The organism is Pseudoalteromonas xiamenensis (assembly GCF_017638925.1).
Lineage (GTDB): Bacteria > Pseudomonadota > Gammaproteobacteria > Enterobacterales > Alteromonadaceae > Pseudoalteromonas > Pseudoalteromonas xiamenensis.
This window is the reverse complement of the sequence record NZ_CP072133.1, coordinates 1,885,001-2,115,686: the sequence shown is the minus strand read 5'-3', so window position 1 is coordinate 2,115,686 and position 230,686 is coordinate 1,885,001. Positions and strand designations below refer to the sequence as shown.

The 230,686-nt window shown below is 44.1% G+C and carries 207 protein-coding genes, 6 tRNA genes and 14 pseudogenes (2 of these 227 cut by a window edge); 146 read left to right on the top strand and 81 right to left on the bottom strand.

The genetic code is table 11. The features are described 5' to 3' along the window. The 3 genes and pseudogenes from fadB to tusA form a co-directional block, all read left to right on the top strand. A pseudogene (fadB, locus tag J5O05_RS10200) lies at nucleotides 1-678 on the top strand (fatty acid oxidation complex subunit alpha FadB) (it extends 1,486 nt beyond the left edge of the window). 13 nt (nucleotides 679-691) lie between these two features. Next, nucleotides 692-1,858: an acetyl-CoA C-acyltransferase FadA gene (gene fadA, locus J5O05_RS10195; protein ID WP_208844510.1), complete on the top strand. Its 1,167-nt coding sequence runs from the start codon at nucleotides 692-694 to the stop codon at nucleotides 1,856-1,858. Between the two features lie 162 nt (nucleotides 1,859-2,020). Beyond that, nucleotides 2,021-2,260 carry a sulfurtransferase TusA gene (tusA, locus tag J5O05_RS10190; protein ID WP_208841980.1) on the top strand — a complete coding sequence of 80 codons (240 nt, stop codon included), beginning with the start codon at nucleotides 2,021-2,023 and terminating at the stop codon, nucleotides 2,258-2,260. A gap of 426 nt (nucleotides 2,261-2,686) precedes the next feature. Here tusA and J5O05_RS10185 read toward each other — a convergent pair whose 3' ends face one another. The 6 genes from J5O05_RS10185 to J5O05_RS10160 form a co-directional block, all read right to left on the bottom strand. Beyond that, complete coding sequence (locus J5O05_RS10185; RefSeq protein WP_208844509.1) at nucleotides 2,687-3,136, bottom strand: early set domain-containing protein; 450 nt, start codon at nucleotides 3,134-3,136, stop codon at nucleotides 2,687-2,689. 40 nt (nucleotides 3,137-3,176) lie between these two features. Next, nucleotides 3,177-5,246, bottom strand: coding sequence for a glycine--tRNA ligase subunit beta (glyS, locus tag J5O05_RS10180; RefSeq protein ID WP_208841979.1), 2,070 nt, complete (start codon nucleotides 5,244-5,246; stop codon nucleotides 3,177-3,179). Nucleotides 5,247-5,248: 2 nt separating this feature from the next. Further along, nucleotides 5,249-6,148 (bottom strand): glycine--tRNA ligase subunit alpha, encoded by a 900-nt coding sequence (glyQ, locus tag J5O05_RS10175; protein ID WP_208841978.1) that lies wholly within the window; start codon nucleotides 6,146-6,148, stop codon nucleotides 5,249-5,251. 330 nt (nucleotides 6,149-6,478) lie between these two features. Further along, nucleotides 6,479-7,333, bottom strand: coding sequence for a hypothetical protein (locus J5O05_RS10170; protein WP_208841977.1), 855 nt, complete (start codon nucleotides 7,331-7,333; stop codon nucleotides 6,479-6,481). A 209-nt stretch (nucleotides 7,334-7,542) separates the two neighbouring features. After that, nucleotides 7,543-8,442, bottom strand: coding sequence for a hypothetical protein (locus J5O05_RS10165; protein WP_208841976.1), 900 nt, complete (start codon nucleotides 8,440-8,442; stop codon nucleotides 7,543-7,545). 9 nt (nucleotides 8,443-8,451) lie between these two features. Next, nucleotides 8,452-8,628, bottom strand: coding sequence for a hypothetical protein (locus tag J5O05_RS10160; protein ID WP_208841975.1), 177 nt, complete (start codon nucleotides 8,626-8,628; stop codon nucleotides 8,452-8,454). Nucleotides 8,629-9,051: 423 nt separating this feature from the next. Between J5O05_RS10160 and J5O05_RS10155 the strand changes: the two genes are divergently transcribed. Further along, nucleotides 9,052-9,294 (top strand): helix-turn-helix domain-containing protein, encoded by a 243-nt coding sequence (locus tag J5O05_RS10155; protein ID WP_208841974.1) that lies wholly within the window; start codon nucleotides 9,052-9,054, stop codon nucleotides 9,292-9,294. A gap of 102 nt (nucleotides 9,295-9,396) precedes the next feature. Further along, entirely contained in the window at nucleotides 9,397-10,233 is an 837-nt protein-coding gene (locus J5O05_RS10150; RefSeq protein WP_208841973.1) for an ImmA/IrrE family metallo-endopeptidase, read from the top strand. Nucleotides 10,234-10,308: 75 nt separating this feature from the next. On the opposite strand, the gene J5O05_RS10145 is transcribed toward J5O05_RS10150, so the two are convergent. From J5O05_RS10145 to dnaA, 11 genes are all read right to left on the bottom strand, one after another. After that, complete coding sequence (locus J5O05_RS10145) at nucleotides 10,309-10,782, bottom strand: hypothetical protein (protein WP_208841972.1); 474 nt, start codon at nucleotides 10,780-10,782, stop codon at nucleotides 10,309-10,311. A 121-nt stretch (nucleotides 10,783-10,903) separates the two neighbouring features. After that, nucleotides 10,904-11,620 carry a hypothetical protein gene (locus tag J5O05_RS10140; protein ID WP_208841971.1) on the bottom strand — a complete coding sequence of 239 codons (717 nt, stop codon included), beginning with the start codon at nucleotides 11,618-11,620 and terminating at the stop codon, nucleotides 10,904-10,906. 134 nt (nucleotides 11,621-11,754) lie between these two features. Next, nucleotides 11,755-13,566 carry a TniQ family protein gene (locus J5O05_RS10135; RefSeq protein WP_208841970.1) on the bottom strand — a complete coding sequence of 604 codons (1,812 nt, stop codon included), beginning with the start codon at nucleotides 13,564-13,566 and terminating at the stop codon, nucleotides 11,755-11,757. A gap of 10 nt (nucleotides 13,567-13,576) precedes the next feature. Then, on the bottom strand, nucleotides 13,577-14,500 hold the full coding sequence (locus J5O05_RS10130; protein ID WP_208841969.1) for a TniB family NTP-binding protein: 924 nt from the start codon (nucleotides 14,498-14,500) through the stop codon (nucleotides 13,577-13,579). Further along, nucleotides 14,493-15,767 carry a Mu transposase C-terminal domain-containing protein gene (locus tag J5O05_RS10125; RefSeq protein WP_208841968.1) on the bottom strand — a complete coding sequence of 425 codons (1,275 nt, stop codon included), beginning with the start codon at nucleotides 15,765-15,767 and terminating at the stop codon, nucleotides 14,493-14,495. Before J5O05_RS10125 ends, J5O05_RS10130 begins: the two co-directional genes overlap by 8 nt. Continuing rightward, nucleotides 15,760-16,416, bottom strand: a complete 657-nt coding sequence (locus J5O05_RS10120) for a hypothetical protein (protein WP_208841967.1) — start codon at nucleotides 16,414-16,416, stop codon at nucleotides 15,760-15,762. The genes J5O05_RS10125 and J5O05_RS10120 overlap by 8 nt, the downstream gene beginning before the upstream one ends. Next, the gene (locus J5O05_RS10115; RefSeq protein WP_208841966.1) at nucleotides 16,370-17,113 is read right to left on the bottom strand and encodes a TnsA endonuclease N-terminal domain-containing protein; all 744 of its coding nucleotides are present in this window, start codon (nucleotides 17,111-17,113) and stop codon (nucleotides 16,370-16,372) included. Before J5O05_RS10115 ends, J5O05_RS10120 begins: the two co-directional genes overlap by 47 nt. A 466-nt stretch (nucleotides 17,114-17,579) precedes the next feature. Beyond that, nucleotides 17,580-20,003, bottom strand: coding sequence for a DNA topoisomerase (ATP-hydrolyzing) subunit B (gene gyrB / locus J5O05_RS10110; protein WP_208841965.1), 2,424 nt, complete (start codon nucleotides 20,001-20,003; stop codon nucleotides 17,580-17,582). Nucleotides 20,004-20,015: 12 nt separating this feature from the next. Continuing rightward, nucleotides 20,016-21,110 (bottom strand): DNA replication/repair protein RecF, encoded by a 1,095-nt coding sequence (gene recF, locus J5O05_RS10105; RefSeq protein WP_208841964.1) that lies wholly within the window; start codon nucleotides 21,108-21,110, stop codon nucleotides 20,016-20,018. Nucleotides 21,111-21,126: 16 nt separating this feature from the next. Further along, nucleotides 21,127-22,230, bottom strand: a complete 1,104-nt coding sequence (gene dnaN, locus J5O05_RS10100; protein WP_208841963.1) for a DNA polymerase III subunit beta — start codon at nucleotides 22,228-22,230, stop codon at nucleotides 21,127-21,129. Between the two features lie 14 nt (nucleotides 22,231-22,244). Further along, on the bottom strand, nucleotides 22,245-23,621 hold the full coding sequence (dnaA, locus tag J5O05_RS10095) for a chromosomal replication initiator protein DnaA (RefSeq protein WP_208841962.1): 1,377 nt from the start codon (nucleotides 23,619-23,621) through the stop codon (nucleotides 22,245-22,247). A gap of 575 nt (nucleotides 23,622-24,196) precedes the next feature. Here dnaA and rpmH point away from each other — a divergent pair. The 8 genes and pseudogenes from rpmH (at nucleotide 24,197) to J5O05_RS10060 (ending at nucleotide 29,001) form a co-directional block, all read left to right on the top strand. After that, a complete protein-coding gene (rpmH, locus tag J5O05_RS10090) occupies nucleotides 24,197-24,331 on the top strand; it encodes a 50S ribosomal protein L34 (protein WP_010376846.1) in 135 nt (44 codons plus the stop codon). A 6-nt stretch (nucleotides 24,332-24,337) separates the two neighbouring features. Continuing rightward, nucleotides 24,338-24,766 (top strand): ribonuclease P protein component, encoded by a 429-nt coding sequence (gene rnpA / locus J5O05_RS10085; protein WP_208841961.1) that lies wholly within the window; start codon nucleotides 24,338-24,340, stop codon nucleotides 24,764-24,766. A 75-nt stretch (nucleotides 24,767-24,841) separates the two neighbouring features. Further along, nucleotides 24,842-25,111, top strand: coding sequence for a membrane protein insertion efficiency factor YidD (yidD, locus tag J5O05_RS10080; RefSeq protein WP_208841960.1), 270 nt, complete (start codon nucleotides 24,842-24,844; stop codon nucleotides 25,109-25,111). Beyond that, nucleotides 25,089-25,136: pseudogene (locus tag J5O05_RS22855) on the top strand (hypothetical protein); the annotation flags it as partial. The gene yidD and the pseudogene J5O05_RS22855, both read left to right, overlap by 23 nt. Next, entirely contained in the window at nucleotides 25,120-26,748 is a 1,629-nt protein-coding gene (gene yidC / locus J5O05_RS10075) for a membrane protein insertase YidC (RefSeq protein ID WP_208841959.1), read from the top strand. The pseudogene J5O05_RS22855 and the gene yidC, both read left to right, overlap by 17 nt. 356 nt (nucleotides 26,749-27,104) lie before the next feature. Then, entirely contained in the window at nucleotides 27,105-27,776 is a 672-nt protein-coding gene (locus tag J5O05_RS10070) for a cytochrome c biogenesis protein CcdA (protein WP_208841958.1), read from the top strand. Between the two features lie 17 nt (nucleotides 27,777-27,793). After that, nucleotides 27,794-28,252, top strand: a complete 459-nt coding sequence (locus J5O05_RS10065) for a TlpA disulfide reductase family protein (protein WP_208841957.1) — start codon at nucleotides 27,794-27,796, stop codon at nucleotides 28,250-28,252. Then, nucleotides 28,252-29,001, top strand: a complete 750-nt coding sequence (locus J5O05_RS10060) for a TlpA family protein disulfide reductase (RefSeq protein WP_208841956.1) — start codon at nucleotides 28,252-28,254, stop codon at nucleotides 28,999-29,001. Before J5O05_RS10065 ends, J5O05_RS10060 begins: the two co-directional genes overlap by 1 nt. On the opposite strand, the gene J5O05_RS10055 is transcribed toward J5O05_RS10060, so the two are convergent. Next, nucleotides 28,998-31,166 carry a winged helix-turn-helix domain-containing protein gene (locus J5O05_RS10055; RefSeq protein ID WP_208841955.1) on the bottom strand — a complete coding sequence of 723 codons (2,169 nt, stop codon included), beginning with the start codon at nucleotides 31,164-31,166 and terminating at the stop codon, nucleotides 28,998-29,000. The genes J5O05_RS10060 and J5O05_RS10055 overlap by 4 nt on opposite strands. A 127-nt stretch (nucleotides 31,167-31,293) precedes the next feature. On the opposite strand from J5O05_RS10055, the gene mnmE reads away from it, so the two are divergent. The 44 genes and pseudogenes from mnmE (at nucleotide 31,294) to J5O05_RS09855 (ending at nucleotide 75,808) form a co-directional block, all read left to right on the top strand. Further along, nucleotides 31,294-32,658, top strand: a complete 1,365-nt coding sequence (gene mnmE, locus J5O05_RS10050) for a tRNA uridine-5-carboxymethylaminomethyl(34) synthesis GTPase MnmE (RefSeq protein WP_208841954.1) — start codon at nucleotides 31,294-31,296, stop codon at nucleotides 32,656-32,658. Nucleotides 32,659-33,363: 705 nt separating this feature from the next. Next, entirely contained in the window at nucleotides 33,364-33,771 is a 408-nt protein-coding gene (locus tag J5O05_RS10045) for a flavodoxin domain-containing protein (protein ID WP_208841953.1), read from the top strand. A gap of 455 nt (nucleotides 33,772-34,226) precedes the next feature. Next, a pseudogene (mnmG, locus tag J5O05_RS10040) lies at nucleotides 34,227-36,117 on the top strand (tRNA uridine-5-carboxymethylaminomethyl(34) synthesis enzyme MnmG). Between the two features lie 14 nt (nucleotides 36,118-36,131). Next, nucleotides 36,132-36,756 (top strand): annotated as a pseudogene (gene rsmG / locus J5O05_RS10035) (16S rRNA (guanine(527)-N(7))-methyltransferase RsmG). Nucleotides 36,757-36,771: 15 nt separating this feature from the next. Then, nucleotides 36,772-37,557, top strand: a complete 786-nt coding sequence (locus J5O05_RS10030; protein ID WP_208841951.1) for a ParA family protein — start codon at nucleotides 36,772-36,774, stop codon at nucleotides 37,555-37,557. Between the two features lie 18 nt (nucleotides 37,558-37,575). Continuing rightward, nucleotides 37,576-38,496: a ParB/RepB/Spo0J family partition protein gene (locus tag J5O05_RS10025; protein ID WP_208841950.1), complete on the top strand. Its 921-nt coding sequence runs from the start codon at nucleotides 37,576-37,578 to the stop codon at nucleotides 38,494-38,496. 138 nt (nucleotides 38,497-38,634) lie between these two features. Then, entirely contained in the window at nucleotides 38,635-39,015 is a 381-nt protein-coding gene (locus J5O05_RS10020) for an ATP synthase subunit I (protein ID WP_208841949.1), read from the top strand. 15 nt (nucleotides 39,016-39,030) lie between these two features. Further along, complete coding sequence (gene atpB / locus J5O05_RS10015; protein ID WP_208841948.1) at nucleotides 39,031-39,885, top strand: F0F1 ATP synthase subunit A; 855 nt, start codon at nucleotides 39,031-39,033, stop codon at nucleotides 39,883-39,885. 55 nt (nucleotides 39,886-39,940) lie between these two features. Then, entirely contained in the window at nucleotides 39,941-40,183 is a 243-nt protein-coding gene (gene atpE / locus J5O05_RS10010) for a F0F1 ATP synthase subunit C (RefSeq protein WP_208841947.1), read from the top strand. Between the two features lie 57 nt (nucleotides 40,184-40,240). Beyond that, nucleotides 40,241-40,711, top strand: coding sequence for a F0F1 ATP synthase subunit B (atpF, locus tag J5O05_RS10005; protein WP_208841946.1), 471 nt, complete (start codon nucleotides 40,241-40,243; stop codon nucleotides 40,709-40,711). Nucleotides 40,712-40,727: 16 nt separating this feature from the next. Next, nucleotides 40,728-41,261, top strand: coding sequence for a F0F1 ATP synthase subunit delta (gene atpH, locus J5O05_RS10000; protein ID WP_208841945.1), 534 nt, complete (start codon nucleotides 40,728-40,730; stop codon nucleotides 41,259-41,261). A gap of 15 nt (nucleotides 41,262-41,276) precedes the next feature. Further along, nucleotides 41,277-42,818, top strand: coding sequence for a F0F1 ATP synthase subunit alpha (gene atpA, locus J5O05_RS09995; RefSeq protein WP_208841944.1), 1,542 nt, complete (start codon nucleotides 41,277-41,279; stop codon nucleotides 42,816-42,818). A gap of 49 nt (nucleotides 42,819-42,867) precedes the next feature. Continuing rightward, nucleotides 42,868-43,728 (top strand): F0F1 ATP synthase subunit gamma, encoded by an 861-nt coding sequence (gene atpG, locus J5O05_RS09990; RefSeq protein WP_208841943.1) that lies wholly within the window; start codon nucleotides 42,868-42,870, stop codon nucleotides 43,726-43,728. A 32-nt stretch (nucleotides 43,729-43,760) separates the two neighbouring features. Next, nucleotides 43,761-45,146, top strand: coding sequence for a F0F1 ATP synthase subunit beta (gene atpD / locus J5O05_RS09985; protein WP_208841942.1), 1,386 nt, complete (start codon nucleotides 43,761-43,763; stop codon nucleotides 45,144-45,146). Between the two features lie 13 nt (nucleotides 45,147-45,159). After that, complete coding sequence (locus J5O05_RS09980) at nucleotides 45,160-45,576, top strand: F0F1 ATP synthase subunit epsilon (RefSeq protein ID WP_208841941.1); 417 nt, start codon at nucleotides 45,160-45,162, stop codon at nucleotides 45,574-45,576. Nucleotides 45,577-45,714: 138 nt separating this feature from the next. Then, on the top strand, nucleotides 45,715-47,661 hold the full coding sequence (locus tag J5O05_RS09975; RefSeq protein ID WP_208841940.1) for a winged helix-turn-helix domain-containing protein: 1,947 nt from the start codon (nucleotides 45,715-45,717) through the stop codon (nucleotides 47,659-47,661). Continuing rightward, nucleotides 47,642-47,839 (top strand): hypothetical protein, encoded by a 198-nt coding sequence (locus tag J5O05_RS09970; RefSeq protein ID WP_208841939.1) that lies wholly within the window; start codon nucleotides 47,642-47,644, stop codon nucleotides 47,837-47,839. Before J5O05_RS09975 ends, J5O05_RS09970 begins: the two co-directional genes overlap by 20 nt. A 574-nt stretch (nucleotides 47,840-48,413) precedes the next feature. Beyond that, entirely contained in the window at nucleotides 48,414-48,560 is a 147-nt protein-coding gene (locus tag J5O05_RS09965) for a hypothetical protein (protein ID WP_208841938.1), read from the top strand. A gap of 72 nt (nucleotides 48,561-48,632) precedes the next feature. Next, nucleotides 48,633-49,109, top strand: coding sequence for a hypothetical protein (locus tag J5O05_RS09960; protein ID WP_208841937.1), 477 nt, complete (start codon nucleotides 48,633-48,635; stop codon nucleotides 49,107-49,109). Between the two features lie 766 nt (nucleotides 49,110-49,875). Next, nucleotides 49,876-50,226: a hypothetical protein gene (locus J5O05_RS09955; protein WP_244369555.1), complete on the top strand. Its 351-nt coding sequence runs from the start codon at nucleotides 49,876-49,878 to the stop codon at nucleotides 50,224-50,226. Further along, nucleotides 50,226-51,470, top strand: coding sequence for an HlyD family secretion protein (locus J5O05_RS09950; RefSeq protein ID WP_208841936.1), 1,245 nt, complete (start codon nucleotides 50,226-50,228; stop codon nucleotides 51,468-51,470). Before J5O05_RS09955 ends, J5O05_RS09950 begins: the two co-directional genes overlap by 1 nt. After that, on the top strand, nucleotides 51,470-53,680 hold the full coding sequence (locus J5O05_RS09945) for a peptidase domain-containing ABC transporter (protein WP_208844507.1): 2,211 nt from the start codon (nucleotides 51,470-51,472) through the stop codon (nucleotides 53,678-53,680). Before J5O05_RS09950 ends, J5O05_RS09945 begins: the two co-directional genes overlap by 1 nt. Nucleotides 53,681-57,124: 3,444 nt before the next feature. Beyond that, the gene (locus J5O05_RS09940; RefSeq protein ID WP_208841935.1) at nucleotides 57,125-57,265 is read left to right on the top strand and encodes a hypothetical protein; all 141 of its coding nucleotides are present in this window, start codon (nucleotides 57,125-57,127) and stop codon (nucleotides 57,263-57,265) included. A 123-nt stretch (nucleotides 57,266-57,388) separates the two neighbouring features. Continuing rightward, on the top strand, nucleotides 57,389-57,541 hold the full coding sequence (locus J5O05_RS09935) for a hypothetical protein (RefSeq protein ID WP_208841934.1): 153 nt from the start codon (nucleotides 57,389-57,391) through the stop codon (nucleotides 57,539-57,541). A gap of 17 nt (nucleotides 57,542-57,558) precedes the next feature. After that, on the top strand, nucleotides 57,559-57,687 hold the full coding sequence (locus J5O05_RS22455; protein WP_280117639.1) for a hypothetical protein: 129 nt from the start codon (nucleotides 57,559-57,561) through the stop codon (nucleotides 57,685-57,687). A 21-nt stretch (nucleotides 57,688-57,708) separates the two neighbouring features. Then, nucleotides 57,709-57,837: a hypothetical protein gene (locus tag J5O05_RS22450; protein WP_280117638.1), complete on the top strand. Its 129-nt coding sequence runs from the start codon at nucleotides 57,709-57,711 to the stop codon at nucleotides 57,835-57,837. 72 nt (nucleotides 57,838-57,909) lie between these two features. Continuing rightward, on the top strand, nucleotides 57,910-58,077 hold the full coding sequence (locus J5O05_RS09930) for a hypothetical protein (protein ID WP_208841933.1): 168 nt from the start codon (nucleotides 57,910-57,912) through the stop codon (nucleotides 58,075-58,077). A 505-nt stretch (nucleotides 58,078-58,582) separates the two neighbouring features. Beyond that, nucleotides 58,583-58,726, top strand: a complete 144-nt coding sequence (locus tag J5O05_RS09925; protein ID WP_208841932.1) for a hypothetical protein — start codon at nucleotides 58,583-58,585, stop codon at nucleotides 58,724-58,726. A gap of 1,117 nt (nucleotides 58,727-59,843) precedes the next feature. Then, entirely contained in the window at nucleotides 59,844-60,017 is a 174-nt protein-coding gene (locus tag J5O05_RS09920) for a hypothetical protein (RefSeq protein WP_208841931.1), read from the top strand. Nucleotides 60,018-60,034: 17 nt separating this feature from the next. After that, nucleotides 60,035-60,958, top strand: coding sequence for an ATP-grasp domain-containing protein (locus J5O05_RS09915; RefSeq protein ID WP_208841930.1), 924 nt, complete (start codon nucleotides 60,035-60,037; stop codon nucleotides 60,956-60,958). Nucleotides 60,959-60,997: 39 nt separating this feature from the next. After that, nucleotides 60,998-61,153: a hypothetical protein gene (locus J5O05_RS09910; RefSeq protein ID WP_208841929.1), complete on the top strand. Its 156-nt coding sequence runs from the start codon at nucleotides 60,998-61,000 to the stop codon at nucleotides 61,151-61,153. Nucleotides 61,154-61,408: 255 nt separating this feature from the next. Next, entirely contained in the window at nucleotides 61,409-61,510 is a 102-nt protein-coding gene (locus J5O05_RS09905; protein ID WP_208841928.1) for a bacteriocin, read from the top strand. 204 nt (nucleotides 61,511-61,714) lie between these two features. Beyond that, on the top strand, nucleotides 61,715-61,915 hold the full coding sequence (locus J5O05_RS09900) for a hypothetical protein (protein ID WP_208841927.1): 201 nt from the start codon (nucleotides 61,715-61,717) through the stop codon (nucleotides 61,913-61,915). A 91-nt stretch (nucleotides 61,916-62,006) separates the two neighbouring features. Continuing rightward, nucleotides 62,007-62,174: a hypothetical protein gene (locus tag J5O05_RS09895; protein ID WP_208841926.1), complete on the top strand. Its 168-nt coding sequence runs from the start codon at nucleotides 62,007-62,009 to the stop codon at nucleotides 62,172-62,174. A 1,256-nt stretch (nucleotides 62,175-63,430) separates the two neighbouring features. Further along, nucleotides 63,431-63,595, top strand: coding sequence for a hypothetical protein (locus J5O05_RS09890; protein WP_208841925.1), 165 nt, complete (start codon nucleotides 63,431-63,433; stop codon nucleotides 63,593-63,595). Nucleotides 63,596-64,238: 643 nt separating this feature from the next. After that, complete coding sequence (glmU, locus tag J5O05_RS09885) at nucleotides 64,239-65,597, top strand: bifunctional UDP-N-acetylglucosamine diphosphorylase/glucosamine-1-phosphate N-acetyltransferase GlmU (RefSeq protein ID WP_208841924.1); 1,359 nt, start codon at nucleotides 64,239-64,241, stop codon at nucleotides 65,595-65,597. Nucleotides 65,598-65,833: 236 nt separating this feature from the next. Then, complete coding sequence (locus J5O05_RS09880) at nucleotides 65,834-67,078, top strand: HlyD family secretion protein (protein ID WP_208841923.1); 1,245 nt, start codon at nucleotides 65,834-65,836, stop codon at nucleotides 67,076-67,078. After that, nucleotides 67,075-69,223: pseudogene (locus tag J5O05_RS09875) on the top strand (peptidase domain-containing ABC transporter). The gene J5O05_RS09880 and the pseudogene J5O05_RS09875 overlap by 4 nt, the downstream one beginning before the upstream one ends. A 154-nt stretch (nucleotides 69,224-69,377) precedes the next feature. Beyond that, nucleotides 69,378-69,944 carry a lanthionine synthetase LanC family protein gene (locus J5O05_RS22440; RefSeq protein ID WP_280117635.1) on the top strand — a complete coding sequence of 189 codons (567 nt, stop codon included), beginning with the start codon at nucleotides 69,378-69,380 and terminating at the stop codon, nucleotides 69,942-69,944. Then, nucleotides 69,931-70,590, top strand: coding sequence for a lanthionine synthetase LanC family protein (locus J5O05_RS22435; RefSeq protein WP_280117634.1), 660 nt, complete (start codon nucleotides 69,931-69,933; stop codon nucleotides 70,588-70,590). The genes J5O05_RS22440 and J5O05_RS22435 overlap by 14 nt, the downstream gene beginning before the upstream one ends. Nucleotides 70,591-70,801: 211 nt before the next feature. Then, nucleotides 70,802-72,016, top strand: a complete 1,215-nt coding sequence (locus J5O05_RS09865; protein ID WP_244369553.1) for a lanthionine synthetase C family protein — start codon at nucleotides 70,802-70,804, stop codon at nucleotides 72,014-72,016. A 9-nt stretch (nucleotides 72,017-72,025) separates the two neighbouring features. Continuing rightward, on the top strand, nucleotides 72,026-75,028 hold the full coding sequence (locus J5O05_RS09860) for a lantibiotic dehydratase (RefSeq protein ID WP_280117633.1): 3,003 nt from the start codon (nucleotides 72,026-72,028) through the stop codon (nucleotides 75,026-75,028). Beyond that, the gene (locus tag J5O05_RS22430; RefSeq protein WP_280117632.1) at nucleotides 74,931-75,173 is read left to right on the top strand and encodes a lantibiotic dehydratase C-terminal domain-containing protein; all 243 of its coding nucleotides are present in this window, start codon (nucleotides 74,931-74,933) and stop codon (nucleotides 75,171-75,173) included. Before J5O05_RS09860 ends, J5O05_RS22430 begins: the two co-directional genes overlap by 98 nt. Nucleotides 75,174-75,283: 110 nt before the next feature. After that, complete coding sequence (locus tag J5O05_RS09855; protein ID WP_208841922.1) at nucleotides 75,284-75,808, top strand: hypothetical protein; 525 nt, start codon at nucleotides 75,284-75,286, stop codon at nucleotides 75,806-75,808. A gap of 22 nt (nucleotides 75,809-75,830) precedes the next feature. On the opposite strand, the gene J5O05_RS09850 is transcribed toward J5O05_RS09855, so the two are convergent. After that, nucleotides 75,831-76,379 carry a lysozyme family protein gene (locus J5O05_RS09850; RefSeq protein ID WP_208841921.1) on the bottom strand — a complete coding sequence of 183 codons (549 nt, stop codon included), beginning with the start codon at nucleotides 76,377-76,379 and terminating at the stop codon, nucleotides 75,831-75,833. A gap of 365 nt (nucleotides 76,380-76,744) precedes the next feature. Between J5O05_RS09850 and J5O05_RS09845 the strand changes: the two genes are divergently transcribed. After that, nucleotides 76,745-77,518 (top strand): substrate-binding periplasmic protein, encoded by a 774-nt coding sequence (locus J5O05_RS09845; protein WP_244369551.1) that lies wholly within the window; start codon nucleotides 76,745-76,747, stop codon nucleotides 77,516-77,518. Here the strand turns inward: J5O05_RS09845 and J5O05_RS09840 are convergent. Beyond that, nucleotides 77,515-78,075, bottom strand: coding sequence for a hypothetical protein (locus J5O05_RS09840; protein ID WP_208841920.1), 561 nt, complete (start codon nucleotides 78,073-78,075; stop codon nucleotides 77,515-77,517). The genes J5O05_RS09845 and J5O05_RS09840 overlap by 4 nt on opposite strands. A 272-nt stretch (nucleotides 78,076-78,347) precedes the next feature. Here J5O05_RS09840 and J5O05_RS09835 point away from each other — a divergent pair, with 272 nt between their 5' ends. From J5O05_RS09835 to glmS, 3 genes are all read left to right on the top strand, one after another. After that, a complete protein-coding gene (locus tag J5O05_RS09835) occupies nucleotides 78,348-78,644 on the top strand; it encodes a DUF6482 family protein (RefSeq protein ID WP_208841919.1) in 297 nt (98 codons plus the stop codon). A 90-nt stretch (nucleotides 78,645-78,734) separates the two neighbouring features. Continuing rightward, complete coding sequence (locus tag J5O05_RS09830; protein ID WP_208841918.1) at nucleotides 78,735-79,508, top strand: DeoR/GlpR family DNA-binding transcription regulator; 774 nt, start codon at nucleotides 78,735-78,737, stop codon at nucleotides 79,506-79,508. A gap of 38 nt (nucleotides 79,509-79,546) precedes the next feature. Continuing rightward, the gene (glmS, locus tag J5O05_RS09825; RefSeq protein ID WP_208841917.1) at nucleotides 79,547-81,367 is read left to right on the top strand and encodes a glutamine--fructose-6-phosphate transaminase (isomerizing); all 1,821 of its coding nucleotides are present in this window, start codon (nucleotides 79,547-79,549) and stop codon (nucleotides 81,365-81,367) included. Nucleotides 81,368-81,509: 142 nt separating this feature from the next. Here the strand turns inward: glmS and J5O05_RS09820 are convergent, their stop codons facing one another. Continuing rightward, nucleotides 81,510-81,719, bottom strand: coding sequence for a hypothetical protein (locus J5O05_RS09820; RefSeq protein ID WP_208841916.1), 210 nt, complete (start codon nucleotides 81,717-81,719; stop codon nucleotides 81,510-81,512). A gap of 167 nt (nucleotides 81,720-81,886) precedes the next feature. Here J5O05_RS09820 and J5O05_RS09815 point away from each other — a divergent pair, with 167 nt between their 5' ends. The 18 genes from J5O05_RS09815 (at nucleotide 81,887) to J5O05_RS09745 (ending at nucleotide 100,404) form a co-directional block, all read left to right on the top strand. Then, nucleotides 81,887-82,714: a TnsA endonuclease C-terminal domain-containing protein gene (locus J5O05_RS09815; protein ID WP_208841915.1), complete on the top strand. Its 828-nt coding sequence runs from the start codon at nucleotides 81,887-81,889 to the stop codon at nucleotides 82,712-82,714. Then, nucleotides 82,698-83,507, top strand: coding sequence for a hypothetical protein (locus tag J5O05_RS21865; protein ID WP_244369549.1), 810 nt, complete (start codon nucleotides 82,698-82,700; stop codon nucleotides 83,505-83,507). Before J5O05_RS09815 ends, J5O05_RS21865 begins: the two co-directional genes overlap by 17 nt. Then, nucleotides 83,497-84,786: a Mu transposase C-terminal domain-containing protein gene (locus tag J5O05_RS21860; protein WP_244369547.1), complete on the top strand. Its 1,290-nt coding sequence runs from the start codon at nucleotides 83,497-83,499 to the stop codon at nucleotides 84,784-84,786. The genes J5O05_RS21865 and J5O05_RS21860 overlap by 11 nt, the downstream gene beginning before the upstream one ends. After that, a complete protein-coding gene (locus tag J5O05_RS09805; protein ID WP_244369545.1) occupies nucleotides 84,783-86,336 on the top strand; it encodes an ATP-binding protein in 1,554 nt (517 codons plus the stop codon). The genes J5O05_RS21860 and J5O05_RS09805 overlap by 4 nt, the downstream gene beginning before the upstream one ends. Then, nucleotides 86,254-86,454 (top strand): hypothetical protein, encoded by a 201-nt coding sequence (locus J5O05_RS21855; protein ID WP_341874685.1) that lies wholly within the window; start codon nucleotides 86,254-86,256, stop codon nucleotides 86,452-86,454. The genes J5O05_RS09805 and J5O05_RS21855 overlap by 83 nt, the downstream gene beginning before the upstream one ends. Before the next feature lies 1 nt (nucleotide 86,455). Beyond that, on the top strand, nucleotides 86,456-87,259 hold the full coding sequence (locus J5O05_RS21850) for a TniQ family protein (RefSeq protein ID WP_244369541.1): 804 nt from the start codon (nucleotides 86,456-86,458) through the stop codon (nucleotides 87,257-87,259). Between the two features lie 13 nt (nucleotides 87,260-87,272). Then, nucleotides 87,273-87,977, top strand: a complete 705-nt coding sequence (locus J5O05_RS21845) for a TnsD family Tn7-like transposition protein (protein ID WP_244369539.1) — start codon at nucleotides 87,273-87,275, stop codon at nucleotides 87,975-87,977. Further along, complete coding sequence (locus J5O05_RS09795; protein WP_208841914.1) at nucleotides 87,961-89,583, top strand: Tn7-like element transposition protein TnsE; 1,623 nt, start codon at nucleotides 87,961-87,963, stop codon at nucleotides 89,581-89,583. Before J5O05_RS21845 ends, J5O05_RS09795 begins: the two co-directional genes overlap by 17 nt. Nucleotides 89,584-89,657: 74 nt before the next feature. Continuing rightward, nucleotides 89,658-90,710, top strand: a complete 1,053-nt coding sequence (locus J5O05_RS09790) for a DNA cytosine methyltransferase (RefSeq protein ID WP_208841913.1) — start codon at nucleotides 89,658-89,660, stop codon at nucleotides 90,708-90,710. Between the two features lie 5 nt (nucleotides 90,711-90,715). Next, nucleotides 90,716-91,813: an HD domain-containing protein gene (locus J5O05_RS09785; protein ID WP_208841912.1), complete on the top strand. Its 1,098-nt coding sequence runs from the start codon at nucleotides 90,716-90,718 to the stop codon at nucleotides 91,811-91,813. Between the two features lie 31 nt (nucleotides 91,814-91,844). Next, a complete protein-coding gene (locus J5O05_RS09780; protein WP_208841911.1) occupies nucleotides 91,845-93,680 on the top strand; it encodes an ORC-CDC6 family AAA ATPase in 1,836 nt (611 codons plus the stop codon). Between the two features lie 10 nt (nucleotides 93,681-93,690). Further along, nucleotides 93,691-94,605, top strand: coding sequence for a hypothetical protein (locus J5O05_RS09775; protein WP_208841910.1), 915 nt, complete (start codon nucleotides 93,691-93,693; stop codon nucleotides 94,603-94,605). Between the two features lie 631 nt (nucleotides 94,606-95,236). Further along, a complete protein-coding gene (locus J5O05_RS09770; RefSeq protein WP_208841909.1) occupies nucleotides 95,237-96,073 on the top strand; it encodes a tyrosine-type recombinase/integrase in 837 nt (278 codons plus the stop codon). Next, nucleotides 96,070-97,167, top strand: a complete 1,098-nt coding sequence (locus J5O05_RS09765) for an IS91 family transposase (protein ID WP_244369537.1) — start codon at nucleotides 96,070-96,072, stop codon at nucleotides 97,165-97,167. The genes J5O05_RS09770 and J5O05_RS09765 overlap by 4 nt, the downstream gene beginning before the upstream one ends. A gap of 329 nt (nucleotides 97,168-97,496) precedes the next feature. Beyond that, nucleotides 97,497-97,943, top strand: coding sequence for a hypothetical protein (locus tag J5O05_RS09760; RefSeq protein ID WP_208841908.1), 447 nt, complete (start codon nucleotides 97,497-97,499; stop codon nucleotides 97,941-97,943). A 76-nt stretch (nucleotides 97,944-98,019) separates the two neighbouring features. After that, nucleotides 98,020-98,445, top strand: a complete 426-nt coding sequence (locus tag J5O05_RS09755) for a hypothetical protein (protein WP_208841907.1) — start codon at nucleotides 98,020-98,022, stop codon at nucleotides 98,443-98,445. A 51-nt stretch (nucleotides 98,446-98,496) separates the two neighbouring features. Beyond that, nucleotides 98,497-99,132, top strand: coding sequence for a hypothetical protein (locus J5O05_RS09750; RefSeq protein WP_208841906.1), 636 nt, complete (start codon nucleotides 98,497-98,499; stop codon nucleotides 99,130-99,132). Nucleotides 99,133-99,606: 474 nt separating this feature from the next. Beyond that, nucleotides 99,607-100,404: a catalase gene (locus J5O05_RS09745; RefSeq protein WP_208841905.1), complete on the top strand. Its 798-nt coding sequence runs from the start codon at nucleotides 99,607-99,609 to the stop codon at nucleotides 100,402-100,404. Between the two features lie 228 nt (nucleotides 100,405-100,632). Here the strand turns inward: J5O05_RS09745 and J5O05_RS09740 are convergent, their stop codons facing one another. Continuing rightward, on the bottom strand, nucleotides 100,633-101,238 hold the full coding sequence (locus J5O05_RS09740; protein ID WP_280117693.1) for a PPC domain-containing protein: 606 nt from the start codon (nucleotides 101,236-101,238) through the stop codon (nucleotides 100,633-100,635). A gap of 455 nt (nucleotides 101,239-101,693) precedes the next feature. Between J5O05_RS09740 and J5O05_RS09735 the strand changes: the two are divergent. The 5 genes and pseudogenes from J5O05_RS09735 to J5O05_RS09720 all read left to right on the top strand — a co-directional run. Further along, nucleotides 101,694-102,125 (top strand): annotated as a pseudogene (locus J5O05_RS09735) (sigma-70 family RNA polymerase sigma factor); the annotation flags it as partial. A 40-nt stretch (nucleotides 102,126-102,165) separates the two neighbouring features. After that, the gene (locus J5O05_RS22850; RefSeq protein ID WP_425281495.1) at nucleotides 102,166-102,258 is read left to right on the top strand and encodes a hypothetical protein; all 93 of its coding nucleotides are present in this window, start codon (nucleotides 102,166-102,168) and stop codon (nucleotides 102,256-102,258) included. Continuing rightward, the gene (locus J5O05_RS09730; RefSeq protein ID WP_208841902.1) at nucleotides 102,245-102,607 is read left to right on the top strand and encodes a DUF3619 family protein; all 363 of its coding nucleotides are present in this window, start codon (nucleotides 102,245-102,247) and stop codon (nucleotides 102,605-102,607) included. Before J5O05_RS22850 ends, J5O05_RS09730 begins: the two co-directional genes overlap by 14 nt. Beyond that, complete coding sequence (locus J5O05_RS09725; protein WP_208841901.1) at nucleotides 102,585-102,863, top strand: hypothetical protein; 279 nt, start codon at nucleotides 102,585-102,587, stop codon at nucleotides 102,861-102,863. The genes J5O05_RS09730 and J5O05_RS09725 overlap by 23 nt, the downstream gene beginning before the upstream one ends. Beyond that, nucleotides 102,851-103,288: a DUF3106 domain-containing protein gene (locus J5O05_RS09720; RefSeq protein WP_208841900.1), complete on the top strand. Its 438-nt coding sequence runs from the start codon at nucleotides 102,851-102,853 to the stop codon at nucleotides 103,286-103,288. The genes J5O05_RS09725 and J5O05_RS09720 overlap by 13 nt, the downstream gene beginning before the upstream one ends. Before the next feature lie 17 nt (nucleotides 103,289-103,305). Here J5O05_RS09720 and J5O05_RS09715 read toward each other — a convergent pair whose 3' ends face one another. Together J5O05_RS09715 and J5O05_RS09710 are read right to left on the bottom strand one after the other, a co-directional pair. After that, complete coding sequence (locus J5O05_RS09715) at nucleotides 103,306-104,190, bottom strand: hypothetical protein (RefSeq protein ID WP_208841899.1); 885 nt, start codon at nucleotides 104,188-104,190, stop codon at nucleotides 103,306-103,308. 166 nt (nucleotides 104,191-104,356) lie between these two features. Then, nucleotides 104,357-104,992, bottom strand: coding sequence for an EF-hand domain-containing protein (locus J5O05_RS09710; protein WP_208841898.1), 636 nt, complete (start codon nucleotides 104,990-104,992; stop codon nucleotides 104,357-104,359). 255 nt (nucleotides 104,993-105,247) lie between these two features. Between J5O05_RS09710 and J5O05_RS09705 the strand changes: the two genes are divergently transcribed. From J5O05_RS09705 to J5O05_RS09675, 9 genes are all read left to right on the top strand, one after another. Next, entirely contained in the window at nucleotides 105,248-106,105 is an 858-nt protein-coding gene (locus J5O05_RS09705; RefSeq protein ID WP_208841897.1) for a mechanosensitive ion channel family protein, read from the top strand. Nucleotides 106,106-106,116: 11 nt separating this feature from the next. Continuing rightward, nucleotides 106,117-106,944, top strand: a complete 828-nt coding sequence (locus J5O05_RS09700; protein WP_208841896.1) for a magnesium transporter MgtE N-terminal domain-containing protein — start codon at nucleotides 106,117-106,119, stop codon at nucleotides 106,942-106,944. Continuing rightward, nucleotides 106,941-107,219 (top strand): hypothetical protein, encoded by a 279-nt coding sequence (locus J5O05_RS21840; protein WP_244369535.1) that lies wholly within the window; start codon nucleotides 106,941-106,943, stop codon nucleotides 107,217-107,219. The genes J5O05_RS09700 and J5O05_RS21840 overlap by 4 nt, the downstream gene beginning before the upstream one ends. Next, complete coding sequence (locus tag J5O05_RS21835; RefSeq protein WP_244369533.1) at nucleotides 107,209-107,382, top strand: hypothetical protein; 174 nt, start codon at nucleotides 107,209-107,211, stop codon at nucleotides 107,380-107,382. Before J5O05_RS21840 ends, J5O05_RS21835 begins: the two co-directional genes overlap by 11 nt. Continuing rightward, nucleotides 107,348-108,277: a magnesium transporter gene (locus tag J5O05_RS09695; RefSeq protein WP_244369531.1), complete on the top strand. Its 930-nt coding sequence runs from the start codon at nucleotides 107,348-107,350 to the stop codon at nucleotides 108,275-108,277. The genes J5O05_RS21835 and J5O05_RS09695 overlap by 35 nt, the downstream gene beginning before the upstream one ends. Nucleotides 108,278-108,552: 275 nt before the next feature. After that, nucleotides 108,553-109,329 carry a deoxyribose-phosphate aldolase gene (gene deoC / locus J5O05_RS09690; protein WP_208841895.1) on the top strand — a complete coding sequence of 259 codons (777 nt, stop codon included), beginning with the start codon at nucleotides 108,553-108,555 and terminating at the stop codon, nucleotides 109,327-109,329. 1 nt (nucleotide 109,330) lies between these two features. Then, complete coding sequence (gene deoD / locus J5O05_RS09685) at nucleotides 109,331-110,032, top strand: purine-nucleoside phosphorylase (protein WP_208841894.1); 702 nt, start codon at nucleotides 109,331-109,333, stop codon at nucleotides 110,030-110,032. Nucleotides 110,033-110,311: 279 nt separating this feature from the next. Then, entirely contained in the window at nucleotides 110,312-111,349 is a 1,038-nt protein-coding gene (locus tag J5O05_RS09680) for a flavin reductase family protein (protein WP_208841893.1), read from the top strand. Beyond that, nucleotides 111,346-112,398, top strand: coding sequence for a fatty acid desaturase family protein (locus tag J5O05_RS09675; RefSeq protein ID WP_208841892.1), 1,053 nt, complete (start codon nucleotides 111,346-111,348; stop codon nucleotides 112,396-112,398). The genes J5O05_RS09680 and J5O05_RS09675 overlap by 4 nt, the downstream gene beginning before the upstream one ends. A gap of 77 nt (nucleotides 112,399-112,475) precedes the next feature. On the opposite strand, the gene katG is transcribed toward J5O05_RS09675, so the two are convergent. After that, entirely contained in the window at nucleotides 112,476-114,683 is a 2,208-nt protein-coding gene (gene katG / locus J5O05_RS09670) for a catalase/peroxidase HPI (RefSeq protein WP_208841891.1), read from the bottom strand. A gap of 276 nt (nucleotides 114,684-114,959) precedes the next feature. Here katG and J5O05_RS09665 point away from each other — a divergent pair, with 276 nt between their 5' ends. From J5O05_RS09665 to J5O05_RS22845, 3 genes are read left to right on the top strand one after another with little or no spacing between them, the layout of a single operon-like run. Beyond that, nucleotides 114,960-116,438, top strand: coding sequence for an ArnT family glycosyltransferase (locus tag J5O05_RS09665; protein WP_208841890.1), 1,479 nt, complete (start codon nucleotides 114,960-114,962; stop codon nucleotides 116,436-116,438). Continuing rightward, nucleotides 116,425-116,814, top strand: a complete 390-nt coding sequence (locus tag J5O05_RS09660; protein ID WP_208841889.1) for a hypothetical protein — start codon at nucleotides 116,425-116,427, stop codon at nucleotides 116,812-116,814. Before J5O05_RS09665 ends, J5O05_RS09660 begins: the two co-directional genes overlap by 14 nt. After that, complete coding sequence (locus J5O05_RS22845; RefSeq protein WP_208841888.1) at nucleotides 116,786-117,145, top strand: phosphatase PAP2 family protein; 360 nt, start codon at nucleotides 116,786-116,788, stop codon at nucleotides 117,143-117,145. Before J5O05_RS09660 ends, J5O05_RS22845 begins: the two co-directional genes overlap by 29 nt. Here the strand turns inward: J5O05_RS22845 and J5O05_RS09650 are convergent. After that, nucleotides 117,115-117,522 carry a YbaN family protein gene (locus J5O05_RS09650; RefSeq protein WP_208841887.1) on the bottom strand — a complete coding sequence of 136 codons (408 nt, stop codon included), beginning with the start codon at nucleotides 117,520-117,522 and terminating at the stop codon, nucleotides 117,115-117,117. The genes J5O05_RS22845 and J5O05_RS09650 overlap by 31 nt on opposite strands. A gap of 285 nt (nucleotides 117,523-117,807) precedes the next feature. Between J5O05_RS09650 and J5O05_RS09645 the strand changes: the two genes are divergently transcribed. Then, complete coding sequence (locus J5O05_RS09645) at nucleotides 117,808-118,659, top strand: D-hexose-6-phosphate mutarotase (RefSeq protein WP_208841886.1); 852 nt, start codon at nucleotides 117,808-117,810, stop codon at nucleotides 118,657-118,659. Between the two features lie 84 nt (nucleotides 118,660-118,743). Here J5O05_RS09645 and J5O05_RS09640 read toward each other — a convergent pair whose 3' ends face one another. Beyond that, nucleotides 118,744-120,459, bottom strand: a complete 1,716-nt coding sequence (locus tag J5O05_RS09640; RefSeq protein ID WP_208841885.1) for a pre-peptidase C-terminal domain-containing protein — start codon at nucleotides 120,457-120,459, stop codon at nucleotides 118,744-118,746. Between the two features lie 202 nt (nucleotides 120,460-120,661). Further along, nucleotides 120,662-121,852 (bottom strand): tetratricopeptide repeat protein, encoded by a 1,191-nt coding sequence (locus J5O05_RS09635; RefSeq protein ID WP_208841884.1) that lies wholly within the window; start codon nucleotides 121,850-121,852, stop codon nucleotides 120,662-120,664. A 232-nt stretch (nucleotides 121,853-122,084) separates the two neighbouring features. Here J5O05_RS09635 and J5O05_RS09630 point away from each other — a divergent pair, with 232 nt between their 5' ends. The 4 genes and pseudogenes from J5O05_RS09630 (at nucleotide 122,085) to J5O05_RS09615 (ending at nucleotide 129,073) form a co-directional block, all read left to right on the top strand. Continuing rightward, nucleotides 122,085-123,251, top strand: a complete 1,167-nt coding sequence (locus J5O05_RS09630) for an efflux RND transporter periplasmic adaptor subunit (RefSeq protein ID WP_208841883.1) — start codon at nucleotides 122,085-122,087, stop codon at nucleotides 123,249-123,251. A 15-nt stretch (nucleotides 123,252-123,266) separates the two neighbouring features. Continuing rightward, nucleotides 123,267-126,434: an efflux RND transporter permease subunit gene (locus J5O05_RS09625; protein WP_208841882.1), complete on the top strand. Its 3,168-nt coding sequence runs from the start codon at nucleotides 123,267-123,269 to the stop codon at nucleotides 126,432-126,434. Between the two features lie 197 nt (nucleotides 126,435-126,631). After that, a pseudogene (locus J5O05_RS09620) lies at nucleotides 126,632-128,660 on the top strand (S9 family peptidase). Between the two features lie 2 nt (nucleotides 128,661-128,662). Then, complete coding sequence (locus J5O05_RS09615) at nucleotides 128,663-129,073, top strand: hypothetical protein (protein WP_208841881.1); 411 nt, start codon at nucleotides 128,663-128,665, stop codon at nucleotides 129,071-129,073. Nucleotides 129,074-129,097: 24 nt separating this feature from the next. On the opposite strand, the gene J5O05_RS09610 is transcribed toward J5O05_RS09615, so the two are convergent. Further along, on the bottom strand, nucleotides 129,098-129,571 hold the full coding sequence (locus tag J5O05_RS09610) for a Dps family protein (protein ID WP_208841880.1): 474 nt from the start codon (nucleotides 129,569-129,571) through the stop codon (nucleotides 129,098-129,100). 442 nt (nucleotides 129,572-130,013) lie between these two features. Here J5O05_RS09610 and J5O05_RS09605 point away from each other — a divergent pair, with 442 nt between their 5' ends. Then, nucleotides 130,014-130,223 carry a hypothetical protein gene (locus J5O05_RS09605; RefSeq protein WP_208844504.1) on the top strand — a complete coding sequence of 70 codons (210 nt, stop codon included), beginning with the start codon at nucleotides 130,014-130,016 and terminating at the stop codon, nucleotides 130,221-130,223. Nucleotides 130,224-130,272: 49 nt separating this feature from the next. Here J5O05_RS09605 and J5O05_RS09600 read toward each other — a convergent pair whose 3' ends face one another. The 4 genes from J5O05_RS09600 to J5O05_RS09585 form a co-directional block, all read right to left on the bottom strand. Next, entirely contained in the window at nucleotides 130,273-130,902 is a 630-nt protein-coding gene (locus J5O05_RS09600; RefSeq protein WP_208841879.1) for a lipase family alpha/beta hydrolase, read from the bottom strand. A gap of 8 nt (nucleotides 130,903-130,910) precedes the next feature. Further along, the gene (locus J5O05_RS09595; protein WP_208841878.1) at nucleotides 130,911-131,447 is read right to left on the bottom strand and encodes a YaeQ family protein; all 537 of its coding nucleotides are present in this window, start codon (nucleotides 131,445-131,447) and stop codon (nucleotides 130,911-130,913) included. A 115-nt stretch (nucleotides 131,448-131,562) separates the two neighbouring features. Next, nucleotides 131,563-133,626, bottom strand: coding sequence for a TonB-dependent receptor (locus J5O05_RS09590; protein WP_208841877.1), 2,064 nt, complete (start codon nucleotides 133,624-133,626; stop codon nucleotides 131,563-131,565). Between the two features lie 198 nt (nucleotides 133,627-133,824). Further along, a complete protein-coding gene (locus J5O05_RS09585) occupies nucleotides 133,825-133,974 on the bottom strand; it encodes a hypothetical protein (RefSeq protein WP_208841876.1) in 150 nt (49 codons plus the stop codon). 40 nt (nucleotides 133,975-134,014) lie between these two features. Between J5O05_RS09585 and J5O05_RS09580 the strand changes: the two genes are divergently transcribed. From J5O05_RS09580 to J5O05_RS09545, 8 genes and pseudogenes are all read left to right on the top strand, one after another. Further along, a complete protein-coding gene (locus J5O05_RS09580) occupies nucleotides 134,015-134,314 on the top strand; it encodes a hypothetical protein (RefSeq protein ID WP_208841875.1) in 300 nt (99 codons plus the stop codon). After that, the gene (locus J5O05_RS09575; RefSeq protein WP_208841874.1) at nucleotides 134,311-135,882 is read left to right on the top strand and encodes a PepSY-associated TM helix domain-containing protein; all 1,572 of its coding nucleotides are present in this window, start codon (nucleotides 134,311-134,313) and stop codon (nucleotides 135,880-135,882) included. Before J5O05_RS09580 ends, J5O05_RS09575 begins: the two co-directional genes overlap by 4 nt. 211 nt (nucleotides 135,883-136,093) lie before the next feature. Next, a complete protein-coding gene (locus tag J5O05_RS09570) occupies nucleotides 136,094-137,368 on the top strand; it encodes a serine hydrolase domain-containing protein (protein WP_208841873.1) in 1,275 nt (424 codons plus the stop codon). Between the two features lie 239 nt (nucleotides 137,369-137,607). Then, entirely contained in the window at nucleotides 137,608-138,561 is a 954-nt protein-coding gene (ylqF, locus tag J5O05_RS09565) for a ribosome biogenesis GTPase YlqF (protein WP_208841872.1), read from the top strand. A 443-nt stretch (nucleotides 138,562-139,004) separates the two neighbouring features. Further along, nucleotides 139,005-140,307: pseudogene (locus J5O05_RS09560) on the top strand (GntP family permease). 148 nt (nucleotides 140,308-140,455) lie between these two features. Next, entirely contained in the window at nucleotides 140,456-141,250 is a 795-nt protein-coding gene (locus J5O05_RS09555; RefSeq protein WP_208844503.1) for a TIGR00266 family protein, read from the top strand. Nucleotides 141,251-141,412: 162 nt separating this feature from the next. Further along, a complete protein-coding gene (gene fusA, locus J5O05_RS09550) occupies nucleotides 141,413-143,500 on the top strand; it encodes an elongation factor G (protein ID WP_208841871.1) in 2,088 nt (695 codons plus the stop codon). Nucleotides 143,501-143,937: 437 nt separating this feature from the next. Then, on the top strand, nucleotides 143,938-144,126 hold the full coding sequence (locus J5O05_RS09545) for a hypothetical protein (protein WP_208841870.1): 189 nt from the start codon (nucleotides 143,938-143,940) through the stop codon (nucleotides 144,124-144,126). Here J5O05_RS09545 and J5O05_RS09540 read toward each other — a convergent pair. From J5O05_RS09540 to J5O05_RS09515, 6 genes are all read right to left on the bottom strand, one after another. Continuing rightward, nucleotides 144,115-144,465 (bottom strand): hypothetical protein, encoded by a 351-nt coding sequence (locus J5O05_RS09540; RefSeq protein ID WP_208841869.1) that lies wholly within the window; start codon nucleotides 144,463-144,465, stop codon nucleotides 144,115-144,117. The genes J5O05_RS09545 and J5O05_RS09540 overlap by 12 nt on opposite strands. Before the next feature lie 9 nt (nucleotides 144,466-144,474). Next, nucleotides 144,475-144,939, bottom strand: a complete 465-nt coding sequence (locus J5O05_RS09535) for a hypothetical protein (protein WP_208841868.1) — start codon at nucleotides 144,937-144,939, stop codon at nucleotides 144,475-144,477. A gap of 293 nt (nucleotides 144,940-145,232) precedes the next feature. Then, a complete protein-coding gene (locus tag J5O05_RS09530; protein WP_208841867.1) occupies nucleotides 145,233-145,415 on the bottom strand; it encodes a hypothetical protein in 183 nt (60 codons plus the stop codon). A 273-nt stretch (nucleotides 145,416-145,688) separates the two neighbouring features. Continuing rightward, nucleotides 145,689-146,933 (bottom strand): alpha/beta hydrolase, encoded by a 1,245-nt coding sequence (locus J5O05_RS09525; protein ID WP_208841866.1) that lies wholly within the window; start codon nucleotides 146,931-146,933, stop codon nucleotides 145,689-145,691. A gap of 60 nt (nucleotides 146,934-146,993) precedes the next feature. Then, on the bottom strand, nucleotides 146,994-149,714 hold the full coding sequence (locus J5O05_RS09520; protein ID WP_208841865.1) for an ATP-binding protein: 2,721 nt from the start codon (nucleotides 149,712-149,714) through the stop codon (nucleotides 146,994-146,996). 49 nt (nucleotides 149,715-149,763) lie between these two features. Next, on the bottom strand, nucleotides 149,764-150,225 hold the full coding sequence (locus tag J5O05_RS09515) for an Lrp/AsnC family transcriptional regulator (RefSeq protein ID WP_208844502.1): 462 nt from the start codon (nucleotides 150,223-150,225) through the stop codon (nucleotides 149,764-149,766). Nucleotides 150,226-150,388: 163 nt separating this feature from the next. Here J5O05_RS09515 and J5O05_RS09510 point away from each other — a divergent pair, with 163 nt between their 5' ends. Together J5O05_RS09510 and J5O05_RS09505 are read left to right on the top strand one after the other, a co-directional pair. Further along, nucleotides 150,389-151,576 carry a PrnB family protein gene (locus tag J5O05_RS09510; protein WP_208841864.1) on the top strand — a complete coding sequence of 396 codons (1,188 nt, stop codon included), beginning with the start codon at nucleotides 150,389-150,391 and terminating at the stop codon, nucleotides 151,574-151,576. Further along, nucleotides 151,573-152,688: an aminotransferase class V-fold PLP-dependent enzyme gene (locus J5O05_RS09505; RefSeq protein WP_208841863.1), complete on the top strand. Its 1,116-nt coding sequence runs from the start codon at nucleotides 151,573-151,575 to the stop codon at nucleotides 152,686-152,688. The genes J5O05_RS09510 and J5O05_RS09505 overlap by 4 nt, the downstream gene beginning before the upstream one ends. 37 nt (nucleotides 152,689-152,725) lie before the next feature. Here the strand turns inward: J5O05_RS09505 and J5O05_RS09500 are convergent, their stop codons facing one another. The 6 genes from J5O05_RS09500 to J5O05_RS09475 form a co-directional block, all read right to left on the bottom strand. Further along, on the bottom strand, nucleotides 152,726-153,469 hold the full coding sequence (locus tag J5O05_RS09500) for a hypothetical protein (RefSeq protein ID WP_208841862.1): 744 nt from the start codon (nucleotides 153,467-153,469) through the stop codon (nucleotides 152,726-152,728). A gap of 7 nt (nucleotides 153,470-153,476) precedes the next feature. Beyond that, on the bottom strand, nucleotides 153,477-153,833 hold the full coding sequence (locus J5O05_RS09495; protein WP_208841861.1) for a response regulator transcription factor: 357 nt from the start codon (nucleotides 153,831-153,833) through the stop codon (nucleotides 153,477-153,479). A 15-nt stretch (nucleotides 153,834-153,848) separates the two neighbouring features. Beyond that, nucleotides 153,849-154,202, bottom strand: a complete 354-nt coding sequence (locus tag J5O05_RS09490) for a response regulator (RefSeq protein ID WP_208841860.1) — start codon at nucleotides 154,200-154,202, stop codon at nucleotides 153,849-153,851. After that, entirely contained in the window at nucleotides 154,202-156,040 is a 1,839-nt protein-coding gene (locus tag J5O05_RS09485) for a PAS domain-containing sensor histidine kinase (protein ID WP_208841859.1), read from the bottom strand. The genes J5O05_RS09490 and J5O05_RS09485 overlap by 1 nt, the downstream gene beginning before the upstream one ends. A gap of 226 nt (nucleotides 156,041-156,266) precedes the next feature. After that, nucleotides 156,267-156,359 (bottom strand) — tRNA-Ser (locus J5O05_RS09480). Between the two features lie 18 nt (nucleotides 156,360-156,377). Further along, a tRNA-Ser gene (locus J5O05_RS09475) sits at nucleotides 156,378-156,468 on the bottom strand. A gap of 145 nt (nucleotides 156,469-156,613) precedes the next feature. On the opposite strand from J5O05_RS09475, the gene J5O05_RS09470 reads away from it, so the two are divergent. Together J5O05_RS09470 and J5O05_RS09465 are read left to right on the top strand one after the other, a co-directional pair. Further along, nucleotides 156,614-156,757, top strand: coding sequence for a hypothetical protein (locus J5O05_RS09470; protein ID WP_208841858.1), 144 nt, complete (start codon nucleotides 156,614-156,616; stop codon nucleotides 156,755-156,757). A 294-nt stretch (nucleotides 156,758-157,051) separates the two neighbouring features. Then, entirely contained in the window at nucleotides 157,052-157,900 is an 849-nt protein-coding gene (locus J5O05_RS09465; RefSeq protein WP_208841857.1) for a diacylglycerol/lipid kinase family protein, read from the top strand. Nucleotides 157,901-157,966: 66 nt separating this feature from the next. On the opposite strand, the pseudogene J5O05_RS09460 reads toward J5O05_RS09465, so the two are convergent. Continuing rightward, nucleotides 157,967-158,882 (bottom strand): annotated as a pseudogene (locus J5O05_RS09460) (DMT family transporter). A 138-nt stretch (nucleotides 158,883-159,020) separates the two neighbouring features. On the opposite strand from J5O05_RS09460, the pseudogene J5O05_RS09455 reads away from it, so the two are divergent. Then, nucleotides 159,021-160,476 (top strand): annotated as a pseudogene (locus J5O05_RS09455) (aminotransferase-like domain-containing protein). A 33-nt stretch (nucleotides 160,477-160,509) separates the two neighbouring features. On the opposite strand, the gene J5O05_RS09450 reads toward J5O05_RS09455, so the two are convergent. The 4 genes from J5O05_RS09450 to J5O05_RS09435 form a co-directional block, all read right to left on the bottom strand. Next, complete coding sequence (locus J5O05_RS09450; protein ID WP_208841856.1) at nucleotides 160,510-163,149, bottom strand: ExeM/NucH family extracellular endonuclease; 2,640 nt, start codon at nucleotides 163,147-163,149, stop codon at nucleotides 160,510-160,512. A 218-nt stretch (nucleotides 163,150-163,367) separates the two neighbouring features. Beyond that, complete coding sequence (locus J5O05_RS09445) at nucleotides 163,368-163,817, bottom strand: c-type cytochrome (protein WP_208841855.1); 450 nt, start codon at nucleotides 163,815-163,817, stop codon at nucleotides 163,368-163,370. Between the two features lie 38 nt (nucleotides 163,818-163,855). After that, nucleotides 163,856-164,323 (bottom strand): DUF2721 domain-containing protein, encoded by a 468-nt coding sequence (locus J5O05_RS09440; protein WP_208841854.1) that lies wholly within the window; start codon nucleotides 164,321-164,323, stop codon nucleotides 163,856-163,858. A gap of 2 nt (nucleotides 164,324-164,325) precedes the next feature. Next, entirely contained in the window at nucleotides 164,326-164,820 is a 495-nt protein-coding gene (locus J5O05_RS09435) for a TlpA family protein disulfide reductase (RefSeq protein WP_208841853.1), read from the bottom strand. Nucleotides 164,821-164,878: 58 nt separating this feature from the next. Here J5O05_RS09435 and J5O05_RS09430 point away from each other — a divergent pair, with 58 nt between their 5' ends. After that, entirely contained in the window at nucleotides 164,879-165,304 is a 426-nt protein-coding gene (locus J5O05_RS09430; RefSeq protein WP_208841852.1) for a YqaA family protein, read from the top strand. Between the two features lie 2 nt (nucleotides 165,305-165,306). Here the strand turns inward: J5O05_RS09430 and folX are convergent, their stop codons facing one another. From folX to folM, 3 genes are read right to left on the bottom strand one after another with little or no spacing between them, the layout of a single operon-like run. Then, nucleotides 165,307-165,672, bottom strand: coding sequence for a dihydroneopterin triphosphate 2'-epimerase (folX, locus tag J5O05_RS09425; protein ID WP_208841851.1), 366 nt, complete (start codon nucleotides 165,670-165,672; stop codon nucleotides 165,307-165,309). A gap of 9 nt (nucleotides 165,673-165,681) precedes the next feature. Next, nucleotides 165,682-166,236: a GTP cyclohydrolase I FolE gene (gene folE, locus J5O05_RS09420; protein ID WP_208841850.1), complete on the bottom strand. Its 555-nt coding sequence runs from the start codon at nucleotides 166,234-166,236 to the stop codon at nucleotides 165,682-165,684. Nucleotides 166,237-166,251: 15 nt separating this feature from the next. Next, entirely contained in the window at nucleotides 166,252-166,959 is a 708-nt protein-coding gene (gene folM / locus J5O05_RS09415; RefSeq protein WP_208841849.1) for a dihydromonapterin reductase, read from the bottom strand. Nucleotides 166,960-167,094: 135 nt separating this feature from the next. On the opposite strand from folM, the gene J5O05_RS09410 reads away from it, so the two are divergent. Next, entirely contained in the window at nucleotides 167,095-167,997 is a 903-nt protein-coding gene (locus J5O05_RS09410; RefSeq protein ID WP_244369528.1) for a sulfite exporter TauE/SafE family protein, read from the top strand. 83 nt (nucleotides 167,998-168,080) lie between these two features. Here the strand turns inward: J5O05_RS09410 and nadE are convergent, their stop codons facing one another. From nadE to J5O05_RS09395, 3 genes are read right to left on the bottom strand one after another with little or no spacing between them, the layout of a single operon-like run. Continuing rightward, nucleotides 168,081-168,917 carry an ammonia-dependent NAD(+) synthetase gene (nadE, locus tag J5O05_RS09405; protein WP_208841847.1) on the bottom strand — a complete coding sequence of 279 codons (837 nt, stop codon included), beginning with the start codon at nucleotides 168,915-168,917 and terminating at the stop codon, nucleotides 168,081-168,083. Between the two features lie 56 nt (nucleotides 168,918-168,973). Further along, nucleotides 168,974-169,603 carry a YceH family protein gene (locus J5O05_RS09400; RefSeq protein WP_208841846.1) on the bottom strand — a complete coding sequence of 210 codons (630 nt, stop codon included), beginning with the start codon at nucleotides 169,601-169,603 and terminating at the stop codon, nucleotides 168,974-168,976. A gap of 13 nt (nucleotides 169,604-169,616) precedes the next feature. Continuing rightward, nucleotides 169,617-172,955, bottom strand: a complete 3,339-nt coding sequence (locus J5O05_RS09395; protein ID WP_208841845.1) for an ATP-binding protein — start codon at nucleotides 172,953-172,955, stop codon at nucleotides 169,617-169,619. A gap of 312 nt (nucleotides 172,956-173,267) precedes the next feature. On the opposite strand from J5O05_RS09395, the pseudogene J5O05_RS09390 reads away from it, so the two are divergent. The 4 genes and pseudogenes from J5O05_RS09390 (at nucleotide 173,268) to J5O05_RS09375 (ending at nucleotide 178,585) form a co-directional block, all read left to right on the top strand. After that, a pseudogene (locus J5O05_RS09390) lies at nucleotides 173,268-175,562 on the top strand (penicillin acylase family protein). Nucleotides 175,563-175,655: 93 nt separating this feature from the next. Next, nucleotides 175,656-176,522 (top strand): MBL fold metallo-hydrolase, encoded by an 867-nt coding sequence (locus tag J5O05_RS09385; protein ID WP_208841844.1) that lies wholly within the window; start codon nucleotides 175,656-175,658, stop codon nucleotides 176,520-176,522. A 68-nt stretch (nucleotides 176,523-176,590) separates the two neighbouring features. Continuing rightward, a complete protein-coding gene (locus tag J5O05_RS09380) occupies nucleotides 176,591-178,114 on the top strand; it encodes a carbon-nitrogen hydrolase family protein (RefSeq protein ID WP_208841843.1) in 1,524 nt (507 codons plus the stop codon). An 87-nt stretch (nucleotides 178,115-178,201) separates the two neighbouring features. Next, entirely contained in the window at nucleotides 178,202-178,585 is a 384-nt protein-coding gene (locus J5O05_RS09375; RefSeq protein ID WP_208841842.1) for an MAPEG family protein, read from the top strand. Between the two features lie 29 nt (nucleotides 178,586-178,614). Here J5O05_RS09375 and J5O05_RS09370 read toward each other — a convergent pair. From J5O05_RS09370 to J5O05_RS09355, 4 genes and pseudogenes are all read right to left on the bottom strand, one after another. Then, nucleotides 178,615-179,488 (bottom strand): annotated as a pseudogene (locus tag J5O05_RS09370) (EamA family transporter). Between the two features lie 259 nt (nucleotides 179,489-179,747). Then, nucleotides 179,748-180,935 carry a TonB family protein gene (locus J5O05_RS09365; RefSeq protein WP_208841841.1) on the bottom strand — a complete coding sequence of 396 codons (1,188 nt, stop codon included), beginning with the start codon at nucleotides 180,933-180,935 and terminating at the stop codon, nucleotides 179,748-179,750. Nucleotide 180,936: 1 nt separating this feature from the next. Continuing rightward, a pseudogene (locus J5O05_RS09360) lies at nucleotides 180,937-181,315 on the bottom strand (BlaI/MecI/CopY family transcriptional regulator). Nucleotides 181,316-181,453: 138 nt separating this feature from the next. Next, entirely contained in the window at nucleotides 181,454-182,158 is a 705-nt protein-coding gene (locus J5O05_RS09355) for a pseudouridine synthase (RefSeq protein ID WP_208841840.1), read from the bottom strand. Between the two features lie 111 nt (nucleotides 182,159-182,269). Between J5O05_RS09355 and J5O05_RS09350 the strand changes: the two genes are divergently transcribed. The 3 genes from J5O05_RS09350 to J5O05_RS09340 all read left to right on the top strand — a co-directional run bounded on the left by J5O05_RS09350 (nucleotide 182,270) and on the right by J5O05_RS09340 (nucleotide 184,241). Beyond that, nucleotides 182,270-182,578, top strand: coding sequence for a DUF6482 family protein (locus J5O05_RS09350; RefSeq protein ID WP_208841839.1), 309 nt, complete (start codon nucleotides 182,270-182,272; stop codon nucleotides 182,576-182,578). Nucleotides 182,579-182,890: 312 nt separating this feature from the next. Then, nucleotides 182,891-183,271 carry a hypothetical protein gene (locus J5O05_RS09345; RefSeq protein ID WP_208841838.1) on the top strand — a complete coding sequence of 127 codons (381 nt, stop codon included), beginning with the start codon at nucleotides 182,891-182,893 and terminating at the stop codon, nucleotides 183,269-183,271. Beyond that, nucleotides 183,264-184,241 carry a hypothetical protein gene (locus tag J5O05_RS09340; RefSeq protein WP_208841837.1) on the top strand — a complete coding sequence of 326 codons (978 nt, stop codon included), beginning with the start codon at nucleotides 183,264-183,266 and terminating at the stop codon, nucleotides 184,239-184,241. Before J5O05_RS09345 ends, J5O05_RS09340 begins: the two co-directional genes overlap by 8 nt. A gap of 57 nt (nucleotides 184,242-184,298) precedes the next feature. On the opposite strand, the gene J5O05_RS09335 is transcribed toward J5O05_RS09340, so the two are convergent. From J5O05_RS09335 to lptM, 7 genes are all read right to left on the bottom strand, one after another. Next, on the bottom strand, nucleotides 184,299-185,000 hold the full coding sequence (locus J5O05_RS09335; RefSeq protein ID WP_208841836.1) for an HAD-IA family hydrolase: 702 nt from the start codon (nucleotides 184,998-185,000) through the stop codon (nucleotides 184,299-184,301). Between the two features lie 139 nt (nucleotides 185,001-185,139). After that, nucleotides 185,140-186,060, bottom strand: a complete 921-nt coding sequence (gene xerC / locus J5O05_RS09330) for a tyrosine recombinase XerC (protein ID WP_208841835.1) — start codon at nucleotides 186,058-186,060, stop codon at nucleotides 185,140-185,142. Then, entirely contained in the window at nucleotides 186,057-186,527 is a 471-nt protein-coding gene (locus tag J5O05_RS09325; protein WP_425281494.1) for a DUF484 family protein, read from the bottom strand. Before J5O05_RS09325 ends, xerC begins: the two co-directional genes overlap by 4 nt. Next, nucleotides 186,457-186,702: a DUF484 family protein gene (locus tag J5O05_RS22425; RefSeq protein WP_280117630.1), complete on the bottom strand. Its 246-nt coding sequence runs from the start codon at nucleotides 186,700-186,702 to the stop codon at nucleotides 186,457-186,459. The genes J5O05_RS09325 and J5O05_RS22425 overlap by 71 nt, the downstream gene beginning before the upstream one ends. Beyond that, nucleotides 186,699-187,529, bottom strand: coding sequence for a diaminopimelate epimerase (gene dapF / locus J5O05_RS09320; RefSeq protein ID WP_208841834.1), 831 nt, complete (start codon nucleotides 187,527-187,529; stop codon nucleotides 186,699-186,701). Before dapF ends, J5O05_RS22425 begins: the two co-directional genes overlap by 4 nt. Nucleotides 187,530-187,597: 68 nt before the next feature. Beyond that, complete coding sequence (gene lysA, locus J5O05_RS09315) at nucleotides 187,598-188,848, bottom strand: diaminopimelate decarboxylase (protein WP_208841833.1); 1,251 nt, start codon at nucleotides 188,846-188,848, stop codon at nucleotides 187,598-187,600. Continuing rightward, nucleotides 188,849-189,019, bottom strand: a complete 171-nt coding sequence (lptM, locus tag J5O05_RS09310; RefSeq protein WP_208841832.1) for an LPS translocon maturation chaperone LptM — start codon at nucleotides 189,017-189,019, stop codon at nucleotides 188,849-188,851. It lies immediately after the preceding gene. Between the two features lie 125 nt (nucleotides 189,020-189,144). On the opposite strand from lptM, the gene cyaY reads away from it, so the two are divergent. The 7 genes from cyaY to add all read left to right on the top strand — a co-directional run bounded on the left by cyaY (nucleotide 189,145) and on the right by add (nucleotide 196,218). Beyond that, nucleotides 189,145-189,465 (top strand): iron donor protein CyaY, encoded by a 321-nt coding sequence (gene cyaY, locus J5O05_RS09305; protein WP_208841831.1) that lies wholly within the window; start codon nucleotides 189,145-189,147, stop codon nucleotides 189,463-189,465. Continuing rightward, nucleotides 189,466-190,119, top strand: coding sequence for an alpha/beta hydrolase (locus tag J5O05_RS09300; RefSeq protein ID WP_208841830.1), 654 nt, complete (start codon nucleotides 189,466-189,468; stop codon nucleotides 190,117-190,119). It begins immediately after the preceding gene. A gap of 15 nt (nucleotides 190,120-190,134) precedes the next feature. Continuing rightward, nucleotides 190,135-191,019 carry a DUF2914 domain-containing protein gene (locus J5O05_RS09295; RefSeq protein ID WP_208841829.1) on the top strand — a complete coding sequence of 295 codons (885 nt, stop codon included), beginning with the start codon at nucleotides 190,135-190,137 and terminating at the stop codon, nucleotides 191,017-191,019. Between the two features lie 28 nt (nucleotides 191,020-191,047). Continuing rightward, nucleotides 191,048-191,983, top strand: a complete 936-nt coding sequence (gene hemC / locus J5O05_RS09290) for a hydroxymethylbilane synthase (RefSeq protein ID WP_208841828.1) — start codon at nucleotides 191,048-191,050, stop codon at nucleotides 191,981-191,983. Between the two features lie 6 nt (nucleotides 191,984-191,989). Further along, complete coding sequence (locus J5O05_RS09285) at nucleotides 191,990-193,933, top strand: uroporphyrinogen-III C-methyltransferase (RefSeq protein WP_208841827.1); 1,944 nt, start codon at nucleotides 191,990-191,992, stop codon at nucleotides 193,931-193,933. Then, nucleotides 193,930-194,928 carry a heme biosynthesis HemY N-terminal domain-containing protein gene (locus J5O05_RS09280; RefSeq protein ID WP_208841826.1) on the top strand — a complete coding sequence of 333 codons (999 nt, stop codon included), beginning with the start codon at nucleotides 193,930-193,932 and terminating at the stop codon, nucleotides 194,926-194,928. Before J5O05_RS09285 ends, J5O05_RS09280 begins: the two co-directional genes overlap by 4 nt. A 285-nt stretch (nucleotides 194,929-195,213) precedes the next feature. Then, entirely contained in the window at nucleotides 195,214-196,218 is a 1,005-nt protein-coding gene (gene add / locus J5O05_RS09275) for an adenosine deaminase (protein ID WP_208841825.1), read from the top strand. A 19-nt stretch (nucleotides 196,219-196,237) separates the two neighbouring features. On the opposite strand, the gene J5O05_RS09270 is transcribed toward add, so the two are convergent. The 3 genes from J5O05_RS09270 to ubiD all read right to left on the bottom strand — a co-directional run bounded on the left by J5O05_RS09270 (nucleotide 196,238) and on the right by ubiD (nucleotide 199,035). Continuing rightward, nucleotides 196,238-196,642 carry a CBS domain-containing protein gene (locus J5O05_RS09270; protein ID WP_208841824.1) on the bottom strand — a complete coding sequence of 135 codons (405 nt, stop codon included), beginning with the start codon at nucleotides 196,640-196,642 and terminating at the stop codon, nucleotides 196,238-196,240. 146 nt (nucleotides 196,643-196,788) lie between these two features. Next, nucleotides 196,789-197,502: an NAD(P)H-flavin reductase gene (gene fre / locus J5O05_RS09265; RefSeq protein ID WP_208841823.1), complete on the bottom strand. Its 714-nt coding sequence runs from the start codon at nucleotides 197,500-197,502 to the stop codon at nucleotides 196,789-196,791. A 60-nt stretch (nucleotides 197,503-197,562) separates the two neighbouring features. Continuing rightward, nucleotides 197,563-199,035 (bottom strand): 4-hydroxy-3-polyprenylbenzoate decarboxylase, encoded by a 1,473-nt coding sequence (gene ubiD / locus J5O05_RS09260; RefSeq protein WP_208841822.1) that lies wholly within the window; start codon nucleotides 199,033-199,035, stop codon nucleotides 197,563-197,565. 318 nt (nucleotides 199,036-199,353) lie between these two features. On the opposite strand from ubiD, the gene J5O05_RS21825 reads away from it, so the two are divergent. Further along, a complete protein-coding gene (locus tag J5O05_RS21825; protein WP_280117629.1) occupies nucleotides 199,354-200,901 on the top strand; it encodes a PAS domain S-box protein in 1,548 nt (515 codons plus the stop codon). A gap of 7 nt (nucleotides 200,902-200,908) precedes the next feature. Then, complete coding sequence (locus tag J5O05_RS21820; protein WP_280117628.1) at nucleotides 200,909-201,958, top strand: putative bifunctional diguanylate cyclase/phosphodiesterase; 1,050 nt, start codon at nucleotides 200,909-200,911, stop codon at nucleotides 201,956-201,958. A gap of 47 nt (nucleotides 201,959-202,005) precedes the next feature. Here J5O05_RS21820 and J5O05_RS09250 read toward each other — a convergent pair whose 3' ends face one another. Both J5O05_RS09250 and J5O05_RS09245 read right to left on the bottom strand, forming a co-directional pair. After that, on the bottom strand, nucleotides 202,006-203,397 hold the full coding sequence (locus J5O05_RS09250) for a M20/M25/M40 family metallo-hydrolase (RefSeq protein WP_208841821.1): 1,392 nt from the start codon (nucleotides 203,395-203,397) through the stop codon (nucleotides 202,006-202,008). A gap of 76 nt (nucleotides 203,398-203,473) precedes the next feature. Beyond that, nucleotides 203,474-204,058 (bottom strand): DNA-J related domain-containing protein, encoded by a 585-nt coding sequence (locus tag J5O05_RS09245; RefSeq protein WP_208841820.1) that lies wholly within the window; start codon nucleotides 204,056-204,058, stop codon nucleotides 203,474-203,476. 23 nt (nucleotides 204,059-204,081) lie between these two features. Here J5O05_RS09245 and J5O05_RS09240 point away from each other — a divergent pair, with 23 nt between their 5' ends. After that, complete coding sequence (locus tag J5O05_RS09240) at nucleotides 204,082-206,991, top strand: tetratricopeptide repeat-containing hybrid sensor histidine kinase/response regulator (RefSeq protein WP_208841819.1); 2,910 nt, start codon at nucleotides 204,082-204,084, stop codon at nucleotides 206,989-206,991. Here the strand turns inward: J5O05_RS09240 and J5O05_RS09235 are convergent. Both J5O05_RS09235 and J5O05_RS09230 read right to left on the bottom strand, forming a co-directional pair. Further along, nucleotides 206,968-208,239 carry a methyl-accepting chemotaxis protein gene (locus J5O05_RS09235; RefSeq protein ID WP_208841818.1) on the bottom strand — a complete coding sequence of 424 codons (1,272 nt, stop codon included), beginning with the start codon at nucleotides 208,237-208,239 and terminating at the stop codon, nucleotides 206,968-206,970. The genes J5O05_RS09240 and J5O05_RS09235 overlap by 24 nt on opposite strands. Nucleotides 208,240-208,337: 98 nt before the next feature. Continuing rightward, nucleotides 208,338-210,188 carry a M1 family metallopeptidase gene (locus J5O05_RS09230; protein ID WP_208841817.1) on the bottom strand — a complete coding sequence of 617 codons (1,851 nt, stop codon included), beginning with the start codon at nucleotides 210,186-210,188 and terminating at the stop codon, nucleotides 208,338-208,340. A gap of 124 nt (nucleotides 210,189-210,312) precedes the next feature. Here J5O05_RS09230 and murB point away from each other — a divergent pair, with 124 nt between their 5' ends. The 9 genes from murB to tuf all read left to right on the top strand — a co-directional run bounded on the left by murB (nucleotide 210,313) and on the right by tuf (nucleotide 214,870). Beyond that, complete coding sequence (gene murB, locus J5O05_RS09225; RefSeq protein ID WP_208841816.1) at nucleotides 210,313-211,317, top strand: UDP-N-acetylmuramate dehydrogenase; 1,005 nt, start codon at nucleotides 210,313-210,315, stop codon at nucleotides 211,315-211,317. Nucleotides 211,318-211,320: 3 nt separating this feature from the next. Then, entirely contained in the window at nucleotides 211,321-212,325 is a 1,005-nt protein-coding gene (gene birA, locus J5O05_RS09220) for a bifunctional biotin--[acetyl-CoA-carboxylase] ligase/biotin operon repressor BirA (RefSeq protein ID WP_208841815.1), read from the top strand. A 12-nt stretch (nucleotides 212,326-212,337) separates the two neighbouring features. After that, nucleotides 212,338-212,754 carry a type III pantothenate kinase gene (locus tag J5O05_RS22420; RefSeq protein ID WP_280117627.1) on the top strand — a complete coding sequence of 139 codons (417 nt, stop codon included), beginning with the start codon at nucleotides 212,338-212,340 and terminating at the stop codon, nucleotides 212,752-212,754. After that, on the top strand, nucleotides 212,744-213,034 hold the full coding sequence (locus J5O05_RS22415; protein ID WP_280117626.1) for a hypothetical protein: 291 nt from the start codon (nucleotides 212,744-212,746) through the stop codon (nucleotides 213,032-213,034). Before J5O05_RS22420 ends, J5O05_RS22415 begins: the two co-directional genes overlap by 11 nt. A gap of 124 nt (nucleotides 213,035-213,158) precedes the next feature. Then, a tRNA-Thr gene (locus J5O05_RS09210) sits at nucleotides 213,159-213,234 on the top strand. Nucleotides 213,235-213,260: 26 nt separating this feature from the next. Continuing rightward, nucleotides 213,261-213,345 (top strand) — tRNA-Tyr (locus J5O05_RS09205). A 41-nt stretch (nucleotides 213,346-213,386) separates the two neighbouring features. Continuing rightward, nucleotides 213,387-213,461, top strand: a tRNA-Gly gene (locus J5O05_RS09200). Nucleotides 213,462-213,472: 11 nt separating this feature from the next. Further along, nucleotides 213,473-213,548 (top strand) — tRNA-Thr (locus J5O05_RS09195). A gap of 137 nt (nucleotides 213,549-213,685) precedes the next feature. Beyond that, on the top strand, nucleotides 213,686-214,870 hold the full coding sequence (tuf, locus tag J5O05_RS09190) for an elongation factor Tu (RefSeq protein WP_208841814.1): 1,185 nt from the start codon (nucleotides 213,686-213,688) through the stop codon (nucleotides 214,868-214,870). Nucleotides 214,871-215,218: 348 nt separating this feature from the next. Here the strand turns inward: tuf and J5O05_RS09185 are convergent, their stop codons facing one another. The 5 genes and pseudogenes from J5O05_RS09185 to J5O05_RS09165 all read right to left on the bottom strand — a co-directional run bounded on the left by J5O05_RS09185 (nucleotide 215,219) and on the right by J5O05_RS09165 (nucleotide 225,757). Then, entirely contained in the window at nucleotides 215,219-218,533 is a 3,315-nt protein-coding gene (locus J5O05_RS09185; RefSeq protein ID WP_244369526.1) for a methyl-accepting chemotaxis protein, read from the bottom strand. Between the two features lie 224 nt (nucleotides 218,534-218,757). Further along, the gene (locus J5O05_RS09180; protein WP_208841813.1) at nucleotides 218,758-222,117 is read right to left on the bottom strand and encodes an amidohydrolase family protein; all 3,360 of its coding nucleotides are present in this window, start codon (nucleotides 222,115-222,117) and stop codon (nucleotides 218,758-218,760) included. Between the two features lie 97 nt (nucleotides 222,118-222,214). Next, nucleotides 222,215-224,375, bottom strand: a pseudogene (locus J5O05_RS09175) (ATP-binding protein). Between the two features lie 125 nt (nucleotides 224,376-224,500). Beyond that, nucleotides 224,501-225,157: a helix-turn-helix transcriptional regulator gene (locus J5O05_RS09170; RefSeq protein ID WP_208841812.1), complete on the bottom strand. Its 657-nt coding sequence runs from the start codon at nucleotides 225,155-225,157 to the stop codon at nucleotides 224,501-224,503. 228 nt (nucleotides 225,158-225,385) lie between these two features. Beyond that, on the bottom strand, nucleotides 225,386-225,757 hold the full coding sequence (locus tag J5O05_RS09165; RefSeq protein ID WP_208841811.1) for a histidine triad nucleotide-binding protein: 372 nt from the start codon (nucleotides 225,755-225,757) through the stop codon (nucleotides 225,386-225,388). 101 nt (nucleotides 225,758-225,858) lie between these two features. On the opposite strand from J5O05_RS09165, the gene J5O05_RS09160 reads away from it, so the two are divergent. Then, nucleotides 225,859-226,452 (top strand): DUF2057 domain-containing protein, encoded by a 594-nt coding sequence (locus J5O05_RS09160; protein WP_208841810.1) that lies wholly within the window; start codon nucleotides 225,859-225,861, stop codon nucleotides 226,450-226,452. A gap of 35 nt (nucleotides 226,453-226,487) precedes the next feature. On the opposite strand, the gene rho is transcribed toward J5O05_RS09160, so the two are convergent. Further along, nucleotides 226,488-227,750: a transcription termination factor Rho gene (gene rho / locus J5O05_RS09155; protein WP_208841809.1), complete on the bottom strand. Its 1,263-nt coding sequence runs from the start codon at nucleotides 227,748-227,750 to the stop codon at nucleotides 226,488-226,490. Between the two features lie 197 nt (nucleotides 227,751-227,947). Beyond that, a complete protein-coding gene (gene trxA / locus J5O05_RS09150; protein WP_208841808.1) occupies nucleotides 227,948-228,274 on the bottom strand; it encodes a thioredoxin TrxA in 327 nt (108 codons plus the stop codon). Nucleotides 228,275-228,365: 91 nt separating this feature from the next. On the opposite strand from trxA, the gene rhlB reads away from it, so the two are divergent. Together rhlB and gppA are read left to right on the top strand one after the other, a co-directional pair. Beyond that, complete coding sequence (gene rhlB, locus J5O05_RS09145; RefSeq protein ID WP_208841807.1) at nucleotides 228,366-229,634, top strand: ATP-dependent RNA helicase RhlB; 1,269 nt, start codon at nucleotides 228,366-228,368, stop codon at nucleotides 229,632-229,634. A gap of 39 nt (nucleotides 229,635-229,673) precedes the next feature. After that, nucleotides 229,674-230,686, top strand: the 5' portion of a protein-coding gene (gene gppA / locus J5O05_RS09140) for a guanosine-5'-triphosphate,3'-diphosphate diphosphatase (RefSeq protein ID WP_208841806.1). The gene runs 490 nt beyond the window's last position; 1,013 of the gene's 1,503 nt are visible here — the first part of the coding sequence; its start codon is at nucleotides 229,674-229,676; its stop codon lies off the right edge, out of view.

Here is a 230,686-nt window from a genome sequence, read left to right as displayed (position 1 = left end):
CCAGGTTTCTTCGTGAATCGAGTGTTGTTCCCTTACTTTGCTGGTTTCAGCCAAATGGTTGTTGAAGGTGCTGATTTCACGGTTATCGACAAAGTCATGGAAGGTATCTTCGGCTGGCCAATGGGTCCTGCGTACTTACTTGATGTTGTCGGTATTGATACCGCAAATCACTGTACTGGTGTAATGGCTGATGGCTTCCCTGCTCGTATGGCGCGTCAAGACAAAGATCCTGTTGCTGTACTTGCCAATGCGGGTCGCTTTGGTCAGAAGAACAAACTGGGCTTCTATCAGTATGCACCAGATCGCAAAGGTCGCTTGAAAAAAGCTAAAGACGCAGAAGCCGTTGCTTTATTAAGTTCTATTTGCGATGCACCAGCGGACTTTGACAAGCAAACGATCATTGAACGCTGTATGGTCCCGATGTTGAACGAAGTGTTACTGTGTTTACAAGAAAACATCGTTGCGTCACCACAAGAAGCGGACATGGCATTAATTTACGGCATCGGATTCCCTCCATTCCGTGGCGGTGCGTTCCGTTACCTAGACCAAATTGGTCTTGCAAACTTCGTTGCAATGGCGGACAAATACGCTCACCTAGGTGCAATTTACCAAGTGTCAGAACAAACACGTCAATGGGCACAAGAAGGCAAAGTGTTCTACAAAGTGGAGGGTCAATAAGATGTCTAACACAATGAATAATGCAGTTATTGTTGATTGTATTCGTACACCAATGGGCCGTTCTAAAGCGGGCGTGTTCAGACACCGCCGCGCAGAAGACTTAAGCGCTCATTTGATGAAAGGTTTGCTCGAACGTAACCCTCAAGTTGACCCAGCCAGTATTGATGACATTTACTGGGGCTGTGTTCAACAAACGCTAGAACAAGGTTTTAACGTAGCGCGTAATGCATCACTACTTGCGGGCATTCCACACTCGGTACCTGCGGTAACTGTAAACCGTCTGTGTGGTTCCTCAATGCAAGCTTTACATGATGCAGCACGTGCGATTATGACCGGTGCCGGTGACACCTACCTTATTGGTGGTGTTGAGCATATGGGTCACGTACCGATGACGCATGGTGTGGATTTCCACCCAGGCCTATCGACTTCAGTTGCACAAGCAGCCGGGTCAATGGGCTTAACAGCGGAATACCTTGCGACTCTCCACGGCATCAGTCGTGAACAGCAAGATGCATTTGCAGTTCGTTCACATCAACGTGCTCACGCAGCGACGATTGAAGGCCGCTTCCGTCCAGAAATTTTAGCAACTGAAGGTCATGACGACGACGGCGTGCTTACTCTTGTGGAAGACGATGAAGTCATTCGTCCAGAAACAACGATGGAAGGTTTAGCGCAGCTTCGTCCAGTGTTTAATCCGGCGACAGGTACTGTTACTGCTGGTACGTCTTCAGCGTTGTCAGACGGCGCTTCTGCGATGTTAGTCATGAGCGAAAGTAAAGCGAAAGAACTCGGTTTACCTATCCGTGCGCGTATTAAATCCATGGCGGTTGCTGGTTGCGATCCATCTATCATGGGCTATGGTCCAGTACCCGCGACAAAGAAAGCATTGCAAGCGGCTGGTATTACGATTGATGATATTGATGTTGCGGAATTAAACGAAGCGTTTGCGGCTCAATCACTACCTGTACTTAAAGATCTTGGTTTGTTAGACGTAGCAGACGAGAAAGTAAACTTAAACGGTGGTGCGATTGCATTGGGTCATCCGCTGGGCTGTTCAGGCTCTCGTATCAGTACAACGCTTATCCACCTAATGGAAGCGAAAAACGCGAAATACGGTTTGGCCACGATGTGCATCGGACTAGGTCAAGGTATCGCGACAATCTTCGAGCGCGTTGAATAACCAACAACGCACTCTCAATTCAACTTGGTGACCAAGGGCAAAGTACATTTTCGTGCTTTGCCTTTTTTCTTGGCCGGAAGCAAAACCCGCGCTTAGGTTTATTTGTCGCCGAATGCGCGATAAAATAACAACTTCGTCAAAATTAGTAAGCCGAGTCAAGTTATGTCTTTTGAAAATCCCGACCACACATTAGATGCCATTGGTCTTCGCTGCCCAGAACCCGTCATGATGATCCGTGGTGCAGTAAGAAAAATGCAAGATGGCGAAACCTTACTGGTGTTGGCGGACGACCCTTCGACGACTCGTGACATTCCAAGTTTTTGTGAATTTATGGACCATACGTTAGTAGCTAAAGACGTAGCGCAAGTGCCTTATCGTTACTTGCTAAAAAAGGGACTCTAAAGAGAAGCTGTGGTCATCGTGAACAGAAAAACAACCTGTTCACTCCGTCTCAACCATAATTAGTTTAATAACAAGACAAATGAAAGGTCGGTTAATTGGTGAGTTTGCCATGAGTCGTTTTCCAGAACTTATCATCATGACATGACATGACATGACATGAATAAATTGCCTCCATCCATCTGCTCTCAATATAAATAAACGGTTATTTTTCTTGGGTTCTGCTGATATTCTAGCGACATCGCTCCTCCAATAAATAGCCGTTATTTCTCTTCGTTTTTTGTAATTTGACAGCTAAAGAATCGAGAGAAACGACGAACAGATACTTGGTTTAAATAGACTACTTTTTGGCTTGAACCTTTTACGCATATAAAAAGTAAAAAGGACCTTTCGGCCCCTTTTACTTTTTATACGCGCTCTGTCTTTGCTCTAGTTTGGCAAAACAGACACCAAGGGTTGACTGGGAGTGCGGTAATCTAATTGAATAATAAAGACTCCCTTACGCGCTGGGGTAAAACTAAAATAGTTATACACGGTCTGACAATCAGCGACTTTCGGTTCGCCTAGAGCGAGCTTGCCATCAACCGCATAACCGCAGTTATAGCCTTCCGTCCAACTCGCATCAGCGATTTTAAATTCGTATACCTTACCTGGCGTTGTAAACTTCACGCGAACTTGGTAAACCCCTGCACTCGTTTCCCGCATTTGATAAACCGCTTCCGCATCCCACAACGTGAAATCGCCTCGGACAAACATCGGTCTATCAATACTTTTTACAACAGAATTTGTGGTATTGCCACCACGCACGCTGACATTTGACAGCTGCGCACTACAGGCACTTAGTAATAAGACTGTAAGTGCTAGAAAAATGTGTTTCATCATATTAAATCAAAGCCCCACTTTCGTGGGGCCTTTACTCTTAGTTTTGTAAAACAGAAATGTCCGCCGTATTCATAAAGAGTCGGCTTAGTTCAGACAGTAGCGCCAGTCGGTTATTTTTAACCGCTTCATCCTCGGCCATTACCATGACATTATCGAAGAAATTATCGACTGCTTCACGCAACGTAGCAAGACGTGTTAAAGCTTGCTGATAGTCACCCGCGGCATAAACAGGCCCAAGTTCCGCAGTCAATGCTGCAACCTGTGCTGCAAGTACTTTTTCAGCTTCATCTTGTAGAAGTGCACTGTTCACAGCTGCTTCCGTATTCACGTTATTCTTAGCAAGAATATTGTTCACGCGTTTGTTTGCTGCCGCTAAGCTTTCCGCTTCCGCTAATGTGCGGAAATGGCTTACTGCTTTCACGCGACGGTCAAAGTCAGCAGGTGAAGAAGGACGTCGAACAAGTACCGCTTGAATCACATCAACAGCAATGCCATCGTCTTGATACCACGCGCGGAAACGACCAAGCATAAATTCAAAAACGTCTTCTGCTACATTGCTATTTGACAATTTATCACCAAACAAACTTTGTGCTTTTGCGATAATCTTGAGCAAATCCAGTGGCAACGCTTTTTCCACCATAATACGTAGTGCACCGATCGCAGCACGGCGTAGCGCAAACGGATCTTTGTCACCTTTCGGTGCTTGACCAATGCCAAAGATACCGACCAGCGTATCAAACTTATCCGCAAGTGCCACGGCAAAACTGATTGGGTTGGTTGGCAATGCATCACCCGCAAAACGAGGCATGTATTGCTCATTTTGAGCGAGTGCGACTTCTTCAGCTTCACCGTCAATATGCGCATAGTGCATACCCATGACACCTTGTACATCCGTAAACTCCATGACCATATTGGTCATCAAGTCTGTTTTACAAAGTAAGCCTGCACGCTCTGCAAGTGCCTTATCTGCGCCCAATTGTTCAGCAATAAAACCGGCAAGCGCTGAAATGCGATCAGATTTGTCTTTTAATGTACCAAGTTGTTGTTGGAACAAGACCGTTTCCAGTGACGCGAGACGACTTTCTAACGTGTGTTTCTTATCTGTTTCGAAGAAAAACTTCGCATCAGCAAGGCGCGGACGTACCACTTTTTCATTGCCTGAAATCACCACTTGAGGGTCTTTACTTTCAATGTTTGAAACGAACAGGAACTTATTCAATAAGTTGCCTTGCTCATCAAGCAATGGGAAGTATTTCTGGTCGTCTTTCATTGTACAAATTAACGCTTCTGCGGGTACTTCAAGGAAAGACTCTTCAAACGACGCGGTAAGCGTTACTGGCCACTCAACAAGTGACGTCACTTCTTCAAGCAAATCTTCATCCATCGCAACGACTGCATTAACCGCTTTTGCCGCAACTTCAATTTGTTCGCGGATCATCGCTTTTCGCGCTTCATAATCCGCTATGACGTATGCACCTTTTAACGTGTCAAAAATCGCGTCTGCATGAGCAAGCGTTGTACGAGCAGGATGATGGAAACGGTGGCCTTGTAATTCATTGCCAATCGTTTTTCCAAGCACTTCACCTTGTACTACGTTACCACCAAACAATGCAGCGACTGTATGAACAGGTCGAATGAATTGCGTTCTGTACGCACCCCAACGCATCGGTTTTGGAATTGGTAATTTAGCCAATGCTTTGTTGATTGCGTCGCTTAGAAGTGTCGTCGTCTTTTGTCCTTCAACTTTCGCTCGGTGTAACAACCACTCGCCTTTATCGGTGGCAACACGTTCAGCTTGGTCAACCGTAATACCACAACCACGCGCCCAACCTTCAGCCGCTTTGGTTGCATTGCCATCTTCATCGAACGCAGCAGCAACCGCTGGACCACGCTTTTCGACAACTTTATCTTGCTGTTGAGTTTCAAGCGCAATTACTCGTAACCCTAAACGACGAGGAGAGGCATACCAAGACACTGATTCACAGGCAAGCTCAAGACTGGCCAATTCGTTTTTAAAATTCTCAGCAAACGCTTCGGCAAGTCCACGTAATGCCTTCGGTGGTAATTCTTCAGTACCGATTTCAATTGTTAAATTTTCAGTGGTCATGGTTAGTCCTTACACAGCGGGAAACCTAACGCTTCACGTGCCTCATAGTAGGCTTGCGCACACGCTTTTGAGAGCGCTCGTACACGAAGGATATAACGTTGGCGTTCAGTAACAGAGATAGCGTGACGCGCATCGAGTAAGTTAAACGCATGGGATGCTTTCATTACTTGCTCATATGCAGGTAGCGGTAGGCCTGCTTCGATCAGCTTTTGGCTTTCAAGCTCACACGTGTCGAATTGCTTAAACAATGCGTCGACGTTTGCGTGTTCGAAGTTGTAAGCCGACTGCTCTACCTCGTTTTGATGGAAAACGTCACCATAGGTCACTTTTCCGCGCGGACCATCTGTCCAAACTAAGTCGTAGATACTGTCTACGCCTTGTATATACATTGCCAGACGCTCAAGACCGTAAGTAATTTCACCGGTTACTGGAAAACATTCCAGTCCGCCGACTTGTTGGAAATAAGTGAACTGTGTCACTTCCATACCATTCAACCAAACTTCCCAACCAAGACCCCATGCACCTAATGTTGGAGATTCCCAGTTGTCTTCAACAAAACGAATTTCATTGGTAAGGATATCAATGCCCATGGCTTCCAAAGAACCTAAGTAAAGTTCTTGAATATTGTCTGGAGAAGGTTTCATAACTACTTGGAATTGGTAGTAATGCTGCAGACGATTTGGGTTTTCACCATAGCGTCCATCTGTTGGACGGCGGCATGGTTGAACGTATGCGCTTGACATAGGTTCTGGGCCAATCGACTTTAGAAATGTCATTGGATGGAATGTACCCGCACCCACTTCCATATCAAGTGGCTGGGCGATTACACAGCCTTGCTGTGCCCAATAGTCCTGTAAAGCCAGGATCAAACCTTGGAAGGTTTTAATATCGTATTTTTGCATAATGGCTTTTATTTGGTACAGAGTAATGCCTCATCTCTGACGCGATTAACACGTTGGATGAGAGCTGTTGTGATTGAAAATTACGCTCAGTATACCTTGTGCGCTAACAGGTTTTAAGCAATTTATCGGATGTTTAAATAAAAAAAGGAGGGGTTCCCCTCCTTATTTCATTGGACTTTGTGAGAGGCTCATAATTCGTGAAAATGACACCCTTATAGATTAAGGCGTTGACAAGAATTGTGAGAAACTATGAGTGTGCGTTTTCTCATAATCTTTGGAAGTATCAGGGTTGATTCTCATGATTCTTGCTATTCACCAAGTTCACCTGAGTTATACAGCTTTATTCACGATACTCTGTTTTGAGTCCAATTCAACTCTCTCTCGCGGCTTTTCAAATGCAAAATATCTCACTAGCACATTAATAAAGATCTTTGCCTTTCGTTTACTAAATGCACTCTTTCCATCAAATCTCTCAAATCCGCGCTCAATAAGCATTGCGAGGTAAGCAGTTATTATTTTCAGCTCAACATAAAATGCATAACTCATAAATGTAAATATCAGAAAAATAGTAGCCAGCTCTTTTCTAGTCGTATTATCGTAGAAACTAAAAACAGTTTCGATTGTCGCTCCCCCATTTATTGACAGTGCTACGGTGCTGGCACACAACATCAAAAACATTGCAAGTACTCGAGCTTTAGACTCATTAGCAAAAATGTGTTCCATTACTTTTCGAGCATTGATTTTATCTGAAGATGCATACTTTTCTCTTAAAGATAGTGACTTATCTATATCTTCGGCCAAAGATAAGTACTCTGACGGTTTGTATGGCAGATACCTACGGAGCCACATTTCTTCTAGTTTCCATAATTTTTCTTCATTCGTTTGAAGCTCCATCTGAGCTCGTCGTCGAGCAAAGTTATCTTTTTTTAACAATACTTTGAGCCAACAAAAAAACGCTAGAACACAAAAAAATAGAAAGCAAGCCATCTTCACTGCACTACTCACCTTCTCAATCTGTATGTATTTTTCTATTTGGATAAACCCTGCAAGCCAAAAAATTGAAGTAATAGACAGCAAACTTGAAACCATAACAGCCCAAAGGAGCAAGGACTTAGGAGAAAAGACACCTTCATAAGATTCAAAAACTCTGTAATATCTATTTATCGTTGTATGTACATTTCGCATTTATACCTCCATATTGCTTTGGATATTTGTTTGCGAATCATTAAAGCCACAATGAATGAACCAAAGGTAAATTACCTGCAATAACTTGCATATCCGGCAATATTAAATGAAGAAATGGAGTATCTATTTAGCATGTTTAAACGCAGACAGCTCCACCAAGGAATTTAGTAATGCCCAACATAAAGTCTGGGCATTACTATGACTGAGCCTTAAGCTGCTTCTTTGAATAACCGACTTAAGTTTGTTGACCAACTTTCGTTGTGAATGATCCGTTCTTCGTGAAGACTTTGGTCGAGTATATCTCTCTTGCTTAGCTGACTAATTTTTTGCCAATCTCCATTCAGAATGTATGTTGCATTATTCCTCACCATACTCTCTAAGACAAAAATACCATGCTGCTTAAATCCATATACGATATAGCCTTGGAAACCTCCATTTCCTATAGCTACAAAGTCCGGCGCATAACTCTCAATTGTGCTTAAACGATATTTACATACACTATCTTTTTTCTTTGATTTTCTGGTGGTTAATTTCTCAATGTCACGCTCTCCAAGCTGACTAAGCACAGTCCCTTGAGGGAGCAATTCCCAATTCACCTTATGCAAATTCATATATATAGGTAATTGATTGGCACTCATAAACTCAACCTCACCAAAAACCTCTAAAAATACATTAATAGCGGCTATTAGATCGCTTGGTTCGAAGGTGCTTAACAACGGGCTTCTTACAAAAGCTTGCTCACCTATAAACACAATCGACATTTCAATTGATGGAGCTGGCGTATACTCCCTAAACCACTTAAGCCTGTGTTGGTAAATAATTCCAGAATGCATATTGCCGTGCCAATCAGTTCTTTCCCAGTGGCGCTCAATAACATACGGAACTTTAGGAACACTTTTATTGGCTGGGCCATACTGACCCTCAGCGTTATACCGAGTTCTAGGACCGATCACTCGAGGCAGTAAGGTCAAACCACTTTTCAATTCTTTTGGAAATCCAACTTGATGAAGTCGTTCAATCTTATTTTCATCAAGTTTAAGCGACACGTATACATTTTCCTTGCCTTCCAAAATCGCACTAAATGCGCTTAAGGTTCTTATATATTTCATAATAACCTCCTACCCATTAGTATCAGGAACCAGCATAGGGAATACCCGCTTCCCATAATTTCTGGCATATTCAACTTGATTTGTTTTTGGATTCTTTCGGTAAGGTCGGAAAATCAGTTTCATGCCCTTAGGCACTTTAATTTTATTACTTTTTACTACTTTTTTGCTTTGTTTCTTATCGGCCATATTAAAAGGCTCCCATTTTAAGAAAAATAATTTGGGTTGCAGAAATCACAAAAAGTAGCTAGAATTTTGCTGCTAAACATTACATCTAAACTACTTTTAGATTGTTCTACTGAGCGTCGCTCCTTTTCGGGAGCTAGCTCAAACTCTTCAGAATTAAATCCCGTTGAATTCCCATTAATAGAATAAAAGCCTCTAAATACCAGTTAAAACACTGGTCTAGTACACGCGCTCGCTCACTGTTAACTATAACCTAACGACACGTTAAACTTTATCCATATAATCATGTTAGATCTAATAAACGATTCCGTCAAGTAACACCTAACAGAATTTGCTTTTTTGTATGTTCGTGTGTATACATACAGTATCGTTTGATTTATACATACAATAAAAACATTACAAGGTCTATTTAGTGGAGAATTACGCATGACTTTAGCAGAAAAGCTGACCGAATTAAGGGTCAATAAAAAGGCTTCCTTACAAGCTGTAGCTGATGCTGTTGGCGTTTCAAAGCCCCACATTTGGGAGCTAGAGAAAGGGAAGACTAAAAATCCATCACTGGAATTGCTCAAAAAACTTGCGCTATACTATCAAGTATCTCTCGATACTCTTGTCGGCTTAGAGGAAAATGATAACTCTGGAGCTCCACATTATGTTTCGAGAGCTTGACTTGGACGTAAACTCATTGACTAGCGAAGATAAGCGCACGATTACAAATGCTTTGGAAATGGCTAAAGCCCTGATTGAGCAGAGAAAAAACAAAGGATTATAATGTTAAAGATAGACCGTATTGCACTTGCAGATTGTTTCACACCTCATGAATTAGTAAACGAAATCTTCAAACAGTGCCAAGGTCTATCACTCCCAATACCTCTGTTAGAAATAGCAAAACAGTGTGGTATCGTTGGATTTATACCCTACCAACTAAAAGGAAAACCAGAAGGGGTTTTGTATGCTGATAACTTTAAGGATGAAGCTGTCATACTATATAGAACGCATACAAATAATTCAGGTAGAGAGCGCTATTCAATTGCACATGAACTAGGCCATCATTTACTTCCTCATCATACAATGACCAGAATTTATGGGCCTGAACATCAGTCCCTAGAGAATGAAGCATTTAAGTTCGCAAAGTTATTAATGCTCCCTAAACATTTACTACTCAAAGAATTATCAGATAAGACGCCAGACCTAAGATTGTTTAAAATTATCTCAGACAATGCTCAAATGAGCTTTTCTGCTACAGTAAATCGATGTTGTGACTTATTAAGTAATGCAGTCCCGATGATGATCATTCATTCAAAAGATAATGTATGTCGTTATGTGTGGTCTAACTGGTCAGCTAAGGAGTTTGAGTCCTATTTGCTCACAAGCAAAAAACAGACCCTTCCAAAGAAATATGCTTCTGGTCTATTATCGAATATGAGTAACTTTTTTACTGACATAAGCCATAGTAGCACAGCGGTGTGGTTTGATGATCACTCTAATAATTCACTAAGCCATGTATGGGAACAAACTTACTATCAAGAAAATGGATACATGTGCACAATGCTGACCCTTGTCAGCAACTCCGAAGTCGATCCCAAAGAAGGTTTACTCGTTAAATGACCTTATAGGATACTCAAGTTCTACACCTAACATTTAACCCCTATGCTACGCATGTATCCTCAGGCTGATACCTGTTCACTTTGATGAGCACACTAATGTATATTTCACCAAAAGCATCAAGCTTCTGTGAGGCTCTTTCATTGGGATATTCGCAATTTCAGCAACTCTTGCTTCAAGCTCCGATACCATACTTTTCATTTTCCTTTTTGATTCATTTCTACGAATATTTCGTGAAAGCCGAGCGCTATCAGTAAAATATTTTATGCCAATTTCTTGTCCAAATTCTTCACTTGATGATAGTGAATCTATCCAATTACTACCATAGAAAGGCATCGGTGTCGGGTCATTTTGGTCGTATGCAAGTGCCTTGAGTGGATATAGATCAATAATCTCAACAAACCGCTTGTCGCACGTTAAAAATGACGGAAAATAATAACGGGCTTCCGCACGCGGCCGAGTAGTCAAGTTCAATTCCATTTGTTTTATGTGCCACATATCCCAAGCCATCCCTCTGATAATGACAAAAAGGTCATCTCGTTTTTTTTGCACTTTTCCGAAAAATTTTAGACCTTGTCCCTTATCGAAATATGACCTCGCTATCGTTATTTCTCTAAAGCTTATAGTTGCAAGCTCAGAGTCACACATTCCAATTAACTTATATAACTTAGCCTCAGTTGTACTTTTGAGACTCAGATAATTGGATAGATATCATGGCAAGAAGATGCCAGTAACTAAAATTGAAGTTAAATTCTACTTGCTTAATTATGCCGGGCTGGCAAAGATCCTGATACAAGCTTGCTATAAGTTCTTGTGCACTTTTCATAAGCTCAGCATTACTAAGAGTTGATTGTACAATGCCAAGCTTCTCCAAAGCCTCGACATCTATTGTGCGAAGAACTTCATAGGCCTTTATTTTCTCAAAGATGCGCTCAGCTTTCTTTGGATCTAAAAGGTTTTCTAAATTTTCTAAAACATACGGCATAGGATCAACCTGTACATCCTTGCGCGAGATAAATTTAAATATTTCTTCAAAGTCACTAGGAAGCCTAGACTTATTACCTATTATATAAGGCTCTAAATAGCTAATCGCCTGGGTATCCATGGATATTGAGTAATCTATAGGGTACGTAGCTGACCCGCTTCTCATGTCATTAACAGTCTCTTGGTCAAGTACAAATACAGAATCTGTGCTGAAAAGACTTCTGACAACGGAACCATCTGAAAAATTATGATTTGTCGAAAACCCAGGCATTGCTCCATCTTCTGCGCCAAATACGATCTTGTAGCTACGTAAACTGTCGAAATGCAAGTTGAACAACATTAAAGACTCTTCCAATGAATTTGCCGTACAAATCTCATTCAGAATCAGCATCTTACTTTGATTCATTCCTTCTCCTTAAGTATCGAGCTGGTAACTACCAGATTAACAAGTGTAGACCTCTCAGCTACCTAATAACTATTGAAGCAAATTTAAGCAGTCCTTGCTATAGGTTGTTGATGACAGTTTTTTGGTTGAATTAGTTATAGCTCAGCCAACCACTCCAATGCTTCCACGTCCTCCCTTCGATATACCTTCTGCCTGAGCTTTACTGGCCAGTCTTTGTCTACGCTGTAGATCTCATAATCCATAAGGTTCTTTATGAGGTTACGTGAATTGACGCCAGTCGATTTAGATAGCTTTGATAGCAACACATATTCAATATGAAAAGCCATGAGGTGTTCATCTGTTATGTCGTAACCGTGGTCAGTTTCATCGCTATGCAACAAGCCATAATGTACTAATTCATAGGTAAACTGCTGATTGACCCCAAGTAGTTTGGCTACGCGCGGAACCGAGTAATGGTGGTCCGTTGGCAAGGTAGTATCGAGCCAATGAAGCAAGTCACTCTTTTTAATCGCTAATGACCTAACACTAGGTTTGGCACTGAACTGTTTTGCAATAAGCTCATTGGCTTCAACCGCCTTAAGCAACCTAGATAGCAAGTTTTCGCACTTGTGACCATACGCTCGCATGATGTCAGGTATACACAGGTAATCTGACTGAACGACAGCTGTGTGCCACAACACCGTTTCCATGTACGACTCAATTTCCATTTTTGAAAATTGCCATGTGCTACAATAATCCGCTTCAGGTGCCGAGAACTGCTTGAATGTACCCGCATCCCTTAACTGTTTAAATTGTGCTTTAGTCACACCAAGTAAGGTGGCAGCCTCAGTTGCATTCAACACATCTTTTAAGCGAATAACCTTTCTCTCGATATCCGGTTTATAAATCAGAATGGAGGTGTTACATGCCTTTTTCTCTACTTTGCCAGTAAGCATGCCATCAGCAACAGCTCGGCGCAAAGTTCGCTTTGAAAGACCATACATTCGACAAGCTTGTTGTAGCGGTACCCAAGGGTGAATTTGAATCGTTTTGCTAGCAAATAAGTTGTTTCGTTTTGACAGGGCTTTATGCCAGTGATTGTTGATGAACTGCTCAATAACTTCTTTGTATGGCTCAAAGCACGCATGAGTACACAAGTTATAAAAAGTTCTGTAGAACTTCGTAAACCTCGAACTTACTGTGCCTTCATCAAATATCTTTAAGGCATATAGATAGTTCCATAACCCCACATAGCCACCAAATAGTGAATGAGCTACCTCATGTAAGCATACTTTGGCTGAGTTTTTGTTACTTAGATATTTGTACACTTGCCTCAGACTACCGTCAGGTTGAGGCTGAAACCGGGCGAATAACTGCAAAACCTCTGAACGCTCCTCAAGAGTAAGCTCACTAAAGTCCGTCCATAGCAAAGGCATTGATGTACTAGGTAGAGGCTTACCCTCCAAAAAGCACTGCAGCGTAAGAACCTCTTCAGGACACTTCTGAGCTTGTGATGTGGCACGTCTCATGTCAAAACCACAACTGCGGCAATGGTGAAAAGACGTATGCGTAAGACTTAATGTTTTGCCACAATATTGGCAAGCATCAAGCAACCAGACCGCATGCTTGATACATGCTGCGGAGCATAGAAAGTGCCAGCCATTTTGCCACACCTCACCCTCTTGCAAGCACAATGGGCAATACTTCAATTGCTTGCTTAAGTGCTTAAAGTTCAGCTTTGACATTTCAACAAGCATGTTGTGGTGCGCTATGCTAAACTCAATCCACTTGTTTTCTTCGAGTATGGGCTGCAAGTTTTTGGCAAATGATGTGTTGCACCTGATTGAAACCACTAAATCTTTAGGGTCGACTACGTTGATATCGGCCAGGCGCTTAAAGTAACCAATGGCAGATTCATCATCTGCCAGGGGAATACAAATCGCGGGTCTGCTTATTCTGTTATCCATGCTCAGCTCATTACCCGACAAAAAACGGCATGTTTTGTTTGTCTAAGCGCTGTTCGATAAAGCTTTTATGAAAAGGGTTTTGGCTCTCTTTGCAATCGCGCCAAATATACTTTTGAAAAGCACCAGCGAGTACAGTGTTATCAATCCTTTCTCTATTCTGAGAATATAGTAACTCACTCGCACCAACCATTAGCTTTACAAGGTAATCTATTAGGCCATTGGTCGCGTAATAAAAGCGAACAATACTTTCATCACACAATTTTATTTTTTCAGGTAGCCCTATTTGTTCATCAAGTATTCGGATGACCGATGCAAACTTTATAGCCTCAGCCTTACTGTCAATAGTGAATGGTTCGAGACGCAAAGTTTGGCTAAAGCGCCGTCGTATTTGTTCATTCACTTTCAACACTTCCTCGGCCTTACCAAGCCCCATTAGTACGGTAGATACCTGCGCTGTATCAATAACACTTTTGAGCCAATCAGATACGCCTCTGAGTGTGATACCTCGTCCGTGCTCAACGAAGTGTTGTAGCTCATCAACAATGAGCATTTGTGTTTGCTTCATTTTCATCACTTCTGTGATCCGGTTAGTCTTTTGTATTGTGTTACCTGATTTAGTAAATGGGTCCTCCAATGCGGCCAAAAACGCTTCGGCAAAGTTCTTTATGTTCGGTTGCGGTGGTGTATTAACAACGATGATCGGGCTTTGATATTCATCTTCTTCAATACTGCCATACTTCTTTTTAAGCTGATTAATTAATGTCGTCTTTCCTGAGCCTGATGGCCCTGTATACAGCAGGTTTTGCGCAATTCCCGTTTCTCTATGCAATTCAAATGAGCTGGTGAGTTCCTTCATTACTTTCTCGTAATTGGGGTGTACGATCACCATTCCTCTGAGCCTTTTAACTACACCGATATGTTCTGCTCTATTCATCGTCAGCCCCTTCGACCTTAAACCGGTAAAGTGCACCATCATTAGTAAGAGAGTTGTTTTCTCCTGTACTAAAGCGCTTGCTCAATGGCTCTGAATGGCTTTTATCTTTAGAAATAGAATAACGAGCCGCTTTGACTCGCTTGCGGTAACTTTTACCCTTCACATCTTTAGTCACTTGCTCCATAAACTCGTGTTTATATTCAAGTAACTTTTGTTGGCTAAAATCTTTTATGCCCTTTGTCTTTTGCTCGGCAATAATTGCCTTATGCGTTCGTTTTGTTAGTCCGTCTGCATAATCTGATTTTGTACAACTAACTTTGAAAAAATACGGTGAACTCTCGGTTTCATTTAATACCCATATATGCCCCATGTTCATCGGATCAAAACGAACACTGATTGATTCAACACGATTTTTATGACGAAGTAATCCAAGTTCGGTACTGTTGTAAAGCAGGTTATTTATCTCAACACCTTTGTGACTGAGGGTGCGTGTAGCCTCCTTACACAGTGCGATATCAAACTGCTCTTTGCTTTCTGGCAATAGCGGTTCAACTACACCTAGCCCTTCTCGCCAAAGCCCTAACGGTGTTCTGTGTGTCGCTCTATGAACTCGATTCTGGTAAATATTGATGATCCACTCATGAATGCGGTTACTAATGTCATTAAGGGTGAATATCGCTTCCTCCATCGATTGATAGTCACCTCTGTCGTTGACATTCGAGCGTGTTGTACCGGGGAAGTTATGGCTCGTAGATAGATTCATTGTTTTTATAAAGCGCTCAACAGCGCCCTTGTAATGTGGCTGCTTTTTCGGACAAAACTGCAAATTAATCATTAGCTCTTTGCATACTCGCCTTAAGTTACTTGAATGAAACTCAAGACCGTTATCACATATCAAAGTGTGCGGCACTCCGAAGCTCTCCCAGCGCTCTTTTACTCTGCTCATCTCATTACAGTAATCTTTAGTGAACACCGCATTCTTCAGTGCATGCATCACAGATATTTCTGAGGGAGGCTCTAAGCTTACATAGAAACCTAAGATCATCTTTGAGAAATAATCCAACAACACCGTAAAGGTTGGCCGGCCAACAACTGTTTTGGCTTGCCCATCAACAGCAAAAACATCAAGTGGTGTGTGATCAACTTCAACTCGCTCTAAGATTCGCGTTACAACGGGTCCAGCCCCTGCAATCCTAAAATGTTTCTCTGCTGCGTATTTACCCTTTCGGGCAGCCATCTCATCAAACTTATCTAATGAATTAAACATGCGATAAAACTGAGACTCGGCTCGGTATGCATATCTCAACTTCGTAAAGTCCAGTCATTTTCATCTTGTTAAGCCGAATGAGAAAGGCATCGTATACCTCTGATTTTGGCTTGCTCTGACGGTTTAAATATATCTCTTCAACCACCTCATTAAATGCTTGTATGACATGCCGATTGAACTTTCGAGACGTTGTAGAGCCAGACTTCTTATTAACTAAACTCATTGGATCATGGCTTGAGCTTTCCCATTTACGCCACCATCTGTATACCGTGCTCGCCGAGGGTTTCGCCCCTTTCAGCTCAGAGTGAATACAATCGACAACATCTTCAATCCCTTTTGTTGTTGGCTTACTACCAAGCCAACGGACCACACTTTGTAAATACACAAGCCTGATATCAAGTTGCGCCTTTTGTTTATCAGTCAACGTTGATAGGTCTGCGGAAATTTTAGTGGTTTGTTTACGTTGCGAACCATGCAGAATGACACGCCTATTACTATGCATATCTCGCGACGCGCATTTAGATTCGATAAGTAGTGAGCTATCTTTAAGGGCAACCAAGTAGCATTTGTCATCAACGATTCTATCTATAAAATAATCTGCATTATCTAAGGTCAGATGCAAACCAGCATGTAAAGATACGGTTCTCATGGTGCCCCTCCTCATTGTATATACAATTACTTTCTAATGAGATCAGGCTTAATAAGTCTATTGTTATCAGGCCTTTTGCGATTGCTGAATATAACGTTTTCAAAGCAACACCCGCTGAGATAAGTGCGCCAAAGCTTGTCTCTCTTTCTTTGAAAGCAACTCTCAGTAACTCGATATCCTCTTTTTTAATATCAACTTGGTTGTAAGGATGGATAAGCGTGATGTTTTGCTGTAAGGCATCATTCGCAACGTGTGAGTCAGTGATAAAACAGAGTGTTTCATCTAGCTCCTCAAGTGCATCAGCTATGGCTAAGTACTTTGCTTTTATATGCTGACTTAATAGCTTCCTCTTTGGTTTCACTTCAACATAGATGCGCTGGCCACAACTAAAATTAACTTCAAAGTCAGGATAGTAACGCTTTTGCACACCATCGATTAAAAGGCTGAATAGTCTAGGCTGCTCTCGATACGACAGAACACTATCGCAGTACTCGAGTAGCCTAATGGCTTTAAGCTCAAGTTGTGACTCCCAAGAAATGGAAGCTTGGGTCTTTGCAGAGGGAAAGCGACCGACCACTCGCCCTTTTGAACGAGTAACAGGCTCTCTGACTTGCCCACTCGAAGCGACCAATGAAAAATTTTTTCCATTAGATTTTGGATCACGCACACTGGCGTAATCTACTGTTTTTACAGACATAGTAACCCCTTACCAAAATGGTAATGACTTAAATCATTGATTCTTCATGTAAGGGTTCAGTTGCGCGGTCAAATTAGAGATGTCATACTATTCTTGCTTAGGGAGATAGTTTAACTATTTCTCATTTGACGGGGCTTTCCAAACCCATTTGGTTTGCCCTGTTAAATCCTCTTCAATATTTTCATAATTGCCTTTGTTTTTAGTTTACTCGTTTATCTATATTACCAACAAATACCCAGTTTTTGAATTAATCTCTAAAAAAAGTTCATATATATCATGATCTTGAAGTGTATGAATTCATACAATGTCACCACTTGGCTGTGTGTTATTACTTCATTAAATTCCAGGCATAAAAAAGCCACCCTAATTAGGATGGCTTCTTAGTAACTTTCACGAATTGTGAGATTTTATTTCACGGCTATGAGACACATTTCCGTGAATTCTGAGATCCCACAGACTTTAAAACCTAAACGTCAAGGTTTACTACGCGTAGCGCATTCTGTTCGATGAACTCACGACGAGGTTCAACTTGGTCGCCCATTAATGTAGCAAATAACTGATCTGCACCAATCGCATCTTCAATCGTTACACGAAGCATACGACGCGCATTTGGATCCATGGTTGTTTCCCACAATTGGTCAGGGTTCATCTCACCGAGACCTTTATAACGTTGTATATACAAACCACGTTTAGATTCGTGCATTAACCATTCCAATGCTTCAACAAAGTTAGTCACTGGATTAAGCTTTTCACCACGTTGAATTTGACCATCATCTTTGATTAAACCTGCAATGTGTTTGCCTGTTTGAGCAATGCGATTGTAATCACGTGAGGTCATAAAGTCGTAGTTAAGCACATAGGCTTTATCTACACCGTGCTGGCGAATATTCACCACTGGGTAGAATAAGTTGCGCTCTTCGTCATGTTGAGTTGCCGCTGAGAAAATCGTCGCATCGACATCATTTTCAACCAAGTCGGCCACTAACGTATTGGTCCATGCTGTAACCACCGCTTCATCCGCCAACTGAGCTTCAGTTAACTCTGGCTGATAGATTAAGCGCGTCATCACATCCAATGGATACTTACGATTTAGACGCTCGATCACCTTAACAGTCGATTGGTAATCGCGAACTAGGTTTTCAAGTTTCGCACCTGAAATACCATCCGCACCCGCCGTTGGGATAATTTTTGCGTCTTGAAGTGCTAAGGTCGTCAAATATTCAGTCAATACTGAGTCATCTTTAATGTATTGCTCTTGCTTACCTTTCTTTACTTTATAAAGTGGAGGCTGTGCAATATAAACGTATCCACGTTCGATGATTTCAGGCATTTGACGGTAGAAGAAGGTCAACAGTAGCGTACGAATATGCGAGCCGTCGACGTCAGCATCCGTCATGATAATGATGCTGTGATAACGCAATTTACTCGGGTCATATTCATCACGACCAATCCCACAGCCCAGCGCAGTGATTAATGTCGCAACCTCTTGTGAAGACAACATTTTGTCAAATCGCGCCTTTTCTACGTTAAGGATTTTACCTTTTAGTGGCAGGATTGCTTGGTTCTTGCGGTTACGCCCTTGCTTTGCAGAGCCACCCGCAGAGTCACCTTCCACGATGTAGAGTTCAGATAATGCAGGGTCACGTTCTTGGCAATCGGCTAATTTACCTGGCAAACCACCTAAATCCATCACACCTTTACGACGTGTCATTTCACGCGCTTTACGCGCTGCTTCACGAGCACGGGCAGCATCGATAATCTTACCAACAACGATTTTTGAATCGCCTGGATTTTCTAGTAGATACTCGCTGAACTTTTCGCCCATCGCTTGCTCTACCGCAGATTTCACTTCACTTGAAACAAGTTTATCTTTGGTTTGTGATGAGAACTTAGGATCGGGTACTTTGACGCTCACAACAGCAGTTAAACCTTCACGAGCGTCGTCACCCGAAGTCGCAGTATTGTTTTTACCTTTCTTGTTGTAGCCTTCATTTTCCATGTAGTTGTTTAACGTACGCGTTAATGCAGCACGGAAACCAGCTAAGTGAGTCCCACCATCTCGTTGTGGAATGTTGTTGGTAAAACAGTAAATGTTTTCTTGGAAACCGTCGTTCCACTGAAGAGAGACTTCAACACTGATACCATCTTCACGTTCCATTGAAAAATGGAAAACGTTGTGGTGAACAGGTGTCTTTTTGCGGTTAAGGTACTCAACAAACGCTTTAATACCACCTTCGTATTTAAAGTGGTCTTGTTTGTTTTCTTCACGTTCATCCATTAAGAAAATCGAAACGCCTGAGTTTAAGAATGATAACTCACGTAGACGTTTTGCTAGGATGTCATAGTGGAAATTAATATCAGAAAACGTCTCTGCTGAAGGCCAAAAACGAAGTTCAGTACCAGTGCTATCGGCATCACCGATCACAGCAAGCGGCGCGTCCGGCACACCATGAGTGTATTTTTGTTGATGTAATTTACCCGCACGACGTACAGTCAGTAGAAGTTTCTCAGAAAGCGCATTTACTACCGATACACCAACACCGTGTAAACCACCTGATACTTTATAGGAGTTATCATCGAATTTACCACCGGCATGAAGTACCGTCATGATAACTTCGGCAGCTGAAACACCTTCTTCTGGGTGAATATCAGTAGGGATACCACGACCATTATCGCGAACAGACACAGAACCGTCAGAATGGATTGTGACAAAAATATCGTCACAATATCCTGCAAGTGCTTCGTCGATTGAGTTATCAACGACCTCAAACACCATGTGGTGTAAACCTGTACCATCGTCGGTGTCACCGATATACATGCCTGGACGCTTTCTTACAGCATCCAATCCCTTCAGTACCTTGATACTCGATGAATCGTAATTATTAGACATGGTTTCTTCCAATTATCTTGTTATTAGGTTGCCATGTTTCACGTGGAACATTTTCAGTTCACGTTCCATGGGTTCCACAACACGTGCAATACTTTGCTCATCAATGGCTGTTATAAATAGCTGAGACTGACAAAGCTGCAGTAGTCTTGCTACTAATTCTATTGTTTCTGAACTTAGTTCAGATGGTAAATCATCGATTAAAAGAATCGACTGCTTTTTGCTTTGCGACTCTATTAAGTCAGTTTGTGTTATTTTTAAAGCGTAAAGCAAAAGCTTAAGTTGACCGCGAGACAACACCTGTTCCACGCTCATTCCTTTGGTAAAAAAATTAAAGTCACTTTTGTGGGGGCCTTTACTTGTATAGCCAAGTTTAACATCCCGCTCAAAGTGGCTTTCAAGTTCGTTTTGGAGAGCTTCGCCCTTTTTCCAACCTGATTGAAAGCGAATTTCAAGCCCTTCACCAAAGGGTAAGTTGGCTATTATTTTACCAAAAAATACGTCATTAAACCTACTAATATACGCTTCTCTACAGCGATTTACGACCTCTGCCAGTCTAACAAATTCTTTATCCCAATACTTAATTTGTTCAGAATATTTCTGCGGTCGTGTTTTAAGTAACGCATTACGTTGTTTTAACACTTGGGAAAACTGTTGCCACGCTGACATGAATTCATGTTCCACGTGGAACACACCCAAGTCCAAAAAACGACGACGTTCTTTTGGGCCACCAAAAAACAAGCTATAGCTTTCTGGAGTAATAACTTGTACAGGCAACAACTGCGCAAGCTCTGACATACGTCGCGCGACTTTACCTTGGATTTTTATGATGCTCTCGCCTTGCTGGTTTTTACTGATACCAACAGGCACTAAAAGATGATGTAGAGATTTTTTACCATGCACAACGCATTGAGGCTGTTCATGACGAATGAGTAATTTTGAGTTAGTTGTTCGAAACGATTTACCATGCGACAAAAAATAGATTGCTTCCAGTAAACTCGATTTACCGCTTCCGTTGGCACCTAGGATCACATTAATGTGTTCACTAGGCTCCAAGGAAATCGCCTCAATGTTTCGAAATTGAGAAAGGCTGAGCTGACTAAGACTCATATTTAGGATTTCAAAACTACAGACGCATCGGCATTACAACATACATTGATTCTGACTCGTCAACGCCTTCTATTAATACACTGCTGTTCGTATCCAACAGCGTAAATGTGACGTCTTCAGTTTTCAGCGTGTTCAGTACATCAAGCAAATAAGACACATTAAAGCCAATTTCTAGATCGTCACCTTGGTACATTACCTCGACGACTTCTTCTGCTTGTTCTTGCTCCGGGTTATTCGCACTGATTTTGAGCAGACCATTGGTCAGATTCAAACGCACACCGCGAAACTTTTCGTTTGAAAGAATAGACACACGTTGAAATGCACTACGTAACCACTCTCGGTTCGCAGTCACTATCTTATCCCCACCACGCGGCAATACACGGCGGTAATCAGGGAAACGACCATCCACTAATTTACTCGTAAATGTAAATTCAACATCGATTATACGAATATGATTTGCGCCAAACTGAATGGTAATTAGCGTATCGTCTGCAATCATCAAGCGCATAATTTCTTGCACGCCTTTACGAGGAATAATCAACTGACGTTGCATACCCACCGAACCAGCTAAATGCGTTTGAGACAGTGCTAAACGATGGCCATCTGTCGCGACCGTTTTAATGTCTTGATTGTCGACTTCAAAAGACATGCCATTTAAGTAGTAACGAACGTCCTGATTCGCCATAGAAAACGAAGTACTTTCTAACAAAGAACGTAGTTCTAAACGCGTGAGCTGAAATTCAACTTCACCGTCCCAAGATTCTAAATTAGGAAAATCTTCCGCAGCCAAAGTTGTTAATGAAAAACGGCTCTGGCCACTCGTTAACAACAGTTGGTGCTCTTGAGTCGCTAGGGTGAGCGTCGCACCATCCGGTAGGCTCTTACAGATATCAAGCAATTTCTTTGCTGGCAGCGTAATTTTCGCATCTGGCGCGGGTTGCTCTAATTCAACGCACGCAACTAACTCGATTTCGAGATCAGTACCTGTCATAGACAAAATACCGTCCTTCACTTCAAGTAATACATTCGCCAAAATTGGCAAGGTATGTTTGCGTTCAATAGCTCCAGACACTTGCATCAATGGCTTTAAAAACTGGTCTCTTGATATTGTTATTTGCATGAGTGTTTTGCCCTTTACGATGACAACGTTCTAATTAAGTTTTGGTAATCTTCTTTGACTTCATGAGATTCGTCGCGCAATGCTTTTACCTTGCGGCAAGCATGCAGCACGGTTGTGTGGTCTCGCCCGCCAAATGCGTCACCAATTTCAGGTAAACTGTGATTGGTTAATTCTTTTGACAAAGCCATCGCCACTTGACGAGGACGTGCAACCGAACGGCTGCGTCGTTTCGACAACAAATCCGACACGCGAATACGATAATATTCTGCAACGGTGCGTTGAATATTATCAATCGTCACTAATTTATCTTGCAGTGCTAATAAATCACGAAGAGCTTCTTTGACAAAGTCGATTGAAATTGGACGACCCGTAAAATTCGCGTTGGCGATAACACGGTTCAATGCACCTTCTAATTCACGCACATTGGAACGCAATTTTTTCGCAATAAAGAAAGCGACCTCATGCGGCAAATTGATATTACTTTGCTGCGCTTTCTTCATCAGAATTGCGACCCGCGTTTCTAATTCTGGTGGTTCGATTGCGATAGTTAAACCCCAACCAAACCGAGATTTAAGTCTGTCTTCTACCCCTTCGATTTCCTTCGGGTAACGATCAGACGTGAGAATAATTTGTTGATTACCTTCTAGTAACGCATTAAAGGTATGGAAAAATTCTTCTTGAGATCGCTCTTTGTTTGCAAAGAATTGAATGTCATCAATCATCAATGCATCAACACTGCGATAAAAACGTTTAAATTCTTCAATCGCGTTATTCTGTAACGCCTTCACCATATCCTGAACGAAACGCTCTGAATGCATATATACAATTTTGGCATCTTGTTTTTTCGCCAAAATTCCATTGCCAACGGCGTGAAGTAAGTGAGTCTTACCTAACCCCGTACCACCATAGATAAATACAGGGTTAAATGCAGAACCTGGATTATCGGCGACTTGCACAGCCGCCGCTTTAGCCAATTGGTTTGACTTACCTTCAACAAAATTATCAAACGTGTAGTTTTCTTTGATGTTTGTTTTAAAACCAGACTTTGGCGCAGGTTCTACTTTTTCAGGTTTTTCTTGCGTTCGTAGCTCATGACTGTGCGCACTGACTACGTCAACTTTAGCTGCTTGTACTTGTGGCATCATCGGTTTGCTACCGACATCAAAGCGCAACTCAGGCGCTTCATTACCACAAATTTCAACGAGCAGTTCATTAATACGGTTTAGGTACTTTTCGCGTACCCAATCAAGAACAAAACGATTTGGTGCATAAATCGTTAAGGTATCTTCGGTGCTTTCCGCTTGTAGGGGCCTTACCCACATATTGAATTGCTGAGCAGGAAGCTCGTCTTGCAATACATATAAACAACTTTGCCAAACCGACAGATACACAATGCACTCCAAGTAATCATCTAAGTTATCCCCGGACATCAATAAATGTACGTGATAACCTGTTATTATCGTTCTAATAAGAGGTGAAAGCCGGATATTATGAAGCTACTTTATCCACAAGTTCAATATTGACTTTTTTGAAAAAGACGATCTCAATCAAAAAACAAATTAAAGCGTTGATTATTAAGGTTATTTATTTTCACCAACTCATCTAGATCGTAGCATATTCTGGTTAAGATCTCACCCCAAAAGTTCGATCATTTTTAGTTTTCCAGAGCTTTTGGCCACTTTGTCTACATAAACTGTGGAAAACTCGATACATTATAGATCTTGCGAGATCTTCAAGTTGATCTTAAGATCAGCGCCACTGCCGCAAAGATGGCTCAGAACTGCCAAGACATCCATTCGTCCTTGCCGAAATTTCAGCAACTTGCCTGAAAAACAAGCACTGAAGAGCAGATTATGATTGACTTTATTGAGTCGCAGCAGTAATATCTCGCGCTCGCAATGGCACCTGTGCCAGGATCGCGACCTGCATAGGATGTTTTAACCTTAACCGATCGGATGGAATTGTTATGAAAAGAACTTTTCAACCTAGCGTATTAAAGCGTAAGCGTACTCACGGTTTCCGTGCTCGTATGGCTACAAAGAACGGCCGTAAAGTTTTAGCGCGTCGTCGTGCTAAAGGCCGTAAAGTACTAAGTGCATAAGCCTTAGTGAAAAGCTTTAGCTTTGGTAGGGAGTTACGTCTGTTAACTCCCTCTCATTACTCCAGAATCTTCCAAGAGCCTGCAAGGGCAGCCACTCCTTTCTTTACCTTATTAGCAAAACCAAATGAACAAGATGTACCACGTCTTGGGTTAACTGTTGCTAAAAAACACGTAAAGCAAGCGAACCAACGTAACCGTATTAAACGTTTAGCGCGTGAGAGTTTCCGTTTAAATCGCCATTCCTTAGATAACATTGATATCGTATTAATGGTTAAAAAAGGTATTGATGAGCAGAGCAACGAAGAAATCACAAAACAATTAACCAAATTGTGGCGCAAGATTAATGAACGTTGTCAGCCGGGTTACACCCCGCCTCCATTTACGCCACGTAACAACCAGCGTAATAAGTCGAATAAAGGCAAAGACAAACGCTAAACATCCACAATCATGGTAATAACAGCCAGATTGCGGTACTCTTAGCTCACCTTTTAATCATCGCGTATTCACCTCATGCTAAACGCATTGCGACGCTTTCTAAAATTTGTCGCGTTATCCCTGATCCGTGGTTACCAACGCTTTATTAGTCCGATGTTAGGACCGCATTGTCGATTCAATCCGACATGCTCTCATTACGCTATTTTTGCGATAAATTTGCACGGATTGCGAAAAGGGAGTTGGTTAGCAATGAAACGCATATTAAAATGTCACCCTTTAAATCCCGGTGGGGATGATCCTGTACCGGGAAAATCTGAGCCAAATAATCACCAACACGAGAAATAAGAGCTGTTATGGAATCGCAACGCACGTTTTTATTTATCGGTTTACTGCTTGTTTCTTTTTTACTATTCACTGAATGGCAAAAAGAAAACAACCAGCCAAAAGCTGATACCAGTGCCACACAAACTGTGACATCACCGTCACAAACTGCTTCGAATGCAGATGTACCAACCTCAAGTACAGGTTTACCTGCTCAAACAACACACGTTGATCGCCAAGTGATCACGGTTAAAACGGATGTTTTGGCTGTGAAAATCGACACGAAAGGTGGTGACATTGTTGAAGCAAAACTTTTGAAACACATGGAAAAGCACGGTAGTGATGTACCTTACCTGCTACTCGGTGAGTTTGATGGTAAACAATATGTTTCACAAAGTGGCTTAGTTGGTTTGAATGGCCCAGATGCGGCAGCACAAGGTCGTCCAGTCTATACGTCTGATAAAAGTGAATACACACTAACAGGTGATGAACTTGTAGTTCCTTTACACTTTGTGGATGACAAAGGTGTACAGTTTACTAAAACGTTTACTTTTAAAGCGAATAACTATGACGTAGGTGTTCGTTATGACGTAAACAACCCAACGGACGCGCCAATTCAAGTACAGCTGTACACGCAAATTAAGCGTACCGTACAAGATAAAGGCAGCATGGTTGATCAAACTTACCTAGGTGCGACTTACGGAACCTCAGAAGAGCCATATGAAAAGTACTCTTTCAAAAAAATGGCTGAAGCGAATCTGAATAAAACGACACAAGGTGGCTATATTGCCTTTATCCAGCACTATTTTGTTAGTGCATGGGTTCCAGATCAAACGACCAACAACTTAATTTATTCTGCGGTTCGTAATGGCCAAGGCATCATTGGTGTAAAAGCTGATCCAGTGAATATTGCGGCTGGTGACAATGCAGCGCTTACGGCTCAGTATTACATGGGTCCAAAAGACACGAAAACGCTAGAAGCTATCCACCCTGATCTTCATTTAACGGTGGACTATGGCTGGTTATGGTTTATCTCTTTACCATTACTGTCTCTTCTTAAGTTCCTTTACAGCGTCATCGGTAACTGGGGTGTATCCATCATTGCCATTACTATCGTCGTAAAATCACTGCTTTACCCACTGACAAAAGCACAATACACGTCAATGGCTAAAATGCGTATGTTGCAACCAAAAATGCAAGCGTTGAAAGAGCGTTTTGGTGATGACCGTCAGAAGTTTGGTCAAGCAATGATGGAACTTTATCGCAAAGAGCAAGTGAACCCTATGGGCGGCTGTTTCCCATTATTACTGCAAATGCCTATTTTCTTAGCGTTGTTCTACGTTTTCTTAGAATCAACAGAATTACGTCATGCTGAATTTGGTTTGTGGTTAACTGACCTGTCGTCTAAAGACCCATATTTTGTGCTACCAATCCTGTTTGGTGCGAGTATGTTCTTGACGCAGAAGTTACAACCAACAACAGTCACCGATCCAATGCAACAAAAAATGATGACTTGGATGCCTGTGATTTTCTCGGTATTTTTCCTTTGGTTCCCTTCAGGTTTAGTACTTTACTGGTTGGTTTCAAACCTAATCTCTATCGCACAGATGCTTTTCATCTACCGTGGTATGGAGAAGAAAGGCTTGAAAGTACGCGGTTAAACTCGTTTACAAATCACCAAACGCCTGCGTATTTGCAGGCGTTTTTGTTTGTGTCTAATCCGTTTCTGTTCTTATTATCCCTATTAAGCTTCTTTGCTCTCTCTTTCAGACAGCGACTGTCGAGACAACCCTATCCTCCAGCAGGCTCTAGCCACTTCCACCAGCAGCCTATTCTCTGCAATAACCTGTATAAAGCCACACATTCAGACAAAACGCGCCTCCGTTTAAATCCTAAAAGTAACCATATAAAACAAACTCTTGATAAATTTTGATACCGATTTTTGGTGGTTTTGATAGGGAATTATCAGTCTCTAAGCCATGCTCGCCGCACATTAATTTACAGCGAAGAGTAACCTATGATCGAAGCCCTATTACTAGACAGGTTAGCCTCTGCCTCCATCAGTTGGTGGCAATTACCAATGGCCCTTTTAGTTGGCGTATTAACAAGCTTTACCCCGTGTGTTTATCCTATCTTGCCAATTACCTTAGCGACTCTCACCCAGCAGCAACATCAACGATTTGCACCCTTTATCTACTGCTTGGGCTTCGCTGCCATATACGCAGCTCTCGGTTTCATTGCTGCGTGGACAGGCAGCCTTTTTGGCCAAGTAGCCACAACCCCTTGGGTACTCCTCGTGTTCGCCAATCTACTCTTGTATTTTGCAGCAGTCAGCAAAGGATTTCTCTCCTTACCCTCGCTTCCTTCCACCATTTCGAACACTCACTCTGCACCACTGTTGATGGGCATGGCCAGTGCTCTCGTTGCAGCACCTTGTACTTCCCCCGTATTAGGCGGTTTGTTGCTCTATGTCGCCAATGCGCAACAGCCAATACTCGGCGGCGCGTTGCTTTTTAGTTTTGCGCTTGGCATGAGCAGCCTACTGCTGATTGCCGGCTTGAGTACGCGATTTATCGCTCAATTGCCCAAATCGGCTACTTGGTTGAATCACATCACCACATTAACCGCACTGCTGCTTTTGGCGATGGCGCAATATTTTCTTATTCAAGCCGGCAAGAGCTGGATTTAATCCCCACAGGAGTATTTATGAAACGATCACCATTACTTTTACTGATCACCCTACTCAGTTGTTCTCTTATGGCAAAAGAGTATGCACCGTTAAGTACACAAACGCTTGATAGTCAACCTGTCAAAAGTCAGGGCAAAGTGACTTACCTTAAGTTCTGGGCAACGTGGTGTTCTTACTGCATCGAAGAAATGCCGTTATTGGTGCGTAGCTATGAACAAGCAAATGGAGGGTATCAAGTCATCGCCGTCAACATCGGCTTTAATCAATCCGAACGAGGTGTGCGCGCGTTCTTAAACAAACATCAGTATCAATTCCCAACCGTATTCGATGCTAGTGGAGAAATCACTCAACAATTCAAGGTCCTCGGTACACCACAACATATCTTAATCGACGAACATGGGCAGGAAATTTATCGGAGTGCACTTTTTACCGACGAATTAAAAACCCTGTTAGAAACCTACCAAGGAGGTAACTAATGTTACTTAGACAGGCCTTACTCATCGTGTTATGCGTATTTAAAACGGCAATCGTCAGTGCGCAAACGAAGGAATATGTGTTTATTAATATTTGGGATGAGTACCAACAACCCACTGCATTACCAATACCACTCGCACCGCGAACCATTTTGCAACCCGATCTCAATATTGATACTGCGAGTCTCCAACAATTTAAAGCGTCATTTCCAGATTACGCCAATCTCAATATCGATAGCCACAATCAACTTATGCGCACATTCGGTGTTCGACAAACGCCCTATCGCGTCATTGTTGAAGATGGCACGGTCGTGAAACGCGAAGCGCTCACCCCAGTACTCGCATCGTCTAACCATGTCGACGAAAAAATACCACTGCAAACGCTGTCAGGTAAATCGTTCGCTATCAACCACGTTGAGACTAAATATCGAGTGCTATTTCTGAGTGACAGCCTGTGCCCATTCCATCATTTGCCAAACTGCGAAACGCGCGTAAAGCAAAACAACGAATTGGCATCAGCCTCTATCTACCCTGTTATCACTATCATCAAACCATTTTACGTTGATATTCAAAATGCCCGTGACTATCAACAACGTTTTCTAGTGCAACAGGAAATTGTGTTCGATCACCACAATGAAGTATTTCGTCAGTTTGATGTTCATGAGTTGCCTTATTGGCTCGTACAAAACCAACAAGGTCAAGTGATATACCGAGGAAACAAAATGCCAACGCTACCAGCGCTATTTCACTAATTAATTGTCCATTTACTTTGGCAATATACACTGTAAGGTGCGTCAATAAGCCCCGTAATGACACTGGGAGTTGTCGCACTTTGTTGTTCTAGTTGCTGAAGTTGGGTTAACAGCAATCCACTGTTATTTAGTTCAGCAAGTTTAGCTACCAACTGTTGTTTTAATTGTTCTTGATGGTTCATTTGGGCCGCGACTGCCCCATACAGCAACACCAATTGCGATTCGCTGTGTGTCGGCATCAACAAAATCGCCTGCTCTGGTTCATTTTTTAGTAGATGTATATACATTTGAGTGTACTGTGCATAGGTTTCTACTTCACCCAATTGGAGTTGTTGATAGTCCGCAAATGCCAGCTGCGTTAATTGCTCTGCTGCAGAGAGGTTTCCCGCTTTTAACCAAGTCCAAGCAAATAATAATTTCACATTAGCGCGTGTAACGGGATACAGATAATCACTGTCCAACAACGCTTTATAAGCGGTTATCGCCTGCTGCAGCGCTTCGCTATCTCCACTTTGCAACGCGATGTCCATGTATGCCATGGCAATTAAAAGTTGTTGTTGCTCGTAACTTGGCAAAAAACGCTTATCGATGCGCTTTTGCATTAAATACTGAAGGGCTGTTTGCCCTTGGTGTAGCTGAATATAGTAAAAGCCAAGATACGACAGAATTTGTTGCTCCAAGAACTCGTAGCCACCTTGCTTTGCAAGTGCCAACGCGCGCAATAGGCTGGGTTCAGTAATCGTCACGGGCACCAAGTAATTTTGTCCGTACGCAAAAAGTGCCTGGATCAAACTCATTGTTTGCCCGGTTTGCTGATAGTACGTAATGGCTTGCTCTAAAACAGGTCTACTGTTTTGCAAATTCAGCAAGGTTTTTTCTATGGGGCCTGCAGCGGGTGGATTAGCTAAATAAAAACTGCGTCGCGCTTCGCTAAAGGCAAAAGAACGGCTCCCAATGAGCGTATGCGCTGCATTCATGGCGTGTTGATACGCTTCCCAGCGTTGTAGCGTCCAATACAAATCGGCTTGCAGTTGATAGGCCATCGCTATTAATTCAACTTGCTGGCTGCGCTGTGCCGATAATAAGGCTTGATCCGCCTGACTCAGTGCCTTGGTAAATTGTCCACGCGCCTTGTAAAACTCACCATAGTAGAGATAAAAACGGGCTTGGGTGGCAACTTTTGCTGAGGTCAGTGAAATTGCAGCAAAGCGTCGTTCCGCTTCCTCTATCTCACCCATCTGCCAACTCAACTGAGCCAGCTCTAGTTGACTCGGTACATGGTTTGGCATTTGCAGTAGAGCCGCGTCGAAATACGCTTTCGCGAGTTTAGGTCCTTGCTCCATCAGAGCCTGGACACCTCGATAATAATCACTCATGCCTCTGTTTATTGGCGTATCGGCGCTCTGTTGAGGTTGTTTGTGCATGTTTAATTGGGTAATTAGCTGACCTGCTACACTCGCAAATTGCTCATCGAGTTGCTCCACAACCAATTGTTGAGTTTGGTTTCCATAATGCGCTTCCAAGACAAAGCGTTGCTGCATCGGTTTGAGCGTTAGTGTGAGTTTATTTGCATTTTTTTCTGTTTCGAATTCGGCGTTCTGACTTTTTGGCAGCAATTGAAACTGATCATGCAATTGTTCTCGCAACGACGCCTCTAGCGCATACCCCCACCACGCATTCGCATCAACTCCCGTTTCATTTTGTAGAGGAAAAATGATCAAACGCGTTTTATTGATCGATTGAAAAGGTACATGATCAGCGGAAAAAAGGGTTTTCATACCCACCCCACCGACGGTTAAAAAAACCATCAAAACAGCCGCCCATGTTACTTTATTCAAAACTTCTGCACGGCGCTTTTTTGGACTTTCGACGGGACAAATCCAATGATAGCCCTGTTGAGGTACCGTTTTGATAAAAATAGGCTGCTGTGCGCTGTCGTTTAATGCCTGACGTAGCTCCGTTATACTTTGCGTTAGCGCAGCTTCGCGGAATTCTCCGTGTTGCCACAAGGCAGATAATAACGCTTCGCGTGTCACCGTTTGGTTGGGATGCGTTAGAAAGTAACTCAATAACTGTGCAACCTTAGGTCGCAGTGCAATCTGCTCTTCCTCACAATACAAACTTAACGAGGCTAAATCGAAGCGATACTGACGAAAATACAACACAGGAAGAAATGTCCTTAAACAAGTATTAAACAGCGCAACAAGGTGTAGATATTGTCCACTTACTATACCTGACAAATCTCGATTGCTGTACAATTAAGCATATTAAACCGTCAGTCAAAGAGTCGTCATGATTGCACAAGACACCATAGCCGCTCAGGCTACCGCACCCGGTCGCGGTGGCGTTGGCATTATTCGAGTATCTGGACAGCTTGCAAAGCAAGTTGCCGAGCATATTTTAGGAAAGTGTCCTAAGACACGATACGCCGAATATCTGCCGTTCAAAACCCTTGCAGGAGAACAACTCGATCAAGGTATCGCCCTGTTTTTTAAAGGACCGAATTCATTTACCGGTGAAGATGTACTGGAATTACAAGGCCACGGCGGGCCTGTAGTGATGGACATGTTGTTACGCGAAATTAGTCAATTAGATGGTGTACGCCTAGCAAACCCAGGTGAATTTTCTGAACGTGCCTTTTTAAACGATAAACTGGATTTAACCCAAGCCGAAGCGATTGCCGATTTAATCAATGCAACCAGTGAACAAGCGGCAAAAAGTGCGCTGCATTCTATGCAAGGCAATTTTTCAAAACACATTCATACGCTGGTGGAGCAAGTGATCCATTTACGTATGTACGTTGAAGCTGCTATCGATTTCCCCGATGAAGAAATCGATTTTCTGTCGGATGGTAAGGTTGCCAACGATCTCAATAAAATCATCGACCAATTGAGTGAAGTCCGCGTCCAAGCGAAGCAAGGCTCCATTATGCGCGAAGGCATGAAAGTGGTTATTGCAGGTCGACCAAATGCTGGTAAATCAAGCTTACTTAATGCTTTAGCTGGCCGCGAAGCTGCCATCGTCACCGATATTGCGGGAACAACGCGTGACGTATTGCGTGAACACATTCATATTGATGGCATGCCGCTGCATATCATTGATACAGCTGGTCTTCGAGAAAGTCCTGACAAAGTAGAGCAAATTGGAATTGAACGCGCTTGGGACGAGATCCGGGGTGCAGACCATGTTCTCTTTATGGTTGATGGACTCGAAACCAGTGAAAGCGATCCCACCAAAATTTGGCCCGATTTTATGGCTAAATTGCCGCAAGGGATGGCTGTTACCGTCGTTCGTAATAAAATCGATCTCAGTGACGAACAAGCTGGGTTGTGCCAGCAAGGTGCCTACCCTGTGCTGCGTTTAAGTGCCAAAGACGAACTTGGCATTGATTTACTACGTGAGCATTTAAAGGCGTGTATCGGCTTCCAAGGTGCGACAGAAGGTGGATTTATGGCGCGTCGTCGCCACCTCGATGCGCTTGAACGTGCAGCTGAGCATCTCGAGATTGGTCGAGATCAACTGGAAATGCACATCGCAGGCGAAATTTTGGCCGAAGAGCTGCGCCTCACTCAACAATATCTTAACGAGATCACCGGAGAATTTAGTTCGGATGATTTACTTGGCAAGATTTTCAGCTCTTTCTGTATCGGAAAATAAGCCCAATTTAGTTGAGTTGGCGGTTCTGCCGACTCAACTAGCTTCCCCCATAATTCCCTATCCCAAGCTCAAAAATAAGCTGATTTAAACTTTTCTGCGTACAAATTAACGGCAGAATTCATAAAAGCGACAACCCTCAACACACAACAATGAGCACCAATGAGTCTCTCGTTAGCCTCATTTCCACACAATGATCTCAAAAACATCCATGTTTAGCACTTTGACACGGTCAAGTTGTGTGCGGTTTGAGCCAAAAAAAGCAAATCTACGCGTGCAGATGTTCTCTTTTTTACCATACATTCCATTTTTTTAGATTTTTTTCTTATATTGATCATCTTTTTAGGATCCATTCCTAGAGACCAATCTACGCGGTTTTTGTCACTATCCACAGACTTTCTTCCACAGGTGAGCAAAATGGTATATTCCGCTCAAAACACACCGATATTTATGGTGTATTTTAATCGCAATGTTCGATCCAAAAGCTCAGTTTTACGCAATTAGCTCCCTGCTTATCCACAATTAGATCACTTTGTTACGCAACTATAAATACAATAAATAACAAATAAAATCATTAGGTTATTTTAAATATTAGCCATTTTGCCTAGTTTTGTCTCGAAATGGCATTATCAACAATTCGATGATCACTTTTGTTCTAAGTAAAAGCACGGTAAAATCGCCGCATTAAATTTTTCATGTAATAAACAGATGCAGAACCTCGAGATCATTGTTGGTAGTCAAATGGGATCGGCCGAATATGTAGCAGAGCAAGTACAGCAAGTTCTGGTAGATCAAGGAATTGATGTGACTTTGCATTTACAGCCAGAGTATAACGAACTTGTTCATTCAACATGGCTTATCGTGACATCAACTTACGGTGCAGGCGATTACCCTGACAATTTATTGCCTTTTATTGAACGGCTAAATGACACCGCGGATCTTGCTGCTATTCAATTTGCTGTGATAGGAATTGGTGATTCAAGCTACGATACCTTTAATTTCGCTGCAAAAAATGTCGAACAGCTACTACTCAATAAAGGTGCAACGCAATTACTGCCAGCACTCTACATTAACGTACTGGATGAATCCTTGCCGGAAGACACCGCTGAAGCTTGAGGCTCCTTCACTTGCCGACGTGTTGAATGCCTCGTAGGGATTGATCGTTATATTCAACTTATTCACATTTTGATCTAAATAAAGTTCGCTATGTGGATAAGTTCTGATCTAACTGAGGATCCATACATACTTATCCATTGGATAAAAATTATCGAGATCGGGGTTGTGTATAAATAGCGGTTTTGATCAAAGCTTATACTTAGTTAGATCCGATCTAATTCACACCAATTGATCCGATCTAATTCACTGTTTTAAAAAATGAAAAATGACTTACTCACAGATATTGGCTTGCTTAAATATAAGATCAATAAAGATCTCTTTAAAAGATCTTATATATATTTAGTGATCCACTTTAGCTTCTGTACAATATTTAATCATTTCACTTCTCTCAATTTCTAGGTAGAATACGCTCCCTTTCAGAAATTACTGGTTAGTGTTTAATTAGGATCCCGTTAATGCTTTATCACGAACAGTTTGATGTCATTGTTGTTGGTGGTGGTCATGCTGGTACCGAAGCCGCTTTAGCGTCGGCTCGTATGGGTATGAATACGCTTTTATTGACCCACAATATGGATACGTTAGGACAGATGTCTTGTAATCCAGCGATCGGTGGGATCGGCAAAGGACATCTTGTTAAAGAGATCGACGCGCTAGGTGGCGCTATGGCGAGAGCCATCGATAAAGGTGGGATCCAATTTAGAACCTTGAACAGCTCTAAAGGCCCTGCTGTACGTGCAACTCGTGCACAAGCAGATCGCCAATTGTATAAAGCTGCGATCCAAGACATTTTACAGCATCAACCAAACTTGACGATATTCCAACAATCTTGTGATGATCTAATTGTTGAGAACAACCGTGCTACCGGTGTTGTGACGCAAATGGGTTTGCGCTTTAAAGCGAAAGCGGTAGTACTCACGGTCGGCACTTTCCTTGGTGGCCGTATCCACATTGGTATGGAAAATTACAATGGTGGCCGTGCAGGTGATCCACCGTCGATTGCACTAGCAAACCGTCTTCGTGAAATGCCTTTCCGTGTTGATCGCTTAAAAACCGGTACTCCACCGCGTATCGATGCTCGTACGGTTGATTTTTCTGTAATGCAAGAACAGCCGGGTGATACACCAACACCGGTGTTTTCATTCATGGGCAAGCAATCGGATCACCCAACGCAGATCCCATGCTATATCACCTACACGAATGAAAAGACGCACGACACGATCCGAAATAACCTTCATCGCTCGCCTATGTATGCAGGCGTTATCGAAGGAATTGGACCGCGTTATTGCCCATCAATTGAAGATAAAATTGTGCGTTTTGCGGACAAAGAAAAACATCAGATCTTCGTAGAACCTGAAGGGTTAAATACTTACGAGTTGTACCCGAACGGGATTTCGACCAGTTTGCCATTTGATGTGCAGCTTGAAATCGTACGCTCGATTAAAGGTTTTGAAAACGCTCATATTTGTCGACCTGGTTATGCCATTGAGTACGATTTCTTTGACCCACGTGATTTGAAACAATCTCTCGAAACTAAGTTCGTCGACGGACTCTTTTTTGCGGGCCAAATCAACGGTACTACGGGCTATGAAGAAGCCGGTGCACAAGGTCTCATCGCAGGTATGAACGCCGCATTACAAGTGCAAGATAAAGAAGCTTGGACACCACGTCGTGATGAAGCATACGTTGGCGTGTTAATTGATGACTTAGCAACGCTTGGTACGAAAGAAGCTCTATCGCATGTTTACCAGCCGCGCAGAATACCGTTTATTGCTTCGTGAAGATAATGCGGATCTACGATTAACCGCTAAAGGCCGTGAACTTGGTCTCGTTGATGAGGCTCGCTGGGCTGCATTCAATGAAAAATTGGAAGTCATGGAACAAGAAACACAACGTATTCGTGGTACATGGATCCATAAAGATCACCCCGCTTTAGATGCGGTGAATAATTTATTAAAAGCGCCGCTTTCACGTGAAGCGAGTTTGGAAGATCTTTTGCGTCGTCCAGAGATCAATTATCACGATCTGATGGCGATTGAGGGTTTAGGATCTGAATCTGAAAATCTTCAAGCACTTGAGCAAGTTGAGATCCAAACGAAATACGCAGGTTACATCGCTCGTCAACAAGACGAAATTGAAAAACAAATGCGCCATGAACAAACCGCATTGCCATTGGACTTTGATTATCGTCAAGTGAGTGGCTTATCAAATGAAGTGATCACGAAGTTGTCGGATGCTCGTCCTCAGACGATTGGTCAAGCTTCGCGTATTTCTGGTATCACGCCAGCGGCGATTTCGCTATTATTAGTGTATCTGAAGAAGCAAGGTCTATTACGCAAGTCTGCGTAACGAAAAGGTACACTGTGTTACAACAACAACTTTCTCGATTATTAGCGCAAACGGACATTGCGCTAACGGAGCATCAACAAAACCAACTCGTGAGTTATGTTGAGCTACTGAATAAATGGAATAAAGCATACAACCTTACCTCGGTGCGTGATCCAAACGAAATGATGGTTAAGCACATCATGGACAGTTTGGTTGTTGCGCAACACCTCAAAGGCAAGAACTATATTGATGTGGGTACAGGTCCAGGTTTACCTGGCATCGTGTTGGCCATTGCCCTACCTGACGTAAATTTTGTGCTGCTTGATAGCCTTGGCAAGCGCGTTCGTTTTTTAACTCAAGTAAAACATGCGCTTGATTTAAAAAACGTCACCCCAGTGCAGTCTCGTGTTGAAGAATATCAACCAAGTGTTAAATTAGATGGTGTGTTGAGTCGAGCATTCGCTTCTTTACAGGATATGGTTGACTGGTGTCAGCATTTGATTGATGATTCAGGATTCTTTTTGGCGCTCAAAGGCCAATTTCCTGCAGAAGAACTCTCGGGATTACCTACAGGGATCACTATGGTTCAAGACATTGAACTGTCTGTTCCTGAGTCTCGGTGCCGAGCGTCATCTCGTCATACTGGCCAAAAATCGATAAGCATCAGGGGATATTGTGGCTCGAGTTATTGCGATTGCAAATCAGAAAGGTGGAGTCGGAAAAACCACCACAGCAGTGAATTTGGCGGCGTCGATGGCTGCAACGAAGCGCAAAGTCTTGTTGATTGACCTTGACCCTCAAGGTAACGCGACGATGGGCAGCGGCGTTGATAAATATGGTGATGTCCCCACGATTTACGATTTATTAATTGAAGATAAGCCAATTCATGACGTGATCTCAAAAGAGACGTCTGGTGAATACCACTTAATTGCTGCAAATGGCGATGTTACAGCGGCAGAAGTGAAGCTAATGGAACTATTTGCGCGCGAAGTACGTTTACGCAATGCACTTGAAAGTGTGTTGGCTGAATATGACTTTATTTTTATTGATTGTCCGCCTTCGCTTAACATGCTGACAGTCAATGCAATGGCCGCTGCAGATTCGATTTTAGTACCAATGCAATGCGAGTACTATGCGCTTGAAGGTTTAACGGCGCTCATGGACACCATCACTCAATTGTCCAAACTGGTAAACCCGAAACTCCAGATTGAGGGAATTTTGAGAACCATGTACGATCCTCGTAACCGATTAGCCAATGATGTTTCAGAACAATTGAAGCAACATTTTGGTGATAAGGTGTATCGTACGGTCATTCCTCGTAATGTAAGACTCGCGGAAGCGCCTAGTTTTGGTGCACCAGCGATGTACTACGACAGAGCATCAAGTGGTGCTAAGTCTTACCTTGCATTGGCGGGTGAGATTCTGCGCAGAAAAGAAAAACAAGCAGCCGCAGTGGCATAATTTGAGGATAACAAAAACATGTCGGTGAAAAAACGAGGCTTAGGTCGTGGTTTGGATGCTTTGCTAAGTTCAGCGAAACCGAACGCGGTGGAACCCAAACTTGAACACGTAGAATCGACACAGGATGTCGCGACTGCCTCACAAGACAAAACCTTGCTTACCCTGCCTATCGAGTTTTTGCAGCGCGGTAAATATCAACCGCGTAAAGACATGTCAGAAGAAGCACTTGAAGAGTTGGCCAGTTCAATTCGTGCACAGGGTGTGATTCAACCTATCGTCGTTCGTCCGGTTGCCGAAAATAAATACGAAATTATTGCGGGTGAACGTCGTTGGCGCGCTTCGCAATTAGCGAAGCTTGATGTCGTTCCATGTATCATCAAAGACGTTGCAGATGAAGCGGCGGTTGCTATCGCGCTGATTGAAAACATTCAACGTGAAGATCTTAATGCGATGGAAGAAGCCATTGCGCTGCAACGCTTAATTGATGAATTTGCATTAACTCATCAGCAAGTGGCGGAAGCAGTTGGTAAATCCCGCACTACGGTCACCAATTTACTGCGTTTGAATAATCTTAATGATGATGTAAAAATTTTGTTAGAGCATGGTGACATTGAAATGGGTCATGCTCGTTGCTTGCTCGGTCTTGAAGGTGCGTCACAATCTGAAGCTGCAAATGTAGTCGTTGCCAAGGCTTTAACGGTTCGTGAAACGGAAAAACTTGTCCGTAAAATGCTTGAACCACAGCCTGAGAAGACGGTAAAAGACAAAGACCCTGATGTCCAGTTACTGGAACAACAGTTAGCGGATAATTTAGGTGCGAAAGTTGAGATTAGTTACAACCAAAAAGGAAAAGGCAAGCTGGTCATTTCCTACGCCAGCCTAGATGAACTCGACGGGATACTCGGCCGTATCCACCCTGACCTCCAACAACCTTCCTAACGCTTATTTTATAGGCAAAATGGTGCCGAAATGGCACCGTTGTCCACCGAGTCAAGTTGCAAAATCGCTAGAAACAAGTATAATTTCGCCAGTTTTAATACCCTGATTGATTTTTACACCATCGAAGGTTAACTAAAAGTGACTCAATCGTTAGCCAGCCCGTATCGAAGAGCTGCATTAAAAGGTGTTTTATCTCAGGGCGTCGTGGCATTCGCCATCGCAGTTATCGTTTTTGTTGGTTGGGGAGCTTTAGCCGCCCTATCGGCTCTGTCCGGTGGAGTGATTGCTGTGCTTCCCAATTTAATATTTGCCGTTTACGCCTTCCGATATGTGGGCGCAAGTAAGGCAAACCAAGTGCATAAATCGTTTAAACGAGGCGCTGGGCTAAAATTTTTGTTAACCGCTCTACTTTTTATTGTGGCGTTTAAAACATTGCAAGTGGAACCGCTTTGGTTGTTTGTGAGTTTTATTAGTGTGACGGTAGTGAGCTGGTTTACATCGATTTTTTTTAATCATTAACTTTTAGGAAAAACAATGGCTGCAGAACAAAGCTTACAAGGCTATATTCAGCACCACCTTACCAATGCCAAAATGTGTACGACCGATTCAGGTATCGCATTTAACAAGGCATGTAGTGAGGCTGGTTTCTGGACTTGGCATGTAGATACTTTGGCTTGGTCAGTTCTACTAGGACTTGTTTTTATCTGGATTTTCAAAAGTGCCGCGAACAAAGCGACCACTGGCGTGCCAGGTAAACTACAGTGTTTTGTAGAAATGATCGTTGAATTCGTTGACTCGAACGTGAAAGACACTTTCCACGGTAAGAGTAAACTGATTGCTCCTTTAGCCTTAACGATTTTCGTTTGGGTATTTCTAATGAACTTGATGGATTTGATCCCAGTTGACTTCCTTCCATTTGCTGCAGGGCAAATTGGTGCGGCAACAATGAGTATGGATCCACATGACGTATACATGAAAGTGGTACCAACAACCGACCTAAACTTAACGGCCGCGTTGGCTCTGGGTGTATTCGTACTGATCATTTTCTATTCTATCCGTACTAAAGGCATTTTAGGCTTTGTTAAAGAGCTTACGCTGCACCCGTTCTCAGCAAAGAACCCGTTTGTTCAGGCGTTGCTTATCCCTGTGAACTTCGTGATGGAATTTATTACTTTGGTCGCACGTCCAATCTCGTTGGCACTGCGTCTTCACGGTAACTTATTTGCGGGTGAATTGATTTTCATCATCATCGCAGCAATTGGTATGTTCCAGTTGCCACTACACTTTATCTGGGCCGTTTTCCACATCCTAGTTATCGTGTTACAAGCATTCGTATTTATGATGTTGACGATTGTATACCTAAGTATGGCAGCGTCGGACAGTCATTAATAAATAACAAACACCAAATTCATTACTTTTAATATTTAAATAATCGGAGAAAAAAATGGAAGCTTTAGAACTACTTACTGGCTTAAAATTTATCGCAGTTGCACTTCTAATCGGTTTAGGCGCGCTAGGTACTGCAATTGGTTTCGGTACACTAGGTGGTAAATTCCTTGAGTCAGCTGCTCGTCAACCAGAGCTTGCACCACAACTTCAAGTTAAAATGTTCATCGTTGCGGGTCTTATCGATGCGATCGCGATGATCGGTGTTGGTATCGCAATGGTATTGTTGTTCGTAATGTAATAGCTGGTTTAAATAAACCAATTTGTTTGTCGAACAACTATTTGAGGAGGAGCGGTTGTGAACTTAAACGCCACTCTACTAGGTGAATTAATCGCGTTCATCGTTTTCGTTTGGTTCTGCATGAAGTATGTATGGCCACCGTTAAATGGTGCGATTGAAGCTCGCCAAAAGAAAATCGAAGACGGCCTTGCCGCTTCTGATAAAGCTGAAAAAGACTTAGAACTTGCTCGTCAAAAAGCAGCTGAGCAGCTTAAAGAAGCAAAATCGCAAGCGGCTGAAATCATCGAACAAGCTAAAAAGCGTGCTGCGCTTATTGTTGACGAGGAAACTATCCGCGGTCAGCAAGAGCGTGAGAAAATCATTGCTCAAGGTCACTCTGAAGTTGAAGCTGAGCGTAACCGTGCTAAAGAAGAACTACGTCAACAAGTAGCTTCTCTTGCGGTTACTGGCGCAGAAAAGATTTTAGGCCGTGAAATCAATGTAGCCGCGCACAGCGACATCGTTGAAAAACTTGTAGCTGAGCTTTAATTAGGAGGGTATGAGCATGTCAGAATTGACTACTATCGCTCGTCCTTACGCTAAAGCGGCTTTTGAGTTTGCTGTTGATAAGGGCGCTGTAGAAAGCTGGAACGATATGTTGTTCTTTGCAGCTGAAGTTGCAAAAAATGAACAAGTAGCGCAGTTTCTAGCAAGCAGCGCTTCTGCACAAAAACAAGCTGACGTATTCGTTCAGGTTTGTGCAGAACAAATCAACGAGCATGGCCAAAACTTGATTAAAGTAATGGCTGAGAATGGACGTTTGGTTGCACTACCAGCAGTTGCTAAATTGTTTGCTGAATTCAAAGCAGACTATGATAAAGAAATCGACGTTGACGTTGTTTCTGCAACTGAACTTGCTGCTGAGCAGCAAGCTAAATTAGTGACAGCACTAGAAAAACGTTTCGCACGCAAAGTTAAGCTGAATTGTAGTGTTGATGCCAATACTGTAGGTGGTCTTGTGATTAAAGCAGGCGACACAGTTATTGACGGATCAATTCGCGGCAAGCTAAATCGCTTAGCCACTGCACTACAATCGTAATTGGGAAGAAGAGCAATGCAACTTAATTCCACTGAAATTTCTGCGCTGATCAAGCAACGCATTGAGCAGTTCGAAGTTGTAAGTGAAGCTCGTAACGAAGGTACAATCGTATCTGTTACTGACGGTATCATCCGCATCCACGGTCTTGCTGACTGTATGCAAGGTGAAATGATCGAGCTTCCAGGCAACCGTTATGCAATCGCACTAAACCTTGAGCGTGACTCAGTAGGTGCGGTAGTTATGGGTCCATACGCTGACCTTAAAGAAGGCGTAAAAGTACAAGCGACAGGTCGTATCCTTGAAGTACCAGTTGGTCGTGCACTACTAGGCCGTGTTGTTAACACACTTGGTGAGCCAATCGACGGTAAAGGTCCTATCGCAAACGACGGTTTTGAGCCAGTTGAGAAAATCGCACCAGGCGTTATCGAGCGTCAATCGGTAGACCAACCAGTACAAACTGGTTATAAGTCAATCGACGCGATGATCCCAGTTGGTCGTGGTCAGCGTGAGCTTGTTATCGGTGACCGTCAAACTGGTAAAACTGCACTAGCAATCGATGCTATCATCAACCAAAAAGGTACTGGTGTTAAGTGTGTGTACGTAGCTATCGGTCAGAAAGCTTCTACAATCGCTAACGTAGTTCGTAAGCTTGAAGAGCACGGTGCACTAGAAAATACTATCGTTGTAGTCGCATCGGCTTCTGAATCAGCAGCGCTTCAATTCCTAGCGCCATTTGCTGGTTGTACAATGGGTGAATACTTCCGTGACCGCGGTGAAGACGCACTAATCGTATACGATGATTTGTCAAAGCAAGCTGTTGCTTACCGTCAAATCTCGTTGCTACTACGTCGTCCACCAGGTCGTGAAGCATACCCAGGTGACGTTTTCTATCTTCACTCACGTCTTCTAGAGCGTGCATCACGTGTTAACGCTGATTACGTTGAGAAGTACACAAACGGTGAAGTGAAAGGTCAAACAGGTTCATTGACGGCATTGCCAATCATTGAAACTCAAGGTGGTGACGTTTCTGCATTCGTACCGACAAACGTTATCTCAATCACTGACGGTCAGATCTTCTTAGAATCTGATTTGTTCAACGCAGGTATCCGTCCAGCGGTTAACGCTGGTATCTCGGTATCGCGTGTAGGTGGTGCAGCGCAAACTAAGATCGTTAAGAAACTAGGTGGTGGTATCCGTCTAGCTCTTGCTCAGTACCGTGAACTTGCGGCGTTCTCGCAATTCGCTTCTGACCTTGACGATGCTACGCGTTCACAACTTGAACACGGTGAGCGTGTAACAGAGCTAATGAAGCAGAAACAGTACGCACCAATGTCTGTTGCTGACATGTCGCTTTCGCTATTCGCAGCTGAAAAAGGCTACCTAAAAGACGTTGCTATCAACAAGATTGGTGACTTCGAAGCCGCAGCACTTGCATACGCGAACAGCACATACGCAGAGCTTATGGCTAAAATCAATGAAACAGGTGATTACAACGCCGAGATCGAAGCGAAGTTAAAAGAACTTCTTGAGAAGTTCAAAGCAACGCAAACTTGGTAATGTATTAAAAGGTGAGTGGCAACACTCACCCTGATTCGGAGAAAGAGTCATGGCCAGCGGAAAAGAGATAAAAAGCAAGATCGGGAGTATCAAGAATACTCAAAAGATCACCAGCGCAATGGAAATGGTTGCTGCGTCTAAAATGAAAAAGGCGCAAGACCGTGTGGCACAAAGCCGTCCATATGCAGATGGTATTCGCAAGGTGATCGGTCATGTTGCTCAAGCTAATCTCGAGTTTCGTCACCCGTTCTTAGAAGAACGTGATGCGAAACGCGTAGGTTACATCGTTGTCTCTACCGACCGTGGTCTATGTGGCGGCTTAAACGCGAATGAGTTTAAGCGTGTAGTTCAACACGTTAAAGCGTGGAAAGAGAAAGGCGTAGACGCTGAGTTTGCTACCATTGGTGGTAAAGCGTCAGGCTTCTTCAAACGCTTTGGCGGTAATCTACTTGCCAAAACGGCTGGGTTAGGTGAAGCACCTTCTGTTCAGGACGTTATCGGTCCTGTGAAAGTAATGCTTGATGCATACGAAGAAGGCAAGATTGACCGTTTATACGTTGTGTATAACAAATTCGTTAACACAATGAAGCAAGAGCCAACTATCGATCAGCTATTGCCTTTGCCAAAAGCAGAGCAGCAAATTTCATCTCACTCTTGGGACTACCTATATGAGCCGGATCCAGAGCCAATTCTGGAAACGTTGATGGTTCGTTTTATCGAATCTCAGGTATATCAAGGCGTGGTAGAAAATGCAGCGTCAGAACAAGCCGCGCGTATGGTTGCGATGAAAGCCGCAACAGATAACGCAGGCAACATTATGGACGAACTGCAATTGAAATATAACAAGGCGCGTCAAGCGGCAATCACACAAGAAATCAGTGAGATTGTGGCTGGCTCGGCTGCTGTGTAACGCTTCGGCAAAGTTTATTAAGAGGAATAGACATGAGTTTAGGTAAGGTCGTCCAAATTATCGGCGCCGTTGTGGACATCGAGTTTCCACAAGACAACGTGCCAGCCGTATATGACGCACTAAAAGTAACAGACGGCGACCTAGCTGGTTTGACTTTAGAAGTTCAACAACAGTTAGGTGGCGGTGTAGTACGTGCAATCGCACTTGGTACTACAGACGGTTTACGTCGTAGCGCGCAAGTACAAGGTACTGGCGAGCCAATCAAAGTTCCAGTAGGTACAGCGACACTAGGTCGTATCATGAACGTACTTGGTGACGCGATTGATGAAGCTGGTCCAATTGGTGAAGAAGAGCGTTGGTCAATCCACCGTGAAGCACCAAGCTACGAAGACCAAAGCAACTCGGTAGAACTACTAGAAACTGGTATCAAAGTAATCGACTTAGTATGTCCATTCGCGAAGGGTGGTAAAGTAGGTCTATTCGGTGGTGCGGGTGTAGGTAAAACCGTAAACATGATGGAACTTATCCGTAACATCGCTATCGAGCACAGCGGCTACTCAGTATTCGCGGGTGTTGGTGAGCGTACACGTGAGGGTAACGACTTCTATCACGAAATGAATGACTCAAACGTACTAGACAAAGTATCTCTAGTATACGGTCAGATGAATGAGCCACCAGGTAACCGTCTACGTGTTGCTTTGACTGGTCTTACAATGGCAGAAAAGTTCCGTGACGAAGGTCGTGACGTACTATTCTTCGTTGATAACATCTACCGTTATACACTAGCGGGTACTGAAGTATCAGCACTTCTAGGCCGTATGCCTTCAGCAGTAGGTTACCAACCAACACTAGCTGAAGAGATGGGTGTGCTTCAAGAGCGTATCACGTCGACTAAGACAGGCTCAATCACGTCAATCCAAGCGGTATACGTACCTGCGGATGACTTAACTGACCCGTCACCAGCAACAACGTTTGCTCACTTAGACGCGACAGTAGTACTTTCACGTGATATCGCAGCACTTGGTATCTACCCTGCGGTAGACCCACTTGACTCAACGTCACGCCAACTTGACCCATTAGTAATCGGTCAAGAACACTACGACACAGCGCGTGGTGTACAAACACTACTACAACGCTACAAAGAGTTGAAAGACATCATCGCCATCCTTGGTATGGATGAGCTTTCAGACGACGACAAGCTTGTTGTAACACGTGCTCGTAAGATCCAGCGTTTCCTATCACAGCCGTTCTTCGTTGCTGAGGTATTCACTGGTTCACCAGGTAAGTACGTTTCACTGAAAGACACTATCTCTGGTTTCAAAGGCATCCTAGGCGGTGACTATGATGATCTTCCAGAGCAAGCTTTCTACATGGTTGGCTCAATCGACGAAGCGATCGATAAAGCTAAAAACATGTAATTAGGGGGTCGTTATGACAATGACTGTACATCTTGATGTCGTAAGCGTTGAAAAAAGCCTGTTTTCAGGTGATGTTGCTTCGATTCAAGTGACTGGTAGTGAAGGTGAATTGGGTATCCACCCAGGTCACGCGCCACTATTGACCACCCTGAAGCCTGGTATGGTACGTTACGTAACAGCAGACGGTGCAGAAAACATCGTCTACGTTGCAGGTGGTACGCTGGAAGTTCTTCCAAAAGGCGTAACGGTACTTGCAGACGTTGCAATGCGTGGCGAAGACCTTGATGAGCAAGCTGCTGAAGCGGCAAAGCGCGAAGCTGAAGCGCAGATGGCATCTTCGAATGCCTCTGAGCTTGACTACCATGAAGCTGCGGTACAGCTTGCAGAAGCAGTTGCACAGCTACGCATCATCAGCCAGCTACGTAAGTAAGCTTACACTTTATCGAAAAACCCGCTCACTGAGCGGGTTTTTTTTTGCCTCATATATTGTAAACTGTTTTAAATATCGGAAAAATCGTTAGAATGATGCTAGGTGTAGATTACTAAACGTTAAAAATCTATTGCTATTATGAATGAAGTCAGTTTTTCAAGAACAGTAAAAGAAGTGAAGTTTGGCGCTTGGGTATTAGACCCTAAGAGACAAACTATCAGCGATGGCGAGTATGAGCGAGAGCTTGAACCCCTTTTGTTCAAGATTTTGTGCTATTTGATTATTAATAATGACCGCATTGTTACGCGACAGGATTTAGTTGACGATGTTTGGTGTCAAAAGTACGTAGATGACAATGCGATTAACCGTGCGATGTCTGAGCTAAGGCGAGTACTTAAATCCAATAAGCAACGCGGCATAGTCATAAAAACACATTACCGCAAAGGGTATAGTTTCTTTCTTGAACGCGACATCGTATATCATGATGTTGTCGTGACCGCCAATGTAACACCTAACATTTCGGCATCTCGTCCTCAAAATGAATTAAAGCCTGCACGTTCACATCATTGGTATTACATCGCGGCAAGTGTTTTATTGTTTGTCGTATGTTTAGCTGTGTATTTTCAAACTACTTTAGTCAAAACTGAGCCTCAGCCAATTATTGCATCCGATATTACAGTTAAATACCGTGAGAACATTTTGTCATGGCTTGAAGGAAACTACTTTCTTCCCAAATTACACCCATCTCAACACAAATTAGCTTTTTCTTATGTTCCAAGAAATTCCAAGGACCAACATCTTATTCTCAGAGATCTTGCCTCCGGAAAAGAAGATAAAGTGGCTTTACCGGGCAAGCAACTTGAAGCATTGGGTTGGTCTTCAACCAACAATGTGCTGTATTACATGTCTTTCAAGGCTGGTGATAATCGGCAATGTGAACTTTGGAAAATGGATTACAGTGCACCAGAACACAAGCACGAAAAGGTGATGGAATGCGACCCGAATCAGCTAATGGTCGCAGGTTTCAACGATAAGCTTATTTATGAACGATATGGATATCGAGGAAATCCAGAATTATCGGTACTGGTGCTTCGAGATTTAAAAAATGGGGATGAATTTCAAATTACATCACCAAACGTAAACTCATTTGGAGACAAATTACTTTATTTTGATGCGCAAAATGAAAAGCTTTATTTCGAACGTGTTCAACTGGATCAATCTGAACTTTTTGTCACTGATATTGAAGGCATGGAAGCCCAAAAGCTAGCCGTTCAATCACAAAGAATTTGGGCCGCAAATATCGTGGATGGCCGTTTCTTGACTTGGTTTAACAGTAATGAAAATAAATTTTTCCGGTATGACATAAATGGTAAGAATGCGATTGAATCTGTGATTCCTTTGTCGAACGAAGATTTCTATTACGCGTTATTGATGTCAGAAATGAAAGTGTTAGCGTTTACTGGTTCCAGAGAGTGGGACATATATACAATGGACATGGATTCCCAACAATTAACAAGCTTTGCGACAAATGACATTAAGGAGTTTGCGTTTACAAGCCGTAACTCCACGCAAGCCTACCTTGCAGGGTCAAAGATGAATAGAAGCATTGTTTTAGTTACGGGTGATCAGAGAACAACAATCAATACGGATACCAAAGGGGTAAAGCAACTTATTTTTGGTGATGATAATCAAAGTTTGTTTTTGATAGGTGAGCATTTTATTAAGCAACTTGATATCAGTACCGGCACAATTGTTCAGGAGAAGTTGCTGGAAGAAAGTATTGTGGACGCCTTCTACGCAAAAGAAGGCTATTTGGGGCTGATTATGCATTTAGATGTGCGGGCACCAAGTACATCCGTACTTTATGAAACAAAAACGAATCAGCTAATTAGTTTTCCGGTTAATAACCTTCAGTGGTTTGGTTTTGTTGGTGATGATAAATACGTTATCTTCAATTCTGAAAACAAGCTAGAGATACTCAACTCGTCGTTTGATGTTGAAAATGAGCTTGAGTTATCCGGTTTCGAAAATAAAACCTACAAACACCTTTTCACTATCAAAGGGAATGAGGCTCTTATACAGTGATGGTTATGGACTGTATCAGTTGGATTTGGCTATTCAACCGCTCTCATTAAGGAAGTTAAGTCAGCTTGTTGATAAGCTAATTACGAGTATTGAATGGTCTTCTTCGGACAATAAGTTGTACGTTGGAACCGTTGAAACAAAGTCAAATTTAATGTTAATGGCGATGCCAGAGCAGTAAACCCGCATAATGTCGTGTATAAGGGCATTGCCTCGCGATGCCTTTATGCCAGACTCTACTATTTCCCTTTTAGCCATTTTTCCATAATGGTTTTAATGTCTCCTTTAAACAATCCAATCTTGTTCGTTGTGTGTGAGCACTATAGCAAATCTAGTATGCCTACATTTACTCGAGTCTTTTAAGCATATTTAACACTTCACAAGTCTACTTTAGACACTTTAGGAACACGTACGTTAATTGAGATATCTTGAATGGAATATAATTCATCATTTTGTATGAGAGGTATTGAAGAAACGCCCAAAGCATGGCGGTGCTTTGGGCAATACAAATGCGAGAAATGCAGATGTAATAAGGAGTAATCAATCTATCAAATCAATAGAAAAAATCAACACTTATGTCTCATTAATTAATAATGTTGTTTTTTGTGTTTTAAAATCAGTATATTACCGCAAAAAGTTACGGTGATTTATAAGGTTTGATAACTAGTCTAATTTGATTTTTGTCGGTAACTTTGTTGTCAGTTAAACGAAATTAACAAAACGAAATACCAACTTTAATTAAAAGGAAATACACAATGTTTAAATTGACTCTTAAAAAGAAATCACTAAAGCAACTTTCTGATGCATCACTAATTAATGCTAAACACACACACAAAATTGGTGGTGGACTTGAAGATATCTCGCACTCAACGAAAACTGAGCCTTCACGCACACAGGCATAATCTTATTGTAGGGAGATGTTTGCTGCTCAAGAATGGAGGCAATAGGCTATGCTGAGCAATATAATTCTACACATGGCATTGGTGAGTAGCACACCTACACTGATTGAACCTCAAAATGAGTACATTTTTGCTTCAGAAAAGGGAAATTGTATTCAGAGGTTTATTGATATTGATGACGAAGTTCAAGTCAATGATAAGGTTTTAAGCTATTGTGATGCAAAGGGAAAGCATAAAACTATAGTCGCTTCATTTTCAGGCTCTGCCTTTCAGGTTATAAAGAAAGAGTCCTTTGATGAAGGTGAGTTATTGGTTGGCATAAAACCGAATATCATTCAAGGTGTGCTGGCGGATAACACTACGCAGTTTCAAGTAGGTAGTTTATCAAAGCTGTGTATTGATGGTCGCGCGGTAGAAGTAACCTTTGTGCGTAAGCAAGGAAATTGGATGTTTTTTCAAGGAGAACTCGCAGGAAACGAGCGGTTGAACGAGTTTAAGCATCTTTCTATGCAGGCCATGCACGAACATTGTGAAACGTCTGGGCTAAATTAGTAGCCCAGATATTTCAATATCCTTTTTATGTCCTTTCCCACTTTCAAACCCCACAAACATCCAAATTAAAATACACTTTTCTGATACTTACTTAATGTCACCATTGGAAAATCCCTAATTGCTGCATTTACTTCTTTTGGTATTCCGGTGCAATAACACGATAACTCATCACGGCATTTTCAGTTGTTGAGGGAGTTAAATTCAACGGCTATACATTCGCTACTTTCCAAAAGCCCCTTGTATTTAGTATCGCCAGTATAAGTCAAAAGATGCCCCGTATTTTGATCTTCATTTTAAGGAGCTAGAGGATGCATATGGGTACTCGGCATGAACTATTGAGCGACAGAACAACTTGATCGAGAGCGTGAAGCATCAACGTCACATCCAACGTGTTTTCTGCAATGTGACCTTGGTACGCTCTTCGCATCGCCCCTTTACTCACTAAAGGTACGCCCATTTCGCTTTATCGAAACTGAGTGGTAGGGTGACCGCACCGTTAAATTTGAATTCTTTCACTCTGCGAAATAATAATTTGCATCGAGACGCTTATCAATTTCGGTTTTCACTTCTTTAACGCTTCTAATCAAAGCAAAGGTTGTCAATATCTCAAGATAATATTTTAAGTTAACTGTCAGAAAATAAAAGAAAAACCAATTTTTTCATGTTTTTGATTTTCGTTATTCGTTTCGCCAATATACCAACAAGACGTTCGATACAACGGACAAGTTTTAACAACGATAAGAAGGCGTGAGGCAAGGTGACTAAGATGGCAATGACGTTGAGAGAATATTTTGACAACTACTATTCAGTAATAAGTCGTGGCGACCTCGCTGATCTTGATGCTTTTTATTTTCCCAATTCGCCACTTGGCGAAACGAACAAGCAGCAATTTGAGGCGATGCGAAAACAATTCAGCTTTGAATTGAAATTGATGGATGTCTCGTTGCTTGCAAAACAAGACGAGCTTCTTATCGTGCGAGATCAATTAGTGTTTGAAGCCACGATTGAAGGCGAAGCTCGTACAAAGCGTTCCAGCAATATCCATACTTTGGTTAAATCGGATGACAACTGGTGTGTATACAGTAGCAATCCTCTACCTGAATCAATGGTGTTGTAATGTCTGATTTATTTCGTAAAGAAGCCATCCAACATCAAGGACAAAAGTTAGATGGTGAAGTGACTATCGCAACACACATGTCATTCAATTGGATATTGGCACTCATTGTGGCCATTGTGGTGATTGCCTGCAGTTATCTATTCTTGGGTGAATATCATCGCAAAGAAGTGGTAGCAGGTTACCTACAACCTTCTCAAGGTTTGAGCAAAGTTTATCCGATTAATATGGGCACCATTGATGAGCTGCTCGTTGAAGAAGGCCAGCATGTTCGTAAGGGCCAACTGCTCGCGAGGGTGCGGATGGAACGATTGCTCAACACCGGATTGGACATGAATGTGTTCATTAGCGAAGAGCTAGGAAAGCAAAAACAGTTGCTCGAAGCCAATTTAGTCAATCAAAAGCAATTGTTTTCCGTGAATAAAGACAAACTCGTCTCACAAATTGCCTCGGCAAAGTTGCAGTTAGAGCAGACTAGAAAGCAACACCAATTACTCTCTGAACGTGAATTATTAAGTAAGAAAAGAGTAGAAGACGTAACTGTTCTAATGAAGCAAAACTTTGTTTCACAGACCGATTATCAAAGTCTAACGGATAGCTTGTTGGCATTGCAGCAGCAAAAGCAGGAATTACAAAGCCGTATATTTAGCTTAGAAGAGCAAGTCAGCCAACTCGAGTTTGAAAATACTCAATTACCTATCCAAGAAGAAGAAGCGTTGTCGCAGTTGCAGTCGCAGTTGGCAAACATTAATCAACAATTGGCGCAAGCTGTCGCACAACAAAGCTTTGAAGTGCGAAGCCTGCGCGATGGCATCGTGTCTAATTTGCAAATAAAACCTGGCATGGTCGTTCAGCCCTCGACACCGGTGATGACGATTCTCCCGGCAAACTCGGATTTAGAAGCGGTGCTGTTTGTTCCTACGCGAGCTTATGGATTTGTGCAAACTGGCCAATCTACACGGATCCGTTATCAAGCGTTTCCATACCAACGTTTTGGGATTTATGAAGGAGAAATTGTAAAAGTGTCTAAATCTATTCTCCTTCCAACAGAGGCAACAGTGCCCGTGCGTCTGCAAGAGCCTGTATACCAAGTCATTGTGAAGTTAGATTCACAAAATGCGAAAGCCTATGGTGCATCAGTGCCATTGCAAGCAGGAATGCTATTAGAAGCCGACATTATGGTTGATAGTCGAACACTTTTTGAGTGGTTATTTGAACCGTTTTACAGCATGAAAGGAGCCATATGATGGAAAACCCGATGCATTTGCTTAAATTCAGCGGCAAAAAACGTTTGCCAGTGATCATTCAAACCGAAGCGGCTGAATGTGGGTTAGCCAGTCTAGCAATGGTTGCCGCATTTCATGGCTACCAGACGGATCTTACAACGCTTCGCCAAGCGCATGAAATCTCACTCAAAGGCGCTAACTTAGAAGAGCTGATGCAAATAGCGGACAAACTGAAGTTGAGTTCACGAGCGTTAAGACTCGAAATGGAACACCTTCCTCAGCTGAAAACGCCCTGCATTTTGCACTGGGATATGAACCACTTTGTGGTACTTAAAAAAGTAAATAGAGACTCGGTTGAAGTTCATGATCCTGGCCTTGGTTACCGCAAATACACCATGGCTGAGTTTTCGAAGCACTTCACGGGTGTTGCATTGGAGCTCAATCCAACTGAAGAGTTCAAATCGGAAGATACCCGAGTCAATTTAAAGCTATCTGACTTTTGGAGCAAGGTAACAGGACTAAAATCAACCTTGGGCAAAGTGTTTTTACTTTCCCTATTGTTACAGGTTTTTGCGATAGCAAGTCCTTACTATATGCAATTGGTAGTTGATGAAGTGGTACTAAGTTACGACCAGAATTTGTTGGCCATCTTAGCGCTTGGATTTGGGCTACTGTTAATGATTGAAATGGTGACCGGGGCCGTACGTAGTATTCTGTTGCTGCATTTTGGCAACCTGATGAGTATTCAACTAGGCGCAAACTTATTCCATCATTTAGTGCGACTTCCGCTGCAATATTTTGAAAAACGTCACATTGGTGATGTGGTTTCACGTTTTGGCTCTTTGCAAAAGGTGAAAGAACTACTTACAACCGGTGTGATCCAAGCGTTAATTGATGGTGTGATGGCCATTGCAACACTTGTGATGATCTTTATTTATAGTCCCAAATTAAGTGTGGTTGTACTTATCGCTACCACCATTTATGCCGTGTTTCGCATTGCAATGTATCGACCTCTTCGTCAAATGTCAGAAGAAGTGATAGTCAATCAAGCGAAAGAACAATCTAACTTTATGGAAACCGTACGTGGTATTCAAACGATCAAGTTGTTCGGCAGAGAAGTACAGCGACAAAGTGTTTGGCACAACAAATTTGCAGACAGCCTAAACGCAGGGATCCGAGTCGGACATCTAAATATCGGCTACGAAGCATTTAATAAAATGATCTTTGGCTTAGAAAATGTGCTGGTGGTTTATTTTGCTGCACTTTTAGTGATGAGTGGGGACCTTACCGTTGGGATGCTTTTCGCTTTTATGGCATACAAGCGACAGTTTATAGAAAAGATGGCAAGCCTTATTGAGAAAATGATCGAATTTAAAATGCTTAGTCTGCACTTTAATCGACTTGCCGATATTTCGCTTTCTGACAAAGAGAGTGATATTGAGAGCAAAGTTAAGAGCCGAGAACTGTCCGGCGAGATTGAATTGCAGAATATTCAGTATCGATACAATAAAAAAGAAGACCCAGTATTTCGAAATTTGAATTTAAAAATAAAAGCAGGAGAGTCTATCGCCATCGTTGGTCCTTCCGGCTGTGGCAAGACGACGCTGGCAAAGATAATGCTGGGCTTATTTGAACCGGACTCAGGCAAGGTACTTGTAGATGGAGTGGATATCCGACAAATCGGGCTCGGACATTACCGAGGACAGATAGCCGCAGTCATGCAAGATGATCAACTACTCTCAGGTTCCATCGCGGATAATATCTGCTTCTTTGACCCCAATATGGATATGGAGCGGGTTCGATGGGCTGCGAAAATCGCGGCAATTGACCACGACATAGCCAAAATGACCATGGGTTACAACTCGCTTGTAGGTGATATGGGGGCTGCATTGTCAGGCGGGCAAATACAACGGCTACTTCTTGCTCGGGCCTTATATCGAAAACCAAAGATTTTGTTCATGGATGAGGCAACGAGTAATCTGGATACGCGGTTGGAAAGCTCGGTAAATGAGGCGGTTAAACGGCTCGATATTACTCGAATTATCATTGCTCATAGGCCCGAGACGATTGCCAGTGCAGATAGAGTGGTAGAACTTCGGTATGGTGATGCAATCGATGTCGACAAGCCTAATTTAGACGGGCGAATATCCAATAAGATAAAACCTAGTTTATGTATTAAAAAAGAATTTTGTGAAAATACTAGTTCTAGTGGTGATTTTTTAATGGCGTAATTTTTATATTTATATAATGTAAAAATTAATAATATAATCTGTTGACATTTTGGTTTTGTGTGTTAATTTAAATTTAAGCTTAAATCTTGGCGGAGATAAGCTTAAATCAAAAAGTGTAATAAGGTTGCGAGATAAAGTCTCCTTTATATTTTTAATTAAGCTTTCTTTTCTGATTTTTAAGTTTCTACTTTTTATAAAAGGAAAAAGTCATGAAAGAAATTACAGCGTTAAATCTAGTTTCTGGTGGTCAGAACTACGATCCAAGACTTGACCAAACCAAGCTTTGGAATCAGCTACCAAACTAGATAAAACTAAAATAGGCAGTTTTAAATTTATTCGGTAATTTGCTGTTATCTTAATTTGTTGTCTATTTTTTATTTTAAATTGCTGAATGTAGAAGGTTTATTATGAAAACATTAACTTTACTTAGTCTTAAAAAAGTGTCTGGTGGTGAATCTGGTGATGATGTACCTATGTGTCCAGACATTGAAGAATATATTCGATAGAGAGGAGTTGAAAATGTACTTACTAAATGATTTTGAAATTAATGATGTATTTGGTGGAGCTGGTCGTGAATATGATGACCCTTGTGATCCACGAGACTTCTTTAATTAATTGGTTTTTGAAAAGAGGATTTTATGAAAGAGTTACTTAATTTAAAAGACGTTTTTGGTGGAAGTTATTGCGAACACTGCGGTGAAGAGTTTGCTGAATTTGAAAAAATTCTTTAGGTGATTGCCATGATAGAGCTGGTCTTTAAAGAAAGTGTTGCAGGTGGACAAAGTCCAATAGGTAACAGCTGTGACATCATTGAACATCAATTTTGTGAATAAGGTTTAAAAATGAATTTATTAAGTTTAGAAAGTGTAAAAGAAGTGAGTGGCGGTATTGGGTATTATGTTGAATATAATGCTGATACTGGTTCGGTTGGCTTTGGTATTACTGTTAGATTTTAATTTGGGGATTTAAATGATTGAATTAAATAGTTCGAACGTAGCATTGGTTTCTGGTGGTGTTGATTATTACATTGAATACAATGCAGACAAGAAAACAATTGGTGTTGGTTTTAAAATTAGATTTTAATTTGGGGGTTTTATGAAAGATATTAATGGTGTTGTGTTAAGTGAGATTTCTGGCGGTGTTGATTATTACATCGAGTACAACGCGGATAACCGAACAATTGGTGTTGGTTTCAAAATTAGCTTCTAATATAAGGATTTATGATGAACGAAATTAATAAAAATCTACTTGGCCATGTTTTTGGTGGCGTTAATTACTATGTGGAATACAACGCAGATACAGGTTCTATCGGTGTTGGATTTCAAATCAGTTTTTAATTTGTAAGGTCAAAAATGAAACAATTAACACAAAACGACATTCAAACCGTAAATGGTGCAGGTTCATTTTCAGTGAAATACACCAAAGGCGACGAGTCACTACAAATTACATACCAATGGGACTAAGTCTCAAATAGATAGAAAAAGGAGAAAACGATGAAAACATTAACTCTAAACGACATCCAAGCTGTAAACGGTGCTGGTTCAATTACAGTGAAGTACACCAAAGGTGACGAGTCATTAGAAATCAAATACCAATGGGACTAAGTCTCAAGTAGATATACATAGGAGAAATTGATGAAAACTTTAACTCAATACGACATTCAAGCGGTAAACGGTGCAGGCTCAATTTCGGTGAAATACACGAAAGGCGACGAGTCATTAGAAGTCACATATCAGTGGTAAGGGAGAAAACGATGAAAACATTAACTCAAAGCGACATTCAAGCCGTAAATGGTGCTGGTTCAATTACAGTGAAGTACACCAAAGGTAACGAGTCACTAGAAATCAAATACCAATGGGACTAAGTCTCAAGTAGATAAACATAGGAGAAATTGATGAAAACTTTAACTCTAAACGACATTCAAGCGGTAAACGGTGCAGGCTCAATTTCGGTGAAATACACGAAAGGCAACGAGTCATTAGAAGTCACATACCAATGGTAAGGGTACAAACAATGAAAACTTTAACTTTAAACGACATTCAAGCGGTAAACGGTGCAGGCTCATTTTCGGTGAAATATACGAAAGGCGATGAGTCACTAGAAATCACATACCAATGGTAAGGGTACAAATAATGAAAACTTTAACTCAATACGACATTCAAGCGGTAAACGGCGCGAGACTCATTTTCGGTGAAATACACGAAAGGCGACGAGTCACTAGAAATCACATACCAATGGTAAGGGTACAAATAATGAAAACTTTAACTCTAAACGACATTCAAGCGGTAAACGGCGCGGAATCATTTTCGGTGAAATACACGAAAGGCGACGAGTCACTAGAAATCACATACCAATGGTAAGGGTACAAACAATGAAAACTTTAACTCTAAACGACATTCAAGCGGTAAACGGCGCGAGCTTCATTTTCGGTGAAATACACGAAAGGCGATGAGTCACTAGAAATTACATACCAATGGTAAGGGTACAAACAATGAAAACTTTAACTTTAAACGACATTCAAGCGGTAAACGGTGCGGGTTCTCTTACGGTGAAATACACCAAAGGTAACGAGTCACTAGAAGTCACATATAAATGGGACTAATTCTCTCTTCTCTTTTGGCGGAAAGATTAGCGAGATTTTGATGAATAAGGAGTGATATCACTCCTTTTTTTATGCTTGTATATTTGTCTGTTTGTCTGTTTGTCTGTTTGTCTGTTTGTCTGTTTGTCTGTTTGTCTGTTTGTCTGTTTGTCTGTTTGTCTGTTTGTCTGTTTGTCTGTTTGTCTGTTTGTCTGTTTGTCTGTTTGTCTGTTTGTCTGTTTGTCTGTTTGTCTGTTTGTCTGTTTGTCTGTTTGTCTGTTTGTCTGTTTGTCTGTTTGTCTGTTTGTCTGTTTATCTGTTTATCTGTTTATCTGTTTATCTGTTTATCTGTTTATCTGTTTATCTGTTTATCTGTTTATCTGTTTATCTGTTTATCTGTTTATCTGTTTATCTGTTTATCTGTTTATCTGTTTATCTGTTTATCTGTTTATCTGTTTATCTGTTTATCTGTTTATCTGTTTATCTGTTTATCTGTTTATCTGTTTATCTATAGGTGTAGATGTATTGTGTATATTTATTATGTCGTTTGCTAAGGCATCGGTTCGATAAAAAACGGTTCACTATAATTCTTTTTTTGATTACTGGCGCTCAGCCACTTATTGAAGTGAACGCCGCTCTCTCACTTGAATTTTCAATCAATAAGTTCGGTACAGTTAAGCGGAAAATGAAAAATTTTCTATTGTTACTATTGCGATATGTATTAATCACTTTTTGATGTTTCGCATTGATTTTAAATGATTTTTATTGTTTTTGGTGTTTTTTGACTCGTCCGGGAATAGTTGCTAATTTTCTGGCTGTACGATGTATTTTGTACACCATGTGTAATGTAGTTGGAGATAACGATGAAGTTAAAAGTTAGCAAAAAATCGATTAAAAATTTATCGAACAATGAGGCTGCAAAAGTCGTTGGAGCAGGTGTAGATAGACCAAACGATATTATTGAAAATTCATGCCAAAGCGTCTGCACAATGGCAGCACTTTAATTTTATATAAAGAGGTTTTTATGTTGAATATTGAAAATGTAAGTTTAGTTCACGGTGGCCGCTCTGAAGGTGGTTGTTTACCTCCACACTTGATCGATCTAATTAAAAAATAAAGGTCATTAAATGATTAAGTTAAATAAAAAAGTAATGAAAGGTTTATCAGGTAAGCAATTCTCTGATTCATTAACGGAAAAAGTCGCGGGTGGCACACACACCGATCCAACGATGTATCGTGGTTGTCATAGCCAAAAAACGATAGAACAAATCGCGTTCTAATTCACAAGGAAAACAAGATGAAACTTAAGAAACTAAATCTAAAAGAACTGAACAATGATTCTGTGTTAGGCAAAGTTGCAGGTGGGTGTCCTCCTACTATCCATGGGTGTGATTTTGATAGAACAATCCCTGAGTTCGCTAACTAACCAAAATTCTTAGGAATATTTATGAAAATTAAGAAAATCAAACTTAAAGAACTTCATTGTGATGCTGCGTTAATTCAAGTTGCAGGGGGTTGCCCTCCAACTGTTCACTTTTGTGGAGAAACTATCGATAGAACGTTGGTTGAATTTTAATCCACGGACTTGTTTAGGCATTTAAACCTCATTTGGTTTTGTGCCTCTCTCTATTTGAAAGGAATTTCTAAAATGAAAGTAACGGTAAAGAAAATCAAAAACCTGAGCGTAAGTAATTCACTACCATTTGCGGCGACACCTGCGGTGGCCGGTGGCGTGATCTCTTCATGCGGTGTGGAATGTGGCTGTGGCGGCGGCGATCGATTCACACACGAACAAGCAATGAAATTGCCTGTTTAATATTGTCAGAAAAGGAGCGAGAAATGACTCTCACAGTTGAACAATTGAAATTAGTCACTGGCGGAAGCTTAAATCCAATTAAAGAAGATTATTCAAAAATTGAATGCGACCTTTAATGGAAAGATAAGCTATGTATCTAGTCGATAAAAGTGAAGCGCAGAGCATCTCTAGTGGAGACTACTACGGTGGTTGCGCTGTTTACCACTAGAAGTGGTCATAAAAAATCGAGTTATCAGTTTTGCTCAATAGTTTGCGTTTGAAGGCGGGATACATAGTGACTTTGCGAACAACAAAAAAATTAATTTGAAATGGTGATGTAATGAAACAACTTAATGTAAAAGATATAGTAGCCGTAAATGGCGGTTTACCTCAAAGTATCGAAGATATCGTGAACAGCTTAAGTAGCTTTGGGTTGTTCTAAGATCGATAAACAGTTAACGAATTGCCAAGTGGCCTGTTGCGTGGTCATGAACATTTCGTAAGTCCTCAACGAATGGGGAAGTCGATGTTCAAATTAAAGAAGAAAGTCATCAAAGGGTTATCTGAAAAACGGGTAACGCACGCTGAGACCGCTAATGCGGTTGGTGGGGTCGTTGCGACTGATACCAGGATCAGACACTGTACTGAATATACGGTCATCACTCAGTAACTTCCAATTTAAAAAGGGAAACGATAAAAGGAGTTTCCCTTTTTTATTGCGCTTATGAACTCGTTGTTTATTGTTCATACAGTCGAAGAGGTTTTTCCCTTTCTTAATTTAAGCATGGTTATGCGAAGGCCTAATGAACGTTGAGCGTTCGTATCATGTTTATGTTTTGTATGAGCTGACGCCACCATTGTCATCTATCTTTGTGTGATCTCCTTCGAACACTCTTTTTTCAAGCGAAAAAGTTTGAGATAAAAGCCAAATTCCATTGAAACGCTCTACGTTTCTCTCACTATCTCGTCGACGTATTTGACTAAAGCCGTACATGAAAGAGTTGGCCTATCAAACATGTCTCAATTTTCGATCTAAGTATACTTTGTCGTTGCTGCGATAATTGACCCTGTTGCCTACTTTAAGGATGAAGGGCCTAACGTATTGACGATGTAAACACCTGCAATGTGCTCTGAGTAAAAAAAGCAGGGTTTGACAGTGATTCAACTAGAGTGATTTTTACTTTTGTTTATCAACGAGGTAGTCAATTTTGCCGACCGATGCTCACCATTCGCATTATTTCTCTTCGACCGAGGTATTAGCGCCGTCACACCTAATCAATTTGGCTTGAGACAATCATTATTTCTTTGTTTTTATCTGCTTTAAGCAACGGGGTTAAATCAGCCACTCTCTGTTTGGTTTCTCCTGTCTCGAAACTGTACCCAAACTCAAAAACACGCCCATTTCAACGCGTGATTACTCTATTCGAGTCCATCACAACCAAACGTTTAATCATCAGCACTTTTAGTTAGGTAATTCGCGGATAGATTCTTGTGTTTAGTGCATAAAAGTAAAATCAAGACTGACGCTTAAACAACCATATTTAGCCAATAATTAGCACTTACACAAAGATAATATTTCAATCTATGTTTATGAGTTTTAAAGATTAATCTTATTTTTTGGTGGTTTGAAAAATATAAAAATGTTCGTCATGATGGTTTCCGTCGAGTGAAGAAACTTGGCAATAAACTAACACCTAAAAATGAAAATTGGACCCGACATTGGTTAATCATTAAACGTCCTTACGTGCTCAGATGAGAAACGTCGGACAAGAAATAAGGCTTTAAACATGGCGAACAAAAAATTCTTTTATTCAGAGTACGAACTAGCACGATTTTTAGATAAACAAATGGCGGTGGACAGTATTGACACACTATTGATGGACAGTGCTTCGGCAGATTGCCATTTATTCAATACTAGCGACAGCAATTTTGACTATTTAGATGTTCATCACATCCATTAATCGGCGAGGAGTAAGTCATGGCAGTAATCGTTATGGGGCAACATCAAGATCCGCATGCAATGCATATGTTAGAACAACTCAAACTACGTGGCGTTGAAGCGTATTTGTTGCAAACCTACGATTTTCCGAAAAAGGCGCAGCTGAGTATTTGCCCAAACGATGGTACAGGTCGGTTGACATTACCGGAAGGCAAGTCGCTTGAATTAAGCGAAATTCAAGCCGTATTTTGGCGCAATTTTTCTGGAGTCAGTGATGAGGCTACTCGCAACAATTTTATGTCCGAAGACAGTATTGCTGCACAGGACAGCTTGGCGTGTCTACGTACATGGTTTCATTTAGAGACTGGCACTAAATGGGTGAATAGCTGGACTGCCTTTCAGCACCATAAAGAAAAGCCTTTTCAATTGCTTAAAGTAGGAAGGCTCGGTGTGAAGATCCCAAAGACCTACGTAGGTAACTGCTTAGAGGATATTCGCCAAGCGTTTGAAATGTTACCGCGTAGCATCTTCAAACCAGTGTACGGTGGCGCTCATACGGAAATACTAACAGAAGCTCACTTAGCTTCCGAGCGAGTTGCAAGTGCGCTGGCAAAATCGCCAATTACCGTACAGGAGTTTATTGCTGGAACAAATATTCGAACGTACGTGATTGGGCAAAAAGTATTTTCAGTTGAATTAAAAAGTGATCAGGCAGATTTCAGAAACGATGCGGCGATGGAATTGGTTTTAATTGATACTCCAAAAGAGATAGAAGAACAGGCTCTTAGCATAACAAAGACGCTGTTTTTGAATTGGACGGCCATTGATTGGCGTCGCAATGAACAAGGGGAATATTTCTTTTTGGAGGCCAATCCATCGCCGATGTTTATGGGATTTGAGCAAGGGTCAGGGATCCCCGTAACCGAATACTTGATTGACTATATGTTAGGTCAATCACACTAAAATTTATTAACCACAGTTCTTACACAAGAGGAAAAACAAATGAAATTAACTATCAAAAAATCAGTAGTAAAAAACCTAAACAAACAAGCAATGTCACCTTCATTGACTGATCAGGTTAACGGCGGCATGCCAAAAGTTGCATGGTCACAAAATGAAACATGTGGCTACGTGTGTGGTGATTGTATTCCTTACTAATCGCAAACCATTAAACACGTTAACAATTGGTGTTACCGGTTGGGATGAATAGGCTCAAAAAATTTGATTGTCTGAGTCCTATCATCCACCGTTTTAATAAAATATACAGAGCATTTAAGACAAATTTAGGAGATCAAAATGCACCCATTCTCACTAACGAAAGTAGAACAGCAACAAGTTAATGGCGGAATCATCGAAGGCGGTTGTATGACAGTCGTATTCGCAGAGCACGGCGCTCAAAACTAAGGAGTTACTATGTTATCTATCGATAATAATGAGCTTTCAGCTATTTCAGGTGGTCATCCGGCTCAAACGGAAATCGACAACTTGATTGAAGTCCTTCGCAATTTCTTTTAATTAAAGATTGCAATGAAGCACGTTTGAGTGACGTGGACTCAAACATCAAGCACGCAAGAATAAAGTATGTTTTATCACATGCAAGCTTATTCAAATCCGTGTTTGAATTTAAACGTAATGAAAGTTGAAGAGTCTTGGCGGAGTCTATCAACTTTAAAACGCCCATCAGGGCACCATTGAGAAATCAGAAATAAGGAGACTATTATGCACCCATTTTCATTAAAAAATGACCAATCATCACAAGTAACAGGCGGCGTTGTAGCAGGCGGCTGTGTAACATACGAATTTAAAGAAACTGGCGGTGTAGAAATTACATTGTCACTGAAAGAAGCGGGCGGCCCAGTAGTGGTAACGCAAGCAATCCCAGAAGACGGTAACGATCCTCGTCTAGAACTTACGATGTAATCGTCCGTAGGGAAGGTGAATCTTGGCGGAGAAACCTTCCCAAAAAAACTGCCTATGGCACTTAAGAGAAATCAGAAATAAGGAAACAAACATGCACCCATTTTCACTAAAAAATGACCAAGCTTCACAAGTTACTGGCGGCGTTTTTGCTGGCAATGTAGAAATTACGATGTCACTAAAAGAAACGGGCGGCCCAGTAGTGGTAACGCAAGCAATCCCAGAAGACGGTAACGATCCACGTCTAGACCTAACGATGTAATCGTTCGGTGGAGAAGGTTTATCTTGGCGGAGACAACCTTCTCTAAACCTACCTACTTGGCTGCAATGGCCACGTTGTCACGACAACATTTGCCAATTGGAATTGGCTCATCGTTTCCCGAAAGCACGGCAATGTAATGCTACAACCATCGAGTTGAAATCAACTACCTTTATCCTGATTTTCCCCATCTACCTATGAAGCAACTTATTCCTTTGTAACAAAAGGCGAAGTCTATATCCGGCCAAAGAACGTTCTCTAACAAATCTCACAGGCAAGACAAAAGGCGAGTGTTCACCTACCGATGGTACATACTCCACCAACTATCACGAATGAGATAAACATAAGTGGAATCACGTTAAAATTTAACGCCCGCTTTCACTCGTATAAACGAACCGAGAGCGCATATTGGTCGTCTTTGATTGTCGATAAACGCGTTATGTCTGCCTCTAACTTCTGTATTCCTGCAATATTGGATGACTATTTTGGTCTGTATAGACAGTGTTATTTCATGTCATCGTCTAAACAGGCAATTGCGTTTAGGTTGTGTTACTTGAAGGCAAGCGACAGTCTTTGTTAACCGTAATTTATTGATGAAAAAGACATGTTCAGAGGGGGCCAAAGAGGCGGGTGACCGAATGCCTCATAACAATGTTCACGTGAGTGAATTTGGGAATGAGAGTGTGCCCCCTGAAGTGTCGGAATTACATCAAACGATCAATCTAATCCAAGACAAAACGGCTGAACTTGCACATTGTTTGCTGTGGTCTGTACAAACTCACTCGAAGAGAACCTTAATTTTCATCGTTGTTTTATTGCGAATCGCACATTTCATTTTTCCGTTTTGTTTTAAGGATATTTACCGCGTAATTAGTCGTTATATGCAGATAAGGTTTTAATTTATTTTATTGATATGTAATGGAAAACCCAGTTTTTGTTTGATTTGATTCTTTCTTTTTTTTAAGCCAACATGGCTTCATCAACTTTCGAGGGGGATGTGTTTAGTGGACTTGTTTGTCCTGATAATGACACCGAAAACCCCGACAACGTAAAGAGTCTTAACATGGTGACTTCAGCGAAGGAATTACGCGCTTTGGACCAGGACGTCCACTTTTTCATCCTGTCGTCATGTGCTTGCGCTGCAAAAAAATGCGCACTTAAATAACGAATTAAGAGGTCGGACATTCTTGGCGGAGTAGACCGACCTCAAATACGCCAATAATGGCATTTCAATCACTAAATGTAATAAGGAAACAATCATGCATCCATTTTCTTTGCAAAAAGAACAATCTTCACAAGTTACAGGCGGTTCGGTAGCTGACGGCTTCGTTTCATCTGCACTAAGAGAAAATGGGGGTCCTATCATGGTAACGATGGCGATTCCTGAAGATGGCAGCGACCCGCGTGATTTTAAAATAATGTAATTTTAGCTGGATGGAACTTGGCGGGACCATCCACTTAAATATGGGCCTTTCTAGGCATAATTTAGAGAAACAGAAATAAGGACACGAAAATGCATCCATTTTCATTAACAACAGAAGAATCAAAAGAAGTAACCGGTGGCATCGTTGCAGGCGGTTGTGTTTCATGGCGCGGTCAAGAAGTTGGCGAAATGTTCAATTAATTAGGAACAAGTAAAATGCGTACATTGAATACCCAAGAGTTGAAACAGGCGAATGGCGGCGTAAACACTAATTATTTTGGTGCAGAACAAGCGCTCGTTGAAGCTATTTTAAGCTTATTTTAACTTAGCAATGTGGGTGTTCTAATTAAGAACACTCACAATCCAGTCACCTTGTCTGTTCTCAACAGACATAGATTCAGTTATTCACTCACATTTTGTTCGCAACGCGATTGAATCGGCCCTATTCCACTTATCACAGAGCCTTACCTGTAAAACAGCCTTACATTTCACTTAAAAAAAGCGCCTTAGCTGGCTACAATAGCGGTCAAATTTTGTGATTCTCCACTTTCGTTGCACTTAAGTATCCATGCGCGACAAATCTGACAACACCAAGAGAATCATTTTGTGCTAATAAAGCGATAAAAAATAAGGATTTAGTGTTCATGACACTATCAACAGTGATTTTAGCTGCGGGAAAAGGCACTCGCATGCGCTCAAAACTACCAAAAGTACTTCATCCCGTTGCTGGTCGTCCAATGGTGCAACACGTTATTGATAATGCAAAAGCCCTAGGTGCACGGGAAACGCATTTGGTGTATGGCCATGGAGGCGAACAGTTAAAAGAACAATTGGCGCACAATGAAATCAATTGGGTATTGCAGGCGGAGCAATTGGGCACGGGGCATGCGGTGGCGGTTGCAAAAGAACACTTCGCGGATGATGAAACAATCCTTATTTTATACGGTGACGTGCCACTGACAAAACAAGATACATTGCAGCGCTTGCTCGATGTGACGCCAAAACGAGGATTAGCGGTATTAACGGTCGTGTTAGAAAATCCAATGGGTTATGGTCGAATGATCCGCGAAAATGGCAAGTTAGTCGGGATTGTTGAACAAAAGGACGCGACGCCTGAGCAGTTGAACATTAAAGAGATTAATACGGGGATTATGGCGGTTAATGGTGGCTTGCTGAAATCGTGGTTGGGCAAATTGTCTAACAACAATGCGCAAGGCGAATACTATTTAACGGATATCGTCGCCATGGCACACGCTGAAGGCGTTGAAATTACCTCGGCTCACCCTGAGCACCCGATGGAAGTGGAAGGGGCGAACAATCGCGTACAACTTGCGGCACTTGAGCGCGCTTACCAAGTATGGCAAGCGGAAACATTGATGCTCAATGGTGCGACATTAGCTGATCCGTCACGCGTTGATGTACGTGGTACAGTTGTAACGGGTGAAGATGTACACATCGACGTGAACGTTATATTTGAAGGTCACGTGGAACTGGGTAACGATGTGGTGATTGGCCCAAATTGTGTTTTGAAAAACTGTAAAATCGCCGATGGTACGGTTGTGAAAGCGAATACAATGATAGAAGACGCCACCGTCGGCGCCAAATGTACATTAGGACCCTTTGCGCGTTTACGCCCAGGTGCGGTGATGGAAGAGGATTCGCACGTCGGTAACTTTGTTGAAATGAAAAAAACGCGCTTAGGCAAAGGTTCAAAAGCAAACCATTTAACGTATCTAGGTGACACAGAAGTCGGTGAGAAAGTAAACATTGGCGCTGGCACCATCACGTGTAACTACGATGGCGTAAACAAATCAAAAACCATCATAGGTGATAATGCCTTTATCGGTTCAAATTCATCGTTGGTCGCGCCTGTTGAAATTGGTGCAATGGCAACGGTTGGAGCTGGCAGTGTGATAACCGCGAAGGTAGATGATAATCAACTTGCTGTAGCGCGCACAAAACAGCGCAACTTAGATGGTTGGCAACGACCAACCAAAAAATAAGCCGCTCGGCTGAACATAAACAAAACGCACGGGAGTGCGTTTTGTTTTATTCGGTACAAACGTTTCTTCGATTATTGAGAAAACGTTAATTCCTAGATTGTGTTTGCCTGCGATTTACAACGTCATTCTGTCTTGTAAGCCTTTATAAAGCTCAATTCGTTCCCTTATCCGGCAGAGCGTGGTAAATTGGTTGTTCAGCATAATAATATTAACAATAATGTTACCCCAATTAAGCTATGGACAACTTATTTCGCCGCGAAGTATTCGAATACAAAGTTCACCGACTTGAAGGAACGGTCAGTCTCATTCAGCCGCCTGTTTTCTATCGTTTGGCTGCACTCATCGTACTCATTGTTATCATTTCTCTCGTCTTTTTAGCATGGGGAAATTACACACGTAAGGAACGCGTCAGCGGCTTTATTGTGCTCAACACAGGCGTTCTCAAACTCTTTGCTCCTCAAGTGGGGGTTATTTCGGAGGTCTTGGTCAAAGAAGGTGATACGGTTGAGCAGGGACAACCCATCTTGCGCATAGAGTCGGCTCGCCACAGTATTGAAGGTTTGGAGCTAAATCAAGGGTTACTCAATCAATATCGCTTTCAAAAACAACTTCTTGAGGCGCAGCTTGCACAACTTCAACAGCAACATGAATTAGACATGGCGCAACTTCGTGCAGAAAAGCAAAGCCAAGTATCTCGTTTAGATGAACTGCGAAAACAGGCGGATACTTTTCAAACACGTTTAGCGCTGAATAAAGGCATTGTGGAACAAATTAGTACACTGAAAGGCAGTGGTTACGTATCTGAACTTGAATTGACGCGTCAGCAAGATACCCTGCTTGCTTTAGAGCAGCAATCCTCGTCTATTCATAATGAGTCACTGTCGATTGAGAACTCGATTTCACAGCTCGATAGCCGCCTAGCCACGTTGCCCCTTGAACACGAGCGACAAGTCGCCTCGTTGAATTCTCAAATTGCCGATGTGGATATTCAACTTTCTTCGACGCAACAGCTTAGGTTGGCTGAAGTTCGAGCACCCAAGTCAGGTACAGTCACAGGGCTTTTGGCGAAACCGGGTAAACAAGTGGGCCTCAATCAAAATCTACTGAGTATTTTGCCAACACATAGTGAAATGCAGGCAGTAATTTACATTCCGACCGAAGCGTATGGCTTTATTAAAGAAGGCCAATCGACACGTCTTCGTTATCATGCTTTCCCTTACGAGAAGTTTGGTATTTATGAAGGGCAAATCGTTGAAGTGAGCGCGTCGGTGATTTTGCCTGAAGAAGCTGCTTTGCCGGGCATTATCTCAACGCCTGCGTATCGTGTGGTGGTTAAATTAGCAGAGCAAAACGTCACTGCCTATGGTAAGGCCACGCCAGCGCGCGCGGGGATGACCTTGGATGCCGATATTGTGATAGAAGAGCGTAGCCTGCTACGTTGGTTATTTGATCCTGTTTTCAGCATTAAGGGACAATTATGAGTACGGAACCAGAACAACAAAACGAAGATTTGTTTGATAATCCACGAAGCTTGCTGGAGTTTTGGTCCAAAAGTAGTTTACCCGTCATTTTACAGTCAGAAGCGGCGGAATGTGGGTTAGCCAGCCTTGCAATGGTTGCGGCATACCATGGTTATCACAGTGATTTAGTGTCGATGCGGCAAAAGTTCAGTATTTCAATCGAGGGCTGTACGCTCCTTGATATTATGCATTTTGCTGAGAAATTAGGGTTAGCCACCCGACCTTTGCGTATTGAACTTGAAGAACTTGAATTGCTGCAAGCGCCAAGCATTCTCCATTGGAATTTGAATCATTTTGTCGTACTAAAAAAAGCCACCGATAAATACGTCATCATTCATGATCCTGCAGAAGGCGAGAAACGACTCTCGTTGGAGGAAGCGTCGAAGCATTTCACGGGCGTTGCGTTGGAACTTATGCCGACCAAAGAGTTCGAGAAGAAAGAGAAAAAGGCGTCGCTACGATTCTCTGACTTTTGGAGCAAAATCTCGGGTTTAAAACGTTCACTGTTACTGATTTTCTCGTTGTCTTTGTTACTGCAAATTTTTACGTTGGCAAGTCCTTACTATATCCAATTGGTTATTGATGACGTGATTTTGAGTGGTGATACATCACTCTTAACGGTGCTCGCCGTTGGGTTCTTTTTAGTGCTCGGTTTTGAGATTGCCACTAATGCGCTGCGCGGCTTTACGCTATTGCATTTTGGTAATCAAATGAACATTCAGCTCGGCGCGAATCTTTTTCACCACTTAGTTCGTTTACCGTTAACTTACTTTGAAAAGCGCCACATGGGGGACATCGTGTCTCGCTTTGGGTCGCTGCAGCAAGTGAAGCAATTACTAACACAAGGGGTGATTGAAGCGATTATCGACGGTTTAATGGCGTTAGTTACATTGGGCATGATCTTTTTCTATAGTCCAACGCTGTCGGCTGTCGTCTTGACTGCGGTATTACTTTACGCCGGTGTTCGGGTGGCAATGTATCGTCCCTTTAGAACGATCAGTGAACAAGAGATCATGGCTCGAGCTGAAGAAAGTTCTAACTTTATGGAAACCGTACGAGGGATCCAAACAATTAAGTTGTTTGGCTCTGAAGTCAAACGCGAGGGCCAATGGCAAAATCGCTACGCGAAGGCGATAAATCAAAGCATTCGTTTAGGTAATTTTCAAATTGGTTACGACTCAATCAACCGAGCTTTGTTTGGAATTGAAAACATTGTCGTGATTTTTCTTGCGGCCAAATTAGTGATTGCGGGTGGTTTTAGTACCGGTATGCTCTTTGCTTTTATGGCTTACAAACGTCAATTCATTGAGAAAACAGCGAAACTCATCGACAAGTTCATCGAGTTTAAAATGCTCGGTCTGCACTTCGACCGAATTGCGGATATTGCACTGACCGAACGTGAAGAGTTGATGCCAAAGCAAATGAAAGTGCACAAGGTCACAGGTAAAATTGAGCTTCGTAATGTGTCTTTTCGTTATTCAGACGCAACGCCCTTTGTACTTAAAGACGTGAACCTCTCTATTCAAGCAGGTGAGTCTGTCGCGCTCACAGGGCCGTCCGGATGTGGTAAGTCAACGCTCTTAAAAATTATGTTAGGCCTCATCAAACCAACCGATGGCGAGGTGCTTATCGATGATATTCCGTTACAACAAATCGGCGCGAGACAATATCGACAGCAAATTGCAGCAGTAATGCAAGATGATGAGCTGTTTTCCGGATCGGTGTCCGATAACATCGCGTTTTTTGAATCGCCTGTGGACATGGAACGTGTTGTTTATTGTGCGGAGCTTGCCTCTATCCATGATGATATTAGTGCAATGCCGATGGGGTATGACAGTTTAATTGGGGATATGGAGCTCGAGCCTGTCTGGTGGTCAGAAGCAGCGTATTATTTTGGCCCGTGCCCTTTATAAAAACCCACGCTTGCTCTTTATGGATGAAGCGACTAGCCATTTGGACACCAAACTGGAGTCCGACATCAACGAAGCAGTCTCTGGACTCAAAGTTACGCGTGTGATTATCGCGCATCGAAAAGAAACCATCGCTTCTGCGCAACGTGAAATTAAATTGAAAAAATACACTGAACAAAGCGTGGAACGTTACTAGTACGTTCCTCCTTCAGATTGGACTTAATAAGCAACGCACGACGTTGCTTTTTTTTTGCTCTGGATTTCCTGTACCTGAAAGATAGTTACAAGTGTTTACATATTGATAACTAAAAGGTATTTTTGTTTCTAATAAGATACCGTTAAGGAAAAACATGAGCACCGTATTTCGTTTAGAACCCGCAGATAAAGCGCTTGTTTATGAACTCATCGAAACTCTCAGTAAAAAGGTCGCAAACCATTTGTCAGAAACCACGATAGCGCACGGTTTGTTGAGTGGCTTGGCAGGAGAATTGTTGTTTTTATTTAAAGCTCATCAATTCAATCCTGAGTTTGTCGACGAATCGGTATTTCAAGAACAACTCGATGTGCTGCAAGAAGGGTTAGGCGAACAATCCTTAGAGTTAAGCAATGGATTGGCGGGGCAAGCATGGTTATTAGAGTATTTTAATCAATCGACCCCAGACGAGTATGATCCTGAGCTGCTAAGTGAAATTGATGAGTTATTCACGAACGCGTTAAAGCAGAGTCCGTGGTCTGGTGAGCTAGAAATGGTGCTGGGATTAGCTGGATATTCGCCTTACGCTGCTCGTCGTGCAAGACATGCTGATCAAACCGAATTGTTCGACGCCATTGTTTCTGGCTTTGAAAGTACCGTAAGCCAATTGAATCTCAAACACCTCACCTGGAACTCAACCGAAAGAGTCTGTGTATCTTTTTGATAGAGAAAGCAAGGACGCGGAGTACAACTTAGGTTTAGCACATGGTGTGCCGGGCATCATTGCAGCGCTACTTCCCGCGGTTCGTGTACCCTCGTTAACACTTCGCACGAAAAGATTGCTAGAAGGAGGATGTGAATGGCTGCTCGCTCAGCGTAACCCCAAACATGATGATTATGCTTGTTTTGGTACGTGTGTCGGGGATCAGCATCGTTCTCGATTGGGGTGGTGTTACGGCGATTTAACGATAGCGCTTACATTGGCTCGAGTTGGTTTGGAATTACAACGTGATGATTTTATTGATTCCGCTTTAGAAATTGCCTTGCATTCAGCGTCTCGAGATGAATCCTCGGCAGTCATTTATGACGCAGGACTGTGCCATGGAAGTTTAGGGTTGGCCACGATTTTTCAAGCAATGAATCAACTGTTACCTCACCCAGAACTCGCGGCGGCGGCGGATCGATGGCTGCACATTTTCCTTGCAAACTATAAAGAGAAAGGCGAGTCGGCGCTGTATTTTTATGATGCGCAGAATAAATGCTATACGGAGAATTTTGGCTTTTTAATGGGTTATTCAGGGATGGCCTTGTCACTCATTGGAGTGATGGATGACCAACTTGATTGGATTGACAGTTTGTTAATGGCTTAACATTGAGTGGGAAGAGCTGCGGCGTGCGACTCTTCCTCAATTCAGCTTAAATACAAGACATCGCTTGTCCCCTAATTGAATTATATTGTTTATTATTTGTGTATAATGGGTTAACTTGCTCGTATTGATCAGGGTGTCTTTGGCAGCGTTACTTGAGGCTCGTTACCCTGTGTTGTAGCTTCAGAATAAAAATAAGTGTTAAGGATGATTTATGGCGCTTTGTGCACAAAGCATGGTTTCCGATGAACAGCGAAAAACCATCAATTCGATTCTCACCCTCCTTACTCAAAAAACATCGATGCACATACAGTCAAATCAAGACTATGGTCTGCTCGGTGGTGTGGCTGGGCAATTGCTGTTTTTATATAAGATGCATCAGTATCACCCCGACGCAGTGAATGAGGACCTTTTTGGCCAGCAGTTTGAGCGTCTTCAAGACAATATGGTTGAAAGTCACTTTGGCTTGGCAAGTGGTTTAGCTGGTCAGGCTTGGCTAATCGAGTTGCTTAACCAAGCTGAACATGAGGGCTATGACGCAACGTTGTTGAACGATATTGATGAACTACTGCTGAGGGTTATGTCAGTCGAAAACTGGCAAGGTGAAATTGAAGCGATTAACGGACTTGCAGGTTACGCCCCGTATATTATTCGCCGTGCCAAAACAACCAATCAGGATGTGTTGTTTGAACGCCTAGTTGCCTATTACGAACAACTTCATACCGTATTCCCCGATGGGACTTTGAGCTGGTCACAACCAAGCTACTCGGCATTTCGATTTGAAGGCAGCGACCGTACTCAACCTGAATTCAATTTAGGATTAGCGCATGGTGTGCCTGGGATCATCGCTGCGTTAATTCCCGCATTGCAGTCCTCTACACTTCATGATCGAGCACGCGCCTTGATAGAGGGTGCGTGCGATTGGTTGGTGACTCAGCGTAATCCGGAACACCATGCTGAATGTGCTTATGGATGCGCGGCGGGTTCTCATCGTAGCCGTCTTGGTTGGTGCTATGGTGATTTGACCATTGCACTGACTTTGGCGCGGGCTGGGATAGCGCTCGATAGACCTTGTTATGTGGACCAAGCGAGAGAAGTTGCCTTGATGGCTGCGAAACGAAATGCACAATCCGCTTCAATAGAAGATGCGGGATTGTGCCATGGCACATTTGGATTGGTGACGATATTTCAGTTACTAAATCGTATTGTTCCTCACCCTGAATTTTTAAAAGCTCACCACGATTGGCTTGAGTATGGTTTAGCGAAATACGCAGAGCTAGGGGAGCAAGCCTTCTACACATATCAAGGTATACCACCAAGTTATGAAGAAGAATTTGGCTTTTTAATGGGGTATGCAGGCGTAGGGCTTGCTTTGTTGAGCGTGCTCAACGAGGACCTCGACTGGACTGAAAGTTTATTAATGGCATAAGGAGTACCGATGTCAAACGCATTACAGCACGATAACTTTTTCGTTATTCGTACACCGAGACTCAGTCTCACCACGCTACATCAATTAGCCGACAAGCCAGACGAATTTCAAGAACAACTAAATGATTGGCTAGAGCAAGATGAAGTAAAAGAAGCGCTTTATGCCGCCAGCCCCTCTTTACTTGAACGTGTGGCGCAATGGCGTGCTAAACCCGACTCAAAACAAGGTAAGAAGGTTGCGCAGGCGCTGCTAAAATACCTGATTCGGATGGCGTCTCGTCCTACACCATTCGGGCTTTTTTCTGGGATCACCTTGGGTCAAGTTGCCGAGCAAACCTCATTAATTTCAGGTTCGTTTAAACAGGACAGTCGCAAAACTCGTCTAGATATGTTCTTCCTTTCAGCGTTGAAAGAACACGTCATTAAACACTATAGCCGAGCAGAATCGCTTCAATATCGACTGAACCCCTCTCATTATTTTATTGAAAATCAATGCCGCTATATTGAAAGCTATCTCTCGGAAAAAGAAGTCCACTATCGCCTTAGTGCCATTGAAAGCGATGAATACTTTACGCAATTTCTAGAGTTGGCCAAACATGGGTCAAGTTTTGAACGCTTGGTTAATGAGTTTGTCGCGTTGTACAGCGATGTGGAGCGCGAGGAAGTTGAAGAATACATTCAGTCCTTGATTGATGAAGGTATTTTAATTGCGGATGTTCCATTGCCATTAACGGGTGAGTCACCGGATTTAGCACTTTACCGTTCACTGGTGCGAGTCGGGGCAAATAGCGAAGCAGACAGTCTTGCAACTGCTTTATCCTTAATCGAACAGTTGGATCAACAAGGATTTGGCGATATTTCAAAATACAAGGCGTTGATCACGCACCTTGAAGGGCTTGGGATCCGTATAGAAGAGAACAAGCTGTTGCAAAGTGATGTATATCGTCAGTTCGAGCAATGCTCGCTAAGCGCACAAGAGTTGACCCGTGTGCAACGCACATTAGAGTTAGTTTCAATGTCGAGCGAAACGCCGTCAACCGAAGCGTTAAGTGCCTTTATGAGTGCGTTTCAAGCCCGTTTCGAAGGACAATTTGTTCGTTTAGACCAAATTTTGGACGATGAAACCGGTATTGGTATTTCCAGTGAAACCGGTTATGAAGCACCGCTGGTGGCAGGATTACAACTTGCGAGAAGTGGCGGACAAGATACGGAAAAAGTACGCACAAGTCCCTTGCAAAAACTGATTGAAGAGGAGCTGACAAAATCGGCCAATCGCAGCAAATCTTGTATTACCATTAGTTCAAAGCAGCTCAAAGAAGTAGCGAAATTTAAAAGTGAAGTGGCCAAAATCCCTTATTCAACAGGTGCGATGCTGAGCTTATTTGAAGATGAGAATGAGCGACCAGTCTTCAAATATAACGGGTGTTACGGACCCTCTGCGGCAAACCTTTTAGGGCGTTTTTGTCATTTGAACGAGACACTGCAAGCGTCGGTAACTGACCATCTCGCACAAGAACAACAGCATATGGAAGACGTTATTCTTGCTGAAGTTGTGCATATGCCAGATGGGCGTCCTGGCAACGTTATCGCTCGTCCCCACTTACGACCGTACGAAATCGTCTTTATGGCGGACAGCAGTGTGGATCTTGAATATCAAATCCCGCTGAGTGATTTGTACGTTTGGGTAGAAGGGCAAACAGTAAAACTCTGGAGTAAGCGTTTGAATAAACGAATTATTCCTCGTTTGTCTTCCGCGCATAACTATGGTGCTAGAAGCCTAAGCGCCTATAAATTCCTATGTATGCTGCAATCACAAGAAGGGAGTACGCCTGCCGTTATGCTGCCAAAGTGTGTACGTAGCGCGGCGTTTGTTCCACGGATCATGATAGACAACTTGGTTGTCTTTGAAAAAACATGGCGTGTAGAACGTAAAAAATTAGAAGCGGTGTTTGAAAAAGGTATTCTAAACACAACGAAACTCAATGCGTTTTTAGAAGAATACCAACTCGACCGTTGGGTGAGTTTTTCCAGTGGTGATAACGTTCTACGGATTGATTTAACACATCCTGAAATGCTCTCGGTGTTAATAGGTGAAACCACCTATCATGAGACAATTGAACTAACCGAAGTATTAACGACCAGCTATCGCTCTCGAGTACGAGATGCGAGCGGCAATCAATACAACAATGAAGTGATTGTGCCGCTGTTTAATACGAGTGCAAATCCACCTCGTCATTTTGCTGCAAATCCACAGGCCAACATCACAGCAGCGCCGATTAAACGCCGTTTTAGTGCAGGCTCTGAGTGGTTAAGTCTCAAAATTTATTCTGGAAATACAGTCGTTGAACAATTGCTCACCGAAACGTTGATGCCATTTATTCAAGCGCATAAAGCGTTATTTGAGAAATGGTTCTTCATTCGCTATGGCGATCCTAACTGGCATTTGAGACTACGCTTTCATGGTGAGCCAAGCAAACTTTGCGGCGAGTTGTTACCAAAACTCAATGCATTGCTTGACCCTAAAGTAGAAGCGGGTGTGTTGCATAAAGTGGAATTGATGACCTATGAACGTGAAGTTGAACGCTATGGTGGTCCGAAATCCATGGAATTGGTTGAGCAACTCTTTATGCTCGACAGTGAATTGATTGCTCAGACCTGCACACTGGTCGAGGAATTGGATGAATCACTTCGTTGGCGTGTGGCCATGTTGTATACGCACAACTTGTTTGATTTATTTGGCTATTCTCAAGAAACACGTTTCGATTTGATCTCTAATTTACGCCAAGGTTTTGGTAAAGAATTCAATGAATCCGCCGCCCTCAGAAAGAAATTAGGGGAGCGCTATCGTGAGTACGAAACAACAATAGACAACGATTTCGCAAAATGGGCGACTTGGATTGAAAGTGGTCACCTTGATGCCGAGTCTCGCGCCTTTGTTTTCGCTCGTAGCGCAATGGCGCGACCAAGCGGCTGGAGTTGTGTCACAGTTGAAGAGTCTAAATGCCAACGGTGATCTGAATTGCAGTTTGAATGATTTAATGGGTTCATTGTTACACATGCACAACAATCGTATGTTTAAGGCCTATGGTCGTGAGCAAGAGCTGGTGGTTCATGATTTAATGCGCCGTAAATATGTGTCGATGAAACACGGAAGTTAGTCACGAGCCGTTGTCAAAAAAGCCAGCATTGCTGGCTTTTTTATTGTCTGGCAATTTCATTAAACTACGTCTAAGCTTTTTCCATGTGAATTAATAGGATAAAAATAATAATGAAAACAATAATAAAGTGGCTGTCTGTATGGTGTTTTTGTAGCACGTTCAACGCAGCGGCGAATGCCGAATTGGCACCTGAATTACGCGTATTTGAGCCATATTTTGGAACGTGGCAAGCGGATTTTCCGGTCGCAGAAGGTCAACCGGCGATGCAGGACGTTTCACATTGGGCACGCGCGCTCAATGGCACCGCGGTGCGAACCTTGCACTCCATCAATGACGGGCTTTACGGTGGTGAGTCACTGATTTTTTGGGATAAAAGCAAAAATAGTTTGGTGTTCTATTACTTCACGACGGCTGGATTCTATACACAAGGCACGATGGAAATGGTGAACGATCACGAATTTATTGCCTACGAAGACGTGACGGGTAACAAAGACGGCATAACAAAAGTGAAATCCACCAGCACGTTACGTGACGGCCAAATCATTGTCAGTACGCAATATTTGAAACAAGAAAAATGGACATCACCAGAAACGCGAGTCTACCAACCGAGTGAAAAAAACGTGAAGTTCAAATAAGCGTGGGATGCCGTGACGACGTTCATTGGGCGGTTTTAAAAAACCAATCAATGGCGCGGTGCCACCAGCTTAGCTTGGGCGAGCGAGTACTCATTAAAAGGTGTTTTACGCGCTCGTTACGCTTAGCGGAAACCCCAACCCGATGGCATTCCAGCGCGGCGGCCTGCCAATCTCGAGCTTGAATTGCCGCATTGAACTTTGTCCATTTTGTCTGCAGCTGCGTCTGTCCCAAATTATAAATCATGTCGAGTAGCACCAGCTTGATACTGCGTGGCAGGCTCTGATAAAACGACTCACCGTAAATGAGCATTAATTCATGTTTAAACTGGTTTATTTTTCCCTGTAGCACTTTTTGGCATGCTCTGTGAGACAAATATAGTTCACAGTGTTGGGTATAAAAGTTCACTGCATAGCCGGGAGGCAAACGCTTTATTCGGTCAAATTCACTTAACTTGTGATCACGACTTGCCGCCCGCTTGGTGCGGTTTTCTCGTAAGGGCAGGTTGGCAAACGCCGTTTTATTTGGAATATGGAATCCAGCTCCAATGGTGGGATTGCCTTTTGAATCCAAATACAAGTGATTTACTTCACCTTCATATAAACACAGATGACGAATGGCTCTGAGACTCATCCGGTTCAAAAGCTTTGAGTGATAAGCGATTAAACATAAAACCTCCGCATAACGACAATGGCTATTGTTGCTACGGTTCCGTGTAATCGACCCAGTTATCAGTCCATATATTGATTATAGCGCCTGTATAAAAATCAAGCTTAAATACCGAGAGTGATCTCGAAAGATAACCTAAAAACCAGTCTTTATTACTATAAATAGAATTGTTTAATTTGTATATACAAGTGGTTTTTCACTGAAGTCAGTCTCGAATCTGGAAAGTCGATAAAATTTAGGAACATTCTACACTTAAACAAAGCAGCATAATGAAAGGTTCGCTAATGCGCTGGTGGTGGAGTGTCTTATTTGCAATTTATTCGTGGTCCGTACACGCGGTGTGTTACACCGTGATGGTTTACCATGGTGCAAATCCGCCTTATAGCTTTGAAAGTAATGGTCAGTTTAGTGGTTTGTTCGTTGATATTTTTGATGAAATCTCTGCACAAACCGGGCTGTGTTTTGAATATCTTCCCGTGTCTGTTGCGCGAGGGCAGCGCCTATTTGAAAAAGGAGAGATTGATATTGAACCAGGCGTCAGCCCAACATGGCGACAAGAGTCGACAAATCCTGGTATTTATAGCTATTTCTATGCGCGCTCCAGAGAAATCATACTTGCTCGAGTTGGTCCCGTTTTAACTTCACCCGAACAGCTGTATGGCCAAGTCATGGGCCGCGTGAGAGGTTACCGTTATGGCGCATTTGAAGTGCATTTCAATCGAGAGAACGAAACGGATAAAATCACCGTGTATGACAATACCTCCGAACGCGAACTGCTTGCACAATTGTACCATCAGCGTTTTAACTACATGATGGTTGGGGACATTACCGCTGACTACTACAAGTTAACGCAGCCGGAATACGGCGGTTTTCAAGAAGTGTATGAGATCTCAAATTTACCTGTCGCGATGCGCATACAACCACACCTCAGTCAGTTGCGCGATACATTGAATCGAGTGCTGGAGAAGATGGTCGAATCGGGAGATGTTGCGCGAATTTACGCGCAATATGGAAGCCGAATGGACGATACCCGTACACCCTAGAACATCATGGATACTTGTACACCACTAAAAATGGAGTTTTGTGCTTCCCAGTCTTCGCTGTCGATTTGACGATAGCGAGTAAACACTTCTACTTTGAATGGTTCAACATTGATACCTGCACCTACACCGATGTAGCCATCAATACTGTTGTTTCTCGGTTTATCATCCGTGTCGAGATAAAAACCATCATTATAGGCGACACGGTGTGAGCGAGAGAGATCGTAGAACAGCATTTCAAAGAGGTCTAAACCGACTTCACCATACACAAAGACATCCGCGAAATAGCCAACTTTGATACCGGTATCGAGGGTTGCATAACTTTCTTTGCGCTGCCGGTCTTTTACGCGTACATCGGCAACGCCAAGAGCAGAGCTGACGCTAAAGCCAAACGGTGATTGATTAAAGTAACCCATTGCCTCAATCCCAACGCCTGTTATGGTGTCGGAATCATGCCATTCATTTTTAACTATTATTCCAACAGACGTTGCATTTTGATAGGGCGAGTTGGCGTGAACAGAACAGGTAAATAACAGTCCTAGTATCAGAAGAATAGGCATAAGACGAACTCCTTGTGGTTTTTAACCGGAGTGTAACGTGCGGAAACAGAACGAGTTGTAAAAAAGTGTCTGTATTTATTCATAAAAATTACATTTAGTCGCAATAAGCGACGTTAAAAATGTTTGTATATACAAGTAATGTATCTCTTCATTTTTAGCGGGTTGGCAATTTATCTGTCCAGTTTGATGTTTTCAGCGTAGAGAAGGGCTGTAGCAGGATTCGACTTAGCGAAATAACCCACTAAGGTGAAGAAATAGCCAGAGGTATTTGTATGAATCACGCACATTTCGCTGCTTTAGTTGAAAACCCCCTCTATACACCGATCGTTACACATTGTAGTGATGCAACGCACTATTTTATTGGGGTTATCGATAACCGAGGAAATCATTACTTGTTAGCTGATGACAATGGCGAACAAATCTCGTTTGCTTCGCTGAAACAAGCCCAACACAGTCTTCTGGACTTTAACCTGCGAGCGGCGTTCTTTGAAATGCATAATCCCGATACGGAAATGGTTGGCGGATTTGCTGACATCACCAGCTATATGCCTATCTACCTTTCGAAATGAAACAAAAAATCACCAAAGATCGCTTGAAAACTTAATTAAGTTTCGTTTAAAATCTAAAAACTTTCGAAACGAAACTTAACTATTCCATCGATGACTAAACGCAACACGCAACAACGACGTCATACAATTTTGTCTTTAGTGAATGAACAGGGCGAAGTGAGTGTCGAGGCGTTAGCCGCAGAATTTGCGACCTCAGAAGTAACGATCCGTAAAGACTTAACTGCGCTTGAGCAAAGTGGTTTGTTGCTTCGTCGCTATGGTGGCGCTGTGGCACTGCCGCAAGAAATCGTCGCAAAAAGTGATGAAAAGCGCGATTCACAGCGGAAGCAAGCGGTGGCAAAGGCAGCCGCAGAGCTGATAAAGGATCATAACCGCATTATCATCGACAGTGGCCGAACAACAGCTGCAATGATCCCGATGTTGGTGTCAAAGCGAGGTCTTGTGGTCATGACCAACGCCATCAATGTCGCGAACCGCCTGCTTGAACTGGAAAATGAACCAACATTATTGATGACAGGCGGAACGTGGGACCCGCATTCCGAATCCTTTCAAGGGCAAGTGGCGGAACAAGTGCTGCGCTCTTATGACTTTGACCAACTCTTTATCGGCGCTGACGGTATTGATGTTGAAAGAGGCACAACGACCTTTAACGAATTGGTTGGCTTAAGCCAAGTAATGGCTGAATCGGCTCGTGAAGTAATAGTCATGGTCGAGTCCGACAAAGTGGGTCGTAGGATCCCAAATTTAGAATTACCTTGGCATAAAGTGACGACGCTTATCACCGACAACAACCTAGATAGCAAAACGCGTCTAGCGATTGAGAAGCAGGGCGTCACGGTAATATGTGCTGATGTGAACGAATAGCCGACAGGCTCACACAACGTGCAAATAATGGAGAAATTATGTGTGGAATCGTAGGGGCGGTCACTGAACGTCCAGTAAATAAAATTTTAATCGAAGGCTTAAAGCGCCTTGAATACCGTGGTTATGACTCAGCCGGTGTTGCGCTTGCAGACAACGGTCAACTTCATACGGTAAAAGCGGTAGGTAAAGTCGCGAATTTGGAAAATGCGCTCGCGCATGCCGGTGTGAAAGGAACGACCGGTATCGCACATACCCGCTGGGCAACGCACGGTGGTGTTACAGAAACGAACGCGCACCCACATGTTTCAAAGAATCAAATCGCGCTCGTTCATAACGGTATTATTGAAAACCACGCAAGTTTACGTGAAGCACTGAAGGGTGATGGATATGAGTTTTTGTCGGATACCGACACAGAAGTCATGGTTCACCTGATTCACCAATTGCGTGAACAGCACACCTCGTTACTTGCGGCGGTGCAAGCGGCAGTAAAACAGTTCGAAGGCGCATACGGTACCGTTGTCTTTGATAAAAACAATGCCGATGAAATCATTGTGGCACGTTCTGGCAGTCCTCTGGTGATTGGTTTAGGTCTTGGTGAAAACTTTATAGCATCGGATCAACTAGCCCTACTTGCGGTCACCCGCACGTTCATCTTCCTAGAAGAAGGCGATGTGGCGCGTGTTACACGTGAAACAGTGGAAATTTACAACCAAGCTGGTGAACGTGTTGAACGCGAAATCATCGAATCGACCATTCACCAAGACAACACAGGTAAAGGCGAATACCGTCATTACATGTTGAAAGAGATTTACGAGCAGCCAGTTGCCGTACGTAACACATTGGAAGACCGCTTAGAAGGGTCTCGCGTGGCGGTGAAAGCGTTCGGAGAGCGTGCTACTGAAATTTTTAAAGACGTGAAACACGTTCAAATCATCGCATGCGGCACATCATATCACTCAGGAATGGTTGCACGTTATTGGCTAGAGCAATTTGCTGGCGTAAGTTGCAATGTTGAAATCGCGTCTGAATTCCGCTATCGCCAATCGTTTGTACATGAAAATAGCTTGTTGGTGACCATTTCACAATCGGGCGAAACCGCTGACACGCTTGCAGCACTGCGTCTTGCAAAAGAGCAAGGCTACATGGCTTCAATGACAATTTGTAACGTCCCTGGTAGTTCGTTAGTCCGTGAATCAGACTTAGCGTTTATGACCAAAGCCGGCGCAGAGATTGGCGTGGCATCAACAAAAGCATTCACAACTCAGTTGGTTGGTTTATTAATGCTTACCGCGGCAATTGCACAGGAAAAAGGCATCGATGCAACACACATCGTGAATGCGGTTAAGTCATTGCCATCAAAGCTGGAAGAAGCGTTAACGCTTGCGGGTGGTATTGAAACGTTGGCAGAAGAATTTGCGGATAAACACCATTCCCTGTTCTTGGGTCGTGGTTCACAATACCCAATCGCAATGGAAGGTGCGTTGAAGCTGAAAGAGATTTCTTACATTCACGCGGAAGCCTATGCGGCAGGTGAGTTAAAGCATGGACCACTCGCGCTTATTGACGCAGACATGCCAATTATCGTTGTTGCTCCAAACAATGAATTATTGGAAAAGTTGAAGTCAAACGTAGAAGAAGTGCGCGCTCGTGGCGGTATTATTTATGTGTTCGCAGACAAAGAATCGCATTTCGAGTCTGATGAGACTATGCGCGTGATGAACGTCAATCACGTTGAAGACATCATTGCGCCGGTTGTCTATACAATTCCATTGCAGTTGTTGTCTTACTACGTCGCCGTAATTAAAGGCACTGATGTTGACCAACCTCGTAACCTCGCTAAGAGCGTTACCGTGGAATAAAACAAGAGGCGCGAAAGCGCCTTTTGTGACTTAGGAATATAGTTTCATCCCAAGTATTAAAGTATCATCCTAAGTAATAAAGTTTCATACTTATGTGTACTAAAAAAGCCGATGCAAGTCGGCTTTTTATTTGGTCTATTAATTACTCAAGGCGAGCTTTTTGTTTTGACACGTATGTATGGAATTCACCGTGTTGTAATCTGGTTTTTCCTGTACTTGCTTTTAGTTCTGTGCCCATCACCTTTAAGGTCTCTCGGTTTGATTCTGTCTGTCGCTTGTCAACTTTTTTGAGGTGGTGATTAAGTTCATAATCCTCAGAAAAGTTTACATAGTCATGATCACTTATGCTCATTTAAATATCCTTCTATAAAAATCAAAGCAGCATCTCGAATGAGTTGCTTGAGTTCTGTTGTGGTGATCGCTTGGCTAATTTTCAAGCAAAAAATAGTAAAGTAATAAATTTGCATCACACTTTCACTCTAGCTATGCTGAAATTTCAATCAGTTATAGCGGTATATTATGTCTAGGAAGATTGGCCATACTGAGGCGCAATATCGTAAGTGGATTCAAGAAGGGCGTGGTACTGGCGAGTATCAAGATTACAAGCCGTGGCTAACGGTGTACGATGCGCCATCCGACGGCCGTGTACATCGAGTCTTTGGTTATAAATCTAAGCGAACTCATCATTTATTATCCGATCTTGAACTATCCATGTTTTATTTGCTCGAGTGGCGGCAGGATGTGCTGCAAGTCAAAGAGCAGTTTCCGCTTGAGCGTGAAATAACACAAGAGTTAGCAGAATCCGCAGGTATCAAGCACCCAAATGTTCGGGGCGTAGACCAATACCTATCAAGTGACTTTCTTGTTGAAACAACCACGCGAGATCTCCCCTATTTTGCGTTACAAGCCAAATATGTCAGCACCTTTGAAGAGCAACGAAAAATAGAAATACTTGAGCTAGAGAAACGTTTTTGGCATGAAAAGCAGATCCCTTGGCAAATAGTCACTGAGCAAGAGATCCCAAAAGTTGTTAAAGCGAATGTTGAATGGATTTACCCACTACAAGGCGAGCATGAAGAAGCACCTGACTCCGCCATTGAGCAAGCCAGATTCTATGCCGATTACTTTGCAAAACATCCAACTAAAACCCTTATTAATGCGTGCAAAGAGATAGATACCGCCTATGGGCTAGACTTAGGAGAGTCGTTGTTTGAGATAAGAGCTTTGCTGGCTGACCGTTACTTTACCTTTGATATTTTTACGCCAGTCCAAAAGCTGCAAGTCGGTCATCTCAAATTAGGTGATGTTGAACAAATTCAGGAGGTGTTTCGTGTTTCAAATCAATGAAGTATTGCAATACGAACAAACCTTGTATCGCGTGTTAATGGTGTTTGATTACTATCTACTTTGGATAAAAGTACACGACGATAAAGCGTTTCCTGAGTTTGTTGAAATAGCGGAACTAGGGCAAGGCTTGCAAGATGAAGTACTTAAACGTGCAGCCGACCCATATAGCGACATTGTTACTGTCATACCAGAGGCAGGTTCTATCGCTCAGCTAAAGCGTGATGAAAACTATGCCGCAATTAAGCCATTGGTCGAGCTTGAAGACTGCTATGCACCCAAAGCTCGAGGCAAAGTGGTTAACCAGATAGTGGCAGAGACAGGCAAAACCAAACAGTCTATTTACCGTTTTGCGCGTAGATACTGGCAACGAGGTCAGATCCCTAACGCATTATTACCCGATTATAAAAACTCAGGTGCCAAAGGCGAAAAGCGCCGAGCCACAACAACAAAGTTAGGCAGGCCTCGCAAATATATGCCTGGCACAGGTGCGCTAATTGATGATTTTGCAGAGAAGCTATTTCGCATAGCGATTGAACGGCACATTTTAACTGACAAAGGCAAAACTTTTAGCTATGCACATAATCGTTTAAAAGACATTTATAGTCAGTACTTTCCTGAATTACCGGAAGAAGAACTGCCAACTTATTGGCAAATGGAGCATTTCTACAAGCGGGAGTACCGCCAAGTAGACAAAATTGAAGCACAAGCGGGTGAGATAAGGCGAAAAAAAGATATTCGGCCGCTAACTGGTACTGCAGCCGCAGATGTGTTGAAATTCAGGTATGCGTTATGAGATTGACGCCACAATCGCAGATATCTATTTAGTATCAGATTCCGAAAGAGGCTGCATTGTTGGTCGCCCAATCGTATATATGGTGATTGATGTGTTTAGCCGTATGGTGGCTGGGTTTTATATTGGTTTTGAAAACCCTTCCTATGCCGCAGCAATTCAGGCAATACATATGGCCACGACGGATAAATCAGAGTATTGCCGTCAGTTTGGTTTTGACGTAACTCCACAGCAGTGGCCGTGTATAGGCTTGCCTTCAGCATTACTGGCTGACAGAGGTGAGTTAATGGGTCATCAAATTGAATGTCTTGAAAAGGGCTTTGGTGTGCGCATTGAAAATACCCCGCCGTTTAGAAGCGAAGCAAAAGGCGTGGTCGAAAGAGCATTTCGCACTTTCCAAGCTGTGTTTAAGCCCTTTGCACCAGGAGTGGTCACTGGCACCAAAATCAAAAAGCAAGGTGACAGAGATTATCGTCTGGACGCCAAAATTACTATCCAAGAGTTTACGAAAATCATCTTAGCTTCCGTGCTTTATCACAACCAATATCACGTGATTAAAGACTATGATAAAGCTGCAGATATGCCAACGAGCTTACCTAATAACCCTTTGGCAATTTGGAATTGGGGCTTGCAGCATCGTACCGGTCGATTGAAAAAGCCCGCGACGGATCATCTTCGTGTCGCATTAATGCCAAGAACACGGGCAACTATATCCGATTCGGGAGCTTGCATCTTTGGTGTGTATTACACCAGCTCTGAGCTTATAAAGCTTGGATGGATGCACCGAGGCAAGGAAGTTAAAAGGCCACAAAGTGTGGAAGTTGCATATGATTTAGCCACGGCAGATCATATCTATATTTACCATGGCTCAAACAGTAGTGACTACTTTGTATGCCAGTTAGCCACACGTTCAAGACAGTTTTCAGGTGCTAGTTTTTGGGATGTATGGCAGCAAAGTGATGAGTTAAAACAGACTCATGCTGATGCAAAATTGGTTGCCGATGAGCAAAAGCGTGCCTTGGAGCGACAGGTGATAGAGGTGGTGAAGCAGGCAGAAAAGGCCGCGCCAAAACATATTGGCTTGTCAGATGCGGAGCGTATTCGCAATATTCGTGACAACCGAGCAGAAGAAAAAGCCAAAGAGCGTAAGGAACGCGCCTATAAGCCAGTGGAAATTGATACTAGCAAATCAGCCCAAGTACATTACCTCTCAGAGCCTGATGATGATTTGGACTTTCCTGACTTTTCAGATCAACTATTTAAGGAGGATGACGACGTATGACTTTACAACCCAATATCTTCCGCGCGGTGTATCAGGAGTCTGAGATCGAGCGTTACAAGGGCAACCCGTTTATTGAGGCGCTGCCAAGAGTGAGCAAAATAGAAGAGCTGAAAACGAAGTTAGAGGGCAAAGTAACATACAACCCCACAGCAGGTTATTTAGACGCAAGGCAACGTGCTCATGAGTTATGTGGTTTGCTTGATGACTTCTTTCAACCTTTGTCTATGCATGTGGCGTTAGAGGAAAAAATAGCGTTGATGCTCCGCGGCGGCTATGTTGCTAGAAACATTGCAACTGGCCAGCTCCAACAGCATCTGCAAAATGGTTACGAACGCATGATGACGGGAGATATAACTAGCTTTCGTTTTGCCGAAGCACCTTCTACGGCACGTTGCTTGTCACTTATCGGTTGCTCTGGATGCGGTAAAAGTTCCAGTGTGCTACGGATATTGGCTACCTACCCACAGGCGATTTATCATGAAAAATATAATACTTACCAGCTTGCCTATTTGCGTATTGAATGCCCAGTGGATGGGTCACTAAAGAGCCTATGTCTAAACTTCTTTCAACAGGTTGATAAACATCTGCATACTGATCTCACTGAAAGATACGGTCGCAAACGCTATAGTACTGAGGTGCTACTGTCATTTATGGCGCAAGTTGCCAATCAATACGCCATTGGTGTGTTAGTAATTGATGAAATACAGCGCTTAGGCCGCAAACAAAAAGAAGGGCAAGAACGTATGCTCGAGTTCTTTGTGGCCTTGGTGAATATTATTGGTGTGCCGGTGATCCTAGTTGGTACCCCCAAAGCGAGACCCATATTCGAACTTGAGTTGCAATCAGCAAGACGCAGCACGGGCATTGGCTCTATGGTGTGGGAACCCCTGCCGCAGCACAAAAATAGAATCGATCAAGCGACGGGTAAACCAAAGCCCACTGAATGGCGATTGTTGACGGACAAGCTTTGGCAGTATCAGTGGCTTATTCACCGCGATGAACCGCTCACAGAAGAGATCCGCAATACTTGGTTTGAACTGTCTCAGGGTGTGTTAGATATTGTGGTTAAGCTATTTGTGCTTGCACAACTACGCGCCATTATTACTGGCGCTGAACGGCTATCTTCAAAACTATTTATAAAGGTATATGAATCAGAATTACAGCCGATCCATCCAATGATTGAAGCGCTCAAGTCTGGTAAAGCAAAAAGCATCGCCAAATATTCAGACTTACAATACAAAGAGATTGATAAGCGGTTGTTGGAGCTCAGCCAGCAGATCTCCGAAGTTGCCGCTGCTAAGTCAGACACACTCCCTTTTGCGAGCGACTCAGAAGCCATGAGGCTTTATAACCTCTTGCTCGGCATGGGGTGTGAATCAGAGTTATTGGTACCATTAGTGCAAAAAGCCATTAAAGATCACCCAAATCTAAAGGTAAGAGGGCTTATTCCACTTGTTCTTGAATGGTATGAACAAACGCCAGATGAAGTGGAGGAGCCTCAAAGAAAAAACCACCCTCATCAAGCTCAAGGATTGGCATACACTACCTAGTGGCGATTTACGTTTTGGTTATTCTCAACATAAAAAGCAATCGGATGAGCTTTACCAATACTACAAACAACAAGGAAAGATTTTTGATATGACCACTTGGCTTAAACAAAGCGTGTAGCATGGCCTGCTTACCCGTACCTTACCCAGATGAGCTCCTTTATAGCGTCATTGCAAGGTACGGCGTGCATGCAGGCATCACTTCACCCAAGCAATTGCTTGACGAGGTATTCCAAGACCGGCACATAATCGCCTCAGTTGCGCTTCAAGGGCATTTAGCGCAGATCTCCGCTCACTATCAAGGTAACGCTGATTTAACACCATACAGGCTATTACAGGGGCATACGCTTTATCCGTTGTACTCACCCTTTGTGCTTCCCAACATTGCGGCTCAAGCTAAACATGAGCTACTTACTGATTGCAAACATTCGGCGGAAGTACAGCTTGGCAAAGCGGCATCCAAAGTTAAAAGCCCACACTACCTGCGTTACTGCCCATTATGTGTAACAGAGCAAGTTGCGCGATTTGGAGAACCTTTTTGGACACGGCGCTGGCAACTTCCTGGTCTATCTGTGTGTGCGGAGCATGGCGTGCAGTTAATCAACAGCCCTGTGTTAATTAGCGAGGCGCATAGGCACCAATTTATAGCGCTGAGTCCTCATGCGCTGTTGCATTCAACTACAAGTTTTACAAGCCACAAGACCACATTGCTAGCAGAATATGCTCAGCAGTTACTGAACTTATCTGAGCAAAATATACATCCATTACAATGGAGTTATTTTTATCATCACTTGGCTTACCAGCTGGGATTTGTTAGGGGTAAGCAGGTTGAACACGATCTGATCGCACAATTGGTTTTAGGGTATTGGGGTAGGCATACCCTCGCTAGCTTTGAGAACCGATGTAAACAAGTCAGAAGGCACTAATTGGTTGAAGTGTTTGTTTAGAAAACACAGAAAAGCATTTAGTTATCTTCAGCATCTTTTGGTATGGCAAGCCTGCTATGAGCAACAATTAGGCGTCGCTAAAATTGTGCACGATGCATCTCAATTACCACATTCGAAGTATGGCTATTTACCTATACAAATAACACCGGAAGCTGTAGACCATTCACGTCGAGAAAGGTGGAAGCAGGTTGTTACTCAATTTGGTATTAAAGGAGCGAGAAAAAATGGTTTTGAAGGATTATATATTTGGTTATATCGACATGATAACTTTTGGCTGATGCAATTTAACCAAAAATCGGCACAACCAAACATTCCAAAAGCAGACCGAGTTGATTGGGTCAAAAGAGATAAAAAGTACGTTAAACGACTTTTGGCATTGATAGATAAAGTTGAAACTCAGTTTGAGTCCGGTCGCTACACAGAAACTTGGTTATTTAATCATGCGAGTATCCCTTTGTCTCAGATCAAACATCTTGAAAAGTTACCTTTATGTAAATTGTTTTTTAATAAATACTGTGAAACTATAGAGGAATACCAATGCCGTCGTATCGCTGTGGCATGTATTCGTTGTATTGCAAAACATCAAATACTCAGAACTTGGCGAATTGAACGTATGGCAGGGCTAAACGAGAAAAGGACCCGACCACTCGTGTCGCAATTGCTAGGATTTGCAGTAAAGTATGAACCAAGTAGATAGATTTAAAACACTACCAGATAACGCCAGAATACAGGCAATAGGTAACCTGTTTAAATACAATGACCGTAAAACGTGGGACATTGGCGTTAATATTGAAAATTCTACTCGCAAAGCGCTTAAGTTTAGCCAGCTCCCGTATTTAAGTCGACAAGTCGTACTCAACCAAACCGTTGTAGCTATGCCCCTAGGCTTTCCAATTGAATTCGTTTTACCTGACCGCTTATCTTGGCAAACCGCAACGGTCAGAGATTGTGGTTTAGTTAAGTTCCAATCACGAGATGAACAATCGCAAAACTGTTTTAAGTTCGAAAGTGGGGGTAAAACCATTTACTTGCCACAACTTGAACTGGCCAGAGCCTTGTTTTTTACAAACAACTATCTGGCAAACGCCGCATTAATTAACAGTGCACTCGACTTAGAGTTTGATGTTGACCACAACCCAAATAACGATGACAAAGAGTTTCCTTTAGATCTCGTGATCAATGCCTTACCAACAACACAATGTCCAAAAATATTGTTTGATAACGAAGGATTTAGACATCAGATAGCGTGGCTGCTGCTCAATAGTGACGTTAAAAACTCCTTTGGCAGTATTTATCGGTATTTTTCGCAAGAGCGAGTTACCGCTCCTAACGTAGAGCGTTGGACGTTTCGATTTGATCCACCTCAGCTTGAAGGTGTAAAAGTGGCGGCAAGAGGTTGGAAGTCAGCAGACGAAAGCACTTGGTTTATCAATCGAATCGAATTGTTAGACGGATTATTCTTCCCTGATGTTTCTGATATTGGCTATTTACATCCCAACTTTATTGGCAGCCGACCAGATTCAGGTAAAGGAAAAGGCGGTACCTACCCGCAGTTACCTACCCAGCGAGAAATTGATGAAAACAGCGATGGTAGCGAAGACAACGAATCTGCGCTGATATTTTGTGATGCAACACAGCGCATTTACAACAGGGTGCCTCGAACACGCAAATTCTACGCACGACACAAAACTGATTCGGGCGCAAAAGAAGATAAAGACCAACCAAGTGTTCTTCCACCAGAAGTAAGTACCGACGACCCAAATACTCGCGGTGATGTTCCAAGAGCCGCCGTCGATGGCTTAGACGACCAAACGGACAATGCCCATTTATATCTTAATAAATTCGACAGTTTCTTCAAAATGTTGGGAGTACTGGAAAAAGAACATGGTGTAAAGCTGAGTGAGCCTCTAATCCGTAAATTGCCAAAGTATGGCTATAGTAAAAAGCATTTGATGAGTAATGGTGATTCACCAAGATGTTTGGTCATTGTCTATCTAGAGTATCAAAAAAGGAGTTTCTTTCTGCTCGAAGTGGACACCTCTGATGGCAAAAACTCATTGGCGACAAAGATAGTTCCTGTTCATTCGACAAAGTTTAAGAGAGAGTTCTGGCAAGAAGTGCCAAAGATTGCGCTCGAATTGATAAGGAACAAGCTGTCTTGGCCACAGGAGCATTTGGATAAGTTAATTGGTAAGGGCAATCACAAGAGTGTACCGCATCAGAAATCCAAGAAAAATGGCCGTTTGAGTGAAGTTGAAATAGAGAAATGGGGAAAGAGATTACAACGTGAAATTGATATTTAATAGAGTGTTTTATTGACATTTTGTAATTGTGCGAGCTACGTCTGCGCTTAGATTGAATAAAGTAAATATGTGTAATGATAGGAATTGATTTATTTGCAGGTGCAGGAGGAATGTCTCTAGGAGCTCGTTTAGCGGGCATTGACGTTCAGGTTGTTGTAGAAGCGGACAAACACGCTGCAGCAACATATATACGTAATCATGTACCAGCAGTAAGCATGTTTGTTGATGATATTCGCAACTTCCAAAAAGTTGAGCTAGTAAATCAGCAAAATGAGCCTTTGGTAGTTTTCGGTGGACCTCCATGTCAAGGTTTTTCCACTTCTAACCAACGTACCAGAAGCTCGGATAACAAAAATAATTGGCTGTTCACGGAGTTCTTACGTGTAGTTGATATGTACATGCCTGATTGGGTAGTTTTTGAAAATGTTAAGGGTATACTGGAAACTGAAGGCGGGATTTTTGCAGAGCAAATGATAACGTCACTGTCTAAACTTGGATATTCATGTGAGTCCCAGGTGCTAAATGCCATCAATTTTGGAGTGCCACAAAAACGAGATCGTTTTTTCATTGTTGGTAATCTGCATGGGCAACGGTTTAAATTTCCTGAAGGCTGTACGGATTCAACTGTGACAGTAAGAGACGCTTTAGAGGATTTACCTGTACTAGAAAATGGCAGTTCAGAGTGTTTCAAGAAATATAAGGATATAAGGAAACCATCACAATACTCCCAAATGATGAGGGGGGGGTTAGATGGGTGCAATAATAACCTTGTGACTAGAAATGCACCGTTTATAATAGAGCGGTATAAGCATATACCTCAAGGTGGGAACTGGGAAAGTATTCCAGCTGAGTTAATGGCCAATTATAAAGACAGAAGTCGCTGTCATACGGGGATATATCGCCGATTGTGTGAAAATAGCCCGTCAGTTGTTATAGGGAATTACAGGAAAAATATGCTAATCCACCCCCAACAAGATAGAGGCTTGTCTGTCAGGGAAGCAGCCAGACTGCAATCTTTCCCTGATTCATTTGTCTTTGAAGGAAGCATAGGTTTTCAACAGCAGCAAGTTGGAAATGCTGTACCCCCTTTGTTGGCAAAGGCTCTGTTTGAAAGGTTAATAGACTAACTAATATGAATGAAAATCGCACTTGCAACTTGCCACTAGAGCAAGTTCTTTTAGGGATCTCAAAGACGAGCAATCTATCAGCATTTCCTAAGAAAGATAATTATTTCGATAAGTACTGTGAAATCGTCGCGCAGCTTAGGCGAGAAGTTTACAAAAATGTAAACGCGGGTCTCGCGACGCTTTCTGAACAATCTGGTCTATATACCGATCATGGGGAAGAGCATTACGATCAAGTTGTGTTATATGCTGGTAAAATGCTCAATGTCCGGGATGATAATGTAGATGAGATTATCCAAAAGGCAATTGCTAATAACTGGGTGTTAAAGCCATACGAGTTATATTTGCTTCTTCTTAGTATTAGGTTTCACGATGTAGGTAACATTTATGGCCGCGAAAATCATGAACAAAATATCGCGAAGGTTATCCAGAAATATAATATTAACCACTTGAATAACAACCGGTTAGAAGCAAGAAAGATTTGTGAAATAGCAGGTGCCCATGGAGGGAGGACAAAGAGTGGAAGCAAGGACACTATTGGGGTATTGAGCGATGATAGTGGTTCTGATGGTCATTTACATGACATAGGTTTCAGGAAAATTGCGTCTATTACTCGTCTAGCTGATGAAATATGTGAAAACCGGAATAGAACGAATCGGCTAGATGAAGAAGAGATTCCTACACATAATTTAGTGTTTCACACTTATGCTTACTCGATTGTTAGTAATTATATACGAGATAAGATCTTGTTTATTAAGTTGGAGTTTAAAGATTCCTATTTATCGAAAGAGTATCAAGTATATGAAAAGAAGGATAATGGGGAGTCTATTTTAGTACCTATTGATATGGCCTCGGTGATTTGTAGCAGGCTTAAAAAGGCTGAGCTGGAGAGAAGATACTGTAATAGGTTCCTGTCAGAAGAAATACAGATTAAAGAGATCAACATTTCAATCGACATCATCTCTGATGAAAAGGAGGAGCATAGCTTTACTCCAGAAGTATTAAGGACAAAAAAATTTACATTAAAGGAAGTAGATTACCCTAGTTTTGGCGACACTATTATAAGCTCCGAAGTGAGAGAGTTTTTGAGTGGTCAAAGTAATTAGGGAAATGTTTCGATTATAGGAATAATAGAACATGAACCATATAGACAATCCATTTTCAGTTGAAACTCCAGAGTTGATGGAAGCACAAGATATTTGTGATCTGTTTGTCCCAAATGAGGAATATTACAGCTTAGAGGTGGGAGGACATGTCTTTTTACATGGCCATCGCGGAAGTGGAAAAAGCATGATGTTCCGCCGATTATCTCCGGATTGTCAAAGTATTATTCAGGGAAAGAAAGTTAGCGATCTTGATTTTTTTGGCGTCTATACATCCATTAAAAAGACCGATATAGATATTCTAGACTATAGCGCTATAGAAAACCCGAGAACGCAAGCGATTATCTCTGAGCACGTATTGGTATGTTTTGTAGTTTTAAAAATATTACATGAGATTGGTGAACGATTTGATTTATCTACTACTGAGGTAGGTGATAATTTCTCTAACTTTGTCAGAAATGATCTGTATGAATTATTAACAGACAATGGAATCCAAGATAAAAATGTAAGTAGTTTGCAAGATGTTCATGATGGTGTTTGCGCTTTTCAGAAAGCTATAAAATTATTTGATAGCTTTTTTAAGTACCATATTTCTTTTCTAAAAAGAACATTATTTCAAATGGGAAGCCAGCAAAACTATGAAGGTCCGCTGCTAGCTTTTTACGACACATTGCTGCCCTTTATTGAAAAACTGATTAAATTAGATTTCATGCCAAATGGTCCCTTATTCTTACTGATTGATGATGTTGATAATTTAAACCTTTCCCAAACAAAGGTTTTGAACTCTTGGGTATCGTACAGAACCACCGATACCGTTTCATTTAAGCTTGCTACTCAGTTGAACTACAAGACATTTACTACGGTAAGTGGGAGAAGGATCGAGGCCCCTCACGATTTTAGTGAAATACACTATTCAAATGTATACACCGGCTCTAAGAAGGATAAATATCCGGAGTGGGTTTACCAAATAGCTAAGAAAAGGTTAGATAATTATTTTAGTCGTATACATGGTTTAGACTACGACTTTGACCCTCGGGAGTTTTTTCCCGTTGATCAAAAACAGGAAAATGCAATCAAAAAAATTGCTGAAAAATATAAATCAGGGGATATAGCAGGACGAGGCTATAGAGCTAATGATGATGCTTATCGGTATGCAAGACCTGACTATATAGCTAGTCTTGGCGGTATTTCTAAAAATACATCAACCTATAAGTATGCTGGATTTGACCAATTAGTGCATTTATCTTCAGGTGTCATAAGATACTTTTTGGAGCCTGCAAGTAAAATGTATAACCTACAAGCAAGGCACTCAGAAGGAAAGATATTTAGTGCCATTAAGCCTACTTATCAAGATTCTGTGATTCGAGAAGAGTCGGATAAATTATTATTTAATCACATAGATGACCTGCTGATTGAGGTTGAGCATGATGATTCACCTAATCATAAGGAGAAGCTGGATACTATTACGAAGCTCAGGAACTTGATTTTTTCAATAGGTTCATTGTTTTACTCTGCTATAAAGTCTAATAATGCAGAAAGGCGTTTTTTTTCTTTCGCTATATCAGATCCTGAGAAAATGAGTCCTGAGTTACGTGCTGTACTAAGTCTCGGGGTGCAAGAAGGCTATTTTTATCAAAGCCATGTTGGCACAAAGGAAGGAATGGGGCGTACAAAGCTTTTTGTACTAACACGCAGATTGGCTCCAAGCTTTAATTTAGACCCTATAGGGTTCTCAGCATATAAATTTTTGACTTGCCACTTTTTAGAGCAAAGTATGAATAAACCTAAGTCGCTGGTAAATAAATTAAAAACGAATGGCTTTGATAGCATTGATGACGCCTTAGAGCCAAAGCAGCAATCATTGTTGTAAGGTGGGTAATATGCAATGTAATAAATCTGAAATTTTAGAAAAAATCTCTAATACCTCATCTAGTTTAGTATGTTCAGCTAGCTTTGACTCGCGCTGGGCTGTCATTCCAGAGATTGTGCATTCAAAGATGCGCGTATATGTAGTAACTCACTGTTCATACGGCGTTAAAGCTTCTGAAGCAGCTAGGTTTTCGTATGAACCATTAAATTTAACCAACGGTAAACCTTTTGATTTATGGAAAGATATAGCCGGAAAAATTATTCCTATAATTCAAAAATCTGAAAATCAGGTAACTATTGATATTACTGCTTTTGATACTGAAACTTTGCTGTTTATCGTTACACAAATTAAGGCATTGGAGCTTGGTGCAAAGGTTAAATTTGTTTATTTAGGAGCGGATTCATATAGTACTTCTCTGATGTCCGGTGTGAAAAGTGTGCGAACAGTACTAGGATACCCAGGTATTTTCTCTCCTTCAAAAAAATTCCACCACCTCATTATCTTACTTGGCTTTGAGCTGGACAGAGCTAAGGAATTAATTCTAAGTTATGAACCCAGCTCAATTTCAATCGGTATAGGTGAGGATTGCTATAAGGACGACTTTAGTGAGCAGAACAGGATATCTAGTGAACTAGTACAGGATTTTGTGCAATCGCTTGGTCATGTATATAGGGACGTCGCTAAATTTTGCTTTTCTTCAAAAGATGCAATTCAAACCAAAAAAGCTATTCTAGACGAAGCTAAGAAGTATGAGGACTCAAATATTCTAATCAGCCCTATGAATACGAAAGTATCGACGGTCGGAGCCGCATTAGCGGCATTGGAAAATGAGGAGTTGAAACTGTGTTATGTTGAGCCTCTTGAGTATGATACAGAAAATTATTCCGAGCCTGGGAGCATTGTTACGATTTTTGAGTTTGAATGAAGTTAGTATGAAACTTTTTTACTAAAAATAGGTTCCATTTCGGGGCCTATTTTCGTTTTAGTATGATACTTTATTTTTCCAGTGCATATTTTTCCTGCCGAAAATCAACATTTTTAGAACAGCCCAGTGTGAAACTTTATTCCTATCCTACACCTTTTGTGGGAGAGTAATAAAGATTCATACCAAGTAATAAAGAGTCATACTGAGTATTAAAGTATCATACTAAAATGGCAGCGATCGCACTCGATACGCTGCCATTCCTAAATCGAAAATGCCCCAAAGTGCGTTTGAGCTAAGGTCTCAATTGAGCGAAAAGCGGATGTTTAAGTTTTATAAATTCTTTTTTATTTCTTTCATAACTAGCAACTTGCCCCCATAGTCATGGAAACGATCCAATAGGTTATTTTTATGTCTTGTGGAAAACACAACAGTTATAAAAATACGATATGTAGCAACACTTTATAATTTATGCTAAAACTGGTTCAATCAGATAAACGACCCAACCAATGGTAGAAAAACGACCCGTTGGGTCGATATTAAATTGTTGAACTAAGCCGCTACGCGGAGATCGCCAACCTCACCATTTTCACCACACTTATCTTTGGGTATTCCAACTTATCCGGAGGTAAACATGGACCCATTGATAGAGCAAGTAAGAGTCGAAATCGGTTATTTAGGGTATTTAGAGAGCACCGCAAAAAGCTACTGTGAACACGTGCAAAAACTGAGTCGTTATATCAATAAGCCATTGGCTCAAGTCACTGATGAAGAACTCAATGCGTTTTTTAGAACATCAGCGATACGTCGCTTGTCACGCGCCAGCCAAAAGCTACAGATAAACAGCATTTGGTTTTTGTTCAAACACATTCTAAAGCGCCCACTTAACCTTGATATTGCGCTGCCTAAAGCTAAGCAGCAAGCGCCAAGTTATTTATCTCGAGAGGACGTTCGGCATTTGGTCGATAGTTGCCAGGATATGCGACTAAAAACACTGATTGTATTGTGTTACGGCTGTGGATTGCGAGCGGGCGAGGTCGTGCGGATTAAAGTGAAAGACATCAGTGGTGAGCGTCACACAATTTTAATTGAGCATGGTAAAGGGGATAAATCGCGTTATGTCGTGGTGCCAGAAAGTGTGTTGCAGCTGCTACGACAGTATTGGCGGATGTATCATCCAAGTACGTGGCTTTTTTACTCACGTTGGGTGCGTGACCAAGCGATGTCGGTGTCTTGTTTCAGAAAAGCCTTACTAAAACACGCTAAAGCGGTAGGATTGGAGACACGTTGCCACCCTCATGCACTGCGTCATGCCTATGCGACTCACCAACTTGAATCAGGTATGCCACTGCACCAGTTACAACATCAATTAGGGCATAACAACATAAAAACCACCGAGGCTTATCTGCATTGGCTGCCGGAACTCGGGCATGGTGGTGTGGATTTACTCGCCAATTGGTTTACGTCATGAGCGAGTACCACATTGCCGATATTTTACATGAGGGGTTAGCATCCTACCGACAGCACCATACGATAAGTTACCAACAAATAAGAGCATGTCAGCATATTCAATCGTGTCGCACAGGTAAACTGGGGTATCAAGAGTGGCAATGCGACGACTGTGCCGAGGTTGAACGTATTGGATGCAGTTGTCGAGATAGACATTGTCCACGTTGTCAGGGCTATGCGACACAGCAATGGATAACGAAGCAACAAGCGAGGTTATTACCGTGTCGTTACTTCCACTTGGTGTTTACGCTGCCTCATGAACTGAATCCACTGGCTCAACATCAGCCTAGCATGGTGTACCAAAGCCTATTCCAAGCCGCTTGGGCGACATTGACCCAGTTCGCCGCCAAGAAAGGTCATGGTCAATTGGGCATGACCTGTGTGTTACACACATGGGGGCAAACGCTGAGTCAGCATATCCATTTACACTGTCTAATTCCGGCGGGGTCGATACGACAAGGACGCTGGTGCACGATAGACAACAACTACTTATATCCGGTCAAAGCACTCTCGCGTGTATTTAGAGGCAAAATGCTTGCGGCATTGTACGCTAGAAATAAGGATGTCGTGCACGTTAGCACGCCGACAGAATGGTGCGTTTATAGCAAAGCGTGCCTGACGTACAGTCCTTACTTAGTGAGCTATTTAGCGCGGTATACACGAAAAGGGATGATGTCGGAACATCGACTGGTTGCGGTGGATGAACAAGGGGTGAGCTTCAGTTATCGAGATTATAAGGATGAGGATAAGCAAAAAGTCATGCAGCTAAGTCGAGACGAGTTTATTCGGCGGTATTTATTGCATGTATTGCCAAAAGGCTTGATGCGAATACGGCACTATGGCTTTTTAGCCAACGCGAGCTATAAACGAGTACAGCGCATAGTAAGGTCAATTGAACAAGAAGCCCAATCCTCACCCCAAAGAGAATTGCAACCACCGACGTTACCGTGTTGGACATGTAAAGTCTGCGGACATGGGCGATTGAGTTTAAAGTCGGTGATCACCGCAAAAAGGCACAATCCAGACGACGTAACTGCGGATATCCGACTGAGTTAGCAGCGTCAACGAGCTGCCTAAATTCAATGAGTTACCCTAATTGAACGGATTGGGATGGGATGTGCTGCGCGGTTTAAAAAAGATTGCTTACAGCCCCTTAATTCGCTGTAATAGAAACATAAAAAACACGACTGAGCGATGCTAGGAAGCGCAAAGTAAGATAAAGGATTGAGCAAATCACCCACTTGCCCCTTAGGCTTAAAAAAGCAAATTCCCATAGCATAAACGATACCAAGCAACGTGCAGGTAGCGCCTCAGTTCAACAAGGGATTATGTGACACAAACAACGTGTCCCATAAATACTAATACGTTATAAGCGCATTCAAGTTATGAGATTATTTTTAACCCTTTTCTTCGTCTTTTCATCTAATAGTTGGGCATTGCAATGTGGAGAACTGTCTAGCGAACAAACTATCGCTGAAAGTCTGAATAAGCACATATTTACTGCGTTAGTAACTGAAGCAAAGATTATCGATGATAAAGTGGTTGCAAAGTTTAACTTGATTGAAAGCTTCAAAGGTAGCGCTGAAACTTTGGAATCAGTTTCAACGTACTACGATGAAACTGGTTCTTTAGGAATCGTAGTCGGTAGAAAGTACTTTTTTATAGTGACTGAGCTAGGAATCTATAACATTTGTAGTGGTACGGGATTATTAGACTGGAGCGATTATTCCGGACTTTATTTTGACGAATATAAGAATTATCAAAAATTTTATAGAGAATTAAAAAACTACTACCGCGCATATAACAAAGCGCTTAAGCAGCCGGACGCGTAACACTTGGCTCGTGCTCGTTCCTCGCTGAATTTAGCCAAGTGTTACTTGCCGCTTAGCGCGGCGTTAGGTGCCAAGGATGACAATCTCCAAAAAAGAACAATTTAAACTCCTTGAAACCAAAAGTGTGTATGAGCTTGAGCAGCAATTTGGTTTTGGGAAGCTCAAGGAGGTTTTCGATATCGCAGAGCCTGAATATTGTGATTGGGAGTGTAAACGACCTATAAGCAGCTCTATAAGAACGACACGTGAAACATATGATGGTATGTACTTTATCCACGAAAATAAAAAGTGGAAAGTATATTGGCAAGAGCGTGGCCACATTAGGCCAGAAGATCTTTGTGTGTCAAAAGACTATGCGGTAGCAAGGCTCTTTTTATGCAAAATAACTATGCCTTATTTTGTAGTAAGAACAGATACAAACATAGTTAAAAAAGCACCTAACAAGCCATTGCAGAGAGGGACTTTTAAACGTTGGCTTTCCTCACTGCGTTCGTTATTTTAGCCAACGAATAAAAGCCCCTGAATGGGGCGTTAGATTTTCAGGGAGATTATATTGGAATTCAAAGAATTACTTCCCGTTATTGGCGTTGCAATAGGTTGGTCACTTAGTGAAATAAGCTCATATCTTCGAGGAAGGGGTGAATCACTAAAAAGCCTAGGTAAAGCGATTTCCAATCTATATTTCTTGAACATGGAGATGGTTCAAATAAAGCTCGCTATTGAAAAACACAAAAATATGTCGTCTGACATAAAGGAGTGGGAAAGGTATAGGCAGAGAGCATTCAAGGAATATGTAAGCAAAGACCCTGAATTTCCTGTTAGGCTAAACGCTTCAATTGATTATATATCTGAGCAATACCCTATAGAAGGCTTCAAGCTACGCGAGCTTGTTAATAAATACGAGTTCATGAAGAACAAATCCCTGGAGCCATTTTTAGAAAACGAAAAGCTCTATGTCACCATGCTGTCTGGGTACGAGGCTGGGTTTATGGGCTATCAATATATACTTGAAAGATCGATTAAGTCTCTTGCAAAACGCCACAGCATAATTGAGTGGCTAAAGTTGGAGTTTCATTTGCGTCGCATGAAAAAATCAAATGACCCTAAAGATCTTGTTTTTGGCTCACAGATTGTCGGTCGTAAATCGAAGAAAAAATCTAACAAAAACATCAAAGAGGACGCGGCATAAGGCGCCGCGCCCTTTATGTTGGCGTTGCCACCGTCCGAAAGTGGCACAAAGAAGCCGTCAAGTCGCATTCAGGTGCACGTCAGAACTTATACAGATGAAGTCATCGGATACTGGCGATACCAACAGAGTTTTTTGTTTCCAACTTTGATCGATAAACTTTTGAGTAGTTATTACTCAAACTAAATTTGGCGATATTATTGTTTCCAACTTTCCTCTCAGTGAGCCATTCTTTACGAACCATAACTAGGGACTTACAGACTATTATTGTTTCTAACTTTATTTAGCACCCACAGCCTTTTTGTGGGTGAACAATAAAGAAATACATACCCTCAATCATCAGTACTGACTCATATGTCAGACCTAAATGGCAATGTTGCTTTTCAAGTTCCAAACCTTTAACTAACTGCGGCCAATTCTGCTGAATGATTTATCGCTGCGCTCCGGTCTTTTCAGTGTCATCTATTGGAGAGAGCAATGAAAGCAATCATTTTGTTACTGTTAGCAGCGGTGCCGCTCGGGGCAACCGCGAACCAAGTAGACCCGAACGCGGCAATCACCGCGTTTGAAAAGAAATTTGGGGTGTCTGAGGGCAAGCGTCGCAATCATACGAAGGGCTTATGTTTTGCGGCTACGTTTACGGCAACCCCTGAGGCTGCACAGTACACGGTTAGTCCTATTTTTAGTGGTGAACCTATTTCCGTCGTGGGACGTTTTTCTCATCCGGGTGGAAACCTTCACAGTGAGGATGCCAAGACCAAAGTGCTGGGGATGGCGCTTGATTTTCGTTACAACGACATCCATCACAAAATGGCGATGTTGAACGTGCCATTTTTTTCAGTCCCTACGCCAGAGGCGTTTGTTGAACAATTGACGGTTACGCCAGCAGAACGAGGCGCATTCAAAGCCAAATACCCCTCGGTTGGACAATTTGAACAATCGCTGATGGAACGAGAAGCCGGAGCTCGAGATTACTTTCAGCAGTATTACAACAGCATTCATACCTTCTATTTGGTGAATAAAGCGAAAGAAAGGCAACCCGCGCGTTGGATTTTCTATTCTCAGAATATGACGGGTTTAGCGAGTGATAGTTCGCTCGACTTTGCGCAGCAAGCTGCACAGAAGTTAGCGTCAGGTCCGATGGCAATGGACATGATTGTTGCTTTCCCTCACGAATCAGACAAGCTAAATGATCCAACGTATCAATGGGTGACGTCAGGTGAACGGGTTAATTTTGGTCGATTACAAATTACAGGAACTCGACGCAGAGTGTGAACCTGTGAATTTTGACCCAACTTTGGTGAGTCCTGGGTTTGAATTATCGGACGACCCAGTGTTGAAATTTCGCTCCCCTGCTTATGCGATTTCCTTCGGCAAGCGTTTGTACGAAGCCGCAAAGCAAAAGTAAGAAATGAAGTCAGTAGATGGCGTTTTTTCACATTGCTGCAGTGAGGATTGAAGCAAGAACCCGCGATACAGAGGGTTCTTGCAGAACACGATGATTTAATTGAACTTGGTAAGTAGAGCAGCACCACTATGCTGGCCGGTTACCATTAAATAGTGCCAGCCAGAGCTTGGGTTGGTGATTGTAATACTGTCGTTATTGCTTCCAGACGCGGTTGATAAATTGTCATAAGAGCTGGCGCTCGGCCAAGCGCCCGCTTTATAATAAAGCGTCATGTCTCCAGTGCCATGGCCACCGATTAAAGTTAAGGTTGATTTGCCTGTGGGTACCCAAATAGACAAGTAGACTGTACGACTGCCATCAAGGCAAATGGTATTGTCAGGCGTTAGTTTGCCAGAGCTCACGGGATTTTGAGCGGTGCACACATTGTCAATCGTCGTACTGCCATTGTCCCCACCTGTTTCTGTCCAGCTTGCAGTGAGTTTCACCTCAGTCATCGCTTGATTACTGTATGGACTCACCATAATGTGCCAACGACCAGCCTGCGGAGCGGCAATGCTGACGGTTTCATTACTTCCTGCTTTCCATGGGCGATAGTCATAGTCCGTGCGAGTTGCTTCACGACCGAACTTGACGTGTAAGTCAGCATCTCCTGATGTTCCATCACGGGTTTGGATCACTAAGTTTGTTGCACCAGTCGGAATATCAACAAAATACGCGGGAAGCTCGGTGCCATTTGAATTTACGGTGACGGTTTGATTGTTTTTACAGCAAGGAGAGGTTTCTAAAGTAATTCTCTGATATTGAATAAGATGTTTTTTCGGATGGCAGAGTGTCAGCGCCTAATAGCACGAGAACGTGAGAGTGTAAGATAAAAAGTCGGTTTCCAGCCTTTAAAGTAACGTACTTTTGTTCGTGCTCTTTTGGTTGGGAGGCTGAAGAGCGTCGTCACTCTGCTGTAGTTTCAGCACGCTGGCTTGTGCAGGCTGTATCCAAAGCCAACAAAGTAAATCACACATCATCACGATATAGGTAACGCAAAAAATTTTTGCGCCGTATTGTCAACCGAATGCTTTGCGGAACGTTATAAGGTGTAGAAACGCGCAATTTTCAGTCTTTGTGATAGGATAAAACAATAATTCAACACGTTAGCGCCAGTATGGTATCCAATCATGCATCGACACAGACTTTCCCTGTGAGCATGGACGCATTTTTACAGCAGGTTGAACGCAAGGGCTACCGAATGGCGGAAATGGCTCTAGGCAGTCATGCCGACGCGTTGGATGTGTTGCAAGAGGCGATGACGAAATTGGTCATCCATTACAGTGATAAACCTTGCGAACAGTGGAAGCCATTGTTTTATAAAATTTTGCAAAACGCGATTCGCGATTGGCAGCGCCAGCAGAAGTTAAAAAACATGCTGTTTTTCTGGCGTAACCAAGATGCCGATGATGAAATGGATTGGCCCGACAACACGGATTCGCCGTTAAGTGAGCCGGATGAGCAATGGGCAAAGGCAGAACAACAAGCGCAATCACTGACGGTACTAAAAGCATTACCTACCCAGCAACAGCAATGTTTTTTATTGCGCAGTTGGGAAGGAGCTCTCGGTAAAAGAAACCGCGGAAATCATGGGGTGTTCGCAGGGGTGTGTCAAAACACACTACTCGCGTGCCGTCGCTAAATTGAAAGTCGTATTGGAGGGGCAAGATGACGAAGGATAACCAAAAACCGCTCGAGCAGCAGGTGATCCAAGCCCTTGATGCTCAAAACGCGCAAATGAGCGACAAAACGGTGCGTGCGATTCGAGCAGCACGACAAGAGGCGCTTACGGCACGTTCTCAACGAAGAACTCAATGGTTTACGCGTCCCGTTACCTATTCGATAGGCGTGAGTTTTGTGGTGTTGTTTGCGGTGGTGTTGTGGCCAAGTTGGCAATCTCAGTCTGTGCCGTCTATTACGGCAATGCCCAATGTGGCCAGTGCCGACGTTCCATCGGAAGATTTAGCTTTGTTGGAAGATCTTGAGTTTGCAACGTGGTTGGCGGCGAATGAAAACCAACAAATACTGTAATTTTATGAGCGTGTCGCTGTTGTGCGTTGCGATACCTTGTGTGGGGCAACATGACCCCGGGGTCAAGCCTGAGACACCTGTTCTGAATGATTCAACACCGAGCAAAGCGTTTTTAATGTATCTCGCTGAGCTTGAAAAAGTGAATGAAGAATGGGTTGGTCCACTCGATATGGAATCCTCGCTTGAACCAGACAACAAACGTAGAGAAGAGGTGGATGTGAAGTGTGATAGGAGTAAAGACGAATGCAAAAAATAATGTGTTTGTGTTTTGCGCTTTTCTTGTCAGCATCGTCTTTTGCATCAGACAGTTGGCAATCACTGAGTGCAAGCGAGCAACAGGTGCTTGCAGAATTTAAGTCAGGTTGGTCAGCACTGTCGAGCCAAGAGCAAGAAACGCTTCGACTTGGCGCCAAGCGTTGGTTGTCGATGGATGAGCAACAGCGTCAACAAGTGAGTGAACAATACAAAACGTGGGAAGCGATGCCTGCGGAAAAACGCCAAGCATTAAGTGATAATTTTAAACGTTTTAAACAGTTGCCCTCGGCAGAACAACGTAAAATTCGTGATGCACACGCTAAATTTAAACGTTTGCCATTAGACAAGCAAAAGCAGCTTCGAGAGCAATTTAAACGGAGTCGCCAAAATAACCCTGTGCGTCCGCCTAAACGAGGTGGGCACTAATGTATACGTATGTTGGGCTAGAACTGATAGCCCAACATGACTGAAAAACCATCATCACTGTAATCACTGTTGAGTGGATGTGCGTAACTGGCGGAAAGAGACCAATCTGACGCAAATCCGTAGGTTGCAAACACACTCAGTTGACCTGAGTTTTCATCGCGATAACCCCCTTCAAATTGCTGACGACGAACGGTGGCGGGTTGCCCAGTTCTTGGTGTACGAGTCGCTCGAATTTGCGTTTGCGAATGGTCTGAATCAAGTACTTGATCCCAATACACACTGCTTCCGATATACAGACTTTGTGTTTGAGTTAATTCAATCCAATAGGAGGCTGTAAGGCCAATCGACGCTGTTACACTCGTGCTGTCTTCCTGTGTACGGGTGGTTACATTACGATCTCTTGTCGCCACGGAATCTATTTCGTATTCGCCGTAACTGAGTCCCACATCGAGTCCGAAATACCAATTGGCTATCGGGAATTGATATTGTGCAGCGACACTGATGCTTGGTGAGGAAGCGCTACTGGTGTAGATCTCTCGAGCGTCAGGGCGCAAAACGGCCACTTCATCACGGTAACGTGCCACGTTAAGCGTGTAAGACCAAGCATCTTGGTAAAAACTCATTGTACTGCTTAGGTGTTTGGTATCGAGGTCGGTACTTAGACGCTCATTGAAAGGCTCGCTGCCAGATGCGCGACCAACATTAAAAGACCATTGCCATTGCTCGGTAAGATCGAAACTGGTCGTGAGTGTGCTGCCAGTTGCATCGACCATGGTCGTCGTATCGAGCACATTGTGCGTTTGTTGGTTTTGGTCATAGCTGACATAGACCTGATGGGCAAACACGGTGGTAGACAGCATCCCAAGGTTTAGAGCAATTAGTAGTGTTCCAAAACGCATCATGTATTCAACAATTTAGATAATATGTTGATTAGTCTATATCAATTTTATGAATTTAGAGAAGCATGCCGTAAAAGGGTGAGAACATGAACTGGTTGATGTAGGGTGGTAGGCGTTGAAGGGCTAATAAAACAGGAAAAGCAAGCGAACTTGCTTTTCCGCTTGGTGATTACTCTTCGTCGTCGAGTAATTCTTCAGCGCATTGTTTCACGGCTTGTTTTGTGGCTTTTTTCACTTCGGCAGCCGCGGTAAATTCGTCAAGAGTGACCTCACCATTACTGTCCGCATCCATTGCTGCAAATGTACTTTCGATTTGCGTTTGCATATGCGTTTGTAACTCATCAAGCGTAATACCGCCATCCGAATTGGCGTCGATAGCCGCGAATTTTGCTTCAGGCGAAGTAAATTTACTCGCTTCTGGTACAACAATGTTGTCATCTCCCGATTCTGCTTTTATCGTCGCGACACATTCGACTAATGCGTCAGCAATCGCTGAAAAGTCGTGAGCATGAGGTTTTGCCGCTAAATACTCCTCTAAACTTATCGCGCCACTGGCATCGCTATCTGCACGCGTTAACTTTTGCTGTGCTTGGTCCGCAACATTGGCGGTCATTTCGTCCAGTGTAATCGCACCGCTTTCATCTGCATCAAGGCGTTTAAATTTACCCGCAAGACGATGCTCACCGCCTTTCTGTTTGCCTTGGTGGCCACCGCGAGCGTCATGATTGTCCGCGTACGCGGCATTCATTCCACCTACAGCAAGTAATACAACACTAAGATTTAATAAGCTTTTTTTAAAATTCATGGTTCTATCTCCTGTCATGATGTGTCATAAGCGTCACAATCTATAAAACGGGTGACCGCTCATTCGGTTGACAGGTGCACGGTATTTTTTTTGAAAGTTTTTTTATTTATTTGTTTTTATAAGGATTTTTTTATTCATTCGAACCAAAAAGGGTGTGCAATTTCTGGACAATACATCATCCAGTCATCACAATAGGATGAGAATAGCGCCTCTCGATGGCGAGTCGATGCTTAACTAACTGTTTCGGAGGCGCGAATGGAAAGTGCTCAAAATACCAATGATTGGCAAAGTATTCTGGCGGGTAGCTATGAACACCTTGTTTATCAAATTGTTAGCTACTTGCCGCAAGTGACCGCGGTGCTTGTGCTGTTGTTAATCGGATGGCTGGTGGCATGGTTATTCAGTAAAGTGACAGCAGGCTTCCTTGCGTTTACCAATCGTGCAGCGATTGGATTTAGCCAAAAGCTCCATTCTGATAAGCCGTTTCAGCTTCGACCCAATCACATGCAGCTCATCAGCCGGGTGGTTTTTTGGCTTACGATGATGTTCTTTTTCGCGGCAGCAGCCTCGTCACTCGGGTTGGATTTCTTTAGCGGGTGGTTCGCGTCGTTGTTTGGTTATTTACCTAAACTCATTGCTGGTGTGCTTATCATTATTGGCGGCTATTTAGCCGGAAACGTGATTAGTGTTATGGCGCGTGCGAGTGCACAATCCATTGGCTTCTCGCGAGTGGATACGGCTGCACGTGTTGCAAAACTTATTGTGCTCTTTACCGCCGTAGTTATTGGTGTTGAACAACTGGGTATCAATATTCAGTTTGTGACGCATTTGGTCATTGTGCTCACAGGGGTGATGTGTTTTGGGATTGCGCTTGCGTTTGGCTTAGGCAGCCGAGATTTAATCGCCAACACAGTAGCAGCGCGCCAAGTACTTCGCCATTGCCGAGTTAACGACCAAATTGAAATTGCAGGACTGTCCGGTAAGTTAACGGAAATTACCGGAACGATGGTCGTGATTGAAACCGAAAAAGGGCGCACACTTATCCCAGCGAGTGTTTTCCTTCAACAGCCTTGTTCGGCGCAAGCCGCTTCAGTTAACGAATCTGCACAATAGAGGAAGCGGCTATGTCTTCATTGTCATTGAAACTTGCACAGCATTTTTTGCAAGAAGAACCAGCGGGGGCGGCGCGGCGGTTGGAACTACAATCGCCTGAAGTCGCGGTTGAGCTCCTCAAAACCCTACCATTGGATGCCGCGATTAAAGTGCTGAAGGTAACGCACCCCAGTTTTGCCGCGGAGTTGTTTATGCACATCGACGATGTTGAGGCAACGCGTTGGCTCGATGCGTTAAATACCACAGACATTGCCGCCATTTTTCGGCATTTAGACGAACCTTGTTTTGCGCAAAAACTGGCGCTTTTATCGCTCAAAAAACAAACCTTGTGCAAATTGCTGGTGAGTTACCCTGAATACACGGTTGGCGCTTGGATTGACGCTTCGACGTTGGTTTTAGATGAAAAAATGAGTGTTGAAGAGGTATTCCTGCGACTTAGAAAACGCCGTTACCAAGGCAGTGAACGTTTGTTTGTGTTGAATGCGGAGCGCAAGTTGGTCGGTCATGTTTCGTTGTATGATGTACTTAGGTTATCACCCCATGAATCGATTGCGGCGACCATGCGCATGCAAAACGAAGCCCTAAGCGGTGTGACCGAATTGGCAGCGGCACTGCAATCGCCACTGTGGAAGCAAACGGACTGTGTTGCCGTTGTGAATCGGACTGGCGAGTTTATCGGCGTACTTCAACATCATCGCTTACGAGCCGCGCTCACTCGTTTTCAACGAGATAATGAACAAACGTTTGATACGCCCGATTTAGTAGATGCCTATACACGTTCAATCGCGAGCTTGTTTGAGTTAGTCATGCCTTCAACAGGACAAGGAGCCAAATCATGACGCTTTCGATTGCTAAACTTGACTCGGTTGCGGAACAACTCAGCGAAACCTTCTTAAGTCATTATCCACTAAAAAGCGCGCAGCATTTGGCATCGTTACTGCCTAAAGAAGCGGCAACATTATTGGAAAGTCAGCCCATGCACGTGGTATTGCGCGTGTGGAAGTATTTAACCCCGAATGTGTCTGAAGCACTCTTTCAAGCATTTTCCTTGGCATTTCAAGTAACCTTTATTGCCGAGACTCGAAAGCCACATCGCCATTGGTTTGTTGCATAAATTTGAGCCACAACGCCAGTCTGCTTTGTTAGAACAATTACGCGAAACCCACGCAGACATCAGCCAAGAATTAAGTGACTTGCTGGAATACCCTGAGAATACCGGTCGCGCGAATGATGAGTTGCCATGTGCAGGCATTTTATGGCGATTTGACCGTGCGTGATGCGCTTTCTCAGCTCAAAAACCAAAGTCGGCCAGTGGCGGATGTGATCTACGTGCTCAACAGCGCTCGAGAAGTTGTTGGCGAGATCACGCTGAACATATTGGTTGCCAGTGTGTCGACGCAAACACTCGTTAATCTTGCCAGCCCAGTGAAAGCACGGTTGAACGTCATGGATCATAAAGACAGTGTTATTGAGCTATTTGAAGGTTTACGTTGCAGAACGCTCCCTGTGTTCGATGCGCATATGCAATTGGTTGGGCAAGTTCGCTTTTTCGATGTGTACCAATCCACCAAAGAAGAACTCGCGAGTGACATGCAGACAATGGTGGGGGCGAGTAAAGATGAGAAAGCTTTGTCGAGTAGCTGGTTTGCGGTAAAAAAACGTTTACCTTGGCTGCAAATTAACTTGCTCACCGCCTTTGCGGCGGCGGCCGTAGTCGGCGCGTTTGAAGGGTTGATTGCACAGGTCACGGCGCTGGCTATTTTGTTGCCCGTTGCAGCGGGTCAATCGGGCAATGCGGGTGCGCAAGCACTTGCGGTAACGATGCGCGGTTTAACGTTGCGTGAGATTTCCACAAGACAGTGGTATCAAGTGATGATCAAAGAAATGTTTGTGGGCTTGATGAATGGTGCAGCCATCGCAGTCACGTGTGGACTTGGCGTGTATTTGTGGAGTCAATCTCTGGGCCTTGCAGCAGTGATTGCGCTGGCCATGGTTTCGTCGTTAGTCATCGCTGGCAGTTCAGGAGCGATTGTGCCGATTGCGCTCAAAAAGTTTGGTTTAGATCCTGCGCAATCGTCGTCGATAGTGTTGACTACCATCACAGATATTGCCGGATTTATGTCGTTTCTTGGTATTGCTTTATTGCTATCTGACTTTCTACCAAAAGGATAATATGCCGTAACGAGCGCAACGTGTTTTTTGGTGTTTAGTTACTTTGCGCTAGCGCAACAAAGCGTGAGTTTAAGTGCATTTTGGTGGCTATTTTCTAAATGGTCGGTTTACAATGCGGTTGGTTTAAACGGATTTGAATTACCACGGTAAGTCTTCAAGGAACCAAGTCCACTCATGTTCTTAGAACCGATGAGTGGGATGAGTATTATCGAGGCAAGTTTGCCTGCTCCCTTTCGTTGTTCTGGGATCATTCTTTTCATGGTATGGAGAAAAGCATGGCCTTAAACACTTTATCAGATCATGATGCGGCGCTGATTGCGTTACGTTGCATGGATTTAACGTCGTTAAATGAGAACGATACAAACGATCAAATTTCGCAATTGTGCGCGCAAACTAACCAAAAAGCAGGGCATGTCGCTGCGGTATGTGTGTATCCGCAATTTGTTCAACTCGCAAAGCAAACCCTAGATAACAGGGTACTTGTTGCGACGGTCACCAATTTCCCACATGGCAATCCGGATGTCGACAGTGCGGTTCGTGAGACTGCAGACGCGGTAAAAGCCGGTGCGGACGAAGTAGATGTGGTCTTTCCCTACCGTGCGCTTTTAAGTGGCGATGAGCAAATTGGCTTTGAACTAGTGTCTGCTTGCAAGCAAGCGTGCGGTGAGCATGCTCTATTGAAAGTGATCATCGAATCGGGTGAGTTGCAAACCCCTGAAGCCATCCAAAAAGCCAGTGAAATTTCGATTCGCGCAGGTGCAGATTTCATTAAAACCAGTACGGGAAAAGTGTCAATCAATGCGACCTTGGACGCGGCTGAAATTATGTTGAAGGCAATTCACGTCAGCGGTAAACCGGTCGGTTTTAAAGCCGCGGGTGGTGTGAGAACGGTGGCCGAAGCCCGCAAATACATTGAACTCGCTCTGCACATCATGGGAGCAGATTGGGTATCGCCTGCCACCTTCCGTTTTGGTGCGTCAGGGCTATTGCACGACGTACTGCAAGTGCTTGGTGCGGCTCAACAGAGCGCCACCACACAAGCGGGGTACTAAAATGGCAACGCCACACATTCAAGCTGAGGTAGGTGCGTTTGCTGATACGGTATTACTGCCAGGCGATCCATTACGTGCCAAGTTTATAGCTGAAACCTATTTAACCGATGTGACGCAAGTGAATGCCGTACGCAACATGCTCGGTTTTACAGGGTATTACAAAGGTAAACGAGTCTCTGTGATGGGGACTGGGATGGGGATCCCAAGTTGCGCACTGTACGCCACGGAGTTGGTGACGCATTTTGGGGTTAAGCAACTTATTCGCGTAGGCAGTTGTGGCACGGTACAGGACGACATCGCCTTGGGAGACATTGTCATTGCGATGGGGGCTTCTACGGACTCTAAAACCAATCGAATGCGTTTTGCTGGACATGATTTTGCGGCGTTAGCCGACTTTTCTTTATTGAATCAGGTGGTGACAACGGCACAACAACACGCGATTCCAATCCGCGTTGGGAATGTGTTTTCGTCAGATCTGTTTTATACGCCTGAACCCGACATGTTTGACGTCATAAAACGCATGGGTGTATTGGGTATTGAAATGGAGGCGGCGGGGTTGTATGGCGTAGCAAGTTTCTATGGTGCCAAAGCACTCACACTGTTAACGGTGTCCGATCATATTACGCAAGATCTGCACGCGAGTGCGGAAGCTCGTCAAAAATCCTTCAAACAAATGATAGAGTTAGCGCTTGAAAGCGCCTAAGTTTCAATGCGGTCGAGCAATTTAAAGGCTTCTTTTTGAAGCCTTTTCTTTCTTTAATTCAGTACCCTTCGGGTATTTTTCATACGCTGTTTTTCACATTATTTTGCCAACCTGAACCATACATTTTCATCGCGTTGCATCGTGTTTTTCCGCAGCGTTGGTCATTGCTCGGATAAATTGAAGAGTTTTTACTCTAATCGTCGTTGCCATTTTGAAATTTTGGCGTACACTTGTGCGCTGAATGAGCTTACAAGTGTACGCTGAAATAAGGCACATGTTATGATTGATACAATGACGAAGTGGTTTTTGCACCACCAACAGCTGGCTGGGTATTTAGAGCCTATTATGCAACGGTTTAAGCCTGCGTGGCGTGCAGGATTTTACCGTGCAGAAGTCGCCTGCATTGAACCAATAAATGAAAAATACCTTGAACTTTGGTTAGCACCAGAGTCGACTTGGCCTATTCATAAAGCAGGTCAACACCTTGAGTTAACCGTTGAAATGAATGGTCAACTGCGAACTCGAGTGTTTACCATTGCCAGTTCTCCCGAGCAATATCGTGCATCTGGGTTAGTTCGATTGATTATCAGAACACATGAGTTAGGCCGTTTCACGCCTCACTTAACCACGTATTTAGCCAGTGAAAGTTGGTGCAACATTTCTGCACCTCAAGGGACGTTTCTGTTTCCACAAAGGAAGATGGGGGCGACGCTTATGGTTGCTGGTGGCTCGGGGATCACGCCATTTTTAGCCATGTTGTCACAACATTTGGGGGAAACGTGTCATCCCGTCAAACTTATTTATATTGCTCGTGCAGGCGAACATTTGGCAGAGAAAGAACTCAATACGCTGGCTGCGCGCTATGCGCATTTTTCCTATTTTCCGATCGGGCGTACTGATTTTGAACCACTGACGCACTACCTCAACGATCTCGATGCCCCAGTCGTTTATTGTTGTGGCCCACAAGCTTTAATGGAACAGGTTGCAACGCAGAGTCGCGCAGCAAACCTGTCGTACTTCGATGAACCATTTGGTTTGGCAACGCAGATCAATCTGGCTGAGCGCACCGAACACGCGGTGAAAGTCGCTCATCATCAGTATGCCGTGGATAATCAACGCTCGTTGCTTGATCAATTAGAACAACAACGTGTCTCGGTAAGACGAGGTTGTGGTATGGGAATTTGTCATCAATGTCAGTGTGTTAAGAAGCAAGGTTTAGTTCGAGACATGCGTACCGGTGAGTTATCGGATGCCGGTGAATCGTTAATTCAATTGTGTGTTGTGCAAGCAGTGACGGATGTGGAGATTACGTTATGAACGAACAGAACTTAATGGCTTTTGCCAAAGATCTTGATGACATCAAGGCCTCGACGTTAGCGAAAGTAGGTCAAACGGATGCGGACTACATTCGTCGAGTCGTGCGTCGTCAACGTTATTTCGAATGGAGCGGGCGCTTACTTTTAGTCGCAGGTTTTTGGACGCCTTGGTTGTGGGCGATAGGCGTTATTTTGCTTGCTCTGGCTAAAATTATCGACAACATGGAAATCGGTCATAACGTAATGCATGGGCAATACGATTGGATGAACGACAAACAGCTTAATTCGAAAACCTACGAATGGGACATTGCGTGTGACGGGCAAAGCTGGAATCGCGTACATAATTTTGAGCATCACACCTACACCAACATCATAGGTAAAGACCGAGATTTCGGTTATGGCTTACTGCGCTTATCGAACGATTTTCGTTGGCGCGTGAAGAACCTGTGGCAGTTTGTGACTTACCTTTTATTGAGCGTGTTGTTTCAATGGGGGGTGTCCTATCACGAACTGGCCGCTGAGCGTGTTTTTATGGGGAAGAAAAAAGCCAATCGCGATGGCAAAGTGTCGCATGAAGAGCTTAAGCGACGTTTTTTCAGCAAAGGAGCAAGACAGTTAGTCAAAGATTATGTGCTCTTTCCCCTATTAGCAGGACCTGCATGGCTTTGGGTATTAGGCGGGAATTTGGTGGCGAATTTACTGCGCAACTTGTGGACTTCAACCATCATCTTTTGCGGTCATTTTACTGAGGCTGTGCAAACCTTCAAAGAAGCGGATTGCGTAAATGAATCACAGGGTCAATGGTATTTTCGACAGGCATTGGGGTCATCGAACTTGCAAGGTAAGCATTGGTTTCACGTGTTAACAGGACACCTCAGTTGCCAAATCGAGCACCATCTGTTCCCAGACATGCCTTCGTCACGGTATCAAGAAGTTGCACCTCAAGTGCAAGCCGTGTTTGCAAAATATGATGTCCCCTACAATACAGGCCCTTTTTGGCGTCAGTACGGGTCGGTATTAAAACGTATTTTGCGTTACTCATTACCATAACGAAGATAAGAAAAGGGCACTGTGTGCCCTTTGTAGGTTACCCATTAGGAGAGTGGGTAGATGTTGATCCCATAAGTCTAAACGTCGAAACGATCGGCGTTCATTACTTTGTTCCAAGCTCGCACGAAGTCATGAGCAAAACGTTCGTTTGCGTCGCTTGCGCCATACACTTCACTCAATGCGCGCAACTGTGAGTTTGAGCCAAACACGAGGTCGACGCGAGAAGCCGTCCATTTGATTTTGCCCGAGTGAATGCAGCGACCATCAAAAGTTTGTTGCGCGTCATCTTTGGCAAACCATTTCGTATCCATGTCTAATAAATTCACAAAGAAGTCATTACTCAAAACGCCAGGACGTGGAGTTAGTACCCCTAAACTCTCCGCGTTATAATTGGCGTTGAGTGCGCGTAAACCACCTACAAGTACGGTCATTTCGGGAGCTGTAAGTCCTAACAGTTGTGCTTTATCTAACAGCAATTCTTCGGCAGAGAACGTGTACTGTTGTTTTTGATAGTTACGGAATCCATCCGCGATGGGTTCAAGAACCGAAAACGATTCTGCGTCCGTTTGCTCAGCCGTTGCATCGGTGCGGCCTGCTGTAAACGGGACTTCGAGATTAATACCACCTAACTGGGCTGCTTGTTCAATCGCCGCCGCGCCAGCGAGTACAATCAGATCCGCAAGAGACACGCGTTTGTTGCTTACTTGGGCTTGGTTAAATTGCGTTTGTACTTTTTCGAGCGCCGCCAACACTTGAGCTAGTTGGTTTGGCTGATTCACTTCCCACGTATTTTGTGGTGCAAGTCGAACACGAGCGCCGTTTGCACCGCCTCGACTGTCTGAACCTCGGAAGGTTGAAGCGGACGACCAAGCAGTGTAGATCAAGGCGTGAGGTGCAATACCGGTGTTGAGTATGGCTTGCTTCAGCGCCTTAATGTCGTGTGCATCGATTAAATCGAAGTCTCGAGCAGGTACTGGATCTTGCCAAATCAGCTCCTCAGCGGGTACTTCAGGGCCTAAGTAACGTACTTTTGGTCCCATGTCGCGGTGAGTCAGTTTAAACCACGCGCGCGCAAAGGCATCGGCGAATTGATCTGGGTTGTTCAAGAACCGTAAAGAAATTTCGCGATAAATAGGGTCCTCACGCATGGCCATATCGGCTGTCGTCATCATGATCCCAACGCGTTTGGACGCGTCTTCAACGTCTGGTGCGTGATGTTCTGGTTTCAGATCGATAGGAACCCATTGTTGTGCGCCTGCAGGGCTCTTTGCGAGTTTCCATTCGTAGCCAAATAGCACCTCAAAGTAACCATTGTCCCATTGGGTTGGATTCGGTGTCCAAGACCCTTCAATGCCACTGGTGATCGTGTCTCTGCCATGCCCTTTTCCGTGCTTGCTTGTCCAGCCAAAGCCCATTTCTTCCAACGGCGCAGCTTCTGGTTCTGGCCCAACGAGCGCAGCATCGCCTGCACCGTGGCATTTACCAAACGTATGGCCGCCAGCCGTCAAGGCAACGGTTTCTTCGTCGTTCATCGCCATACGGGCAAAGGTTTCACGAATGTCTTTCGCCGAGGCGAGCGGATCTGGGTTGCCATCAGGCCCTTCAGGGTTTACATAGATGAGACCCATTTGTACCGCAGCGAGAGGATTATCTAAGTCACGTTCACCGCTGTAACGCTCGTTATCAAGCCATGTGGATTCTGCACCCCAATAAACGTCCTCTTCTGGTTCCCAAATGTCTTCTCGACCACCACCAAACCCGAATGTCTTTAAGCCCATAGTTTCAAGGGCTACGTTTCCGGCAAGAATAAACAAATCAGCCCATGATAATCGATTGCCATATTTTTGTTTTACAGGCCACAGTAAACGACGAGCTTTGTCTAAATTCGCGTTATCTGGCCAGCTATTAAGAGGCGCGAAGCGTTGATTACCTGTCGATGCACCACCTCGACCATCGCCTGTTCGATAGGTCCCTGCAGTATGCCACGCCATGCGGATCATGAACGGACCATAGTGACCATAATCAGCAGGCCACCAAGATTTTGAATCAGTCATGACGTTGGCTAAGTCTTGTTTTACCGCCGCATAATCAAGAGAATTAAACGCTTCTGCGTAGTTGAATGTCTCGCCTAGTGGGTTTGCCTTCGTGTCATTTTGATGAAGAATGCGAAGATTCAGTTGATTTGGCCACCAATCGACATTTTTGGTACCCGACCCGCCTAGACGCGTGTTGCCGCCGTGCATAAAGGGACATTTTCCACTCGAATTTGTATTGTGTTTATCCATCGTTAAATCCTTACCGTTTATTGGTGACAGTGAGCAATGTGTCGAATTGCGCAATTTATAGCCTACACTATAGGGCAGGATTTGTGAGAAGGATAACGACTTAACTAGATTGTATTAATCTAAAAAACAAATCAAATATAAATCATCTATTCATTTTTTGAATGTTATATGTCATCGGCGCTTCCAAAATTCATCATCAATTTGTCACACTACTTTTTCAGACTGCACGAATGCCTTAGACATTTATGACGACGTTAAACGCCTTTGGAGGATTAGGTGGAAGGTGCTGCGCTAGAAAAATCAGGGATAAATATAAGTGCAAATTACACAGTGCCAATGCTTTTGGTTCTGCTTCTCGCGCATATTATGGTCGAGTACTTTCACAACTTAGCGTTGTTTTACGACGAAGCGTACTATCATTTCTGGTCGACTCAACTTGATTTTGGGTATTACTCTAAGCCCCCAATGATTGCATGGCTTATTGCCGCAACGACGTCCATATTCGGCCATGCAGAATGGGCCGTTAGATTGAGTTCCGCCCTCTTGTATTTTTGCACGGCGCTGGTGATTCGGCAGATTGCAATGCGCCTTTGGCAACGCACAGACGTTGCAGACTGTGCCGCAATCCTCTTTTTTACAGCCCCTTTAATTGGCTTTAATAGCCTATTTGTTACCACGGATGCACCATTACTGTTTTTTTGGAGCGTTGCTGTGTGGAGTTTTGTTGAAGCGTTAAAAACGAGAAAATGGATCTATTGGGTGAGTCTGGGTGTCACGTTGGGTCTAGGCATGTTGTCGAAATACACGATGTGCGTTTTGATGATTGGGTTGTTTGCCTATATCGGACTAGACAAGGCTGAGCGTAAGAGCGAAAACACGTTAGGTTTGCTCTTGGCTGTTCTCATTGCGTTTGTCCTATTTTTACCTAATCTACTGTGGAACGCAGCCCACGATTTTATTAGTTTCCAACACACCGCTGAGATTTCAAAGCTCAACCAATCGTTATTGCATCCATTGCGATGGTTAGAATTTACCGCTGGCCAAGTTTTTGCGTTTGGCCCCGTTGCGTTCTGGGTTTTAACGGTGTGGGTGTGGCGACAAAAACTCTCCGCAACGACGTTGCTGCTGATGTGCGTCACCTTTCCGATGCTACTTGCGATGATGGTACAAGCGCTGCTTTCTCACGCGAACGCAAATTGGGCGGCACCGACGTATGTTGGAGGGAGTTTACTTGCCGCTTATTGGTTGGTGGAGCGTGGTAAATTCGCCGTGCTCAAGGCGGCCATGCTCGTCAATGTGCTGCTTATTGGGCTGTTCTATAGTTACCCTCAAATTCAAAGCGCGTTAGATATTGAACCCACCAAAAAAAATACGCCCTATCAACGGGTGAGCGGGTGGCGAGAGTTGGTGTTGGCGATACCTGAGCAACCTCAAGACATGATCTACCTGAGTGATTCGCGAGCGTTATTGTCGTATGTCCATTTTTATCGCAGTGATTTTACCCAAGGTTCGGGAATTCAAGTGCGTAGTTTTAATCCGTCTGGGATCATCAAGGATCACTACCAACTGAATTACCCTCTGACCGCACGATACAACGAGCATTATCTGTTCTTAAGTGAAACACCAAAAGCATTGCACGGTTGTTTTCAACAGGTGCAAGCGCTAGAGCCTGTGAGCGTTGATGTTTATCCCACGCTCACTCGGAAATTGTATTTATATCAAGTATCAGGGTTCAATGGTTATGATGGGTGCTAATTCGAGTAAGTTTGCTTGGTTACTGCGAGCTGACGTGATCGGCTGTTTGCTCTGTATTGTGGTGTTTGTGCAATTTCCCACACTGGATATTGTTGTGTCGAGCTGGTTTTTCCGTGATGGTCACTTTTTTCTTGCGAACAATGGTGTGGTGCAAATGATCTATTGGACATTTGCCAAGATCCATTATGTTTTACTCCTTGGCTTTGCTGGCGTATTTGTCCGTTATTTTTGGGCTGATAAAAAGAATGAGCTACGCAATTGCCGGCTTAAGCAACTGAAAATAATGACTATTGCACTGGTATTTGTTCCCGGTATTTTGGTTAACACCATCATAAAAGACAACTCACTTGGCCGAGACTCGACCCCATCAAATTGAACAATTTTCGGGTGAGAAACATTTTACCTCAGCATTTGCTTACTCTGGCGAATGTCGTCGCAATTGTTCTTTTGTCAGCGGACATGCCGCCATTGGATTTTATTTTATGCTATTTGGCTGGGTGTTTGGCCGCCGCCGCTGGTGGCAGCTAGGTGTCTTGCTCGGTGCCACCGTCGGGTTGGTACGCATAATACAGGGTGGTCATTTTTTATCGGATGTCGTGTTTAGCTTTTGGGCGTGTTATTGGCCGTTTCTCTGGTTGGTTAAAGGGAATGGATACTCGTTGGGTGTACCTACTTTTCAACCGACTGGTCTTTTAAGGACACAGTGAGAAGGCACTTTAGAAGGGCGCGTACAAATGTAGTAGAGCACCGCTAATTCAATGCCACCCACCATGAAAATGACCCAAAGAGGCGCGCTCGAAAAGCATAAAATCACAAACCCAAGCAGCATGCCTGTACCCGCCATGCACTTACCTTTCATGGGAATAACACGGTGATCTTGCCATAACCGTAGAGATGGACCGTATTTAGGGTGATCCAATAAGCGCTGGGCGAATTCGGGTGACGAACGAGTGAAACAGACTAAGGCAAAAATGAAAAATACGGTTGTGGGCATCACAGGAAGTGCCATCCCGAGAAACCCCAGTCCGACAAAAGCAATGCCTGCAATATGAAGCCAAAAACGTTTAGTAAATAAAAATTTCATAGGCAAATAAAGTGAGTAGGACCTAAGATCTAGCTTATCACAGGGTTGGAAAATTGCTAAAAACGTTCATTGCTAAGCATAAATAAGCAGTCTGGGGCCTGTTCGGTCTGTCGAACGTAGATTGAAAATATCTTTAAAAGCGGCATAGTTAAGTACAAAAAAGAACGCGTATTGGCGGTTAAATCTGGCGGTACGTGAAACTCCTTCATAAAGTCACTTTTCCTATTTGAACAATTCTGCGCGCATTGCATAATTGCTCTAAGGAAAACGCGTTGAGGACAAATTATGCAGTTACCAACAACGGTTACACAACATGAAATGGCATCCGGCCTATCTTATTTGAAAGTAAACAGCGCGCGTTGTGACGCCACTATTTTTTTGCAAGGTGCGCAACTGACTGAATTTACCCCAAAAGGACAAGCGCCTTTAATTTGGGTGTCCAGTGATGAAGATTATCAAATGGGTAAACCCGTGCGTGGCGGCATACCTATTTGCTGGCCTTGGTTTGGTGTCCATGAAAAGGCCGATTGGCCAATTCATGGTGTTGCACGTAAGTTACTTTGGTCGCTTGAAAATGTGGAAGAAATTAACGGCGATATTCATATCCGCTTGGCGTTGCCAATGGACACCGTAGACACAACGTTTTGGTCTCATAAATCGTCATTAGTCGTAACCTTTGTACTTGGTCACTCATTACGAGTTGATCTCACAAACACGAACTTAGGTGACACACCATTTACGCTCACACAAGCACTACACACCTACTTTCCTACGTCAGACATTCAAAAAACGACGGTAGAAGGTTTGCAAGGTGCGCAATATATTGAATTTGGCGAAGGCCCTTTTGCGCAAAATGACGTGGTGGGTTTTGCACGTGAAACGGACATGGTCTACACCCAAGCTCCGACAGTTCAAAAAATTCATACCCCTCTGGGCACGATGATGGTTGCGCGTGAACACTCTACGTCCTGTGTACTTTGGAATCCGTGGATAGAAAAAGCAAAGCGCCTAAGTAATTTCCGCGATGACGAATACCTGACGATGTTGTGTCTCGAGGCGGCTAATGTGATGGAAGACGCTGTGACGCTTCAACCCAATGAAAGCCACACACTCTCAACGATTTTGTCTTGGCAATAATCGTCGTTCATTGTTAAAAAACACAAAAATCCGCTTGGTGTACACGCCAAGCGGATTTTCATTTTATGAACGTTTTAGCTCGGCTTATTGATAATCTGCAACCAGCTCAAGGCCTGAAAACGCGGTGTATCCACGTATCATGACGAAGTAGCGGCCAGCACCCTTCGTCAACGAACACGATTCTGAATTACCTGATTTATACGGACGACAGTCGTAAATAGTTGTGGTCGGTTCTGCACCAAATTGCACGTACAAGTCCGCATCACCTGTGCCACCCTTTGTCGTCACTGAAACACTGTTTGCGCCGGCTGGGACATCGATGTAATAACGTAATTCGCTACCACGAGAACCTTCTAGTCCAGTTTTTGGCAAACCTTTATCAAGTCGAGCTTCATCCGACACCTGACCTACGGTTACGGTCTGCGTGTTGACGGACGTTTTGCCCTTATCATCAACAACCGTCAGAGTTACATCATAGACGGCATCAGTTGTGTAGCTGTGGCTTTGCAGCGCACCCATGGCAGTCTGACCATCACCAAATTGCCATTGATGTGATTGAACATTACCCGTTGAGCCACTACCGTCAAATTGACAAGTTAACGCAGTACAATTGTAGGTAAAGCGTGCTACCGGTGGGGGCGTGCCCGTTGAGTTATCCCCTTCTGGAACTTGGTTATTAAAGTGGCTCGCCACTTGTGGCCAAATTTGTTTTATTTTCGCACCTTTGTTGGTACAGCCGCCTAAATGGTGTAAAGCGACGACTTTATTGGTGTCGCCCGAAAGCACAGGACTACCAGAAGAACCGCCGATGGTGTCACAGTAATAACCGATGTCAGTGCCTGTGCCACGGCCGTTTGCGGTTGGTTCATTGACCGAGCAAAGACCATTTGAATCTTTATCCGACTCAATGGAAAGTTCTTTCGGGTTGCCAGAACCGTGCTGAGGAATATAGATACGTTCATTTTGAGCTGGGTCACGTACATCTAACCCGAAGTAGCCAAAGGGTGCGGTTTTCACAAAGTCATTAACGGTAAAGAGGGTATAGTCGAGGGTGTAGTCGGTTTTGAGTAAATCTTTACCCGTCACTTTCACCACGGTTTCTTTCGTTGTGCCGTTACATTGCGTGTATTGATAGTTGAACCACACTTCGGTTGCCGTCAACTCTTGCGCGCTTTCGATACAGTGGTTGTTGGTAAACATGCGGTTATCAGGGCCAACACGCCATGCTGTACACAAGCTGCTGCCAGCGATTAATAGGCGAGCGACTGGGCGCGAGCGTTCAAATTCAACAGGGTGGCTTTGTGCCCAACATTGCACATCTTGGCGTTCCATTGAGCCGCACGTTGAAAAAGTGCTCATATCTTCGTTGATGAGAGAGTCATCGCCGACAGTACCTTCATTTCCGTGGTAGTAAAAGTCGATTTCACCAAAGTGGGACGTTTGGTCTACACCTGGATAAAATGTAACGACAGCGGTGTCACTTGAGACCGACATCGTCGAGAATTGTTTGTTTTCTGTATCACCAAGGCGCAAATCGAATGACGCGGTACTTGCGTTTTCGACTGTATATTCGTAACTCTCTGAGCCATCAGCAGAAGCAACAACGAGTTTGCCACCTTGCGTCAAATCTAAATCGGTAAAGTGCAATTTAATGTAGCTGGCACCAGGATGTGAAATCGTCTGGGTAATAGGCGAAGCCATTGCGCTATTCAGTTGCTTATGACCTTGGTTGAGTTTGCGATGGACGACTTCTTTTTTGCCGATAGACAGCTTTTGCGCTTGCTGTGTGTACTTCAGCATATGTGCTTCGGTCAGAGGTTGAACGTTTGTTTCGGAAGCGTTTGCAGCCAAGGCAACTGAGACTCGCCAGAAGACTCAATAACGGTGTGAAATGTTTCATGTTGTACCTTTTTGTTGGTTATGTATCCAACCAAACCATAGTGGTACAACGGGGAGGTGTAAAGTTTGTGTTAATAATATATTTACATATATTTTACTTTTCTTATTCCTTAACATTCAGGCGTAACAGGGCGGTTTGTTTCGCTTGGATTATAGCAAGTTTATGTTTTTGAGAAGTTTTTTTGCTTGCTGTGGCGAGTAGTTCACGTGCTCGTGTAAGGTTGCCTCTCAGATAGTGGATTTTGGCTTGTTCTATGTAGGGTTCAGGTAAATAAGGCACGGCGTCAATGACTTTTGAAAGTAGCCGTTCAGCCGCGTTAAGTTGATCTTTTCTCACATAATCTTGCGCCAATAATAGCCAGTCGATAGGTGTCGTACTGGCTTGTTCAAATTCTGATTCCACTAAGGCAATTCGTGCTGCATCCTCGAAAGGATCAAGTAGTGTGATGTAGTTGCTGAGTAGGTTGTAGCTCTTAACATTTTGTTCAAAGCCGAATTCAAATAGCGTATTGGCAGTAACTAAATCGCCTCTTCTTTTGTGGAGTAGTGCGGAAAGGTTTAGCAGTTCAGCATCATTTGGTGAAAGCGCCAGCGCTTCTAATAAATAGGAATAACTGAGATCGTATTCTTCGCCAAGCAGCGCATCAACGCTGCGGTTGGCGTAAAACTTCGTGATTAAATCAGTGCGTGTGGCATTACCAATAAATACGGAATCGAATTCAGGAAAATAGTCGACAACGGTGCCCGCTTTGGAAAAAGAAATCCATCCTTTTTCTTTAGGCGTTTCCTCGGGAGCAAGTAATTTTGTTTTAAAGTGGTTCGCGACTAAAACTGTGCCATTTTGTACTTGGTAAATCGGAATACTAGAGACTTCAGTAAAGCTAGTTTGGACATTTGCGAGCTGTGCATAAGACTCAGTGAGAATGGCAAGCGAAATGCAGTTACCATGGTTTTCTTGCAAACTTTCTTGGGCCGTTAGAGTTTGTCCATCGTAGGTAAACTCGTCTAGTTTGGCTTCTAAATAATTAAAAATAATCTTGTCTTCTCGCACCCCAAGTCGTCGGGCGCGCGCTTGAAAAGCAATAAACTTTGTGCGTTCTTCGTCTGGTAAGGAAAAGAGTTCAGATCCTGAAGGGATTGCAACTTTATTAAACAAAGCATGATTGATCTTTTCTGCAATATTCAATGGTGTTGGAGAATTTGTTTCAAGTGAACGGCTGTGCTTGGACGTTGTTGTGCAACCCGCCACTAAAAGTAAACCGCACAACCCTAAAATTTTCCAGACCATTTTCATAACTATCTGATTATTTGTCGTTAATGCAATTTATCGGGAAAAATGGTTGGAAATCAAGCGTCAAATTCCCTAATTCAAAAACGAGCATTTTAATGAATAAATTTAAAGCAAAAAGCAGAGAGTTATTTTGTATAAAATTCCGTAAAAAAGTTACAGAAACTTACAAATGTCACCTTTCTGTTGATATTTATATTGTTACAATGTGACCAGTAGAATTAGAGAAGGACTGATCATGAAAAAGAGCGTGATGAGATGGACACTGCCATTTGCCCTCATTGTTGTCGGAGCTGCAGCATCGATGGGTGTGGCGGCCGTTGCGAAGAAAGACGAAGAGCAGAAGCAAGTTGATACGCGACCTGTCGTACAAGTTGAAACGATGGAGCCAAGCGACTATCAAGTCGTTATCCAAAGCTATGGTGAACTTAAACCGTTAGAACGAACAAGTTTGGCGGCTCAAGTATCAGGCAAAGTGACGTACTGGCACGAAAATTTTGTTGCTGGTGGCTTGGTGGCCAAAGGTGATGTCTTGATGCAAATCGAGAAAGACAACTACGAAGCCGCAGTGTTGCAAGCGGAAGCTGAATTGGCGCGTGCAGAAGCCGCGTTAATTGAAGAACGTGCGAAAGCAGAAGTGGCAAAGGATGAAGCGCGTCGTTTCCCAGACAAAAAGCACACGGATTTATTTTTGCGCAAGCCTCAGGTGATGAGTGCGGAAGCCGCAGTTAAGTCTGCGAAAGCTGGTTTGCAGCGCGCACGTCGTGATCTTGCAAATTGTGACATTACAGCACCATTTGATGCGATTGTCGTAAAAAGAGAAGTTGGTTTAGGTCAATTTGTTACGCCGGGCAACCCACTTGCCGTGCTGAACAATATTGAGACAGGCGAAATTGAAATTCCAGTTGCCGGTTTTGATAGTGTCTTTTTACCAAATCGTATCGAAGGATTGCCTGCGGAAGTGTCAAACAAAGGCATCAACGGTTTTACTCGCGAAGCGAAAATTGCGCGCGACTTAGGCGTGGTAGATACCGCAACACGTATGAGTCACCTCGTTGTCCGAGTGGACGATCCGTACGGGTTTAAAACGAACCAACCAGCAATGAAATTTGGTTCATTTGTTAACGTGGCATTCAAAGGCGCGACCCTGAAACAAATTTTCAAGCTCCCTCAAGATTTGGTTAACAACCAAACCGTCTGGGTCATGAATGACGAAGGTAAATTAGAGCCACGTAAAGTTCGAGTTATTCGTGAGGAAGGTGGTTATTTCCTAGTCGGTGAAGGGTTAGAAAGCAGCGATAAAATCGTCATGACATTGCCGGAGTACCCGACGAAAGGGTTGGCAGTGCGAGTTGCGGGTTCAAAAGATGAATCGAACAACGCGACGCCTGCGGAAAAGCTGTAAAGCCAAGGAGTGATCATGAGTGAACAACAGCACACTGTAACACCTGACGCTGAACGCGGTATTATCGCCTATTTTGCGAATAATACGGTGGCCGCCAACCTATTGATGTTCTTTATCATCATCATGGGTTTAGTGAGCTACTTTACGATTCAACGCCAGATGTTTCCAAACGTAGAAATTAACTACGTTACCGTGCAAGCAAACTACCCGGGCGCGTCACCACAAGAAATCGAAGAAAGCATCATTATCAAGCTAGAAGAAGCTTTGAAAGATGTTACGGAGATTAAGCGTGGCGTATATCGCTCGTTTCGTGGTGGTGGTGCTGCGCAACTTGAAATCCACAAAGACGAAGATTTAACGGAAGTAACCGATAAAATTCGTGCAAAAGTGAATAGTATCGCCACGTTCCCAGCAGCGATGGAGCCGTTACGCGTTCAACAGGTGGAATTCAAGCAGGACGTCATTCAAATGGCGTTAACAGCCGCTTTGCCGATTCAAGAATTGAAACCGCTGGCGAAACAAATTGAAGATGAACTGCTACAGCGCGGTAATATCTCCATTGTTGAACGCTTTACACCAAGTTATGAGATTGGGATCGAAATCGAACCCGATATGCTGCGCCGTTACAATTTAACGATTGCACAGGTTGCATCAGCTATTCGTGGTTATTCAGCAAACTTTTCCGCCGGCCAAATTCGCAGTGAAGGTGGCATTATCGCGGTTCGTGTTGAAAACCAATATTACCATGGTGAAGAGTTCCGCCACATTCCCGTTAAAGTCGGCAGTAACGGTGCGAAAGTCTTACTTCAGGACGTCGCCACTATCAAAGATGGGTTTGTAGAAGGTGAATACTACAACAAATTGAATGGCACTAACGCCGTTTACATTGCCGTCAAAGCGACAAAAGACCAAAACATGATGCCGGTAGCGGCGTCGGTTCACAAATACATTGAAGAGAAAAACGCAAGTTTACCTCCTGGTATTCACATCGAACCGATTGTGGACATGACGTACTACCTTGATGCACGTTTAGAAATGATGAAAAGCAACATGATTGCGGGTGCTATTCTCGTCGCTATCATGCTGACGATTTTCTTACGTTTTAAATTGGCTTTCTGGGTTATGGTTGGTTTACCGGTGTGTTTCCTCGGAGCCATCATGATGATGCCGATTTTCGGTGTCACAATTAACATTACGTCTTTGTTTGGTTTCATTATGGTACTGGGGATTGTCGTCGATGACGCCATTGTCATCGGGGAAAGTGCCTACACCGAAATTGAACGAAAAGGGGCAAACGTTAAGAACGTTATTATTGGTGCGAAACGTGTGGCGACGCCTGCGACGTTTGGGGTGCTAACAACTATCGCCGTATTTGCGCCAATGGTCATGTCAAGTGGGCCAGAAAGCGCGATTTTTAAGTCGATTTCTATCGTGGTTATTTTGTGTTTGGTGTTTAGCTTGATTGAATCGAAATGGATATTACCTGCACACATCGCACACACCACGTTTAAACCAATGCGAGAAGGAAGCTGGCGTGTCCGCTTTAACAAGCGCTTCTTTGGCTTTGTTAATGGTCCATATAAGCGCTTTATCGAGCGCTGTGTGGAATGGCGCTGGTCAGTGCTTGCGGGCTTCGTGGCGATGATGATTGTTAGTGTTAGCCTTATTACGGCAAATCTTGTGCGTGTTGTTCCAATGCCAAAAGTGCCACATGATTTTCCGTTGATAAGCATTACCATGAATGACAACGTTTCAGACGAGCAAACGATTTCGGCGATGACGCAAATCGAAGACATGATGAAGCAAGTGGATGCGGATATCGAAGCAGAGTTTGGTCAAAAGATGGTTAAAAACTACTTTGTCTTCAATGAATCAAGAACAGAAGGTCAAGTACTGACTGCTCTTGTTGAAGAAGAGTTGCGCCCATTTGATGCATTTGAACTGACGCGTCGTTGGCGCGAGCATATGCCTACAATTGCGGGTGTGAAATCATTGCTTATCATCGATGACGTGGGCAGTGGTGGTAACCGTGATGGTGAATTCGGGTATCGCTTGTATGGTTCTGACTTGCCAACATTGAATGCCGCGGGTCGTCGATTGATTGCAATGTTACAACAGGAAAAAGGCTTGTTTGACATCAGCTCATCAATTGACCCTGAAAGCAAAGAGATCCAATTTGTTTTAAAACCGGTCGCGTACGATTTAGGTCTTGATCTCGCGTCGGTCGCAAACCAAGTGGGAATGAGTTTCTACGGTGGCGAAGCACAACGTGTACTACGTGACGGTGAAGAATTGAAAGTCATGGTGCGTTACCCTGAACTTGAACGTGAAGCCTTGGCATCGTTGAAGTATTCGGTGATCACCACGCCTACAGGCCGTGAAGTGATGTTGGGTGATGTGGTCGATTTCATCGAAAAACCAGGGATCAGCTACATCCGTCGTGACAACGGCTATCGTACTGTGTACGTGTATGGCAACATCGATGAGCAACAGGTTGAACCAAGTGCGGTGGTCAAAAACATTAAAGACAATGTATTACCTAAGTTACTTGAAGAGTTCCCAACGATTAAAACGGAACTTGGTGGCTCAATTGAAGAACAGCAGGCACAAACCGATGAACAAATCCTATTCTTTATCGCGGGTATGTTGATTGTGTATATGCTTCTGGCTGTTCCTTTGAAGAGCTATTCTCAGCCGTTAATTGTTATGTCGGTTATTCCATTTGGCTTGGTTGGTGCAATTTGGGGTCACTTATGGATTGGCTTAGATTTAAGCATGATGTCGTTCTTTGGCTTGATTGCGGCGGCTGGTGTTGTGATCAATGACTCACTGGTCATGACTGATTACGTTAACCAAGTGCGTCGTGAAGGCGTTAAGCTAAAAGACGCTGTGGTTGAAGCGGGTTGTGCGCGCTTCCGTGCAATTACACTGACTTCAATTACGACATTTGCTGGTGTAATTCCAATTATCTTTGAAACCAGCTTACAGGCTAAATTTGTTATTCCAATGGCGGTATCTCTGGGCTTTGCAGTGATGTTTGCCACGGTGATCACATTGGTGTTGGTGCCTTGCTTGTACATTATTTTGACGGATCTTGGTGCATTGTCATCAGGCGCGAAAGTCAAAATATCTGCATTGGTCACGAAAATACGTGGTGCAAAAGCAGATAAAGCAGGTGTATAACACGGAAAAAGTATTAGCGTAACTTATTGAAAAGGCCGATTTATCGGCCTTTTTTATTGGTAAGTTTGTGAGTAGCAAATGCGGCTGTTGTAATCTTTTGGCTGTGGTACACTGCCTACAGTACAGCTGCACTAAAGGATATTCACTTGTCTGTTTCAAAACCCCAAGCCCCCATTGCTAAAATCGTTCCTCACTCGATGACACACCATGACCATACTCGCATCGATAACTATTATTGGATGCGTGATGACGAACGAGAAAATGAGGAGGTTATTGCGCACCTTGAAGCAGAAAATCACTATTGTGAGGCCGTTCTCGCCCCCGCTGATGCATTACGTAAATCATTGTTCGAAGAATTAAAAGCTCGAATAGTCAAAGATGACTCATCCGTACCGGTAAAAGATGGTCAATATTGGTATGTCGGAGAGGTCTCTGGTGACAATGAGTACCCGACCTATGCACGCGCAGGGAATCGTGAAATGCAGGACAAGCAATTATTGCTCGATGCAAATGAACTGGCGAAAGATCATGACTATTTTGATTTAGGTGACCTTGCAATTAGCCCGAATGAAAACCTGCTTGCCTACAGTCAAGATACCGATAGTCGACGGATCTACGATATCTATTTCAAAGATTTAACGACGGGTGAATGGTTACCGGATGTTTTACGTGAAACCGAAAGTGAACTCGTTTGAGACTCAGGACAACAATACCGTTTATTACGTCAAAAAAGACATTCAAACTCTGCTTGGCTATCAAGTATATCGTCACCGCCTTGGAACCGCTCAACACGAAGATGAATTAGTATACGAAGAACAAGATCGCCAATTTTTCATGGGGTTAGGTAAAAGTCGTGATGAAAGCCTCATTTTCATTTACCTCAGTGCGACGGAGACGGCAGATCTTTTAGTCCTAGATGCGCATAATCCTAAGGCTAAGGTGACGCGGCTGTTTCCGCGTCAAGCTGGTCACGAGTTTGGTCTAGATAAATTGGGTGAAACCTATTTTATTTTATCCAATTACAACGCAAAAAACTTCCGTTTACTCACGGCGACGGATTCGACCATCGGAGATATAAACCAGTGGCAGGAGCGTATTGCTCATCGTGAGTCGGTACTGTTAGAAGGTATCGAATTATTCGACGCACACTTTGTGCTGACAGAGCGCGAAGCAGGGCAAATCCGTTTCGTGGTTCATGGTCGAGACGACACGCAATACACCATTCAATTTGAGGATGCGTGTTTTTACGCGTCACTCGGTTTAAATCCTGAATCAAGCCAGACACACGTGCGGATCAGCTACAGTAGCTTGACTACGCCAGCAACGGTTTACGATGTGTGCTTGAACACGGGTGAAAAAACGTTACTCAAGCAACACCAAGTGTTAGGTGGTTTTGATGCGTCTGAGTATGCCTCTGAACGACTGCACATTAAAGGTCGCGATGGGACGGATATTCCAGTGTCGCTGGTGTATAAAAAAGCCTTATTCAACAAAGACGGCAGCAATCCACTACTTCAATACGGGTATGGCGCGTATGGGATAACCATTGACCCCACGTTTTCAAGCAGCATTCTCAGTTTATTAAACCGCGGTTTTGTCTACGCGATTGCGCATATACGTGGTTCTGAAATGCTTGGGCGAACCTGGTATGAGCAAGGGAAATTAGCCCACAAACAGAACACCTTTAATGACTTTGTGGATGTAACGCACGGGTTGGTTGAACAAGGTTATGGTGCAAAAGATAAGATTTTTGCAACCGGTGGCAGTGCTGGTGGTCTATTGATGGGGGCGATTGTTAATCAAGCACCTGAGGCTTATTTGGGGGTGGGTGTACATGTGCCATTCTTAGACGTACTAACGACCATGCTAGACGAGTCGATTCCGCTCACCACCAACGAATATGAAGAGTGGGGAAATCCAAACGAGAAGCAAGCCTACGACACTATCTTAGCTTATTCGCCGTATGATAATTTGCAAGCGATGGCCTATCCTAATATTTTAGTGACGACGGGATTTCATGACTCACAGGTGCAATACTGGGAACCCATGAAGTGGGTCGCAAAATTACGAAGTATGAAAACAGATGATAATATCTTGGTGTTCAAAACGGACATGGATGCCGGACATGGTGGCGCATCAGGCCGCTTTAAAAGCTTAGAAGAAAAAGCGCTAGAGTTTGCTTTTTTCCTTAATTTGTTATCGTCGCGTGCCAGTAACGAGGTTTAGGTATGTTTGCAGCGCATGGTGAATGGCGCATTTTAATTGTCGACTCGATTGTTTTCATTCAGCCATTTGGTGCATTCAATCGTGAAGGTGTACTTGAGTTTCAGTATGACGTGACGAATCAAGTTATGGCTGTACCTGCCGGCACGTTACATCGAGTTGTGACGGATCTGCGGTTTTTCGAATTGAGCACAGCAGACAGCCAATCCGTTGTTCAGGAATATTTTGAGGGTGTCAAACAGCGTGGATACGAACGTATCGATTACATCGGTGCAAACGCACTCTCTCGCCAGCTACTCGAGGGGCTTTGGAGTGGCACACAAATGCAGGTGGTCTTTCATGACTCCTTAGAGGCATTTTTGGCGCATTGTCCTGAGTGTCAAGAACAGCTGCCGTGGTTAGCAGGCAACGATTAGTTGCCTGCACAACACTCGATGTGGCTAGTTGAGATAAGCACGTAACATCCAAACAAGTTTTTCTTGTTCTTTGATGTAATCACTCATTAACGAGGCTGTGCCTTCGTCTCCGGCTTCTCCGGCTTGATCCAAAATCTCTCTTTGCATGGTAAGCAATGTTGAATAGCCAGCCAGCAAATTCTCAACGGCGGCTTGCCCATCACTAATGTTTTTCGCTTCGGCGATGGTGCTGTTTTCCAAATAATCAGAAAAAGCGTGTAACGGATGACCTTCAATCGTCAAAATGCGTTCAGCTATTTCATCGACTTTAAGCAGCAGTAGATTGTAGATCTCTTCAAATTTAACGTGCAGTTCAAAGAAATTACGGCCCTTAATGTTCCAATGAAAACCACGGGCATTCATATACTGAATTTGATAGCAGCTAAGTAGTTTGTTTAATGATGCAACCAACTGTGCGCTTTTTTGTGCATCCAAGCCAATAGAATTCGTGTTTGTCATAAGTAACTCCTTAATGCGTTGATGGGTACAGTATGGGTCGAATCAATTGATTTGTATATTGGATTAAAACTATCGTTTTAATCTGAAAAATAAATCAAAAGAAAATTGCCTAACCAGTTATGTATGTCTTTATGCTGGCGAGCTTCTTATAAAGTCTTGGGCCTTTTCAATATTTTTCAACCGCAGTGTTTAAAAAAAGCACAAATTTACGATGGGAAGGTGTTTTATTCGGTTGAATGTCAGGACGCATATTTCCTGCCAAATTGGTTGCGAAAAATGGATGAGGAGGTGTTTGTTTGATCTGTAACAAGTCTCTTATCGTCATTGAATTTTGGGAATTTTTTACTTGATTCAGGTCAATTTTTAGCCTCACCAGAAGCGCATAATGAATCCATACCTAGTTGTAGAGATATATTTTTTAGCATTCAGGAGAATAATTATGATGCAGGCAAAAACATCCAGCCAACATAAAGCCGAATTAACTGTGGTAGTGATTGCACTCCTTGCGTTTGTCGTTGGGCTTGTAGGGCATTTAGCGGGTGCAAGTTTCGCAAACTCAGATGCGTTTGGTTACATCGTCGCGCCAATACCACTTATCACCGGTTTAATTGCGTTTATCGCCTATAAAGTGGCAGAGAAAGGCGATCACTAACGTGTTAATCCTTCGTTCTCAAATGAAGTGAAAGGCAATTCCCCACGTATCACACGCGCCTTTCACTTCCTTTTTGGTCATCGCTTTCGAGGATCTGTTGGACGTAGTTCATCACCTGCCTTGAATAAATGAGACTCGTGTGGCTCAAGTGAAATACCTTGTGCTCTGCCATACCGACCAGCTTGGTTTCATCGACCAGTACAGTACCATCGGAACGACTTCCACGCTGCAATAATGGCATCAGCCCAAAGGGAATGTCGCCTGCAATACTGTAAAGTTTGGCGTTGAATGGCCAATCGTGGTTTTCACTAAGTAAAAACTCAAGGCTATTTTTCAGGAGCATATCCAGCCCTTTGTCATGCATATGCTTGGCAATAGCACTGCCTTTATGGGGCGTGCCAAGGGTAATGACTTTTTTTACATGGGATGAGGCGTAAGAGCCGTTCTGCAAGTACGCACGCGCAACGAGTCCTCCCATGGAATGACACACCAACGCGGTAGACATGTCGCCAATGTAATCATCAATACGCGCAAATATCTTTTCGCGGTCAGGATGTAACGTGTTGTAACTCAGGTTGAGAATGTCATAGCCTGCTTTATTTAGTTTCAAGCACAGTGGTTTCATGACAAAACCAGACATATAGAGGCCATGGAGCACGACAACACGCTTGATTGGCATGGAAGTCCTTATTTTAATTGAGTCGGTAACAACTGTACGCTTTGATTCTCGTTACTAACCCATATTTCGCCATCTTGAATGGTGACTGTCAACGCCATTGATCGCGCTGCCATCGTTGCTAGTTGCGACGTGGCCTCAAACGGTAAGCTATAGATTGACAGGTTTGCAAATTGCATCAGTTTTGATTGGTTTTTTTGCCACCAAATACCTTGGGTGTTTTCACCGTAGGTGTATAGCACCACCTGTTTTGCTCGATTACACGCTTTCTTGACCCGTTTTTCATCAGGTAAACCTAAGTCCACCCAAAGCTCAATCTCGTCACTGTAGTTTTTGACCCAAAGTTCAGGCTCATCGTCTTCACATAAGCCTTTTGTAAATTCGAGCCGCTCTTGTAACTGTAACGCATACGCCAGAATACGGATCATGACACGTTGTTCTGTTTCAGACGGGTGTTGTGCAATGGTCATTGCGCAGTCTTGATAGACATGTCTGTCCATATCACTTAAAGACAGCTGTGCTTTTAGGATCGTGGCTTTTAACGCCATGGGAAGTCGCCATTTGGAAAATTTGCGCGGATTATACCCTATCGATGCAATAAAAGAATGAAACCGTTTTGAAGATTGCCTACTCGTCCCGTTCGACAGAGTAGGCATCGCGGTATTAATAGCGGTAGGTCGCCGAAATACCGAAGGTTCTTGGTTTGACTACGGCAGCATATCCATCGGGGTAGCGAGTGCTAGCAGGTTCTCGAGTGGTATATCCGTGTTCATCAAAAAGGTTGTTCAGGTAGGCGTTCAGCTGCCAATGTTCATACTCGTAAGTGATAGCGGCGCGAGTAAGCACATAGTCACCTGCAACACGTTCTTCCGAATTTTGCAAATCGGCAAAAAATTCACCAACGTATTGGGTATTGATGTTCACCGAAAATGCATCGCTAAACCAATGTGTGACACCGATATTGGCTGTCAACGCGGGGGCTGAATTGAGTTCATTCCCTACAGCGCTTTCAAAGCCGACGTCTGCCGCATCTATTTCGGATTGAATTAACCCAACGCCACCATGCACTTGCCAATTGCGACCGAGCATCGCATGCGCATCCAATTCTAATCCAACGCTATGGGCATCTTTTATGTTACTGATCACACGCGCGCTGCTCATGGCTTGGTAGTCATTGAAATTATTATAAAACAGGTTGGCGCTTACGTTGACGTCCCCGTTGTTGAACACACTGCGAGCGCTCAGCTCATAGGTGTATACCGATTCGGCATCGTAGTAGTAATATTCGTTCGTCACGAAACTTACTGCGCCACCGCCTGCATTGTAGCCACGGCGCGCACTCAGTGAGACTTTTGTGGTGTCACTTAAATCATATTGGATCACTAGTTTTGGTAAAACGAAGGTTTTACTGTTGTCGAGGGTGGCATTGAGCGGCCCGTTTTGCTGCTGCATGATAAAATCGCGCTGCTGTTGTTCGCGCTCCACACGAACGCCACCAATCACTGTCCAAGCATTACTAACATTAATACTGGTTTCACCATAGATGGCCTTCGATTTACTGGTATCTTCACCGTCATAAATCGTCGCACCTCGGCTGTTGAACGTTTGGTCACGTTGATAGTGGACGACACCGACAAAGCCTCGGTAGAAATCGCTGGAAAGACCGAAGTTAAGCTTAGTATCAATGGACAGGTCATCCTCAAACATGGTGACGTCGGATTCACGTGCGGCGACCATTTCATAGGCTTCAAAGCCCCATTGGTAATCCATATACGACACCAGCATATCTAAAGAGAGTGAGGCGTTAATTTGGTAGTCTAGTTTTAATGATGTTGTTTCGGATTTGGTGTCCATGATCCGTTGAAATAAGGGTTCATAGGCAAACGGGTCGCTACCGGCAAAGTATTTTCGGCCAGTATTGCCTTTTTCTTCATAGTGCTGATAACTGAGCTGAGAAGAAAAACCAGAAAGATTTTTAGGCTGATACAGTAACTTGAATTGTGTATTGGTGGTACGAAGTTGGTTTAAGTTGCGGTTGGTTGGATTGCTCTCAAACACAGGAGGATTGGAGTACGTGTCCCCATCGAGAAGCTGACTTGAAAGTCGAAAGGCCAGCTCATCAGCGATCAATGGGCCTGAAATCACCGCAGCCGTATCAAGGAGACTGTCTTGGTTTTGATAACCGACTCTAAGTGCTCCTTCCCAATCAAAACTAGGGTCTTTCGTTTTCACGTATACCGCTCCGGCAATGCTATTTCGACCATTGCTCGTGGATTGTGGGCCTCGATATACTTCTACCTGTTCGATGTCCCAAAGGCCTGTATCTCCCGTCAGATCAGCAACAAATGGTTGGCTCACACCATCAACTAACGTGGTCACACGGGCCTTTGCACCACCGCTGAACGAGTTAAAGCCCGTGGCGGAGCCATTACCTGATACACCTCGAATGTCGGGAGCGGCGCCGGTGAGTACTACAATATTGGCGACCTCAGACAGAGCATCTGACATTGAAAGCAGTTGTCCACTGTCGATAATTGATGCGTCGAGCACCGCAACTGACGAGGCGGTGTCTTTGAGAGTACGTTCTGTTTTTTCACCGACGACAACGATTTTCTCCATGGACTGGCGCAAGTTGGCGTCGTCAGCGTGCGCATAGAAATTCGACCCAGTTAGTGCTGCTGCAATACACAACGGCAAGATACGTTTGTTATTTCCTGATATACCCATTTTGACCAAACTCCTAGTTTGTTAATGCAAATAAAGCGGCAGCAACGTACCATAATGTTGCAATATTCGCAATTGATTGTGATTCGCATTTGCATTATCATTGTTTGAATTGGACTATTATCGAGAAAGTAAGGATATGTTGACCTGTGTAAACTTAATCGCTATGGCGAGCATCTTGGTTTATCTGAGTAATAAACATCAGCGTTTTGCCAAAAAATCGATGCCCAAAGTGACGGCGCGCATTGCTGCCGTTTGCTGTTTAATTGCTGCTTTAATATTGTTGTCACAGCAGTTTACCTTCAGCGCCAGCCTCGTTTTGCTGGTGTTGTTCACCATGCTTGCCTGCATGGTTATCCCTCTCTTGTCGTTATTCAAAGGAAAACCGTAAATGGAGACATCAGGTCAAGGACAAGCCTTTCAAGCGGATTGGTTGAGTAAAACTTTAGCAGGTATGCTGCTCGGACTCGCATTGGCGTACGTGAGTATTGCATTGTTTGCTTGGTACGGCCCAGGAGGCATCGATGCTCAAGACAAAGTACAATTTAATATGTGGATGATTACGCCAATATGGTTTTCTATTTTCTCAGCGACCTATTTGTTTCGAACGGGTAAGCGCGCATGGCTTCTGCTGGGGATACCTACTTTGGCGCTGTACGGCGTATTTTTTCTGCTAAGGAGTATGGCATGAAAGTAAAAGCGGAAATTCTACGCACCTATCAAAGTGTTCACACGTGGACGGGGATTTGTGCGGGGCTGCTATTGTTCATCGGATTTTATGCGGGTAGTTTGACGATGTTCAAACATCAGCTACAGGCGTGGATAGCCCCAATTCCCGCAGAGCTTGCGGCAGCGACAGCGGTGCCACCGCAGCAACTTATCGATAAAGCCATCGCAGCGTATCCTCAGGCAATGGCGAAAGGTTTTGAACTCGACATCGCCCACGAGGTCCCTTATTTGTCTTGGTATAGTCAAGGAGGCGCAAGAGGGATGAATTTGGATAACCAATTAACGTATGCTTTTCTAAATGAACACGGAGAGCTTACAACGCATATCGCGGGGGAGAACAAGTTTGCCGACCTGATTGATTATCTGCATCGCAGTGGTGGACTTTTTGGCGAAATAGGGCATGACCAACTGGGCGTGTACGTGTTGGGTATTGCTGCATTATTGTATTTTCTCGCCTTGGTATCTGGGGTTGTGATTCTTTTGCCCACATTGACCAAAACCTTTTTTGCCCTGCGTAAAGAAAAAGGGGCGAGTCGACTTTGGCTCGATAGCCACAATTTAGTGGGGATCGTAAGTTTACCGTTTCACATTGTGATAGCGTTTAGTGTGTTTGTGTTCGCGTATCATGATTTTCTCTATGACGGTTTGGGCAAGTTTTACGGGGATAAGCCGCTGTTTAATATGCCAACAAAAACCGAGCAACCTTACCATATTAACGACCTTCCTAAGCTTGAACTGCTATTGGAAAAAGCCCATGCCTATAGCGGACAACACACGACGGTACACGTCAGTTACAACCGATTGAACAGCCCAGCACCTTTTGCGACGCTTAAAATGGAAAACCCACGTGCATTAGTGCGAGGTCCAGATACGGACTATTTGTTTATGCACCCTTATACGTTGGACGTTCAGAATTCGAGTTTCCCTCAAGGTGACACGGGTACGTGGGGCAATACCGTTGCAACATTCTTCTCATTGCACTTTGGGACGTATGGTGGCAATTGGGGGCGTTGGGGCTACTTCGTAATGGGGTTACTTGGTGCGTTTCTTTTCTATTCGGGCAATTTACTTTGGTTAGATAAACGGACTCGCAAAGACGGCGAGCAAAAACGCAGTACGCTTTTCATGGCAAAATTGACCATTGGTGTGTGTTTAGGGTCGATGTTAGGTGTCGTGGTTACGCTTGTATTGGGTAAAACACTGCAACAAAGTGCCTTTGCATTGAATGAATTGTATTTATGGATTTACTACCTTACGTTTGGTGCCTTTATCGGGCTATCGTTTTGGCTGGGTGCGAGAAAAGCGTCGGTTTTTGGCCTAAAAGCGTTAGCGCTCGGTTGCCTAGGTTTGCCACTGGCTACAATGTTCGTGCAGTACACCAATCCTTACGCCGCATCTTGGTTGGAGTCGATTTGGGTTGATGTTTTTGGGGGCGTTTTTGCAGGTATTTTCTTGTTCGCCGCAAACAAAACCAAGCGACGTAGTCAAGCGCGGGAAGCCTCGTCAATTTGGTCTATGCAAGCCGCGTAATCAGAGGGGGGTGATGCGACCCCCCCGTTCCAATAGAAAATCCGTCAGCCCTTTACATATTTTGTAACGATGAATTGCTGGACTATCCGCGTTTAAATTCGTTATTCCTATATGACATGAATATCAAAAGATAAGAATTAATTATTCATTTGCTGCATACGGCTCAAGGCTGCCATCCGACGGTGCGGTTATCAGATAAGGAAACGAAAAGATGAAAAAAACACTGCTGTGGAGTCTCTCCACGCTTGGCGTGTTAGCGCTATGGGGAACGCTGAATTTTCTTGCAACGACGCAAGGTTGGGGTTTAACGCCCATAGCCCCGTATGGTGACGACGAGGCTTTTGCTCAGGCGCTCGATAAAGAAGTAGCACAGACTTTTAAAGGTAATATTGCACTGGCGTTATTGAAAAAGGGTCAACTGGTCCATTCGAAATACGATTCTAAGGGGCAACCTGTGGACGCGCACACTCGCTTTGGTGCAGCGTCGCTCAGCAAATGGGTCACTGCCGTCGGCGTCATGACGTTGGTCGAACAAGGTAAGTTGGATTTAGACACGCCGGTGTCGACTTATCTCACGCGTTGGCAGTTGCCTCCAAGCCAGTTTGACAACAATAAAGTGACCTTAAAATTGCTGCTGAGCCACACCGCGGGTATTACAGACGGACTCGGACACAACGGGTTTGCACCTGGTGAAGCGGTGCAACCTTTGGTTGAACATCTGACACACGCAAAAGATGCCGATGAAGGTAAAAGTGGTAAGGTTCGTGTTGAGATGGAACCGGGCAGCAAGTGGATGTATTCCGGTGGTAGTTACAACCTTATCCAATTAATTATTGAAGAAGTGTCGGGTACCACTTTTTCTGACTACATGGAAAAAGCGGTATTTCAACCGCTGGGAATGACCAACTCAAGTTTTGCCCAACACGATAAGAAGCAGCCGCTCGCAGAGTATTTTTCGGAAAATGGCAATATACGCTTTTATCCGAACTACACTTCTTTGGCGGCAACGGGATTGTATACAAGCGTGGATGATTTAGTGCGATTTGCGAATGCACAGTTACCGTCATCGGTGGTATCAACTTCTGGCCCTCGTTTGTTGACGGACCAAACCCTTCACTTAATGAGAGCGCCACTGGCATCTGTACAAGGTTTGGAAATCTGGGGTGCAGGCAACATGTTGTTTGCGCCGGCCAGTGATAGCGATTACGTCGTTGGTCACGGCGGTAAATCACCTTATTTGAATAGCAGTGTACGTATAAATCCCGTGACTGGTGACGCAATTATCGCCTTGGAAACAGGCAATGATGACGCTTTAGCATCCAATTTAGCGACCTATTGGACTGTATGGCAAACAGGCAAGCCGGATATCTATGTCTTGAGTAATTCCTTTCCAACGATGTTGATTAGAATCGCTATAGGCGGAATAGTTATCATTGTCGGGGCTTTTGTCTTGGCGTGGTATCTACGCCGACTCCAGCGAGCATAGAATACCGTGACGTTGGGTGAATCCATTCACCCAACCCTCCTTTATTTTATCTTTTATGCCGCGACGGGTTGCCCCCGTGTTTGGTGTTTTTACTATTTGATAGCGTCAAAATGGACGCGGCATTCATCTCTTTTCACTTCTATAGTAAACTATCCTCATTCAATCCAAGTGCCGTAATGCTGGAAATACCATTTTTCTGAGCATTGCTAAGAACTTAGTTAACAAAGGTTTAAATTTAAATGACGAGACAGACTATTCAGTGGTTCCCTGGCCACATGAACAAAGCGCGCAATGAAATCAAAGAGATCATGCCGCAGATGGATGTCATTATCGAAGTGTTAGATGCGCGAATTCCTTACAGTAGTGAAAACCCTATGGTTGCGGAGCTTCGCGGAGACAAGCCGGTCATCAAAATTTTGAACAAAGCGGATCTTGCAGATCCGGAGAAAACGGCACAGTGGCAAGCATATTTGGAACAAGAAGCAGGTGTGAAAACACTGGCATTTGGTCATGAAAAAGCTGCAGAAGTTCATCAAATTAACGAATTGTGTAAGAAGCTCGTGCCGCATAAATTGGGTGCAGACAAACAGATTAAAGCCATGATTATGGGGATCCCGAATGTGGGTAAATCCACCCTCATTAATATTCTGGCTGGACGCATCGTGGCAAAAACGGGTAACGAACCTGCGGTTACCAAAGCACAGCAGCGTATCAAACTTGAAGATGGCATTATGCTGTATGACACACCTGGAATGCTTTGGCCAAAAGTAGAAAACGGCAATTCAGGGTATCGATTAGCGGCGACCGGCGCGGTGCGAGACACTGCGATGAACTACGAAGAAGTGGCAAGCTTCACTGCTGAATATCTGTTGTCCGAGTACCCAGAGCTGTTAAAAGCACGCTACAAGATGGAAGAACTGCCAGAGTGTGATTGGGAGTTTATTGAGCGAGCAGGTAAGTTGCGTGGTTGCTTACGTAGTGGCGCTCAAGTGGATACACACAAGTTTTCAGAGATTTTGATCAATGAACTGCGTGATGCGGTAATTGGGCGTATTACGATGGAAACGCCGGCCATGCGTGAGGAAGAAGAAGTCATGGTGCAACAGCAACGTGAAGAAGCTGAAGCAAAGAAAGCGGCAAAAGCCGAAGAAAAGAAAATGCGCTTGGCTCGAGCACGTAAGAATCGCCGCTAGGTCGATTTTCGACGTGATCAATTGCAATAAAAAAAGCCCTTTCGGGCTTTTTTGTTTCATATCTACCGTCACCGATATGAGCAATGTAGCAAGTAAAATTGTGAAGAGGTTGAATAGAAGAGGCTTCAAGGGGCGTTGTTACCTCTAATATTCGACCATACGTTTAACGTTCGCCAACGTGTTTCAGGGTCGAGAAACAGAATCGTTGTTACAAGCCAACTACTTACCTGTCTTGTTGAGATTGATTATCAATTAGATTAAGTTGGCAGTCAATACTTATTTGAAAATAATTCTCATTTAATCTTTCGCGTGTTTTATCATTTACGTTTTACCTGCATTGAATGACCTTGCCGACCTTTTAAGCAACGGACTGGCTTTGAAGTCTCGTAATTTACGTTTTTTTAACGTATAAAAGGAGAAAAAAGAACGAAATAGGAACGGTTATGTTAAGCCTTATTGGACTATTGGGAGCGCTCGTTGCACTCATCTGGCTAACGCTACGAGGATTTAATCTGTTCATTTCTGCACCACTTTGTGCGCTGCTCGTTGCCTTGACGAGTCACACCGCTATCTTTCCCATCACGTCAGAAGTCAACTTTATTGATGCCTATATGGGTGGCTTTGCCAGTTTCGTCAAAGCGTGGTTTTTGATGTTTTTGCTCGGCAGTTTGTTTGGCAAGCTGATGGAAGAATGTGGCGCTGCAGATGCGGTGGCACGGTGGATAGTATCGAAGTTGGGAATGCAGTACGCGGTATTAGCTGTTGTAGTTGCGTGTGCGGTATTGACCTATGGCGGAGTGAGTGTCTTTATCGTCGCGTTTTCCGTCTACCCTATGGCATTGAGTCTGTTCAAAGATGCAAATTTGCCACGTCGTTTTATTCCCGCAACCCTAGCCTTTGGTTCGGTGACGTTTACCATGACGTCAGCTGGCAGCCCTGAAATCCAAAATTGGATCCCGATTCAATATCTTGGTACGTCGCCTTACGCAGCGTGGCAAGAGAGCCTTGTGATTGCGATAGTGATGGCGGTGCTTGGTTATGTGTTGTTGAATTGGATGATCAAACAGGCGAAAGCGAATGGAGAACATTTTGAAGTGCGCGATGATGATCCTGAATCAACAAATCGTGCATTACCTCATCCACTCACCGGGTTACTTCCTTTGTTTGTGGTGTTGGAGCTTCTCATACTACTTTCATGACCTCTTAAAGCAAAGTGCTTTGATAGTTGCTCTATTGGGTGGTGTACTCTCGTTACTGGTTATCAATTGGCGCTATTTTAGCCGACTACATCACGCCGTTGGCTATGCCTCAACGGGCGCCCTCGTCGCGATAGGCAATACTGCAGCCGTGGTTGGATTTGGCTCTGTTGCGAAACTGACGCCTGCTTTTCAAGACGCGGTGAGCGTGATGATTACCATGCCAGGTCATGAGCTTGTTGGTGCAGCTATCGCTGTCAGTGTTATTGCGGGACTCACTGGCTCGGCTTCTGGTGGACAAGCGATTGCGTTACCTTTGGTTGCACCACATTATCTTGATGCAGGCGTGTCACCAGAACAACTGCACCGTATCGTTGCAATTAGTTCAGGCGCGCTAGATACCTTGCCTCACAATGGCTACGTAGTAACAACCATCCGGGCTATATGCAACGAGAAACATGAGACGGCGTATTGGCCGCTGGCACTGCTGACTGTGGTAGTACCCCTACTTGGGTTGTTGCTCATTCTCGGCTTGTTTATTTTGTTTTAGTGGTGTGGCTCACACTTACTTACAGTTTTAGCATGGACAGCAAAACGAAATTCGGCAAGATGGAAAGAAAGGACGATTTGACGTGCTACTCACATTGAACGAGATAGGTCGTCAATCTTTTACAGCGTAATGTTATGTGCATGGGAGAATAGAAATGAGATGCCACGAAATTGACTATCGAATTATCGGCGAATCAATGCAAATGGTTGAAGTTGAGCTTGACCCAGGTGAAGCCGTTATTGCGGAAGCGGGCGCCATGAACTACATCGAAGACGGGATCCAGTTTGAAGCTAAAATGGGTGATGGTTCGGACGTCGAGCAGGGGTTTATGGGCAAGCTATTTAGTGCGGGTAAACGCATGATCAGCGGCGAATCTTTGTTTATGACGCATTTTACCAATCGCGGCATGGGAAAAAAGCACGCGGCATTTGCAGCACCATTTCCAGGGACAATTGTACCACTTAATATGGCTCAGTTAGGTCAATCGGTCTATCTGCAAAAAGATTCATTCCTATGTGCTGCGCTTGGTACGAAAGTAGACATTGCGTTTCAGCGTAAGTTAGGTGCAGGTTTCTTTGGTGGCGAAGGGTTTATCCTCGAACACCTGCAAGGTGATGGAATGGCGTTTGCACATGCGGGCGGTACGGTCATCGAAAAAGAATTACGAGGTGAAACATTGCGCGTGGATACAGGCTGTGTGGTCGGTTTTACGGGTGGAATAGACTTTGATATAGAACGAGTTAAAGGCCTTAAAAGTATGTTCTTTGGCGGCGAAGGTTTGTTCTTAGCGACGTTATCTGGTCATGGGAAGGTCTGGATCCAAAGTTTACCGTTCTCACGTTTAGCGGACAGAGTCATTGAGCATGCGCCACAAATGGGTGGACAAAGGCAAGGCGAAGGCTCGATTTTAGGCTCATTAGGCGACTTAATTGACGGAGATTGATAATTTTGGCGGCATAAATGTCGCCAAAATTCCTTGTACACTTATTCATCTAAAAAAATTTTCTCAAATTGCACGCATTTTAAGCGGTTTCAAGGATGATGTTCGCTACAAGAGGTGATATACTCCCGCCGAATAATTTTTCTACTTAAACAGAGCACATCAATGGCAGATTTATCAAAATACAGAAATATTGGTATTTTCGCGCACGTTGACGCTGGTAAAACCACGACAACAGAACGTATTCTTAAGCTTACTGGTAAAATCCATAAGCTAGGCGAAGTACACGACGGCGCGTCGACCATGGACTTCATGGAGCAAGAAGCTGAGCGTGGTATCACGATCCAATCAGCAGCGACTACCTGTTTCTGGAAAGATCACCGTTTTAACGTTATCGACACTCCGGGACACGTTGACTTCACAGTAGAAGTATACCGTTCACTTAAAGTTCTTGACGGTGGTGTGGGTGTATTCTGTGGTTCTGGTGGTGTTGAGCCTCAGTCTGAAACAAACTGGCGTTACGCGAACGACGCAGAAGTATCTCGTCTAATCTTCGTAAACAAGCTAGACCGTATGGGTGCGGATTTCTACCGCGTAGTTGGTCAAGTTAAGAAAGTACTTGGCGCAAACCCACTTGTTATGACGCTTCCAATTGGTATCGAAGACCAATTCATCGGTGTTGTTGACGTTCTAACTAAGCAAGCATACGTATGGGACGATTCAGGTCAACCTGAAAACTACACAGTTCAAGACGTACCAGCAGACATGGTTGACAAAGTTGACGAATACCATGAAATGCTAGTTGAGTCTGCAGTTGAGCAAGACGATGAACTAATGATGGCTTACATGGATGGCGAAGTTCCATCTATTGAGCAATTAAAAGCATGTATCCGTAAAGGTACACGTGACCTAGCGTTCTTCCCAACGTTCTGTGGTTCTGCGTTCAAAAACAAAGGTATGCAACTTCTACTAGACGCAGTTGTTGAGTACCTACCAGCTCCAACTGAAGTTGCTCCACAAGATCTAACAGATCCAGAAACTGGTGAGCCAACAGGCGCAGTTGCTACTGTATCTGTAGACGAGCCTTTCCGTGCGCTTGCGTTCAAGATCATGGATGACCGTTTCGGTGCACTTACGTTCGTACGTATCTACTCTGGTAAGTTGAAGAAAGGTGACACGATCCTTAACTCTGCTACAGGTAAAACAGAGCGTGTTGGCCGTATGGTTGAAATGCACGCAAACGACCGTAACGAGCTTGAATCAGCTCAAGCTGGTGACATCATCGCTATCGTTGGTATGAAGAACGTTCAAACAGGTCACACACTATGTGATCCTAAGCACGAATGTACTCTTGAGCCAATGATCTTCCCAACGCCGGTAATCTCTATCGCTGTAACACCAAAAGACAAAGGTGCTGCAGAGAAGCTAGGTATCGCGCTAGGTAAGATGCTTGCAGAAGATCCATCATTCCAAGTTGAAACAGACGAAGAAACGGGCGACACTATCCTTAAAGGGATGGGTGAACTTCACCTTGACATCAAAGTTGACATCCTTAAGCGTACATTCGGTATCGAATTGAACGTAGGTGCTCCACAGGTTGCTTACCGTGAAACTATCACGAAGCCAGTTGAAGACAGCTACACGCATAAGAAACAATCAGGTGGTTCTGGTCAATTCGGTAAGATCGATTACCGTATCAAGCCAGGTGAAGTTGGTTCAGGCTTCGTGTTCAAGTCTACAGTTGTTGGTGGTAACGTTCCTAAGGAATTCTGGCCAGCAGTTGAGAAAGGCTTCAAGTCAATGATGAACGAGGGTGTGCTTGCAGGCTTCCCAGTACTAGACATCGAAGTTGAACTATTTGACGGTTCATTCCACGCAGTTGACTCATCAGCTATCGCGTTCGAAATCGCTGCTAAAGGCGCATTCCGTCAATCAATCCCGAAAGCGGGTGCACAACTTCTTGAGCCAATCATGAAAGTTGACGTGTTCACACCAGAAGACAATGTAGGTGACGTAATCGGTGACCTTAACCGTCGTCGTGGTATGATCAAAGACCAAGAGCCGGGTGCAATGGGTATCCGTATCAAGGGTGAAGTTCCACTTTCAGAGATGTTTGGTTACATCGGTCACTTACGTACTATCACGTCTGGCCGTGGTCAATTCTCTATGGAATTCTCACACTACATGCCATGTCCAATGAACGTGGCAGATGCGGTAATCGCAGCTGAGAAAGAGAAAAAAGCGAAGAAGTAATCTTACTTTTAAGCTAAAAAAAGCCTCGATTTAATCGGGGCTTTTTTGTTTTTGGCAGACACACATCTGCGTTGACAGTGAGAAGGCCGTTATTGAGAGTGTTTTAGTGACGGATCTTCATTTCGGTGTTTTGATAGGGCCTGCGCTTAAAACCTTTCCTTCCACATCTTGTTGTTACTTCATTTCTCCCTTTACCAGCCCAGATAGGTTAAGTCGCGAACACACAGAAAACGGTATTGAATGCCGATTAAAGGCCATACATAGGCAAAGAATCTTTGCTTTATCGTATTCTGCGAATTATGGTAATAGAAAGGGGAGTTGGTGAGTATGCTAGGTTTTGTAGCTAGAAATGAAACCAAATGGCGTCAATAGGCGGGTTTGCCACCTTATTGTGCTTACCGAATACAATTAACTGGTAAAGAGATGTTTGAGGTGCCATGCCAATTCTTCAAGTGATCTATATCTTCATTTTTGCGCTTTTTGGGATGGCTACGACGGATTTAGCACGTTTCATCTACCTCAATTGGCGTTACGAAGAAATCCGTCTCAATTTGATTATACGCGTTACGGCGTATTCTATTTTAATTGTCATTTTAGCGGTATTAGGTCCCCTGTTATTTGCCTAACGTAATGGCTTCACAGGTTTTATTTACACACAGGGCTTGCACTGGGTAAACCGTTGGGCACGTATGAGTATCGGCTTGTTGCTTTACGTGTTGCTGCATGATCCATTGTTCGTATTGTTGGGCTTCTAATTCGCTTAAGGCTTTGGTTGAGTATACTTGGTAGCCAGAGGGCGAAGCACAACCTGAAGCCATCGGAAGTTCAATAACGTGGCATTGGAAACTACCATCACAACCGCTCACATCTTTATTGTTAAAACTGCTGCTGTTCAGAGAAGGAACCGAAATGGACTCGCAACCCACTAAGAACACGAGTCCGAGAGTACCAAGTATACGTATCATTAAAAGCTCCTAATAAGCCGGATTTGCGGATGTAGCCGTGGTGCATTGTTGATTGACGCATTGTATCAAAGGTTGCGTAAGATGTTCGCAAATGCTCATGGTCATTTCTTTTTTATTTTTAGCATTTTCGGCTGCAGTGATGGCTTTTGCGAGCTTCTCGACCTCTTCTTGTGGTGCATGATCAGTTGAATAAACAAGGTAGCTTGATGGACCACCACAGGCACGTTTGCCTACAGGCAGTACCTGGCAAGATGCTTGAGAAGCACATTGTTTATTTTCGGTCAGAGAATTTAACTGGTGTTTCAAAGAGGCTATATCAATACTTGGTTGAGCTTCTTGAGCTTCTTGAGCTTCTTGAGCTTCTTGAGCTTCTTGAGCTTCTTTAAGCTGCTCCAACTTGGGTGTTGGCTGTTCTCTTACTGTTTCCGTGGCGTTATGGTCGGATTTAACGTCGTTACAGGCACTAAGTGACATTGCTAAAGCCATAATTAGAAGGGAATATTTCATCGGAAGTATCTGCCATACATAAAGAATGTTCCGTACAGCATGCCTGTCTATAAATTAGAATACAAGCTTAGTGTTTGTTCAAGCTGCAAGCGCTCTGCGGGGCAATATAATGAAATAGTGCATTTTTCTATTACCACTGCAGAGTGAGCGCTTTAGTATTGTCATTGTATTAACCTAAGTTGCGTATACGAGGTGGAAAGTACCAATCTATACTGTCAGCAGGCATGATTAGCTGCTGCTATGCGCATCTGAGGTTATGATTAGTTATAGCCTAGTACAAAAACTTTTGGTTCTTCACCTTTACGTTTCTGCTCTTTTGTTGGGCTTAGCAAACCGTAAACTTCATCGCGGTAGCTATCACTTTCATTGAGTAAGTGATCGTCAATAGGTTGAGTTAGTTCACGCTCCGGTGCTAAAACAGATTTGTTCAATTTATGTGTCATAAGGTTCCCCCAGTTTTACCGTATGTGTTTTGATTACGAGACGCGACATTCGCGCCGTGCCGTAAATATAGAGCATAGACCATGCCATTGAGATGATCTGGCTCATGTTCTGATTTATAACGCTATTTTTCTTAAATATTGCTGAATATTTAATCTTAAGCGTACTAAATTGGATCATTTTTGCACTATAACAGCGCAAGACGCATAAAGTGGACTGATCACTTAAAAAGTATTAGTTAGAGAGATTAAACTCAGTCTTATGGATTGGAATAGTTATGGCAATGCATGAACGAAGTGTTCAAGTACTTGTTCTAATTGATGATAGTAAGGGTTGTAGGTAAGTCTTTGAAATATTGGGTTAGATTGCGTGTTTTCAATAGTCGTTTCACCACGGACAGCATTTGGCTCCAGCGTACACTGTGCATACTTTTGCAGATCTTTTAAATAAATTCCGCAGTGTCGATATGTCCCATTTTTCCCGTAAAAGGGGTGTGAGGGGGGATGTAAAAGGCCAATATGCGACATTCCATTGAACGCGACGCAAAGTTCTTCGATACATCGAGCTTGCTCGATTTGGTATTTTTCCCCGAGTACAGATTGCGCCCAAGACCGCTCTCCATAAAGTAATAAGGTATCACGTGGATGATGCCATTGGGCTAACAGGCCTAATGTTGCATGACTATCAATTGTTGTATCCACCTCGCTAAGTAGCGTTAGTTTGGGAATGTTTCGTAATGCGGCGTGGTTAAAGTTGGGTTGATAAAACGTACTCATTACCTCATGGACTAACGCGGCGGCAGCCATGGGAAAGCTTTCATATTTAAATGGGTCAATATCCGGCGCTTCATCTAACCAACGAAGACCCGGTACGTATTGAAGCCACTGAGCCAAAAAGCTGTATTTATTGTGCGATTGTGATGCAGGTGCAATCAGCACGATACCGGATACCTTATCTGGTTGGAGTGCGGCGGCGGTGAGCGCGAGTGCGGCGCCCGTTGAATACCCAACAAGCAACACCTGTTCAAAATTCGTTTGGGCATCTAAAAGCGCTTCTTGTGTTATTTCCGACCAAGCCGTCACGTCGACTTGTTGTAAATCACTAGGAGCGGTTGCGTGACCTGGAAGCAGCAAAGTGCGTACGGTATAGCCTTGTGCCCAAAGCAGTGGGGCAATTGCATGAAAGCTAAACGGCGAGTCGGTTAATCCATGAAAAAGGAGCGCCACTTTTTTCGATTGGGGTTGCTCAAGTTCAAAAGGGGCGACGAGATCACTGACGGTTACAGGGGGACTAAGCTGGTCGTGTTTGATAAGCCATTGCGTTGTTGGAGTACTAATTGGACAAGGTAACGTCCCGCGAGGGTTGCGAGTGGCGATAATTTGCTTACTTTGCGCAGCGTAACTCGAAAAAGACGGCGTGCTGCGGTACGACACGAAAAGCGGCCCTTCGCTAGTTGCATAACGGTATGGCGCATCTTGGATTTGCGCTTCCAATTGTTGTGCGTTTAAACGCGAAGACAAGCAGCTAGTCTCGGCAAAAGTAGCCGAGTCTCATGAACAAGAGCAGCAACCACATTCTGATCATGAAGTTGCCAATCTCATGAGTAACTCACCGAGTTTATCTCTGTCTAAAGGCTTAGCGAGATGATAATTAAAGCCAATTGCCTCGGCATGCGCTTTATGTTCTGGCATGACGTCCGCAGTGAGCGCGACAATCGGCAGCGTACTTTTTGATTTTTGTTCGCGGATTAACGCGGTTGCTTGGTAGCCATCCATAACTGGCATTTGGCAATCCATCAACACAACATCAAAATGTTCTAATGCCACTAAATTAACTGCCAATTGGCCATTTTCAACAATGGTCGGTTCAATGTTGAAGGAATTCAGCATTGCTTTAATGACGACTTGATTTACGGGATTGTCTTCGGCAACCAAGACATGCAGTTTTGATAGCACTTGATTGTCAATGTTGACCACTTGAGTTTCAGGAGCTTTGCCGACAGGAAGTTTAAGTTCAAGATTAAATGTTGTACCAACACCAAATTCACTGCTGATTTTGAGCTCCCCGCCCATGAGTCGACACAAGTCTCTTGAAATAGCCAAACCGAGTCCCGTTCCACCAAATTTGCGAGAAGTGGAAGAATCAGCTTGGCTGAAAGGTGCAAAGACGACTTCAAGTTTGCTGGGTTCGATACCAATGCCCGTGTCGGCAACTGAAATCGCGAGCTTGAAATGGCGTTTTTCGATTTTATGTTGGACAGACACCACAACTTTGCCGCGAGAGGTAAACTTAATTGCATTGCTGCAGAGGTTGATTAACACCTGCTCGAGACGCAGCACATCACCTCTGAGCCAGCATTCTTTGGGTAATGAGTGCTCAATGCGCCACGTTAGCCCTTTTTCCTGAGCGGCTGTTGCAAACATGCTGTCTAAACGCATTAGCACGTCACTTAAATTAAATTCGTGTTCTTCCAACACCAACTTGTTTGATTCAATTTTGGAAATATCAAGAATGTCATTCACAAGATTCAGTAACGTTTTTGCCGCAAGACCAATTCGCTCTATGTAGGTATGCAGTTCGTCACTGGATTTAGTAATTTTGGCCAAAGAGGCAAACCCGATCACCGCATTTAATGGTGTGCGGATCTCATGGCTCATGTTGGCTAAGAAGCGACTTTTCGCTTGGTTGGCTTCGTCGGATTCACGCTTGGCTTTGGCAAGGGATAATGTTTTCACTTCCACTAAATGATTGAGTGCCTCACTTTGACGGACAAAAAGTAAAATGAGTAACGACAGTAAACTGCAGATAGAGATTTGCAGGATCATCAGCATTAACGTTTGCTGATGATTCAAATTCGAAATAAATTCATCCCGTAAGCTGAGTTCCATACGCCAAGTTTGCCCCGCAAAATACAGTGTGCGCTCTCTGGTATATGGGTAACTAGACGGTTGCTCCGACCCGCGATTTTGGTAAAACGGCCGTGTTTTCCCTGATTCGTACAGCGCAACATTAAGCATTTGTGCATTACTTTGCGTGATGGCCTCTTCTACGATGGTTTTCGCATCCACAACAATTGTGGCAAATCCACCGATTTGATGGTTACCCGTTTTAGTATCGATTTTGGATGAGTAAACTGGCGCAAACAGCAAGTAAGCGGGTTGGTCATTACTGGATTGAACCAGCTGAAGGATCCCTGACGCTTGAGGCGTATTCGACAACTCAGCGGCAATTAACGCGGATTTTCGATCTGGACGAGAATACACATTAAAACCAAGGGCATTGCGGTTATCCGCTTCAGGAAGAATATACGTGACCACCACTCTTGGGTCATTTTCACTTAGCGGAGCGCCTTTGATGGCGACATCATTGCCATAAAGCGACTGCAAACGTTTGTTGAAGGCATCAACATCGGCAGGTGCAACCGCCACATTCCAAGACAAGGCTTTAATGAATAGGTGTTGGCGGCGCAGTTTTGCTGCCGCGAGCTTGAATTCTGGCAACGTTAAATGTGGGTCTTGGTAAATAACCGCAGATAAATCGTAGGCGGCTAAAAGTGTTCTACCTAGGTGGCGATGGAGGATCGTTTCAACGACTTGTGCTTCTCTGTCAGCAACTTGAGTTGCGTTATGTTGGTTGTTTTTGGTGTACATATAGGTTGTGACTGCAACAGAGCAGATCAACGCCATGCTACCAACGACAGCCGACCAAGAGCGAGGCTTGTGTGCGACACTTTTCAGCCAAGGCTGCACTAACACCATGATAATGGGTGTAATTAAAATCACTCCCAAACTGTCACCCAACCACCAAAATAGCATGTTCGTCCAGTGATTTTCTGGACTGTAATGAGGATTAAACAAGCTTAATGACGCGACACCAACATTGGATGAAATTAAGTTGACGGCAATGCCGACAATACCGATAACGTAAAACGCGTGAATTCGTGATTTGGGAAACAAGGGGTTACCCAGCCAATTGCGCAGCAGCAGCCCACCGACAAGCGCTTGCAGCATCGCACCGGTAGCGATGAGACTAATTTCAGCAACTTTGAGCCATGAAAACGCGAGCAATGCACCCGTTTGTGAGACACTCCAATTAAATATTGCGGAGGCGAGAAAGACTCCGGGTAGAAAACGCAGTCCACAAACGTAGGTCCCCGTAAGCGCTATGCCCGCGGGTAACCAAATTGGTAACACTTGCGATTGGACAGTAAAAAACAGAAGCGCATGTCCACTGACCACATAGGCAACCAAAAATAAAAGGTATAGCGTGGCTTTTTGCCATCGAGATTGAAGAGTAAGCACGACGTTTCTACATCTTTCCTTGGTTGTCACGAGTGACTTTAGTATAGCCTTAAATTGGCAGTGAGCGTCTACTAAATGTTTGTTTTAGCACTATTGTTGATTCAACCGCTGCAACATGGTGCTGCGTAGCCAGCTTGTGTTTTAGAAAAAACTCATAGTGCTCTAAGTCCTCTGCGACCACTTCCAACAAATAATCGTAGCTCCCAGAGATGACCGAACAGCTCAACACGTGCGCAAGTGATTCAACATGGGATTCAAATTGACTCGCCGCAACCGCCGAGTTTTCAGACAAGCGAACAAACGCATAGACCAATACACTCAGGCCGAGTGATTTTGCATTAAGCTTTGCGTGATAACCTTCAATAATGCCGTCTGACTGCAACTTTTTAACGCGTCTAAGGCAGGGGGTGTCGGATAAACTGACGTGTTCTGCCAAGGCACTGTTGGACATGCGCGCATTGTTCTGAAGCGCACGTAATACTTCTTTGTCTTTCTTATCAAGCGGTGCCATTTGAGTGATTTTCACTATTTTTCAATTGTTATATTCATATTGTTGCTGATAAATGGAGTAAATCAACCTGATTTTGCGAATTTTATTTCGAGTAGCTTTGTTAAGCTGGTGACTATGAGACACTGCTATTTTAGTGTCAGGCGTCGTGAAAATAGAGAATAAAATGAGTACGTTATCAACAGAATTTGATCAGTGGATCCGACATGACTTTGTACAGTTGAATGATCAACTTGAAGCGTTGTATTGGCAGCAAGATGACAAGGCGAACGTCGTCGCGGTAGGTGAAGACATTAAGCAAACGCTTACCACGCAAGGTAATGCGTTTATCATCAAATTGCTTGCCGAAGGCAACACCGATGAAGGTTTCGAAAATGCCTTTGATTTACTTGGGAATGTTGGATTGTTTATGGCGGCCTGCCGTCGCCATGAAATTACCGAACCGAGTCGCGAGGTTATTTCGCCTTTGCAAGAAGCCTCAGCGCTTGCCATGCACATAGGCGCATCCATAGGGGTTACACCACGTTTCGCAACCGCACATTTAACCACTCACAACAAAGCGGTGAATGGAGTATATAAACGCTTCACCAATCTTCACGCGGAGAAGTTGTTTATTGATTACAACACGCGTGGCATTTTGGCGTATAAAAGAGCGGCGGAATCGTTGATAAAAATCCATTCCCTCGGTATTTCACACCCAATGACGCCGATTTTGCTGACAGAAGTCAAACGCGCACTGCTCGATGTTATTGAATCAAATCAAATACTCTATACGGAATTGGATACGGACGCGTTTTTTTACCAAGTTCGTCCATATTACAAGCCTTATCGAGTTGGCAAAGAGATCTACCGAGGTGCAAATGCAGGCGATTTTGCAGGCATTAACGTGATAGACCTGATGCTGGGTTTATGCCAAGCCAACGATGTGCATTATGGTCAAATGCTCGTTGATAAATTTTTATATATGATGCCGGAAGATCAAGCGACACTTCGAGAATGCATGCGTTTGCCCAATTTGTTCGATGCACTGCTTACTGAAGCGGAAAATGGCCATACCGGCAGTTGGTTTGAGGAAACGGCCACCTTGTTTATGCAAGTGTGTAAATTGCACGGGGATACGGCCATCCAACATCACAATCAATTAGTCAGTAAGTACATCGCTCATCCTTCACAGCGTTTGGCGCAGCAACATATGGACAAAGTCACCGCCAGTGGACCACCGTTGCCGGTATTGCTTAAGCAATTAGAAACATTACGAGACAAACGCGCCGCGGCGAATCGTGAAGACATCTATACTCGTTATCAAGATCTGCAAATACTCCGCCAACGAGTAAAAGGAGGTGCTTCACAATGATAAACAAAGGTGATGCGTTTCATTTGCCAAAAAACGGGACCTATTTGCTTAGTCATTCCGTTGGGCGACCTTTAAAGTCCTTACAAGCGCATATACGAGCGCACTATTTTGAGCCGTGGGAACAGGGCTTAGTGGAGCCTTGGGGGCATTGGTTACAGGGGATTGAGCAATTTACTGCTGCACTAGGGAGGCTATTCAATGCGCCAGCTACGCAGTTTTGTCCTCAAACCAATGTATCCAGTGGTTTAACGAAGCTATTACAAAGTTTGCCTTCATCCACGACACCCATTCGATTGTTGATGAGTGAAAATGACTTTCCAAGTATGGGGTTTGTTGCACAGTGTGCGCGTAACGACATCGAGCTTCACTTTATTGGCGCGGACGCAGACATGAGTGATCCTGATGTTTGGCAAATGCACTTAACCCCAGATATCGACTTTGTTTTTGTCAGTCACGTTTATTCAAATACTGGCCAGCAAGCGCCCATTTCCTTCATCGCCTCAAAAGCAAAAGAGCGCGGTATAAAAGTCATTCTAGACGTCGCCCAATCAGCCGGGATTTTGCCCGTCGATCTCAATGCGCTACAAATTGATGTGATGTTGGGGTCGTCAGTCAAATGGCTGTGCGGTGGGCCTGGTGCGGCTTATTTATGGGTCAGTGAGGCGTTGTTGAGTGAGTTAAAACCAAAAGATGTCGGGTGGTTTTCGCACGCTAATCCATTTGAATTCGACATTCATCATTTTGAATTCCACCAAACCGCATTACGCTTTTGGGGGGGAACGCCGTCAGTCGAGTCCTTTATCGGTGCCGCGCACAGCATTCACTATTTTACCGAACTGGGCATTGCGCAAGTGCGAGAGCATAACTGGGCTTTACTCTCTCAGCTACACACCGCGCTTGAAGGGTATATGGTGTCAGAATGTAAAATTGAACGTGCTTCAGGTACGGCGATTGTGTCATTTGGTGCTCATAATGAACGAATTTTAGCGGCTCTGAAAGAACAGCAAATTGCGGTAGATTGTCGCCTGCATGGATTACGTATTTCACCCCATTTGTACAACACACAAGATGACCTTAATCGGTTTGTTGAGGTGGTTCAAGCTCACCTTTGAGCTTGAACTTGAGTCTAGGCGACAAGGGTTTCACAGATTAAACGAGTTTCAATGCCTCTAGTTGTTTGATTAATCTCTGTAAATCGACTTGAGTATTGAACAGCGCGCCTTCTGACTGGCTTAAATTAACAACGCCTTCTTCAACCAGTTTAGTGAAGAAGTCTTCTTGTATTTCCGTGAGTTCGAGTAAGTGATAGCTGGATGAAATCTTCGTCAGCATGTCTGAAAGAACGGAATTTACAATCGTGTTGTGTTCGTTTATCGCACTGCTAATGTCTGCAACTGTTTGCTTTAAATCAGCGATGGCTTGCGCCATGCCACTGCGTAAGGACAAGTCTTCCAACTTGGCTTCTAAGCCTTCGACGATGGCTGCCGTGTAATCTCTGACCTCACCTTTAACCGCATCATCAGCGGGCATGTTTTTAACTAAAAACGATACATGCTTGCCATTGACCATCAAACGCTGCCCAAACTCAAACAGTCGACCTTTATTGGCAATCGTTTCGTAAACGTTAGCTTCAATGGGGCTAAGCTGTGCCCCGTTGAAATCCAGCATCATCGGAGTTGGCTTACGAACGGAAATACTAGCCCGCAATCTAAAAAAGCGCATTGCATCAAAAAAGGTCTGGATAACCCCCTCAACGTTTGTACACGCATTGAGGTTTTTGAAAAAGCTCATGACATAGCTGTACTGCGATGCCTGTTTCATGGTGACTTCTACTAGCTGATAGGCCTCTTGGTGGCTCTGTTGCAAGGCATGGCGTTCTTTGAGTAGTTTCAAATCGCGCTCAATACGCGAGATGAGGCTCTTTTATTTCAAACGGTTTACCGATGAAATCATCTGCGCCCATTGCAAAGGCCTTCAATTTCGTGTCGATTGAACTGTCACCAGACACGACGAATAACGCATACGGGTTACCGTTTGCGGCGCTCGCTAGCTTTTCACACAGTGCAAGACCTGGCATGTCGGGCAACCCAAGATCTAACATAACGAGCGACGGTTGCACGGCTGTGAATTGGTCTAAAGCACTTTGACCGTCATGGGCAAAATAGCATTGATATTGGTCTATTAGCGTCTCTGTAATTAACGCACAATAGTCCAAGTCATCATCAATAATCAGAATTTTCGTTTTAGGGTGATTCATTTTTGTCACTTTCAATTATTCAGCGAGTTGTTGCGCTGATACGGCTTCGGTAATTAGTTTAATAATCACCTTGAAATCAAAAGGTTTACTAATCACTTGTTGGAACTCATCGCATTTAGGAAGTTCAAGTTCGCCCGTTACTAAAATTTTCGGTATGTTTGGTGGCAGTTGGCGTGCAACGTCCACACCGGTCATGTGGCGAAGTCGGTAGTCGATTAACACCAAATCAGGCGTGTTTTCACGGCAGAACTCGATGGCGTCCTGTTCCTTGTCAAAACAGCGTAACGCCACATCTTGGTCGTGCATGAACTCCTGCATTAACTCACCTAATTCGACTTCGTCGTCGATATACACCAGTCGTAATGTCATCACTCTTCACTATCAGACAACGCCCTAAATCGCGACGCAAAACACGTATGTTTACTATGTTCGTTGAGGTATAGCTGAGCATTGTGTCGTTCGCAAATTTCACGGCAAATTGATAAACCAAGACCAGTCCCTTCACCTTTAGGCTTTGTGGTAAAAAAGGGTTGAAAGAGTTTATCACGCGCACTGCTTTCAATACCGTGGCCAGAATCCACCACTTCCACCGCGACGTGTTGGTGCTCATCGCTAACCCTTATTTGGATCCAACGAGTCTCCTGTGCCTTGACCGCATCTACAGCGTTATTGATTAGATTGATAAACACCTGTTCAATCTCAATTTCATTGCAGCGAATTAAGTGCTGAGAGGAACCAGAGACCTCTAAGTTGACTAGATGCCGCCTAATATTAGGTTTAGTCAGAGAGAGCGCCTCTTGCAAGAGTTTCTCCACATAGGTTTGGCTATTCATGTCATCAAAACTGGTGCGGGCAAATCGCTTTAAGCTTTGCGTTATGTGTTCTATGCGTTGTGTGGATTTCAAAATGGTTGCGGCTTTTTGCAAAACTGCATCAGGTTGTTGATTTACCCTTTCTAACTCAAGGAGTTGAGCGCTACCTGAAATGATCCCAAGTGGGTTGTTGATTTCGTGGGCGATGCTCGCAGCAAGCTCGCCTAACGACGCTAATTTAGAATTTTGAATAGAGCGTTGCTTTTCAATCGCGAGGTTTTGTTCGGCGAGTTTCTTATCATGAATATCTTGTATAGTGCCTGAAATCGAGTAAATCGAACCGTCAATGTAATTCGCTTTGCCATTGGTGAACACCCAGCGCTCATTGCCTTTGGCGGTCCGAGCCAGCAATTCCAATTCGTAGGGAATGCCATGGTGCATCGCTTGATAAACGGCGTTTTCGATAATGGGTTGGTGTTGCGCGACATAAAGCTGAATGCCTTCGGGCAGCGTTGGAGAGTAACCATCGCGTTGTTCTACTTCGAGAATTTTGAAGGTCTCTTCAGTCCAAAAGAGTTCTCCCGTTGCCACTTTTAACTCCCAACCACCGACTTTGGCAATTGCACTGGTTTCGTTCAGTATTTTCAGTGTTTTGGTCAGTTCAACTTGGTTTACGATGCTATCGGTAATGTCTTGGCGGATGGACACATAGTGGGTGATCTCTTTGTTGTGATTTTTCATTGGCACAATAATGCTGCGCACGTAATACAAGTTTCCGTCTTTCTTTCGATTGGTAATCGTACCTTCCCAAATTTCACCTTTCGAAATGGTTTGCCACATTAATTTGAAAAAATGTTTTGAATGCATACCTGAGTTAATAATGCGATGCGATTGACCCACCAATTCGTCATAAGCATAGCCGCTAATGTGACAGAACTTCTCATTGACATCTGTAATGATGCCCATGCGGTCAGTTTGTGAAATGATTGTTTGTTCTAGCAACGCGTTTTGCAGCTGGTAGTGTTGGTTTTTGGCGTTAAATTCGTCGGTAAGATCGCGCGCGGTTGCGTAAATACGTTGGCTCGATGGGTCATATACAATGCGCCATGCCAGCAACAAATATTGCCCTGCATTGGTGCGAAAACGATTGTTGATCCGAACAATGCTTTTGCTGTTGAGCAATGAGCGAAGTGTCTGCTGTGTGGCACTCACGTCATCGGGATGGATCAGGGTAAGCAAGGACGTTTGATAGAAAAAGGCTTTCTCGAACCCAAGCATTTTCACAAAGGCTTTGTTTACACTGATGGTTTTTCCATCAATGCTGGCAATGCAAAATAAATCTGAAGAGAGATCATAAAACTTCGCGAGTTCTTCAAAGCTCAATCCGTGTGTCATAGCATACCTTCTTGATGGCTGCGTTACATGGCGCAGCTAGGCAAATCGATATAAGGCTAATTAAAGTATTACAAGAGCTTAGTAGAATAGTAAAGCAATGTTCCTTTTACTGAGAAAGGATGAGACTAGTCGCGTGGAAATACGGTCAGCGTGTACCTGAAGTTGTTAAATAGGCAAATTTCAGACATAAAAAAACCGCTTAATTAAGCGGTTTTTTTACAAGAAATGGCGGTGAAAGAGGGATTCGAACCCTCGATAGGGCTACAAACCCTATACTCCCTTAGCAGGGGAGCGCCTTCAGCCTCTCGGCCATCTCACCGCAACAAAACTTTAAAAGTGGCGGAGAGATAGGGATTTGAACCCTAGATACGCTATTAACGTATGCCGGTTTTCAAGACCGGTGCTTTCAACCACTCAGCCATCTCTCCATGGAGCAGAATAATACTGAGCGAAATTCGCTATGTAAACAGTTTATTGAACTGTTTGCCTAAAAATTAGACGAATATTGAAAGGTTTAAGAAAATTTTTAGATTTTGGGGTGTATTTAGAAGAAATTGAGGCAGGTAGAAAAGATTGCAAGGATGTCGTCTGGTTGGGAACGACATCCGATTGCAAGATTACTTAGTGTGTACAGCGTTTGCCAAAGCGAGCATTTTGCCAACTTGGTTGAACAGTGTTGACCAAGTAAAAGATGGTTTTACTGTTGTTGCTGTGTAAAGGTGTGTGCTTGGGTTGCAACATGCACCTGCGCCATTAAGCATTGTCTTCTCCTGCAAAGTGTGGTTGAGTACGGTGCTTATTTTGCATGCAGATTGTCGAAAAATAAAACGATAAATATTGGCCCTATCGGATTAGTTAAATTTATCCGATCAATCTTTCATTCAGAATGAAATATCAAAAAATATGCAAGATTGATTCAGTGTTTCGCCTTTATTTATAGAGGTTTTTGTTGTTTTTTATTTCGGTATGCAGGTTTTTTGATTAATTATTCATATTAGTTGTATTTGTATAATGGCAGAATTTTTAGTGGTGTATAAGCCCAGCAGTGGCCGCCAAGCACAAAAGCACCTCCAGTGGTTAAAAAGACAAGAACAAAAACACCAAATCACTTGGCTGTGGTATGGCACAACGGGGGAATTTGAAACGGATTGTCAAACCATTCGCTTACTAGCTAACACCGTGACCCAAGTTATTGTGATAGGCGGTGATGGGACATTGCATTTGGTGGTGAATGCGACAGTAGACATGCCCTGTCGCCTCGCTTTACTCCCCGCAGGCACGGGAAATGATTTCGCTAGGCAGTTTCCATTTTCAGAGGCGCAGTGGCGCGACACGGTGTTCAGCGACAAGACACAGAGGATGGATCTTGGAAAAGTTGGCGGATGCTATTTTCATAACATTGGTGGCGTTGGCTTTAATGCTGCGGTGGTCGAAGCCCTTAGCGTTAAAAACAAGCGTCATCCCCTAAGTTATGTTACTGCCGGCTTAAGCCAGCTTTTCTGCTTCGCAGGCGTGTCACTTGAACTGGATGGTCGTAATGCTGTGCCAACCATGATGCTAGTGGTGGCAAATGGGCGATATTTTGCAGCGGGTCTGCGCCCTGCTCCGAACAACGATAATCAAGATGGACAGTTTGAGCTGCTGTTGTTTAAAGGGTGCAAAGGTTGGCAACGTGTGGCGTCGTTTGTCGGCATGCTGCTGCAGTTCCACACATCGCTCCCATTTGTGGAATCGTGGAACAGCGAGTCGATTACCGTGCGCACAGTCGGGTTACCCATTGAGGCTGATGGTGAGTTGGTTGGGATGACGCCTGCAACGTTTGAATGTCTCCCTGAAAAACTTCAGTTAGCGGTGCTATAGCCGTTATATCCCTTTGAGTTTGTGAACGTGAAAAGGTGCAATCCTTTGCACCTTTTTGAGCAAGGTTTACCTTGCTACTGGGGAAAGGGGGCGGAAATGCGCTTTGATGCGTTCAATGGGGGTCAGGACGAGTGCATTACCAAGTAATACCAACGTAAATCCAAGAAACGTATGACTTTGCCATTCGAAGCCTTCAAATAATGTGCTTAATGTCACCGCAACGAATGGAAACAGAACAATGACGTAACTGGCTTTTTCAGGACCAATGCCTTTGAGGAGATGGAAATAGCATGCAAACGCGATGACCGTACCAAATACGGCTAAGTAACCAAGCGATAGCCAGTAGCTACTTTGCGCGTGCACGACGAACGACTCTCCGCTGATGAGGACGTACAAACCAAGCATTACACCGCTATACAGCATGCCCCAAGCATTGCCTTGCAACACGCCTATTTGCGCGTTGGAATTGCGTACGCTGACCATGTTACCCAACGAAGCGCATACCGTGCCGACTAGCGCGAGTATAAGACCGATCAGTGCACCGTTTTCTAAATCGAACGTTTTCAGATCATGCCAGAACAAGCTCACAATGCCGAGCACACCAATACCCGCACCAAAATAGATTCGTTTTGCAATAGGCTTTTTGAAGAACAGTTTGGTATTGAGAATGTTAAACACCAACAACAGTGAGAACGCAATGGATGCCATAGCGGACGTCAAGTAGCCTTGAGTCCCAATACAGAAAGAGATAGTTCAAACCGAAGTTGCCCAATGCCAACAGCATGAAATAACTATGGTCGACCAAACTAAAACGCATTGGTAATTTTTTCACAACAACAAACGCCCACATGCAGGCCGCAGCAATTGAAAATCGATAGAATAAGCTCACCACTTCGTTAACTTCACCTAACTGAAATTCAATGGCGAGCCATGTGGAACCCCAAATTAATACGGTGGTGAGATAAAGTACTGCATTTTTCATGATGTCTTCTCGGTTGAGTTGGTAAGTATAAACTTACTATTTGCTTCTGGTCTGGTTATTGGTTAGTTTAAGTAAATAATCTGTATATACCATATACAGAATTATGGATTTTCAACCTATACAGATTGAGAGGTCGAGATGAGTTTGGCGATTGGACGGGAAGAGAAAGGGTATTTATACCAACAAGTCATCAACTTAATTCAAACGATGTCTGAACAAGGAACGCTGCAACCAGGCGATAAACTCCCATCGTCGCGTATCTTAGCGAATAATTTGAGTGTCAGTATTCCTACGGTAAAACAGGCTTATCAAGCCTTAGAGTCTCAAGGAAAGATAGTGGCCCGTGAAAAATCGGGGTATTTCCTTGTGGCAAAATCCAGAAATGCCGTACAGCCTAAAAAAGCCAAACTGGTCAATAAACCTCTACAAGTCAACAAGCAAGGTCTTATAGAACAAGTCTATCAAGCCATTCATGCTCCAGACATGATCCCATTTGGGATAGCGAATCCGGTTGCCGTGGCCAGTACCGATAAAATGTTGGCAAAACTTATGCGCAAAGCGATGCAGCAAGCAGGGCAACGTGCCATCAACTATGGTGCGATGGATGGACTGGCTGCGCTCAAAAAGCAAATCGTGCATCGCTACTTAGACATGGGTTTGCTGGTTGAGCAAAATGAAATGGTGATCACCAATGGCGCACAAGAGGCGCTTGCCATCGCTTTGCAGTGCGTCACCAACCCTGGAGACGTAGTGGCGATTGAATCACCTTGCTATTTTGGCATCGTTGAGCTGGTTGAAAACTTGGGAACTCAAAGCGATTGAAATTCCGCTTTGCCCTGAAGAAGGGGTATGGTTGTCCGATTTGGAGCAAGCCCTTGAAAAACATCCTATTAAGGCCTGCTTATTTTCGACGAGCATAAATAATCCATTAGGGAGTTGTATGCCGGAAAATAAGCGGGAACAACTCGTGCACTTGCTGGACCGTTTTCAAGTGACGCTGATAGAAGATGATGTTTATGGTGAGCTGCATTTTGGCTCGGAGCGTGGTCTACCCGCGATGAAATACGCCAAACCAGAACGTGTGTTGACGTGTGCATCGTTTTCCAAAACAGCCGCACCAAGCTACCGGATCGGGTGGTTGATTGCAGGACTCCATGCAGAAAAGGCGCGACGTATTAAGCGTGCTTTGAGTTGTTCGTCTTCGCTCATGAATCAATGGGTGTTGGCCGACTATCTTGCCAGTGGTGAGTTTGATCGTCATCTCAAATTGCTACGGCAACGTTTATTGACTAATAAAAACAAAATGCGACAGGTCCTTATCGAAACCTTTCCGGCCGACGTGTTAATTAGCGATCCGCAAGGCGGTTGTGTGTTTTGGCTCGACTTAGGAAAGCACTACGATGGCACTCGCTTGTTTCACTTAGCGCTTGAGAATGGCATCAGTTTGACGCCGGGCAGTCTCTTTAGCGCTGGGCAAAAATACCAGAACTGTGTGCGCTTAAGCTTTGGCATTCCGTGGACGGCTGAAGTGGAGAATGCAGTTCGAACCCTTGGGACTTTAGTTCGTCTGGCGCGTAAAGAAAAGGCGGTGTAAACACCGCCTACATGTCATACCTAATGGTATTAATTATGGTTTTACCGCACTGTATTTCACTGTTACGTTACCGAATGGTAAGTAACCTGATACTTGGATAAACCATTTACCTGCTTTTGGTTCAGCAAATTCACACACGTCTACGTTACCGAATTTAGCCGATAGACAGTCGTAACGGAATAAGCTTGGTGCGCTACCTTGTTTTACTTTTAAGTTAGCATCACCCCAACCACCAGTGACTTCAATCTTCAGATTTTGGTAGCCTTCTGGAACGTCGATTTTGAAGTTCTTTGGCCAGAACCAACCACCTACATTTGTAAACTCACCGCTCCATACTTCTGGCTCTGGCGCAGGTGGCGTGGTGTTCAGTTCTACAACAACAGGGTCGTGATCTGATGCACGGTAAGCGTTGTCTGCATAGAGGCTCGCTTTCAATGCGTCTGATTTATATTCTGTGTTGTAATCAAGAGCAACGGGTTCGTCCGCGTTGATTGACCAGTGTGTTGCTGCAACGACTTTTTCCATCATTGAATCAGACGCCAGTGCATGGTCAAGGCTACCAATACGTGCCGCGTAGTTGTATGAGTAACCTTGTGTATTACCATCAAGTTGTTCGACTACTGACTTTAAGCCTTTATCCGCAAATGCACGAAGTGGATCTTCCATTGCGTAAGAGTTCAAGTCACCAACCACAATTGTATCTGTGTCTTCGACACCCGTTGGGTTTGTCGCTAACCAATCTGCAAGCGTGTTTGCCGCTGTCGTGCGTGTTACGCTCCAACAACCTTGACCGTCACCTGTGTCTTTATCGCCATCAGTCGCTTTTGTACAGCTGCCTTTTGAACGAAGGTGCGCAACAGCCATGGTGAAGACTTCTTCTGTGTTCGTTACTTTGAACGTTTGTACGACTGGTGGGCGGTTACCGTAATCGAACGGCACCATTTCGGTAAATGCAGGAGTACCAACTTCAGCCACTTTGTTGGCGCGATAGATTAGGGCAGAGGTAATTGCATCGCCACCAATTTTTTCTGCATTGAAATTAACAAACTGGTAGGTGTCAGTGCTTTGTGCATTCAGAGCAGTAACTAGGTCTGCAATCGCGCTAAGATCAGAGAAACCATCGTTTTCAATTTCAAGTAGGCCGATGACATCCGCGTCTAATGCAAGAATTGCAGAAACAATCTTCGCTTTTTGACGTGCAAATTCTTCTTCGCTTGATGCGCCTCGGCTTGTTGGGAAGCCAGCGCCTTGACCATCACCATTGAAGTAGTTCAAGACGTTGAATGAGGCGATACGTAAATCACCACGAGTTTCAACAACAGGTGCTTCAGTACGTGGGTTGGTGTTCGTGAAAATAGGTTCAACAGTTGGGTGTAGACGGTATTTGCTGAAGCTGTACGTGATCACACCTTCTAGGTTATCCGCAGTGTCGCCCAGGCGAAGTGTGTTGTACGCATCTAGGCCAGGCGCTGGGTAGCGAATTGGCTCTAAATTTTGTTTTGTTGAACCATCATCAAGCAAAATTTCTTTTGTTGCGTTGGCAGCTTCAATAGCGCGAGCTGCATCACCTGGCAGAGCAACTTGTGTGCTTTGATATAAACGCTCGGTTGCAAGTGCCACTTCACCGTAACGCGCTAGACCGTACGTATCAACGACTTTCAGTGATTGATTGATAGTCACTAACATACCTTCAAACGGCTCTAAGTTGTCGTTCGGAAGAGTAAGGAGTGTTGGTGCAACAGAACCTGTGCCGCATACTTCTAGTGCTTCGATGTCACCTAATTGAGTTGCATCGTAATATTCTTGTACTTTCGCACGTACGCGTACACGGTCACCTACGTTTACGTCAGTACCATTGTAGTAAACGAAAATACCTTCAGATGTTAGTGCATCACCATCTTGCTCTGACTGAGGGTGTTGCATGAAGAAGCCTTTCAATTGGTCATCGCTTTGTAGGTCAGACGTTACTACGGCTTCAACAATGACGATTTGGTCTTTCAATGGACTTGCTGTACCCGCACCTTGGATAGTGTGAATAGCTGTCGCTTCTGCACCACATACTAGCGGTTCAACAGGTGGTTCTACTGGTGGCTCAACAGGTGGTTCAGTCGTTGTAGAGCCTTCGTGTTGACCAATGTTTGAGAAATCATCGATGTCGAATTGCGTCCAATCAGCACTTGGGTCAAACGTGCCATCAAGATCTGTACGAGGCGCAGAGGCTTTATTACGGCGTAATGTTTGGTTTTGCGTTTTTACGCCATTAACCATCCAGTAGCTACCTGGATCTTCGCCACGTTTGCCAAGGCTATCGATAACCGTATCACCTTGCATAATCGCAACTGCGTCATCACCGTTAAACCAAGAACCTGAATTGATCAGTTGTGCTTTTTCTAATAGCGCAGGTGCAGAGTCATTGTCCACAATTACATAAGTTTGGTTTGCCGCAAGTTGGCCTTCCAGTGCAATCGTATTACCTGCTGCCGTATTACCATTGAAGAAAAATTGCAGTTGGTATTGAGTCAAATCAACCGCGTCAGTGCCGTTGTTGTAGATCTCAATCGCTTTGTTATTTGATGAGCCTTCAACGTACTCGGAAATGAGTAAGTTTGCAGAGGCAGGAAGCGTAGCAAGCGCCATACTCCAAGCCAAAGGCTTAAGTGTTGTTTTTAACATTTTTTTATTTTCCCGTGTTTTTTTACCCAAAAATGGGTCGATAGTGTACGGCGGGGATATTACAAAAAAGTTACATAGGAAAGCTATATGTAGGTAAAAATTTAACCAACTTTATTACGGATATTGGTAAAAAATATTTTAAGAATGCGGAGAATATGAGTAATTAATATGCATTAGAAAAATAAAAAGGGGAATTCACCCCTTTTTACAATTGTTGATTATTCTTTAAAACTCTTATGACAATCTTTGCAACCTTTTGCCCAGTTGCCGAAAGCTTTCTTGATAGCACCCTGATCGCCAGTGTCTGCTGCGTCAGCAAGCGCTTGCGCGTACTGTGCAAAATCAGCTGCTTTCTCATCAAACGTCGCACGGTCGCTCCATACCGCAGGCAATGCATCGGTATCACCTTTGTCCGTGCCTTCAGCAAACGCTTCCCAAGGCATTGTTGATAGACGAGCAGCGTTATGTGCACGCGCTTTAAAACGTTCAGCATCAAAAGGGACTTTGCCTTTTAACATGTCGCCCATGTCACCGATTTGGTAACGTAGTAATTGAAATGAGGCTTTACGGTAATCAATCGCATCTTCTGGTTTTTCAAACAGTGAGTTGGCAGAGGCAGCTCCGGTAGATAAAACCGTAAGAACGGCTGCGATAAGCACTTTTTTCATTATGAGATCCTTCAGTTAGTATTCTAAAAAATTACAATTTAATCTTGCGTAAAATCGGCAAATATCATGCCTCGCCTCATACTACGAGTGGCAAGGAAAATTTCCCCTAGCAGGGCAAAAAATGCCGCAATAAGCAGTGCCATGGCGGCAATAAAACAGCTGGCAATGGTGATCCCCAAATCCATCGTATGAAGATGAGAGATAAACAGCATCATTACCACCGAGCACACCAGCAAGGCACTTAAAACACTGGCGCTAAATGCGACGTGAATAAAACGAGACCGTTTTAAGAGCGCACGCATTTCGCGCTGCAACTCTTGCATTTCCGCTTCATCTTGCAGACGTTTAATTCGTTTATCCAGTAAGCGAGCACGGTCCACAATACGGGCTAAGCGGTTAGAAAGTACACCAAGTGTCGCCGCGATTCCAGTGATAAGAAATACAGGTGCAACCGCCGTTTGGATGACTTTTGCCATGGTGAGAATTTGAAGCGCGCTGTTTTCCATGATTACCACTTAATTTGAGAGACCGTATCTGGAGTTTCGCCTATCCATGTGTCAATTACGCGATTCTGCTCATCGAGTAGAATGAGTCGAGGTATCCCCTTATTGGCGTAATGGGAATAAATCGCTTTGTCTGGATCGGCAACGAGCGTGAATGGTACACCAAAACTGTCTTTAAATTCAGAGAGGCTCGCCGTTGATTCTTCTCGGCCTATCGCAATAATCTCGAGTGTTGGGTCACTTATTAGTGGCGAAGCTTTTAGTTCGCGTAATGTGCGCTTGGAATCAGAACACCACGTTGCAAACAACACGATGAGTTTTTTCTTATTTTGGTCAAACGATACCGTGTCACCTTGAATGGAGGTAAGCGTCATATCTTTGAATTTATCGCCTTTTGCAACATAGGTTTCATAACCTTTTGGGTGAGGCGCTGTGCTGCTGCAGGCCGTGGTGCAAAACATCAGGCCTAGCAAGCCGATGGTTAGAATTCGTGATAACATAGTTCCTCCTTTTGAGTTCCATTAAGGCGCATTTAGTGCGTGAAAGCAACCGTTCAAGATGAGTTATTTTTCGTTATTTTTAAGCGCATTACTGTCCGCAACGTTACTGCCGGGGTCTTCTGAAATACTCTTTGGTGTGCTTGTGAATCAAGGGTATTTGGGCGGTTTATTGTGGTTGTCAGCCACGCTTGGGAATGTGTTGGGAAGTGCCGTGAACTACGTCTTAGGTGCACAGGTACAGCGCTTTAAACATGCAAAATGGTTTCCGGTGAGTGAAACTCAATTGGTGAAAGCAGAGCAACAGTTTCAGCGCTTTGGAAAGTGGTCTTTGCTCTTTGCGTGGTTGCCGATAATCGGAGACCCACTCACCTTGTTTGCTGGTGTGATGCGTTTGCCGTTTTGGTGGTTCATTGTGTTAGTGACCGTCGGTAAAGGGATCCGCTACGCGCTGGTGCTGTGGTTTGCACTTCACGTAGCGACGTAACATTATACCTTACGTGTCCAATCTAACGTCAGGGACACTGAGTCGGCAAAACGCAATGCATGCGGCTTATCGACACGTACTCGCGCATAAGTCACACTTGGGTGTACATTGCACTTCGCCAAAATATCTGCAACTAACTTTTCCAATAGTAGGAAATGACCGTCTTCGACGAGCGCAATGACGGCTTTGGTCACCGTTTTGTAATTGAGCGCGTGAGATACTTCATCAGCACTGACGCATTCATAATCCGCTGGATAATGAATTTCGATGTTGATCACCACATCTTGCTTCTTTTCACGTTCGTCAGGGTTAAACCCAATATACGTTCTCAATCGCAAGTTTGTGATGTTAATAATGGCGTTTTGCATCCGCATTCCTTAGCGTTTAACGAGCAACAAAAACTCATTACGTGTTTTTGGGTCATTTCTGAAGTTACCGAGCATGACTGAAGTACGCATTTGCGAATTCTGTTTCTCTACGCCTCGCATCATCATACACATGTGTTTTGCCTCAATGATAACACCGACACCTTTTGCGCCGGTGACTTCTTCGACAGCCTTAGCGATTTGGTGAGTTAGCTGCTCTTGAATTTGGAAGCGCCGAGCAAACATGTCAACGATGCGAGCAAATTTGGACAAGCCAAGCACTTTGCCATTCGGGATATACGCGATATGGCAACGGCCAACGAAAGGCAGTAAATGGTGTTCGCACATCGAATACAGCTCGATATCTTGGATCACCACCATGTCATCGGCATCACTGGTGAAAACCGCGTTGTTGGTTATTTCTTCCAATGTTTGGCGGTAGCCTTTGGTCAAATATTCCATGGCTTTTGCTGCGCGTTTTGGTGTATCTAACAAGCCTTCACGATTTGGATCTTCACCCACGGCTTCGATAATGGCTTTATAACTGTCTTTTAGTTCATTATGCATTTGTTCGTCTCTTACTTATTTTAAGTGTCGTCCACCATCTACGGGGATACTGCGCCCAGTGATGTAACGGCTATTCAGAATTAGCTCTATGCTATTGATGACTTCTTGGCATCCCGGTTCAATGCCCATCAAGGATTTCTTCAATGTTTTTGCTTTGTAATCCGGTGTGTCGTGTTCGTTAAAAATGATCAGAGAAGGCGCGATGGCATTCACTTTTATTTTTGGCGCAAAGCGCGCACTGAAAGAGCGCGTCATGTTATCCAGAGCAGCCTTGCTAGCTGCATAGGCGATGTGTTTTGGGCTACCTTTCTCAACGACATAGTCGGTAATGTGAATGATGTCCGCGATGCCGTCATGGGCTTCTAGGTAATCTACAAGCCCTAAATTCAGTAAATAAGGTAATTTAGCGTGAATACGCATCATGTTGTCAAACAGTGTGGCCCAGTCTGCATTGAGTTCTTCGCAATCCCAACTGGATGCATTGTGGACAATCGCTCGAAGCGAGGTGCAATGTTGTTGAACGCGACTAACCAATTGCGCGATGTCTTCATCAGTACGAATATCCGCTGGTAAACAAATAGCGCCGGCAGCTTCAAGAGTATCAATGGCCTCGTGTCGAGTACGATAGGTGACGATGACCGGAACATGTTCAGCAATGAGGTGTTGGGCAAGCGCAAGTCCAATTCGCTGTGCGCCCCCTGTGATCAAAACAGGTGAACTCATGGGTATTGATTTTCCATCCTAATAAAGTGCTTGGCTAACTATAACGCAAACCGCTAACATGTTTCAGCCTTTACGATGAGAATTGAGCGAGCGATCACTTCTCTATTTTCCAGTGTTGTTACTACCGAGGTTAGTGTGAAACGCTACGTAGTTCATCCTATTTTTTCAGTGAGTTGGTTGCCGTTTTGGTTGATTGTTGCGGTTTATAGCACGCTGGTTTTTCACCAAGGGTTGCAAAGTGCGCTATTAAGTATTGCCCATGAATGGCAAATGGCGCTGACGATGGCATTCGGCTCCTTTGTTGCCGGTGGTACGGCACTGGGTGGAGGCGCGGTTGCGTTCCCCGTTATGACCAAGTTGCTTCACATCGACCCAGCTACGGCCAAAGTTTTTTCTTTGGCTATTCAAAGTTTTGGAATGACTGCAGCGACCATCACGATTTTATGTCGGCGGATCCCCGTGTACGGTAATGTGGTGTTAATGGCATTACCAATGGCGGCACTTGGGGTGATCGGGAGTTTGTTATTTATCGCGCCTCATGCACCGAGATTGCTGACCAAAAGTATTTTTAGTGTATTACTGCTCTGCTTTGCGATTACGCTTATCTATCGCTGGTGGCGAAAAGCCCATCATCTCCCCGATCACGTTCGAATTGACCCAAAACCGCTTCGATTTATGTTGGTCGCGGGGTTTGGTGGAATTGCCAGTGGTTTAGTCGGCTCAGGCGCTGACATAGCGATCTTCGCCCTGTTGGTCTTAGCCTATCAAGCTGACGTTAAACGGGCGACAGCCACATCGGTGGTCATCATGGCATTTACTTCGATAGTGGGGAGTGTTCTCAATGCCTTGTATTTAAAAACAATTACCGCGGAAATTAGCGCCTATCTGTATGCTGCAATTCCCATCGTGGTGATTGGCGCTCCATTGGGTGCCTACGTATGCGCAAAGCTAAAAGTAGCTAGCTTAGTGAGTTTTCTGCTCGTGCTCATCTCACTTGAAGTGGGTTTTACCAGCTATGAGTTATATCGATCATTCTAATCCCATGCGGCAAAACCACTGTGCTGTAAAAAACAAAAAGCACCTTTAGGTGCTTTTTGTTTCATTCAACGTAGACGACAGCGCTATTGCTCGTCGTAGATCGTTGGAATTGGTTGACGTTTGTGCTGCGTGCGTAGGTAAATCGCAACCAACTTCTCGGTTACGTAATCTGGCACGTCTTTGCCCTCAAGGAAATCATCAATTTGGTCATAGCTTAGACCCAGTGCATCCTCATCAGCAAGCCCAGGTCGATTGTCTTCTAAATCAGCGGTAGGCGTTTTGTGCACTAAGCTTGTTGGCGCACCAAGATGTGCAGCCAGTGCGCGAACTTGACGCTTAGATAGACCAAAGAGTGGCGCTAAGTCACATGCACCGTCACCAAATTTCGTGTAAAAACCGGTGATGTTTTCAGCACTGTGATCTGTTCCAACCACGAGGCCTTGCGTCAGGCCCGCAATTTCGTATTGCGCGACCATGCGTTGACGCGCTTTTACATTGCCTTTAATGAAATCCACTAGGTGTTCAGCAGGCAACGAGAGTTGTCCACCGGCCATCGCGGCAAGCGCTTGTTCATGCATGGCATCGGCAGCAGGCTTGATGTTGACGGTTAGGCGTTGACTTGGTTGGATAAAGTCGACCGCAAGTTGTGCCTCGTCTTCATCCGCTTGCACGCCGTACGGCAAACGCATCGCGATGAATTGATATTGCACCTCAGCTTGTGCGGCATTCAGTTCATTGACGGCTAGTTGGCAAAGACGACCACACGTTGATGAATCGACACCACCGCTGATCCCAAGCACTAAGGTTCTGCAACCCGATGAAGTGAGTCGTTGCTTGATAAAATGAACGCGTCTTTCGACCTCGAATGCAACGTTGATCTCAGGCTGAACTTTCATTTCAGCCAAAATAGCAGCACGCATGGTGGCTCCTCTTTGCCATAATGTTTTTTATTATTATGTGGATATTAACGATGAAATTAAAGACCCAAATGCTGCTTAATTTGTCGCAATTCGGCTTTAACTTCCTCAATTTCACGCAGTAACGCTTCAATCTCGTGCGTACTCGAAATTTCCGTGTGTCCAGCAGAGGGCATTTCACTGTTGCCAATGTAAACATCACTGCTTAATGTGTGCGCATAGCGCGCTTCACGTTGCCCGGGGGCTTTATCTAATAACTGCACGTGTCCCGCCGAAATTAAATTGTTCAACTCGTTCTCTACCTGCTGTACATCTTTAAATTCGGCTAGACGCGTACTGCGAGTACGCAGCTCACCTGGCGTTTGTGCACCGCGAAGGAATAATAAGCAAAGAATGGCGACTTGCTGAGTTGTCAGTGTTAATTTCGCGAACTCACCTTGGCATAGACGCTGACGATATTTTTGGACGCGGCTTCCAACGGACTCTACGACGACTAAACGTTGGTCGATTAATCCGTCCAGTGTGTCTAACACCGCTTGTTCACTAACACTGAGCACTGGTTCGCGATTGGTTTTTTGATTGCAAGCGGTGGTAAGCGCATTTAGCGAAAGTGGATAAATGTCTGGTGTGGTGATGGACTTTTCAATTAGACATCCAAGAATGCGCTGTTCGAGTTGATTGAGTTCCATATTCAAAATACCTCTATGAATTGGTTGTTATTCTAGTTGGGCTAACGGGCGATGCTTGGCGAATCCATTGGGCGATAGCGGCTTTCAGGGAATCAAACTGCAGTGGTTTACTTAAATACGCATCCATGCCAGCAGCCAAACATTTTTCTTTATCGCCCACCATAGCATTCGCCGTCAAGGCGATGATTGCAATAGATTTTGCATGTTCTCCCGCTTCACCGCGGCGAATCCGAGAAGTTGCTTCGTAGCCATCCATCTCGGGCATTTGGCAATCCATTAACACCAAATCAAATGAATGGTCCGCCGCCAATATTTGTAGTGCTGCCACACCGTGTTCTACCACACTGACCGTTAGGCCCATTTTGGTCAGTAAACTGGTGGCAACGATTTGATTGACCTTGTTGTCTTCGACGAGCAGCACGTGTCCGTGCAGCACGCTGTCCGACTGAGTTTGTAACTCAGGTTCTCCGTAGTACAACATCAGCGCGTTTGCTGGTGTGAGTGGATAAAGCATGTCTAAGGCAGGTTTTAGATCTTGCCAGAGTAACGCTTGGCTATGTTCCGAGGTCGATATTTTTGCAAACGCTAACTGACGGGAGGTTATGGTGTGTTTCAGCGATGCGGTGTCTTGTGACTCGATTAACATAACGGGGTCGAGGATTAGCAATGATTGAGACGTTGGATTGGCTTGTAAATGCTGTAGTAGGTGGGTCATGTCATGATAAAGGGTCGTTTTAATGTGCCAAGGAGCAAGCACGTGGCGCATAGACGTTGTGGCAACATGATCAGGAACAAGCAACACGAGTTCAAGCGCATCATTGTCGATAGGCTCTATCGCGACAGGCTCTTTTAGCACGATGTAAAACGTGAACGTGCTACCAATGTTTAGTTTGCTGTAAGCACTGAGCGATCCGCCAAGCAGCTCACACAATTGACTGGCGATTGAAAGCCCAAGTCCCGTCCCCCCGTATTTTCGAGTAGTCGAGCTATCGGCTTGGGTGAACGAATCAAAAATAGTGGCTAGCTTTTCTTTGGCAATACCAATTCCGGTGTCTTCTACACTGCACCATAAACGTGTTTCATCGGCATTTTGTTCGCTGTAACACGTAAGAATTATCTTCCCTTGTTCCGTAAATTTGACGGCATTACTTAACAAGTTATTGAGGACTTGGCGTAATCGATGCGGGTCGGTTTTCGCTTGGGCGATTTGCAAGTTGCGGCAATCGAACTCCAATAAGGTTTGTTTTTCTTCGGCTTTTAACGCAAAAGATTCAATTGTTTCACTGAGCAGCGAAACGAGATCCACGTCCACATGATCTATTTCTACTTTACCGGCTTCGATTTTAGAAAAGTCGAGAATATCATTAATAATCGTCAACAGAGATTCAGCCGAACTTTGAGCTAGATGAATTTGATGGCGTTGTGACGAGGTCAGTTCGGTTTGTTGTAATACGGTCATCATCCCCAAAATGCCATTCATTGGCGTGCGGATCTCATGGCTCATGCTCGCTAAAAATTCCGCTTTCATTTTTGCGGATTGTTCGGCGAGTTCCTTTTGAACGAGCGCCAATTGTTTCGATTTCAGCGTTTCTTTATTCGCATATAAACTCCCAAGTACAACCGCCAATGCCTTTATGAATCGGGTATCACTTGGCGTCCAATTCGGGTTTGGTACATTGTACTCGACGTTTAAAATCCCAACGGCTTTGCCATGATGAACGATGGGGCTGATATACAGTGATTGGATCTCAAAGGGGTTAAGATAGTGTTCTACCAGCGGTTCAGAAATGGCATTTTTACGGGCATCAGGAAGCGCGATCAGTTCTTCTTTTTCTATCGTTTCAAACAATTTTTTAAGCGCATTGGCACGCCATGGGGGAAACTGCTCCCACGCCTTCGCTTTGGTATGGCTAAAGGCAGTGGGGATCAAATGTTGTTTGTTTTCATCAAATAACCAGACCGTTGAGCGCGCAGCAGCTAAGCCACTGCACACGGCATCAGTAATGAGTTGATGGGCGAGATCGAGCTGGTTGCCAAGCAGCGCTTCATGCGTTGTAATTCGTGCGAGTAATTCGTTATGGCGAGCAATCTTGTCATGTTCTAATTCGATTTTTTTGCGCGCATCGATATTTTGCAAAGAACCAACAACTTCGACAGTACGTCCTTTCTCTACGCGAGGAAAAGCTTTTATCGAGATCCAACGCATATTCCCTTTGTCTGTTGTAATTAGGAACTCATCTTCGAACGGCTGTGCAAGCTTGATGGCGCGGTCCATAAACTCTTGAATGCGGCGGCGATGCAACCCTTGTTCAAAAAAATCGACACTGTTAAGCCACCCAGGTTGAAAGTTTGATGGTGTTTCAAAAATGGCTTTGGTGACTTCAGAACAAAAAACTTCCTGCGTGCGCATATCAACGGACCATGCGCCTACCTCTGCGAGGTGGCTCATGGTATTGAGGTGTTGTTCATTGTCTTGGATCTGCTTAATAATGCGATTGAGAAATACAAACGCGGCGGTAAATAAACATAAGAACGTCAGGAGCGTTAAGCGGAATGGCCACAGCGACGCGCTATCCGCCTGCCAGCCGGTTTTTGGGTAAGCGTAGAGTTCCCAGTCTTGTTGATTTGGTAGATTAATTTTCAAGACAAGGGCATCTTTGTTAAGCAAATTTGTCGACCCGAGGAAAAAGCCTTTGTCGTCGTTATTGACGTTGTCTATTTTGCGTAAGCCAACGTTAAATCGGTCCTGCAGTGTTTGAAGGTCAACGGCGTTGTAGAGTTTTTCGATGTCGATAACGACAGATAACAATCCCCAAAACTGATTAGATTCGGTCTCAAACACTGGGACTCTAGCAATGAGCGCCTCGCCGCCTTGGACAAGTTTTAGAGGACCCGCAAGGACGATGGATTTGGAGTTCTTGGCTTGAAGGGCGGCCTCTCGCTGTACCGGCACTTTGTTGTAATCAAGTCCAATTGCTTTTTCATTTCCTTTTAGGGGATACATCCACGTGATGACCATGTCAGGCGCAGCACCGATGTTCCGTAAAATTTGGCTGTGATCAAAAAGAGGAGCCGCGATTTTAGTGAAATTGGCCTGATTCAGATTGTCTTTTTCCGATACAGCAACAGCGAGGCCTCTGACCATTTGCAGATTACTGTTAATTTGGCTCTCTAACTTAGCACGGTAGAGATTGACCTCTTCGTAAGCATCGGTTCGCGCTATTTCTTTGAGACGGTTGATGTTGACTCGGTCAACGAGTACGCCAATAACCGCAATAACAACCAATAGCGTCCAAAATCCGACCCTAAGCGAACGTGCTTTCCTTGGCGAAATGGGCGACGTGAAATGCATGCAACAATAATGATTCCCTATAATGGTTTTACTATAGTTCACCCGCACCGTAAGCGAAAGCCATTTCCAGTAAATCAGCATGCTAATCTTGGATGCTTTTTATATTTCCGTCATGGAGTTATCGGTCAATTTGATATTGAGAAGATGGATATACGTACGTTGTACTACGCTTAAAAGCGAACAGTTTGGGAACAAGCTTGTTCAATTGATTTTCACTCTGTAAGGTGAGATGAGCACGGCTTATTGTCATATTAATTGGCATTGTTGCGCGTAAAATAAACATCATCTTCGTCATGGATAGGAATTATAACTATGTTGAATTGGTTAAAACGGCTGGTCATGCTTGTCATTGCATTGGGTTTGTTGATCACCGCAGTGTGCTATGGAGTGCTGACCCTCAGCTTACCGATGCTTGATGGAACTGGGCGTAGCGATGCAATTGAACACGACGTGGAAATTGGACGAGATGTGCAAGGACAAGCCGTAGTTACGGCAAAGACGCGTCAAGATGCAGCTTATGGTTTGGGGTATGCGCATGGGCAAGATAGGTTCTTTCAAATGGACTTGTTGCGCAGAAATGCGGCGGGCGAACTCAGCGAGTTGTTTGGTGAAGCGGCGGTAAACTTAGATAAGCGCATGCGTTTTCATCAACTTAGAAAGCGAAGCGAGTCTCATCTTGCGCAGCTTACCAGTGGACGACCAAGCCGTTCTGGCGGCATACGCAAGAGGGGCAAACGAAGGTCGCGCACAAACGGGCTATTCAAGTTTTGAATACTTACTAACTGGTGCACCGATAAAAGCGTGGCAACCAGAAGACAGTTTGCTGGTTATTTTTGCGATGTATCTCGATTTGCAAGAAGGCACGTTTCAACGGGACCGAACATTAATCGAACTTGATACCCAATTCGGCTCTGAAATGCGCGCATTCTTAACGCAGCCAAGCCGCTACCAAGCTGCTTTAGATGGCAGTAAGCTCGCGTTATCTGACCAACCTGTGCCGAAATTAAAATCACGAACGCTCACCGCGATGCACCATATCGATACCCCATTAGACATAGGCAGTAACAACTGGGCGGTTACTGGCGCGTTAACTAAAACGGGTGCGGCGATGTTATCTGACGACATGCATTTAAGCTTAAATGTTCCGTCTATTTGGTATCGCGCGCAATTGAATTATCAACAGGATGGTGAAGCGGTACAGGTTACTGGGGTTTCATTGCCGGGTGCGCCTGCAATTGTGGTTGGGACAAATGACGCAATCGCTTGGGGATTCACCAATGGGTATCTCGACACGGCTGATTGGATAGAACTCGATGCTGAGACGAAAACGCAAATCATCAAAGAAGAAATCGCGTTACCAAACGGGCAAGTCTCCCTTTATCCACTTGAAATGAGTGAATTTGGCCCTGTTGAAACCTTTAATGGAAAGCGTTATGCCCTATCTTGGGTCGGCCATCAGCTCTATGCAGTAAACCTAAACCTTTTGAAATTGGAAACCGCACAATCTGCTCAACAAGCAATCGAGTTAGCGCCAAGCATCGGCATTCCAGTGCAAAATCTAATGGTTGTTGACCGTGCAGGTAATGCTGGTTGGACAAATATGGGGGCAGTTCCTAAACGCGCAGAACCGAGCGACATCGCAGTACAAGAACAAGACTACACACCGACATGGCTGCAAAATGAAACGGATAGGCCATCTGTATTAAACCCACAGAGCAACCGATTATGGACGGGGAATTCGCGTGTTGTTGGCGTGTCGGATAATCTTCGTTTTGGGGATGGTGGTTATGCGCTGGGCGCGCGGGCCATGCAAATACGTGACCGCCTTTTTGAATCTAACCAGTTCGCTGAAGATGATTTCAATGCCCTGCAGCATGACAATGAAGCACGTTTTTTAACGCCTTGGCATGAATTGCTGATGTCTACGCTGCAATCGAGTCCAAATGGCGTTGATACCTACCAAGATGACCTGCGCTTTTTACAGAATTGGCAACGGTGTGCCTGTGCAGATTCAGTAGGCTATACACTTGTGGAAGCTTATCGAGGCAAAGTGCTGGATGTCGCGTTTGCCAGTATTGAATCTGCATTACGGCAACAAGGCGGCTCACTTAAACCCATCAAGCGAAATTTAGAACCTGCGATTTGGAAACTGATTGAAGCGCAGCCAAAGTCATGGCTTGGTCAATATGAAAGTTGGGATGCCTTGTTGTTGGATAGTTACCTTCAAGCCAAAGCGGACCTGACTGCCAAACACGGTGTTTCTATGGCAGGATGGTCTTGGGGGAAGTGAACGCGCTGCATGTCCAGCATCCATTTAGTCGACAAATCCCACTATTATCAAAGCTACTCGACATGCCAAAAATGCCGGCATTTGGCGACACGTTTATGCCCGCGGTACAGATGCCGCATTTCGGTGCATCACAACGTTTTATTGCTCAACCAGGACACCTCGACAATGCCACGATGACCATGGCTGGTGGGCAAAGTGGTCACCCACTGTCACCATATTACCGTGCAGGTTTTGAAGAGTACGCGACAGGGGGTACATTGCCGCTGTTACCTGGGGAATTAGAGCATCGATTGACAATTCAAACCACGCAACAATAAAAATGAAAAAGTGGCTGAGGCCACTTTTTTAAACTATTGGGTTGTTTTCCTCGTAGAATGTTAACGCGCACATCATGCATTTGGGAGAAGGAAATGGAACAAATAGTCAGGTGTTTGCTTGTTCTCACGTTAATCTCACCGCCTGCTTTTGCTGAAAAAGTGGTATGGCGAATCGAGACAATAACGTCACACCTACATGTGTTATTCGGCCGTGGCGGGAACATTGCGGTGCACGTCGGAGATGAAGGGGTTTACATCGTCGATGACCAATTTGCGGCGTTGAGCGAGGACATCAAACGCCAAATTAATACCATTCAATCAGGGTTACCTGAATTTGTGATCAATACCCATTTCCATGGTGATCACACTGGTGGAAACGCGCCATTTGCGACGGATGGCAGCCACATAATCGCGCACCATCACGTCCGAGAGAGACTCGAAAGTGCGCATGGCGCGGGGAGCAATGTTTTACCGCGTTTAACCTTCGGTTCAGATTTAACCCTGCATTTTAATAATGAACACGCCGTTATTCAGCATTTTGAACATGCGCACACCGATGGAGACGCAGTGGTATTCTTCACGGTGGCCAATGCCGTTCACATGGGAGACTTGTATTTCAATACCGGAAGTTTGCCGTTTGTCGATGTGGATTCGGGAGGCTCTGTAGACGGCTTGTTAGCTGCTTTGTACACCGTGCATCAACGTATCGGTCCCTCAACGACACTGATCCCCGGCCATGGAGCGCTTGGAAAGAAAGTTGACTTAGAGCAGTATATTGCGCTGATTGAGCGAGCAAAAAAACGGGTTTTAAATGCTATCGCGATACACAAAAGTGAATCCGCAGTGATAGCGTCAGACCCGCTCGATGGGTTAGGACTGGAATACAGTTCATGGCTGCCCAAAGCACGAGTAACGCGATTATTTTACCGAAGCTTGTGTAATGAAGCGTGTTTTAAATAATGGAAATGGGACCTTAACTTACATGAGACACAGGCCCAATTGTTAGACGTACCATTCGCGGAGGAAGCATGCCACACGAAAAAGCACGATTAACACTTTGCAATTTGAAACAAGAAGATTACCCAAAAATTAAGGGGCTTATGGATGAAGCCTACCCAGATTTAGGTGGCGCTTGGCCATCACACACCATCTATCGATTAATTGAACAATTTCCCGAGGGGCAAATCGGCATACTGGATAACGAGGTTTTAGTCGGACTCGCACTCAGCGTGCAAGTGGATTACAAACGATTTGCCGACCCTCATACCTATGAAGACATTGTTGACGCTCAAAATCGTATATTCAGCGACCAAAAAGGCGATGCGCTTTATGGATTGGACGTCGTAATAGCTCGAAGTCATCGAGGTATGCGACTTGGACGACGTCTGTATGATGCACGCAAAGAACTCTGCAGACAGTACAATTTACGCGCCATTCTAGCTGGTGGACGGATCCCTCGCTATCGTGAATACAGTGATAAAATGGCCCCGATGGAGTACATCGAACGCGTCGATAAAAAAGAGATTTACGATCCCATTTTGAGTTTCCAACTCGCGAACGATTTCCAAGTTAAGCGTCTACTAAAGCAATATTTGCCTGAAGATGCGAATTCAGATGGATATGCCACCTTATTAGAATGGAACAATATCCTATTCGAGAATACGCAAACGGTTATTGATAGCCGGAAATCCATTGTACGCGTAGGTGCAGTACAGTGGCAGATGCGAAGCGTCAATTCCGTGGCCGAAATGATGCAGCAGGTTGAGTATTTTGTGGATACGGTGTCGGATTACCAGAGTGACTTTATTCTCTTTCCTGAATTCTTCAATGCGCCATTGATGGGGTTAACGGAACATCGTAATCAGACCGAAGCGATTCGTTATTTAGCTGAGTACACAGAACAGTTTCGAGATGAAATGTCGCGTTTAGCCATTGAATACAATGCTAATATTGTCACCGGTTCGATGCCCCTGTTAGAAGGCAGTGCGCTCTACAACGTAAGTTATTTATGTCATCGTGACGGACGAATTAACGAACAACGTAAAATTCACATCACACCGCATGAATCGTATGACTGGGTGATTCAAGGCGGGGATAAAATTGAGGTGTTTGAAACCGACGCAGGGCGAGTGGGCATTCAGATTTGCTACGATGTTGAATTTCCTGAACTATCGCGGATCATGGCTGAGAAAGGCTTGGAAATATTATTTGTTCCATTTTGGACAGATACGAAAAACAGCTACCTGCGAGTACGCCATTGCGCTCAAGCGCGTGCCGTTGAGAACGAATGCTATGTGGTTATCGCAGGCAGTGTCGGCAATTTACCGGTTGTCGAAAGTCTAGATGTGCAATACGCACAATCGGCCGTGCTGACGCCTTCGGATTTTGCGTTTCCACATGATGCGGCGTTGAATGAAGCCACACCGAATACGGAAATGCTGCTGTTCAGTGATTTGGACTTAGACAAGCTAAAGCTCTTACACAGTGAAGGAACGGTTCGAAATTTAAAAGACCGTCGATTGGACTTGTACGCTGTACAGTATAAACAATAGGAGCTATGAAGCGCCGTTCACTGTTGCCAAAGCGCTTATTGCTGTGACATTGTGGACTGAATTCATTTTCAAGAGAAAGGAGAATCCATGACGACATTAATTTATTGTGCGTTAGCAATGATGTTACTACCGTATTTAGCAAAAATTCCGGTCGCAATTTATCAGCAAAAAGCGGGTGGTTATGACAATCATATGCCAAGACAGCAACAGGCCTCGTTAACGGGGTTGGGGGCGAGAGCATTGGCTGCACATCAGAATACATTCGAAGCTGCAATCATGTTTGCAATCGCATTTGCAGTTGCCGTAGCCACTCAAAATACCGGTGGCACGATACAAGGGTTGTTCATCGGCTTTATCGTGCTGCGCGTGTTGTACTGCGTGCTTTATTGGTTAGACGTTTCCACACTGCGCTCGATAGTTTGGGGTTTAGCGCTTGGCTGTTTGCTCGTCGTTGTCGGTCTTAGTCTGTAACGACTGGATTGCGACAAGACGAGGAAACCTCAGGTAAGCATAACTAAAATAGCGGCGGTGGCGATAAGTACAAGACCGAGAGAATCTTGGCGTTTGGTGGAGCTCTTTAAGCCACCAAGCGCTTATCATCAGCATGAAAAAAACTTCAATTTGACCGAGAGTTTTAACGTAAGCGACGTGTTCTAAGCTCATGGCGCTAAACAACCCAATAGACCCTATACAGCTCGCAAAACTGATGAGCATCGTTAACTTCTGGTGTGCCCAAAGTTGCTGCCAAGTCTGTTTTTCGAAACACGAGAGATAAACACTGAGAAAAAGGGTTTGCAACCCAATAACGGTCACGAGCACCCAAGCTGCACTGTGAGGAAACGGCAATCCAGTCGCTATACTCGCTTCACGTACCCACAGTGACGTGAGCGCAAACGCTGTTCCACACGCGAGGCCGATGATGGCGGTCTTTGCATTCCATGTTTTAAAGGTAAATCCACTCAGCATTAAAACAGCAGCCGCTCCGATAGCGACCCCTAGCCAACCGAGCATCGAAAGACTTGAACCAAAAAACAGTAAACCGAGTATTGCTGCGACAATGGCTTCACTTTTGGCAAGGCCGGCACCAATGGCGTAATTATTCTGTTTGAACAAAACCACCATAAGTCCTGTGGCGATGATTTGCATGATGCTGGCGCTCAAGACGTAGGTCATAAAACGTGAGTTTGGTTCGAGTATTGGCGCTTTGTCTACGTGATATAGCAAAATCAAATACGCGACGGCGAGTGGACCTGCAAACAAAAAACGAGCTAACGTGACGCCTGCAACGGACGTGTGTTTGCTCAGCTTGCTTTGTAATGCATTACGCCACGCTTGTGAAAACGCGGCGAGGAATGTAAAGAAAACCCAAGTCATGATGTCAAAATATCGCAGAAGGTGATATTCACCATAACGTTTAGGTTACGTGAAGACGAGCGCTTTTGTGCAATCTTGAGAATAATTCAAAGTGATAGCGTGGTATTGATGTGAGAGGACAGAGTACTGCGACAATCTGTCGCAGTGCTAATCGTGAGAGTTTGGCCTACAATGACTTTGATGCTACGAAATGAATTAGCCGTTGACGCTTAAAGGGTCAACGGCTTTTGTTTTTCTGAGTTTCTAAAACGGACGAACCTCATTGACCTACGGTGATCTGCTCCATTTCTTCCTGCTTATTTTTTGACACAGAGTCATGGCCTAGCAAATAATCTAGTTGTACGGTAAATAACTCATTTGGATTCGGATTGTTGGTATAAGTCCATTGTTGTAACGCGTCTAAGCTGGCTGCATCGAACAGACCTTGTGGTTCGCCGTGCAAGACTTGAATACTATGAGTACGACCCTTCTCATCGATTTTAAATTGCAGTTGTACATAGCCTTCAATTTTTTGATCAACCGCTGCTTTTGGGTATCGCGGCTCGATGCGCATCACAGGTTGAACAAGGTGTTTGCTGCTTTCCATTTTTGTCGTTGAATTTGAATCACTATTGCCAGCATAAACACTGAGTGAGGCTAACAAACCCGCAGCAAGCACGGCTTGAAGTACGTTGTTGACACGGCGTGTATCTCGCAGGTTATTAAGTCGTTGTTGCATCATTTCTTTATCTCCGTATTGGCTAAACACCTTCGGAATACGTTGTGAGAGAGTTAAGCTATGCATCAATGCTCTCCCATAATCGAGGCGAACCGAGGTGGGTTGATTGGCGAGTACGACTTCATCACACGCCAACTCCTGAATGCGTCTGAAACTGGCAAACCCAACCCAAACAAGCGGGTTAAACCAATTAAGGCACGCTAAACATAAAAATAACGCGCTGAACTGATTGTCATAGCGGCGTAAATGCGTGTTTTCATGCGCGAGTATCATGGTTTGTTGAGTAGGCGTAAATTGTTTTTCAAAATCAGCGGGTAATACAAGAGTGGCAGGAAGAAAGCCCATAATGAGCGGGGCTGAAACCTCCGTAGAACGCAGGCGATTGTCGCTGTCTTTGTAAGGATGAAGTTGTTTTGTAAAACCATAGTGTTGTGCAAAACAAAGACCTAACAACAATACGCTGACAATCAGATAAATTACATCGAAACTAAAACTCCAAGCGGTGCTCGGTAGCGCCTCTGCAGTAACGCTGAAATGCCCCAAATCGGTCGCTAACGTGGGTTTCATATCATTCGGAATATAGTCATAAAGCAATCCCAATGGCAATGCCCACCACAACCGTAAGATAAACCGTGCACCGAGGTAAGGCAGCAGATAACGCTCACATACACTCAACACCACCAACACGATGCAGAGCCATAGCTGCTGTGATAAAAGCCAAGTTAGCATTTTATTCGCCTCGCTCTTTTTCCCAATCCTGAATGATTTTTTTGAGACTCATTGATGTCTTCGGCGCTGAGATCTTTTTGTTTTGCAAAACCACTGATGAGTGCCGTCAAACGACCATTGAAGAAATGCTCTAAAAAGCTTTTGCTGACTTTCAGGGTATATTCGTCTTTCGCGATGAGTGGCATGTATACGTATTCTCTGCCGTCTTTATCAAAGGTGATGGCTTCTTTTTTGACAAGTCGACCTAATAACGTTTTGATGGTCTTTTCGTGCCACTCGGTTTGGTTGCTTAAACGGTCTATGATGTCCGCTGCTTTTGCAGGAAATCCCTGCCAAAGAGCATCCATAACCGCAAATTCGGCTTTAGAAAGTTCGATCATGTTTTTCGCCTACAAATGTAATCTGAATTGAGAATTACACACGTAATCGAATTGTGCAAGTGAGTTTGTAAATTAATTCGTGAAGTTATGTTGTTATAACGGTTATTTGGTGATCTTGTTCATTGGTTGAAATGGCGATCAGTCGACTCGTCTTTCATTATCAAAAAGATGAATATTTAGTGGCTGAATCGCACCTTCAGGTAAGGCCAAAGGCTCAAGCATTAGGCTGTCAATGCGCACGCGTTGCAGATCAATCACACGGTAACCACAGTACTTGGCCATTTTGCGAATTTGCCGATTCAACCCTTGTTTGAGCACAATGCGAAACTGGGTTTCACTAAGTAGCGAGACCTCACAGGGCCATGTCATTTGGTCACCAATAGGAATGCCTGTCGCCATTTTGTGGCAGAAATCCATGTCTAACGGTTTGTCGACGGTAACGTGGTATTCCTTTTCGACATGATGTTCCGGATGATTCAAGCGATGGCATAAATCACCATCGTTGGTGATCAAAATGAGGCCTCGACTGTCTTTATCCAAGCGGCCAATCGGATACAGACGTGTTTCACTTGGCAAAGCGTGAATAATACTTGTCGGGTCACTCGCATTGATTTTGCAATCCATCCCAATGGGTTTATGGAAGGCAAACAATTGTTTTTCGCAGATCCCCGTAACCAGCTCGCCATTCACAAAGATGACATCACTGGGCAGAACATGATCAATGTGGTTTGCCGGACGCCCATTGACCTCGACAACCCCTGCATCAATCAAACGAGAAGCTTGCTTTCGAGAGCAAATGCCGCAATGGCTTAAATATTTGGCAAGACGCATGGGTTCAGTCAAAAGGAGCTCTCATCAAGTCAACGAAAAACACGAAGGTAACAAGGTGTATTTTAACATGAACGATCTGCGTGCGCTGTACGTATTACCATCAAAAGTACAGGAGAAACCCTCATGGCTGGAATCGAATTTTCCGAATTAGTTTATCATCAACCTTTACAAAAGGTCGTCGTGCATTCTCGTGACTTGGCCCTATATCAAGTCAGTGTGTTGATCAATCACGTTGAATATTTTGTTAAAGAAGCCAACGGAGAATTTCTAAACGCATTGAATCCCCTTGAAGTTCAAAAGCGATTTGATGGGCTAAATTATTTAACGATGGTGCTTAGGCATGAAAGCGCTTATGACGAAATGATAGGGCAACCCGTACGGAAAGAGCAAAATGTGCTGGAAGTGTCATTTGGGCAAAATCATTTATATTGATTTAGTGAGGCTACCCAAAATCTAAACGCGCTACTTCAAGGTGTTGAAATATACGGTATGCACCTTGAGTGCCGACATAAAAAGCGCTCTGCAGCGACCATCTCGCATTGAGGCTTCGCACTCTTCAAACTTGCATGCTCAAGAAGCATGAGGTTCTTCATTGTGATTTGTTGAACAGAACTTCACGCCTGCTGCGCTGTGATCTTGCCAGTTTACTTTTAGTTACGGACAGAGGTTGTCAAAAATTGACCGTTTGTCGATGTTGGTCTATTTTACTTATCGGTACAAATGTAAACGAACAAAGGACTGTTGATGAAATACACATTTTTTATCGTTGCAATGGTGTGGTGGTGCTTTTCCATTCCAAATGCAAACTCCGCGGAGGTCTGGGCTAAAGGAAGTGAATGTACCGAACTTGAACAGCCAATCATTCGAATCACTAAACACAAAAGGCTGCGCTACTATCCCCAAAACAAGTATGAAAATAATAAAAATTTAGACCATGTAAAGCTACTTGTGCTCGATGAACTAGAGAAAAGCTACCCAGAACACGCAAACGTCGTGATAAAAAAGATGCACATGTACCGACAACCAATGACCGAAGCGTTTTATGGTAAATACGTGAATCGTTATGAATTTGGTGCGGAATTTATGCCCGTCGAATCCTGTTCAGATGGAACTCAAAGTGGATAGAAACAACTTAGCTATTTTGACCGTTGTGTCGCTGGGTGTACCAAGCATTAAACTGAACTACGATTTGGCGGCGGCGAGTAAACCTCAATCATCCAATGTTGTGTCTAATCAACATGCGAAACTGAAACTAAATACCATTGCATCTGAACTGGCCGTGATGACAGAGAATTCAATTTTAGGCCTTAAATTGGGTAGCTCGTTTAGCGATTTTATGACGCAGGTGGGTCGCCCCAGCGTATATTGGCCCCTGACCAAAGATAAAACGATAGCAATGGTGGGTAGAAAGCTCGCATTGTTTTTTGAAAATGAACAATTGGTCGGTTATCAATATGCTCACCATCTTCTACCGTTGACGCTGAGTAATGAAGTCGAGTTCTTTGAACAGCAAAATCAAGTTGATCTAAAGCTTCAAAATCAAACGGTATCCCTATCTGAACCATTATTACAAGGGATTAAGAAACTGGCGATGGAAGCGGGCATGCGTTTAGACTTAGTGCGATATAAAAAATCCAATCATGAGTATTTGGAGAAAATAGCAGGTATTGCTGTTGGGGATGTGTTCACGAATGCCTTGCCTGAGCCGCTGAGTTGTCTGCCGATGGAAAACAAAGAAGTGGACGTCATTAATTACCACACCATCCGCTTTGTAGACCAAAAATCAAAGACAAACTATCTAACGGGATGCAATCAGATTGTGGAACTTTGGAATGAAAAACAGTATAGCCGCGTGCAACTGATAGAGCCGCTGCCAAATCACAATGTCGAGTTGGCTGCCTTTGAAACACTACTTGAGAAGCAAAAACCTTGGCGCTTTAAACAATGGCATTATCAGAGTGATTTAGCATCGCTACCTGAATTGCAGCAGCTTGATGTGGTCAATGACATTGCAAAGTTTGAATCATCTCGCTGGTTTGGTCATTTCGAGATAGCAGATGATAAGTTAGTTGCCGCGACATTAATAAGCCAATAATGGAATTGCGTAACGGAAACCTCATTGAGGTGCTTCCGTTACGATGATGACGTCGTGTTAAAGGAACAAGGCTAATTGACGGATATCTTGTATTTCAAGATCCGCCAGTCCTTTAAAGGAGTAAGGAGCAAATTGATTTTCCAACCATATGCTGGCACAACCGGCTTGTCTCGCACCTTGCACGTCACTATCTAAACTGTCACCAATATGCAGTAACTCACTTGGCTCGATGTTTAAACGCGCACAGGCCGTCAAATACATCGCGTTGGCCGGTTTTGCAGTACCGTCACGTCCGGCTTGCAGAACAAAATCGAAATAACCTTTTAGATTAAATTGTTCGACGTCGACGTTACCATTGGTGATAGCAACAAGAGGATATTTCTGGCGTAGTTTGTTAAGTAAAATCAGTACATCCTCACTGACCGTGATATTGCAACGCGCGCTCATAAACGCGTTGAAAGCACCCGTAGCATGGCGTACGGCATCTTCTTCGGGAAACCCCAATTCGGTGAAGGCGTAGTGCAGTGCGACGTGACGCCAACGGGTGACATCGCCTTCTAACGATTCATCTTTATCAAGCAGCGCGCGGCGGCAATCACGCCAAAAATGTTCACCTTGCTCCTGCCATTCAGGAAACTGTTCGACGTAATCGAGCATGGCCCGAATAGCCGCTTTGATAATAGGGCGGTTGTCGTACAAGGTGTCATCAAGGTCAAAGCTGAGCGCTTTTATTTCGCCGATGGCGCGGTTAAATCGCATAAGAATACCCAAAGAAAATTTAAGAATTCAATGGCTTGAACTCTAAATGAGAAACGGAAAATAAACGGCACGCTAAGCATAGCCTAAGGGTTCGCGGTCTAAACTTCAAGCTGAGCATACGCAAACTAGATAGTCTTGTTTAAGACTCGTTTTTTTGTTTTTTCGCCCGCGGGTGGGCTTTGTCATACACTTTAGCTAAGTGCTGAAAATCAACGTGAGTATACACTTGGGTCGCAGATAAACTGCTGTGGCCAAGCATTTCTTGAACTGCCCGTAAATCCCCGCTTGATTCCAAGACATGACTTGCAAATGAGTGGCGAAGTTTATGGGGATGGATAGGGGTGCTGATCCCTTGGCGGATCCCCCATGTTTTCATGCGGGCACGGACGTGACGAACGGAAATACGCGTTTTTCGTTTACTGACAAACAGCGCCAATTCGCCAGGTTGAATAAAGTGCTCTCGAATCGGCATCCAAGCTTGAATTGCTTCAAGGGCTTTTCGGCCAACAGGTACAACTCGCTCTTTGCTGCCTTTACCTACAACGCGAATTTCCCCGTCACGAATATCATGAACATTCACATTGACCAGCTCACTTATCCGCAGACCGCTAGAATACATTAGCTCCATCATCGCTTTATCGCGAAGAGCTAACTCGTCCTCTTCTTGAATTTCGAGGAGTTGCGCCATTTGATCAACGTCTAAGTTCTTTGGCAACGGTTTTTGGAATTTAGGTACCTTCAGCCCTTGAGCTGGGTTACTGATGTCGTCTTGGCGACGTTGTAAAAACTTATACAACGAGCGAATACAACTCAGTTTGACGTTAATCGAGCGAGGATTTAACTGTTTCGCACGCAAAGACATGCTGTATCGACGCACTAATTCCGGCGTTACGCTATGCCACCCTGAGCACAACGTATGAAAATAGGCTGCAGCTTGGTTTAGTTGGAGTTGATATTGCGTGAGGGTGTGGTTCGAGTACTGACGTTCGTATTGAACATATTGGATAAATGCTGCGATTGGTGCAGTCCATTGTTCTGTAAGTTCGACAGTGTGGTTCATGCAAGCTCAGTTAGACGCTGTTCGAGAGAGCGTAAAAACTCGTTAATGAGCAAATTGTCATTGTCGGGCGCAAAATGATCCGGATCGTTGCTGGCTAACGCTAAAATGGCTTTAGGGGCTTTGAGATCACCGAGTAAATAAAGCGCGACAGACTGAGCGTCACCTTTATTGAAAAACAAAGATTGCTCATCTTTGCTTAATCGACCTAAATAATTGCCACGGCGATTTAAGCGATTCGCCACTAAGGCAGTAAAACGAAGTTCAAACTCGAGCAACTCACAGCCGCAAATGGTTGGCACTTCAGAGAGCTTTGTCTGCACCAGTTGGCTGAGCTGCGCAAACGATTGGCATTGCCACAATTCACGCTGACATTCGCTAAACAGCTTAAAGACTCGCTCATTGTCTTTGGCATAACGGATAAGTTGAGCGATTTGCGTCTTGAGTTCCGTTGTTTGCTCTCGGAGCAATCGTTGCTGCTGCAGTGCTAAATTGGGCAGTCCTGTCGCATCGCTGTGTAATTCGAGACTCGAGCAATAAATAGGGGTGATGACGAAAGAAGTCAGGGTGACGGCTCAGGTAAGCTGCCACTTGATGTTCTTGTAGTTCGGTCACCACTTTTTTATCTAAGGGCTGCTCACTCATACTGCAACTTGTCCATCGTAAACGTGTTCCGCGGGACCAGTCATTTTTACCGGATGCCCTTCACCTTGCCAGCGGATCTGTAAGCTGCCACCAGGTAAATCAACACGCACAGTACTTTCTAATTTTCCTTGCAGCATGCCGACGACCGCAGCCGCACAAGCCCCCGTTCCACACGCAAGCGTCTCGCCCGCGCCGCGCTCCCACACACGTAGTCGAATGTGTTCAGCGTTAATAACTTGCATAAAACCTACGTTTGCACGGGCAGGAAAACGTTCGTGCAATTCAAGCGTTGGGCCAAGTTCGTGTACAGGCGCGTTTTCTACGTCATCCACAATCAATACTGCATGTGGATTACCCATGGAGACTGAACTGAGGAAAACGGTTTGTTCTGGCAGCCTGAAAATGTAGGTGTTCTCACGTTTGCCCGCTTTCATCGGAATGTGTTGTGGGTCGAATTGAGGATGCCCCATATTCACCGTAACTTGGCCATCTTTTTCGGTAAATAGGGTGATGTTGCCGCCTTTTGTGGAGACAGACACTTTGTGTTTGTTCGTCAGGCCTTTCATACGCACAAAGCGTGCAAAACAACGCGCACCATTGCCGCATTGCTCAACTTCGTTGCCATCGGCATTGAAAATTCGGTAGTGGAAATCGATTTCAGGTGAGTAAGGAGGTTCAACAAACAACAGTTGGTCAAACCCTACTCCGAAATTGCGATCTGCCAAACGCTTAATCTGGTCACGCGATAAAAATACATTTTGGGTGACATTGTCGACGACCATAAAGTCGTTACCCAAACCATGCATTTTAGAAAAATTAATTAACATAGGATCCGTTACAATCACAACTTCTGGCTACAGCATGCCATAACCTGTGCGATGCTGCAGCCGTTTTTTTAAGGCAGTAAATGTTCACCTTGCCAAAGAGATTCAATCTTTTCACGCTCACGCACTAGGTAATGGTTCTGACCGTCGACCATCACTTCAGCTGCGCGTGGACGTGAGTTATAGTTTGAACTCATGCTAAACCCATAAGCGCCAGCACTGCGTTGTACGAGTAAGTCACCGGGGGCAATCGCAAGACGTCGGTTTTTGCCAATAAAATCGCCTGTTTCGCATACAGGTCCAACTACATCATACTCCCGTTCTTCCACATCTTGGCGGATTTCGGCAGGAACAATCGCTTGCCAAGCACTGTACAGTGAGGGACGAAGCATGTCGTTCATGCCCGCATCAACAATAGCGAAATGTTTGTCTGCGGTTTGTTTTATGAATTCAACTTTGGTTAGTAAAATCCCCGAATTGGCGGCAATGGCTCGTCCTGGTTCAAAGATAAGTTGAAGATGGGGGTATTTTTCTAGGCGTGCTTTAATTTCCGCTGCGTACGCGCTAGGGTGTGGTGGCTTTTCATGGTTGTACGGGACGCCAAGGCCACCACCAATATCAATGTGCTTTAAGGTGATCCCGGCTGTGGCAAGCGTATCAATGAGCGCAAGCACTTTGTCTGTTGCCGCCAAAAAAGGTTCTATCTCGGTGAGTTGTGAGCCGATATGGAAATCGATCCCAACAACGTCCAAACCCGGTAACGCGTAAGCGAGTTGATAGACATTAAAAGCCTGCTTGATGTCTATCCCAAACTTATTTTCTTTCAAACCCGTCGAAATGTAAGGGTGCGTTTTAGCGTCGATGTCTGGGTTCACACGAATGGAAATCGGTGCAACGAGACCTAGCGAGGTCGCGACGTAGCTAATACGCTCAAGCTCAGCTTGCGATTCAACGTTGAAGCATTTGATGCCTTGTTTAAGTGCAAACACGATTTCATCAGCCGTTTTTGCTACGCCCGAAAACACGACTTTGCTTGCGTCACCGCCGGCAGCTAAAACCCGAGCTAGCTCCCCTTTGGAGACAATATCAAAGCCCGCGCCTAATCGTGCGAGTACATTCAAAACAGCGATATTGGAATTGGCTTTAACAGCATAACACACCAAATGAGGATGGCCTTGTGCTGCATCAGTGAAGGCATGGTAGTGTCTTTCTAATGTACGACGAGAATACACGTAGCAAGGGGTGCCATAGTGAGCCGCGAGTTCGCTGACCGAGACTTCCTCAGCAAACAGCGAATCATTTTGATAGTGAAAATAGTCCATTTAACTGTCCTTCTGCTTTGATTGTTCAGAGGAAGGCGCTGAGGGATCAGCATTGGTGGTTGGTGCTTTTTCTGGTAAATACAAAGCACCGCTTTGACCACAGCCGGTGAGTACAAGAGTGCCAACGGCCAAAATTGCAGCCCAAAATACAGTGAGTTTCTTCGCTTTCATTAGATAAATAAAGTCTATGCCCTTATAATCGCAGGGTAACAGAATTACTGAAAAAAGCAGCTATTCACAGGTGAATTTTATTCCTGTTAAACTGGTAAAAATCCAAAGCCCAAAGGAACGCTATCATGACTGACCACGAATACCATGAATTGGTTGATGCAATGCTACTCGCGCTTGAAGAGCAAATTGAAGACTGTGAAGTGGATCTGGATTATGAAACAAACAGTGGCTTGCTCGAAGTTATTTTCCCAGACAAAAGTAAAATTGTGATCAACAAACAACCTCCTTTACACCAAGTATGGGTTGCCACGAAATTTAATGGTCATCATTTTGAATTACACGGTGATAAGTGGATTGATAACCGCTCTGGTGCTGAATTCTGGCAGTTCATTTCAGACGCGGCGACTCGTCAAGCGGGTGATGCCATTGTCTGGACTGCGAACTAAATGCTGCCATTTGTCGAAGCGTCTGCGAAAGGCGAACATCGTGCTACGGTGATTTGGCTGCATGGCCTCGGTGATTCTGGTCATGGCTTTTTGCCCGTTGCAAATGCATTGCAACTTCCTGATTCGCTCGGTGTTCGGTTTATTTTTCCCCATGCGCCAGAAAGACCAATGACCATCAACGGTGGTATGCGCATGGCGTCTTGGTATGACATTAAGTCTCTTGATCTAGATAAAAGAGCAGATGAACAAGGTGTGCGAGAATCGGCAGAACAAGTTCAAGCGTTAATCGAGCAAGAAATAGCATCAGGTATTGCGCCGGATCGCATCATCTTAGCGGGCTTTTCGCAAGGTGGTGTTGTGACACTCCATCTCGCACCTCGTTTACCTTATGCCTTGGCGGGGGTGATGGCACTGTCGACCTACATGTGTGTACCTGCCAAACTGCATGAAGAAAAGCAGCAAGCGTCGCTAAATATTTTTATGGCCCACGGTCAAAAAGACAATGTTGTGCCATTATTTGCCGGTGAGTTAGCACGCGACACATTGACCACAAATGGTTACGCACCGTCGTGGACGACCTATGCGATGGCGCATGAAGTTTGTTACGATGAACTCGCCGATATCCGTAACTGGCTCATCGCAACCCTAGGCTAATTAGAGGAAACCAGCATGACACAAAAGTTGGTCATTCGAACAAAAACAAACGTCGCCGCCAGCCAGCCACCTGTAGAAGCGGTGAGTTATGAATGGCATTGGCGACGTATTTGGGCCGCTTTGTTGTCATTTGGATTGCTCATCGGTGCCGGTGGTTACGCGCTGTTGCTATCGGTTAATGCCGATGAATTAACACCGGAAAACAGGGTGGAAACACAACATTCCGCATTGGATTTGGCGCAAGCGTCGGACAGCTTGGAACAAGATGCCGAATTGGATAATGTAAGCGTAGCGGATGAAGATGACACGGCGAATACGGAAGTGGTTACCATCGACAAAGCGGTGTTTGATGAAGATACATCGACGAGCGAACCCAGCGACGTATTGCAAGACGAATTGGGGGAAGAACCTGCCGCACCCTCTCTGGTATCAATAGACAATGGTAATGAAACACCGTCGAACCAAATTGAATCAGCCGATTCGCCAACTGACGTGAACGATCCGGCACAGTTTTCTTCGGATGCGACAGTGGCCACGTTAGCTGTAGGCGCGCAAATTGACACGTCTAAGGTGTCACGTGCAGTGCTTACCACCGGTGTTATTGACCGTGAACCCGTGGATGTCCTTAAAACGGATGTATCGAACAGCCAGTTTTCAGACAAACTCTATTTTTTTACAGAAGTGAAAGCGTTGCAAGGCACAACCATTCACCACGTTTGGTATTTTCAAGATGTGATTATGGCGGACATTCCATTGTCTATTTCCGCGACGCGTTTTCGTACTTATTCACTGAAACACGTATTGCCTGAGCAATTAGGCGACTGGCGGATTGATGTCGTCAAAGAAACGGGCGAATTAATCGCACAGAAACAATTTCGTATCCATGCCGCACAACCTTAATAGCGGTATTTGAAGATAAAGGTAAAGCATGACAGAACATAACGCACCACTTCGTATTGCAACTCGCAAAAGTGCTTTGGCACTGTGGCAAGCTGAGTTTGTAAAAGCACAATTAGAAAAGTTCCACCCTGGACTTGTCGTTGAGCTTGTACCGATGACCACTCAAGGCGATGTGATTCTCGATACGCCACTGGCAAAAATTGGTGGTAAGGGCCTGTTTGTTAAAGAATTAGAACAAGCTATGTTAGATGGACGTGCCGATATCGCGGTACATTCAATGAAAGACGTGCCAGTTGAATTCCCTGAAGGCTTAGCACTACACACTATTTGTGAGCGTGAAGATCCGCGTGATGCGTTTGTATCAAATACCTACAGTGCACTTGCTGAGCTGCCACAAGGTGCGGTTGTTGGCACGTCAAGTTTGCGCCGCCAATGCCAAATTCGTGCGCTTCGCCCAGATTTAGAAATCCGTGACCTGCGCGGCAATGTGAACACGCGTTTGGCAAAATTGGATGCAGGTGAATACGACGCCATTATTTTAGCTGCAGCGGGTCTAATCCGATTGGAAATGCCAGAGCGCATTCGCGCTTTTATTGAACCCGAAGTGTCATTACCCGCAAATGGACAAGGTGCGGTGGGTATCGAATGTCGAATCGACGATGAGCGTACAAAAGCGTTACTTGCGCCATTAGAGCACACAGAAACCCGCGTTCGCGTGAATGCAGAACGTGCGATGAATCGTCGTCTTGAAGGGGGCTGTCAGGTGCCAATTGGTGCATATGCCTTGCTTGAAAATGATCAAGTATGGCTTCGTGGTTTGGTCGGTGCGGTAGATGGTAGCCAAATGCTGACTGCTCAAATCAAAGGGGCACAGAGCGACGCAGAATCATTGGGCGTGCAACTTGCTGAAACTCTGCTTGGGATGGGAGCAGATAAAATACTTGCAGACGTCTACGGAAAATAACGCATTATGAAGCATCTGCTCATCACTCGGCCAATTGACAAGGGCAACGAACTGCTTCTCAATTTGGAAGCAGCAGGATTTAAAGTGAGCCATACCCCTGTCTTGGCACTGGATTATCTTGATGTAGCGCCAGCTCAATTAGCCGTCATTGATGAAGCGGATGTTGTTATTTTCATCTCCCAAGATGCAGTAAAAGGGTTGGCAATGTTGCGCGACACCCTGCCTGCGTCCACCCAATATGTTGCCGTTGGGACCAGCACAGCAAGCGTGCTTAAAACTACGTTTGGCATGCAAGCATTCGTGCCAAAACAACAGGACACCGAAGGGATGCTCGCACTAAATGTGCTAGCTGACGTTTCAGGAAAGCAAATTGTGATCGTTAAAGGTCTAGGTGGACGACCAGACCTTGCTAAATCGCTCAAATCACGAGGTGCGTTACTTAATCAGCTTGCAGTCTATGAGCGCAAACCGGCCGAGCTTCAATCGGATGAGTGGTTGGACCTCTGGAAGCGCGACGAAATAGACGGTATAGTGATCACCAGTAATGCTGCCGCGGATGCGATTTTCAACAGTACCCATGAAAGCGCAATTAGCTGGTTGAAAGGCCGTACGTTTTTTGTTGTAAGTCAGCGTATTGCGCTACACCTTCAGCAGACCTACGGTGTACAAGGGGATGTAATCGTAACAGATGGAGCACAAGACGAAGTCGTTTTTAAAGCCATTTTGTCTGCTCGCCAAGCGCTTGCTACTCAGCAAGAGTTGACTAGCGCTCTGGAGGAAAAGGAGTCAGAGCGGATTCGTCCAGACTCCTCATCTGCGAGTACGTTGTCTCCAATCCAGAAAGACACAACGCAGACAGCAAAGGAATTTACCTCGGTTCATGTTGAGCCGGAGCACACTCAGGAATCCACTATGAGCGAACAACCTCAACACACAATGTCTTCAGCGGCAACGGAAGCGAAAACGCGCATTCCAGTAAGCAAAGTCGGAATTCTGGCATTAACGCTCGCGATGATGTTAGGCGGTGCATGTGCTGCAGCGGTTTGGTATGGTGAGCAACAATTGAGTGCGATGAATGAACGAACTAATGCATTGCAGCAGGAAAATGCCGTTTTACAACAGCAGGTTGTAACGCATAAAGCTCAGTTGGCCAAATTAAACCAAACAATGTCAGGGTTTGATGAACAGTTAAGTCGCACGTTGAGTGCTCAACAAACGTTGATGAGCGACACATTGGCACAAGTCAAAGAAGTGGCCTCACTGCCTCAACAACAATTCGCAAAAAGCGAAGCGGCTTATTTGGTCCATTTGTTACGCTTTAAAGCAGTGGTAGAACACGATTGGCAAACCAGTGAAATACTCCTTTCACGTTTAGATAAACTCGCCGTACATTTTGTGGATCCACACGTGATTTCAGCAGCGATAGCACAAGATTTAGTGACTATCCGAGGCCAAGAAAATCCACCACTCGAAACTGCCTATGTGACCTTGATGGGGCTAGTGCAACAAGCGCCTGAATTACCTCTACTCACGCTTAAACTGCCGGAAGAAAATGCCGTTGAACAGGTGACATTGAGTGAAAATGTGAACGATTGGCAAGCAAACTTGAAACGCTCATGGGATAAGTTCGCCGAAGATTTCATTCGTATTCGCAAACGTGAAACCATTACCGCAGAGCCGCTTTTATCAGCCAGTGAGCAAAGGTTGTTACGAGCTGCTTTTGAGGCTTATTTAACGCAAGCGCAAACGGCACTTATGAAGCAGCAAACAGCCGTTTACCAAAGCGCATTGCATGTCGCGATTGAGCACCTTAATACACACTTCGACACCAATGCCGCTGTTGTTAAGGGGATGAAGGTGGAATTAGAGCGATTGGCTGGCATTTCTATCACGACAGACACTCAGATTAAATTGGCCACGCCAGAGGTTATTGAGGGGTTAATACAATGATCCGAGTTCTGGTTTATTTCCTTGTTCTCGCATTGGTCCTCGCAGGATCACACTGGTTGATGGATGAAAAAGGGTATGTGCTTATCTCTTTTAATCAAACAACAATAGAAGGGACGCTGGTTTCGTTTGGTTTTATGGCGCTACTTTCTATGGTCTCCTTGTACGTGTTTGCACGAGTGGCTGGTTGGCTTTGGCGATTAGTCGTTTCGCCTTCTCGTCATTGGTCTTGGCGTCGTCATCGTCGTCAACAGCAAGTATTGGAACAAGGATTGTGGGCGATGTTGCAAGGTGATTGGGAATCGCTTGAACGTCATTGGCGTAAGGCACCGGTCTCTGAAGAGTGGCAAACGCTAAAACAAGCGGCACTCGTTAAAGCATCAATGGAAAAAGAGCAATGGGTACAAGCTCGTGCTCAGTTAGAGGCGTTACCGACCAACGAGCACACGGTCTCGTTAAAAGCGAGCCTTGAACCGAATGACGACAATACCGCTGTGTTGGCTAAACTCGCAAAAGACAAACAGGCATCAACGCACACATTGATGCAATACGGTGAAGCGCTGATTGCTCAACGTGCGTTCAGTGACCTCAAACCCGTTTTGGTCAAGCTAAGTAAACGTGCCTCTATGGACGTGGAGTTGTGGCGACGGAAAGTCGCAAAATGGTTTTCCTCTGTATCAGCCCATGAACGAGAGTTACTTTGGAACGTGCTACCGAAGTCAGTGCAACAGCACGTTGAAGAGGTTTGGGTACAATCACAATTAGCAAAGGGTGAACTTAGCAAAGAAGAAGCTCGGTTACAGAAGTGGGTTAAAAAAGGCCAGTTCGAGCAACTGGCGAGTGTGCTGCTGCATTTGCGTGGCGAGGGACTCGTTAGCGCTCCAACAGGCAGTGCAACACGCGTTGAAAGCGCAATCGGACAATGTCTATTTGTTGCTTTCTTTGGCCAGTTTAGCGCTTGCTGGCAAAGACGCGCAGTTGGCTGCAAAGGTATTTGACCAACTAGCTGATAAAGTACCTGCACATTGGAAAGCAATGCAAAAACGCGCTTATATTGAAGATGGACAGTATCAAAAGGCGTGTTTTATCGACCAGTAGCGGGCTATCCTGCCAAGCTTAACAAAAGTAAAAAACGGTGTTCAGACACCGTTTTTTCGTTTAATAACGATTTGACTGATCCGCTTGCACTTATGACTATCACAGTCAACAATGGACAGATGTCCTTGAAATCTTTCGCGAGGTGCGTATGATCCGCGAAATTTTACCAAAAAACTGAGTGCCTTATGATAAATCCAAACCTCCCGTTACTCGACCTTCATCGCCACTTGGATGGCAACGTGCGCGCGACGACCATTTTGGAACTAGGGCGTCAGTTTAATTTGGCGTTACCGGCGTCGGATGTAGAGGGATTACGCCCGCATGTTCAAGTGATGGACAACGCCCCCGATCTGATGTCCTTTCTTGCAAAACTTGATTGGGGTGTCAAAGTACTCGGGGATTATGATGCTTGCCGCCGCATCGCGATTGAAAATGTGGAAGACGCGAAAGCACAAGGAATTGACTACACCGAGCTACGCTTTAGTCCGTACTACATGGCGATGAACCACAATCTGCATCCGCAAGGGGTTGTTGAAGCCGTGGTTGATGGCATTAAATCGGCATCTCGCGCTTTAGGGGTGAAAGTAAATCTTATTGGCATCATGTCGCGTACCTTTGGCGTAGAGAAGTGCATTGCAGAATTGGATGCTATCCTTGCGCACAAAGAAGACATGGTCGCGGTGGATTTGGCTGGCGACGAAATCGGCTTTCCAGGAGAATGGTTTGAACCACATTTCAAGCGAGTGCGTGACGCCTACCTAGGCGTGACGGTTCATGCGGGCGAAGCAAAAGGCGCTGAGAGTATTTGGCAGGCGATAGAGCAACTTGGCGCGACGCGCATTGGGCATGGTGTAAACGCTATCCACGATCCGAAACTCATGGATTTCTTGCGTGACAAACGTATCGGTATTGAGTCATGCCTCACGAGTAACATTCAAACAAGTACCGTTAAAACGTTAGACAGCCACCCGCTAAAACGTTTCCTCGATCACGACATTCTTGCTTGTATTAACACTGATGACCCAGCGGTTGAAGGCATAGAGCTTCGACACGAGTTTGAAAATGTCGCCGCTTTAGCCGGACTATCCGCCAGTGATTGCGATAAAGCGCAGCGAAACGCACTGGAGATTGCCTTCTTGAGCGCGGATGAGAAACAAGCGTTACTTACCTTGGCGTCTGCCCGTCGATAATTTTATGCTCTAGAGCTGCTTAATGACACGAGCAGCTCAAATAATCTTGCTTTAAAGCCTGGATCACGCGTCCACGTGTCACCAAACCAATCACTTTACCATGCTCAACAACAGGGTAAATTTTGGGTTTATTTCCATCCATTAATTGAGCTAAGTCGACAACATTCATCTCAGGCGATACTGACAACGGCTCAGTTGACATTAAATCCCCTACCGCAAGCTGTCCGTTGCAAAAATAGCTGTTGTCCAGCAACGGCTTGAGCATTTGTTGTTCCGAGATAAAACCAATTAAGTAACCCTCTTGGTCAATCACTGGGGTGCCAAACACACCGTAGCTGTTCATCGCATCCAGTGCTTGGGTAAGCTCCATCGAGGCAAAGACGTGCGGAAATTGCGTGGTCATGATTTGTTTAACTGTACGCATAGTAGACTCCTTGATAGGCAGGATATCGTTTTTGATGTTTACAGTATGGGAAGAACTAAATTATTAATAAAATGGATTATTTGAATTGATATGATGGGTTTTATCAATCGATCACTGTGGTTAGTAATCGATTGATAAGAAATCAATTACTTGATGAATGCGAACGCATCAGCAAATAAATTTTCACGAATAGCCCCTTTCGTTAGAAAGTCATCGCGAACAATACCTATCATGTCGAAACGGCCCGCCATATACACTTGATAAGGTTCAAGAGAGACGATGTCCGCCATAACCGCGTGATGCACGTAGCCTGTATGGCCTTGCCATTCACCTTCCGGTGTTTCTACCACTGGAATAAATTGGAAATTGGGACGACGCTTTGCCCAAGCTTCCATTTCCTCTTTTGCATAAAGCGCCGATTCTACTTTAACACCCCAATAGAAAAAGACGGGTTGATCGTAGTTAATTTCAGCTAAATGGTCTGCAATTGACTTAACGTAAGAAAATCCAGTCCCACCGGCGAGCAAAATAGTTGGCATGCTTGGTGTTTCGCGTAAATGTGCATTGCCTAAACCGACTTCAATCGTAACCGTTTGATTTGCTTCATGAGCCGTTTTCAAAAATGCCAAGGCTTGCATCGCGTAAGAATCAACAGCCCCTGCGCCGATATGCAACTCAATGAGGTTGGTTTGCGACGGTTTGCTGGCAATTGAGAACGCGCGTTTGTCTTTTTCAGCTAAGACAACTTGCAAATATTGTCCGGCTAAAAAAGAAACGGGTTGTTCCGGTGTAAGCTCAACCTGAAATACAAATTCTGTGAGCGGTGCAATGCGAGTGACCGCTGCTTGTAGTGTTTGCATGCTTTACCTATTAAAGTTGCACATTGGACGCGAATGCCGCGCACTGTATCATAATTTGCGCTATTTGGGCAAAATACCGAGACTATCCCAAATCTCATCAACGCGCTGTTTGACTTGCTCATCCATCACGATAGGCGTACCCCATTCTCGGTCCGTTTCACCTGGCCATTTGTTGGTTGCATCCATGCCCATTTTTGAGCCAAGTCCAGATACTGGCGAGGCAAAATCAAGGTAGTCTATCGGTGTGTTTTCAATCAATGTTGTATCACGTGCAGGATCCATTCGAGTGGTGATTGCCCAGATGACGTCATTCCAATCTCTTGCATTAACATCGTCATCACATACAATCACAAATTTCGTGTACATGAATTGGCGTAGGAAAGACCAAACACCCATCATTACGCGCTTCGCATGCCCTGGATACTGCTTTTTCATCGTGACCACAGCCATACGGTATGAACAACCTTCAGGCGGGAGATAAAAATCAACGATCTCTGGGAACTGTTTTTGCAGTATTGGTACGAAGACTTCATTCAATGCCACGCCCAAAATAGCTGGCTCATCGGGTGGACGACCTGTGTAGGTGCTATGATAAATCGGGTCTTTACGATGCGTGATGTGCGTTACTGTCATCACAGGGAAATCATCGACTTCGTTGTAGTAGCCAGTGTGGTCGCCATACGGCCCCTCTGGCGCCATTTCGCCAGGCATGATGTACCCTTCAAGCACGAATTCGGCACTTGCAGGGACTTGCAGATCATTTGAAATGGATTTAACGACTTCGGTTTTGCTGCCACGCAATAGTCCCGCAAACGCGTATTCGCTTAGGGTGTCAGGAACCGGTGTGACGGCCCCTAAAATAGTGGCAGGATCCGCGCCCAAGGCTACAGAAACCGGATAAGGTTCACCAGGGTGTTTTTCGCACCACTCGAGAAAATCGAGTGCACCGCCACGGTGAGATAACCAGCGCATAATGATTTTGTTCTTACCAATGAGTTGCTGGCGGTATATTCCAAGATTTTGTCGCTTCTTGTTTGGCCCTCGAGTAATGGTCAAACCCCACGTGATCAGTGGTGCCGCATCGCCAGGCCAACAATGTTGGATCGGTAACGTGTACAGATCGACGTCATCGCCTTCTAGCACAACGTCCTGACATGGTGCCTTTTTGAGTTCTTTGGTTGGCATGTTGAGCACCTGTTTAAAGACAGGTAACTGACCGAGTGCTTCTTTGATGCCTTTTGGTGGTTCTGGTTCTTTTAAAAAGGCTAAGAGCTTACCAACTTCGCGTAGTTCGCTGACATCCTCTTGTCCCATACCCATCGCAACACGTTTTGGGGTGCCAAATAGATTCGCGAGAACGGGGACTGAGTGGCCTACGGGGTTTTCAAACAAAATCGCAGGGCCGCCGGCGCGTAGCGTACGGTCAGCAATTTCGGTCATTTCCAAATAGGTCGATACAGGCTGAGTCACTCGAACAAGCTCACCTTTGTCTTCGAGTAAAGCAATAAAATCACGTAAGTCTTTATATTTCATAAGCAGCACTTCTCTTTTCTTGCGTGCTATTGTAGCAACTCCTGACAAAGACGGTAGTCCTATCCATGGAGTTGATGGCGAGAATCTAATAGCTTGCTACACTTTGTAACACGTCTGAATAAAACCATTGTGCCTTGATACCAATCACATTTATGCTCTATTCATGTTAGGTTCTGACCGTTGCTCAGTTTGGCAAGACAATCGGTATTGTTTGATATTGCGCAATATGCAATTAGTGTGAATTGATAGGATTGTAGCCTTTATGGTGTTAACCATTTTTCTGAAGAGTCTGTTTTTAGCCAGTGGTAGGGTTGAGGCTTGAATAAAATCATCGCGAGCATCCTGATGCTCTTGGTTTGTGTATCGTCGTGGGCGATGCCAATTCCTGAACAAGCGTTTTCAAATCACAGTGCAGTCATGCTCATTATTGAGCCTTCGACAGGGCGAATTGTAGAAGCAAACGACGCCGTCGCGATATTCTATGGATATGATTTACCTACTCTGACTTCACTTAAAATTCAACAAATCAATCAACTGACACCTGAACAGGTGGCGGCGGAGCGAAAAGCGGCGGTGTCAGAAGGGCGAAATTATTTTATTTTCCAACATCAATTGAAAAGTGGTGAGATCCGCACTGTACAGGTGTTTTCAAGTCCTTTTACAGTGCATGGACAAACGTTGTTGTTGTCCGTTATCCAAGACATAAGTGCCCAGCGCAATTTGCAGCAGGAGCTTTGGCATTATCAGGAAAACTTGGAACAGCAAGTTGCAATGCAAACTCAAGCTATCGAAGAAGCCGACGCCGTAAAATGGGTGTTGATGTACGTTGTTCTGGTAATGATGATTGGCGCATTAGTCATCGTCATATTTATGGCGTTTCGACTCAGAGAGGCAAAACGAAAAGCGGAACACGACAGTTCGACACTTCGGGCTATCTTCAACGCGTTTGACGATTACTTAGTTTTTACGGATGAACATCACGTTATTTTGTCAGGTAATCAACGAGTCCATCAGGCATTCCCTGAAAATTGGGTTGGTAAGGTTTTGTGTGATTTTGTCGATTGTCCTGAAGGTATGTCGCTTGGCGATAATCAAGTTGCAGAACTGATGGTGAGGTTGGTAGATAAGCCGTTTCCTGCTGAAATTCGCTGTGAAGCGGTAAATGATAGACATGGTAAACAACAAGGGTTTTTGTACATCATTCGCAATATTCAAGCACGCCTAGAAGCCGAGCGAGAACTGCGTTTAGCCAGTACCGTGTTTGCGACGACCAATGAAGGTGTGTTGGTGTCTGATAGACAAAATCGCATCCAACTTGTCAATCGAGCATTTACGGAAATAACGGGTTTCGAGCAACATGAAGTCATGGGTCAAACACCTGACATTTTCAGTTCAGGTCGCCATGACACAGCCTATTTCACTCAACTTTACGACACGCTAAATAAACAAGGACACTGGGAAGGCGAAATTTGGAATCGTCGCAAGAATGGTGATATCTACCCAAGTTGGTTAACGGTGTCTGCCGTCTTTTCGGATAGCGGAGAGATTGAGATGTACGTTGCGCTTTTTAACGACATCACCTCTCGCAAGAAAAATGAACAACTGATGTGGCAGCAGGCGAACTTCGACAATCTGACGGGTCTCGCTAATCGCCACCACTATCACAATAAATTTGACCAAGAAATTTTGCGCGCACAGCGCGAAGGAATGCGTCTCGCGATTTGCTTTATTGATTTAGACCGTTTCAAAGCGGTTAACGACACGCTCGGTCATCATATTGGCGATCTCTTACTGATTGAAGCGGCGAATCGCATAAAAGCTTGTACCCGGAGTCTCAGATACGGTTGCTCGCTTGGGTGGGGATGAGTTTGCTTTGTTGTTACCGGACGTGAATTCGATAGCTGATATTGAAAAGATTGCAAGTAAGGTACTTAAAGCGTTGAGCAGTCCATACAGTTTGGAAAGCCACGAAGCGTTTGTGTCGGGCAGTATGGGCATTACGTTGTTTCCTGATGATGGCACAGATCGAAAAGTGTTACTGCGTAATGCAGATAGTGCGATGTATAAAGCCAAAGAACATGGCCGAAATTGCTTTCAGTTTTACACATCAGCGATGCATGAACACGCAAAAGCGCGAAGCCGATTGGAAGGCGCATTATATAAAGCGCTCATTAATAAAGAACTTTCAATTAATTATCAGCCGATTGTCGATGGCCAAGGGAAATTAAAAGGGGCAGAAGCCCTATTGCGGTGGTACTCACCTCAGTTAGGTCATGTATCACCCGCCACATTTGTTCCCGTGAGCGAAGAGTTAGGGCTTATCGTCGCGATTGGCGAATGGGTGTTGTATCAAGCTTGTGCGCAAGCAAAAAGTTGGCGTGAAAAAGAAAACGCGGACTTTTTTATTACAGTCAACGTTTCCAGTACGCAGTTTAAGCGACAAGACATTGCGTCTTTAGTGGCAAAAGTACTGCGTGATACGGACCTACCCGCACACTGTTTGACTCTGGAAATCACGGAAACAGTCTTGGCCGACAATACGCATCATACGTTACATCAGTTAATGGCGCTGAGGGAAATGGGTGTGGAATTGGCAATAGATGATTTCGGCACTGGTTATTCTTCTTTGAGTTACTTGAAACGCTTCCCGCTTACCAAGTTAAAAATTGATCGCGAGTTTGTTCGCGATATTCCGGACGATCCTGAAGATTGCGCCTTAGTGAGTGCAATTATTTCAATGGCAGCGAATTTAAACCTAAAAGTCATTGCTGAAGGGGTTGAAACGCAGGCTCAGTTTGAATATCTACAATCACTTGAGTGTGATTTGACACAAGGCTATTGGCACAGCAAACCGCTCAATGTGGAAGCAATGAATCGTTTGTTGCAAACCAGACGTACCATGTTGGGTGAAGCACAAAGTTAGAAAAGAGGTCAGTCGTAGACTCACCTCTTTTCTAGTCAAGGAAGTGACTATTTTGCTTTGATCGTGTTTTTAGCATCTGCTGCCATAAAAGCAAAAATTGCGTAGGCTGCTGTGTTTTGGCGTAGTTTCTCTGGGTCAACTTTGTCTAAAGTATCATCCGCGGTGTGGTGGTAATCAAAGTAGTCCGTACCATTTTGATCAAGTCCAAATACGGGAGCGGAACCTGCTTGTTTGAAAGGAATTAAGTCTGGCCCACCATGTGCCTCATTTTTCCCAATGTAGGTGATGTTAAGCGGCGCGAGTTCTTGTGCAATCGCACGGACAATCGGTAGTGACTGAGCGTGTACATTGGATTCAAACGAGTAAACTTGGCCTGCGCCAAAATCCGATTCAGCAGCCGCGACAATGTTGGTGAGCGATTTTTCATTCGCCTTAAAATAGGCCTTTGCGCCCCATAACCCTAACTCTTCAGCGGCAAACAGCACAACGCGCACGCTACGCTTTGGGCGTTTTACATCTTTAATGAGTTTGGCCGCGGCCATGGTTAGTGCAACGCCAGCACCGTCATCTAAAGCGCCTGTGCCCAAATCCCATGAATCCAAATGACCACCGATTAAGACATATTGCTCTGGTGTTTCGCTGCCCGTAATTTCACCAATAACGTTGTAGCTTGTGCCTTCACCTAAATCTTCGGTTTGTATGTTCATGTCAATGTTGACGGTATGACCCATTGAAATCAAACGCTCAAGTTGATCGGCATCGGGATTGGCAACCGCTGCAGTTGGGATCTTGGTGACTCTTTCGTCGTAATGACTGCCACCAGTATGAGCGAAGCGATGGTGACCGGTACTTACGGAGCGCATGATGTATCCCACCGCGCCTTTCTTAGCGGCTTCCACCGCACCTTTATTACGAGCCTTTACTGCAGGGCCGTAGCCGTTCCCATCAATGTCACGATTCATACGATAATTAATAAACGCAATTTTACCGTTGAGGCTATTTTCAGGTGCTGCCACTAACTCTTCAAATGTTTCAAACAGGATGACCTCGCCTTTTAGTCCAGCTTTTGGCGTACTGACACTGTTGCCTAAAGCGGTGATATGAAGTGGTTGATGGCTTGGTAGTGTAATACTTGCTGACTCGTGATAGCGACGCCAATTTGGAAATGTGGCTGGTTCAACCCAAACTTTGTCAAAGCCCAGACTTTTGAATTGCTTCTGTGCCCACGCGACGGCTAGTTTGTCATTTTCGGTGCCTGGTAGGCGAGGGCCTATTTCCGTGGTTAAGGAGCTTAAAATCTGCCAGCTTAAATCGCTTTGCATTGCATTTGTTCTGAGAGTATTAACTTGATTTAGTTGCTCGTTAGTAAATTCTTGAGCACTTGCGCTGGTGCACAGTAAGGCACACGTAACGGTAAAGAGAGAGAGTAGCTGCTTCATAATTCCCAAGTATTGTTAGACTGTTCACAAGCAGCCATTGTGGCAAATGCATGCAATGAAATAAATTAAAAACCGTTTAGTTGTCTAAATTTGCGACAAAGGCTTTTAGTTGTTGATATTCATGTTCAAGACGTTGAAATATACCCACATCGCCCGAGGCTCTATCTGGATGAAACTCCAATGCAAGCGCTCGCCATCTTTTTTGTAGTGCTCGATGCGTTAAGGGGGTGGGGAGTGACCAACTGGAATGTATGGTATCTAGGGAAATTTCGGTGCGGAGTTTTTGCTGTTGAAACGCCATATTTTGCCAAAATTGCTCAAACAAGGCATTGATTTCGGCCTCCGACGTGTCGAAGTTAGTCCAGTCAGTATAGTATGCCTCGAGCGGATCTGCAGCGCTGAGTGTTAACTCAGACGATGGCAGTAATTCAATGTTCAAGGTGCTTATCAGCAGCGACCACCCTTCTTGTTGTAATTGAGCTCGAAGTTGAAATAGAGCATTCATTATTAAGAAGTTTTTCTTGAATAGATCGCGCTGTGGATTATCATCTTGGGTTGCGACTACGCCACGATTCTGCAGAGCGTCGTACAATGAATGAATTTTGAAGGTTTTTTGCTCTAAAAGTAGGTCAAAAATTGGCTCGCACAGGGGGTTATACATTGTTCCGATTCAGGAGTTGATGTATGTTGACCTTAGCACACTCGTACTCATACGCAATGCGGAACGGACTCAGAATGAACGGCACAATAAAAAAAAGAACAATTGCGCTAAAAATCAAAGTGACTCTGATGTTGCTCCTGCTCAATTTTGGTCTCAGTGCAGGCGAAAGTGATTTGCTATCAACGAAGCTGGACGCTTTTTTTGCGCAGTCTGAATGGCCTCAAACCCAACATGATGGGGAGTCGATTCTGCTTGAGCAAGCTCCAAATGTTGAAACAACCAAAGCCATTCTCAAACACATCGCCATTACATCGCTAAAAGCAGGCGAATTTACACAAAGCAATCCATATCTAGTCCGTTTGCTCAAACTCACCACATCCCCAAACGATGAATATCGCTTTTTTGCCCAGAAAATGCTGGGCGTTAGCGCGTATTACCTTGGCGATTATAAAACCGCAACAGCACAATATAAACAGGCGCTGGAAACGGCAAAGCTGCGTAACAAACCGTTAGAAATCGCAAGTATTGAGAGCAATTTAGGGCTGGTTTACAGCGATGTGAATCAGACCTCTTTGTCATTGAAACACTATCTTGCTGCACAAAAACTCTACCAACAATTCGGTACCGACCAAGATAAAGCGGATATGTTGCTTAACTTGTCGAGTGCCTATACTCGCCAATCTCGTTTTGATACTGCGGCAAAAATGTTGGAACAAGCCGCTTCGATGTACGAGCAACTCGACTATTCTGCTGGGCAAGCACTTGCCAAAGCCAATTTAGGCGTCGTGATGTCTGAAATCGGTGAGCTACAAAGTGCAAGAAACTATTTTCAGCAGGCTATCGACTATTACATGCAAGTAGATGATGAGCGAAATCTTGCAATTCACTATGGAAATCTTGGTAACCAAAGTATTCGAGGGCATGATTTTGAGCGAGCAGGAAAAGAGGTGCTTCGTGGACAATATTACGCTGAGAAAGCCAACAATGATGCAGCGCTTCTTGCTGTTTTGGTGCCATTTGCAAAGTGGCAGTTACAAAAAGGAGATTTAGCTAAGGTCCACGATACCATTAACCAAATAGACATGCTGTCGTCGAAATTGGAAGACCCACTTAAAAAAGCGGATGGGCAAGCACTCGCGAGTCTCTACGCCGCGGCAACAGGTGATTACAAAAAAGCGATTGTAGAACTAGAAGAGTTTCTTGCGAGCCATCGTCATTTGCAAAATAAAGCGTTGTTGCAGCAGCTTGAAGATTTTGAAGGTAACTTCGCAGCCCAGCAGTTATCCCAAGAAGTCATTGAACTAAAACAACAGCAAACGTTGCAGTTACTTGAAATGACGAAGAGTCGTCAGACATTTGCTATCGCGGGTTTATCTATGGTGCTGTTACTGACCGCTTTTGTCGCATGGTACATTCGCAATCTTGAGCGTACCGCAAAGCTAAAATTAGAAAAAGAAGTGCAAACCCAAACGGAAGTATTGCAAAGCGTAGCTCGAGATTTACGTCGCTCCGACAGTGTAAAAAGTCAGTTCCTAGCCAATATGAGCCATGAAATTCGCACACCGCTTACCGCCATTCTCGGGCATGCTCAAATATTACAAGACATTGCAGCGAATCACCCTGAGATCGGGGGCAGTGTGGCGGTTATTCAAAACCAAGGTGCTCATTTGCACGAATTGATCAATGACATCTTGGATTTGAGTCGGATTGAAGCAGACCAGCTGCACATTCAAAAATCAGACTTTGACTTGGTGGTGTTGTTAGAAGACTTACGCGCGTTGTTTGACGTGACTGCACAAACGAAGGGCCTAGAGCTGGATTTCGAACATTCGCTGTCACAGCCTTTTTGGATCCGCGAGGACTATGTACGTCTTAAGCAAGTCTTGGTTAATTTGCTTGGGAATGCCTTGAAGTTTACGGAAAAAGGGTGGGTAAAATTATCCATTTCGATGTCCGATTCACGACTGTACTTTGCAGTTGAAGATTCAGGAATAGGAATGAAGCCTGAGCAGCTAGAGGTCATTTTTGATAGTTTTAAACAAGGCGATGATAGTATTACGCGTCGTTTTGGTGGCAGTGGCTTGGGTCTAAGCCTTTCGCGACAGCTCACCGAAATGATGGGCGGGGACATTCGTGCTTCAAGTACCTATGGTGTAGGTAGTCAATTTGTACTTAGCATGCCGCTTTGTCGAAGTTCTTCCTTAGACAACGATATTGTGTCTTTGCCTTCCTCATTGTCGAATACCTCAACAAGACAAAATAAGTTAGCCGGAACGGTTTTAGTCGCTGAAGATCACCCTGAAAATAGAGCGCTTGCGGTACGGTTCTTAACGCAATTTGGTTTAACGGTGATTGCTGCTGAGAATGGTAAAGAAGCGGTTGAATTAGCACTGCGCGAATATCCAGATGTATTACTTTTGGATATTCAAATGCCTGAACTTGATGGTTTAAGCGCCATGCATCTGCTCCGCAAAAGCGGCTATGTAGGGCCGATTTTTGCCTTGACGGCGAATGTATTGTCACACGAAGTAGATCGTTATTTAGAAGAAGGCTTTACAGGCCATTTGGCGAAACCATTTGATAGCCGCATGATGTACAACGTTTTGGCGCAGGTGCTTGATAACAGTGATAAGCAAGCGGAAAAATTATTTGAAGTTGATTTAAGTGATTTGAAGATCAGTTTCATCAATGGCCTGGATGAGGACAGAACACATCTCATCACTTTATTCGAAGCGGATGACTGGGAAGGTATCCGAACGCTTTGTCACAAACTGCAGGGTGCTGCAATGACGTTTGGATTTGCCGAAATTGCTTCAACGACGGCGCAATTTGAGCGTGCTATTGCAACAAATGACCACGCACATTTTCAAGATTATTACCTTATTTTATGTGACGAACTAAGTCAGTCATCAAAACAGCTCGATGTCTCCTGATGAGGGTATGACCTGAGGGGCTGCCTGACTATCTCCCGCTTTATGGTGACTTTCACGCTGTTTCAATTGTCTTGGATTTTTGTCCGGTGCGGGAAAGGTCACCTTGAAGAGTGATAGTTTCTCTTGAATACTTTGTGCAAGTGCCAGCAAGTCTAGATTCGACACAACTTGAATTCGGGAGGTAGAAAGCGCATCGGTATTGAGTTCAACCATTGCATCAATACTGACTTGCGCCTCGTCAGAAACTTGTTGTTGTTCATTGACCTGATCATGAATGATTCTCGACATATTGCTGATATCAACCATGGCCGCTTCAATGTGATCGACTTCTTTAGTCGACGCCTCAGACAACTGTACGGTGCGATTGGTATCTTCCAACGCCGCCTGCATTGATTGGTTCGCGGCATCCGTACCCGCTTGAATTTTATTAACCATGACACGCACTTCCTGTGTGGATTTACTGGTGCGTGCCGCTAGGTTTCTAACCTCATCCGCAACGACTGCAAAACCACGACCTTGTTCCCCAGCGCGAGCAGCTTCAATCGCGGCGTTGAGTGCCAGCAAGTTTGTTTGTTCAGCGATAGCATTGATCACGTCGATAACCGATGTTATGTCGTCGCTGTCCTTTTTCAATGTAATGATTTGTTCACTGGTTTTTTCGATGTTCTTGGCAAGTTCAACCAAGCTGGCTTGACTCTTGGTTGTGTCCGATCGCGTTTGTTGGACCGCTGACGTTGCAGACAGCACGGACTCATGTATTTGCTGCAAATTATTGTCCAATTCGCGGGATGCAGAGAGCATGCGACCAATACAGTTTGCTAAATCCTGACCATGCGAATGTTGGATGGTGGCTTTTTGTGTCATTGAAGCGTAGGTGTCACGTAAGTCGTCAGCCATAGGAGTCAGGCGGCAAGAGGAATTGTGTACTTCGCCAATAATATGCTCTAGGGTCGACAGGCTGGCATTAATAGCAAAACACGCTGGAGGTAGGTTCTTGTCTGTTTCGTCGAAACGGAAAGTCAGATCGATACCTTCTGGAGACGATAAGGCATTAATAAGGTCGTTCAGCAAGCTTTTAGAGCGCACCGTACGTTGTATAAAGTACTGTACCAAAAACGCTGCAGCTATCGGTGTGGCGATAATGAGCACTATCCACACGGAGGTTTGTTCTTGAAACCACAAATAGCCCGCGCCCAATATCAGCCACTGGAAAATGACCCCTAACCACACCGGTCTCGCCAAACTCATGTAGATTCTCCATAAAATAACTCATTTATTTATAGCCTAGATGATTGGAATATGCGAGCGATAAAAAAAAGAGGCCGAAGCCTCTTTTCTAATCTATGTTATTGATTAAACATATCATCCAGTGTTCCTTGCGCCAGCGGGTGGTAACCTGGACGCGCGTTTAGGTACACCTTTTTCGCCCAGTCTTTCTTACCATTTTTAATCAATGATTTGTATAAAGGTACGATTAACTTACGGCGACCAATGTGCGTTAAGTGCTTGTCTAATGCTGGATAAATAGCATCATAGCCGTTGCCTACACCTAACATAAACCAAGCAAACGCAATTTCAGCATTGCTGGAGTTCGTTAGATTGAAGGCGCCGTCTAGTTCAGCCATTTTTTCTTTGCTTAAATCACGAGGCAGATTATTGATGAAATGCAACCACTCGTGCACTATCCATTGTTTCGCAGGTAAATCATTTACTGCTTTGTCACCAGCTAGCCAAGCTTTAGATTCGGCATCCACTTTGTCAAATACATCCGATGTTGGGTTTGGCGCATCTGCAGGTAAACCTGGCTCGTGGATCCATTCATGGACTTTTTCTTTACTCACAATACCCGGATATTTGTTAATCAGATTTTCTGATAAATACCCTTCAAAATCGGCTGTGGTTACTGACTTAAAGGAGAACGCTTTGAAGTAACCTTTGACAAATGGGTCAAACTTATCGCGGCCAAATTTCTCTTCTAAGTAGATTAAGAAGAGTTGCCCTTTAGTGTAAGGTACTGAGCTAAAAGCATCGTCAGGGTCGCGACCATGCAACTCTAAGTTCAATCGTGTATCTGGCGCCGCGATTTGCGTCAGCAATTCTTTTAAGCCTGCTGTATCAAGTGCTTGTTCCATCACCGCTCGTTCGCGACCGTACACTTCTTCCATAATACGGTTTTCAACGTACGACGTGAAACCTTCGTTTAGCCACAAATCTTCCCATGTTGCGTTCGTCACTAAGTTACCAGACCACGAATGCGCAAGTTCGTGAGCAATGAGGTTAACTAAACTGCGATCGCCTGCAACAACGGTCGGTGTAATGAATGACAAGCGTGGGTTTTCCATGCCGCCGAACGGGAAACTTGGCGGCAACATTAATAAATCGTAACGACCCCACGCATATTGGCCATACATTTTGCTTGTGCGGTCGATCATGGCTTGAGTATCCGCAAACTCCCATACTGAGGCATCGAGAATTTGAGGCTCAGCAAAAATCGCCGTTTGGTGTGACATTTCTTTGTAATCTAAGTTACCAGCACCAATCGCAATTAAGTAAGGTGGGATAGCTTGTGGCATATCAAAGAAATAGTCACCATCTTTGATAATCGCACCCGTGTTGTCTGCGCTCATTACTGCTCGCACGTCTTCCGGCGTGTGGATACGCGCTTTATACGTAACACGCATCGCAGGACTGTCTTGCACAGGGATCCAGCTACGTGCATGGATCGCTTGCGACTGGCTGTACATAAATGGATGTGTTTTGCTTGCGGTTTGTTCAGGTGTTAGCCATTGCAGACCTGACGCTTTAGGTTGGCTGTTATAGTACACGCGTACTTTTTTAGCTTGTTCTTTAAACTGGATGGTAAGTTTTGAACCTTTTACGTCATCACGCTGTGCTAACGTAAATTTGGCTGGATGCCATGTGCCATCTTTACCTTCATAAATGACACGATGAATGGACAAATCACGTGTATCGAGCACTAATGTTCTTGCCTTTGCGTTTTTCCACTCTAACGTGTGCTCAACGAAACCTTCTAGCTCTTTGTCTGGAAAGTCAACGTTGAGGTCAAGGTACAGATGAGTAGAAACAACTTCATCTAGGTTTGCATAAGTATGCTGATCCGCGACTTTGGCGAATGCGTTAGCACTTAGACCAACACCAGCAAGCGCTAGGCTAAGCGTGAGCGTAGACAGTTTCATTATGTATTCTCGTTTTAGTTAAGACTGTGAATTTATAGCATGTCAGCGACGAAGATGACATCCTGATGCGTTAAACATGGTGATAAGGTAAACTAAGCTCAATTGTGAATCGGAAAAGTCACTTGTGCCTAGTTTAACCTCGTATCATACCTTTGCGCTGCCAGCATCCTGTCAACGTCTAATTGAAATAACCCATTTAGATGAGTTACGCACCCTCGATATTAAAGAGCCTTTTTGTGTCTTAGGGGAAGGGAGTAACACCATTTTTATCGAAAATTTTGCGGGCAGCGTCATTGTCATGAAAACCAAAGGGGTCCACATAGAGCCTCGCCAAAATGACACCTTCATTCGAGTGGCTGCGGGTGAAAACTGGCATCTGCTTGTAGAAAAATTGGTCGACATGGACATTGGAGGTCTTGAAAACTTAGCATTGATTCCGGGAACGGTTGGGGCTGCACCTGTACAAAATATTGGTGCTTACGGTGTGGAACTGGCTCAATTTGTCGAATACGTTCAAGGCTACGATTTGAAAACGCTAGAAATGCGTAAGTTATCGAAATCTCAGTGCCAGTTTGGGTATCGAGATTCCATATTTAAACATGAATTAAAAGAGCGTTTCATCATTACAGAAGTGGGCCTTGCGTTACCCAATCACTGGCGGCCCAATTTAAGTTACGGTCCGCTCGCCGCGTTGTCGCCAAATAACGTAGGTGTAAAGCACCTCTTTGAAACGGTCATTGCTATTCGACAGAGCAAATTACCCGACCCTAAAATACAGCCCAATGCCGGCAGCTTTTTTAAGAATCCGGTCGTAAGTGAAACGATAGCGGCAGCACTGCAACGTCGTTTTCCGGATATGCCCAGTTATCCTGCTGATTCTGGACAAATAAAGTTAGCGGCGGGGTGGTTAATCGAGCAGGCGGGTCTCAAAGGTTTTTCATTAAACGGTGTGCAAGTGTACGAAAAGCAAGCGTTGGTCCTAGTCAACCAAGAACATGCGAATGGGGATGCGCTAAAGGCTATGATTGATGTGATCCAGCGTAAAGTTAGCGCGAAATTTGGTGTGAACTTAGTTCACGAGGTACGACTAATCGCCGCGACAGGTGAAGTGGCTTTGAGTGTGGAGTAAAGCATGCTAAAAGGACTCGAAGGCAATAAATTGCGGGTATTAGAAGCGCTGAATCAGGGCGGATTTGTGTCAGGGCAAGCGCTCGGTGAACAACTTGGTATTAGTCGCACAGCCATCGCTAAACATATTGCGTCACTGCAAGAAATGGGTATTGATATTTTTACCGTGAGTGGCAAAGGGTATTGCCTCAATCACAGCTTACCGCTATTGAATCCACTTCAAATTACTCAAGAACTTGAGAAAAAGCAGCACACCCATTCAAGTATAGAAGTTGTACCGGTCATCGATTCCACCAACACCGAATTAATGCGACGTATACAGCAAGGGCAATATCCAGTGCAAGGACATGCACTTCTTGCTGAAATGCAGCAAGCGGGACGAGGGCGTCGAGGTAAGGTATGGCAGTCGCCATTTGGGGCTAATCTGTATTTGAGTTATTACTGGCGTTTGGATGATGGCATTCAAGCCGCCATGGGTGTGTCTATTGTGATCGGTCTTGCGGTGCATGATGCGCTGAATAAATTGTATGGCGTGTCAGTGCAACTTAAGTGGCCGAATGACGTGTACCTCGATAAAAAGAAATTGGCTGGCATTTTGGTCGAAGTGGATGGTCAGGTTGAAGGTCCATGCCATTTAGTGATTGGTGTTGGAATAAATTTGGTTATGCCAGAGTCCGTAGCCGCTGCTATTGATCAGCCATGGCAAGATTTATCCTCAAAAGTGGGTAGTATTAATAAGAATCAGCTTGCGGCAACGTTAATTGATTGTATTACGGCGCGACTTAATCAATATCGTAGCCAAGGAATTAAGTCGATGGTGGCACAGTGGAACCAACTGAACGTTTACGCAGGGCAACCTGTCTCGCTCAGTACTGGGCAACAAACGTGGCAAGGAATCTGTGAAGGGATAGATGAGCAAGGCGCAGTGATGTTACGCCAAAATGGCGAGGTGAAAGCGTATTACGGTGGCGAGTTATCGCTACGGCCAATCAATTCGTTTGAGCGTTAAGCGAGTTAAAGCATGAATCTTTATGTAGATGTAGGTAACACAGCACTGAAAATGGCGTTGGATAAAGGCGATATGGTTGAGTCAGTGTCTTTATCGACGATTCCATGGGCGCAAATAAATGCGGTTGTTGTTGGGCAAGTTGGCAAACGTGAACTCCTCTCAGATCTGATTAACGCAGCAAATATTCACAACGTCGGCGTTGTAGAAGCCAAAGTGACGCCAACACTTAAGCAACTTAAATGTGGTTATGCGCTGTATCAAAACTTAGGTATTGATCGCTGGCTTGCTGTCATAGCGTGTCACTACTTATACCCAAGTGAAAATATCATTATTGTTGATTCAGGCACGGCTACAACAGTTGATGGAGCTCACTGCCGCTGGACAGCATCTTGGTGGCTGGATTATTCCAGGGCTAGATATGATGAGTGACAGCTTAACTCGTCATACCCAAAAGGTCTTTAGCGATCCATTAAGCCCATTTGCGACGGAGTTTGGCGTGAATACGCCGAATGCGGTTAAAAATGGCAGTCTTGTGAGTACATTGGGCTGTGTTGCACTGGCCAAATCACAGTACTTCCAAAAAGAGGGATGTCAGGTTGTTTTTACCGGAGGTTATGGTGCGTTGTTACAAAAACACATTGAAGACTCCATATTTGTAAAAGATTTGGTTTTACTCGGACTGAAATACTGGCATCAAAATCAAGGATAATGATTGTTTTTAGGGCGATTTGTTCTAATATTGAGCGCTTGACGCGAAATTTACGATTTTTTTTCAGATTCTTGTTGCATCACTTAAATCGTTGCTCTATTATCCTGCCCCGTAGTGAAGCAGTGCCGACTTAGCTCAGTTGGTAGAGCAACTGACTTGTAATCAGTAGGTCATCCGTTCGACTCGGATAGTCGGCACCATTTTGCTTCCTAAAAGACTTTTTCGTGGAGGGGTTCCCGAGCGGCCAAAGGGATCAGACTGTAAATCTGACGGCACTGCCTTCGATGGTTCGAATCCGTCCCCCTCCACCACTTTATTACGACGGTTAGAGGTAGTTTAACAGGTTCCTAAAGCGGGCATCGTATAATGGCTATTACCTCAGCCTTCCAAGCTGATGATGCGGGTTCGATTCCCGCTGCCCGCTCCAGTTTCTGGTGTGCTGATATAGCTCAGTCGGTAGAGCGCACCCTTGGTAAGGGTGAGGTCCCCAGTTCAACTCTGGGTATCAGCACCAGATCAAGAATCTTCCAAAAAACTTCCTTTTAATTGTCTCATAAAAAGTTAATACTAACGTTTTAGAATAATCGTAGTCCACTCTAAGTGGATTATTTTTATATGTAATCTAGATCTACAAAACTGATAGGTTCCGTCATGGCAAAAGAAAAGTTTGAACGTTCGAAACCGCACGTAAACGTAGGTACAATCGGCCACGTTGACCACGGTAAAACAACTCTAACTGCAGCAATCTCTACTGTTCTAGCAAAAACTTACGGTGGTCAGGCGAAAGACTTCGCGTCAATCGACAACGCACCAGAAGAGCGTGAGCGTGGTATCACAATCAATACTTCACACGTAGAATACGACACACCAGCGCGCCACTATGCGCACGTTGACTGTCCAGGACACGCTGACTACGTTAAGAACATGATCACTGGTGCTGCACAGATGGACGGCGCTATCCTAGTAGTAGCTGCGACTGACGGCCCAATGCCACAAACGCGTGAGCACATCCTACTTTCTCGTCAAGTTGGTGTACCATACATCATCGTATTCATGAACAAATGTGACATGGTTGACGACGAAGAGCTTCTAGAGCTAGTAGAGATGGAAGTTCGTGAACTTCTTTCTGAGTACGATTTCCCAGGTGATGACCTTCCACTAATCAAAGGTTCAGCACTTCAAGCACTTCAAGGCGATGCTGCTTGGGAAGCGAAAATCATTGAGCTTGCAGAAGCACTTGATTCATACATCCCAGAGCCAGAGCGTGCAATCGATAAGCCATTCATCATGCCTATCGAAGACGTATTCTCAATCCAAGGTCGTGGTACAGTAGTAACAGGCCGTGTTGAAGCTGGTATCATCCGCATCAACGAAGAAGTTGAAATCGTAGGTATCAAAGAGACTACGAAGACAACTTGTACAGGTGTTGAGATGTTCCGTAAGCTTCTAGACGAAGGTCGTGCGGGTGAGAACGTTGGTGCACTTCTACGTGGTACTAAGCGTGACGAGGTTGAGCGTGGTCAAGTACTATGTAAGCCTGGTTCAATCAAGCCACACACGAAATTCACTTCAGAAGTATACGTACTTTCGAAGGAAGAAGGTGGTCGTCATACTCCATTCTTCAAAGGCTACCGTCCACAGTTCTACTTCCGTACAACTGACGTAACTGGTAACATCGAGCTACCAGAAGGCGTAGAAATGGTAATGCCTGGTGACAACATCAAGATGACTGTTGAGCTAATCTGCCCAATCGCGATGGACGAAGGTCTACGTTTCGCGATCCGTGAAGGTGGCCGTACAGTAGGTGCTGGTGTTGTAGCTACAATCATCGAGTAATAGATTAGTCATAATCTAACTTGATGGAAAAGGTCGCTTAGGCGGCCTTTTTTGTTTTTTGAACTTGGTGAAATATATTTCAGCCTATGATGTTGGACTTAACGGACATAGGGATAATCCAAAACACATCGAGTCGTTAATTCTCCGTATTTTGAAACCAACATTGAACAAACAAATTAGCGTTTTAGAAAAGGCCGACCCTGAGGAAGTTGATTAATGCAATCAAGACTTCTCGTTTATCTCATCCCCATTGAATAGCAAATGATAAGCTGTGATCCAATTTACGTGCTTGGTTGAGCGTAGCCATCCAAACTGAATGGCTACGTACATGTTAATCAATGCCCGTTCTTAGGCATTGTAGTTGTGGAGTAGCAATTCAATATTCGCCGTAGGTTCATACATGTCCTCTGGAGTACCACCCAGTTTGAAATAAGCCACTTGTTTTTTCATTTCAGCGGCTTGCTCTGACATTTGTCTTGCCGCAGCCATTGTTTCTTCTGTTACAGCAGAGCTTTCTTGCACGATGGCGGACAGTCGTTGAACCACTAAATCCACTTCTTTGATGGACTGTTGCTGAGTTTGTGTGCTTTCACTTATTTTGAAAATACTTTGGTTGACCATGCTTACCGCGGAGACAATTTGGTTGAGCTTGTCACCCGACTGATTTGCTCTGTCAGTGCCTAAAGCCACTTTTTGGTTACTGTTCGCGATAATATTTTTGATTTGTTTCGCTGAGGCAGCTGACCGACTTGCCAGTTCTCGAACTTCATTTGCAACAACAGCAAATCCCCGACCATGTTCACCGGCACGCGCAGCTTCCACCGCTGCATTTAACGCAAGTAGGTTAGTTTGAAATGCCAGTGCATCAATGACGGATACGATTTCATTAATGTCTTTTGAGGCACTGTTGACTTCATTGATAGCGTTGACGGTTTCGCTGGATAAAAGCCCGCCTTCTTCTGCAATTTCTCTCGCATTTTCAGACAGTTTCACCGCGCCACTGGATTGGTTGGCCACTTCGGTTATTTCATCAAGCATGTTGCCTGTACTGGCACTGGCTTCTTCTAAATTGGCTGCTTGTTCTTCCGTTCGTTGGCTTATTTCTGTATTACTTTGCGCAATTTCTTCGGCACTTTGTGACACGATTTCTGACGCAGTTTGAATTTCACCAATAATTTCGGTTAACTTGGCTATCGTGCGGTTCATGTCATTCTGCAGTGTCGCAAACACACCAAGGTATTGTCCTTCAACATTAAGGGTCAAATCTCCAGCGGCAACAGCGGACAGCACATGTTGTACTTCGGAAATGGCAGAGGAAATGTCTTTGGTTGCGGCATTCACATCACTTTTCATCGTGGCAAGTTGACCCTGCAAATCCGTTTCAATTTGGACATTGAAATTGCCTTGACGCATGGCTGCCATGACGTTGGCCAGCTCAGCAATTACAGTATCTAATGAACCAACAGAGCGGTTAATGTCTTGCTTGAGTACATTTAGCTGACCTTTCATGGGGAGCTGAATATCCCGGTCGAAGCGCCCGTGACTGATTGCCATCATCACGTAAGAGACTTCACTCAATGCTTTATCTAGCTCTGAAATCGATGTATTGATGTCGGTTTTAAGAGTTGCAAGTTCACCTTTCGCATCGCAATTCACGCTATGTTTAAAGTCGCCGTTGCTCACGCAGGACATAACTTCACTGATGTTAGAAAGGATGTTAGCAAGGCCTGATACACTTTGATTGATGTCTTGTTTTAGTAATTCCAGCTGGCCATTTAACTCCAGTTCAACTTGTTCATTGAAGTTACCTTCTCTAATCGCACTCATGACGCGTGCTATTTCGCTGACCGCCATGCTTAAACTGGCGACCGAGTTATTAACAGACGATTTCAGTTGGGCAAATCGACCCGCCGCTTCAATATCAACACGTCTGTCGAATTGGCCATTTTCTATGTCTGCCATGACATCAACAATCGCCCCAATAGTCGAGTCTAACGTTGAGAGAGTGTGATTGATGTTCGCTTTCAATGTGGCCAAGTCACCCTCTAAAGCTAATGTGATCGGCTGATCAAACTCGCCTTTGGTCATGGATTGCATGACACCGTTAATTTCTTCCATGGCTTGCTCTAAAGATTGTGCGCAGTGGTTGGTGGCGTTTTTCAAGGTATCAAGTTCACCTTTACATGAGACATTTATTCGATGCGAAAACTCTCCTTTTGCCATGTAATTCATTACTCGGTTGGTTTCAGAGATAGAACTCTGTAGTGCATCAAGTAAGCCGTTAAAGGCAATCGCAGACGAACCAATCTCATCTTGAGAGAGGATTTTCGTTCTGATAGAAAAATCCCCCTGCGCTTCAACTTGTTTCATGGTGTTAACTAATTCATTGACTGGGGCAGCGAGTCGTTTCGCAAACCAATAGGCGATGAAGGTGATCAAACAAATGGATGCAACGAGGACACTCAGCAATTGATAAGTTAATTTGTCTACCGCTGCAAATGCTTCCGCTTCATCCATTTCAGCAATCAGTGACCATCGAACGCCCATTACATCGATCGGGCGAAATGCAGACAACACGGGGTTGCCGTTGTAATCAGCAATGATACGATTACCACTTTCTCCTTTTTGGCTTAATTGGAACGACGTGGTGCTGATGGTGCCCAACTCTGGGTGTTTAAATGAGTTTATGACGGAGTGATTAAGCGGGTCGAGGTAAGAGTCCGAGCGCATGAGTCCATCCGCACCGACTAAATATGTTTCACCCGTTTCGCCCAACCCTTCACGTTGTTTCATAATGGTATTCAACGCATCAATAGAGAGTTGTACGATAAGCGTTGCAGTTACCTGACCATTCACGATAATTGGCGCAGCTACAAAGCTTGCAGGGGTGTTATACGAGGCTTCATAGCGTTCGTAATCGACAAAATAGGCTTGATTGTAATTCGTTAACTTTTTGCCCTCTTCAAACGCTTTTGCAAGTGGGCTATTTGCGAAAGGACCTGTTGCTAATGAAGTGCCAAAGTCAACTTCTTTGTACACCGTGTAGATGACATTAGACGATGCATTATCAACAATAAAAATATCATAGAAATGATAGGTTTTAGCGATTTCTTTGAAATAGTCGTGATAGGCGAAATGCACAAAATCGTAACTGTCACCCAACGGGCTTTCTAGCAATTGATGTTTTTCGCCAATCGGATGTGGATTATCCACAATATAGCGAGTTTGCAATGCGATTGCTTTTGGAGACATGGTACCGATGTCGATATTCAACGGTTTGGCTTTGGGGTTTTCTTGGCGATATCGAGGGAGGAAACTGTCATGATAAAATCGTTCCAAATCGTCTTTAGACTGCACAGCTTCAATGTCTTTAAACGCAGATTCAAAGTCCTGTGCTGCTGAGGCTACGTAGGGGTTTGCGACCAGTGCATGCACTTTTTGTTTAATTGCGGTGAAATGTCTTTCAACGGCACTGCGCTTGATCTGTCCCACAGCGTCTAATTGGTCGTAGACCTGTTGCTTCATCGCATGCGATGAACCATAAAGCGCAATAGCGATCACGATTGCCATAGGAATAAGAGAAACGAGCAAAAAGGCGACGATTAATTTTTTAGCTAGGTTAGCTTGTCCGAATAACCCTGATTGGCGAGTAGAATCCATCATAACTTCCTTTTATATGTGATGAGTGACCCAAATGTTAGACAAACAGCCCTTTAACGATTCAATTTAAGGAGGATGTTTAGGCAAAATTCGGGTTAATGATCAGAAAAAGTGTAGTTTAGATTTTGGGAAAATCGAGGTCAAAAAATGTACAAAATTGTGATAAGGTAAAGGAAAAAGAGGTGATAGGGTTACAGAATATCTGTAACCCTAAGATTAGTCTGTGATTAATGTTTCCAGTGATACTTGTGTGCTTTTTCTTCCATGTAAGCAGCTGTTGCCGGATGCATTTGAGTTTGGTTCTTACCCTCGAAGAAGAAAGGTTGACGTTTTTTCGCATGACTACCGACTTCATTCATTGATGCGGCATCATAAATACGACCATTTATTACGGTATAAGCTACTTTTTCAGAGTCGCGAATATTGTTCAGCACATCCCCATCAATGATTGCAAGGTCTGCGAGTTTGCCCGTTTCGATAGTACCTAAATCTTTATCCATGCCTAAGTAACGTGCACCGTCAATAGTACCGTCGCGCAGTGCTTGCCAATTACTGAAGCCACCTTGCACCATAGACCACAGTTCCCAATGTGCAGCGAGACCTTCACGCTGACCATGCGCACCGATATGAACGGTTACGCCCTCGTCACGCAGTTGCTTGGCCGTTTGTGCTACATTGAAATGATTGTAGTGTCTTTCGGGTGCTTTTGTTGGACGAATAGACATTGGTTTTACAACGTACTCTGGTACAAAACTCATTAGCCGTTTATTTTCCCAGACATTCGTGTGCTCATACCAATAATCTTCGCCTTTAATACCGCCGTATGCGACAACAAACGTTGGTGTGAATCCAACGTCGGTTTGCCCCCACATTTGCTTCACGTCAGAATAAATGTGTGGAATAGGTAAAGCGTGCTCAACACCGGTATGGCCGTCGACGATCATGTTCATATTGTGCTGAAACTTTGCTCCCCCTTCTGGGACTACCATGATTTCCATATTTCGAGCCGCTTCAAGAACTTGTTGACGCGTTTCTCGGCGCGGATGGTTATAACTCTTCACTGAAATGGCACCAGCATCTTTAAGGCGTTTAACGTGGAATTCAGCGTCGGCTAAGTTGTCGATAGGGGTTTTATAACCAGGCGCTTCACCCGCATAAAGAATACGACCCACAGAGTAAATGCGAGGAGCTACGGTTAAACCGGCTCTTGCCAATTCCGACATCGAGAATACTTCATTTGAATCATTAGACGGATCGTGAATCGTTGTTACACCGAAACTTAGATTCGAAAATTGGTTCCAGTTTTGCTCTGGCTGTAATTGGTTGCTGCCATAGCTGCCATGAGCATGCACGTCAATTAATCCAGGGACAACCGTTTTACCTGTAATATCGATAGTTTCTGCGCCATTGGGGATGCTAACTTCGTCTTGTGTGCCGACAGCGGCAATGCGGTTATCTTTAATGAGTACAACACCGTTCTCAATAATTTCTTGCTGAGTTTCTGAATCTCGCATGGTGACGATTTTACCACCGACGAGCGCCAGCACACCGCTTGGTTTATCCGCTTTTTGCTCAAAACTCAGGTCGATTCCGTCAGCCGTGAGTTCTTTGTCCAATTCTTTATCACTTAAGAACTCGAATGTATCGGTTAATGCACGTTGGTAAAGTGTAGGACCAAATGCCCACGTTACGGCTTTGCTGTCCGCCGTCCAATTCAAGAAGTCACCTGAATATTTCGATACCTGCTGAACAGGGAAGTCTGTTGTGCCTTTATTAATCGAGAGTGTTTTGCCCGTGTGGGTAAACGGAGCGACGAACGTATTGAAGTTTTCAATAAACGCCACATAGTTTCCGTTAGGTGATACACGATAATCGAAAATATAATCGCCTTTGAAATGGCTACGTTCCTCAGCACCGGTCAGATTTACCGACTTAAGCTCTAGCCCTGTATCGCCATTTTGTACGGAGAAGAAAATGCGGTCACTGTCTTTGCCAAAATGCGGGTTGTCACCAGCTTTAATTATACGCTTGTTTTTCTTACCCTTTGAGTCGGCAACATAAATACCGGGTTCCATTGACCAGTCACCATTGAGTAAGAAGCCACCTGTCACCTTCTTATACACGACGTTTTTACCATCGGGTGAAAAACTCGGCGTAATGTAGTGTCCAGGGTCTTGCGTGATTACCTTGCCTTTTCCACCACGTGCTGACACGACTCTGACGCTGCCTAGTGCTTTGTCATCCCAAGTCGTGTAGACAATGTATTTCCCGTCTCTCGAGAAACTTGGGTAAAACTCAAAATGGTCGTTTTGGCTTGTCACACGTTGTACTTTGCCGGATTTCACATCTTTCGTGTAAAGGTAGCCCAACGCTTGAAACAGCGCGGTGTCGCCATCTGGAGACACCTGAGACCAGCGCGCGAGTTTTACCTTGAACGTATCAGGCGCGACATCAACTGCGAAACGAAGTGCTGGCGTAATTTGTTTTTCTGCCACGACATGCGCAGCAATTGAAGACACTTGCTTGGAGTCGATGTCCACTTTGTGGAAGTGACCTTTCGCCCAAAAAACGAGCGCTTTGCCGTCAGGTGTGTAGGCGAAGGCGGGAGCATTACCATGCGCGCCATTGGTTTCTTGTAAATCTCTATCAAGGCCTGAGTAAATGCGATGCTCAATACCCGATTTTAAGTTTTTAATGTACAGGGCACTGATGAACTCTTTGCCGTTGTCTTCGCGTTTCACAAAGGCAATCGATTTACCGTCTGGACTCGGAGTTGGGCGTACAGCACCGCCTGCGCCACTAATGACGGTTTCTTCTTCACCGGTGGTGAGATCCCAACTGCGAATTTCAAAAACAGGCGTCAGCGAGTTTTTATTGTACTCCCAACGTACGCCAGGTGTAGCGTCTACCGAATAGTAGATTTTGTTGCCATCTGTAGAAAATGCTGGTTCAGCAATGTTTTTCTGTGATTTTGCGCCATGCAGACGCTCTCGAACCACAACACCTTTACCGCCACTGATATGGTACATGCGAATCGAACCACCAGGGATTGTACGACCAGAGACTTGGCCTTGCTTAACCGCAAGATATTGACCATCTGGCGACCACGCAGGGTTATGAACGATGTTGTTCTTTTCCTTCGAAACCTGCTTTAAGTTACTACCGTCAACGTCCATGATCCATAAGTTGTCACCACCATCTCTATCCGAGATGAATGCGATTTTTTTCCCATCTGGTGAAAATTTTGGCTGGATGTTCCACGCCATGTCGCTTGTGAGCGCTTTGGCTTCGCCGCCACTGATTGGAATGATGTAAAGGTCACCGAGCATATCAAACACAACGTGCTTGCCATCTGGACTCACATCTAAATTACTCCAAGTGGTTTCGTTGGTGTCTAATTTTATTGTCTTACGTTCACCCGGAGGATTAAGTACATTCCAATGCTTTGTATCTTTTTCAACGGCTTGCGTATCTTTTTCAACGGCTTGCGTATCTGCCGCAGTCGATGTGTTGGCAAACGCGCCATGCGAGAGTCCAAAAATAGCGGCAACAATGGCGGCCGAAAGTGGGGATTTAAGCTGTTTCATCGCTGATATCCTAGATTTAATTATAATTTGCTCGGGGTGGACCGAGATGACAACCAGCATGAACAAAAACGTGCTGGTTGTCGACAGAACGCGATGATTAACCGAGCGTCTGTTTTCGTATATGTGTCAGGTACGCTTCTAAACTCTCTTGCCAAAGCGGTAGAGACTGAGCGAGTTCTTGTGAGCACTCTTTGCCATCCAGTAGGCGCCTTTCGATTTTTTTCAGCAGCGTGCCAAAACGATTAAACCCTAGTTGTAGCGCGGTACTCGCTTGGCGATGCAATAGCTTAATACACTGCTCGGGAGAGTCTTTGGCAAGCTGTTGAATTCTTATGATTTTATTTCTAGCAGAGAGTACAAACTCATTGTAGATAGAGGATACTTCGTCTTCATTAAAGCTACTGTTCAAACTTGCAACCGCGGTGTCATCGTACAGTACGTCTGGCAGCTCGGCAGATATACTGGGCTTCTGTGCGGTTTGAGAATCACTGAGAGCTTGGCGAAGTTTTTCTTGTTTAATCGGCTTTCCAACAATGTCCTTGATGCCCAGTGCGATGTACTCTTTGACCTCATCCGGACTTAGACTGGCAGTAAAGGCTAAAAATGGGGTGCGATTGTTTTTGTGTTCGAGTTGTTTAAGACGACGAAGCACATCCTGTCCAGTTAAATCAGGTAAGTTCATATCAAGCAAGACGACGTCAAATTGGTGCTGTTGCAATAATTCCAACGCATGTCCGCCGGTTGTTGCGAGTTTCACTTTGTGTTCATCCGCGGCCATAAACTCAATGGCGATTTTTTGATTTAATTCTAAGTCCTCAACCAGCAAGACATTTAACCCCGTGAGATATTGAGCACTCTGATGGCGTTGTTCCACGAGGCTGAGTTCGCCTAAGGTAAGGCGAATATCGAAGCTAAACTCACTGCCCGTGTTCACTTCGCTGGCAATGTTGAGTTTGCTGCCTAATTTTTCTAAAAGACGAGCGGTGATCGCAAGACCAAGCCCAGTGCCACCTTTAATCTTACCGGCATTGCTTTGCACATAGGAACTCAGTGAGGTATTCAATTTCGTCCTGCTCAATCCCCGGTCCCGTATCAATCACACTAAATCGAACAAGATGGGTCATGTCGTGTTCGCTCACGAGTTCGACGCGCAGTTTTACATAGCCCTTATCAGTAAATTTAATCGCATTGCCGACAAGATTGATGATGATTTGTCTCAGCTTCTGCTGGTCGCAGTAATAACAGGCTTGATCTGGGAGTTCATAAAGTAACTCAAAGGCGACTTTCTTTTGCTCGGCCAGAGGACTTAAAAGCAAACATAAGTTATTGAGCCAGCTTTTTATTTCTACATCTTCTTCATACAGCGCTTCATCACGTTGTTCGAGACTGGCGTAATCTAATACTTTATCGATGAGTAAATTGAGTGATTCAGCAGAATTAATTATGGCTTCACAGTAGGCTTTGTTGGTTGCATCTTTCGAGCGATTTAACACTAACTGTGCGCTGCCTAGAATGCCATTAAGTGGTGTACGAATTTCATGGCTGACGGTTGAAAGAAAGAGTCCACGGATCTCTAAATCTTTTTGTGCTTTTGCGGCCAAATTATTGAGGTGTGTTTCTCTTCGTTCATTGCACAGAAGTGCCATACCCGTGGTGTAGAAAATGGGGGAGATCACGCCATTGAAAAACACGGTAATCGCAAACCAATTTTCTTTAAAAAGAGTTGTGGATGTAACGTCACCCATAAACAGCATTCGGCCAATAAACACACAGAGTAACGTCAGTAGAATGAGGATATAGACCATGCTGCCATTGGGGTAAAGTGGCCGTGCGAAGCGAATAAAGACGTACAGCAAAAACGCCGATTCAAATACGTGCTGGAGATCGGATACAAAGATCCGTTCTCTCAAACTCGGTGCTACCCAAGCGAAATATAGCAAGAGAAGGCCCAGAACCAAGGTGGTGAGAAAAAAGGCTTTAAGTTCGAAGCGTTTGAAATCCAGAAACTGACTTATGGCGGTGACATGAACAACGGACGCAAAGAAGAGCAATACATTTGCCACGCTGATGGTTGTCCAGTTGTCAAAATAGCTATGGGTCGAGAAGCTGATAATGGCAGTAAAGGAAACAAGTGGGTAAAAAATATAAAGCAAGGTACCTGGAATGGATTTATTCGCACGCCATGTCATGGTCGACAAGAGCGTCATTATGGCCATCATGACCGCGGAGGTAAGGTAAAGTGTTTTGGTATCAAACATAGTAGACAGTTATTCTTATCGTTCGTCTACAGAATAGAGGGTTGTTTGAAGTGAGTAAAGCGGAGTATAACGTCAGTTACTTTACCGAGAAAACGATAAAGTAACTGCGCACTCTCCAATCGAAATTAACGGATCTCGTCGGGAATATTTTGTTGTGCCCAAGAAAGCAGCTCAATACGGTTGCGGCATTTTGTTTTTCTAAACGCACTGTAAAGATGTGTTTTAACGGTATGAGGACTGATATTAAGCGATTCGGCGATTTCTTTGTTCTTTGCGCCTTTACTCATTAATGAAATAATAGCTTTCTCACGCTTGGTTAGCTTAATTGGTTCAATATCACCTTCCGTTAACTTATGCAGTGCATCTTTATTGAATTGCAGCATACGGTTTAGTACGTTGCACATGATTTCACGGCGGTACCACAATTGATTTTCCATCAATAAGCGGATCCCTTTCATTAATACATCTGCGTTGTCGGTTGTGTAGAACACACCACGAATACCACTGAGCAGGGCGCGATTTGCGAGTTCTGGATTCTCATCTAGGTTAAACAACACGATGTCACACTTTACTTTCAAGCTTACAAGGTGCTCCTTCAATTTCCCCCAAGCGTCGTCAGTTGCTGTTTCAATAAACAACAAACGGGTTCCTTCTGGAACTTGGGAAATGTCGGTACCGGCGGTGACATCAATTCCTTGCGTTTTCAACAAAGGTTGTAAAACGTTGACACCTATTGTGTTGATCGGGTTTTTTTCTAGTAACAAAAAGGCAGAACTGCTCATTGCTGTTGATACTCGTGTTTAGAATTACCCTAATCCTAACATGTGATTCACGCCTTTTGTATTAGAATTTTCACAATGATTTATAGTTTTTCGCGATAGGATGTAGCAAAAACGTTTTATTCCATATGAGAATAAAACGCATTGTTATAGTAAGTTTTTGAAAATTAATAAAAATGCATGAAAATCTAGGAATGCATTAATTATTTACATTCCTTAACATCGAATAGTTTATTGTAATACTTTTTTATTATTTTGATAGGGTGGCCAACCCATTTCTTTGCCCGCAAGGACATGGAGATGAATATGATAAACCGTTTGCCCGCCGTGTTCATTGCAATTCATTACAACGCGATAACCGTCTTCAGCAAACCCGTATTCTTTAGCAAGTTTTGCTGCAACGACATACAAATGACCGACAAGAGAAGCGTGCTCTGGTGTAATGTCATTGATGGTTGCAATCGGGGTTTTTGGAATAATCAATACGTGAAAAGGTGCTTGTGGGTTAATGTCGCGAAATGCCAAACTTTGATCATCTTCATAAACAATGTCAGCCGGAATTTCACGGGCAATGATTTTACTAAAGATCGTTTCGGTACTCATAAGTAGTCCTTGAGGAGTAAACAGTAAAGTCATTATATTAGAGCACAGAGTAATGACAAATAATCTTAGAGCTGCCACACTCATCCAAAATGGAGGGAACAATGAGAAGAATAATATTCGTTACAGGGTTGTTGTTTTGCGCAGTTTCTCACGCGGCAACCATTAACTTTCCGGAAGAGTTTTATCCTCTACAGGTAGATGAAAAGACAATTGAGCATTCGTGGTTCAGTAAAATCCGCACGTTGTCGCTTACGCCTGGACACTACAAACTGAAACTTAAGTATTCAGATTTGTACGAGTTGGGCTACGATGAGCATGAAGTGGTTGAGTCTGCGCCATTTTGGGTAGATTTAGAAATTCCTAAAGAAGGAACCTATCGTATTCGCTTTAGTCGAGCCGAATCTATTGAGAAGGCTAGACGTTTTGCAAAGCAGCCGCTCATAACGCTAAGAGCGGAGAATAATGGAGAGGATACACAAGTTAACGCGGTTGCGGAGCCTGTGATGGAGCAAGTGGAAGCGCCGATAGCACCTATTGCTACACTTCGTCCAGAGTCATCGACAAAACCTGCCAACGTCCGAGCACCAAATGCACCCATTGCAGCACCACCAACACCAGCGGTGATGTTGGAGTTTTGGTGGCAGCAAGCCTCTCAAGCCGAAAGAGCGGAGTTTTTAAAGCGAATTGGGCAATAATAAAAAAAGCCTGCAACTTGCAGGCTTTTTTAACATTATTTGCTTCGACGCATTAATTCAAAGAATTCGTCGTTTGTTTTGCTCATTGCTAGTTTATCAATGAGGAATTCCATCGCATCGATTTCCGTCATTTCATGAACAATCTTACGTAGAATCCACATCTTTTGTAACTCGTCCGCTTTGGTGAGAAGTTCTTCACGACGCGTACCTGAACGGTTAAAGTCAATTGCAGGGAATACACGTTTTTCCGCGATCTTGCGGTTTAGATGTAATTCCATGTTACCTGTACCTTTAAACTCTTCGTAGATAACTTCATCCATCTTAGAGCCAGTATCGATAAGAGCCGTTGCGATGATAGTAAGGCTACCACCTTCTTCTACGTTGCGCGCAGCACCAAAGAAACGTTTTGGCTTGTGCAGTGCGTTTGCATCAACACCACCCGTAAGGACTTTACCTGATGAAGGAATAACGGTGTTGTATGCACGCGCTAAACGTGTAATTGAGTCAAGTAAGATAACAACATCTTTCTTATGTTCAACAAGACGTTTCGCTTTCTCGATAACCATTTCGGCAACTTGTACGTGACGACTAGCTGGCTCATCGAACGTTGAAGCGATGACTTCGCCTTTTACAAGACGTTGCATCTCAGTTACTTCTTCCGGACGCTCGTCGATTAGCAATACGATAAGCTGAGCATCAGGGTTGTTGTAGCTGATTGATTGCGCGATGTTCTGAAGTAACATCGTTTTACCCGCTTTCGGTGGAGCAACGATAAGACCACGCTGACCTTTACCGATTGGTGACGCTAAATCCAATACTCGAGCAGTGATATCTTCTGTACTACCGTTACCACGTTCCATCGTCAAACGTTCGTTGGCGTGGATTGGTGTTAAGTTTTCAAACAGGATTTTCGTGCGTGAGTTTTCAGGCTTGTCATAGTTTACTTCGTTTACTTTCAATAATGCGAAGTAACGCTCACCTTCTTTTGGTGGGCGAATAAGACCAGAAATGGTGTCACCAGTGCGTAAGTTAAAACGACGAATTTGGCTTGGTGAAACGTAGATGTCGTCTGGACCGGCTAAGTAAGAGGCTTCAGAAGAGCGTAAGAAGCCAAAGCCATCTTGCAAAATTTCTAGAACGCCGTTGCCGTAGATATTCTCGCCACTTTTTGAGTGTGCTTTTAAAATAGAGAAAATAATATCTTGCTTGCGTAGACGTGCAACGTTTTCGAGTCCCATAGACTCAGCCAACTGAACAAGTTCGTTAATTGACTTGTGTTTTAATTCGCTTAAATGCATATCGGTGGGTTCTTTATTTCAGTCATTAATCTCGAATGAACCGAGAGGGGTTGAAATTTGATTAGTTTGAAAAAGACTAGTGGGCTAATAAGTTAGCAGGTCGATTTAATATCGTCCAGTGTTTAATCAAGTTAATTCACATAAAAAGAGTGGGTGGATTAAAAAGGCCAAGTAAAGATACTTGGCCTTTCAGAGGCTTAGATGTTGTTTTCTAAGAATTCAACTAACTGAGTTTTTGAAAGTGCGCCAACCTTAGTTGCGGCAACTGCACCGTCTTTAAACAGTAATAATGTAGGGATACCGCGAATACCAAACTTAGGTGGAGTGCCCGCGTTTTGGTCAATGTTTAGCTTAGCGATAGTAACGCGGCCTTCAAATTCAGCAGCGACTTCGTCTAAAATTGGGGCGATCATCTTACAAGGACCACACCATTCTGCCCAAAAATCAACAAGTACTGGTTTGTCAGCTTTTAATACATCAGCCTCAAAGCCGTCATCAGTAAGTTGAATAATTTTGTCGCTCATCACGCTCTCCGTTAAATTTTAGCGAATTATTTAATGCGTATTTAAACACTCTTATTTCTTATTGCAAGTTTAAACGTTATGCTTAATTGCTATGACTAAGACACATTTGACCAATAAAAAATTTTCTGACTTTGCTTTAGCACCGGAAGTGGTCGCCGGATTAACTGAGAATGGCTTCGAATATTGTACGCCAATCCAAGCAAAGTGTTTACCTTTTGTCTGTGAAGGGCGTGACATCGCAGGTCAAGCTCAAACTGGGACGGGCAAGACTTTGGCTTTTTTAACAGCCACTTGTCATCGTCTTATGCAAACAGAAGGCAAGTCCAGAAAGCACCCAAGAGCCCTGATCATGGCCCCCACTCGGGAGTTAGCGATTCAGATCCATAAAGATGCAAAAATCATTGCGCCGCAATGCAACCTTAAACTTGGTTTAGTATATGGTGGCGAAGATTACGAAAAACAACGTGCTCAATTTGAAAATGGTGTAGATATTTTAATTGGCACAACAGGGCGACTCATCGATTTCTACAAACAAGGCGCGTTTAGCTTAAATGAAATCGAGGTAGTCGTACTAGATGAAGCTGACCGCATGTTTGATTTAGGGTTCATCAAGGATATTCGTTATTTGTTTAACCGCATGCCTGAGCGCAGTGAGCGAATGAATCTGTTGTTTTCTGCAACACTTTCTTACCGTGTGCAGGAACTTGCCTTTGAACACATGCATAACCCAATTCACGTTCAAGTCGAGCCAGAAGTAAAAACAGCAAAGCGCATAAAAGAAGAACTTTTCCATCCTTCTCAAGAAGATAAAACCAAACTATTGTTAACGCTAATTGAAGAAGAGTGGCCTGAAAAAGCGATTGTTTTTGCTAATACAAAACAGGTTTGTGAAGACGTTTATGCTTGGCTTAAGGCGGATGGACATCGAGTTGGTTTGTTAACTGGTGATGTGAATCAAAAGAAGCGAATTTCAATTCTGGCACAATTTGCTAAAGGTGATTTAGACCTTTTAGTTGCAACAGACGTTGCGGCACGTGGTTTACATATTCCTGAAGTGAGTCATGTATTCAATTTTGACTTACCTGACGATTGTGAAGATTACGTTCATCGTATCGGTCGTACAGGTCGCGCTGGTGCGTCTGGGCATGCAATTAGTTTTGCGTGTGAGCAATACGCTTACAATCTGCATGACATTGAAACATACATCGATCACGCCATCCCGTTGTCGCACTACGACAAAGAAGCGTTGCTCGATGATATTAAAACACCTGATTTACAGAGAAAACGGAACTATTCACAAGGACCACGTCAGCGTACTGGACGTCGCCAAAATAGTTACCAAAAACCGCGCTCATCGTGATGACCGCAACTGAAGTATGGAACTAGAGGTTTTGAATAAGTGGCGCAAGCGACTCCCCAAAACAATATATTTGCTGTAATCGACTTAGGTTCAAATAGCTTTCACATGATGATTGCCAAATACATGGCAGGTGGTGTGCATACTATTGGTCGCGTGAAACGCAAAGTGAGATTGGCCGCTGGCCTCGATGAAAACAATGTCTTGTCATTAGAAGCGATGGAGCGAGGTTGGGAATGCCTAGCTCTGTTTGCCGAACGTTTGCAGGATATTCCGAAAGAAAACATTCGAATTGTCGCAACAGCAACAATGCGGCTCGCAATCAATGCGGATGTTTTCATTAAAAAAGCGGAATTGATTCTAGACCATCAAGTCAATGTGATCAGTGGTGAAGAAGAAGCTTGCACAATTTATAAAGGTGTCGCGCATACCTCGGCATGTCAAGGTCGTCAACTTGTTATCGATATTGGTGGTGCGAGTACAGAAGTCGTTATTGGTAAAGGCTTTGATGCACTTCTATATAAAAGTCTGAATATGGGCTGTGTGACGTTTTTAGAGCGTTACTTTCAAAATGGCGAGTTAAGCGAGTCCAATTTTAACAATGCGACAAACGCAGCTAAGGCAATTATTGCCCCAATCCAGTCAGATTTTAAGAAGCTGGGCTGGGAACTTGCTATTGGTGCATCGGGCACTGTTCAGGCAATACAAGAAATTCAAGCTGCACAGGGGCAGACCGAAGTACTGACACTCGAAAACTTAAAGGCCATTCAATCAGCCGCGGTGCAGTTTGATAGTATCGGCGCGCTTGATTTACCTGGATTGAGTGAAGAACGTCGATTGGTGTTTGTTTCAGGTCTTGCGATTCTTATAGCGCTGTTCGAGTCATTAGAAATCCAAACGATGGGTTTGGCTGGTGGTGCACTAAGAGAAGGTGTGTTGTACAGCATGATCCCTGACTTTCAAGACAACGACATTCGTAAAAGGACGTTAGACGGCTTGATGCAACGTTACCATGTTGATAAGCAACAAGCGGAACGTGTAGCTGAGCTGGCAAA

Coding starts and splice junctions, on each gene's coding strand:
- fadA (WP_208844510.1), top strand. CDS start 692: ATGAATAATGCAGTTATTGTTGATTGTATTCGTACACCAATGGGCCGT.
- tusA (WP_208841980.1), top strand. CDS start 2,021: ATGTCTTTTGAAAATCCCGACCACACATTAGATGCCATTGGTCTTCGC.
- J5O05_RS10185 (WP_208844509.1), bottom strand. CDS start 3,136: ATGAAACACATTTTTCTAGCACTTACAGTCTTATTACTAAGTGCCTGT.
- glyS (WP_208841979.1), bottom strand. CDS start 5,246: ATGACCACTGAAAATTTAACAATTGAAATCGGTACTGAAGAATTACCA.
- glyQ (WP_208841978.1), bottom strand. CDS start 6,148: ATGCAAAAATACGATATTAAAACCTTCCAAGGTTTGATCCTGGCTTTA.
- J5O05_RS10170 (WP_208841977.1), bottom strand. CDS start 7,333: ATGCGAAATGTACATACAACGATAAATAGATATTACAGAGTTTTTGAA.
- J5O05_RS10165 (WP_208841976.1), bottom strand. CDS start 8,442: ATGAAATATATAAGAACCTTAAGCGCATTTAGTGCGATTTTGGAAGGC.
- J5O05_RS10160 (WP_208841975.1), bottom strand. CDS start 8,628: ATGGCCGATAAGAAACAAAGCAAAAAAGTAGTAAAAAGTAATAAAATT.
- J5O05_RS10155 (WP_208841974.1), top strand. CDS start 9,052: ATGACTTTAGCAGAAAAGCTGACCGAATTAAGGGTCAATAAAAAGGCT.
- J5O05_RS10150 (WP_208841973.1), top strand. CDS start 9,397: ATGTTAAAGATAGACCGTATTGCACTTGCAGATTGTTTCACACCTCAT.
- J5O05_RS10140 (WP_208841971.1), bottom strand. CDS start 11,620: ATGAATCAAAGTAAGATGCTGATTCTGAATGAGATTTGTACGGCAAAT.
- J5O05_RS10135 (WP_208841970.1), bottom strand. CDS start 13,566: ATGGATAACAGAATAAGCAGACCCGCGATTTGTATTCCCCTGGCAGAT.
- J5O05_RS10130 (WP_208841969.1), bottom strand. CDS start 14,500: ATGAATAGAGCAGAACATATCGGTGTAGTTAAAAGGCTCAGAGGAATG.
- J5O05_RS10125 (WP_208841968.1), bottom strand. CDS start 15,767: ATGTTTAATTCATTAGATAAGTTTGATGAGATGGCTGCCCGAAAGGGT.
- J5O05_RS10120 (WP_208841967.1), bottom strand. CDS start 16,416: ATGAGAACCGTATCTTTACATGCTGGTTTGCATCTGACCTTAGATAAT.
- J5O05_RS10115 (WP_208841966.1), bottom strand. CDS start 17,113: ATGTCTGTAAAAACAGTAGATTACGCCAGTGTGCGTGATCCAAAATCT.
- gyrB (WP_208841965.1), bottom strand. CDS start 20,003: ATGTCTAATAATTACGATTCATCGAGTATCAAGGTACTGAAGGGATTG.
- recF (WP_208841964.1), bottom strand. CDS start 21,110: ATGAGTCTTAGTCAGCTCAGCCTTTCTCAATTTCGAAACATTGAGGCG.
- dnaN (WP_208841963.1), bottom strand. CDS start 22,230: ATGCAAATAACAATATCAAGAGACCAGTTTTTAAAGCCATTGATGCAA.
- rpmH (WP_010376846.1), top strand. CDS start 24,197: ATGAAAAGAACTTTTCAACCTAGCGTATTAAAGCGTAAGCGTACTCAC.
- yidD (WP_208841960.1), top strand. CDS start 24,842: ATGCTAAACGCATTGCGACGCTTTCTAAAATTTGTCGCGTTATCCCTG.
- yidC (WP_208841959.1), top strand. CDS start 25,120: ATGGAATCGCAACGCACGTTTTTATTTATCGGTTTACTGCTTGTTTCT.
- J5O05_RS10070 (WP_208841958.1), top strand. CDS start 27,105: ATGATCGAAGCCCTATTACTAGACAGGTTAGCCTCTGCCTCCATCAGT.
- J5O05_RS10065 (WP_208841957.1), top strand. CDS start 27,794: ATGAAACGATCACCATTACTTTTACTGATCACCCTACTCAGTTGTTCT.
- J5O05_RS10060 (WP_208841956.1), top strand. CDS start 28,252: ATGTTACTTAGACAGGCCTTACTCATCGTGTTATGCGTATTTAAAACG.
- mnmE (WP_208841954.1), top strand. CDS start 31,294: ATGATTGCACAAGACACCATAGCCGCTCAGGCTACCGCACCCGGTCGC.
- J5O05_RS10045 (WP_208841953.1), top strand. CDS start 33,364: ATGCAGAACCTCGAGATCATTGTTGGTAGTCAAATGGGATCGGCCGAA.
- J5O05_RS10025 (WP_208841950.1), top strand. CDS start 37,576: ATGTCGGTGAAAAAACGAGGCTTAGGTCGTGGTTTGGATGCTTTGCTA.
- atpB (WP_208841948.1), top strand. CDS start 39,031: ATGGCTGCAGAACAAAGCTTACAAGGCTATATTCAGCACCACCTTACC.
- atpE (WP_208841947.1), top strand. CDS start 39,941: ATGGAAGCTTTAGAACTACTTACTGGCTTAAAATTTATCGCAGTTGCA.
- atpH (WP_208841945.1), top strand. CDS start 40,728: ATGTCAGAATTGACTACTATCGCTCGTCCTTACGCTAAAGCGGCTTTT.
- atpA (WP_208841944.1), top strand. CDS start 41,277: ATGCAACTTAATTCCACTGAAATTTCTGCGCTGATCAAGCAACGCATT.
- atpG (WP_208841943.1), top strand. CDS start 42,868: ATGGCCAGCGGAAAAGAGATAAAAAGCAAGATCGGGAGTATCAAGAAT.
- atpD (WP_208841942.1), top strand. CDS start 43,761: ATGAGTTTAGGTAAGGTCGTCCAAATTATCGGCGCCGTTGTGGACATC.
- J5O05_RS09980 (WP_208841941.1), top strand. CDS start 45,160: ATGACAATGACTGTACATCTTGATGTCGTAAGCGTTGAAAAAAGCCTG.
- J5O05_RS09975 (WP_208841940.1), top strand. CDS start 45,715: ATGAATGAAGTCAGTTTTTCAAGAACAGTAAAAGAAGTGAAGTTTGGC.
- J5O05_RS09970 (WP_208841939.1), top strand. CDS start 47,642: ATGAGGCTCTTATACAGTGATGGTTATGGACTGTATCAGTTGGATTTG.
- J5O05_RS09965 (WP_208841938.1), top strand. CDS start 48,414: ATGTTTAAATTGACTCTTAAAAAGAAATCACTAAAGCAACTTTCTGAT.
- J5O05_RS09960 (WP_208841937.1), top strand. CDS start 48,633: ATGGCATTGGTGAGTAGCACACCTACACTGATTGAACCTCAAAATGAG.
- J5O05_RS09955 (WP_244369555.1), top strand. CDS start 49,876: ATGGCAATGACGTTGAGAGAATATTTTGACAACTACTATTCAGTAATA.
- J5O05_RS09950 (WP_208841936.1), top strand. CDS start 50,226: ATGTCTGATTTATTTCGTAAAGAAGCCATCCAACATCAAGGACAAAAG.
- J5O05_RS09945 (WP_208844507.1), top strand. CDS start 51,470: ATGGAAAACCCGATGCATTTGCTTAAATTCAGCGGCAAAAAACGTTTG.
- J5O05_RS09940 (WP_208841935.1), top strand. CDS start 57,125: ATGAAGTTAAAAGTTAGCAAAAAATCGATTAAAAATTTATCGAACAAT.
- J5O05_RS09935 (WP_208841934.1), top strand. CDS start 57,389: ATGATTAAGTTAAATAAAAAAGTAATGAAAGGTTTATCAGGTAAGCAA.
- J5O05_RS22455 (WP_280117639.1), top strand. CDS start 57,559: ATGAAACTTAAGAAACTAAATCTAAAAGAACTGAACAATGATTCTGTG.
- J5O05_RS22450 (WP_280117638.1), top strand. CDS start 57,709: ATGAAAATTAAGAAAATCAAACTTAAAGAACTTCATTGTGATGCTGCG.
- J5O05_RS09930 (WP_208841933.1), top strand. CDS start 57,910: ATGAAAGTAACGGTAAAGAAAATCAAAAACCTGAGCGTAAGTAATTCA.
- J5O05_RS09925 (WP_208841932.1), top strand. CDS start 58,583: ATGTTCAAATTAAAGAAGAAAGTCATCAAAGGGTTATCTGAAAAACGG.
- J5O05_RS09920 (WP_208841931.1), top strand. CDS start 59,844: ATGGCGAACAAAAAATTCTTTTATTCAGAGTACGAACTAGCACGATTT.
- J5O05_RS09915 (WP_208841930.1), top strand. CDS start 60,035: ATGGCAGTAATCGTTATGGGGCAACATCAAGATCCGCATGCAATGCAT.
- J5O05_RS09910 (WP_208841929.1), top strand. CDS start 60,998: ATGAAATTAACTATCAAAAAATCAGTAGTAAAAAACCTAAACAAACAA.
- J5O05_RS09905 (WP_208841928.1), top strand. CDS start 61,409: ATGTTATCTATCGATAATAATGAGCTTTCAGCTATTTCAGGTGGTCAT.
- J5O05_RS09900 (WP_208841927.1), top strand. CDS start 61,715: ATGCACCCATTTTCATTAAAAAATGACCAATCATCACAAGTAACAGGC.
- J5O05_RS09895 (WP_208841926.1), top strand. CDS start 62,007: ATGCACCCATTTTCACTAAAAAATGACCAAGCTTCACAAGTTACTGGC.
- J5O05_RS09890 (WP_208841925.1), top strand. CDS start 63,431: ATGCATCCATTTTCTTTGCAAAAAGAACAATCTTCACAAGTTACAGGC.
- glmU (WP_208841924.1), top strand. CDS start 64,239: ATGACACTATCAACAGTGATTTTAGCTGCGGGAAAAGGCACTCGCATG.
- J5O05_RS09880 (WP_208841923.1), top strand. CDS start 65,834: ATGGACAACTTATTTCGCCGCGAAGTATTCGAATACAAAGTTCACCGA.
- J5O05_RS22440 (WP_280117635.1), top strand. CDS start 69,378: ATGAGCACCGTATTTCGTTTAGAACCCGCAGATAAAGCGCTTGTTTAT.
- J5O05_RS09865 (WP_244369553.1), top strand. CDS start 70,802: ATGGCGCTTTGTGCACAAAGCATGGTTTCCGATGAACAGCGAAAAACC.
- J5O05_RS09860 (WP_280117633.1), top strand. CDS start 72,026: ATGTCAAACGCATTACAGCACGATAACTTTTTCGTTATTCGTACACCG.
- J5O05_RS22430 (WP_280117632.1), top strand. CDS start 74,931: ATGCCGAGTCTCGCGCCTTTGTTTTCGCTCGTAGCGCAATGGCGCGAC.
- J5O05_RS09855 (WP_208841922.1), top strand. CDS start 75,284: ATGAAAACAATAATAAAGTGGCTGTCTGTATGGTGTTTTTGTAGCACG.
- J5O05_RS09845 (WP_244369551.1), top strand. CDS start 76,745: ATGAAAGGTTCGCTAATGCGCTGGTGGTGGAGTGTCTTATTTGCAATT.
- J5O05_RS09840 (WP_208841920.1), bottom strand. CDS start 78,075: ATGCCTATTCTTCTGATACTAGGACTGTTATTTACCTGTTCTGTTCAC.
- J5O05_RS09835 (WP_208841919.1), top strand. CDS start 78,348: ATGAATCACGCACATTTCGCTGCTTTAGTTGAAAACCCCCTCTATACA.
- J5O05_RS09830 (WP_208841918.1), top strand. CDS start 78,735: ATGACTAAACGCAACACGCAACAACGACGTCATACAATTTTGTCTTTA.
- glmS (WP_208841917.1), top strand. CDS start 79,547: ATGTGTGGAATCGTAGGGGCGGTCACTGAACGTCCAGTAAATAAAATT.
- J5O05_RS09820 (WP_208841916.1), bottom strand. CDS start 81,719: ATGAGCATAAGTGATCATGACTATGTAAACTTTTCTGAGGATTATGAA.
- J5O05_RS09815 (WP_208841915.1), top strand. CDS start 81,887: ATGTCTAGGAAGATTGGCCATACTGAGGCGCAATATCGTAAGTGGATT.
- J5O05_RS21860 (WP_244369547.1), top strand. CDS start 83,497: ATGCGTTATGAGATTGACGCCACAATCGCAGATATCTATTTAGTATCA.
- J5O05_RS09805 (WP_244369545.1), top strand. CDS start 84,783: ATGACTTTACAACCCAATATCTTCCGCGCGGTGTATCAGGAGTCTGAG.
- J5O05_RS21855 (WP_341874685.1), top strand. CDS start 86,254: ATGAACAAACGCCAGATGAAGTGGAGGAGCCTCAAAGAAAAAACCACC.
- J5O05_RS21850 (WP_244369541.1), top strand. CDS start 86,456: ATGGCCTGCTTACCCGTACCTTACCCAGATGAGCTCCTTTATAGCGTC.
- J5O05_RS09795 (WP_208841914.1), top strand. CDS start 87,961: ATGAACCAAGTAGATAGATTTAAAACACTACCAGATAACGCCAGAATA.
- J5O05_RS09790 (WP_208841913.1), top strand. CDS start 89,658: ATGATAGGAATTGATTTATTTGCAGGTGCAGGAGGAATGTCTCTAGGA.
- J5O05_RS09785 (WP_208841912.1), top strand. CDS start 90,716: ATGAATGAAAATCGCACTTGCAACTTGCCACTAGAGCAAGTTCTTTTA.
- J5O05_RS09780 (WP_208841911.1), top strand. CDS start 91,845: ATGAACCATATAGACAATCCATTTTCAGTTGAAACTCCAGAGTTGATG.
- J5O05_RS09775 (WP_208841910.1), top strand. CDS start 93,691: ATGCAATGTAATAAATCTGAAATTTTAGAAAAAATCTCTAATACCTCA.
- J5O05_RS09770 (WP_208841909.1), top strand. CDS start 95,237: ATGGACCCATTGATAGAGCAAGTAAGAGTCGAAATCGGTTATTTAGGG.
- J5O05_RS09765 (WP_244369537.1), top strand. CDS start 96,070: ATGAGCGAGTACCACATTGCCGATATTTTACATGAGGGGTTAGCATCC.
- J5O05_RS09760 (WP_208841908.1), top strand. CDS start 97,497: ATGAGATTATTTTTAACCCTTTTCTTCGTCTTTTCATCTAATAGTTGG.
- J5O05_RS09755 (WP_208841907.1), top strand. CDS start 98,020: ATGACAATCTCCAAAAAAGAACAATTTAAACTCCTTGAAACCAAAAGT.
- J5O05_RS09745 (WP_208841905.1), top strand. CDS start 99,607: ATGAAAGCAATCATTTTGTTACTGTTAGCAGCGGTGCCGCTCGGGGCA.
- J5O05_RS22850 (WP_425281495.1), top strand. CDS start 102,166: ATGGGGTGTTCGCAGGGGTGTGTCAAAACACACTACTCGCGTGCCGTC.
- J5O05_RS09730 (WP_208841902.1), top strand. CDS start 102,245: ATGACGAAGGATAACCAAAAACCGCTCGAGCAGCAGGTGATCCAAGCC.
- J5O05_RS09725 (WP_208841901.1), top strand. CDS start 102,585: ATGAAAACCAACAAATACTGTAATTTTATGAGCGTGTCGCTGTTGTGC.
- J5O05_RS09720 (WP_208841900.1), top strand. CDS start 102,851: ATGCAAAAAATAATGTGTTTGTGTTTTGCGCTTTTCTTGTCAGCATCG.
- J5O05_RS09715 (WP_208841899.1), bottom strand. CDS start 104,190: ATGATGCGTTTTGGAACACTACTAATTGCTCTAAACCTTGGGATGCTG.
- J5O05_RS09710 (WP_208841898.1), bottom strand. CDS start 104,992: ATGAATTTTAAAAAAAGCTTATTAAATCTTAGTGTTGTATTACTTGCT.
- J5O05_RS09705 (WP_208841897.1), top strand. CDS start 105,248: ATGGAAAGTGCTCAAAATACCAATGATTGGCAAAGTATTCTGGCGGGT.
- J5O05_RS09700 (WP_208841896.1), top strand. CDS start 106,117: ATGTCTTCATTGTCATTGAAACTTGCACAGCATTTTTTGCAAGAAGAA.
- J5O05_RS21840 (WP_244369535.1), top strand. CDS start 106,941: ATGACGCTTTCGATTGCTAAACTTGACTCGGTTGCGGAACAACTCAGC.
- deoC (WP_208841895.1), top strand. CDS start 108,553: ATGGCCTTAAACACTTTATCAGATCATGATGCGGCGCTGATTGCGTTA.
- deoD (WP_208841894.1), top strand. CDS start 109,331: ATGGCAACGCCACACATTCAAGCTGAGGTAGGTGCGTTTGCTGATACG.
- J5O05_RS09680 (WP_208841893.1), top strand. CDS start 110,312: ATGATTGATACAATGACGAAGTGGTTTTTGCACCACCAACAGCTGGCT.
- J5O05_RS09675 (WP_208841892.1), top strand. CDS start 111,346: ATGAACGAACAGAACTTAATGGCTTTTGCCAAAGATCTTGATGACATC.
- katG (WP_208841891.1), bottom strand. CDS start 114,683: ATGGATAAACACAATACAAATTCGAGTGGAAAATGTCCCTTTATGCAC.
- J5O05_RS09660 (WP_208841889.1), top strand. CDS start 116,425: ATGATGGGTGCTAATTCGAGTAAGTTTGCTTGGTTACTGCGAGCTGAC.
- J5O05_RS09650 (WP_208841887.1), bottom strand. CDS start 117,522: ATGAAATTTTTATTTACTAAACGTTTTTGGCTTCATATTGCAGGCATT.
- J5O05_RS09645 (WP_208841886.1), top strand. CDS start 117,808: ATGCAGTTACCAACAACGGTTACACAACATGAAATGGCATCCGGCCTA.
- J5O05_RS09640 (WP_208841885.1), bottom strand. CDS start 120,459: ATGCTGAAGTACACACAGCAAGCGCAAAAGCTGTCTATCGGCAAAAAA.
- J5O05_RS09635 (WP_208841884.1), bottom strand. CDS start 121,852: ATGAAAATGGTCTGGAAAATTTTAGGGTTGTGCGGTTTACTTTTAGTG.
- J5O05_RS09630 (WP_208841883.1), top strand. CDS start 122,085: ATGAAAAAGAGCGTGATGAGATGGACACTGCCATTTGCCCTCATTGTT.
- J5O05_RS09625 (WP_208841882.1), top strand. CDS start 123,267: ATGAGTGAACAACAGCACACTGTAACACCTGACGCTGAACGCGGTATT.
- J5O05_RS09615 (WP_208841881.1), top strand. CDS start 128,663: ATGTTTGCAGCGCATGGTGAATGGCGCATTTTAATTGTCGACTCGATT.
- J5O05_RS09610 (WP_208841880.1), bottom strand. CDS start 129,571: ATGACAAACACGAATTCTATTGGCTTGGATGCACAAAAAAGCGCACAG.
- J5O05_RS09605 (WP_208844504.1), top strand. CDS start 130,014: ATGCAGGCAAAAACATCCAGCCAACATAAAGCCGAATTAACTGTGGTA.
- J5O05_RS09600 (WP_208841879.1), bottom strand. CDS start 130,902: ATGCCAATCAAGCGTGTTGTCGTGCTCCATGGCCTCTATATGTCTGGT.
- J5O05_RS09595 (WP_208841878.1), bottom strand. CDS start 131,447: ATGGCGTTAAAAGCCACGATCCTAAAAGCACAGCTGTCTTTAAGTGAT.
- J5O05_RS09590 (WP_208841877.1), bottom strand. CDS start 133,626: ATGGGTATATCAGGAAATAACAAACGTATCTTGCCGTTGTGTATTGCA.
- J5O05_RS09585 (WP_208841876.1), bottom strand. CDS start 133,974: ATGCAGGCAAGCATGGTGAACAACACCAGCAAAACGAGGCTGGCGCTG.
- J5O05_RS09580 (WP_208841875.1), top strand. CDS start 134,015: ATGGAGACATCAGGTCAAGGACAAGCCTTTCAAGCGGATTGGTTGAGT.
- J5O05_RS09575 (WP_208841874.1), top strand. CDS start 134,311: ATGAAAGTAAAAGCGGAAATTCTACGCACCTATCAAAGTGTTCACACG.
- J5O05_RS09570 (WP_208841873.1), top strand. CDS start 136,094: ATGAAAAAAACACTGCTGTGGAGTCTCTCCACGCTTGGCGTGTTAGCG.
- ylqF (WP_208841872.1), top strand. CDS start 137,608: ATGACGAGACAGACTATTCAGTGGTTCCCTGGCCACATGAACAAAGCG.
- fusA (WP_208841871.1), top strand. CDS start 141,413: ATGGCAGATTTATCAAAATACAGAAATATTGGTATTTTCGCGCACGTT.
- J5O05_RS09545 (WP_208841870.1), top strand. CDS start 143,938: ATGCCAATTCTTCAAGTGATCTATATCTTCATTTTTGCGCTTTTTGGG.
- J5O05_RS09540 (WP_208841869.1), bottom strand. CDS start 144,465: ATGATACGTATACTTGGTACTCTCGGACTCGTGTTCTTAGTGGGTTGC.
- J5O05_RS09535 (WP_208841868.1), bottom strand. CDS start 144,939: ATGTCACTTAGTGCCTGTAACGACGTTAAATCCGACCATAACGCCACG.
- J5O05_RS09530 (WP_208841867.1), bottom strand. CDS start 145,415: ATGACACATAAATTGAACAAATCTGTTTTAGCACCGGAGCGTGAACTA.
- J5O05_RS09515 (WP_208844502.1), bottom strand. CDS start 150,225: ATGGCACCGCTTGATAAGAAAGACAAAGAAGTATTACGTGCGCTTCAG.
- J5O05_RS09510 (WP_208841864.1), top strand. CDS start 150,389: ATGAGTACGTTATCAACAGAATTTGATCAGTGGATCCGACATGACTTT.
- J5O05_RS09505 (WP_208841863.1), top strand. CDS start 151,573: ATGATAAACAAAGGTGATGCGTTTCATTTGCCAAAAAACGGGACCTAT.
- J5O05_RS09495 (WP_208841861.1), bottom strand. CDS start 153,833: ATGAATCACCCTAAAACGAAAATTCTGATTATTGATGATGACTTGGAC.
- J5O05_RS09490 (WP_208841860.1), bottom strand. CDS start 154,202: ATGACATTACGACTGGTGTATATCGACGACGAAGTCGAATTAGGTGAG.
- J5O05_RS09485 (WP_208841859.1), bottom strand. CDS start 156,040: ATGACACACGGATTGAGCTTTGAAGAACTCGCGAAGTTTTATGATCTC.
- J5O05_RS09465 (WP_208841857.1), top strand. CDS start 157,052: ATGGCAGAATTTTTAGTGGTGTATAAGCCCAGCAGTGGCCGCCAAGCA.
- J5O05_RS09450 (WP_208841856.1), bottom strand. CDS start 163,149: ATGTTAAAAACAACACTTAAGCCTTTGGCTTGGAGTATGGCGCTTGCT.
- J5O05_RS09445 (WP_208841855.1), bottom strand. CDS start 163,817: ATGAAAAAAGTGCTTATCGCAGCCGTTCTTACGGTTTTATCTACCGGA.
- J5O05_RS09440 (WP_208841854.1), bottom strand. CDS start 164,323: ATGGAAAACAGCGCGCTTCAAATTCTCACCATGGCAAAAGTCATCCAA.
- J5O05_RS09435 (WP_208841853.1), bottom strand. CDS start 164,820: ATGTTATCACGAATTCTAACCATCGGCTTGCTAGGCCTGATGTTTTGC.
- J5O05_RS09430 (WP_208841852.1), top strand. CDS start 164,879: ATGAGTTATTTTTCGTTATTTTTAAGCGCATTACTGTCCGCAACGTTA.
- folX (WP_208841851.1), bottom strand. CDS start 165,672: ATGCAAAACGCCATTATTAACATCACAAACTTGCGATTGAGAACGTAT.
- folE (WP_208841850.1), bottom strand. CDS start 166,236: ATGCATAATGAACTAAAAGACAGTTATAAAGCCATTATCGAAGCCGTG.
- folM (WP_208841849.1), bottom strand. CDS start 166,959: ATGAGTTCACCTGTTTTGATCACAGGGGGCGCACAGCGAATTGGACTT.
- nadE (WP_208841847.1), bottom strand. CDS start 168,917: ATGCGTGCTGCTATTTTGGCTGAAATGAAAGTTCAGCCTGAGATCAAC.
- J5O05_RS09400 (WP_208841846.1), bottom strand. CDS start 169,603: ATGGAACTCAATCAACTCGAACAGCGCATTCTTGGATGTCTAATTGAA.
- J5O05_RS09395 (WP_208841845.1), bottom strand. CDS start 172,955: ATGCATTTCACGTCGCCCATTTCGCCAAGGAAAGCACGTTCGCTTAGG.
- J5O05_RS09385 (WP_208841844.1), top strand. CDS start 175,656: ATGGAACAAATAGTCAGGTGTTTGCTTGTTCTCACGTTAATCTCACCG.
- J5O05_RS09380 (WP_208841843.1), top strand. CDS start 176,591: ATGCCACACGAAAAAGCACGATTAACACTTTGCAATTTGAAACAAGAA.
- J5O05_RS09375 (WP_208841842.1), top strand. CDS start 178,202: ATGACGACATTAATTTATTGTGCGTTAGCAATGATGTTACTACCGTAT.
- J5O05_RS09365 (WP_208841841.1), bottom strand. CDS start 180,935: ATGCTAACTTGGCTTTTATCACAGCAGCTATGGCTCTGCATCGTGTTG.
- J5O05_RS09350 (WP_208841839.1), top strand. CDS start 182,270: ATGGCTGGAATCGAATTTTCCGAATTAGTTTATCATCAACCTTTACAA.
- J5O05_RS09345 (WP_208841838.1), top strand. CDS start 182,891: ATGAAATACACATTTTTTATCGTTGCAATGGTGTGGTGGTGCTTTTCC.
- J5O05_RS09335 (WP_208841836.1), bottom strand. CDS start 185,000: ATGCGATTTAACCGCGCCATCGGCGAAATAAAAGCGCTCAGCTTTGAC.
- xerC (WP_208841835.1), bottom strand. CDS start 186,060: ATGAACCACACTGTCGAACTTACAGAACAATGGACTGCACCAATCGCA.
- J5O05_RS22425 (WP_280117630.1), bottom strand. CDS start 186,702: ATGAGTGAGCAGCCCTTAGATAAAAAAGTGGTGACCGAACTACAAGAA.
- dapF (WP_208841834.1), bottom strand. CDS start 187,529: ATGTTAATTAATTTTTCTAAAATGCATGGTTTGGGTAACGACTTTATG.
- lysA (WP_208841833.1), bottom strand. CDS start 188,848: ATGGACTATTTTCACTATCAAAATGATTCGCTGTTTGCTGAGGAAGTC.
- lptM (WP_208841832.1), bottom strand. CDS start 189,019: ATGAAAGCGAAGAAACTCACTGTATTTTGGGCTGCAATTTTGGCCGTT.
- cyaY (WP_208841831.1), top strand. CDS start 189,145: ATGACTGACCACGAATACCATGAATTGGTTGATGCAATGCTACTCGCG.
- J5O05_RS09300 (WP_208841830.1), top strand. CDS start 189,466: ATGCTGCCATTTGTCGAAGCGTCTGCGAAAGGCGAACATCGTGCTACG.
- J5O05_RS09295 (WP_208841829.1), top strand. CDS start 190,135: ATGACACAAAAGTTGGTCATTCGAACAAAAACAAACGTCGCCGCCAGC.
- hemC (WP_208841828.1), top strand. CDS start 191,048: ATGACAGAACATAACGCACCACTTCGTATTGCAACTCGCAAAAGTGCT.
- J5O05_RS09285 (WP_208841827.1), top strand. CDS start 191,990: ATGAAGCATCTGCTCATCACTCGGCCAATTGACAAGGGCAACGAACTG.
- J5O05_RS09280 (WP_208841826.1), top strand. CDS start 193,930: ATGATCCGAGTTCTGGTTTATTTCCTTGTTCTCGCATTGGTCCTCGCA.
- add (WP_208841825.1), top strand. CDS start 195,214: ATGATAAATCCAAACCTCCCGTTACTCGACCTTCATCGCCACTTGGAT.
- J5O05_RS09270 (WP_208841824.1), bottom strand. CDS start 196,642: ATGCGTACAGTTAAACAAATCATGACCACGCAATTTCCGCACGTCTTT.
- fre (WP_208841823.1), bottom strand. CDS start 197,502: ATGCAAACACTACAAGCAGCGGTCACTCGCATTGCACCGCTCACAGAA.
- ubiD (WP_208841822.1), bottom strand. CDS start 199,035: ATGAAATATAAAGACTTACGTGATTTTATTGCTTTACTCGAAGACAAA.
- J5O05_RS09250 (WP_208841821.1), bottom strand. CDS start 203,397: ATGAAGCAGCTACTCTCTCTCTTTACCGTTACGTGTGCCTTACTGTGC.
- J5O05_RS09245 (WP_208841820.1), bottom strand. CDS start 204,058: ATGTATAACCCCCTGTGCGAGCCAATTTTTGACCTACTTTTAGAGCAA.
- J5O05_RS09240 (WP_208841819.1), top strand. CDS start 204,082: ATGTTGACCTTAGCACACTCGTACTCATACGCAATGCGGAACGGACTC.
- J5O05_RS09235 (WP_208841818.1), bottom strand. CDS start 208,239: ATGAGTTTGGCGAGACCGGTGTGGTTAGGGGTCATTTTCCAGTGGCTG.
- J5O05_RS09230 (WP_208841817.1), bottom strand. CDS start 210,188: ATGAAACTGTCTACGCTCACGCTTAGCCTAGCGCTTGCTGGTGTTGGT.
- birA (WP_208841815.1), top strand. CDS start 211,321: ATGCTAAAAGGACTCGAAGGCAATAAATTGCGGGTATTAGAAGCGCTG.
- J5O05_RS22420 (WP_280117627.1), top strand. CDS start 212,338: ATGAATCTTTATGTAGATGTAGGTAACACAGCACTGAAAATGGCGTTG.
- J5O05_RS22415 (WP_280117626.1), top strand. CDS start 212,744: ATGATGAGTGACAGCTTAACTCGTCATACCCAAAAGGTCTTTAGCGAT.
- tuf (WP_208841814.1), top strand. CDS start 213,686: ATGGCAAAAGAAAAGTTTGAACGTTCGAAACCGCACGTAAACGTAGGT.
- J5O05_RS09185 (WP_244369526.1), bottom strand. CDS start 218,533: ATGATGGATTCTACTCGCCAATCAGGGTTATTCGGACAAGCTAACCTA.
- J5O05_RS09180 (WP_208841813.1), bottom strand. CDS start 222,117: ATGAAACAGCTTAAATCCCCACTTTCGGCCGCCATTGTTGCCGCTATT.
- J5O05_RS09170 (WP_208841812.1), bottom strand. CDS start 225,157: ATGAGCAGTTCTGCCTTTTTGTTACTAGAAAAAAACCCGATCAACACA.
- J5O05_RS09165 (WP_208841811.1), bottom strand. CDS start 225,757: ATGAGTACCGAAACGATCTTTAGTAAAATCATTGCCCGTGAAATTCCG.
- J5O05_RS09160 (WP_208841810.1), top strand. CDS start 225,859: ATGAGAAGAATAATATTCGTTACAGGGTTGTTGTTTTGCGCAGTTTCT.
- rho (WP_208841809.1), bottom strand. CDS start 227,750: ATGCATTTAAGCGAATTAAAACACAAGTCAATTAACGAACTTGTTCAG.
- trxA (WP_208841808.1), bottom strand. CDS start 228,274: ATGAGCGACAAAATTATTCAACTTACTGATGACGGCTTTGAGGCTGAT.
- rhlB (WP_208841807.1), top strand. CDS start 228,366: ATGACTAAGACACATTTGACCAATAAAAAATTTTCTGACTTTGCTTTA.